This window comes from Pseudoduganella sp. RAF19, from assembly GCF_052114165.1.
Lineage (GTDB): Bacteria > Pseudomonadota > Gammaproteobacteria > Burkholderiales > Burkholderiaceae_D > Rugamonas.
The window spans coordinates 1-225,638 of record NZ_JBFREF010000011.1; the positions used below are offsets into that span (position 1 = coordinate 1).

The 225,638-nt window shown below is 62.2% G+C and carries 201 protein-coding genes, 4 tRNA genes and 1 riboswitch (1 of these 206 running past the window's edge); of the genes, 74 read left to right on the forward strand and 131 right to left on the reverse strand.

The annotated features are described in order from the left end of the window. The 7 genes from AB4Z19_RS25770 to AB4Z19_RS25800 all read right to left on the reverse strand — a co-directional run. A partial coding sequence (locus tag AB4Z19_RS25770; protein WP_442036509.1) for a GTP-binding protein occupies nt 1-236 on the reverse strand: 236 nt, incomplete at its 3' end. Nucleotides 237-305: 69 nt separating this feature from the next. Beyond that, nucleotides 306-380, reverse strand: a tRNA-Thr gene (locus AB4Z19_RS25775). A 41-nt stretch (nt 381-421) separates the two neighbouring features. Next, nucleotides 422-495: transfer RNA gene (locus tag AB4Z19_RS25780), tRNA-Gly, on the reverse strand. Between the two features lie 34 nt (nt 496-529). Beyond that, a tRNA-Tyr gene (locus AB4Z19_RS25785) sits at nt 530-615 on the reverse strand. A gap of 281 nt (nt 616-896) precedes the next feature. Next, a complete protein-coding gene (locus tag AB4Z19_RS25790; protein ID WP_442028881.1) occupies nt 897-2,417 on the reverse strand; it encodes an HDOD domain-containing protein in 1,521 nt (506 codons plus the stop codon). A gap of 59 nt (nt 2,418-2,476) precedes the next feature. Continuing rightward, nucleotides 2,477-4,129, reverse strand: coding sequence for a tetratricopeptide repeat protein (locus AB4Z19_RS25795; protein ID WP_442036511.1), 1,653 nt, complete (start codon nt 4,127-4,129; stop codon nt 2,477-2,479). 117 nt (nt 4,130-4,246) lie between these two features. Continuing rightward, nucleotides 4,247-5,821: a DUF3369 domain-containing protein gene (locus tag AB4Z19_RS25800; RefSeq protein ID WP_442029741.1), complete on the reverse strand. Its 1,575-nt coding sequence runs from the start codon at nt 5,819-5,821 to the stop codon at nt 4,247-4,249. A 143-nt stretch (nt 5,822-5,964) separates the two neighbouring features. Here AB4Z19_RS25800 and AB4Z19_RS25805 point away from each other — a divergent pair, with 143 nt between their 5' ends. Continuing rightward, nucleotides 5,965-6,459, forward strand: a complete 495-nt coding sequence (locus AB4Z19_RS25805; RefSeq protein WP_442036513.1) for a chemotaxis protein CheW — start codon at nt 5,965-5,967, stop codon at nt 6,457-6,459. A gap of 108 nt (nt 6,460-6,567) precedes the next feature. On the opposite strand, the gene AB4Z19_RS25810 is transcribed toward AB4Z19_RS25805, so the two are convergent. Together AB4Z19_RS25810 and AB4Z19_RS25815 are read right to left on the reverse strand one after the other, a co-directional pair. Further along, nucleotides 6,568-7,539: a J domain-containing protein gene (locus AB4Z19_RS25810; RefSeq protein ID WP_442036515.1), complete on the reverse strand. Its 972-nt coding sequence runs from the start codon at nt 7,537-7,539 to the stop codon at nt 6,568-6,570. Nucleotides 7,540-7,568: 29 nt separating this feature from the next. After that, a complete protein-coding gene (locus AB4Z19_RS25815; RefSeq protein WP_442023672.1) occupies nt 7,569-8,717 on the reverse strand; it encodes a class I SAM-dependent methyltransferase in 1,149 nt (382 codons plus the stop codon). Nucleotides 8,718-8,773: 56 nt separating this feature from the next. Here AB4Z19_RS25815 and AB4Z19_RS25820 point away from each other — a divergent pair, with 56 nt between their 5' ends. The 3 genes from AB4Z19_RS25820 to ttcA are packed head-to-tail and all read left to right on the forward strand — an operon-like array spanning nt 8,774 to nt 10,878. Continuing rightward, a complete protein-coding gene (locus AB4Z19_RS25820; protein WP_442023674.1) occupies nt 8,774-9,553 on the forward strand; it encodes an SDR family oxidoreductase in 780 nt (259 codons plus the stop codon). Nucleotides 9,554-9,577: 24 nt separating this feature from the next. Beyond that, nucleotides 9,578-9,976, forward strand: a complete 399-nt coding sequence (locus AB4Z19_RS25825) for a dihydroneopterin aldolase (protein ID WP_442023676.1) — start codon at nt 9,578-9,580, stop codon at nt 9,974-9,976. Beyond that, on the forward strand, nt 9,973-10,878 hold the full coding sequence (gene ttcA, locus AB4Z19_RS25830; protein ID WP_442023678.1) for a tRNA 2-thiocytidine(32) synthetase TtcA: 906 nt from the start codon (nt 9,973-9,975) through the stop codon (nt 10,876-10,878). The genes AB4Z19_RS25825 and ttcA overlap by 4 nt, the downstream gene beginning before the upstream one ends. A 105-nt stretch (nt 10,879-10,983) precedes the next feature. Here ttcA and AB4Z19_RS25835 read toward each other — a convergent pair whose 3' ends face one another. From AB4Z19_RS25835 to AB4Z19_RS25860, 6 genes are read right to left on the reverse strand one after another with little or no spacing between them, the layout of a single operon-like run. Further along, complete coding sequence (locus AB4Z19_RS25835) at nt 10,984-12,249, reverse strand: sugar MFS transporter (RefSeq protein ID WP_442036517.1); 1,266 nt, start codon at nt 12,247-12,249, stop codon at nt 10,984-10,986. Next, the gene (locus tag AB4Z19_RS25840) at nt 12,236-13,144 is read right to left on the reverse strand and encodes a carbohydrate kinase family protein (protein WP_442023682.1); all 909 of its coding nucleotides are present in this window, start codon (nt 13,142-13,144) and stop codon (nt 12,236-12,238) included. The genes AB4Z19_RS25835 and AB4Z19_RS25840 overlap by 14 nt, the downstream gene beginning before the upstream one ends. After that, nucleotides 13,137-14,360 carry an AGE family epimerase/isomerase gene (locus tag AB4Z19_RS25845; protein WP_442036519.1) on the reverse strand — a complete coding sequence of 408 codons (1,224 nt, stop codon included), beginning with the start codon at nt 14,358-14,360 and terminating at the stop codon, nt 13,137-13,139. The genes AB4Z19_RS25840 and AB4Z19_RS25845 overlap by 8 nt, the downstream gene beginning before the upstream one ends. A gap of 15 nt (nt 14,361-14,375) precedes the next feature. Further along, on the reverse strand, nt 14,376-15,374 hold the full coding sequence (locus AB4Z19_RS25850) for a LacI family DNA-binding transcriptional regulator (RefSeq protein ID WP_442036521.1): 999 nt from the start codon (nt 15,372-15,374) through the stop codon (nt 14,376-14,378). Next, nucleotides 15,358-17,655, reverse strand: a complete 2,298-nt coding sequence (locus AB4Z19_RS25855; RefSeq protein ID WP_442023688.1) for a GH92 family glycosyl hydrolase — start codon at nt 17,653-17,655, stop codon at nt 15,358-15,360. The genes AB4Z19_RS25850 and AB4Z19_RS25855 overlap by 17 nt, the downstream gene beginning before the upstream one ends. Next, complete coding sequence (locus AB4Z19_RS25860) at nt 17,652-19,976, reverse strand: GH92 family glycosyl hydrolase (protein ID WP_442036523.1); 2,325 nt, start codon at nt 19,974-19,976, stop codon at nt 17,652-17,654. Before AB4Z19_RS25860 ends, AB4Z19_RS25855 begins: the two co-directional genes overlap by 4 nt. A 167-nt stretch (nt 19,977-20,143) precedes the next feature. Here AB4Z19_RS25860 and AB4Z19_RS25865 point away from each other — a divergent pair, with 167 nt between their 5' ends. Further along, a complete protein-coding gene (locus AB4Z19_RS25865) occupies nt 20,144-20,902 on the forward strand; it encodes a substrate-binding periplasmic protein (protein WP_442036525.1) in 759 nt (252 codons plus the stop codon). Here AB4Z19_RS25865 and AB4Z19_RS25870 read toward each other — a convergent pair. The 7 genes from AB4Z19_RS25870 to hppD all read right to left on the reverse strand — a co-directional run bounded on the left by AB4Z19_RS25870 (nt 20,899) and on the right by hppD (nt 37,240). Then, entirely contained in the window at nt 20,899-22,092 is a 1,194-nt protein-coding gene (locus tag AB4Z19_RS25870; protein WP_442022483.1) for a right-handed parallel beta-helix repeat-containing protein, read from the reverse strand. The two genes, AB4Z19_RS25865 and AB4Z19_RS25870, sit on opposite strands and share 4 nt — an antisense overlap. A 69-nt stretch (nt 22,093-22,161) precedes the next feature. Continuing rightward, nucleotides 22,162-23,916 (reverse strand): M14 family metallopeptidase, encoded by a 1,755-nt coding sequence (locus AB4Z19_RS25875; protein ID WP_442022485.1) that lies wholly within the window; start codon nt 23,914-23,916, stop codon nt 22,162-22,164. Nucleotides 23,917-23,996: 80 nt separating this feature from the next. Next, entirely contained in the window at nt 23,997-27,785 is a 3,789-nt protein-coding gene (locus tag AB4Z19_RS25880; protein WP_442036527.1) for a M48 family metalloprotease, read from the reverse strand. Between the two features lie 81 nt (nt 27,786-27,866). Next, nucleotides 27,867-29,297 carry a S41 family peptidase gene (locus tag AB4Z19_RS25885; RefSeq protein WP_442036529.1) on the reverse strand — a complete coding sequence of 477 codons (1,431 nt, stop codon included), beginning with the start codon at nt 29,295-29,297 and terminating at the stop codon, nt 27,867-27,869. A 178-nt stretch (nt 29,298-29,475) separates the two neighbouring features. Continuing rightward, entirely contained in the window at nt 29,476-32,163 is a 2,688-nt protein-coding gene (locus tag AB4Z19_RS25890; RefSeq protein ID WP_442022491.1) for a TonB-dependent receptor plug domain-containing protein, read from the reverse strand. A gap of 221 nt (nt 32,164-32,384) precedes the next feature. Continuing rightward, on the reverse strand, nt 32,385-35,936 hold the full coding sequence (locus tag AB4Z19_RS25895; protein WP_442022493.1) for an indolepyruvate ferredoxin oxidoreductase family protein: 3,552 nt from the start codon (nt 35,934-35,936) through the stop codon (nt 32,385-32,387). Between the two features lie 176 nt (nt 35,937-36,112). After that, complete coding sequence (gene hppD / locus AB4Z19_RS25900; RefSeq protein ID WP_442022495.1) at nt 36,113-37,240, reverse strand: 4-hydroxyphenylpyruvate dioxygenase; 1,128 nt, start codon at nt 37,238-37,240, stop codon at nt 36,113-36,115. Between the two features lie 126 nt (nt 37,241-37,366). Between hppD and AB4Z19_RS25905 the strand changes: the two genes are divergently transcribed. The 4 genes from AB4Z19_RS25905 (at nt 37,367) to AB4Z19_RS25920 (ending at nt 43,746) form a co-directional block, all read left to right on the forward strand. Further along, on the forward strand, nt 37,367-37,885 hold the full coding sequence (locus AB4Z19_RS25905) for an Lrp/AsnC family transcriptional regulator (RefSeq protein WP_442022497.1): 519 nt from the start codon (nt 37,367-37,369) through the stop codon (nt 37,883-37,885). Between the two features lie 98 nt (nt 37,886-37,983). Next, the gene (locus tag AB4Z19_RS25910; protein WP_442022499.1) at nt 37,984-39,591 is read left to right on the forward strand and encodes an outer membrane protein assembly factor BamB family protein; all 1,608 of its coding nucleotides are present in this window, start codon (nt 37,984-37,986) and stop codon (nt 39,589-39,591) included. Between the two features lie 188 nt (nt 39,592-39,779). Continuing rightward, nucleotides 39,780-42,290 carry a TonB-dependent receptor gene (locus AB4Z19_RS25915; protein ID WP_442036531.1) on the forward strand — a complete coding sequence of 837 codons (2,511 nt, stop codon included), beginning with the start codon at nt 39,780-39,782 and terminating at the stop codon, nt 42,288-42,290. Next, nucleotides 42,280-43,746 carry a CehA/McbA family metallohydrolase gene (locus AB4Z19_RS25920; protein WP_442027648.1) on the forward strand — a complete coding sequence of 489 codons (1,467 nt, stop codon included), beginning with the start codon at nt 42,280-42,282 and terminating at the stop codon, nt 43,744-43,746. Before AB4Z19_RS25915 ends, AB4Z19_RS25920 begins: the two co-directional genes overlap by 11 nt. A 3-nt stretch (nt 43,747-43,749) precedes the next feature. Here AB4Z19_RS25920 and AB4Z19_RS25925 read toward each other — a convergent pair whose 3' ends face one another. Then, nucleotides 43,750-44,529: a hypothetical protein gene (locus tag AB4Z19_RS25925; protein WP_442036533.1), complete on the reverse strand. Its 780-nt coding sequence runs from the start codon at nt 44,527-44,529 to the stop codon at nt 43,750-43,752. Nucleotides 44,530-44,556: 27 nt separating this feature from the next. Continuing rightward, the gene (locus tag AB4Z19_RS25930) at nt 44,557-45,624 is read right to left on the reverse strand and encodes an alpha/beta fold hydrolase (protein WP_442036535.1); all 1,068 of its coding nucleotides are present in this window, start codon (nt 45,622-45,624) and stop codon (nt 44,557-44,559) included. A 90-nt stretch (nt 45,625-45,714) separates the two neighbouring features. Between AB4Z19_RS25930 and AB4Z19_RS25935 the strand changes: the two genes are divergently transcribed. Genes AB4Z19_RS25935 through AB4Z19_RS25950 form a run of 4 tightly spaced genes read left to right on the forward strand, consistent with a single transcriptional unit; the run spans nt 45,715 to nt 48,432 of the window. Further along, nucleotides 45,715-46,254: a PAAR domain-containing protein gene (locus AB4Z19_RS25935; protein WP_442027644.1), complete on the forward strand. Its 540-nt coding sequence runs from the start codon at nt 45,715-45,717 to the stop codon at nt 46,252-46,254. Further along, nucleotides 46,251-47,210: a hypothetical protein gene (locus tag AB4Z19_RS25940; RefSeq protein WP_442036537.1), complete on the forward strand. Its 960-nt coding sequence runs from the start codon at nt 46,251-46,253 to the stop codon at nt 47,208-47,210. Before AB4Z19_RS25935 ends, AB4Z19_RS25940 begins: the two co-directional genes overlap by 4 nt. Continuing rightward, on the forward strand, nt 47,207-47,587 hold the full coding sequence (locus AB4Z19_RS25945; protein WP_442026893.1) for a hypothetical protein: 381 nt from the start codon (nt 47,207-47,209) through the stop codon (nt 47,585-47,587). The genes AB4Z19_RS25940 and AB4Z19_RS25945 overlap by 4 nt, the downstream gene beginning before the upstream one ends. Further along, on the forward strand, nt 47,584-48,432 hold the full coding sequence (locus tag AB4Z19_RS25950) for a hypothetical protein (protein WP_442036539.1): 849 nt from the start codon (nt 47,584-47,586) through the stop codon (nt 48,430-48,432). Before AB4Z19_RS25945 ends, AB4Z19_RS25950 begins: the two co-directional genes overlap by 4 nt. A gap of 19 nt (nt 48,433-48,451) precedes the next feature. Here the strand turns inward: AB4Z19_RS25950 and AB4Z19_RS25955 are convergent, their stop codons facing one another. The 6 genes from AB4Z19_RS25955 to AB4Z19_RS25980 all read right to left on the reverse strand — a co-directional run bounded on the left by AB4Z19_RS25955 (nt 48,452) and on the right by AB4Z19_RS25980 (nt 55,328). Continuing rightward, nucleotides 48,452-50,116, reverse strand: coding sequence for a diguanylate cyclase domain-containing protein (locus AB4Z19_RS25955; protein ID WP_442026895.1), 1,665 nt, complete (start codon nt 50,114-50,116; stop codon nt 48,452-48,454). Next, complete coding sequence (locus tag AB4Z19_RS25960; RefSeq protein ID WP_442026896.1) at nt 50,107-50,529, reverse strand: hypothetical protein; 423 nt, start codon at nt 50,527-50,529, stop codon at nt 50,107-50,109. Before AB4Z19_RS25960 ends, AB4Z19_RS25955 begins: the two co-directional genes overlap by 10 nt. 192 nt (nt 50,530-50,721) lie before the next feature. Beyond that, a complete protein-coding gene (locus AB4Z19_RS25965; RefSeq protein ID WP_442026897.1) occupies nt 50,722-51,396 on the reverse strand; it encodes a GNAT family N-acetyltransferase in 675 nt (224 codons plus the stop codon). Continuing rightward, complete coding sequence (locus AB4Z19_RS25970) at nt 51,393-52,652, reverse strand: multifunctional CCA addition/repair protein (protein ID WP_442026899.1); 1,260 nt, start codon at nt 52,650-52,652, stop codon at nt 51,393-51,395. Before AB4Z19_RS25970 ends, AB4Z19_RS25965 begins: the two co-directional genes overlap by 4 nt. 5 nt (nt 52,653-52,657) lie before the next feature. Further along, the gene (locus AB4Z19_RS25975) at nt 52,658-53,374 is read right to left on the reverse strand and encodes a glutathione S-transferase family protein (protein ID WP_442036541.1); all 717 of its coding nucleotides are present in this window, start codon (nt 53,372-53,374) and stop codon (nt 52,658-52,660) included. Between the two features lie 16 nt (nt 53,375-53,390). After that, nucleotides 53,391-55,328, reverse strand: a complete 1,938-nt coding sequence (locus tag AB4Z19_RS25980; protein WP_442036543.1) for a transglycosylase SLT domain-containing protein — start codon at nt 55,326-55,328, stop codon at nt 53,391-53,393. A 63-nt stretch (nt 55,329-55,391) separates the two neighbouring features. Here AB4Z19_RS25980 and AB4Z19_RS25985 point away from each other — a divergent pair, with 63 nt between their 5' ends. Beyond that, a complete protein-coding gene (locus AB4Z19_RS25985; protein WP_442036545.1) occupies nt 55,392-55,985 on the forward strand; it encodes a 5-formyltetrahydrofolate cyclo-ligase in 594 nt (197 codons plus the stop codon). On the opposite strand, the gene metF is transcribed toward AB4Z19_RS25985, so the two are convergent. The 3 genes from metF to ahcY form a co-directional block, all read right to left on the reverse strand. Further along, nucleotides 55,982-56,809 (reverse strand): methylenetetrahydrofolate reductase [NAD(P)H], encoded by an 828-nt coding sequence (gene metF, locus AB4Z19_RS25990; protein WP_442029056.1) that lies wholly within the window; start codon nt 56,807-56,809, stop codon nt 55,982-55,984. The genes AB4Z19_RS25985 and metF overlap by 4 nt on opposite strands. After that, nucleotides 56,802-57,152, reverse strand: a complete 351-nt coding sequence (locus AB4Z19_RS25995) for a phage holin family protein (protein ID WP_442036547.1) — start codon at nt 57,150-57,152, stop codon at nt 56,802-56,804. Before AB4Z19_RS25995 ends, metF begins: the two co-directional genes overlap by 8 nt. A gap of 88 nt (nt 57,153-57,240) precedes the next feature. Beyond that, nucleotides 57,241-58,656 carry an adenosylhomocysteinase gene (gene ahcY / locus AB4Z19_RS26000; protein WP_442036549.1) on the reverse strand — a complete coding sequence of 472 codons (1,416 nt, stop codon included), beginning with the start codon at nt 58,654-58,656 and terminating at the stop codon, nt 57,241-57,243. A 30-nt stretch (nt 58,657-58,686) separates the two neighbouring features. Continuing rightward, nucleotides 58,687-58,754: riboswitch (S-adenosyl-L-homocysteine riboswitch) on the reverse strand. An 82-nt stretch (nt 58,755-58,836) separates the two neighbouring features. Here ahcY and AB4Z19_RS26005 point away from each other — a divergent pair. Beyond that, a complete protein-coding gene (locus AB4Z19_RS26005) occupies nt 58,837-59,982 on the forward strand; it encodes a class I SAM-dependent methyltransferase (protein WP_442025481.1) in 1,146 nt (381 codons plus the stop codon). Between the two features lie 55 nt (nt 59,983-60,037). Here AB4Z19_RS26005 and metK read toward each other — a convergent pair whose 3' ends face one another. Beyond that, nucleotides 60,038-61,204, reverse strand: a complete 1,167-nt coding sequence (metK, locus tag AB4Z19_RS26010; RefSeq protein WP_442025480.1) for a methionine adenosyltransferase — start codon at nt 61,202-61,204, stop codon at nt 60,038-60,040. 192 nt (nt 61,205-61,396) lie between these two features. On the opposite strand from metK, the gene AB4Z19_RS26015 reads away from it, so the two are divergent. The 3 genes from AB4Z19_RS26015 to dapF are packed head-to-tail and all read left to right on the forward strand — an operon-like array spanning nt 61,397 to nt 64,001. Continuing rightward, nucleotides 61,397-62,248: a lysophospholipid acyltransferase family protein gene (locus AB4Z19_RS26015; RefSeq protein ID WP_442025479.1), complete on the forward strand. Its 852-nt coding sequence runs from the start codon at nt 61,397-61,399 to the stop codon at nt 62,246-62,248. Beyond that, nucleotides 62,245-63,141 (forward strand): LpxL/LpxP family acyltransferase, encoded by an 897-nt coding sequence (locus tag AB4Z19_RS26020; protein WP_442025478.1) that lies wholly within the window; start codon nt 62,245-62,247, stop codon nt 63,139-63,141. Before AB4Z19_RS26015 ends, AB4Z19_RS26020 begins: the two co-directional genes overlap by 4 nt. Next, nucleotides 63,138-64,001: a diaminopimelate epimerase gene (gene dapF, locus AB4Z19_RS26025; RefSeq protein ID WP_442025477.1), complete on the forward strand. Its 864-nt coding sequence runs from the start codon at nt 63,138-63,140 to the stop codon at nt 63,999-64,001. The genes AB4Z19_RS26020 and dapF overlap by 4 nt, the downstream gene beginning before the upstream one ends. Before the next feature lie 63 nt (nt 64,002-64,064). Here the strand turns inward: dapF and AB4Z19_RS26030 are convergent, their stop codons facing one another. After that, on the reverse strand, nt 64,065-65,381 hold the full coding sequence (locus AB4Z19_RS26030) for a tetratricopeptide repeat protein (protein WP_442036551.1): 1,317 nt from the start codon (nt 65,379-65,381) through the stop codon (nt 64,065-64,067). Nucleotides 65,382-65,730: 349 nt separating this feature from the next. Between AB4Z19_RS26030 and AB4Z19_RS26035 the strand changes: the two genes are divergently transcribed. The 10 genes from AB4Z19_RS26035 (at nt 65,731) to AB4Z19_RS26080 (ending at nt 74,797) form a co-directional block, all read left to right on the forward strand. After that, complete coding sequence (locus tag AB4Z19_RS26035; RefSeq protein ID WP_442036553.1) at nt 65,731-66,828, forward strand: porin; 1,098 nt, start codon at nt 65,731-65,733, stop codon at nt 66,826-66,828. Nucleotides 66,829-66,965: 137 nt separating this feature from the next. Continuing rightward, nucleotides 66,966-67,637 carry a DUF484 family protein gene (locus AB4Z19_RS26040; protein WP_442028202.1) on the forward strand — a complete coding sequence of 224 codons (672 nt, stop codon included), beginning with the start codon at nt 66,966-66,968 and terminating at the stop codon, nt 67,635-67,637. A 2-nt stretch (nt 67,638-67,639) separates the two neighbouring features. Then, the gene (locus AB4Z19_RS26045; RefSeq protein WP_442028200.1) at nt 67,640-68,578 is read left to right on the forward strand and encodes a tyrosine recombinase XerC; all 939 of its coding nucleotides are present in this window, start codon (nt 67,640-67,642) and stop codon (nt 68,576-68,578) included. Nucleotides 68,579-68,683: 105 nt separating this feature from the next. Continuing rightward, entirely contained in the window at nt 68,684-69,736 is a 1,053-nt protein-coding gene (locus AB4Z19_RS26050; RefSeq protein ID WP_442028199.1) for a CobW family GTP-binding protein, read from the forward strand. A gap of 70 nt (nt 69,737-69,806) precedes the next feature. After that, entirely contained in the window at nt 69,807-70,256 is a 450-nt protein-coding gene (gene dksA / locus AB4Z19_RS26055) for an RNA polymerase-binding protein DksA (protein WP_442028197.1), read from the forward strand. A 69-nt stretch (nt 70,257-70,325) separates the two neighbouring features. Beyond that, nucleotides 70,326-71,648, forward strand: coding sequence for an STAS domain-containing protein (locus AB4Z19_RS26060; RefSeq protein WP_442036555.1), 1,323 nt, complete (start codon nt 70,326-70,328; stop codon nt 71,646-71,648). A gap of 88 nt (nt 71,649-71,736) precedes the next feature. After that, entirely contained in the window at nt 71,737-72,273 is a 537-nt protein-coding gene (gene hslV / locus AB4Z19_RS26065; protein WP_442022965.1) for an ATP-dependent protease subunit HslV, read from the forward strand. Between the two features lie 4 nt (nt 72,274-72,277). After that, nucleotides 72,278-73,615 carry an ATP-dependent protease ATPase subunit HslU gene (gene hslU / locus AB4Z19_RS26070; protein WP_442036557.1) on the forward strand — a complete coding sequence of 446 codons (1,338 nt, stop codon included), beginning with the start codon at nt 72,278-72,280 and terminating at the stop codon, nt 73,613-73,615. 11 nt (nt 73,616-73,626) lie between these two features. Next, on the forward strand, nt 73,627-73,830 hold the full coding sequence (locus tag AB4Z19_RS26075) for a hypothetical protein (protein ID WP_442022963.1): 204 nt from the start codon (nt 73,627-73,629) through the stop codon (nt 73,828-73,830). Next, on the forward strand, nt 73,820-74,797 hold the full coding sequence (locus AB4Z19_RS26080) for a winged helix-turn-helix domain-containing protein (RefSeq protein WP_442022962.1): 978 nt from the start codon (nt 73,820-73,822) through the stop codon (nt 74,795-74,797). The genes AB4Z19_RS26075 and AB4Z19_RS26080 overlap by 11 nt, the downstream gene beginning before the upstream one ends. Here AB4Z19_RS26080 and AB4Z19_RS26085 read toward each other — a convergent pair. Then, on the reverse strand, nt 74,725-75,342 hold the full coding sequence (locus tag AB4Z19_RS26085) for a YceI family protein (protein WP_442022961.1): 618 nt from the start codon (nt 75,340-75,342) through the stop codon (nt 74,725-74,727). The two genes, AB4Z19_RS26080 and AB4Z19_RS26085, sit on opposite strands and share 73 nt — an antisense overlap. Before the next feature lie 141 nt (nt 75,343-75,483). Here AB4Z19_RS26085 and AB4Z19_RS26090 point away from each other — a divergent pair, with 141 nt between their 5' ends. Beyond that, nucleotides 75,484-75,837, forward strand: a complete 354-nt coding sequence (locus AB4Z19_RS26090; RefSeq protein WP_442036559.1) for a hypothetical protein — start codon at nt 75,484-75,486, stop codon at nt 75,835-75,837. Here AB4Z19_RS26090 and AB4Z19_RS26095 read toward each other — a convergent pair whose 3' ends face one another. The 18 genes from AB4Z19_RS26095 to gpmA form a co-directional block, all read right to left on the reverse strand. After that, nucleotides 75,838-78,048 (reverse strand): patatin-like phospholipase family protein, encoded by a 2,211-nt coding sequence (locus tag AB4Z19_RS26095; protein WP_442036561.1) that lies wholly within the window; start codon nt 78,046-78,048, stop codon nt 75,838-75,840. Between the two features lie 4 nt (nt 78,049-78,052). Then, entirely contained in the window at nt 78,053-78,751 is a 699-nt protein-coding gene (locus AB4Z19_RS26100) for a type II secretion system protein N (RefSeq protein ID WP_442022958.1), read from the reverse strand. 16 nt (nt 78,752-78,767) lie between these two features. After that, the gene (gene gspF / locus AB4Z19_RS26105; protein WP_442022957.1) at nt 78,768-79,988 is read right to left on the reverse strand and encodes a type II secretion system inner membrane protein GspF; all 1,221 of its coding nucleotides are present in this window, start codon (nt 79,986-79,988) and stop codon (nt 78,768-78,770) included. Nucleotides 79,989-79,991: 3 nt separating this feature from the next. Then, nucleotides 79,992-81,413 carry a type II secretion system ATPase GspE gene (gene gspE / locus AB4Z19_RS26110; protein WP_442022956.1) on the reverse strand — a complete coding sequence of 474 codons (1,422 nt, stop codon included), beginning with the start codon at nt 81,411-81,413 and terminating at the stop codon, nt 79,992-79,994. Then, nucleotides 81,410-83,593: a type II secretion system secretin GspD gene (gene gspD, locus AB4Z19_RS26115; RefSeq protein ID WP_442022955.1), complete on the reverse strand. Its 2,184-nt coding sequence runs from the start codon at nt 83,591-83,593 to the stop codon at nt 81,410-81,412. Before gspD ends, gspE begins: the two co-directional genes overlap by 4 nt. Then, nucleotides 83,593-84,366 (reverse strand): type II secretion system protein N, encoded by a 774-nt coding sequence (gene gspN, locus AB4Z19_RS26120; RefSeq protein WP_442022954.1) that lies wholly within the window; start codon nt 84,364-84,366, stop codon nt 83,593-83,595. The genes gspD and gspN overlap by 1 nt, the downstream gene beginning before the upstream one ends. Beyond that, on the reverse strand, nt 84,363-84,881 hold the full coding sequence (gspM, locus tag AB4Z19_RS26125; protein ID WP_442022953.1) for a type II secretion system protein GspM: 519 nt from the start codon (nt 84,879-84,881) through the stop codon (nt 84,363-84,365). The genes gspN and gspM overlap by 4 nt, the downstream gene beginning before the upstream one ends. After that, entirely contained in the window at nt 84,878-86,116 is a 1,239-nt protein-coding gene (gspL, locus tag AB4Z19_RS26130) for a type II secretion system protein GspL (RefSeq protein WP_442022952.1), read from the reverse strand. Before gspL ends, gspM begins: the two co-directional genes overlap by 4 nt. Nucleotides 86,117-86,135: 19 nt before the next feature. Further along, nucleotides 86,136-87,110, reverse strand: a complete 975-nt coding sequence (gene gspK / locus AB4Z19_RS26135) for a type II secretion system minor pseudopilin GspK (RefSeq protein ID WP_442022951.1) — start codon at nt 87,108-87,110, stop codon at nt 86,136-86,138. Further along, nucleotides 87,107-87,853, reverse strand: coding sequence for a PulJ/GspJ family protein (locus AB4Z19_RS26140; protein ID WP_442022950.1), 747 nt, complete (start codon nt 87,851-87,853; stop codon nt 87,107-87,109). The genes gspK and AB4Z19_RS26140 overlap by 4 nt, the downstream gene beginning before the upstream one ends. Then, nucleotides 87,850-88,212, reverse strand: a complete 363-nt coding sequence (gspI, locus tag AB4Z19_RS26145; protein WP_442022949.1) for a type II secretion system minor pseudopilin GspI — start codon at nt 88,210-88,212, stop codon at nt 87,850-87,852. Before gspI ends, AB4Z19_RS26140 begins: the two co-directional genes overlap by 4 nt. 2 nt (nt 88,213-88,214) lie before the next feature. Then, nucleotides 88,215-88,676, reverse strand: coding sequence for a type II secretion system minor pseudopilin GspH (gene gspH / locus AB4Z19_RS26150; protein WP_442036563.1), 462 nt, complete (start codon nt 88,674-88,676; stop codon nt 88,215-88,217). 13 nt (nt 88,677-88,689) lie between these two features. Further along, nucleotides 88,690-89,130: a type II secretion system major pseudopilin GspG gene (gspG, locus tag AB4Z19_RS26155; protein ID WP_442036565.1), complete on the reverse strand. Its 441-nt coding sequence runs from the start codon at nt 89,128-89,130 to the stop codon at nt 88,690-88,692. Nucleotides 89,131-89,225: 95 nt separating this feature from the next. Continuing rightward, nucleotides 89,226-91,349 carry an amidohydrolase family protein gene (locus AB4Z19_RS26160; RefSeq protein WP_442036567.1) on the reverse strand — a complete coding sequence of 708 codons (2,124 nt, stop codon included), beginning with the start codon at nt 91,347-91,349 and terminating at the stop codon, nt 89,226-89,228. A gap of 22 nt (nt 91,350-91,371) precedes the next feature. After that, complete coding sequence (locus AB4Z19_RS26165) at nt 91,372-92,124, reverse strand: HesA/MoeB/ThiF family protein (protein ID WP_442023696.1); 753 nt, start codon at nt 92,122-92,124, stop codon at nt 91,372-91,374. 3 nt (nt 92,125-92,127) lie between these two features. Continuing rightward, nucleotides 92,128-93,615 (reverse strand): S41 family peptidase, encoded by a 1,488-nt coding sequence (locus AB4Z19_RS26170; protein ID WP_442023698.1) that lies wholly within the window; start codon nt 93,613-93,615, stop codon nt 92,128-92,130. Between the two features lie 17 nt (nt 93,616-93,632). Beyond that, nucleotides 93,633-95,063, reverse strand: coding sequence for a murein hydrolase activator EnvC family protein (locus AB4Z19_RS26175; protein WP_442023700.1), 1,431 nt, complete (start codon nt 95,061-95,063; stop codon nt 93,633-93,635). Between the two features lie 6 nt (nt 95,064-95,069). Beyond that, nucleotides 95,070-95,816: a 2,3-diphosphoglycerate-dependent phosphoglycerate mutase gene (gene gpmA / locus AB4Z19_RS26180; RefSeq protein ID WP_442023702.1), complete on the reverse strand. Its 747-nt coding sequence runs from the start codon at nt 95,814-95,816 to the stop codon at nt 95,070-95,072. A 104-nt stretch (nt 95,817-95,920) separates the two neighbouring features. On the opposite strand from gpmA, the gene AB4Z19_RS26185 reads away from it, so the two are divergent. The 6 genes from AB4Z19_RS26185 to AB4Z19_RS26210 all read left to right on the forward strand — a co-directional run bounded on the left by AB4Z19_RS26185 (nt 95,921) and on the right by AB4Z19_RS26210 (nt 100,115). Further along, nucleotides 95,921-96,322: a rhodanese-like domain-containing protein gene (locus tag AB4Z19_RS26185; RefSeq protein WP_442023704.1), complete on the forward strand. Its 402-nt coding sequence runs from the start codon at nt 95,921-95,923 to the stop codon at nt 96,320-96,322. Between the two features lie 16 nt (nt 96,323-96,338). Continuing rightward, complete coding sequence (gene grxC, locus AB4Z19_RS26190) at nt 96,339-96,599, forward strand: glutaredoxin 3 (protein WP_442023706.1); 261 nt, start codon at nt 96,339-96,341, stop codon at nt 96,597-96,599. Between the two features lie 141 nt (nt 96,600-96,740). After that, nucleotides 96,741-97,217, forward strand: a complete 477-nt coding sequence (gene secB / locus AB4Z19_RS26195) for a protein-export chaperone SecB (protein WP_442023708.1) — start codon at nt 96,741-96,743, stop codon at nt 97,215-97,217. An 89-nt stretch (nt 97,218-97,306) separates the two neighbouring features. Beyond that, nucleotides 97,307-97,753 carry an SH3 domain-containing protein gene (locus AB4Z19_RS26200; protein WP_442023710.1) on the forward strand — a complete coding sequence of 149 codons (447 nt, stop codon included), beginning with the start codon at nt 97,307-97,309 and terminating at the stop codon, nt 97,751-97,753. Nucleotides 97,754-97,757: 4 nt separating this feature from the next. Further along, complete coding sequence (locus tag AB4Z19_RS26205; protein ID WP_442023712.1) at nt 97,758-98,801, forward strand: NAD(P)H-dependent glycerol-3-phosphate dehydrogenase; 1,044 nt, start codon at nt 97,758-97,760, stop codon at nt 98,799-98,801. Nucleotides 98,802-98,843: 42 nt separating this feature from the next. Next, nucleotides 98,844-100,115 carry an ATP-binding protein gene (locus tag AB4Z19_RS26210; RefSeq protein WP_442023714.1) on the forward strand — a complete coding sequence of 424 codons (1,272 nt, stop codon included), beginning with the start codon at nt 98,844-98,846 and terminating at the stop codon, nt 100,113-100,115. Here the strand turns inward: AB4Z19_RS26210 and AB4Z19_RS26215 are convergent. Continuing rightward, nucleotides 100,096-100,428 (reverse strand): cupin domain-containing protein, encoded by a 333-nt coding sequence (locus AB4Z19_RS26215; RefSeq protein WP_442023716.1) that lies wholly within the window; start codon nt 100,426-100,428, stop codon nt 100,096-100,098. The two genes, AB4Z19_RS26210 and AB4Z19_RS26215, sit on opposite strands and share 20 nt — an antisense overlap. A gap of 127 nt (nt 100,429-100,555) precedes the next feature. On the opposite strand from AB4Z19_RS26215, the gene AB4Z19_RS26220 reads away from it, so the two are divergent. Both AB4Z19_RS26220 and AB4Z19_RS26225 read left to right on the forward strand, forming a co-directional pair. Beyond that, complete coding sequence (locus AB4Z19_RS26220; RefSeq protein WP_442023718.1) at nt 100,556-100,702, forward strand: hypothetical protein; 147 nt, start codon at nt 100,556-100,558, stop codon at nt 100,700-100,702. Between the two features lie 85 nt (nt 100,703-100,787). Then, entirely contained in the window at nt 100,788-101,531 is a 744-nt protein-coding gene (locus AB4Z19_RS26225; RefSeq protein ID WP_442023720.1) for an alpha/beta hydrolase family protein, read from the forward strand. Here the strand turns inward: AB4Z19_RS26225 and AB4Z19_RS26230 are convergent. Further along, complete coding sequence (locus tag AB4Z19_RS26230) at nt 101,528-102,475, reverse strand: cupin domain-containing protein (RefSeq protein ID WP_442023723.1); 948 nt, start codon at nt 102,473-102,475, stop codon at nt 101,528-101,530. The two genes, AB4Z19_RS26225 and AB4Z19_RS26230, sit on opposite strands and share 4 nt — an antisense overlap. Nucleotides 102,476-102,583: 108 nt before the next feature. Here AB4Z19_RS26230 and AB4Z19_RS26235 point away from each other — a divergent pair, with 108 nt between their 5' ends. Genes AB4Z19_RS26235 through AB4Z19_RS26245 form a run of 3 tightly spaced genes read left to right on the forward strand, consistent with a single transcriptional unit; the run spans nt 102,584 to nt 104,924 of the window. Further along, nucleotides 102,584-103,114: a carboxymuconolactone decarboxylase family protein gene (locus AB4Z19_RS26235; protein ID WP_442036569.1), complete on the forward strand. Its 531-nt coding sequence runs from the start codon at nt 102,584-102,586 to the stop codon at nt 103,112-103,114. Between the two features lie 11 nt (nt 103,115-103,125). After that, on the forward strand, nt 103,126-103,611 hold the full coding sequence (locus AB4Z19_RS26240) for a YkgB family protein (RefSeq protein WP_442027248.1): 486 nt from the start codon (nt 103,126-103,128) through the stop codon (nt 103,609-103,611). A gap of 11 nt (nt 103,612-103,622) precedes the next feature. After that, nucleotides 103,623-104,924 (forward strand): amidohydrolase family protein, encoded by a 1,302-nt coding sequence (locus tag AB4Z19_RS26245; protein WP_442027250.1) that lies wholly within the window; start codon nt 103,623-103,625, stop codon nt 104,922-104,924. Here AB4Z19_RS26245 and AB4Z19_RS26250 read toward each other — a convergent pair whose 3' ends face one another. Continuing rightward, nucleotides 104,925-105,338 carry a cupin domain-containing protein gene (locus tag AB4Z19_RS26250; RefSeq protein ID WP_442027251.1) on the reverse strand — a complete coding sequence of 138 codons (414 nt, stop codon included), beginning with the start codon at nt 105,336-105,338 and terminating at the stop codon, nt 104,925-104,927. It abuts the gene before it with no gap. A 163-nt stretch (nt 105,339-105,501) separates the two neighbouring features. Here AB4Z19_RS26250 and AB4Z19_RS26255 point away from each other — a divergent pair, with 163 nt between their 5' ends. Further along, nucleotides 105,502-105,999: a pyridoxamine 5'-phosphate oxidase family protein gene (locus AB4Z19_RS26255; protein WP_442027253.1), complete on the forward strand. Its 498-nt coding sequence runs from the start codon at nt 105,502-105,504 to the stop codon at nt 105,997-105,999. Here the strand turns inward: AB4Z19_RS26255 and AB4Z19_RS26260 are convergent. The 6 genes from AB4Z19_RS26260 to AB4Z19_RS26285 form a co-directional block, all read right to left on the reverse strand. Next, nucleotides 105,994-106,344, reverse strand: coding sequence for a hypothetical protein (locus tag AB4Z19_RS26260; protein ID WP_442027255.1), 351 nt, complete (start codon nt 106,342-106,344; stop codon nt 105,994-105,996). The genes AB4Z19_RS26255 and AB4Z19_RS26260 overlap by 6 nt on opposite strands. 4 nt (nt 106,345-106,348) lie before the next feature. Continuing rightward, nucleotides 106,349-107,707: a CoA transferase gene (locus AB4Z19_RS26265; RefSeq protein WP_442027256.1), complete on the reverse strand. Its 1,359-nt coding sequence runs from the start codon at nt 107,705-107,707 to the stop codon at nt 106,349-106,351. Between the two features lie 51 nt (nt 107,708-107,758). Further along, on the reverse strand, nt 107,759-108,328 hold the full coding sequence (locus AB4Z19_RS26270) for an NF038129 family PEP-CTERM protein (protein WP_442027258.1): 570 nt from the start codon (nt 108,326-108,328) through the stop codon (nt 107,759-107,761). A 21-nt stretch (nt 108,329-108,349) separates the two neighbouring features. Then, entirely contained in the window at nt 108,350-109,948 is a 1,599-nt protein-coding gene (locus AB4Z19_RS26275; RefSeq protein WP_442036571.1) for a right-handed parallel beta-helix repeat-containing protein, read from the reverse strand. 148 nt (nt 109,949-110,096) lie between these two features. Beyond that, on the reverse strand, nt 110,097-110,999 hold the full coding sequence (locus AB4Z19_RS26280; RefSeq protein WP_442036573.1) for a polysaccharide deacetylase family protein: 903 nt from the start codon (nt 110,997-110,999) through the stop codon (nt 110,097-110,099). A 204-nt stretch (nt 111,000-111,203) separates the two neighbouring features. After that, complete coding sequence (locus tag AB4Z19_RS26285) at nt 111,204-112,187, reverse strand: SDR family oxidoreductase (RefSeq protein ID WP_442028518.1); 984 nt, start codon at nt 112,185-112,187, stop codon at nt 111,204-111,206. An 83-nt stretch (nt 112,188-112,270) separates the two neighbouring features. On the opposite strand from AB4Z19_RS26285, the gene AB4Z19_RS26290 reads away from it, so the two are divergent. Beyond that, nucleotides 112,271-112,537 (forward strand): hypothetical protein, encoded by a 267-nt coding sequence (locus AB4Z19_RS26290; RefSeq protein WP_442028515.1) that lies wholly within the window; start codon nt 112,271-112,273, stop codon nt 112,535-112,537. 65 nt (nt 112,538-112,602) lie between these two features. Here AB4Z19_RS26290 and AB4Z19_RS26295 read toward each other — a convergent pair whose 3' ends face one another. From AB4Z19_RS26295 to petA, 7 genes are all read right to left on the reverse strand, one after another. Then, complete coding sequence (locus AB4Z19_RS26295) at nt 112,603-112,797, reverse strand: hypothetical protein (RefSeq protein ID WP_442028514.1); 195 nt, start codon at nt 112,795-112,797, stop codon at nt 112,603-112,605. Nucleotides 112,798-113,033: 236 nt separating this feature from the next. Beyond that, nucleotides 113,034-113,109, reverse strand: a tRNA-Thr gene (locus AB4Z19_RS26300). Nucleotides 113,110-113,136: 27 nt separating this feature from the next. Then, nucleotides 113,137-113,625, reverse strand: a complete 489-nt coding sequence (locus AB4Z19_RS26305; RefSeq protein WP_442030025.1) for a ClpXP protease specificity-enhancing factor — start codon at nt 113,623-113,625, stop codon at nt 113,137-113,139. Between the two features lie 61 nt (nt 113,626-113,686). Further along, nucleotides 113,687-114,298, reverse strand: a complete 612-nt coding sequence (locus AB4Z19_RS26310) for a glutathione S-transferase N-terminal domain-containing protein (RefSeq protein WP_442030023.1) — start codon at nt 114,296-114,298, stop codon at nt 113,687-113,689. Nucleotides 114,299-114,413: 115 nt separating this feature from the next. Continuing rightward, the gene (locus AB4Z19_RS26315) at nt 114,414-115,178 is read right to left on the reverse strand and encodes a cytochrome c1 (RefSeq protein ID WP_442036575.1); all 765 of its coding nucleotides are present in this window, start codon (nt 115,176-115,178) and stop codon (nt 114,414-114,416) included. Between the two features lie 37 nt (nt 115,179-115,215). Further along, nucleotides 115,216-116,628 (reverse strand): cytochrome b, encoded by a 1,413-nt coding sequence (locus AB4Z19_RS26320; protein ID WP_442036577.1) that lies wholly within the window; start codon nt 116,626-116,628, stop codon nt 115,216-115,218. Nucleotides 116,629-116,631: 3 nt separating this feature from the next. Further along, the gene (gene petA / locus AB4Z19_RS26325) at nt 116,632-117,240 is read right to left on the reverse strand and encodes a ubiquinol-cytochrome c reductase iron-sulfur subunit (RefSeq protein WP_442027112.1); all 609 of its coding nucleotides are present in this window, start codon (nt 117,238-117,240) and stop codon (nt 116,632-116,634) included. 216 nt (nt 117,241-117,456) lie between these two features. On the opposite strand from petA, the gene mscL reads away from it, so the two are divergent. The 5 genes from mscL to AB4Z19_RS26350 all read left to right on the forward strand — a co-directional run bounded on the left by mscL (nt 117,457) and on the right by AB4Z19_RS26350 (nt 121,005). Next, a complete protein-coding gene (mscL, locus tag AB4Z19_RS26330; protein WP_442027113.1) occupies nt 117,457-117,891 on the forward strand; it encodes a large conductance mechanosensitive channel protein MscL in 435 nt (144 codons plus the stop codon). 52 nt (nt 117,892-117,943) lie between these two features. Further along, nucleotides 117,944-119,095: a Do family serine endopeptidase gene (locus AB4Z19_RS26335; protein ID WP_442027114.1), complete on the forward strand. Its 1,152-nt coding sequence runs from the start codon at nt 117,944-117,946 to the stop codon at nt 119,093-119,095. A 6-nt stretch (nt 119,096-119,101) separates the two neighbouring features. Next, nucleotides 119,102-119,797 carry a DUF2461 domain-containing protein gene (locus AB4Z19_RS26340; RefSeq protein WP_442027115.1) on the forward strand — a complete coding sequence of 232 codons (696 nt, stop codon included), beginning with the start codon at nt 119,102-119,104 and terminating at the stop codon, nt 119,795-119,797. Nucleotides 119,798-120,020: 223 nt separating this feature from the next. Beyond that, entirely contained in the window at nt 120,021-120,218 is a 198-nt protein-coding gene (locus AB4Z19_RS26345) for a hypothetical protein (protein WP_442027117.1), read from the forward strand. A 31-nt stretch (nt 120,219-120,249) separates the two neighbouring features. Continuing rightward, on the forward strand, nt 120,250-121,005 hold the full coding sequence (locus tag AB4Z19_RS26350) for a GIN domain-containing protein (protein ID WP_442027118.1): 756 nt from the start codon (nt 120,250-120,252) through the stop codon (nt 121,003-121,005). Nucleotides 121,006-121,029: 24 nt separating this feature from the next. Here the strand turns inward: AB4Z19_RS26350 and AB4Z19_RS26355 are convergent, their stop codons facing one another. The 14 genes from AB4Z19_RS26355 to AB4Z19_RS26420 form a co-directional block, all read right to left on the reverse strand. Then, nucleotides 121,030-121,710: a LytR C-terminal domain-containing protein gene (locus AB4Z19_RS26355; RefSeq protein ID WP_442027120.1), complete on the reverse strand. Its 681-nt coding sequence runs from the start codon at nt 121,708-121,710 to the stop codon at nt 121,030-121,032. Between the two features lie 11 nt (nt 121,711-121,721). Next, nucleotides 121,722-122,660 carry a type II secretion system F family protein gene (locus AB4Z19_RS26360; RefSeq protein WP_442036579.1) on the reverse strand — a complete coding sequence of 313 codons (939 nt, stop codon included), beginning with the start codon at nt 122,658-122,660 and terminating at the stop codon, nt 121,722-121,724. After that, complete coding sequence (locus AB4Z19_RS26365; protein WP_442023844.1) at nt 122,657-123,634, reverse strand: type II secretion system F family protein; 978 nt, start codon at nt 123,632-123,634, stop codon at nt 122,657-122,659. The genes AB4Z19_RS26360 and AB4Z19_RS26365 overlap by 4 nt, the downstream gene beginning before the upstream one ends. A 9-nt stretch (nt 123,635-123,643) precedes the next feature. Beyond that, the gene (locus tag AB4Z19_RS26370; RefSeq protein ID WP_442023846.1) at nt 123,644-124,987 is read right to left on the reverse strand and encodes a CpaF family protein; all 1,344 of its coding nucleotides are present in this window, start codon (nt 124,985-124,987) and stop codon (nt 123,644-123,646) included. After that, a complete protein-coding gene (locus AB4Z19_RS26375; protein ID WP_442023848.1) occupies nt 124,974-126,146 on the reverse strand; it encodes an AAA family ATPase in 1,173 nt (390 codons plus the stop codon). Before AB4Z19_RS26375 ends, AB4Z19_RS26370 begins: the two co-directional genes overlap by 14 nt. Nucleotides 126,147-126,173: 27 nt before the next feature. Then, entirely contained in the window at nt 126,174-126,725 is a 552-nt protein-coding gene (locus AB4Z19_RS26380; protein ID WP_442023849.1) for a TadE/TadG family type IV pilus assembly protein, read from the reverse strand. Then, nucleotides 126,712-127,179 (reverse strand): TadE/TadG family type IV pilus assembly protein, encoded by a 468-nt coding sequence (locus AB4Z19_RS26385; RefSeq protein WP_442023851.1) that lies wholly within the window; start codon nt 127,177-127,179, stop codon nt 126,712-126,714. The genes AB4Z19_RS26380 and AB4Z19_RS26385 overlap by 14 nt, the downstream gene beginning before the upstream one ends. Next, nucleotides 127,176-128,591: a pilus assembly protein TadG-related protein gene (locus tag AB4Z19_RS26390; protein ID WP_442023853.1), complete on the reverse strand. Its 1,416-nt coding sequence runs from the start codon at nt 128,589-128,591 to the stop codon at nt 127,176-127,178. Before AB4Z19_RS26390 ends, AB4Z19_RS26385 begins: the two co-directional genes overlap by 4 nt. A gap of 2 nt (nt 128,592-128,593) precedes the next feature. Then, a complete protein-coding gene (locus AB4Z19_RS26395) occupies nt 128,594-128,848 on the reverse strand; it encodes a hypothetical protein (protein ID WP_442023855.1) in 255 nt (84 codons plus the stop codon). Continuing rightward, the gene (locus AB4Z19_RS26400) at nt 128,845-130,194 is read right to left on the reverse strand and encodes a type II and III secretion system protein family protein (RefSeq protein WP_442023857.1); all 1,350 of its coding nucleotides are present in this window, start codon (nt 130,192-130,194) and stop codon (nt 128,845-128,847) included. The genes AB4Z19_RS26395 and AB4Z19_RS26400 overlap by 4 nt, the downstream gene beginning before the upstream one ends. A gap of 9 nt (nt 130,195-130,203) precedes the next feature. Continuing rightward, nucleotides 130,204-131,037 carry a Flp pilus assembly protein CpaB gene (cpaB, locus tag AB4Z19_RS26405; protein WP_442023859.1) on the reverse strand — a complete coding sequence of 278 codons (834 nt, stop codon included), beginning with the start codon at nt 131,035-131,037 and terminating at the stop codon, nt 130,204-130,206. Then, a complete protein-coding gene (locus AB4Z19_RS26410) occupies nt 131,034-132,380 on the reverse strand; it encodes an ATP-binding protein (RefSeq protein ID WP_442036581.1) in 1,347 nt (448 codons plus the stop codon). The genes cpaB and AB4Z19_RS26410 overlap by 4 nt, the downstream gene beginning before the upstream one ends. 72 nt (nt 132,381-132,452) lie before the next feature. Beyond that, nucleotides 132,453-132,890, reverse strand: a complete 438-nt coding sequence (locus AB4Z19_RS26415; protein ID WP_442023863.1) for a prepilin peptidase — start codon at nt 132,888-132,890, stop codon at nt 132,453-132,455. Nucleotides 132,891-132,911: 21 nt separating this feature from the next. Then, nucleotides 132,912-133,088 (reverse strand): Flp family type IVb pilin, encoded by a 177-nt coding sequence (locus AB4Z19_RS26420; protein ID WP_442023865.1) that lies wholly within the window; start codon nt 133,086-133,088, stop codon nt 132,912-132,914. A 321-nt stretch (nt 133,089-133,409) separates the two neighbouring features. Between AB4Z19_RS26420 and AB4Z19_RS26425 the strand changes: the two genes are divergently transcribed. Further along, on the forward strand, nt 133,410-134,459 hold the full coding sequence (locus tag AB4Z19_RS26425; protein WP_442023867.1) for a GGDEF domain-containing protein: 1,050 nt from the start codon (nt 133,410-133,412) through the stop codon (nt 134,457-134,459). On the opposite strand, the gene AB4Z19_RS26430 is transcribed toward AB4Z19_RS26425, so the two are convergent. Beyond that, a complete protein-coding gene (locus AB4Z19_RS26430; protein WP_442036583.1) occupies nt 134,456-135,676 on the reverse strand; it encodes an HD-GYP domain-containing protein in 1,221 nt (406 codons plus the stop codon). The two genes, AB4Z19_RS26425 and AB4Z19_RS26430, sit on opposite strands and share 4 nt — an antisense overlap. Nucleotides 135,677-135,761: 85 nt before the next feature. Here AB4Z19_RS26430 and AB4Z19_RS26435 point away from each other — a divergent pair, with 85 nt between their 5' ends. The 4 genes from AB4Z19_RS26435 to AB4Z19_RS26450 all read left to right on the forward strand — a co-directional run bounded on the left by AB4Z19_RS26435 (nt 135,762) and on the right by AB4Z19_RS26450 (nt 144,955). Further along, nucleotides 135,762-136,697 (forward strand): LysR substrate-binding domain-containing protein, encoded by a 936-nt coding sequence (locus AB4Z19_RS26435; RefSeq protein ID WP_442028930.1) that lies wholly within the window; start codon nt 135,762-135,764, stop codon nt 136,695-136,697. Nucleotides 136,698-136,958: 261 nt separating this feature from the next. Next, on the forward strand, nt 136,959-140,504 hold the full coding sequence (locus AB4Z19_RS26440; RefSeq protein WP_442036585.1) for an indolepyruvate ferredoxin oxidoreductase family protein: 3,546 nt from the start codon (nt 136,959-136,961) through the stop codon (nt 140,502-140,504). 135 nt (nt 140,505-140,639) lie between these two features. Further along, on the forward strand, nt 140,640-143,933 hold the full coding sequence (gene icmF, locus AB4Z19_RS26445) for a fused isobutyryl-CoA mutase/GTPase IcmF (protein WP_442036587.1): 3,294 nt from the start codon (nt 140,640-140,642) through the stop codon (nt 143,931-143,933). Between the two features lie 116 nt (nt 143,934-144,049). Then, nucleotides 144,050-144,955 carry a hypothetical protein gene (locus AB4Z19_RS26450; protein WP_442026070.1) on the forward strand — a complete coding sequence of 302 codons (906 nt, stop codon included), beginning with the start codon at nt 144,050-144,052 and terminating at the stop codon, nt 144,953-144,955. Here the strand turns inward: AB4Z19_RS26450 and AB4Z19_RS26455 are convergent. The 5 genes from AB4Z19_RS26455 to AB4Z19_RS26475 form a co-directional block, all read right to left on the reverse strand. Beyond that, the gene (locus tag AB4Z19_RS26455) at nt 144,924-145,940 is read right to left on the reverse strand and encodes a substrate-binding domain-containing protein (RefSeq protein WP_442026069.1); all 1,017 of its coding nucleotides are present in this window, start codon (nt 145,938-145,940) and stop codon (nt 144,924-144,926) included. The genes AB4Z19_RS26450 and AB4Z19_RS26455 overlap by 32 nt on opposite strands. Further along, the gene (locus tag AB4Z19_RS26460; RefSeq protein WP_442026068.1) at nt 145,940-147,199 is read right to left on the reverse strand and encodes an MFS transporter; all 1,260 of its coding nucleotides are present in this window, start codon (nt 147,197-147,199) and stop codon (nt 145,940-145,942) included. The genes AB4Z19_RS26455 and AB4Z19_RS26460 overlap by 1 nt, the downstream gene beginning before the upstream one ends. 31 nt (nt 147,200-147,230) lie before the next feature. Continuing rightward, on the reverse strand, nt 147,231-147,854 hold the full coding sequence (pgmB, locus tag AB4Z19_RS26465) for a beta-phosphoglucomutase (protein WP_442026067.1): 624 nt from the start codon (nt 147,852-147,854) through the stop codon (nt 147,231-147,233). Beyond that, on the reverse strand, nt 147,851-150,163 hold the full coding sequence (locus AB4Z19_RS26470; protein WP_442026066.1) for a glycoside hydrolase family 65 protein: 2,313 nt from the start codon (nt 150,161-150,163) through the stop codon (nt 147,851-147,853). Before AB4Z19_RS26470 ends, pgmB begins: the two co-directional genes overlap by 4 nt. 74 nt (nt 150,164-150,237) lie before the next feature. After that, nucleotides 150,238-151,197 (reverse strand): LacI family DNA-binding transcriptional regulator, encoded by a 960-nt coding sequence (locus AB4Z19_RS26475; protein ID WP_442036589.1) that lies wholly within the window; start codon nt 151,195-151,197, stop codon nt 150,238-150,240. 194 nt (nt 151,198-151,391) lie between these two features. Between AB4Z19_RS26475 and AB4Z19_RS26480 the strand changes: the two genes are divergently transcribed. Both AB4Z19_RS26480 and AB4Z19_RS26485 read left to right on the forward strand, forming a co-directional pair. After that, complete coding sequence (locus tag AB4Z19_RS26480; RefSeq protein ID WP_442036591.1) at nt 151,392-153,842, forward strand: TonB-dependent siderophore receptor; 2,451 nt, start codon at nt 151,392-151,394, stop codon at nt 153,840-153,842. 141 nt (nt 153,843-153,983) lie between these two features. After that, nucleotides 153,984-154,307, forward strand: coding sequence for a hypothetical protein (locus tag AB4Z19_RS26485; protein WP_442022033.1), 324 nt, complete (start codon nt 153,984-153,986; stop codon nt 154,305-154,307). Here the strand turns inward: AB4Z19_RS26485 and AB4Z19_RS26490 are convergent. Together AB4Z19_RS26490 and AB4Z19_RS26495 are read right to left on the reverse strand one after the other, a co-directional pair. Then, nucleotides 154,304-155,284 carry a TonB family protein gene (locus AB4Z19_RS26490; protein ID WP_442022035.1) on the reverse strand — a complete coding sequence of 327 codons (981 nt, stop codon included), beginning with the start codon at nt 155,282-155,284 and terminating at the stop codon, nt 154,304-154,306. The genes AB4Z19_RS26485 and AB4Z19_RS26490 overlap by 4 nt on opposite strands. A gap of 40 nt (nt 155,285-155,324) precedes the next feature. Further along, a complete protein-coding gene (locus AB4Z19_RS26495) occupies nt 155,325-156,344 on the reverse strand; it encodes an MBL fold metallo-hydrolase (RefSeq protein ID WP_442022037.1) in 1,020 nt (339 codons plus the stop codon). An 83-nt stretch (nt 156,345-156,427) separates the two neighbouring features. On the opposite strand from AB4Z19_RS26495, the gene AB4Z19_RS26500 reads away from it, so the two are divergent. Continuing rightward, nucleotides 156,428-157,030, forward strand: coding sequence for a TetR/AcrR family transcriptional regulator (locus tag AB4Z19_RS26500; RefSeq protein WP_442036593.1), 603 nt, complete (start codon nt 156,428-156,430; stop codon nt 157,028-157,030). Here AB4Z19_RS26500 and AB4Z19_RS26505 read toward each other — a convergent pair. Both AB4Z19_RS26505 and AB4Z19_RS26510 read right to left on the reverse strand, forming a co-directional pair. Further along, nucleotides 157,027-158,112: a WD40/YVTN/BNR-like repeat-containing protein gene (locus AB4Z19_RS26505; protein ID WP_442022041.1), complete on the reverse strand. Its 1,086-nt coding sequence runs from the start codon at nt 158,110-158,112 to the stop codon at nt 157,027-157,029. The genes AB4Z19_RS26500 and AB4Z19_RS26505 overlap by 4 nt on opposite strands. Before the next feature lies 1 nt (nt 158,113). Continuing rightward, nucleotides 158,114-158,383, reverse strand: a complete 270-nt coding sequence (locus tag AB4Z19_RS26510) for a MoaD/ThiS family protein (RefSeq protein WP_442022043.1) — start codon at nt 158,381-158,383, stop codon at nt 158,114-158,116. 51 nt (nt 158,384-158,434) lie between these two features. On the opposite strand from AB4Z19_RS26510, the gene AB4Z19_RS26515 reads away from it, so the two are divergent. After that, nucleotides 158,435-158,746: a hypothetical protein gene (locus AB4Z19_RS26515; RefSeq protein ID WP_442022073.1), complete on the forward strand. Its 312-nt coding sequence runs from the start codon at nt 158,435-158,437 to the stop codon at nt 158,744-158,746. Here the strand turns inward: AB4Z19_RS26515 and AB4Z19_RS26520 are convergent, their stop codons facing one another. The 17 genes from AB4Z19_RS26520 to AB4Z19_RS26600 are packed head-to-tail and all read right to left on the reverse strand — an operon-like array spanning nt 158,747 to nt 180,344. Further along, nucleotides 158,747-160,183: a lipopolysaccharide biosynthesis protein gene (locus AB4Z19_RS26520; RefSeq protein WP_442022045.1), complete on the reverse strand. Its 1,437-nt coding sequence runs from the start codon at nt 160,181-160,183 to the stop codon at nt 158,747-158,749. 15 nt (nt 160,184-160,198) lie between these two features. Beyond that, a complete protein-coding gene (locus tag AB4Z19_RS26525; RefSeq protein ID WP_442036595.1) occupies nt 160,199-161,182 on the reverse strand; it encodes a polysaccharide deacetylase family protein in 984 nt (327 codons plus the stop codon). Then, entirely contained in the window at nt 161,169-162,491 is a 1,323-nt protein-coding gene (locus AB4Z19_RS26530) for a putative O-glycosylation ligase, exosortase A system-associated (RefSeq protein WP_442022049.1), read from the reverse strand. Before AB4Z19_RS26530 ends, AB4Z19_RS26525 begins: the two co-directional genes overlap by 14 nt. Beyond that, nucleotides 162,488-163,852: a phenylacetate--CoA ligase family protein gene (locus tag AB4Z19_RS26535; RefSeq protein WP_442022051.1), complete on the reverse strand. Its 1,365-nt coding sequence runs from the start codon at nt 163,850-163,852 to the stop codon at nt 162,488-162,490. The genes AB4Z19_RS26530 and AB4Z19_RS26535 overlap by 4 nt, the downstream gene beginning before the upstream one ends. Next, entirely contained in the window at nt 163,849-164,967 is a 1,119-nt protein-coding gene (locus AB4Z19_RS26540) for a glycosyltransferase family 4 protein (protein WP_442022053.1), read from the reverse strand. The genes AB4Z19_RS26535 and AB4Z19_RS26540 overlap by 4 nt, the downstream gene beginning before the upstream one ends. Then, on the reverse strand, nt 164,964-166,187 hold the full coding sequence (locus AB4Z19_RS26545) for a TIGR04063 family PEP-CTERM/XrtA system glycosyltransferase (protein ID WP_442022075.1): 1,224 nt from the start codon (nt 166,185-166,187) through the stop codon (nt 164,964-164,966). Before AB4Z19_RS26545 ends, AB4Z19_RS26540 begins: the two co-directional genes overlap by 4 nt. A 2-nt stretch (nt 166,188-166,189) precedes the next feature. Next, the gene (locus AB4Z19_RS26550; RefSeq protein ID WP_442036597.1) at nt 166,190-168,085 is read right to left on the reverse strand and encodes an XrtA/PEP-CTERM system amidotransferase; all 1,896 of its coding nucleotides are present in this window, start codon (nt 168,083-168,085) and stop codon (nt 166,190-166,192) included. Beyond that, nucleotides 168,073-169,242 (reverse strand): TIGR03088 family PEP-CTERM/XrtA system glycosyltransferase, encoded by a 1,170-nt coding sequence (locus AB4Z19_RS26555; protein WP_442022057.1) that lies wholly within the window; start codon nt 169,240-169,242, stop codon nt 168,073-168,075. Before AB4Z19_RS26555 ends, AB4Z19_RS26550 begins: the two co-directional genes overlap by 13 nt. Nucleotides 169,243-169,257: 15 nt before the next feature. Further along, nucleotides 169,258-170,847, reverse strand: coding sequence for an exosortase A (gene xrtA, locus AB4Z19_RS26560; RefSeq protein ID WP_442022059.1), 1,590 nt, complete (start codon nt 170,845-170,847; stop codon nt 169,258-169,260). After that, complete coding sequence (locus AB4Z19_RS26565) at nt 170,844-172,097, reverse strand: TIGR03087 family PEP-CTERM/XrtA system glycosyltransferase (protein ID WP_442022061.1); 1,254 nt, start codon at nt 172,095-172,097, stop codon at nt 170,844-170,846. The genes xrtA and AB4Z19_RS26565 overlap by 4 nt, the downstream gene beginning before the upstream one ends. A gap of 3 nt (nt 172,098-172,100) precedes the next feature. Beyond that, nucleotides 172,101-173,276, reverse strand: coding sequence for a FemAB family XrtA/PEP-CTERM system-associated protein (locus AB4Z19_RS26570; RefSeq protein ID WP_442022063.1), 1,176 nt, complete (start codon nt 173,274-173,276; stop codon nt 172,101-172,103). Next, a complete protein-coding gene (locus AB4Z19_RS26575) occupies nt 173,273-174,118 on the reverse strand; it encodes an XrtA system polysaccharide deacetylase (RefSeq protein WP_442022065.1) in 846 nt (281 codons plus the stop codon). The genes AB4Z19_RS26570 and AB4Z19_RS26575 overlap by 4 nt, the downstream gene beginning before the upstream one ends. A gap of 6 nt (nt 174,119-174,124) precedes the next feature. After that, a complete protein-coding gene (wecB, locus tag AB4Z19_RS26580; RefSeq protein WP_442036599.1) occupies nt 174,125-175,258 on the reverse strand; it encodes a non-hydrolyzing UDP-N-acetylglucosamine 2-epimerase in 1,134 nt (377 codons plus the stop codon). Further along, complete coding sequence (locus AB4Z19_RS26585; RefSeq protein ID WP_442022069.1) at nt 175,255-176,283, reverse strand: XrtA/PEP-CTERM system-associated ATPase; 1,029 nt, start codon at nt 176,281-176,283, stop codon at nt 175,255-175,257. The genes wecB and AB4Z19_RS26585 overlap by 4 nt, the downstream gene beginning before the upstream one ends. Nucleotides 176,284-176,299: 16 nt before the next feature. Next, complete coding sequence (locus AB4Z19_RS26590; protein WP_442036601.1) at nt 176,300-177,844, reverse strand: TIGR03016 family PEP-CTERM system-associated outer membrane protein; 1,545 nt, start codon at nt 177,842-177,844, stop codon at nt 176,300-176,302. Further along, nucleotides 177,837-178,793 carry an XrtA-associated tyrosine autokinase gene (locus AB4Z19_RS26595; protein ID WP_442036603.1) on the reverse strand — a complete coding sequence of 319 codons (957 nt, stop codon included), beginning with the start codon at nt 178,791-178,793 and terminating at the stop codon, nt 177,837-177,839. The genes AB4Z19_RS26590 and AB4Z19_RS26595 overlap by 8 nt, the downstream gene beginning before the upstream one ends. An 18-nt stretch (nt 178,794-178,811) precedes the next feature. Further along, entirely contained in the window at nt 178,812-180,344 is a 1,533-nt protein-coding gene (locus AB4Z19_RS26600; RefSeq protein WP_442024643.1) for an XrtA system polysaccharide chain length determinant, read from the reverse strand. 211 nt (nt 180,345-180,555) lie between these two features. Between AB4Z19_RS26600 and AB4Z19_RS26605 the strand changes: the two genes are divergently transcribed. From AB4Z19_RS26605 to AB4Z19_RS26635, 7 genes are all read left to right on the forward strand, one after another. Further along, entirely contained in the window at nt 180,556-181,326 is a 771-nt protein-coding gene (locus AB4Z19_RS26605; protein WP_442024641.1) for a S1 family peptidase, read from the forward strand. A 127-nt stretch (nt 181,327-181,453) separates the two neighbouring features. Next, on the forward strand, nt 181,454-182,077 hold the full coding sequence (locus AB4Z19_RS26610; protein ID WP_442024645.1) for an XrtA/PEP-CTERM system exopolysaccharide export protein: 624 nt from the start codon (nt 181,454-181,456) through the stop codon (nt 182,075-182,077). 207 nt (nt 182,078-182,284) lie between these two features. Next, on the forward strand, nt 182,285-182,851 hold the full coding sequence (locus AB4Z19_RS26615; protein ID WP_442036605.1) for a hypothetical protein: 567 nt from the start codon (nt 182,285-182,287) through the stop codon (nt 182,849-182,851). Further along, the gene (locus AB4Z19_RS26620; protein WP_442024637.1) at nt 182,848-183,081 is read left to right on the forward strand and encodes an HPr-rel-A system PqqD family peptide chaperone; all 234 of its coding nucleotides are present in this window, start codon (nt 182,848-182,850) and stop codon (nt 183,079-183,081) included. Before AB4Z19_RS26615 ends, AB4Z19_RS26620 begins: the two co-directional genes overlap by 4 nt. Further along, nucleotides 183,075-183,992 (forward strand): HprK-related kinase A, encoded by a 918-nt coding sequence (locus tag AB4Z19_RS26625; RefSeq protein ID WP_442036607.1) that lies wholly within the window; start codon nt 183,075-183,077, stop codon nt 183,990-183,992. The genes AB4Z19_RS26620 and AB4Z19_RS26625 overlap by 7 nt, the downstream gene beginning before the upstream one ends. Next, nucleotides 183,992-185,089 (forward strand): nucleotidyltransferase domain-containing protein, encoded by a 1,098-nt coding sequence (locus AB4Z19_RS26630; RefSeq protein ID WP_442024633.1) that lies wholly within the window; start codon nt 183,992-183,994, stop codon nt 185,087-185,089. The genes AB4Z19_RS26625 and AB4Z19_RS26630 overlap by 1 nt, the downstream gene beginning before the upstream one ends. A gap of 45 nt (nt 185,090-185,134) precedes the next feature. Next, on the forward strand, nt 185,135-185,866 hold the full coding sequence (locus AB4Z19_RS26635) for a GAF domain-containing protein (protein ID WP_442024631.1): 732 nt from the start codon (nt 185,135-185,137) through the stop codon (nt 185,864-185,866). A gap of 67 nt (nt 185,867-185,933) precedes the next feature. Here the strand turns inward: AB4Z19_RS26635 and pepA are convergent, their stop codons facing one another. After that, nucleotides 185,934-186,773, reverse strand: a complete 840-nt coding sequence (pepA, locus tag AB4Z19_RS26640; RefSeq protein WP_442024629.1) for a flocculation-associated PEP-CTERM protein PepA — start codon at nt 186,771-186,773, stop codon at nt 185,934-185,936. A gap of 303 nt (nt 186,774-187,076) precedes the next feature. Between pepA and AB4Z19_RS26645 the strand changes: the two genes are divergently transcribed. Further along, nucleotides 187,077-187,943 (forward strand): methyltransferase domain-containing protein, encoded by an 867-nt coding sequence (locus AB4Z19_RS26645; protein ID WP_442024627.1) that lies wholly within the window; start codon nt 187,077-187,079, stop codon nt 187,941-187,943. On the opposite strand, the gene AB4Z19_RS26650 is transcribed toward AB4Z19_RS26645, so the two are convergent. The 5 genes from AB4Z19_RS26650 to prsT (AB4Z19_RS26670) form a co-directional block, all read right to left on the reverse strand. Further along, a complete protein-coding gene (locus AB4Z19_RS26650) occupies nt 187,940-189,007 on the reverse strand; it encodes a molybdopterin biosynthesis protein MoeY (RefSeq protein WP_442036609.1) in 1,068 nt (355 codons plus the stop codon). The two genes, AB4Z19_RS26645 and AB4Z19_RS26650, sit on opposite strands and share 4 nt — an antisense overlap. Further along, on the reverse strand, nt 189,004-189,888 hold the full coding sequence (locus AB4Z19_RS26655) for a ThiF family adenylyltransferase (RefSeq protein WP_442024623.1): 885 nt from the start codon (nt 189,886-189,888) through the stop codon (nt 189,004-189,006). The genes AB4Z19_RS26650 and AB4Z19_RS26655 overlap by 4 nt, the downstream gene beginning before the upstream one ends. A gap of 10 nt (nt 189,889-189,898) precedes the next feature. Next, nucleotides 189,899-190,657, reverse strand: a complete 759-nt coding sequence (locus tag AB4Z19_RS26660) for an N-acyl amino acid synthase FeeM domain-containing protein (RefSeq protein WP_442036611.1) — start codon at nt 190,655-190,657, stop codon at nt 189,899-189,901. 101 nt (nt 190,658-190,758) lie between these two features. Further along, nucleotides 190,759-193,518, reverse strand: coding sequence for an XrtA/PEP-CTERM system TPR-repeat protein PrsT (prsT, locus tag AB4Z19_RS26665; protein WP_442023345.1), 2,760 nt, complete (start codon nt 193,516-193,518; stop codon nt 190,759-190,761). Between the two features lie 212 nt (nt 193,519-193,730). Further along, complete coding sequence (prsT, locus tag AB4Z19_RS26670) at nt 193,731-196,490, reverse strand: XrtA/PEP-CTERM system TPR-repeat protein PrsT (protein WP_442036613.1); 2,760 nt, start codon at nt 196,488-196,490, stop codon at nt 193,731-193,733. A gap of 127 nt (nt 196,491-196,617) precedes the next feature. Here prsT (AB4Z19_RS26670) and AB4Z19_RS26675 point away from each other — a divergent pair, with 127 nt between their 5' ends. Beyond that, nucleotides 196,618-197,274 carry a class I SAM-dependent methyltransferase gene (locus tag AB4Z19_RS26675; RefSeq protein WP_442023341.1) on the forward strand — a complete coding sequence of 219 codons (657 nt, stop codon included), beginning with the start codon at nt 196,618-196,620 and terminating at the stop codon, nt 197,272-197,274. A 2-nt stretch (nt 197,275-197,276) separates the two neighbouring features. Here the strand turns inward: AB4Z19_RS26675 and AB4Z19_RS26680 are convergent, their stop codons facing one another. Genes AB4Z19_RS26680 through AB4Z19_RS26700 form a run of 5 tightly spaced genes read right to left on the reverse strand, consistent with a single transcriptional unit; the run spans nt 197,277 to nt 203,918 of the window. Then, nucleotides 197,277-198,281, reverse strand: a complete 1,005-nt coding sequence (locus tag AB4Z19_RS26680; protein ID WP_442023340.1) for a glycosyltransferase — start codon at nt 198,279-198,281, stop codon at nt 197,277-197,279. Beyond that, entirely contained in the window at nt 198,278-199,240 is a 963-nt protein-coding gene (locus tag AB4Z19_RS26685) for a glycosyltransferase family 2 protein (RefSeq protein WP_442023338.1), read from the reverse strand. Before AB4Z19_RS26685 ends, AB4Z19_RS26680 begins: the two co-directional genes overlap by 4 nt. Continuing rightward, complete coding sequence (locus AB4Z19_RS26690; protein ID WP_442036615.1) at nt 199,237-201,081, reverse strand: asparagine synthetase B family protein; 1,845 nt, start codon at nt 201,079-201,081, stop codon at nt 199,237-199,239. Before AB4Z19_RS26690 ends, AB4Z19_RS26685 begins: the two co-directional genes overlap by 4 nt. Nucleotides 201,082-201,102: 21 nt before the next feature. After that, on the reverse strand, nt 201,103-202,338 hold the full coding sequence (locus tag AB4Z19_RS26695) for a pyridoxal-dependent decarboxylase, exosortase A system-associated (RefSeq protein WP_442023334.1): 1,236 nt from the start codon (nt 202,336-202,338) through the stop codon (nt 201,103-201,105). After that, nucleotides 202,335-203,918, reverse strand: coding sequence for an acyl-CoA ligase (AMP-forming), exosortase A system-associated (locus AB4Z19_RS26700; RefSeq protein WP_442036637.1), 1,584 nt, complete (start codon nt 203,916-203,918; stop codon nt 202,335-202,337). Before AB4Z19_RS26700 ends, AB4Z19_RS26695 begins: the two co-directional genes overlap by 4 nt. Nucleotides 203,919-204,157: 239 nt before the next feature. Here AB4Z19_RS26700 and AB4Z19_RS26705 point away from each other — a divergent pair, with 239 nt between their 5' ends. The 8 genes from AB4Z19_RS26705 to AB4Z19_RS26740 are packed head-to-tail and all read left to right on the forward strand — an operon-like array spanning nt 204,158 to nt 213,000. Then, nucleotides 204,158-205,435, forward strand: coding sequence for an aminotransferase class I/II-fold pyridoxal phosphate-dependent enzyme (locus AB4Z19_RS26705; protein WP_442023332.1), 1,278 nt, complete (start codon nt 204,158-204,160; stop codon nt 205,433-205,435). Beyond that, entirely contained in the window at nt 205,432-206,523 is a 1,092-nt protein-coding gene (locus tag AB4Z19_RS26710) for a GNAT family N-acetyltransferase (RefSeq protein ID WP_442036617.1), read from the forward strand. Before AB4Z19_RS26705 ends, AB4Z19_RS26710 begins: the two co-directional genes overlap by 4 nt. Before the next feature lie 12 nt (nt 206,524-206,535). After that, a complete protein-coding gene (locus AB4Z19_RS26715; protein ID WP_442024923.1) occupies nt 206,536-206,787 on the forward strand; it encodes an acyl carrier protein in 252 nt (83 codons plus the stop codon). Beyond that, complete coding sequence (locus AB4Z19_RS26720; protein ID WP_442024925.1) at nt 206,784-207,641, forward strand: hydrolase 2, exosortase A system-associated; 858 nt, start codon at nt 206,784-206,786, stop codon at nt 207,639-207,641. The genes AB4Z19_RS26715 and AB4Z19_RS26720 overlap by 4 nt, the downstream gene beginning before the upstream one ends. Continuing rightward, nucleotides 207,631-208,527 (forward strand): hydrolase 1, exosortase A system-associated, encoded by an 897-nt coding sequence (locus tag AB4Z19_RS26725; RefSeq protein WP_442024927.1) that lies wholly within the window; start codon nt 207,631-207,633, stop codon nt 208,525-208,527. Before AB4Z19_RS26720 ends, AB4Z19_RS26725 begins: the two co-directional genes overlap by 11 nt. Next, nucleotides 208,521-209,813, forward strand: coding sequence for a glycosyltransferase (locus AB4Z19_RS26730; protein ID WP_442024929.1), 1,293 nt, complete (start codon nt 208,521-208,523; stop codon nt 209,811-209,813). The genes AB4Z19_RS26725 and AB4Z19_RS26730 overlap by 7 nt, the downstream gene beginning before the upstream one ends. Further along, nucleotides 209,810-210,562 carry a tetratricopeptide repeat protein gene (locus tag AB4Z19_RS26735; protein ID WP_442024931.1) on the forward strand — a complete coding sequence of 251 codons (753 nt, stop codon included), beginning with the start codon at nt 209,810-209,812 and terminating at the stop codon, nt 210,560-210,562. Before AB4Z19_RS26730 ends, AB4Z19_RS26735 begins: the two co-directional genes overlap by 4 nt. Continuing rightward, the gene (locus AB4Z19_RS26740; RefSeq protein ID WP_442024933.1) at nt 210,559-213,000 is read left to right on the forward strand and encodes a hypothetical protein; all 2,442 of its coding nucleotides are present in this window, start codon (nt 210,559-210,561) and stop codon (nt 212,998-213,000) included. Before AB4Z19_RS26735 ends, AB4Z19_RS26740 begins: the two co-directional genes overlap by 4 nt. On the opposite strand, the gene prsR is transcribed toward AB4Z19_RS26740, so the two are convergent. The 6 genes from prsR to AB4Z19_RS26770 all read right to left on the reverse strand — a co-directional run bounded on the left by prsR (nt 212,973) and on the right by AB4Z19_RS26770 (nt 223,259). Further along, a complete protein-coding gene (gene prsR, locus AB4Z19_RS26745; RefSeq protein WP_442036619.1) occupies nt 212,973-214,337 on the reverse strand; it encodes a PEP-CTERM-box response regulator transcription factor in 1,365 nt (454 codons plus the stop codon). The genes AB4Z19_RS26740 and prsR overlap by 28 nt on opposite strands. Nucleotides 214,338-214,347: 10 nt before the next feature. Then, a complete protein-coding gene (gene prsK, locus AB4Z19_RS26750) occupies nt 214,348-216,399 on the reverse strand; it encodes an XrtA/PEP-CTERM system histidine kinase PrsK (protein ID WP_442036621.1) in 2,052 nt (683 codons plus the stop codon). A 24-nt stretch (nt 216,400-216,423) separates the two neighbouring features. Next, a complete protein-coding gene (locus AB4Z19_RS26755; RefSeq protein ID WP_442036623.1) occupies nt 216,424-217,827 on the reverse strand; it encodes a TIGR03013 family XrtA/PEP-CTERM system glycosyltransferase in 1,404 nt (467 codons plus the stop codon). Nucleotides 217,828-217,914: 87 nt separating this feature from the next. Beyond that, a complete protein-coding gene (locus AB4Z19_RS26760) occupies nt 217,915-218,964 on the reverse strand; it encodes an SDR family oxidoreductase (protein WP_442036625.1) in 1,050 nt (349 codons plus the stop codon). A gap of 2 nt (nt 218,965-218,966) precedes the next feature. After that, complete coding sequence (locus AB4Z19_RS26765; protein ID WP_442036627.1) at nt 218,967-220,256, reverse strand: nucleotide sugar dehydrogenase; 1,290 nt, start codon at nt 220,254-220,256, stop codon at nt 218,967-218,969. Between the two features lie 702 nt (nt 220,257-220,958). Beyond that, nucleotides 220,959-223,259, reverse strand: a complete 2,301-nt coding sequence (locus tag AB4Z19_RS26770) for an alpha-amylase family glycosyl hydrolase (protein WP_442023775.1) — start codon at nt 223,257-223,259, stop codon at nt 220,959-220,961. A 264-nt stretch (nt 223,260-223,523) separates the two neighbouring features. On the opposite strand from AB4Z19_RS26770, the gene AB4Z19_RS26775 reads away from it, so the two are divergent. After that, nucleotides 223,524-224,078 carry a PEP-CTERM sorting domain-containing protein gene (locus AB4Z19_RS26775; protein WP_442023777.1) on the forward strand — a complete coding sequence of 185 codons (555 nt, stop codon included), beginning with the start codon at nt 223,524-223,526 and terminating at the stop codon, nt 224,076-224,078. Nucleotides 224,079-224,089: 11 nt separating this feature from the next. Here the strand turns inward: AB4Z19_RS26775 and AB4Z19_RS26780 are convergent, their stop codons facing one another. The 3 genes in view from AB4Z19_RS26780 to AB4Z19_RS26790 are tightly spaced (at most 45 nt apart) and all read right to left on the reverse strand, a layout consistent with a single transcriptional unit that may run on beyond the window. Next, nucleotides 224,090-224,446, reverse strand: coding sequence for an MmcQ/YjbR family DNA-binding protein (locus tag AB4Z19_RS26780; protein ID WP_442023779.1), 357 nt, complete (start codon nt 224,444-224,446; stop codon nt 224,090-224,092). Further along, nucleotides 224,446-225,105, reverse strand: a complete 660-nt coding sequence (locus AB4Z19_RS26785) for a DUF6445 family protein (protein WP_442023781.1) — start codon at nt 225,103-225,105, stop codon at nt 224,446-224,448. Before AB4Z19_RS26785 ends, AB4Z19_RS26780 begins: the two co-directional genes overlap by 1 nt. Nucleotides 225,106-225,150: 45 nt before the next feature. After that, on the reverse strand, nt 225,151-225,638 hold the 3' portion of the coding sequence (locus AB4Z19_RS26790; RefSeq protein ID WP_442023783.1) for a DUF1697 domain-containing protein. The gene runs 28 nt beyond the window's last position; 488 of the gene's 516 nt are visible here — the last part of the coding sequence; its start codon lies off the right edge, out of view; its stop codon occupies nt 225,151-225,153.

The following is a 225,638-nucleotide window of genomic DNA, read 5'->3' on the forward strand; positions in this document are numbered from 1 at the left end:
CGGGTTGCGGTCCGGGTTGCGGTCTCGTACTCAACGTGCGCGGTGTTGATGGTAATGCCGCGTGCTTTTTCTTCAGGAGCAGCGTCGATCTGGTCGTAAGCTTTCGCTTCGCCGCCGAACTTCTTCGACAGAACGGTTGCGATTGCAGCGGTCAGGGTGGTCTTACCATGGTCAACGTGACCGATGGTGCCAACGTTCACGTGCGGCTTAGTCCGCTCGAACTTTTCTTTTGCCATTTTAGACTCCTAACAATGTTGAGTTGCTGGGCACGCGCCCGACTATCAGATAGATTTACTGCAGAATTCTGGTGCCCTTGACGTGGATTGAACACGTGGCCTCTCCCTTACCAAGGGAGTGCTCTACCACTGAGCTACAAGGGCTTATTTGATGCTTGTTAAAGCTTATGCAATGCAGGCCATACTGGAGCGGGTGAAGGGAATCGAACCCTCGTCTTAAGCTTGGAAGGCTTCAGCTCTACCATTGAGCTACACCCGCGAGGTCCGTCTTACATTCACTCTGTTCCTTGTTTTGGTGGAGGGGACTGGATTCGAACCAGTGTACTCATAAGAGGGCAGATTTACAGTCTGCTGCCTTTAACCACTCGGCCACCCCTCCGCGAAGGAACCGCAGAGTATGAAGCAATTACAAAAGACTGTCAACACACACAATGCAGTTTTCTGCACTGCGGCACTGACGTCCGCTTCGGGGCGAGATTGTAAGGGCTGCACCTGCAACTTTGCAAGTGTTGTTTTTAAGTTGCATTTTCGACAGCCTCCGCCGCCCTGTCGCGCGCTGCCGTTTTGATCCCGGAATCCGCAAGCGACTTGACGGCGCGGAGACGGCGCCCTCCCCTCCACGCTTGCGCTTGCAAACCGCGGCTCATTGCGCCGCCGCTCTCAGGGCGTCAGGGCTACCAGCACCTGGCCTTTCAGGGCGCGGATCAGGGAAGTCTCATCCGGCGGCACGCCTTCCGGGGCGGGATGCGCGCGGTCGGCGTAGAACAGGCCAAGCTGCACGCCCTGCACCACCAGCGGCAGCACGATGAAGCTGCGCGCATCGGGCAGCAGTTTGAGATGCCAGTCCGGCAGCAGATCGCGGATCTTCGGCACCGTCGCATCGGCGATCATCAGATCCGCATCGTTGTCCATCGCCAGATGGAACAAATCCTTACCCTGCAAGGGGAAAGCGAAAGCCGCCGCGCGTTCCACATGCCGTTCGCCGAGCGCGATACGGGCGCGGAACTGGCCGCTCTTCACGTCCTTCAGCGCCACCGTCGCAAAGCGGAAGCCCATGCTGCGATACAGCGTCTCAAGCACCGCCTGGATCAGTTCATTGACCTTGCTGCGTCCTGCCGCGCGCATCTGCGTCACTTCCTGCACGCCGGCCAGCAGCAGTTCGCGCGCATGGAATGGCTTGCCGCTGGGGTAAATGCCCTCCTGCTCGCTCTGGCCCGCGTCCATGGTGGCCAGCGCCAGCACATTCGGCAAACCTTCGTGGACTTCCTCTTCCGGTTCTTCCTGCGCGCCAAGCTGCATGGAATCCAGCAGCGCATCCATATTGCGGCGGACGGTGAAGAACAGCTGCTCGACGTCTTCCTTCTCCATAGCCAGCGCCACGCCGAAGCGCTGCGTCAGCAAGCGCGCATCGTCCGCGGCGGGACCGGACCTGCGCGTCACCGCGCGTGCCGCATCCATGCTGAAGCTCACCACTATGCGCATCCACTCGGCCCGGTCGATCGGCAGCTTTTGCGCGCCCGGCGGCAGCGGCCCTGTCGAGCGCACGATCACATCAGGGATCTTCCACTCCTTCAGAATCGCGGCCGACAGCGTGTCGTAGGTCGAGCCCAGAATCATCTGCGAGGCCTGCGCCTGCGTATGCTGGCCGGTCGCCATCAGCTGCGCGATTTCGCGGAAGCGCTCATGCTCGCGCGAGGCGATCACCAGCGGACCGATGTTTTTGAACAGCGCCCCAATCGCCGCCTCTTCCGCCTTCTGGTAAGGGCTGCGCCGCGCCAGCTCGCGTCCCACCAGGCTGGCGCACAGCGCCGCCTCCAGCTCCACGCGCACGCTTTGCGCATGCTTGCTGTTGGCCAGCGTATCGACCAGCAGCATGGCCAGCGCCGTAGTCTTCACGGTATCGAAACCAAGCAGCGAAATCGCGCGGGAAATCGTGGTTACCGGCGTACCGGCTGCGGTGCGGTACTGCGGCGTGTTCGCCAGACGCAGGATCTTCTGGGTCAGCGCGACGTCGGACAGAACATAGTAGGCCAGGCTTTGCGTGCCCTGGTCATCCGAGTCAGCCAGCTGCACCACACGTGCTACCGAGACGCCAAGCGCGAAGAGGCCTTCATCGTCGCTGCATAGCTTCTTCAGCAGCAGGGCGCGTACGGGCCGCTGCTCGTCATGGGAATGTGGCATTACTGTTATGGTTGTAGGCTAATGCAAGCCATTGTAGCGCCGAGCAAGCGGCATTGCTCTTATATCGCTATGCGCACGCCAGGTTCGCGCCGGCGGCCGGGACGGATGTTGTATTTCTTCAATATGTCCTGGTGCAGATTGACCAGGGCATTCAGTTTGGGATTGACCGGATCGAGGCGGCGTACGCCGGCAATGTAGTCCAGCGCATACTGGCCCAGATGTTCGTCCCAGCCGGTGTTCTCCAGGCATTTGAGCACCGCCACCGCGGCATTGAACACCACTTGCGGATTGTCGGGCAGCTTGGCCACCGCTTCCGCCATCAGGTCCACCGCACCGCGGAAGTCTCCTTCCTTTGCCAGGCGCGCACCTTCCGCCACCATATCGCCGACCTCGGTGCGGCTTTCGTTGGCGAGGCGCGTGGCCAGCTCGCCGTGCCCGGCCTGCTCCATCATGCGCACCGCCTTGGCCATGGCGGCATTGCTGGCTGCGTTGCGCATCACATCGCGCATCACATCGGCCGCCTGTTCTTCCTTGCCCACTTCCAGACAGGTACGCGCCAGCTCCATCTTGATTTCGTTCGACAGGCCGGTGGCGCGCTTGCAGCCCGCCAGCGCGCTGTCGAGCGATGCATTCATGCGCGCTTCATTGCCGGTGTACTCGTGCAGCATGGCGGACGAAATGGCGCTGCATACTTCCGTGTTCTTCTGCCCCGCCAGCGATTTATCCAGATCGCGGATCACGGCCGCCGCCTGCACCGGATCGCCCTTCTTCACCAGCGTCTGCGCCAGCCGCGCGTGGTCTTCCGGATTTCGAAACTCCGAGTAGCGCGCCTTGCTGACCACTTGTTTCATGGCGCGTTCAGCGGCATCGACATCGCCCGCCTCCAGCGCCACCTCGCCCAGACGGCGCAAGCGGCGCACGGCATGCGGCGACAGTTCCACCGCATCGTTCAGCACGGCTTGCGCGGCAGGCAGGTCGCCATTGGCTTCGTGGGTTTTTGCCAGCCAGTCATAGGCATCGAGGAAGCGCGCGTTCTGGCCCAGCAGCTCTTCCAGCATCTGGCGCGCTTCGTCGTAGCGCTCGCGCAGGAACAGGGTCTTGGCCTGACCCAGGCGTGCCCAGTGGATATGGCGGGTGTCCCACAACTCCGCATAAATCGGCTCGGCCAGTTCCGGCTCGCCCAGCTGCAAATGCATTTCGGCACGCAGGCGCATGAAGTCGGCGGCAAAGCGCGGCTGCGCCATCTCGCCCGCCTCGCAAGCTTCCAGCGCGGCGGCAAAGTCGCCCAGCTCAATCAATTGATAAACGGGCAGCAGCGCATTGCGGCGATCCAGCGCGCGCCAGATGCGGTCCATCATATTGTCGGCCGCGAAAGGCTTCAGGATGTAATCGCTGGGCATCAGTTCGGCGGCGCTGACCACCTTGCTGAACTGGCCTTCGCCGGTGACCATGAAGAACATGGTGGAGGCATTGATCAAGCGGTGGTGGCGCAAGTCTTCCAGCATCTGCTGGCCGTCCTGGCCGGTTTCAAGATCGTATTCGCAAAGGATCAGGTCGTAGACCTTGTTCTCCAGGGCGCGGATAGCCTGGCCCGAGCTCGACGCATCGTCGATACGGCTCAGGCCGCACAGGTTCAGCATATTGTGAAGGCTGGCGCGCATGCCAGGGTGCGGCTCGATGATCAGCGCGCTGAGGCCCTTCAGTTCATTCATGATATTTCAACGTAAACGGGGACAGTCCCCCTCTCAAGGGCTGTCCCCAGTATATTACGTCGCAGTGAGAATTGGTGAGTTTGGCGCTGCTGTACGCGGCAGCGCCGCCACAACCTTTTAATCCATGCCTAACTTGGGATCTTTGCCGATCACGTCCAGCAAGGCATCCACCACGTCCGGATCGAACTGCTTGCCGCGGCGGGCCGTGATATAGCTCATCACGTCCGAATACGGCCATGGCTCCTTGTAAGGACGCTCATGCAGCAGCGAGTCGAACACGTCCACCACCGCCACGATGCGCGCCGACAGCGGGATGGCCTTGCCTTTCAGGCCATTCGGATAACCCTGGCCATCGAAATGCTCGTGGTGCGCACCCGCGATTTCGGCGCCGTAAGTCAGGTAGCTGACGCCGTCCACCATATTGGCGGCGCGTTCCAGCACGCTGCGGCCGACGGCGGCATGGGTTTGCATCAGGGCCTTTTCTTCTTCCGTGTGCGGCCCCGGTTTCAGCAGGATGTGATCCGGCGTTGCCACCTTGCCCACGTCGTGCAGGATGGAAGCGAGGCCGATCATGTCCACCAGTTGCGGCGTCAGTTCCTCGTCCTGCACACCGCACTCCTTCATACGCGCGGCAATGGCGGAGGACAGGCGCTGCACGCGCCGCACGTGGCCGCCGGTGCAGCCGTCGCGGAACTCGGCGAGATCCGCCAGCGCCACCACGGTCGCTTCCTGCGCCTTGCGCAACTGGCCGAACATATACAGGTTGTCGAAAGCGGCGGCGATGCGCTCGCAGAATACTTCCAGCAGGTCGCGCTGGATCTGGGCCAGCGGCCATGGCGGCGTGACGGAAATCGCGACGTCGCGGTTTTCCTGGGTGTGGATGTAGAGCACGTTGGCCGGATGGTCGAACTGGCTCTTCTTCTCGGCAAAGGCCTTGGCGATGGTCGGCCACAGTTCATGCGAGTGCGGCAATTGTTCCGCATCGGCCAGCGGCGCATAGCCGCCGGTGGCCGCCACCACGGTGGTGTCACCGGTTTCCACCTGCATCAGGCACAGCACGCCGTCGGCGCCCACGTCGAGGATGGCGGACACCTGGTTCAGCACGCCGGAGGCGAATTCGCGCAGGGAATGGATCTGGTAGAGATTGGTCGCGCCGGCCAGGATCTTGCCGAGGCCGATACGGCTGCGCTCCAGCATGTTCAGGCTTTCGTAGGCGCGCAGCGCGGAAATGACGGTGGTGAACAGCTTCTGGGTGGTGAGCTCGGTCTTGGCCTTGTAGTCGTTGATATCGTATTCGATGATCACGCGCTGCTCCGGCGCCTGGCCCGGCTGGCCGGTGCGCAGCACCACGCGCACGATGGAATTATGCAGCTCTTCACGGATGCGGCGTGCCAGCAGCAGGCCGGCATCGTCGGTTTCCATCACGACGTCGAGTAATACAAGAGCGATGTCAGGCGTGTCGCGCAGGATGTCGAAAGCTTCGCGGCCACTGTAGGCGGAGAACAGCTCCAGCTCACGGCCCTTGAAACTCACATTGCGTAGCGCCAGGCGGGTGACGGCATGAACGTCCTGGTCGTCGTCGACGATCAACACACGCCACTGGCGCTGATCGGGTGCCGCCAGGGACGGCTGCTTGTCGTCTTCGTCTTCTTCCAGCAGCCAATCATCCTCAACGGCGTTCGGGTCCGCCATACCATCTCCTTGTTTTAAAATGCCGAATCGTTACATCCAGCATAATCAGAATTCAAACTGGTGACAATCGAAACTTTCCGTCTCGCAAATCGCTTGCAACTCTGATACGCTCTGACAACACCTATTTGAGGAGGGGAAACTCCATGCAAGACAGTGCAGCGCTGCATACCACCGGAGCCGATGGGCTGGGCCGCGAATTCCTGGCCTTCAAGCTGGGCTCCGAGGAATATGGCATCGACATCCTTAAAGTACAGGAAATCCGCGGCTACGAAGCGGTGACCCGCATTGCCAACGCGCCGGAATTCATCAAGGGCGTGATCAACTTGCGCGGCATCATCATTCCGGTGGTGGACATGCGCATCAAGTTCAAGCTGGGCGAGCCGGTGTATGACCAGTTCACCGTGGTCATCATCCTGAATATCAATGGCCGCGTGGTGGGCATGGTGGTGGACAGCGTGTCCGATGTGACCACCCTGACGCCGGACCAGATCAAGCAGGCGCCGGACATGGGCACGGCGTTCAGTAATGAATACCTGATCGGCCTCGGCACCATCGACGAACGCATGCTGATTCTGGTGGATATCAACCGCCTGATGTCCAGCGCGGAAATGGGACTGATCGAAGGCCTGGCGCCATAACATGCGCCGCGGATGCGGCGGATCGATGATCCGCCCTACGCGGGAGATGGCGCAACACTCATCGGCCGCACGGGGGGGTAGGGCGGGTCATTGACCCGCCGTGCCAGGTTAACTGTCGGCCTGCTTGGCCCGGCGGGCAGCGCAGCCGTTCTTGTCCGGGCCGAGGTCGATGTTCTGGTAGCGGATTTCGTATTTGCCGTTGGAGAGCTGATCCACGATCAGCTTGTCGTGCGCCTGCACGAAGGCGTAGCGCACATTGGCGTGGCGCTCCAGGTCGTAGACCTTGATGAACACCGCCGCCGGGTTGGCGGCATTGTCCAGCGTCAGCTGCATATCCTCCCCCTTGTTCCCGACCGGGAAACCATCCACATAGCCGGACTGCTGCGGCCACGGCTCACCGTTCGGCGCCACCAGGGTCGGGCTTTCATGCTCGCAATCGACCGTCGCGCTCGGCAGCACGACTTGGGACAAGGTCACCACCTTGATCGGCGGCGGCTTCATCACATTCGGTTCCGGGGAATAGGGTTTGGCGACAGCCCAGCCGTCATCGCTGTTCTGGGCTTTCTCAACGCGGGGATAAGTACGGCTTGGCGTGGCCGTCGCCGTCAGCTCGGCAGTCGGCTTGTTGCCGCCCCAGCCGGACGCCAGTACGGCCGACATCTGGCGCGGCTCGGACACAGTCAGCATGCCGCCCACCCAGCCCAGCGCCACGCAGCCGCCCAGCGAACCCCACAGCTTGAGGCGGCGCTTCAGCACGCGGCGGCGCGGAATATCCACCGGATGATCGGACCAGCCCGGCTCAGCCGGCGCGTGATGGCTGTCGTGCTTGGTGCTCTCCAGCCAGGCGATTTCCCATTCTTCCTGGGCGATCCACTCGTCATGCTCCTTGCGGCGCACCGGATCAGCCAGCGTGCCATAGGCGGTATTGACGATGGCCATGATGCGCGCAGCCTTTTCGTCACCCGGATTTTTGTCCGGATGGTATTTCTGGCTCAGCGCTTTGTAGGCGGCACGTATGACTTCCTGGGGCGCCCCGCGGGAGACCTTTAAGTTGTCATAGTGAGTGTGGATCTTTCCCATCTCTTAATATTATCAGCGGCAGCCCGCCTCTACAAACGGTGGACGCGATCCGCGCGCAGCAATTCGGCGGGCAGTTCCACGTCTTTACCGATGGTCAGCACTTTAAACAGTTCGCCCATTTCCGCCGGAGATACCAGCTTTTGCAGGGCGTTCGACTGCGGCAGGTAACGCATGGTGTCGGACGGGTCGGTGCGCAGCAGCAGTTCGCCGATGCCGACACCAATCAGAAAACCGGCCTGGCTGGTATAGCCGAGCACGTCCGCTCCCGCGTCCTGGGCCGCCAGCGCCATGGCCGTGAAATCGACGTGGGCGGTGATGTCCTGCAGGCCGGGATAATAGAACGGGTCCGGATGGGCGTGGTGGCGGTAATGGCACATCAGGGTGCCGGTGGCGCGGTCGCCCAGATAGAACTCGCGCGCCGGGAAGCCGTAGTCGAACAGCAGCGCCGCGCCGCGGCCGCCTGCCAGCATGGCGCCCAGCGTCGCCATGAAGCCGCAGGCTGCGCCGTGGATTTCGGTCACGTAGCCGACCGGCAGGCTTTCCGGGTCCGGAATCTGGCGGGCGATCTGCTCGACGAGAGCGGCATCGGGCGCCACCGCATCCCAGGCAAAGGCGCCGTCGCGCACGGTCACGTGCAGCGCCTGCCAGCCCTGCCCGGTCAGCGTGACCATATCGACCGGCATGGCGTCCAGCACCTCATTGCCCAGCACCACGCCTTCAAAGCGTTCCGGCAGGCGGTCCAGCCAGCGCACCTGTGGGAAGGCGCGCAAGGTTTCCTGCTGGCGCGCGCGCAGCTCGCCGGACAGGTCGACAATGGAATAGCTCTCGACCGTCACGCCGGCGGCAGCCAGCTCGGTCAGCACATCCAAAGCCAGCTTGCCCGTGCCGGCCCCGAATTCGAGGATATGCGGCGCGCTTTGGGCGATAATAGCGGCTGCCGCGTGCGCCACGGCCTGTCCGAACAGCGGCGTCAGCTCTGGTGCAGTTGTAAAATCGCCATCTTTTCCCAGTTTGGCGGAACCGCCGCTGTAATAGCCCAGACCGGGCGCATACAGCGCCTGTTCCATGAAGCGGGAGAATGGAATGGAACCGCCCTGCTGCGCGATATCGGCGGCGATCTGCTGCTGCAAGGCTTGGGACGCGGCCAGCGCGTCGGAAGAAGGTGCGGGTAAAGACATTCCGGCATTGTAGCGAATCGGCGCGCCCCACCCTACGGAATTGATTGACACTTAATATGACGACAACACAGCCAGTGACCACGCCACGCGTCGCCCTCGTCACGGGCGCCGGCAAGCGCCTGGGCCGCGCCATTGCCCTCGGGCTGGCGCAGGCGGGCTGGGACATCGCCGTCCATTACCGCCATTCGCACGACGAAGCGCGCGATGTGGCGCAGGCGATTGCCGCGCTGGGCCGCCGCGCCGTCACGCTCGATTGCGACCTGTCCGACCAGGAAGCGGTGAAGCAGCTGCTGCCGCGCGCCGTGGCCGCGCTGGACGCCGTGCACTGCGTGGTCAACAACGCGTCGCTGTTCGATTACGACAGCCATTTCGATTTCGGTTTCGAGCGGCTGGATGCGCATATGCACGCCAATGTCGGCGCGCCCGTGCTGCTGGCGCATGCGCTGTACGACGCCACGCCGGAACGCGGCGAGGCGGTCGTCATCAATCTGCTGGACCAGAAGCTTTATAATCTCAATCCCGATTTTTTGTCCTACACCCTGTCCAAGGCTGCGCTGGAAGCGGCGCAAACCATGCTGGCGCAGGCGCTGGCGCCCAAGGTAAGGGTGGTGGGCGTGGCGCCGGGGATCACCATGGTGTCCGGCGACCAGAGCGAGGAAGGCTTCGCCAAGGCGCACCAGCAAACGCCGCTGGGCCGTTCCAGCACGCCGGAGGACATTGCCGCTGCCGTGGTCTATGCGGCCAGTGCGCGCGCCATGACCGGCACCACTTTACTTGTCGATGGCGGCCAGCACCTGCAGCCATCGGGACGCGACGTGATGTTCGTCGCCAAATAATTTCAACTTTAAGGTTTTCGCAAAATGCTGTCCGCCCTCATTCACCCGCAACTGCAAGACTGCCGCCGGCTGTTCCTGCGCAATTACGAAGTGCTGATCAATATCGGCGTGCACGATTTCGAGAAGAAGGGCGAGCAGCGCGTGCTGATCAACGTGGACCTGTATATTCCGCTGGCCGTGTCCACGCCCAAGGACGACGAACTGAATGAAGTGGTGGACTACGACTTCATGCGCGAGACCATCGCCCGCCGCATGGCCGAGGGCCACGTGCATCTGCAGGAAACGCTGGTGGACGATGTGGTAAAGGCCATGCTGGCGCACCCGAAAGTGCTGGCAGCACGCGTATCGACCATGAAGCCTGATGTCTATCCGGATTGCGAAGGCGTGGGCGTGGAAGTATTCAAGATCAAGGACGTAGCATGAACGCCGTAGTCGACACCAAAGCCGCCGACAAGGTGGCCTTCGAAAACAACAAGCTGCACAAGCGCCTGTGCCGCCTGGTCGGCCAGGCCATCGGCGATTTCAATATGATCGAGGAAGGCGACAAGGTCATGGTCTGCCTGTCCGGCGGCAAGGACTCCTATGCCCTGCTGGATATCCTGATGACGCTGCGCGAGCGCGCGCCCATCAATTTCGAGATCGTGGCCGTCAACCTGGACCAGAAGCAGCCGAACTTCCCGGCTGACGTGCTGCCTCGCTATCTGACCGAGCTGGGTGTGGCCTTCCACATCGAGAACCAGGACACCTACTCGATCGTCAAGCGCCTGATTCCGGAAGGGAAAACCACCTGTTCCCTGTGCTCGCGCCTGCGCCGCGGTATCCTGTACCGCGTGGCCGATGAACTGGGCTGCACCAAGATCGCCCTGGGCCACCACCGCGACGACATCCTGGAAACCTTCTTCCTGAATATGTTCTTCGGCGCGAAGATCAAGGGCATGCCGGCCAAGCTGGTGTCCGACGACGGCAAGCACGTGGTGATTCGTCCGCTGGCCTATGTGAAGGAAGAAGACACCGAGCGCTATGCGGCCGTGAAAGGCTTCCCGATCATTCCTTGCGACCTGTGCGGCTCGCAGGAAAACCTGCAGCGCAAGCAGATCAAGGCCATGCTGCGCGACTGGGAAAAGAAACATCCGGGCCGCGTGGAGAGCACCTTCTCCGCCCTGTCGACGGTGGTTCCTTCGCATCTGATGGACCGCGATCTGTTCGGCTTCAAAGACATCAAGGCCGACGGTCTCGCCAATCCCCTCGGCGACATCGCCTTCGACGAAGAACCCTGCTCCACGCCAACGGCCACACCGGGCATCATTCCTCTTCAAGCCGGTTAAGCCACGTGCCGATCGCGGCGGGTCAATGACCCGCCCTACGCCGGGCCAGGAATATTGTTACCCTCGCGTAGGGCGGATCATCGATCCGCCGTTGCAAGCGCACCGTTAGCGGTCATAAATCCCCGCATATTTCAGCCCGTAATAAAGGATGAAGGTATAGCACGCTGCGGGGATGAGGAAGGACCATTGGACGCCCGCGGCATCGCCGACCGCGCCTTGCAGCAGAGGCACAATGGCGCCGCCCGCGATGGCCATGCACAGCAGGCCGGAGCCTGGCCCCGTCAGGTGGCCAAGGTCTTTCAGCGCGATGCTGAAGATGGTCGGGAACATGATCGAGTTGAACAAGCCGACGGCAAGAATCGCCCACATCGCCACACCGCCGTGGCTGAAGATCGACAGCAGCACCAGCGCGATCACGGCAGCTGCATTGAAGGCCAGCGCATTACCCGGCTTCACATAGTGCATGGCCGCGCTGCCGACGAAGCGTCCGATCATGGCGCCGCCCCAGTAGTAGCTGACATAGCGCGCCGCATCGGCCGGCGCCAGGCCGGCGACTTGCGGCTCGCCGAAGTAGTTGACCAGGAAGCTGCCGATGCTCACCTCCCCGCCCACATACAGGAAGATCACCACTGCGCCCAGCACGAGGTGGCGATGCGCCAGCAGCGCACCCCAGCCTTCGCGGGCCGCTGCCGGCGGTTCGCCCGCTTCGATGTGCGGCAGGCGCGCCAGCGAGAACAGCACGGCCAGCAGCAGCAGCGCTGCCGCCAGCACCAGATAAGGTCCCTGCACGGTGGATGCTTCCGCCGCCGCACCGCCAGACGCCGCGCCGTGGCTCAGCGCACCGCCAGCAAGAATCAGCATGCCGCCCAGCGCAGGCGCAATCGTAGTGCCCAGCGAATTGAAGGCCTGGGCCAGGCTCATACGGCTGGACGCATTGCGCGGTTCGCCCAGCGCCGCCACATAAGGATTCGCAGCCACCTGCAGCACCGTGATGCCGCTCGCCAGCACGAAGAAAGCAAACAGGAACAAGGCATACCCGGAATTCGCCGCCGGGTAGAACAGCGCGCATCCGGTCGCGGCGATCAGCAGGCCGGCGACGGCGCCACGCTGATAGCCGATCTTGCGGATCAACATACCGGCCGGCAGGGACACGATGAAATAGGCGCCATAGAAGCAGCACTGCACCATCATCGCCTGTACATAACTGAGCTGGTACACGGCCTTCAGGTGCGGAATCAGCACATCATTCAGCGCCGTCAGCGAACCCCACATGAAGAACAGCAGTGTGACAATCGACAACGCACTGCGGTAGTTCGTCGGCGCAGACGCGGCGGCATTCGGTGCGGAAGCAACAGGGCTATACGTTTCCATTGATTCTCTCCACTTCGTCAAGGGTGGGTGCGTGGGCACCGGGAGCGCAGCAGGCTGCAGCGCCGCAGGCTACGGCAAAGTTAAGATGCTGCTGCCAGTCGCGCTCAGGATGATGGTCCAGGCTGAAGACCAGGCCGGCAATGCTGGCGTCGCCCGCGCCGACCGTGTCCGCAACAGTGATGCGCGGCGCCGGCGCGTGCCACATGCCGGCGCCGGCCAGCAGCGAAGCGCCTTCGCCGCCGCGTGTGTACAGCACGGCGGCGACAGGATTCATGGCGCGCAGTTGCGCCAGCGCTGCCGCTTCGTCATCGGTACGGAACAGCGCGCGCAAGTCTTCGTCCGAGACTTTGATAACGTCGGCCAGCGCCGCCATTGCGCGCAGCGTGACGTCGTAGCGCTCGTCCATCAGCTTGCGGAAGTTCGGGTCATAGCTGATGCGCACACCGGCCGCACGCGCAGCAGTGGCTAGCGTTACCAGTTTGTCGGCAAGCGGCTGGCGTGCCAGGCTGATGCCGCCGAAATGCAGCCAGCGCGCATCGTGCAGCCAGTTGGCGGGCAGCGTATGCGGGTCGAAATACAGATCGGCGCTGTTCTCGCCGACGAAGAAATAATCCGGCGGCGTGGTCGAATGCACCATCGCCAGCAGCGGCGGGCGCGCATAGCGTTGTAGATAGCGTAAATCCAGTCCGGACGCCTCGCTGGCCCGCCACAGCGCGTCGCCAAACACGTCCTGGCTGATGGCGCCCGCAAACGCCGTCGGCGCACCCAGCGCCGCCAAAGCCCGCGCCACATTCCAGGTCGAGCCGCCGACGCGGCTATGCCACACATCGCCTTCATGGCGGATCATGTCGGTCAGCGCCTCTCCGGCGCAGACAAAGCGCGCGCCGTCAGCCATGCTTGCTCCAGGCGCGCATGATGTCGTAGCAGGCGCCCATGGTGTGATAGTCCACTTTGCCTGCCGGGCTTTTCTCGTCCGAGTATTTGCGGTTATCGGCGGTCAGGATGCGGTACCAGGCGCCGTATTCGTGATCGACAAAATACGTCCAGCTGTACTTCCACAGCTTTTCGTACACGGTCTTGTAAAGGGGATCGCCGGTGCGCGCGGCCAGCTGCGCGGCAGCAGCCAGTGTTTCGGCCTGCACCCAGAAATATTTATCCGCATCGCAAATGCTGCCGTCCGGAGCGAAACCATAATGGATGCCGCCATGCTGATGGTCCCAGGCCTTGTCCAGCGCAATCGCAAACAGCTTCTGTGCGGCAGGCAGCAGCCAGGATGGATCGCGCTGAAGATGCGCGCCATGTTCTTCCAGTTGCAGCAGCAGCTTGCTCCACTCGGTTAAATGGCCCGGCTGGTAGCCCCATGGACGGAACAGGTTGGCCTTGTCGTGCAGATTGAATTCCCAGTCGACCGACCAGTCGCTCTTGTAGTGTTCCCAAATCATGCCGTTGGCGCGTTCCGCCTGGCGCTGCGTGATATTCCAGGCCAGCAGTTCGGCGCGGCGCAGCAGATGCACCTGGCCAGTGGCCTGGTACGCGGCCAGCAAGGCTTCGCAGGCATGCATATTGGCGTTCTGGCCGCGATAGGACGACACCTCCGACCAGTCCGCACTGGCCTGGTCGGCATACAGACCATGCTCCGGTTCCCAGAAGCGGCGCTCCATCAGCGCGAACGTTTCTTCGATATAGCCGCGCGCTTCTTCCACGCCCGCCATCAGCGCATGGGAATACGCCAGCAGCACAAAGGCCAGACCGTAGCAGTGGTTTTCCGCGTCCAGCACTTCAGCCTTGCGGTCCTGCCACTTCAACAGCCAGGTGTAGCCGCCCGTTTCAGGATTGCGGTGCACATTGCGCAGGAAATCGACACCGTGCCGCACTTGCTGCAGATACTCCGGCCGCTGGAAGTGGCGGTAAGCCATCCCATACACGAATACAAAGCGTGTGCTCGACACCAGATGGCGTGTCGCCGCGTCGTAGACCGTGCCGTCGTCCTTGAAGAAATGATAGAAGCCGCCGCTCGGATCGATAGAGCGCGGGTAGTAGAAGGACATCGTCTGCGCAACGTGGTTATGCAGTGTGGAACGCGCGAAGAAATCGGGGAAAGCCTGGGTCATCTGGTCATCCGTGGTTTAGTCATCATTACTGCTCTCGCGCACGACCAGGCGCACCGCGAGAATTTTCTCCAGCACCTGGCTGGTATCCGTTTGCATCAGCAACTCGACACCGGCCGCGCCCAGCGCTTCCTTGTCGGTGCTGACACTCGACAGCGGCGGCACCGCCATCGCTGCCGCGCTGATATCGTCGAAGCCGACGATGGCAAGATCGTGCGGAATCTTGAGTCCTGCGTCCAGGCAGTAGCGCATCGCTGCCAGCGCCGTGCTGTCGTTGTAGCAGAACAGTGCATCGGGACGCTGGGTCATCGCCAGTAAGCCGGCCATCGCATCGCGCACAGCCTGATCGCGGTCGCCAATGCCGGGCAAGGTCACCTCAAGATCGGGATCGGCCAGGCGACGCGCTTCGTACAGCGCCTTGCGGAAGCCGCGCACGCGCTGCTGAATGCTGTAGTGCGACAGCGGACCGGAAAGCATGGCAATGCGTTTGCGTCCACTCTCGATCAGGTGACGGGTGGCGAGATAGCCGCCCAGATGGTGATCGGCGTTGACCGAGGTGTAGCCCTGCAGGCGCATATCGACCAGCACCATCGGCTTGCCGCTGGCGCGCAGCGCTGCCAGCACCTCCGGCTCGAAATAGCCGGCGCACAGAATCGCATCCGGCTGGTGCAGGCGAATCAGCTCCGCCACCGGCTCGGCCGGATTGACCGCGAACAGCGAGAGCGCAATCCCTTCCTTGCGGCAGGCCGCTTCCGCGCCATGCAGCACGGGCGAATAGAAGGGGCTGGCCGCCAAAGTGCTGTGCTGGGAGTGCAGCAAAAATGCGATGCGTCGGATGCGCCCCGTCTTCAGGTTGTTGAAGTCGTACCCCAGTTCGCGCGCCTTGGCGACTATCAGTGCGCGCGTTTCTTCGCTCAGGCCAGTCTGATTCTTCAGCGCGCGCGACACCGTGCCGATCGAACGGCCGGTGTGCTGCGCAATGGTGCGGATCGTGACCGGGTCAGTGGGCTCGCTCATGCTGCGTCTCGCGCGAGAAGGAATAGGGAGCATCGTCCGGCGCTGTGCCGCGCTGCTTGTTCGGCACGGCCGACATATTGAAGTCGAGTGTAGCGCCCTTCAGCAGCTCATCGTGCGCCAGCCAGTTACGCGTGTACGGGCGTCCGTTCAGGCGCGCGGACTCAATGTAACGTTTGTCGGCATCGTTGGCCGGCGCGTTGATACGCACGTCCTTGCCGTTTTCAAGATGCAGCGTCGCGTGCTGGAACAGCGGAGCGCCAATCACGTACTGGCCGACGGCCGGCGTGACGGAATAGAAGCCCAGCGCGGAGAACACATACCAGGCCGAGGTCTGGCCGTTATCCTCATCGCCGCAATAGCCATCCGGCGTCGCACGGTACATGCGGTTCAGCGTTTCGCGAATCCAGTACTGCGCCTTCCATGGCGCGCCCGCGTAGTTGTATAGATAGAGCATGTGCTGGATCGGCTGATTGCCGTGGGCGTACTGCCCCATATTGGCAATCTGCATTTCGCGGATTTCGTGAATCACCTCGCCATAGTAGCTTTCGTCGAAGACCGGCGGCAGCTTCATGACGGTATCGAGCTTGTCGACGAAGGCTTCGCGTCCACCCATCAACTTGATCAGGCCATCGACGTCATGGAACACGGACCAGGTGTAGTGCCAGCTATTGCCTTCGGTGAAAGCATCGCCCCACTTGAAGGGATTGAACGGCGACTGGAAGCTGCCGTCCTTGTTCCGTCCGCGCATCAGACCTGTTTCGGGATCGAACAGCTTCTTGTAGTTCATGGCACGCTGAGCGTAGATGCCGATTTCCGATTCCGGCTTGCCCAGCGCTTTGCCCAGCTGGTAGATGGCGAAATCGTCGTAGGCATATTCCAGCGTGCGCGCGGCGTTCTCGTTGATCTTCACGTCGTACGGCACGTAACCAAGCTCGTTGTAATACTTGACGCCGAAGCGCCCCACCGCTGGCATCGGGCCTTCGTTGCCGGCGCCGTGTTTGAGCGCTTGCCATAAGGTGTCGATGTCCTGACCGCGAATGCCTTTTATCCATGCATCCGACACGACGGCGGCCGAGTTATTGCCGATCATGACGTTGGCAAGACCGGGACTGGACCACTCAGGCAGCCAGCCGCCTTCCTTGAAGTCATTGGCCAGGCCCGCCTGCATTTCGCGGTTGATCGAGGGGTAGACCAGATTCAGGAAGGGGTAGAGAGCGCGGAAGGTGTCCCAGAACCCGGTTCCGGCAAACATATAACCGGGCAGAGTCTGGCCGTTGTATGGGCTCCAGTGAATCGGCTGCCCCTTTGCGTCGAGCTCATACAGCTTGTTCGGGAACAGCACCATGCGGTACAGGCTCGAATAGAAGGTGCGCATCTGGTCGATGCTGCCGCCCTCCACTTCCACGCGGCTTAACACGCGGTTCCATGCCGCCCTGGCTTTGGCGCGAGTCGCGTCGAAATCGTCGTTCGCCAGTTCGCGCCGGAGATTGAGCTCGGCCTGCTCAGCGCTGATGAAGGACGACGCCACCTTCATGTGCACTTGCTCGCCCGGCTTGAAACCGACAATGGCGCCACTGTGGTCGCTTGTCATTTCCAGACCGCCCTCGATCAGCTGCTTGCCGCTCCAGACGTCGGCCGAAGTGAAGGGTTTATCGAACACCATCACGAAGTAGTTGCGGAAGTTGGCCGGCAGCGGACCGCGCGCATAGCGGGTACTGTAGCCAATCACCTTGCGCTGATCGGGCAGGATCTTGATGTAGGAGCCTTTGTCGAAGGCATCCACCACCACATAATTTTTCTCGGACTGCGGGAAGCTGAAGCGGAACTGGGCTGCGCGCTCCGTCGGCGCGATTTCGGCGGTGACGTTGGAATCGGCCAGATACACGCTGTAGTAATAAGGCTTCGAGACTTCCGCCTTGTGCGAGAACCAGCTGGCGCGGTCGTCTTCGTTGAAACGCTTGGCGCCGGTGATGGGCATGACGGCAAACTGGCCGTAGTCGTTCATCCAAGGCGACGGCTGGTGCGTCTGCTTCAGGCCACGGATCTTGTCCGCGCCGTAGGTGTAGGCCCAGCCATTGCCCATCTTGCCGGTCTGCGGCGTCCAGAAGTTCATGCCCCACGGGACGGCAATGGTCGGATAGGTATTCCCGTTCGACATTTCCATGCTGCTGGCCGTGCCCATGAGGGGATTGACCCACTCCACGGGATCGGCCACCTTGCCAACCATTTGTGCCCCGGCCAGCGGCGCGGCCAGGGCCAGTACCAGTCCGAATTTCATCATTGGTAAGCCGTCTGCGTGTATGGGCGGGCTTTGTGGTCGCGGCCCCAGTCGGTATTCGGCGTTGCCTGCATGCGGAACACCAGCTCGCCGCCTGCGGTAATGTCTTCATGGCGCAGGAAGCTGCGCTGCAGCGGCTTGCCGTTCAGCGTGACACTGCCGACATACACATTCGTTGCGCTCAATTGCTCGGCGCGGATGGTGAAGTGCTTACCGTTCGGCAGATTCAGCACGGCCTTGTCCACGAAAGGACGTCCGATCACGTATTCATTGCTGCCCGGCGCTACGGGATAGAAGCCCAGGGCGGTAAAGGTGAACCAGGCCGACATCTGACCCAGATCGTCATTGCCCGCCAGACCGTCCGGCTTGGCGCTGTACTGGCTGGCGACGATCTGGCCCAGGCGCGCCTGAGTCTTCCACGGTGCACCGGCATAGTTGTACAGGTAGGCTACATGGTGCGATGGCTCGTTGCCGTGGGCGTAATGGCCGATCAGGCCGGAGATGTCTTCCATATGCGCGTAGACGTTCGCATCGACCTTGGCATCAAATACCTGGTCGATCTTCGCCGCCATTGCCGCATCGCCGCCCAGCATGGAGATCAGACCGGCATTATCGTGCGGCATATACCAGGAATATTGCCATGCGCTGCCTTCGGTGTAATCGCTGCCGAAGTTGGACAACACGGGATTGAAGGGCTCGCGGAATTCGCCCGTCGATTTACGGGCGCGAATGAAGCCGGTTTTGGTGTCGAACACATTGCGGTAATTCTGGGCGCGCTTGTAGTAGCGGGCGGCGATATCCTTCTTGCCCATCTTCTCGGCCATGCGCGCGATGGTCCAGTCGTCGAAAGCATATTCGACGGTCTTGGATGCCGCTTCCGGCTCCAGGTCGATCGGCACATAGCCCAACTTCATATAGTGTTCCAGGCCGCCGTAAGGACCGTATTCGGCACTGGCGGTCATCGCGGCCAGCGCTTCATCGGCGCTGAAGCCTTTCAGGCCCTTCATGTAGGCGTCCGCAATCACCGGCACCGCGTGGTAGCCGATCATGCACCAGGTTTCCAGGCCGTTGAACTGCCACACCGGCAGGATGCCGTAGGGGCTTTCCTGCTGCGACACGATCAGGGAACGCACGAAGTCGACGTTCTGCTGTTCCGGCTGGATCAGCGTCAGCAAAGGATGCAGAGCGCGGTAGGTGTCCCACAGCGAGAAGGTGGAATGGAAGCTGAAACCCTTGGCCTTGTGCACCTGGTTATCCGGGCCGCGATACTGGCCGTCGCGGTCCATGAACAGGCTTGGCGCCAGCATGGCGTGATACAGGCTGGTGTAGACCATGGTGCGCATTGGTTCCTGCGCTTCGACTGCCACGGCGGACAGGGCATCGTTCCAGGCTTTGCTGGCGCGGTTGCGTTCCGCGTCAAAGTCCCAGCCCGGCATTTCTTCCAGGTTGGCGAGCGCGCCGTCTTCGCTGACGGCGGACAGCGCGACCTTTACCATCAGCGTGCCATCGGCCGGTACGCCGAAGTCCAGTGCACCAACCAGGGCCTTGCCTTCCACGTAAATCTTCTCGGACGGCGTTTTGCCCGGCGCAGCGAAGCCTTTGTACTCGACGCCCTCTTCGCGGTTGTACAGCGCGCGGCCGGCGATGGGGCGCGAGAACTTCATCGCGAAATACAGCTGGCGTCCCGGCGCCCAGCCGCGCGTGACGCGCATGCCGGTAATGGTGCTGTTGTCGCGGACGCGCATCGAGGACCACAGGTTCTTGCCGTTGTAATCGTAAATGCTTTGACGCAGATCCAGGATCACCTTGGCGTCCGCACCCTTGTCGTAGTGGTAGCGGTGCAGGCCTACCCGCTCGCTGGCAGTCAGTTCGACACTGACGTCGTTATCCTGCAGGCGCACGGCGTAGTAGCCCGGCTCCGCGTGTTCGTCTTCGTGGCGGAAGCGCGAACGGTAGCCGCTGAAGGGGCGCTCCGGATAGCCCGGTTCCAGCTTCGTGTCGCCGCTGTAGGGCATCAGCAGAATGTCGCCGAGATCGGAGTGACCGCTGCCGGAGAAGTGGGTATGCGAGAAGCCGAGGATGGAGTTGTCTTCGTAACGGTAGCCTGCCGCCCAGGGATAACTCTGTTTGAAGTGGCGGACCTGGGTGTCCGGGCTCAGTTGGACCATGCCGAACGGACGCGTGGCGCCGGGGAAGGTGTGGCCATCGCCGCCGGTGCCGATGAATACATTGACGGCGGCTGCCGGGCTGCCCTGCTGCGCCGCATGCGATGCCGCGGCCACCAGCGCGAGCAGCGCCAGGCCGAACTTGCTGCGAATACCCATTTTGTCTCCTGTTTAGTTATCGCTCCATCTTAGCCAATAAACGTGCGTCCCAGCGTATCGAAGGGCTTGAAATCACCGTTGTTTATCAAGTTTACTAAACAGACATTCCAGAGACATCCTGGTCTACAATGTGCACACTCTTTTGCCAAGGAAGGAAGAACGAAGATATGCTGCGAGCCTCGCTGCTGTCGCTCTGGCTTGCCGCCACCACCGCTGCCGCAGCGCCGCCGGCCGCACAGGCAGGCGCTTCGATCGAGATCATGGTGGAAGATGCGGCAGTGCCCTGGTCCGGACCGGATGGCAGCGGCTATGCCAATGATCTGGTGCGCGCGGCTTTCGAGGCGGTTCACACAAACATCAAGCTCACCGTCGTGCCTTATGCGCGCTGCAAAGCCTATGTGATGCAGGGCGCAGTGCCAGCTTGTTTCAGTATGTCGCCAGCGCCCGAGCAAAAGGGATATGTGGCGCTGTCGGATCAACCGCTGTTCGAAGTCTATCCCCGCTATTACTACAACACCGACCGCTCACTGCCCGCCACCTCGGAACAGCAGATTGCACCGGGCACGCGCATCGGTATCGTCAACGGCTATGAATATCCCGCCTCGCTGGCGGAAGTCGAAAAGCGCGGTGCGGTGCTTGACCGCGCCAACAGCGAACAGGCCAATCTGCGCAAGCTGTCAGCGGGCCGTGTTGACCTGGCGCTGATGATGGCGAATCAGATGAAGACAGATGCGGCAATCGTGCAGCAGGCGCAAGTGAATAATGTCGGCGTGGCTTTCCATGCCACGCCGATGGGTTCCTACATCGGCTTCAGCACCACGCATCCACAAGGCGAACAGGCGCGCAAGCTGTTCAACGAGGGCTACCGCATCATTTCCTCGAATGGCCGCAAGAACGAGATCGTGCGGCGCTGGCAGCTGCGCTAACGCAGTGCAGACAGCCAGGGCAGCGCCGGCAGGCTGCCATCGGCCTGGCGTGGCGCATCCCAGCCCTGCAGCGGCAGCGTTTGCGGCAGATTCCAGGAATTGTCTTGGGCGTCCACAGCTTCCATATAGCTGTTAGGCCGGTCGCCGTATGAGCGGTTATTGCGCAAAATGCCGAAGCTGGCCGCTGCGCCGTCCGGCGTGATACCGCGCATATTGAAGTTCGCCCCGTTGGCAAAAGCGATATTACCGGTAAATTCCAGCGCCAGTGGATGGTGGTTGGCGTAGAAGCCTGCCGCCTTGTTGTCGAAGGCAATGGAATTACGCACCGTGTGCTGCACGCCGTTCGGCACGTATTTTCCACCATAGCCGCCGGCCTTGATGCCGTTGCCGTTCCCCGCCGCCAGCGGCGTGCGCGTGCCGGGCAGATAGCCATGCCCCCAGGCCCAGGAATTCTCGATCACCACAGGCGAAAAAGCGTTGATCAGGTCGAAGCCGTCGTCGGTGTTGTCCCATGCGCGGCAACCGCGAAAGACATTGCCCGGCTGGCCCGCCTTGATGTGGGCGCCGAAGCCGTCCGCGCTCTGACCCGCACCGTTTGAAGTGTAAGGATCGTAGTTGTGGTGGGAGTCTGAATTCAGCACCAGGTTATAGCCGCCCTCCTTGATGAACAGGCCGGGACCCATATGATGGTGCGTGTTCAGCTGCTCAAACACATTGTGCGAGCCATTGACCCAGATACCCCAGGATTCGTGATTAAGCCGGTTCTGCGGCTGCTGCGGCGCGCCGGTCAGCTCAAGGCCTTTGATATGCAGCCAGCTGGCGGAGACGTTGAAACCTTTGACGCGGCAATCGTCCTTCATCGCGGAGAAGTCGAACACCGGTGTTTCGCCCGGATAGGCCCAGTAGCGAATCGGCTGTCCCTCGCTTCCGCTTTTATTCAGCAGCACCGCATCCACGCTGTCGGTGCGCGTGGCGCAGCCTTTGACTGCCGCCGTGTAGGCATAGCGGCCACCGCGAAACAGCACCGTATCGCCGGGAGCGGCGGCTTCCTGCGCGCGGGCGATGGACTGCCACGGCGCCGCTTGCGTGCCGGCGGCGCTATCCTTGCCGTCCGGCGCGACGTACCAGGTGGCGGCGCTGGCGACGCCGCTGGCCAGCAGCGCCGGTAGTATAAGAAGACGAGTAAGCATGAGCGCCATTCTAGGCACAGCGTAAGCCGCCAGCGCGGCGCCCACGCAAATACTCAGCGTCTTGATTCGTCAGAACTTCGCGGCAGTGCGATACACCGGATAGAGGTTGAAGCGCTCGTCCCACGAAGCGTGGCGCTTTGCGAAGAAGTTCAGGCGTTCGTGGGCGCTTTTGGCGAAGGCCGGATCGCCGTCCACCCTGGCCTTGAATTCCGCGGCCAGCGCAGGATCGGCCGCCAGCTGCTCGCGCGCCACGTCCTCGGCGACATACTCTTCCATGTACTCCTTGCGCTCGAAGTTGTTGTTGAAGAAGCCCCAGGCCAGCAAGCCGTCGGCGCCCTTCGGTTCCAGCATCGTCACCAGCAGACGCGATTTCGGCTGGGCGATCGGCACGAACAATGCACCCTTGCCTACTTCGCGCTGCTCCGGCTTCCACGCGCCGTCGACCGTCATCAGCTGGTGGCCTTCGAAGGAATTCGGCGACAACCTGGTGTGCTCGGCGCGGAAGGTTTCGACGTCAATCCTGCCCGGCGCGGTGGACAGCACTTTATAGCCGATGCCGTGGATCTTCAGCTTGGCGCTGACCAGTGCAGCCTGCGCGGCCGGTACGATATAGCCGCCGGCCGGCGCTTTCACCGTGAAGTCGGGCACCACCTCATCACGCAGCGGGACTGTCCACATCTGCGGCTTGCCCTCATCGTACTTCGTCCACAGGCCGCCGGAAACTTCGGAAGGCGTGCGTGTGTATTCGTAGCCGCCGAACTGGATCATGGTGACCTCGTCCGTGGTCTTGTAGCTGAGCGGCATATCGGCCAGCGATGCGGCACGTGCATCCGCTTCCGCCGCCATGCGCGACCAGGTCTGGCCGTGCTGTGCCACCTGCTCCAGCAGCGAGACGATGGTGTTGTGCGTGATGCGCACACGGGTCGGGTAATCCTTCCACGAATGCGTTTCGACCAGCATGGCGAAGCGGTTACGCAGCGGGAAGTAGCCGGTCGAGAAACGCGGCGTGGACATGCTGTCCACAAAACCGGAGGTCGGATCGTCGGTCTTGTCGAAGGAAATGTAGTAGTGCTTCGGATCGGAGCCTTGCTTGCGCAGATCGGCCATCACGTTCTCACGCAGCTCCAGGCCCGCTTTCATCAGCGCCGCATCGCCGCCGTGCACCGGCTCAACCTGAATCGACACATCCGGCTGGAACTTGGCGCCATCGGTCACGTGCAGATCGATATAGGCCAGCGGGTCCCATTCGTTCACCAGCGCCAGCATGGACTGCATCTCCGGCGCGTCAGCCTTCACGTAATCGCGATTCAGGTTGTAGTTCTGGGCGGTGACGCGCCAGCCCATTTCCACCGGTCCGCGCTGGTTCGGGCGGTTGTTCTTGCCGAAGCGCTCATGACCATCCACATTGAAGACGGGGACGAAAAGCAGCACCTGCTTGTCGAGCGAACCCGTAGCAACCTTGCCCTCCAGCGCTTCGCGCAAGGCGAGGAAACCTGCATCCTTGCCATCGATCTCACCGGCGTGAATACCGCCCTGCACCAGCAGCACGGGCAACTTGCGCGCCTTGGCGTCTTTCGCAGTCAGCGCGCCGGTGCGCGATACGGCCAGCGCCAGCATGGGACGGCCTTCCGGCGTGGTGCCAAAGCTGAAACAGCGAACGGCTTTCGGATAGGCTTTCTGGAAATCGCCGCACAGTTTGACTACTTCATCGTAGTGCCCCGTGGCCTGGAAGCCTGAACGCTCGGATACGGTCGTCAGGTCAGGCGCAGCGTGGGCAAGAGGGAGGGCGGCAAGGAGGGACAGCAGCAAAGCAGAACGCATCATCGGCACAGGCTCCGGCAAAGTTCATTGAAGGAGCGGGACGCGGCCAGGCCGGTCCCGCAAGCCGATGCATTATAGTCCGCTTATGCGCGGAAGTAAGGACGCTCCGGCGCAAACAGCAAGGCACGCGCCATCTTGCGCCATTGCGGCGGCGCCATCGGACCGGCCAGCACCAGGCCCGCGCTGTACGCCATGCCGCGCACGGCCAGCGGTGTGCCAACCAGCGACTGCTCCGCTTCCGCAAAGCGCCCTTTGTTCGTCAGCAGGAGGAATTCGCGCATCCTGGGCGCCAGCTCGCCATACAGCGGTTCGGCAGCCTTGAAATAGGGCTCGGGATCGTGCTGGGTGCGCAGCGCCAGCGCGGCCGTGGTCAGCACGGTCGCGTGATCGATGCCCTGCCCGAGCGGAACTTCCAGCGCGCGCCTGATCTCCACGGAGGAGGCGTTGTCGGACGCCCCCACCAGGCGCTGCATGCGCGGCTGAATGTCGGCATGGCCATCGATCTTCGTGCGAACCACGCCGAGCTGCCCCAAGTTCAGATCAGCATAGGCGTTGTCCGGCGAGCCTTGAGGATGGCTACCCTGCTCGGATTTCTGCAGCCAGCCCAGCATGGTGTCTGGCGACACCGTCGCTGCGCGCGTGGCCCAGCCTTTGGTGTAGCGCTGGATACGCGCCAGCTCCAGTTCCGCATCATCCCGGCCAAAAGGCGGCCTGCCAACCAGCTGCAGCGCCAAAGGCTCGGCCGCGGCCAGCTCGCCATTGTCGATCAGGCGGCGCAGCATCATGTTTTTCAGCCAGAGATTCTTCGGCCAGCGCGCCATGGCTTCGGCCAGCTTGACGTCGTCAGCCGGTGCGGTGCCGTTGCAGCGCAGCGCGAGGTAGGCGCGGTCGCCGTCGTCCGGCTTTTCCGCTGCCCGCGCGCGGGCGGCGGCGCACACTTCCGGCGATTCCTTGGCCACGTCCTGCTCCAGGCGGCGCAAGGTCACATTGTCCGGCGTGTCATGCAGGCGCTGGGCCAGAATTTCCGGGTGGCCGCCGGTGTAAGCCAGCTGCAGCCAGCCATAGCCGGCCGGATGGTCCGGATTGTCCCAGCGCGCGTGCGCCAGCAGCATGGCTTCACGCTGCGCCGGGTTGGATACGAACTCCATCTGGCGCGCCGGATCGTCGCCGCTCACGCTGCCCAGCACCGTGCGCGTCGAACCCGTGCGGCTGGAGACGCTCTTGGGCGGCTCGGCAAACAGCACGTCTTCCGTACTGCCGCTCCAGCGCGGAGAGCCCAGCATCTGCGGCTTGTCTTCCGTGTGGTTGGAACCGTAATACGCCGTCCAGTGCACCAGCGGCATCGCACCGGCCACGTTGTAGACGCCAACACCATTGCCGTCATCGGCGCTAAAGCTTTCGATCAGATTGCCCTTGCTGCGCGCCTCAATCTTGTGCGTAGAATCCGGCGATGCGCCCACCATCCTGTGTTCGCCCGGTCCGACCGTCACGCTCCTGCCGTCGATCGTCACGTCGACCGCCGTTCCCAGGCCGTTGAGCACCATGATATTGGTTTCGCCTTGCTGGGCACCGGCAGTCAGCACCGCAATGACGATGGCGCCAGCCACCGCCAGGCGTGCACCGCCGGCCAGCCAGCCGTCCGCACGCAGGAAGCGCGCCCACCAGCTAAGCGAGGTTTGCAGCTTGCGCTCTTCGCCTTCCGCCAGCGCGGCATATTTCGCGGGCACCTTGCACGGCGCAGGCGCCGCTTCCCCCGCCACGCCTAGTGCCTGCTGGCGCACCAGCGACGTCTCGCACATCAGCAGGCGCTCCAGCGCGCAGGCACGCATGGAATTCAGCCAGTTGTCGGTGAAGCGTACCCAGCTCGCCACGCCATTCAGCCATTCGTTGATGTTCTCGCGCGACACATGCGGCAGCGTGAAGTCGCCCAAGGTGACGGCCCAGCTTTCCTTCATCTCCATGCGCGCCATCAGTTCCGCATCCAGCTCCACGTCGGTGCGGCCCTTGTAGATTTCTTCCAGCACGTCGCGCAGGGCCATGCAGTGCAGCATCAGTTTGTCGATGCTCTTCTCGGTCTGGCGGCGAATCGCCACCACCACGGAAAAGGTGTTCTGCACCAGGCCGTAGGCGTCGTTCAGATTGGCCGAGGTATGCTCCGCGTAGTGCAGCACGGCGAGCAAGCTGTCCAGATATTCGGGCCAGCCCTGGCCCAACTGCTGGGCGATGGCAAAATGGGCGCGGCGGCTTTGCGCCGTGTGGCGGCGCAGCTGCTCTTCGAGTTCGGCAATGCGCGCCTCGAATTGCACCTTCAGCGCCGGCAGTTCGCGGCGGTGATACTGCCTGCCATCCAGCTGCACGCGGCCGCCTTCCGTCGCCAGATGGCCCGCGATCACGGCACCAATGCGGCCTTTATTGCCCTCCAGCTGGCGCAGTTCGCGCACATCTTGGGCGAGGCTTTGCGGATACAGCATCTTCAGGTCGACCAGCGCTGCCTTGTCGCGCTCCGCACGCAAGTCTGCCAGCGTTGCGGCATGGCGCGTCAGATTGCGGGCGAAGTAGATGCCGCTGTAGCGGCCATGGTATTGCTCGCGGCCGTAATAATGGTCCAGACGCGCCAGACTTTCTTCGACAGGAATCGGCTCCTTCGCTTCCTCGGCGCCGGCCAGCAAGCGGGCGGTCATGGTTTCGCGCAGTGCGGGCGCATTCTCGAACAGCGTCCATGCGCTGGCCTGGTCGATGCGCGCCGCGACGTACTGGCGCTTGGCGTTCTGTTCGCGCTCATGATTTTGCGGGTGGGATTGCCACATCTTGGGCGGCTGGCCCAGCTCCGCCTTGAACACGCGGTGGTCTTCCGGCTGCGTCTCCGGCAACGGCGGCACGTTGCCGTACAGCGGATCGTCCAGGATCGCGGCCATGCGCCAGGTGATCTGCCGCTGCAGGGCGTAAGCGTCGCGCGCGGGATTGCCCTGATTGCGTTCCGCCATGGCGAAACCGACCGTGCGGTCCCAGGCATCGTCGGCCGCGCGCAGCCGGTGCAGCGCATGGATCAACGCATCGCTGCCGGTCAGAGAAACCGCCACCAGGTCGGCCTGCATTTCCATTTCGCGCGACAGTGCACTCTGCACCATCACCAGCAGATGGAAGGCCGACTCCACCAGCGAGCGAATTGACCACACCACAATCTGCAAGGCCCAGGCCACTGCCAGCAGGCGGAAGTCGATGCGGCCGAGGCCCGCGATAAACGCATCGAACTTGTCGCGCCGCGCCACCACCTGCTGCACGATCTGCTGCGCCAGATAGACCCAGCGGCCTACCGCCATCGAGCGCTGCGCGAAATGGCCGAATTCGTGCGCCAGCACGGCGCGCAGCTCGCCCAGCGGCAGCGCGTTCACCAGCGGCAGCCCGATTTCGAGATTCTTTTTGGTTGGGAAAATCAGGTTCGCCAGCGACAGATCGTAGAACACTGCCGCATTGACGCGGTTCGACAGGAATACGCGATGCGGACGCGGCGCACCAGCGGCATCCGCCAGCTTATGCAGGTAGGCGAACAGGCGCGGCTGCTGCTCCGGCGTGACTTCCTCCAGCCCTTCCGGCTTGGCGTTCCGCACAAAGAAGATCGCCTTCAGCATGAAGCCCGCCAGCAGCAGGGCGACCGCGGCGCCGACATAGTTCCAGAATCCGCCCGAGGCGTGCGAAGCGGACCGGATCAGGCGCCAGGCCGTGGCCAGGAACCATCCCGCCAGACCGAAATACACCAGCACAAAGGCCAGCAGGCCAGCCACCGCAAGGTAGGCGCTGCGCTTGTACGAGGCCGTCGGACGGGTCAGCTGGGACAGCATCTCCGCCGAAGGCTTGGAAACAGCTTCGGACATAAATTTCCCATTAGTTAGCGAATACCTAAAGCAAGTATCCTTTGGGCAACTTTATCGGGAAACTGTCGTTTTAGCTACTTTTTATTGCAATATTTTGAGTTCCGCGACTTCCGGCCGCGCAGGAACCAACACTTGCTGCGGCGCCGCCGCCCTCGCCCGCGCCGATGCCGCCGGCGCCGGACAGCTGCCGTTGGCGCGCAGCGACAGCGCAGCAGACAATTGCGACTCGGCCTTGTCGCCAAGCGCATGGCCGAAATCGTCCTCCACATTGCAGGTCGGCGCGAAGCCCTCACCGTAATCGCCGAAGCCTTTGGCGTTTATGCCCTGATACTGGATCGCGAAATAGGTCGTACCGCAATTGGGGATAGGCGTGAACGCATAAGGCTTGCCGCAAGTCTGGCCACCGACCAGGTTCACTTCCACATCCACGCCACGCAGGCTGTTGATGACGGACTCGCTGGCCGAGCAAGTACCGGCACTGGTGAGTATGGTCACGCGCTTCAGGCCCAGGTAGGGCAAGTCCGTATTGCGCGGCGCCGGGTTCGATGAGAGATAGCCCAGGGTCTTGCTCAGGAACGTGACCGGCGCAGGCTTATCGTCTTTGCCGTTGTCCAGCGTCTGCTCGAAGATTTTGCCTGTAGTGGGGCCCGGACCTGCAATCATGTATGCCAGTTCGCTGGCGATGGTCAGCAAGCCGCCACCGTTGTAGCGCAAGTCCAGTACCAGGTCCTTCACTTGCGCATCGCGCAAAGTATTGAAGGCGTCGAACAAGCCTCGTTCCGCTGCCGTGTTGTGCGAGTTGAATACTAGGTAGCCTACTTTGCCGGTCGGCGTGTCGATGGTCGTCACGTTCTGCACGGGTGAGACATCGATGCGGGCCGATTTCATGGTGACCGCGATCTTCTGCGCGCCGCGCTGCACCGTGAAACTGTGCTGCTCGCCAACGGTCAGGGGCGTCAACCCGGCATTGAGTTTTGCGACCGAGTCGGCATCAGAGGCATTCACGAAATCGATACCGTCCAGGTCCACCAGCAAGTCGCCGCGCTTCAGGCCTGCCAGCTGGGCTGCCGTGCCATCAATAATGTAGGTGACCCGCCACGTGCGTGGCGCCTTGCCGTCCGCATTGCGCGCCCAATAGACGCCGTAGCCATTGTCCACGCCTTTCTGCATCGCGTCCCACTGCGCGCTCGGATAGGTGAAGTGGAAGCGGTCCTTGGCTGCGCCGGATGCGGTCAGCAGCGGCGTTTTCAAGGCGTTGAAATAGCTAATCGCACTGGTATAGCTGGCTTCGTCCAGCTTTGGCAATTCCTTGTACCAGAGATAAGTCTCATTCAGGAACAGGCGCAAAAACTTCTTCTCGTCGGCCAGCGTGCCCTGCACATCGGGATAAGGCAAGAAGCCATCCGGCGAGCCGGTACGCGGATGCTCGCAGCGATTCCAGTAAGGCAGCGATGGTTCGTCGGCCACCGGCGGCGGGTCCACCGGTGGCGGGTCGACCGGTGGGGGTTGCACGGGAGGTGGATTGTCCGGCGTTTGCGGAGGAGCGTAATCACTACCGCCACATGCGGCCAAGGTGGCGCACAGGGCCAACAGTAAGACGGTATTTTGCATGCCGTGATTATAGTGCGCCATCTGCCGCCAATTTCAGCAAACTTGTAATAAGACGGCGCCTTGTGGGCGCCGTCGCAGCTTAGGAGCCGAAGTGGTAGTTCAGCTCAAGCCAGGCCTGGCGGCCTGCCGGGCTGTAGTTGCCGACCGGGTAATACGGCCATCCGGCGCTGTCGTCCCGTTTGATGTGGTTGAACAGATTGTTGACCGCGGCCGAAACGGTGGTGCGCTTGTTCACTTTGTACACGACGCTGGCGTTGACCAAAGTGGTCGGCGTGAGCCAGGCGTCGCCCGCGCCATTCGGCACTTTGCCATAGCGCTGCACGAACAGGGTGTTGGACCAGTCGCCCGCATTCCAGGTCAGGCTGGCATTCAGCTTGTCGCGCCAGTCGTAGTTGGACAGGTCGTTCTTGTCGTCGTTGAGCGGATCGCCCGCGAACTGGCGCGATTCCTGTTTCAGCGTCTTCGAATAATTCACACGGGTGATGAAATTGCCGTAGGCCGCAGTGCGCAGGATGTATTTGGCCGCGAGGTCGATACCACTGACCTTGGTCGATGCTGCATTGATCGGATTGACCAGGATGGTCTTGATCTCACCGGGCTTGTTCAGCGCATTGTCCGGATAGCGCACGATGCGGGCGATGGCGTCGGCGCAGGTTGGCGAGGTCAGGTCGCCAGCCAGGCGGCAGTCGGCCTCGTCGCGCAGCAGCTTGTCGGCGCTCAGATTGGTCACTAGGTCGTCGATGCGGATCTTCCAGTAGTCCAGCGAGACGTCGAAGTCTGCGCTGGGCGACCAGACAACGCCAAGGCCGGTGGAGCGGCCCTTCTCGGAGCGCAGGTCCTTGCTGCCGGTCTGCACATAGTCCGCACCCGGCGAGTAGTTCGCAAAATCGCAATCAGCCACCGCCAGGCCCGCCTTGGCGCAGCGGTAGTAATCCGTGGTGGACGAGTAGTAGCCGGTGCCGCGCGCCTTGTAGATGTAATTCATATCCGGCGCACGGAAGCTGGTCGCGTAGTTGCCGCGTACTAGCAGCTGAGTAAGCGGACGCCATTCCAGGCCGCCGTTGTAGGTGAATTTGCCATCGCTGCGGCCCGCGAAGTTGTAGCGGTCGTAGCGTCCTGCCAGCGTGCCATCCAGCGTTTTCACAATTGGGATGCTGGCTTCGGCGCCAATCGCATAGCGCTTGCGCGTTCCGGAAGTCACATCGGACGGCACCAGCGTGTTGAAGTAACCCTCGTTGATGCGCGAATCAGGCACATTGGAAAAGCCCTGCTTGCCCAGCTCCGCCACCGTCGCGACCTTGACCGGACCTGCCGGCAAGTTGAAGGCTTCGCCGTTGGCGGTCAGGCTCAGGGTATTGGTCCACGACTTGTCATGGCTGACCGATTCGCCGGTGATGCTATTGAATTCATCCGCCGTCAACCGTTTCGTCAGGCGTGCGGGATCGGGCGCGAAGATCGCGATGCCATCCGCGTTCACGCCTTGCTGCTGACCCAGGAAGAAGCTGTCGATATTGGCCAGCGCGCGCGGCGTGTGGTTCTGGCTCTTGTAAAGCGAAGCGGTGTAGCCCGCTTCATAGTTCCACGAAGAGTTCGGAATCTGGCCGCGCAGGCCGAAGGACAGAGAACTGGCCTGATCGTCCCAGGTCCTGTTGTAGCGGTCGACGCCGCCCATTTCTTCCGGCGAGATGTAGCGGCTCCAGGCCTCGTAAACGCCGGTGTTCCTGTTCCAGAAATAGCTGTCGGTCGCCGAACGCGAAGTCCACGATGGGCCGCGCGTGTTGTTGGTGCTGCGGTTCTGGCCATACAGCGCTTCCGCATACAGCGTGGTTGCCGGCGACAGCTCGTAATTGGCGCTGCCGAAAATATTCTGGCTGCTGTTCTTGGTCTGCGTGGTCCAGTAGGTCGGCCCCACTTTCGGGCTGGCGCAATAGCTGCCCGCCTTGGCCGTGTACTTCACGGTGCTGCCGCCAAACAGATCGCCGATGGACGAGCAGGTGTCGCCCAGGTCCACGTACTTGCCGGTGCTGACGTTCTTGCGCGCCAGGACCGAAGTCGGTGCGACACCGGTCTTGCTGGCCATGAAGTCGCGGTCTGCGCTCCACAGCGGATCGCGCTCCAGCAGCTCAACGCTGAACAGCGTATTGAGTTTGTCGAAGCTTTGTCCGCCGGTGAATTGCAGGCGCCTGTCGCCACCGCCGCCACGCGTGGTGGTGCCGCCCTTGAGGTTGATATCGTAGCCTTGCGCCTGTTTTTTCAGGATGATGTTGACCACGCCCGCGATCGCGTCCGAGCCATAGACGGCCGATGCGCCGCCGCTCAGGATCTCGATGCGCTCCACCACGCTCGATGGAATATTGGCCAGGTTGGTGAAGTTGACCGTGCCTTCATACGCAATCGGGAAGTCCGCCAGGCGGCGTCCGTTCAACAACACCAGCGTGTGGTTGGGCCCCAGGCCGCGCAGGCTGATGGCGTTGGCCGATGGCGTGAAGGTATTGCCGTAGTCGGCGCCCTGCACGAAGCCGCTGTTCTGCGACTGATTGGTCAGCGCGTCAAAGACATTCTTGAAGCCTTGTTTGGTGATGTCCTCGCCGGTAATCACGGTAACGGCCGAAGGGCCTTCGGTGCTGGCGCGCGGGATGCGGGAGCCGGTGATGACAACAGCAGCGGGCGCGGCGTCCTGTGTCTGCGCCCAAGTCGGGCCGGCTGCGCCGCACAGCAGCGCGATCGCGCTTGCCGCCAGCGGTTTCAATTGAAATTGTGTTCGCATTGAAGTGGTCCTTTTTACAAAGGCGCAACCTTAGCAACTCCATTTCAATTAATGAACGAATCTTTTGGCAGATGCTTATGTAAAAAAAATTTCTTCACGAATCGGGGGGCAACCCACGGCGTCACCCGAGTGGCAGGCACGATGTGCCTGCCACTTGCTTTGAGGTGCGGGGTGTAAAAAAGCCGGGGACATGCCCCGGCTTTTTGTCGAAGTGCGAGCAATCAGGCTGCGTGCGTTGCTGCTGCAGGCTTGCTGAATTCCGCCAACAGCGATGCTTCCTTCTGCTTGGCGGCCTTCAGGTGACGCTCCTTCACGTGGCCGTAGCCGCGGATGTCTTCAGGAATACGCGCGATCGCCACGGCGGTCGCCAGGTTCTCCGCGGTCAGCTTCGGCAGCAGGCCGGCGACGGTGTTGCGGTATTCGCCGATCAGCGCGCGCTCCATCTTGCGCTCGGCGGTGTAGCCGAACACGTCGAGGGCGGTGCCGCGCAGGCCTTTGAACTTGGCCAGCACGCCGAATGCCTTCATCATCCACGGACCGAATTCCTGCTTGATCAGGTGGCCGTCCTTGTCCTTCTTCGCCAGGATTGGCGGCGCCAGGTGGAACTTCAGCTTGATGTCGCCTTCGAACATATTGGCGATCTTTTCGCGGAAGGCCGGATCGCGGTGCAGGCGGGCCACTTCGTACTCGTCCTTGTAGGCCATCAGCTTGTAGAAGTAGCGCGCCACGGATTCGGTCAGCTTCAGGGACTTGGCGCCGGTTGCGCTTTCCGCTGCCTTCACCTGCTCCACAAACTCCACATACTTCCTGGCGTAAGCCAGGTCCTGGTAAGCGGTCAGCAGTTCGACGCGCTTGTTCACGATTTCTTCCAGGGTCTGCGCGCGCTTGAACTCGATGACCTTGGCCGGCGTCGTGATCTTGGTCACGGCAGCGATATCGTGCGCCGCATAACGGCCCCAGGTAAAGGCGGACTTGTTGAAGCCAACCGACACGCCATTCAGCTCGATCGCCTTCATCAGCGACGCTTCCGACAGCGGCACATGGCCCTTCTGGAAGGAGTAGCCCAGCATGAACATATTGGTGGCAATCGAGTCGCCCATCAGCGAGGTGGCGATATGGCCGGCATCCACGAAGTCCACATTCTGCTCACCGATGGCGCGCTTGATTTCGGACTGCGAGCTGGTGCCGGGGAATTGCCAGTCCGGGTTCTTCACGAAAGCAGCCGTGGTGGCGCCGGTGGAGTTGATGGCAGCATAAGTACGGCCTTCGCCCATGCGGCTCAGTGCATCGCGGCTGGCGGTCACGATCTGGTCGCAGCCGATCACGAGGTCGGCGCTGCCGGTGCCCACGCGGGTCGAGTGCAGGTCAGCCTGATTGTCGGCCAGACGCACGTGCGACATCACCGGGCCGCCCTTCTGGGCCAGGCCTGACATATCCAGCACGATCGCGCCCTTGCCTTCCACGTGGGCCGCCATCGCCAGGATCTGGCCGACGGTCACCACACCCGTACCACCGATACCAGTAATCAGGATGCCGTATGGGTTCAGGGTCGAAGGCAGCTTAGGCATAGGCAGCGATGGAATCTCGCCACCGGCGCCACCGGCTTTCTTCGGCTTCTTCAGGCCACCGCCTTCCACCGTCACGAAGGACGGGCAGAAACCGGTCACGCAGGAGAAGTCCTTGTTGCAGCTGGACTGGTTGATCTGGCGCTTGCGGCCCAGTTCAGTTTCCAGCGGCTCCACGGACAGGCAGTTCGACTGTACGGAACAGTCGCCGCAGCCTTCGCACACGGCTTCGTTGATCACGGCGCGCTTGGCCGGGTCAGGGTATTCACCTTTTTTGCGGCGGCGGCGCTTCTCGGAAGCGCAGGTCTGGTCGTAGATCATGGCCGACACGCCCGGCATGTCGCGCAGTTCCTTCTGCACTTCCATCAGCTCGGAGCGGTGGCGCACGGTCACGCCCTTGGCCCAGTTGTAGTCGTCCGGGTATTTGTCCGGATCGTCGGTCACCACGATGATCGGGGTCACGCCTTCGGCCGCGATCTGGCGCGAGATCATGCCCGGATCGAGCGGACCGTCCACGTTCTGGCCGCCGGTCATTGCCACCGCGTCGTTGTACAGAATCTTGTAGGTGATGTTCACCTTCGCCGCCACGGCAGCGCGGATCGCCAGAATGCCCGAGTGGAAGTAAGTACCGTCACCCAGGTTGGTGAACACGTGCTTCTCGTTGGTGAACGGCGCCTGGCCAACCCAGGTCACGCCTTCCGCGCCCATGTGGGTGAAGGTGGACGTTTCGCGGTCCATCCACAGCACCATGTAGTGGCAGCCGATACCCGCCATGGCGCGCGAGCCTTCCGGCACCTTGGTGGACGAGTTGTGCGGGCAGCCGGAGCAGAAGTAAGGGATACGGTCCGTTTCCGGATTCGCCTTCACCGGCAGGGTTTTCAGCGCGGCTTCCTTGGCTTCCAGGAAGGCGATACGCTCTTTCACGCGTGCTGCAACCGGATGGTCCTTGCAATAGTGCTCGATGCGCGATGCGATGGCGCGTGCGATCTGGGCCGGATTCAGCTCATAGGTCGCGGGCAGCAGCCAGTCGCCGTGGCCGGTCTTGCCATGGTTGCTCCATTCGCCGGTGTCGTCGAACTTGCCGACCACGCGCGGACGCTGGCCGTCCGGCAGGTTGTACAGTTCTTCCTTCAGCGCGTATTCCAGGATCTGGCGCTTTTCTTCAACCACCAGGATTTCGTCCAGGCCCTTGGCGAATTCGTGCACGCCATCCGCTTCCAGCGGCCAGGTCATGCCGATCTTGTACAGGCGGATACCGATGTCGGCAGCGGCTTGTTCGTCGATGCCCAGGTCGGCCAGCGCCTGGCGGGTGTCCAGGTAGGACTTGCCGGCGGTGATGATGCCGATCTTCGGCTTCGGCGCATCCCAGATGATCTTGTTCAGCTTATTGGCGCGGCAGTAGGCCAGCGCGGCATACCACTTGTAGCTGTTCATGCGGACTTCCATGTCCAGCACGGTGTCCGGCCAGCGGATATTCAGGCCGCCAGCAGGCAGCTCGAAGTCTTCCGGCATCTTGATCTGCACGCGGTCCGGATCGAAGTCCACCACGGCGCCCGATTCGATGATGTCGGTCACGCACTTCATCGACACCCACAGGCCGGTGTAGCGGCTCATTGCCCATGCGTGCAGGCCGTAGTCGATGTATTCCTGCACCGACGCCGGATACAGCACCGGAATGCCGCAGGCGTTCAGGATGTGGTCGGACTGGTGGGCGGTCGACGACGATTTCGCAGCGTGGTCGTCGCCGGCCAGCACCAGCACGCCGCCGTGCTTGGCGGAACCCGCGTTGTTGGCGTGCTTGAATACGTCGCCGCAGCGGTCAACGCCAGGGCCTTTGCCGTACCACATCGAGAACACGCCGTCGTACTTGGCGTCTTCGAACAGATTGGTTTGCTGGGTGCCCCAGACGGCAGTCGCCGCCAGGTCTTCGTTCATGCCGGGATGGAATTTGACGTGATGCGCATCCAGGTACTTCTTGGTCTTCATCGCGGTCATGTCGATCGACGTGACCGGAGAACCGCGGTAGCCCGTGATATAGCCTGCAGTGTTCAGGCCAGCTTTCAGGTCACGCTCGCGCTGCATCATCGGCAGGCGAATCAGCGCCTGGGTGCCGGTCATGAAGGCGCGGCCGCGCTCCAGGGTCCACTTATCGTCGAGGGTGATGTCCTGTGCTGGCGATAGCTCGCCACTCTTGACGGGTGCGTTCATCAGGTGTGTCTCCAATACTTTCTAAAAACTGCAAAACCGGCGCCCCGTCTTAATGCGAGGTTCGCCGGTGCGGCGGGTCGATGACCCGCCCTACGTTTGTCTTGTGCCGCAACCACCGTCACCGTACGTTTCGGTAACTCTGCGTAGGGCGGATCATCGATCCGCCGTGCATGCGATCACGCGGCGCTTTTGTTCGGGTCTTCCAGAACGCCGCGGCGGATCTGGTCAAGTTCGATCGATTCAAACAGTGCGCGGAAGTTGCCTTCGCCGAAGCCCTGGTCGCCCTTGCGCTGGATGATCTCGAAGAAGATCGGGCCAATCACGTTCTGGGTGAAGATCTGCAGCAACAGTTCGCGCTCGTTGGTGTCGGCGCTGCTGTGGCCATCGATCAGGATGCGCAGGCGGCGCAGTTCTTCCAGCTGCTCGCCGTGGTTCGGCAGGCGGCGGTTCACCAGTTCGTAGTAAGTTTCGATGGTGTCCTGGAACACGATGCCCTGGTCGCGCATGCCCTGGATCGAGTTGTAGATATTGTCCGAACCCAGAGCGATGTGCTGGATGCCTTCGCCGTGGTACTCGTTCAGGTACTCCGCGATCTGGGACTTGTCGTCCGAAGATTCATTGATCGGGATGCGGATCTTGCCGCATGGGGAAGTCATGGCTTTCGACTTCAGGCCGGTCAGCTTGCCTTCGATGTCGAAGTAGCGCACTTCGCGGAAGTTGAACAGGCGCTCGTAGTAGTCCGCCCATTCCTTCATGCGGCCACGGTGCACATTGTGGGTCAGGTGGTCGATATAGGTCAGGCCATTGCCGACCGGGTTGGCTTCAGCGCCAGGAATCGCGACGAAGTCCGCGTCGTAGATGCTGATGTCGCCGATGCTGCCCGGCGCCACATCCTTGTTCTTGCCGCGCCAGCGGTCGACGAGGTACAGCAGGGAGTCGCCCACGCCCTTGATGGCGGGGATGTTCAGTTCCATCGGACCGGTCTTGTTGTCGAAGCCCCAGGCGCCCATTTCCAGCGCGCGCTTGTAGGCGTAGGCGGCGTCATTCACGCGGATGGCGATGGCGCACACGGAAGGACCGTGGATACGGGCGAAACGCTGCGCGAACGAATCTTGTTCGGCGTTGATGATGAAATTGATATCGCCCTGGCGATAGAGGGTCACGTCCTTGTGGCGGTGGCGTGCGATCGCGGTAAAGCCCATGCGCTCGAACAGTGCGCCCAGCGCTTTCGGATCAGGGGCGGCGTACTCGACGAATTCGAAACCGTCGGTGCCCATTGGGTTTTCCCAGGGGGTAAATTTCATGCTTGTCTCCCGTTCTGAATTGCGCACAGTATAGTCCCGGGAATGCGACATTAAATTGCAAAGATTTCCCTGCTTTCAGGGTTATGAGCAATAATATTGCCGTAACCACGAATAACAGGGGAAATAATGACCAAGATTGCGCTGGATAAAACCGACCGCAAGATTTTGTCCATTTTGCAGTCCGACGGCCGCCTGTCGAACCAGGACGTGGCCGAGCAGGTGAATTTGTCACCCTCGCCCTGCCTGCGCCGCATCAAGCGCCTGGAAGAGGAAGGCGTGATCCGCCAATATGTGGCGCTGCTCGACCCGGACAAGATCGGCCTCGGCCTGCTGGCCTATGTCAATGTACGTCTTGAAAAGCATAGCGAAGTTACCGCCGGCACGGCGCGCGCCCTCGGCGTGAACCCGAGCGGCACATCGCCGCGCGCCGACTTTGCGGTGGCGGTGGAGCAGTGGCCGGAAGTGGTGGCCTGCTATGCCATGACCGGCGAGATGGACTATCTGCTGCGCGTGCACGTGGAAGACATGGACCACTTCTCGCGCTTCATGATGTCCACCCTGCTGCGCCACCCGGCGGTGCTGGATGTGAAATCGTCCTTCGCCCTCCAGCGCGTGAAAGACACGACCGCCCTACCGCTGGTCTGATTCGGAATGGCGCGCCAGCGCATTTCCAAATATTGTCTTGGTTAATATATAATTACTGTTTTTGTAATTATTTTTAACAACAATTTTGGGAAATACGCATGTTCCATGAGACCGCTAAAATAGGCGCCGCCATTGCACTGGCCCTGACTCTTAACGCCTGCGGAGGTGGTGGAGGCAGCGATGCCGGCAACAGCGGCGCCCCCGTCCAACAACCAACCGGGCCAGTCGCACCAACGCCAAGTCCAGAACAAAGCTGGCTGACAATTACACCACCCACTACCAGTCTGTCGATTTATGAAGGAGAAGTGCAGTCTTTCAATATCACTGCCACTTCCAATAAGACCATCAGCACACCGATTAATATCGCTATCGTTGATAAAAAGGGGGTCATTTCTACCGACGTTCACGTGGAAGCACTGTCCCAGTTGCAGTACCGTGCCACTTTGCAGACTTCTTCCATACTGGCTGTTGGAACGTATTCCACCAGTCTTGAATTGCGACTGTGCGAAGACAATCCAACGGTGTGCAGTAAACCGATCACCGGCTCGCCATGGCAGATCCCGATTCAAGTCACTGTCAAGCCAGGTACCGCGCTTACACCGCTAAAGGCTCTTCCTGGCCTAGCCGGCTGGACGACCTTCCAGGGCAACGCTGCGCACACCGGCTATGTTCCAGCTAATTTCAATGCCGCCAATTTTGCACGTCGCTGGTCCGGCCTCCTGGGTCGTCCGGGCGATACGGTCGAATTCGCTCACGATGGCGGCATGCTGTACGGCGTCGCGCATAACGCAAACACTGGGCACTATGAAGTTTTTGCAATCAACGAAGAAACCCGTCAGGACCTGTGGCGCAAAGATATGGGAACGTTGTACCAGGTCAACCCAGTCGCAATTGGCAATGGCAAGGTCTATGTGACGTCCGCCGGCCACCAGGACACCTACTTCTGGGAATTCGATCAGGCCACTGGTTCACTCGTAAGCAAGACTGCGCTGTCGTCGCAGTGGGAGAAGTACAAGGCTCCAACGGTGGTCGGCCAGAACGTATACACTAACAGTGGCTACTACGGCGGCATGGTGAAATTCGACTCTGTCAACCATTCCGTCGCCTGGTCCAATTACACTCTGCCCCAATACGACAATTGGACTCCCGCAGTTGACGACAACTATGCCTACGCTTACATGAACGGTGCCCTGTATGCCGTCAACGTGAAGGATGGCGCGACCGCATTCAAGATCGTGGACGTCGGCAATCAATGGAGCGGCTACGACGGCAATGTCATGGCACTGGCTGGAACACGTGGATTTGTGGTTAACAGCAATCGACTGATCGCCTTCGACCTGACCTTGCGTACAATGGCCTGGGCTGTGAACGGCCCCTCCTCCGGCATGGCCGCATACGCTAAGGACGTAGTGTACATTTTGAATGCCAACGGAAGCGTACTGGAAGCGCGTTCGCCTGCGGATGGTCATCTTCTGTGGTCCTCCGATACTCTGGTTGGCACTGAGAACGACACCAGCTTCAACAATATAGTCCTGACCAACAACCTGGCTTTTGTCAGTTCCAATACGTCGACGCTGGCGATCGACCTCGCCACGCATAAGACCGTGTGGAACTATGCATTAGGCGGCGCCCTATCGATTTCGAATCGTGGCGTGCTTTACATTTCCAACAGCAGCGGCAAGGTCGCTGCAATCAATCTGCAGTAATCGTCGAGCTGGTCGATAAGTTGTAAGACCAATTTAGGACCTGCCCAAGACAAGCTGCGTGTTCTGCACGTGGCTTGTCATCAAGTATTCACATTCCCTTGGTACTGTACCGCCCGTTGTTATCGTTCACAATTATGAACGGTATTGCACTGGTCTTACCATTTTCTAACTCATCCAGGGGAATACACGTGGCAAATCCTATGCTTGCCCGCGCCATTCGCGCGGCTTTTACCGGCGGTAGCGCCGCTCTGTTGACGATGGCGGCCCTGCCGCTGCACGCGCAAGAGTCGGCCGATGCCGCTGCGCCAGCCGCCGAAGCGTCCGTCACGCCCGACGCGCCTTCCGGTGACGTGGTGGTGGTGACCGGTACGCCAAACAAGCGCACCAAGGTAAAAGCCAGCTACTCCATCACCACCATTAACGAAGAAGCGCTGCGCCTGCAAGCGCCGACCTCCGTGACCGAAGCCATGAAATCGGTGCCGGGCTTCTGGGTGGAGTCGTCGGGCGGCGAAGCATCGGGCAATATCCGCGCACGCGGCATCCCTGTGGACGGTTTCGGTTCCGTCACCCTGCTGGAAGACGGCATGCCGGTGCAGCACGACCCGTCGCTGGGCTACCTGAATGCCGACCAGGCCTTCCGCCTGGACGAAACCATCGACCGTATCGAGGTGGTGCGCGGAGGCCCGTCCTCCGTGTTCTACACCAACGCACCGGCCGGCGCGATCAACTTCCGCTCCCGTGAAATCGGCGACCACCCGAATGGCCTGATCAAGTTCAGCATCGGCGACTACAACATGAAGCGCGTGGACTTCTGGTACGCCACACCGCTGAAGGACGACTACGGCATCGGCATCGGCGGCTTCTACCGCCAGGACGACGGCGTGCGCGATCCGGGCTTCAAGGCCAACGACGGTGGCCAGATCCGCCTCAAGCTGACCAAGGAAATCGACCATGGCCGCATCACCTTCGATGCCAAGCACCTGGACGACAAGGTCGCGCTGTTCCTGGCGATCCCGATGCGCACCTACCCGGATGGCGAGATCCGCACCATCCCCGGCTTTGACGGCAACTACGGCACCGTGGCCGGACCGCAGACCCAGATCGTCGACCAGAAAATGGGCAACGGCGGCACCTATCACTTCGACAACAGCGACGGGACCCACGTGCGCCGCAATCAGCTGAGCCTCAACATCGAAAAGGAACTGGGCGACTGGAAACTGACCGATGGCCTGCGCTATTCGAAGACCGAAACCCAGCGTAACGGCGTGTTTGCCAACCAGCTGCTGAGCGTTGCGGCCTTCCTGAAGCAATCGCAATCCCTGCTGTCCTATGTTCCGGGCGCCACCCAGCTTGGCCTGCAGTACACCAAGCAACCGGGCACCAACTACGTCGATCCGAATGGGCTGATCATCGTCGGCGGCCTGCGCGGCGTGACCCTGCCGCTGGAAGAAGTGACCAACGATCTGCGCATCTCGCGCGCCTTCGATATCGCCGGCCAGCGCCACGAAGTGACCGCGGGTTATTACTACGCGCGCTTCAACCAGCACTTCAGCCGCTATTCCTCCTCCGTGCTGCTGGGCGCGCAGAGCCAGGCCCCCCTGATCGACCTGGTAGGCCTGGACGCATCCGGTAAACCGCTGGGCTCCATCACCGACCACGGCATCTACAACTACGGCTACGAGTCGGAAAACGCGAACGGCATCTCGAAGACCAACGCCTTCTACCTGGCTGACGAATGGCAGATCAACCCGCAGCTGCGCGTTGACGGCGGCCTGCGCTGGGAACAGGTGAACACCTCCGGCCAGACCGAGCGCCAGGCCAATGTGAACCTGGGCACCTTCGCTACGTCCAAGATCCGCACCGGCACCGGCGTGTTCGACTACTACGACCACACCTTCAATAAAACCGGCTGGACCCTGGGCGCGAACTACCAGCTGGCGCCGAACTTCGGCGTCTTCGGCCGCTGGACCAAGGCCTTCCACCTGCCGAATCTGAGCTCCTACATCACCAGCCCGACCGCCACCCCGATCATCCAGACCATGGATTTGGGCGAAGTAGGCTACAAGTACAGCGGCCAGACTTACGAGATCTTCCCGACCCTGTTCTACTCGAAGTACAACAACGTGAGCTTCACGAACTATGTCTTCGATGTGAACAACTCCACCTCCACCCCGCAGACCGGCTACGCTTCGACCCGTACCTACGGCGTGGAACTGGAAGGCAAGCTGCGTCCAGTGAGCTGGGGCGATCTGGGCTTCACCTTCACCTGGCAGCAGCCAGAGTACCGCAACCTGACGTACACCGACAAGGTCAACAACCTGCCGCTGATCCGCGACTTCAGCGGCAACCAGCTGGTGCGCGTGCCGAAAGTCAGCGCGCGCCTGGTGCCGGGTGTGAACCTGTTCGAAGACCGCCTGCGCCTGCAAGCCTCGTGGGAATATGAAGGCGCCCGCTTCGTCGATTCCGCCAACTCGGTTCGCCTGCCTGCGTATCATGTGGTGAACCTGTCGGCACGCTACCAGGTTACCCCTGCCATCACCGCCTACGCTTACGTGGACAACGTGAACAACTCGCAGGGTCTGACCGAAGGCAATCCACGCGCAGGCGAACTGCAAAGCGCGGACGCCGGCGCCAACACCTTCCTGGCGCGTCCAGTGCTGGGCCGCACCGTACGTCTGGCGGTCAAGTATGACTTCTAAAGCAGCCAAACTGCTGCCCGCCCTCGCCCTGCTGCTCGCAGCGGCCGGGGGCGCCGCGTCCGCGCAGGACCTCGTCTTGCGCGGTTCGCTGGACGGCGGCGATCATCAGCGCTACCGCCGCCTGCCCTTCACCGTACCTGCCGGCGTGGAGCGCGTGACGATCCGTTTCAGCTACACCGGCAAGGCCGAACGCAGCGTAATCGACCTGGGCCTGATCGGTCCGGACGGCGCCCTGCGCGGCTGGAGCGGCGGTAACAAGGACACCATCACGGTCAGCAGCGTTGACGCTACGCCATCCTACCTGCCGATCCCGCATCTGCAAGGCGAATGGGCCGTGTTGATGGGCATGCCCAACATCCGCAAGACCTCGCACTCCGACTACAAAGCCGAAGTCTGGTTCTCGCGCGGTCTGAACGTCGCCGATGAACCGGCGCTTTTGCGCGCGCCGCTGAAGCCAGGTCCTGCCTGGTTCCGCGGCGACCTGCACAGCCACACCGCACAATCGGACGGCAGCTGCAAGAGCCAGAGCGGCAAGAGCGTGCCCTGCCCGATGTTCCTGACCGCGCAGGCAGCCGCCGACCACAAGCTGGACTTCCTCGCCATCACCGAGCATAACGGCGTCGCGCACACGCACGGCATCCGCGAACTGCAGCCCTATTTCGACAAAGTGCTGCTGATGCCCGGCCGCGAGATCACTACCTTCTACGGCCATGCCAACCTGTTCGGCACCATCGCACCGCTGGACTTCCGGGTCGCACCGGATGCCTCGCCCGACTGGAACACGCTGTTGACGCAGGCGGCCAAGCTGAAAGGCCTGGTGTCCATCAACCATCCCGTGCGCCCTTCCGGTGAAGACTGCATGGGCTGCGGATGGGAACAGCCGACCGATATGCATCTGGTACAAGCCATCGAAGCCGTGAACGGTCCGGATGCGGACACGCCATGGTCCGGCGTGCCGTTCTGGGAAAAGCAGCTGAATCAAGGCTACCGCATCACCGCCATCGGCGGCAGCGACAGCCACCGTCCCGACGAACCAGGCCTGGGCCGTCCGCAAACTGTGGTGCATGCGGCGGAGCTGACGCAGATCGCCATCATCGACGGCATTCGCGCCGGCCACGTCTTCGTTGACGTGAAAGGCGAAGGCAAAGGCCTGCTGGAAGTGCATGCACGCCACGCAGGCAGCGAAGCCATGATGGGCGATACGCTCAACGTTCCTGCCGGCAGCACCGTGAAGTTCCACGTGCATGCCGCCGCGGTGCAGGGCGCAAAGCTGCGCGTGACCGACAATGGCAAGCCAATTCAGCCACTGCCTGACGCCGCCATCAACAGCGACGATGCGCAGATGGATTTCAGCTACGCCAGCGACGGCAAGCCGCACTGGGTGCGCACTGATGTGGTCACCGCCGAAGGCAAGCTGATTTTGCTGGGGAATCCCGTCTACCTGAACGCCCGCTAAGCGTCAGTCCTCGCGCCTTGCCTCGTGTTCCAGCTTGCGGAATTCAGGCGAGGCGCGCACCACGGGAATGGCGTTCCAGATCGCTTCGATGCGCTTCGGATCGCGATCGTAAGTCTTGCGGCTGATATGCAGGAATAGCGGCAGATCGACATAGGGTTGGCGCGCCAGCTCGATCTTGCCGCGGAAGCGGGGATCGTCATGTACCAGTTCCTCCGCCGCTCGCCCCTGAAGCACCGCCACATCGGCCATCCCCGCCACCACCATGCGCAGGCCATCCTCCACCGACTTCACTGTATCGAGCACGCGCTGGCCGCGCTGTTGCAGGATTTCCGCCACGTAGTAGCCGCGCTGCGCCACCACGATGCCGCGCGGATTAAACAGCTCCTTGCCATCCCAGCTCACGCCACTGCCAACGCGGATATAGACGCTGGCGTGGTCGTGATAAATGGCTTTTTCGGTATTGACGCTGCCATCGGCCAGTGAAGGCAGCACGGTGTAGCTGCGGCGATCCGGCGCATCGGCGCCGCCGATCATGCCATCCATGCGGCCACCGCGCGTCTCCTCCTGGCAGCGTTTCCAGGGACGGGCAAAGAACTGGAACTCGTCGCCCGTCATCCTGGCAACGCGTCTCAGCAGCTCGATATTCAGGCCTGAACCATCGGGCATGGTCCAGGGAGCCTGCGGCGCATCCTCATAGCAAAACTGAAGGGGCGCAGCGAGGGCTGCGACCTGAGTCAGACCGCAAAGCAGTGCTGCAGCGACTGTTGGTGTCCGTACGCGCATAACCCGCCTCCCGGACACAGTATGGCATTACTTTGCCGTCTGCTCCAACAACTGCTGCAGGTACTGTTTCCAAAGCGCCGCAACGGTGTGGCTACCGTGGCCGCGCGTCTCAGGCGTGTACGGCAGCACGATGGCGCGGCCTTTCGCCACTCGCTTGATGCCTTTTTCCAGGATGCCCAGCTCCGGTGGATTGATCAGATCATCGGCGCTGTTCACGGCCAGCAGGGGCACGCGGATCTTTTCCAGTTCCGGCGCCGGGTCGTAATCGTGCGACGCCTCCAGCTGGTACAGCAGGTCGTTGGCGTCGCCGTGGCGCATACCTTCTTCCACGTACTTATCCAGCGCGGCGTCGGTGGCGGCCAGCGTTGGCGTAGCCTGCTGGCGCAGCATCGGATTGCTGCCCATGAAGTACAACATCTCCTCCGCCGTGCGCAGGCTTTGCGGCTGCTGCGAGTAGTCGCCGCCTTGCCAGGACGGGTCGTGGCGGATGGCGTCAATCACCGTTTTGCGCCACACGCGGTTGCGGCCGGAGATCTGGTCCGGCAGGCTGGCCAGCGGCATCAGCGCATCCATGAAGTCAGGATGGCGCTCGCCCCATACCCAGCTTTGCATGCCACCCATCGACGTGCCCATCACCAGACGCAGGTGATTGACCTTCAGGCCTTCCAGCAGCAGGCGGTGCTGGGCGTCCACCATATCGCGGTACCCGTAGTGCGGGAAGCGCGCATGCAGCCCGTCGCTCGGCTTGCTCGAATTCCCGTGGCCGATGCCGTCGGTAAGAATGATGTAGTAGCGCTGCGCGTCCAGCACACCGCCCGGCACGAACAGATCGCCCGCAAACTCGGGACGCAGGAATTGCGTGCCGCTGCCGCCGGTGCCGTGCGTGATCAGCACAGCGTTCGTCACCATGCCCTGCTTGTCGCGCTGCGGCTTGCCCAGCGTACGGTAATGGATGCGCAGCTCCGGCATCGTCTGCCCGCTGGCGAAGCGGAAGTCCTTCAGCACGAAGTCGCCCTGCACGGGCTCAGGATAATCAGCGGCGCGGACGCCGGCCATGGCGGCGCACAGCGCCAGAGTGAGGGCGAGTTTTTTCATGTCCGCCATCTTAGCCCGAATGCTTGCGGTAGCTCAATTCACTATTGGTATCAGCGCACTACAGTGAAGCCTTTCGGGCAGGAGGCCATCATGCGCGCAGTGATCTGCAAGGGCGACCGGACTTCGCACGGAGGCCGCGTCCTCGAGGGGAATCCCAACGTCACCACCGGCGGCCGCCAGATCGCCCAGCTTGGCCACAACACTATCTGCCCGCTGTGCAAAGGCAAATATCCGATCGTCGAAGGCGTCTCGACGCACACCTACGGCGGCAAACCCACCGCCGTCGAAGGCATGCACACCGCCTGCGGCGCGACCCTGATCGCCAGCCAGCGCGAGATGGTCATTGATGCGGGCGGCGGTGGCGGTGGCGGTGGCGGCGGCGGTCACGCCGACAGCCCCACCGCCGCCGCTCCGGCTCCGGCTCCGGCTCCCGCGCCCGACACCAACTTCAGCGGCGCCTTCCGCGCCATCGACGAATCCACCGGCCACCCCATTGCCGGCCTCCCCTACCGCATCGAACTCTCCGACGGCCGCACCCTGCGCGGCACCACCGACGCCGATGGCCACACGCAACGTGTCGACCACCACGAGGCGCTTACGATGTCTCTGCACTGGGAGGACGAAGCATGAGCGCCGCCAGCTGCACGCTTACCCCAGAAGGTACGGTGACGAACGTTCCGGTTCGTTCCAAAATAAGCGTGTGTTACCAGTTCCGGACCGGCACCAAAGAGAGCTTAGCCTTGCCATATGCAGTGGCTGTTAATGGGAACGTGCTATCTGATTTCATCAAGAGGCCAATGGCGCTCTCGAAGAGTAATCGTTGCATCAACCTTCGAGTTGACACCGGCAGCAAGGTAGTTCTTTTCCTAAATAGCGATGCCTATCCGCGCTTCCGTCAACACCCTGTATATGAACTGACAGTCGGAACAGACGACGTGCACGTCGACATCAAGGAGCAGTTGGGCTGCAGACCTGACATCAAGCCCGTAGTGGGTCAAGCAGCATGCGAAACCGACTCGAACGGAACTCGAGTACTCAAATACAAGGCGCTACTTACCGGTGATATATGGATGTCTATATCGCACCGATATACGAGGCAGGAAGCGGAGTCTCTGCTACCTCAAGATCTTTCTACCGTTATCCGGCAGGCTGTACTCCGTATATTTAACGATGATGGTCTTAGCGAGCGATTCCTCGAAATTGATTTCGCAGCCAATGGTGAAGCTGCTGCATCAAAGCTAAAAATAAAGTTCGACCAATCGATTGATTCGAACGCGCACCAGAATATCGGCGTTTGCCCTCTTCTGAAAGAGGTTCTTCCACGTACGCATCCGAGAGCCTTTGCAGTCCTGTTCACAGAGGCTCGTGCATCGGACGTCGTTGAACTCTCCATCAACTCCTCGTGGCGCCCGATGCTTGGAGCAATTGTTCACCGAGTCGGCTTAGGGATCGACGTGAATTATGTCTGCTCAGCTACCAGCAGATTAGACCTGGATCGATCATCGCTGACAACAACAAGCACCGTCTCTGGAAAGAATGTCAGCCAGAACGAAAAAAAAAGTATGCCCCATATAGAAGCACTATGAATAAAGTCGCGGATCACGAAAAAGAACTCTCCATGGCTCGGAGTCGGTATAACACCAACAAGAACAAAGAGAAGACGGCATCACTCAAAGAAGACATCGACAGGATTTCAGCGGAAGTCCAGGCGGATCGCCAAAAAGGTGACCTGCTGCGGCCACCATGGGAAGAAGAAGTTCAACGTCATGAGCCTAAACTAATCCACGATCTCAGAGAAAGACTAGTCAAGAATCCCAGCATTACCGAGACATTCGATCCTTGGTACATGGTTTCAAGTACTCGTGACAACGGCCCAACAACCGCGAACGCACAGTTGGATGGAAACGAGGTAACCCATCGCAACCATCTCCACATAACGCTCTCGGATTCCCACCTGATATGAAACCACCCAAACTCAGCTGGCTGCTCGTCGCGCTTATTTTTCATGCACAAGCACTGGCTCAAGTCGATAATTCAACTCGATGGTTAGATCGTCCCTGGGAAATTCGATACCTGCTTTTCATATCGGGACAGCATATGTTTGAAAGCTCACGAAGGATAGCGCGTGCCATGAACAACACAATGACACTCGACGGCGTCGAAAAATACGCGTTGACGGGACAAGGGCTATTTGGTCGAGGCTCGCACATCGCTGTCCCGCATGCCGAGTCCGTAATAACCGTACTTATTCAGTTTGATGGTAGCGGCCACGCTCGCTCTAAAGACCTGGCGGCAGGCATTTGGCTTGGGAAGCGCGACAAAGTGGGCTCGATTCTATTGCTCGATGCAGGCGACCCACGAAAAAAACCATACTATCTTGCAGAATGGTCGCAAGGGATAGCCGGCCAGACCGAGTTCTCACCAGCAGTTTGCGCTGAAGCGGACAGTAGCCGATACCTGGACGACTGGGATCGCAACAGCATCTTCGGCAGCTTCGGTTGCCGCGAATGGACCGCACAGCTCTACAGATGGTCTCAGCCATATATCGACGTTACTTCCTATTCGGAGGATGGCCCATTCATAGGCGAAATGATTGGTTGGTCTCGGCTGTCCGATGAACCCAAACCAGTCATTGGCCTCCAAGGAAAAACCTGGTTATGCCTTCACGAGTGCCCGGATGGTGAGAAGCCGGGGCCAATCAAAAACATCCGCGCGTGGACATACAAACATGGCTTCCCCGTGCCGGAGCGTCCGCCAGACCAGCCGCTCTATCCGAACTCCAACTACCGAGATAGCGTGGATGAATAGCCAGAGGTGGGACGCAGATTCAGCGAGTAGTTTGCGCCATGGCGGAAGAGGCTTTATCCGCGTTGCCGCGGCAGGAAAGGCGGCGGACTTTGCCGGCTTCGCCCTCGCTGCAGACGACCCAGCCGTCGCGGCCGGCGGCTTTGGCGGCGTAGAGGGCTTCGTCGGCCATGGAGAGCAGCGCGTCGGCGGAGGTGCCGGCGCCGCTGGCGACGCCGAAGCCGACGCTGGTGGTAACGCGGATGCTGCGGCCACCGCATTCGAATGGCGTGCGCATGGCCGTCATGATGTGCTCACCCAGCTGGGCGACCTGGCCTTCATCGGCCAGCTGCTCAAAGACCACCACGAACTCGTCGCCGCCGAGGCGTGCGACGAGGTCGGTGCTGCGCACGGCGCGATGCAGGCGGTGGGCGAACTCGCACAGGACCTCGTCGCCGCTGGCGTGGCCGAGCGTATCGTTGATCGATTTGAAGTAGTCGACGTCCAGATAGGCCAGCGCAATGTGCTGGCCCGCGCGTCCGGCACGGGCGATGGCTTGCGGCAGCGATTCTTCGAACTTGCGGCGGTTGGCTGTGCCGGTCAGCGGATCGCTCAGTGCCAGCTCGGCGAGCTTGCTTTGTGCCGCCGCGCGCTGGCTGGTGAGCGCGTAGAAAGTGCGGCTCAAATCACCGAATTCGTCGCGGCGATCGGTGTCGAAGACGTGGATATCGTCCAGCCCTGCCGTCACGCGTGCAGCGCGATGGCGTAAGCGCAGCAGTGGGCGAATCAGCAGGCGCGCGGCCATCAGGCCGAAGGCGCCGCAGACCAGTGCCACCACCGCCGATGCGGCCACCGCATGGCGGCGCATCGCCAGCACTGGCGCCAGCGCTTCTTCTTCCGGGTACACAGCGCCGATGATCCAGTTCGATTTCAGCAGACGTTTGTAGGACACCAGCACACGCTGGCCATCCGGCATGACGCCATCGGTCCAGCCCTCGAAGCCCGCCACCGCAGCGGCAGCGGAAGGCAGAATGGTCGACTTATCGCTGCCCACTTTACGCAGCAGCAGGGAATGGTCCGGGTGATGCGCGATCGTGCCATTCTGATCGAGCATGAACAGATAACTGCCCTCGCCTGGCTGCAGCGCTTCGATCTGGCCGAAGAAGCCAGGACCTTCCAGTTCAATCGCGCCGCCGAGGATATAGCGTAGCTCACCGTGCGCGTCGAACACCGGCTCGGTCACCAGCACCACCGGCTTTTCCGACAGCGCACTGCGGAACGGCGCCGATATCACCCCCTCATGCATCGCCACCGTTTGCTGGAAATAAGGCCGGTTCGACACATTCAGATGGCCCACGTCGCGCCGGTCGCGCAAGCTCGCAAACAGCTCGCCTTGCGCGTCGATGGCGACAACATTGAAAAAAGCACCACGCAGGCTGGCGCTATGTTCCATCAGGGTTTGCAGCTGACGCGGCGAGACATCGGGACCGATGCGTTCCGCCTGCGCCTGCAGCAGTTCGCGCTTGGCAGACAAATCATGGTCAATATAGGCCGCGGCGCTGGCCAGCAGGGTTTCCTGCTGGGCGCCGATGTCGGCACGCATATGGCGTTCGGCCTGCCAGGACAGGGCCAGCGCCACCAGTCCCGATGCCAGCAGCACAAGGCCCGCCACCAGCAGCGCCATGCGCAAACGGAAGGTCAGTGGCATAGTATGCGCTCGCCATGCAAGGGTATGACTTCGGCCATCGGACCCGAATGGGCCAGGATGGCGCCCGTGATGGCCTGCATCACGGTGGCGGGACCAACGGGCTGGCAAGCCACGGCGTGACCCAGGCAACTGGCTTCCTCCGCGTGGATCGGATCGGCCAGCATCAGAACCAGCACTTCTTCAAAGCCAGGCAGCCAGCGCATGGCGCGCAGGGTTTGCTGCACCTCGATGTCGCAAGGATGATAAGCACACAGCACGATGTCCGGACCGAAGTGGTCGGCCAGGCGCACGCTCGCTTCGCCTGGGCAAATTGCTACGGTCTCGTGACCGCATGCATGCAGGCCGGACGCCAAAGCATCGGCAGCATCGGAATTGGAATCAAGGATAAGTACACGCAGCGCCAGCGCAGCCATAGGAGTCTCCGGAAAATGCGGCCAAAATAAGGCCAGCGGTTTCCGGCAGAGATGGGGCCGGGTAATTGGTGGCAGGGCGCCGGGGGCGAAGGCGCGACCGAGAAGTTTGGTAATTTTAGCAGAGAAGCCGGCCGCAAAGTCAATTTGCGGCGCGACACTCGGTTGTTGTCAGGCCACAAAGGGCCTGCAAACTCAGTCTTCGCTCTTTGCGCCGGGCAGTTTGTCGAGCAGCTTGGCGGCGGCACGCACGTTCGCCTTCAGCGCGTAATCGAGCGTGGCGAGCTGCTCTTCCATCGCTTCCTGCAGCACCGTGCCGGGGCTGGCGGGGCCAAGTTTGAGGTAGGCATCCGCTTCGCCATAGTCGCGATGGATTTCCATGCCGGCCTTTTTCGCGATATGCATCATCACCTGGTTGGACGACAGGCAGTGCATGTACAAGGTGTCAATATCGTTATTTCGACAAGTAATGCTGGCACGCTCGAACAGCTTGGAGCCGACACCCAGGCCGCGCGCGGACTTCAGCACGGACACGCCAAATTCGGCTACCCGATCCTTCTCGGTCGCCTGCTTGCGTTGTTCGCTGGTCTCGGCGAAAGCAAGATGGCCAACGCCCACGAGCTTGAACACCCGGTTGTACACGCCGAACACCAGGTCGCGATCGAAGTCGATGCTCTGCACATATTTGCTTACCTGTTCGTCCGTGACCGGCGAGCCAAAGCGCAGCAGGCGGTCGCGCCCTTCCAGGCAGAGGAAATGTTTGAGCATGCGGCGCCGGTCGCGCTCGCGCAGCTCTTTCACAGGCACAGTGGGACGCTCATCGCCGAACCAGTGGCGCAGCGGATTGCGGAAGAAGTTCAGAGAAGTCATGCGCCCTCCTCGCCATCATCGTCACCATCGAATCCGATCGCTTCCTTCACGGCGCGCACGCGGGCTGCACGCACGAACTCAGGAATCTTTTCCGGACGATCCACGCAGCGCTGGGCGATCTCGCCCGCATTGACGCCGCGTGCAGCAGCCAGCGCTTTCTCAAGATACTCCTTTTGCGGGAAGGGCTTGTCGCGGAAACTGATGCCGCCGCCTTCGCGTCCGCGCGCATCGCACTCCGACGCCAGCAGCAGCTGGGTAAAACGTTCAGGCTTGCGGAAACCGTCGCAGCGCTCGAACAGGGTGACGATGGTGCGCGGACGCAGCTCCTGTGCGCGCGCCACATTGCCATGCTCGCGCGTCGTCATCACCGCGAGGTCGCGGCAATCGGTCGGCACGCGCAGGCGCTTGCACACCTGCTGCACCAGATCGACGCCCTCGCCTTCGTGGCCGTGATGTGCCGGCCATTTTTCCGGGCGCGTTACCGCTTTGCCCAGATCGTGCATCAGCGCTGCAAAAAGCACAGGCAGATCGTAATGTTGAGATGCGGCGTAATCGACCACCTGCTCCATGTGGATGCCGGTATCGATTTCGGGATGCCATTGTTCCGGCTGGGGTACACCCCACAGGCGATCCAGTTCCGGAATGATGTGGGCCAGCGCGCCACAGCCGCGCAGCACTTCCAGCATGCGCGAGGGCTTCTGCTCCATCAGCCCGCGCGAGATCTCCTGCCATACACGTTCAGGCACCAGCGCATCGACTTCGCCCTGGTCGACCATGCGCCGCATCAGTTCATTGGTTTCCGGCGCCACTGTGAAATCCGGGAAGCGCGCTGCGAAGCGGGCCAGGCGCAGAATGCGCACCGGGTCTTCCGCAAAGGCGTCGGAGACGTGGCGGAAGATACGGTCCCTGATGTCCTGCTGGCCGTTATAGGGGTCGGTCAGCGTGCCGTCTTCGGCGCGGGCGATGGCGTTGATGGTGAGGTCGCGCCGCACCAGGTCATCTTCCAGCTTCACATCGGCCGATGTGTGGAACACGAAGCCTTTGTAGCCGGGCGCCGTTTTGCGCTCGGTGCGGGCCAGCGCATATTCCTCCTGCGTTTGCGGATGCAGGAAAACCGGGAAGTCCTTGCCGACGGGGCGGAAACCCGCTTTAACCATCTCTTCCGGCGTGGCGCCGACGACCACGTGGTCGTGATCCTTGACCGGCAGGCCAAGCAATTCATCGCGTACGGCGCCGCCGACCACATATGTCTTCATCGGCGTCAGTCCGGCATCTCAGCGTCGTGCAGCGGCGCGCTTTCCGTTTCGGCTAGCGCCTGGTCGAGCCATTCCGCCACAGCGGGATGGGAGCGCATGCGCTCGCAGTAGGCGGACAGCGCGGGCGGCAGTACCACGCCGTAGGTCTTGAAGCGGCTTACGACCGGCGCGAAGAAAGCGTCCGCAATCGAGAAATCGCCGAACAGGAATTCATTGTGGCCGAAGCGGCTCAGGCACTCTTCCCAGATTTCGCTGATGCGGCCAATGTCCGCCTGCGTGGCCGGCGTGCGGCCCTTGCCTGGATAATTGCCCTTGACGTTCATCGGCATGGTGGAGCGCAGGCTGGTGAAGGAACTGTGCATCTCGGCGCAGACCGAACGCGCCATGGCGCGCGCGGCCACGTCCTGTGGCCACAGATGCTTGTCCGGGAATTGCTCGGCGATGTATTCGCAAATGGCCAGGCTGTCCCAGATCGTCATATCTCCAGCCAGCAGCACCGGCACACGGCCGCTGTCGCACCACTTGGCGATATTGGTCGCGGTATCGGGGCGGTCCAGCAGGATGCGCACTTCGGTGAAGGGAATCGCAAACGCCTTCATCGCCACCCACGGCCGCATCGACCACGAAGAGTAGTTCTTGTTGCCGATGACGAGTGTCAGGCCCGGTGCGCGTGCGGCGGCCAGGGTTTGTTCCAGGGTAGGGTCGAGTGCAGTGGTGTGCATAATCGCTTCCGGTGATTTATCGGCTGCCGAAGGTGGATTCCTGCTGTTCCGCTTCCGTATAGCCTTTCGGCGTGACGGTGCCCAGACGCTGCTTCAGCGATTGCGGACGGCCTTCGAACAGGGCAGCGTAGAAGGTGGCGTTGGTCATCACATTCTTCACGTAGCCGCGCGTTTCGTAATAGGGAATCGTTTCGATGAAGATGGTGCTGTCCATCGGCTTCACCAGCGTGGAACGCCAGGACCGCAGGCGGCCAGGACCTGCGTTGTAAGCGGCGGTGGCCAGCACTTGCGAGCCGTCCATGCTGCCCAGGACCATATTCATATAGTTCGCGCCGAGCAGGATATTGGTCTTCACGTCATGCAGCATGTCCTGCACGAAGTCCGTCAGGCCGATCTTCTTGGCGACCCAGCGGCCGGTGGATGGCATCACCTGCATCAGGCCCGAGGCACCCACGCCCGATTGCGCATCCATGATGAAGCGCGATTCCTGGCGGATCAGGCCATACACCCAGGCGCGATCCAGTCCCAGTGTGCTGGTGGTGGGCTGCATGATGTCGTCATGCGGCACGGGATAGCGGTGCGTGTAGTCGGCCTGCACGCGCGTCTTTTCGGACGTGTACACCATGCGGTCGAGGATGTGATTCTGGCGCGCGAATTCGGCAGCAGCGATCAGCTCACGCTCGCTCAACTTGCGCGTTTCCCAGTTCCACTCGCGCGTTCCTTCGAAACGCAGGCGCATGCTGAAGAACTTGAGCGCGCGCTGCAGGCCCTGGTTGGTGGAAATGGCTGCCAATTCAAATGGCGTCGGCGGCGCGCCCGGCGGCGGAATCGTCACCAGCTGGCCCAGTTCTTCCGCGGACAGCAGGCTGTAATAGTCGTTCCCGGTCGAGATGCTGCGGTACAGCGCCAGCGCTTCCGGCGCAGTGCGGCCATCCTGCGCGGCGATGGCGCGAGCGTTCCAGTAAATCCAGGTCGGGTCGCTGCGCAGCGATTGCGGCATGGCGGCGATCGTGGCGCGCACCGTCTTCCAGTCCTGGCTGCGCAGTGCGATGCGCGCCTTCCATTGAACCTGGTCAATCGACAGCGGAGCGCCGGACGACTTCTGCCAGTATTCCGCAGTCTCCGGCGCCAGCGAATACGAGGCCTGCAGCGCGACGTTGGCCCAGCCGATCGCGCGCTCCTGCGGCGTCAGTTTCGGCGCGTTTTTGTTCAGCGCCATCACGGCCAGTTTCAGGCTGGTCTTGGCGCCGCGGCCTACCGCGACCAGGAAAGTCTCGTGATCGGCGCGGCTGCTGCCGGCGCCCTTCGCCATTGCGATAGTGGGCAGGTCGATGGCTTGCGCGATCTTCTTGTCGGAGCCGTTCAGCAGCATGATGGCGCGGCGTGCCGGACCGGTGGCGTTGGTTTCGCCGGCCAGGCGCACCTGCGTCCACACATCTTCGTCCTTGAACTGGCCGGTCTGGTAGAGCGATGCGATCAGCGAACCGCAGGCCTCGCCGTAAAAAGGCGGATAGACCAGCAGCGCGCGCGCATCGGCCGCCACGTTCTGCCCTTTGGTCAGGCGCGACAACAGGTTGTAGCACTTGACCTGGGTATCGTCCTGCAGCAAGAACTGCGGATACTGCTCATCGAAGGTGGCCCACTCGCGCTTGCGGCCCAGGTCCAGCAGCCAGTCGTTGCGCAGGCGGTCGGCAATCGCGCTGCCTTCGTAGCGTTTCAGGAAGTCGCGTATCTCGGCGTTCGTGGCGTCCTTGAAATGGGATTTCAGCCGATAATAGTCGACATAAGAAGGGATGCTGTAATTGGTCAGCTGGGCGCCATAGAATTCGGCCTTGGCTGCATCATCGCGGCGCACGGAATCGCGCAGCAGAAGGAATGCGTCGTCTTCCTTGCGTGTATCGCTTGCGGTATCCTGCGCGCAGGCCAGATTCACGGTGACGCTTGCGGTCACCATCAGTGCGCCGGCTATCCATTTCGACAGGGAAATCAATCTACGACTCTCAATGTAATTCACGATATGACCAGCGCACCTAGAATACCACGCAACCCCGCCGAGCTACCAGCCTCCAGCGCACAGACTAAGACGGAATTAAGGCGTTCCTTATTGGCCGAACGCCGCGCCATTCCGGCCGAAACGCGGCAGCAGTGGGACCATGGGCTGTGTGCCAACATCGTGACATGGTGGCAAGGCAGCGGTGTCGATGCGCTCGGCGTTTACTGGCCTTTGCGCGATGAGCCCGACCTGCATGCGGCTTACGCTGAACTGGCGCGGCTTGGCGTGCGCCTGCTGCTGCCGGTCGTGGTGCAGCGCGACGCGCCGCTGGAATTCGCATCGTGGGAAATCGGCGAGACGATGGTGAAGGATGGCATGGGCGTGGCGGTGCCGGCCCATCTGCGCATTGAGCCTTATCCGCCGGCCCTGCTGGTGCCTTGCCTCGGCTTTAATGCGGGTGGTTTCAGGCTGGGATATGGCGGCGGTTTCTACGACCGCACGCTGGCAAAGGAACCACGCCCCGCAACAGTGGGCGTGGCGTACAGCTGCCTTGAGRTGGAGTTTGGCGTCGATAACCACGATATCGCGCTGGATATCGTGATCACCGAACAGGCTTAAACCAGCTGCTGCCAGATCGCGGTTGTGGCCGCGGCCTGGTTCATCGAGTAGAAGTGCAGGCCCGGTGCGCCGCCTTCCAGCAGGCGTTCGCACAGTTCCGTGACCACGTCCTGGCCGAAGGCCTTGATCGATGCGCTGTCATCGCCAAACGACGCCAGCTTCAAACGCACCCAGCGCGGGATCTCCGCGCCGCACATATCCGAGAAGCGCATCAGCTGGGTGTAATTCGTGATCGGCATGATGCCCGCCACGATCGGCACGTCCACACCCTGCTTCTGCGCCTGCTCCACGAAATGGAAGTAAGCGTCGGCATTGTAGAAGTATTGCGTGATGGCCGCGTTGGCTCCGGCCTTCACCTTGCGCACGAAGGCTTGCATATCGTCTTGCGGCGAGCGCGCTTGCGGGTGCACTTCGGGATAGGCCGCCACTTCGATGTGGAACCAGTCGCCCGTTTCGGCGCGCACGAATTCCACCAGCTCGTTCGCATAGCGGAATTCACCCATGCCGCCGTAGCCGCTCGGCAGGTCGCCGCGCAGCGCCACCAGGCGCTTGATGCCATGCGATTTGTACTGCTGCAGCACGGCGCGGATCGAGTCGCGCGAGCCGCCCACGCAGGACAGGTGCGGCGCCGCTTCTTCACCGGCGGCCATGATTTCGAGGACGGTGTCCAGCGTGCCTTGCTGGGTCGAGCCGCCGGCGCCGAAGGTCACGGAAAAATATTTGGGATGCAGCTCGGACAGTTTGGCGCGCGTGGCGCGCAGCTTTTCTGCCCCTTCCGCCGTCTTGGGCGGGAAGAATTCGATACTGAAATTATGGTTAGCCATTGTCGTCTTTGAGCAGGAGTGTGGACAAGGCCCAGGAGATCACGCTGTACAGCAGCGCGCCGAGAATCGCCGACCCGAAGCTGTCCACGTGGAAGCCGCTCACCAGTTGCGCCACCAGCCAGAACATCAGGCCATTGATGACGAAGATGAACAGGCCAAGCGTCAGCACGGTAACGGGCAGCGTCAGCAACAGCAGCAGCGGGCGGATCAGGGTATTCACCAGGCCGAGCAAGAGGGCTGCAACCAGGGCGGCGCCGATGCTTGTGACATCGACGGAATGCATCAGGTAAGGCACGGCAAACAGGGCCGCGGCATTGATTATCCAGGTAAGGACCAAACGCATTTTTGGAAACCTTGGAAGGCTGGTGTCCGGCACGATGTGCCGGACACCGGGTTGGGCCTATGGCTGCGGATGACCGCAGCGGCGCCGATTAGTAACGATAATGTTCAGGCTTGTAAGGGCCTTCGACCTTCACGTTGATGTACGCGGCCTGCTCTTCGGTCAGAGTGGTCAGCTGCGCGTTCAGCTTCTTCAGCTGCAGGCGGGCGACCTTCTCGTCCAGGTGCTTCGGCAGGGTGTACACGCCGACCGGATACTGCTTGGTGTTGGCGAACAGTTCGATCTGCGCGATGGTCTGGTTAGCGAAGGAGGACGACATCACGTAAGACGGGTGGCCGGTGCCGCAGCCCAGGTTCACCAGACGGCCTTCCGCCAGCAGGATGATGCGCTTACCGTTCGGGAAGATCACGTGATCCACCTGCGGCTTGATGTTCTCCCACTGGTACTTCTTCAGTGCCGCAACGTCGATCTCGTTGTCGAAGTGGCCGATGTTGCAGACGATGGCCTGGTCCTTCATCTTGAGCATGTGCGCTTCGGTCAGGATGTGGTAGTTGCCGGTGCAGGTCACGAAGATATCGCCGTGTTCAGCAGCGTAATCCATGGTCACCACGCGGTAGCCTTCCATTGCAGCCTGCAGAGCGCAGATCGGGTCGATCTCGGTAACCCAGACCTGTGCGGACAGGGCGCGCATTGCTTGCGCGGAACCCTTGCCCACGTCGCCGTAGCCGGCGATCACGGCGATCTTACCAGCCACCATCACGTCGGTTGCGCGCTTGATGCCGTCCACCAGGGACTCGCGGCAGCCGTACAGGTTGTCGAACTTGGACTTGGTGACGGAGTCGTTCACGTTAATTGCCGGGAAGGCCAGCTTGCCTTCCTTGTGCATCTGGTACAGGCGGTGCACGCCGGTGGTGGTTTCTTCGGTCACGCCCAGGATTTGCGGCAGACGCTTGGAGTACCAGGTCGCGTCCTTGGCCAAGTGGGCCTTGATGGAGTTGAACAGGCAGATTTCTTCTTCCGAGCCTGGATTGGCCAGCACGGAGATATCCTTCTCGGCGCGGGCGCCCAGGTGCAGCAGCAGGGTTGCGTCGCCGCCGTCGTCCAGGATCATGTTGGAGTACACGCCTTCACCTGGCCATTCGAAGATGCGGTGGGTGTATTCCCAGTATTCGTCCAGGGTTTCGCCTTTCACGGCGAACACCGGAGTGCCTACCGCGGCGATAGCGGCAGCAGCGTGGTCCTGGGTGGAGTAGATGTTGCAAGACGCCCAGCGCACTTGCGCGCCCAGTGCTTCCAGGGTGCGGATCAGCACCGCGGTCTGGATGGTCATGTGCAGCGAGCCGGTGATGCGCGCGCCTTTCAGCGGCTGAGCAGCAGCGAATTCTTCGCGGATGGCCATCAGGCCAGGCATTTCGGTTTCCGCGATCTTGATCTCTTTTTCGCCCCAGGCAGCCAGGCCGATGTCGGCGATGATGTAATCGTGGGAATCTTTGAGTACGGCGTTCATCACGCCCTCCTTTCATTGGTTGAAAAAAGTAACGTGAGCGCGGTGTTGAAGTTCCGAGCCTGGCAAACCTGAACGGTCCGTCGCAGCGCTCCTCGGGGGTATGGATTGTAGCACGATCCCAGTGCCGAAAAACTATGGCATACTGCCCAAGTTATTTTTTTTGCATCGCGCACAACGACTATGACCGGACTGACTGCCGCACCACAGCTGTTCCTGAAATTTGCGCGCTGGCGCATGCGCAACTCGCCGCATAACGGAACCGGGCAATTTTCGGCAGCGGATGTTGCCTCCGCCCTCTACACCGGCATTCTAGGCAGAGCTCCCGATGCGCATGGCCTGACCAATTTGACGCAGGCATTTGAATTGGGCAAACCGATCGATGAGGCGATGCAATCGATGATTGGCTCCAGCGAATTCAGCATGCGCATGATTCGCCAGCTTATTCCTGGGCGCGAGCTGCCCGATCTCACGCAGCTGTATCCGGATCGGTTCGTGCGCGAAGATTCGCTCGCGGGTGTTCCCATGGTGCTCTATAACGCTTTCGAAGACGCCGATTTCAACTTCATGGAATCGCTGATCGTGCGCCACCGCTACTACGATATGCCCGGTGTTTGGGGTGCGGGGATTGGCCTGGACCAGCACGTCACCGCCGCTATCGCGCAGGGACTGGGCGCACGCAGGTGCATGGAAATCGGTTGCTTTACGGGCGGTGTGCTCAGCTTGCTGGAGCAAAGCGGCATTGATGTGACCGGGCTTGATGTCAGCCATCTAGCATTCATGCTGGCATTCCCGAACGTGCGCGACCACATGATTTTTGGCGACCTGCTATCGGCACCCGTGTCCGGCAAGTTCGACGTGGTACTGGCGATGGACATCATCGAGCACCTCAATCCCGTCAAGTTCGACCTGTACCTGGCGCGGCTGGCTGAGCTGATTGACGAGGACGGCTACTTCTACCTCAATTCGCCGATGTTCGGCTCAGACGAAGTGTTTGGACAGGACTTCGAAATCTATGTCCGCTCGTGGCTGGAAAGCGACAACGGCTTCTTCCGCCAGCTCGACTGCGATGAAAAAGGCTGGCCCAAGCACGGCCACCTGGTGTGGGCCACACCGCAATGGTGGGAAGAGCGCATGGCCGCACACGGCCTGGTGCGCGATCGTGAGATCGAGCGCGCCGTGCATGCCGAGCTGAAGGAATATTTCGAGTTAAGTCCTGCCCGCCGCAGCCTGTTTGTGCTGAAGCACGCCCACAACCGCCGCAACAGCGCCGATGTCGCGAAAAACATGCGCGCCAGACTGGCAGCCATCCCCGGCCTGGCACGCTAAGCGCTATGGATCAGGCCCCGGGTCAGACCCTTGGGTCTGACCCGGTCTTAGGGTTTTACTTCAAGCCGGCAGCCGCGCGCAGGACGCCTGCCTTGTCGGTACGCTCCCAGGTGAATTCCGGCTCTTCGCGGCCGAAGTGGCCGTAGGCGGCGGACTTCTGGTAGATCGGGCGCAGCAGGTCCAGCATCTGCACGATGCCTTTCGGACGTAGGTCGAAGTGCTCGTGCACCAGTTCTGCGATTTTCTCGTCAGAGATCACGCCGGTGCCTTCGGTGTACACGGTGATGTTGATCGGACGTGCCACGCCGATCGCGTACGACACCTGCACCTGGCACTGGCGCGCCAGACCGGCGGCCACGATGTTCTTCGCAACGTAACGGGCGGCGTAGGCAGCGGAACGGTCCACTTTGGACGGGTCCTTGCCGGAGAAGGCGCCTCCGCCGTGCGGCGCTGCACCGCCGTAGGTGTCGACGATGATCTTACGGCCGGTCAGGCCGCAGTCGCCCTGTGGGCCACCGATCACGAAACGGCCGGTCGGGTTGACCAGGAACTTGGTGTCCTGCAGCCACTCGCGCGGCAGCACCGGCTTGATGATGTCTTCGATCACCGCTTCTTCGATGTGCTTGTGGGTCATTTCCGGCGCGTGCTGGGTCGACAGCACCACGGTGTCCACCGACACCGGACGGCCGTTCACGTAGCGCAGGGTGACCTGGGACTTCGCATCAGGACGCAGCCATGGCAGGCGGCCATCCTTGCGCAGCTGGGACTGGCGCTCCACCAGACGGTGTGCGTAGTAGATCGCAGCCGGCATCAGTTCCGGGGTTTCGTCGCAAGCGTAGCCGAACATCAGGCCCTGGTCGCCGGCGCCCTGGTCCAGGTCGATACCGGCGCCTTCGTCCACGCCCTGAGCGATGTCAGGAGATTGCTTGTCGTAAGCCACCAGCACGGCGCAACCTTTGTAGTCGATGCCGTATTCGGTGTTGTCATAGCCGATGCGCTTGATGGTTTCGCGGGCGATTTGAATATAATCCACGTTCGCGTGGGTCGTGATTTCGCCGGCCAGCACCACCAGACCGGTGTTGCACAGGGTTTCAGCAGCTACGCGAGCTTTTGGGTCTTGCGCCAGGATGGCGTCGAGGATGGCGTCCGAAATCTGGTCCGCGACTTTGTCGGGATGGCCTTCGGAAACGGATTCAGAGGTGAACAGGTAGTCATTAGACATCGCAAGCTCCTTAGTTTTGTTCAAATAACATTGTCGCAAAACTAACACAGCTTGCGACGCTTTAGCGAAATTTATATTCCGCCTCGCAAGTTGTCTGATTAACTCGGCGGTTCATACCTAACGTGGTATTTTACGCTTCTTAAAAAATTTTTGGCTAGAGCAACGCTAGCTTTTGCTCTTATAAACATATTCATGCTGTTACGCATTTTCCGTTTCTTTTCAATATTTCCCTTGCCTGTTCTGCACGCACTCGGCGTAGGGCTGGGCTGGATAGTTTATGCGCTTTCCCCCTCTCATCGCCGCCGCATGCAGGCTAACATGGCCCAAGCCGGCTTTTCCACACATTTGCACCAGGCTGTATCCGAAGCGGGTAAAGCCATCGCCGAATTGCCATTTATCTGGTGCGCAAATCCCGACCGCGTGTCGCGCAGCGCCAACATCGAAAATTGGGAACTGGTCCAAAAGAATCTGGATGCCGGCCGCGGCATTGTATTTTTGACTCCCCACCTGGGCTGCTTTGAAATCACGGCGCAGGAAATCGCCCACCGCACCGAGCTGATGGTGATGTACCGTCCGCCGCGCCAGGCTGCCCTGAAGCCGCTGGTCGAAGGCGCCCGCGCGCGCAAGAATCTGCTGCTGGCGCCGGCCACGATGAGCGGCGTGCGCCAGCTGGCCAAGTTTTTGAAGAAGGGCCAGCCGATCGGCCTGCTGCCCGACCAGGTGCCGCAGGAAGGTGAAGGCGTGTGGGCCGACTTCTTCGGCCGCAGCGCTTACACCATGACCCTGCCGGCCAAGATGGCGCAGCTGGGCGATGCGGTGGTCATCATCGTCTACGCCGAGCGCCTGCCGTCCGGCAAAGGCTTCACCGTCCGTTTCGTGCCTTTCGAAGGTTCGCTGGAAGGCGACACTGCCGCCCAGGCCCGCTCCATCAACTCCGAAATGGAAAAGCTGATCGCGCGCTGCCCTGCCCAGTATTACTGGAGCTATAACCGCTACAAGGTGCCGGCCGGCGTGGCCGCACCTTCGCAGCAGGAGGCGGCATGAAGCTTCTGCTGGGTTTCATGTGGCTGATGCACTGGCTGCCTCTGCCGGTCCTCGGCCGCCTCGGTAACGGGATCGGCTTCCTGCTGTTCTACATCATGACGCCGCGCCGCAAGATCGCCCTGATCAATCTGCGCCTGGCCATGCCGGAAATGTCCGAAGCCGAACGCCGCAAGTTGGCGCTCGCTCACTTCCAGGCGTATTCGCGCAGCGTGCTGGACCGCGGCATCCTGTGGTGGGCCTCCGAAAAGCGCCTGCGCCGCCTGATCAGGATCGAAACCAGCGCCGGCATGCCGCCGGGTGAAGTTCCCGTTGCGCTGTTGACCGGAAAACCGACCATCATGCTGTGCCCGCACTTCGTCTGTCTGGACGTGGGCGGCGCTTCGATTGCAATGGAAGCGAGCGCTTCCTCCATGTACGCGCCGCAGAAGAACGCGGTGTTCGACGAGCAGCTGCGCGCTGGCCGCGCCCGCTTCAAACCGGTCAAGCTGTTCACCCGCAACGACGGCATCAAGCCCATCCTGCGCGCGATGAAAGAACATCTGCCCTACTTCATGCTGCCCGACATGGACTTCGGCGAAAAGGACGCGGAATTCGTACCCTTCTTCGGCATTCCCGCCGCCACGTTGACCGCCACGGCCCGCATTGCAGCGGCGGCCGGCGCGCAAGTGGTGCCGGTAATTGCTACTTTCCTGCCAAATTATCAAGGCTGGCGCGTCAAATTCTATCCGGTGTGGGAGAATTATCCTGGTACCGATATGGTGGCCGCCACCCGCCGCATGAACGAATTCATCGAAGAGCGTGTGCGCGAGGCGCCAGCGGAATATTTTTGGACGCACAAACGATTCAAGACGCGTCCCAATGGCGAACCGTCCTTCTACTCAGATATCAAATGAAGCTCAAATTCACCAAGATGCATGGCGCTGGCAACGACTTCGTGGTCATCGACGCCATCAATCAGCAGATCGACTTCTCGCCTGAACAGTGGAAATCCCTGGCCGACCGCCGTTTTGGCGTGGGCGCGGACCAGATGCTGGTGGTCGAAAAATCCGCCGTGCCCGGCTGCGATTTCCGCTACCGCATTTTCAATAACGACGGCGGCGAAGTGGAACAGTGCGGCAATGGCGCGCGCGCGTTCGTCAAGTTCGTATCCGAAAAAGGCCTGACTTCGGCGCGCAAGATTTCAGTGGAAACCTTGTCCGGCGTGATTGCGCCGCGCCTGGAAGATGATGGCAGCGTGACCGTGGACATGGGTGCGCCCGTGCTGGAACCGGCGCTGGTGCCGTTTGATCCGGAAGGCCTGCAGGGCCGTGCGCAGGGCCGCGATACGCTGTGGCCGCTGGTGCTGGAACTGGGCGGCAACCGCGAGACGGTGGAAGTGTCGACTGTCTCGATGGGCAATCCGCATGCCGTGCAGGTGGTGGCGGATGTGGAAACCGCGCCGGTGGAGCTGACCGGTCCGCTGATCGAACATCACACCCGCTTCCCCAAGCGCGTGAACGCGGGCTTCATGCAGGTCATGAACCGCCAGCACATCAAGCTGCGCGTGTTCGAGCGCGGCGCGGGCGAGACGCTGGCTTGCGGCACGGGCGCTTGCGCGGCCGTGGTGGCGGGCATCCGGCGCGGACTGCTCGATTCCCCTGTGCGCGTGGATGCCCGCGGCGGCCAGTTGTCGATTGCGTGGGCGGGCGAAGGCGAGCCGGTGTATCTGACCGGGCCGGCCGTCACCGTCTTCGAAGGCGAAATCACGGTCTGAGCGATGGCGGATCAATGATCCGTCCTACGCTGCTACCGTAGGGCGGGTCATCGACCCGCCGATTCATGCGGCGGCGAGTTCGTCGCTGACGGCGGACATGACCCAGGTCTTGAAGCGGTACAGCCGCTGGCGGTAATTGCCTTCCGGCCCGGCGGGACTGCAGTCCACCTGCTCGAACAGGCGCACGATGCGATCGAGCGCCTGTCTTTGCTGGGCGCTGCGCACCAGCACCAGGCGGCGCTTGCTGCGCCCGTAGTAGGCGCGAATATCGACCACCAGGCAATGGCCGTGGTCGGCCGTCTTCACATCCAATAACAACGCTTCAGCCCTGGTCAGCCGGAACATCGCGGCCAGCTCGATGCGCGCCGCCAGCAAAGGCTGGCTGGACAACAGCTCGCGCGTGAGCTGCGGCAGCAAAGATTCCGCCCAGCCCGACGGCTCCGGCGACGGCGCAATGCGTTGCAGCGCCGCTTGCGCCTCCGCACTGCCTTGCGCGGCCGCCTTCTGCAGCCAGTACGCTGCCTTCACATCGTTCTGTTCATCGCCGCGCCGTGCACGCCAGGCGTGGATGCCGCACTCCAGCTGCGCGCCGCTGTGGCCCATGTCGGCCGCGCGCTCCAGACAAGCCTGGGCATCGCGCAAGCTGCGCTGGGAAAATTCGGGGCGGGTATAAATACGCGACATCGCGAACCACGCATCCGCTAGGCCCTGCTCGCCCGCACGCGCCAGCCAGCGCAAGGCGCGCTTGAAGTTGACCGTGCTCTCGCCGGGATCGACGCGGTCGCCATCCGTGTTCATGCGCGCCAGCGCCAGCCCGAGCGCCAGCTGCGCCGTGCGGTCGCCGGCCTGTGCCGCTTGCTCGCGCTGGCGTGCCAGTTCGGCGTCCGAGACGTCCTGCGGCAAAGCGTGTGCGTCGATGCCCGTATCCGCCAGCCGCTGCGGCGCTGGCGGCGCTGGCGCGGCGACAGGCTCCAGCCGCGCCAGCAAGTGCTGGGCGCGCGGCCCCGGCTGCTTCGCCAGCAAGCCGTGTGCGATGCCGCGCCATTCCGCCTCGCCTTCCAACGCCGGGCCGGGCTCCAGCAGCAGTTCGGCCAGCACAAGCAGCGCCTGCAATTCGCCCGCCGCGGCCGCGCGCGCATACAGCGGCAGCGCGAGATCGCGGCAGTTCCTTGCATGTTCAAAGGAAATGTGGCGGCCGACCAGTTGCCAGGCTTCGGTCATGCCCTGCCCGGCGGCGCGGCACAACCAGTGCAATGCCGTCGGCGGGTTGCGGGGCAGGCTGGCGCCGCCGAACAAATACAGCTTGCCCAGCGCCAGTTGGCATGAAGCGTCTCCCGACCGTGCCCCCCTGATAATAACTAGCTCTTCACGATTCGCCATCGTTCCACTAACTATTCCGGTTCCAAGAAAAGGCTGCAGTCCAGTGTAGCGATGCGCCTGTTTGTATGACGCATACAACTCACTGTTTCTTTGATTTATGACAAATGTGACAGCCCCAGCTTTCGGCTACCTTACATATCGGAAATTAGAGGTTGAAGTGGCCACATGAGCAGCCTGTTAAGCGTTTCAAAAATACAACAAGTTCGGACAATTCCGTCGCTTTAGACCAATAAGCGTGACCATAATCGACCAATACCGCGCGGTTGACGAAGCCTCGCATTAAGGTTTCTTCATCCGAGTGTATGAGACGCACGTGGATCTGACCGACATACTTATAAAGGAAAGAACGATGAAGAAATCCTTAGTGGCCCTGGCCTTGATGGGCGCCTTCAGTAGCGCAGCTTTCGCACAATCGTCCGTCACTATCTATGGCACGCTGGATGCCGGTATCAATAAGACCACCAATTCCGCCAACACTGCCGTCCTCGAAGGCAAACGCGACAACAACAAACTGGGCTTCCGCGGCGTGGAAGATCTGGGCAGCGGTCTGAAGGCGCTGTTCCAGCTCGAAATCCGCTTCGAGCCTGATACCGGCACGATCGAAGGCGTGTCGCGTCCGCTGTTCCAGGGCCAGAGCCGGGTCGGCCTGCAGGGCGGCTTCGGTACCGTCCGCCTGGGCCGCGCTCTGACCGCGCTGCAGGAAACCACCATCGCCTACGAACCCTGGTCCGGTATGCCGAACCAGGCCGGTTTCCAGACCGACCTGATGGTTGCAGGCTACCGCACGGCATTGGCCGGCTCCGGTTCCGACCCGCTGGGTGTGGCCGGCAACTCCGGCAACCGCTTCGCCAACGCAGTCTGGTACAACACGCCCGTCTGGAACGGCTTCCAGCTGAACCTGAACTGGGCCGCCAAGGAAAACAACGGCCTGGCGACTGCCCTCATCGGCCGCGGCACAGCTGCCGCGCCGCAGTATCCGGTCGGCTCCCTGGCGTCCGCCAACCCTTACTCCGTCAGCGCGACCTATACCGACACCGGCAGCACCCTGCCGCGCTACTCGGTCTATGTGGGCGCCGAGCGCAACGCGGTGGAAGTGAAATGGTGGTCGGTCGGCGCCTTCTATCGCCCGATGCCGGACCTGAAACTGATGGCCAGCTACGGCAAACAGGACCTGGGCCATATCGTCGCCGTCAACGACACCATCGATGCCTGGGTGCTGGGCGCCAACTATAACCTGGGCCCGGGCAAGATCCTGTTTGGCTACGGCCAGAAGAAGCCGGATGGCCAGCTGAAGACCAAGCAAGTGTCGGTCGGCTACGAATACAACCTGTCGGCCCGTACCTATCTGTACATCGACCTGTCGCAGAAGAAGATTCCGCTGACGGTGACCTCGACCGACACCTCCAACCAGAACCACTACGCTCTGGGTATCCACCATAATTTCTAAGCGGCTAGCCAGCCACTCAGGCGGACCTCGGGAAACCGGGTCCGCTTTTTTTAAACCCGCCCCCCGGGATCAGACCCGAGGGTCTGACCCTGGGTTCGGGTTAGAATGTGGCTTGCCATAACTAGATGTACTAAACAATGACCGCTATCCTGGATTCCGCCGCCGTCGCGCAATACCTGGCCGACCACCCGCACTTCTTCGAAGAACACGCCAATTTGCTGGGCGACGTGAAGCTCTCCAGTCCTCTGACCGGCCGCGCCGTGTCGCTGCAGGAGCGTCAGATGGAAGTCATGCGCGACAAATATAAAGCGCTGGAACTGCGCCTGTCGGAACTGACCCGCCACGCCCAGGAAAACGCGACCATCGCCAACCGCTTCCACAGCTGGAACCAGGCGCTGCTGCAAGTGCGCGACATCGCCGACCTGCCGAGCGCCGTGACCGAAGGCCTGATGAACAGCTTCCACGTGCCGCAAGCCACGCTGCGCCTGTTCAACGTCGCCGAAGACTACGCCGGCGAATGGTTCGCAGGCGACGCCAGCGAAGATGCGCGCCTGTTCGCCAACAGCCTGATGGCGCCTTACTGCGGCGGCAATAACGATTTCGAAGCTGCGCGCTGGCTGGCAGATGCCGAGCACATCAAGTCCGTGGTGATCCTGCCGCTGCGCAAGCCGGGCGTGAAAGGCGCGGCCTTCGGTCTGCTGGTGATGGGCTCGCCCGATCCGGAACGCTTCACTTCGCTGATGGCGACCGACTTCCTGGTCCACATCGGCGAAACGGCCAGCGTCGCACTGGCCCAGCTGCAGGACTGACTATGAGCAGCAAGCTGGACGCGGCCGATGCGTACCTGACGCACCTGGCCACCCAGCGCAAACTGTCCGCGCACACGGTCGCCGCTTACGGCCGCGACCTGCGCGAACTGGCCCAGCTGTCCGGCGACAAGGACTGGGCCGGCCTCACCCAATTCGATGTGCGCCGCTACACGGCCCAACTGCATTCGCGCGGGCTGGATGGGCGCTCGATTGCGCGCAAGCTGTCCGGCTGGCGCGGTTTCTTCGAATGGCTGGGACGCAATGGCGGTGTCAGCGCCAATCCCGTCGAAGGCGTGAAACCGCCCAAGCGCGCCAAGACCCTGCCCAAGGCGCTGTCAGTCGACGACGCCGTCAATCTGGTCAATCCCGCTATTCCGCGCGCCGACTCCAACGCGCCCGCCCGCCTGTGCGACAAGGCCATGTTCGAGCTGCTGTATTCCAGTGGCCTGCGCGTGTCCGAACTGGCGGGTCTCGATGTGCACTACCGCAAGGCGGAGGCCGGCCATCCCGCATCGGTGGGCTGGTTTGAGCGCGACAACGCAGAAGTGGTGGTGACCGGTAAAGGCGGCAAGATGCGCCGCGTGCCGGTCGGCAGCGCCGCGCTGGAGGCCATCACCGCCTGGCTGGCCGTGCGCCAGCCGCCAACCGATGGCAGCCACGCCCTCTTCCTCAGCGAGCGTGGCACGCGCGTATCGCCGCGCGTGATCCAGATGCGCCTGAAGACGCACAGCCTGGCCGCAGGCACGCCGGTGCATGTGCACCCGCACATGCTACGCCACAGCTTTGCCTCGCATGTTCTGCAATCGTCCGGCGATTTGCGCGCGGTGCAGGAAATGCTGGGGCATGCCAGCATCACCTCGACCCAGGTCTACACGGCCCTGGATTTCCAGCATCTGGCGCTGGTCTATGACAAGGCGCACCCGAGAGCTAAAATCAAATAAGGCGGATTGATGATCCGCCCTACTTGATGTATATCAATTGCCGCGTTTGCCAGTGTTAAAGAAATTCATGCATAATCGTCCGATTCTTAAAGCGGCGAGCTGAACATGGCACTGATTCCTACTACCATCCTGACCGGCTTTCTCGGCGCAGGCAAAACCACGCTGCTGAACCGCATTCTGCAAGAGCAGCACGGCATGCGCATTGCCGTCATCGAAAACGAATTTGGCCAGGAAAACATCGACAACGAAATTCTCGTGCAGGAAAGCCGCGAGCAAATCGTTGAAATGAATAACGGCTGCATTTGCTGCACCGTGCGCGGCGACCTGATTATCGGCCTGACCGATCTGGCGAAAAAACGCGCTGCCGGTGAAATCCAATTTGACCGCGTGGTGATTGAAACCACCGGCCTGGCGAATCCTGGCCCAGTGGCCCAGACCTTTTTCATGGATGAAGAAGTGGGCAGCCACTACCTGCTGGACGCCATCGTTACCGTAGTCGACGCGCGCCACGCCATGCAGCAGCTGGACGACAACGAAGAAGCCCAGCGCCAGGTGGGCTTCGCCGACAAGATCCTGCTGTCGAAAACCGACCTGGTCGATGAAGCGGCGATCGCGGAACTGATCGCGCGTCTGAAGCGCATCAATCCGCGCGCCCCGATCGGCAAGAGCGACTTCGGCCGCGCCCCGATCACCGAGGTGCTGGATCTGCGCGGCTTCAACCTGAACGAAAAGCTGGAAATCGATCCCGACTTCCTGCAAGCCGAGGAACACGACCACGATCACCACGATCACGACCACGAGCACGGCGAACACTGCAATCACCCCAGCCATGCGCATGACCACCACCATGCCCATCACACGGATGAAATTGCCGCCTTTGTGTTTAAAAGTGAACGTCCGTTCGATCCCGCCAAGCTGGATGAATTCCTGGGCGGACTCGTCAATGTGTACGGCCCTCGCATGTTGCGCTACAAAGGCGTATTGTTGATGCAGGGCGCAGAAAGGAAAGTTGTATTCCAGGGCGTACACCAGTTGATGGGGAGCGACCTGGGTGCAAAATGGGGCGAAAACGAGACACGTGGAAGCAAAATGGTGTTTATTGGCAAAAATCTTCCAAAAGACATCTTTATTGGCGGTCTTGAACAATGTTTGGTATAAACTAAGACGTTTTTTTTGAGCCGTAACGCTGCAATTTGAAAACTCTGTCGTATCGAAGGTAAGCGAAGTCATGACAAAAGCAAACAAATCGACCCCCGCCGCAGCAGAAGCTCCAATCCTCACCGAAGAAGAAATTCTGAAGATGAGCGATAAGGACTATATGAATCCGGCCCAGCAGGCGTTTTTCAAAGCCAAACTCCAAGCGCTGGAAAAGGAATTGCTCAAAAATGCCGGCGAAACCACTGAACACCTGCGCGAAACCGTGCTGGTGCCAGACCCTGCCGACCGCGCCACCATCGAGGAAGAGCACGCACTGGAACTGCGTACCCGCGACCGCGAGCGCAAGCTGCTGAAGAAAGTGCAGCAATCGCTGATCGCCATCGACAATGGTGACTACGGCTGGTGCGAGGAAACGGGCGAGCCGATCGGCATTCCCCGCCTGATCGCGCGTCCGACCGCAACCCTGTCCCTGGAAGCGCAGCAACGCCGCGAGCTGAAACAGAAGCTGTACGGCGACTAAGCGCACTGTTGACGAAAAAAGCACGCCGTGGCGTGCTTTTTTTTGCCTCTGAGATACACTAACAGTCCCATGGGACTTTTTTCGATTTTCAAAAAGAACAAGGCTGGCGAAATCGTCGAGGATGACGAGGCCGCCGCACGTCTGGCCGCGGACAGCGAACTGGAACGCCAGCGCGCCTCCGCGCAAACGGAGTTGCAGCGCGATATCGCCCGTGCCACCGCCATGAAGATCGACGCCATTGAGGCGGCGATGGCGGCTGACATCTTCAACGAGCCGGAGCCGGCCTGGAAACGGCCTCGCCCCAACCTTCCGGCTACGGCAACCGCCAACGGCAATACCCTGCCCATGCTCGACCAGCACACCACCGAGTTGCTGGGCGACGACGAAACCCCGCTGGAGGCCGCTGCGGCCGAAAGCGCGCCCATCGTCGAGGAAATCGCCATCCTGTACGCCAACGGCCAGACCGATGCCGCGCGCCAGATCCTGGCCGCCAGTCTGCGCGAGTCCGGCGCCACGCAGGACCGCACGCCGTGGTGGATGCTGTTCGATCTGTACCAGGTGCTGAACGACCAGATGGCGTTCGACGACCTGTCCATCGATTACGCCAGCAAATTTGAAACCTCGCCGCCGTCCTGGGCGCCGCTGCCGGCCGAAGCGCCTGCCGCTGCCGGCGCCGGCTACACGGGCCTGACGCCGACCGTGGCCGTAGCCGGCGTGCTGGATAGCAGCATCGCCGTCCAGCTGGCCAAGGTGGATACGGCCCCAAGCCGCCTGCCGCTGCGCTTCGACTTCAGCCGCGTCAACGGTGTCGCACCGGAAGGCTGCGGACTGCTGCTGGACGCCCTGCGCAAAGCCCAGGCTGGCCAGCGCGAGCTGATCGTGGCCGCTGCGGCCGAACTGGCGACGCAGGTACGCGCCATCCTCGACGTGGGCCGCCGCGACGAAGGCGAAGCGCCCTGGCTGCTCTATCTCGAACTGCTGCGCCTGCAAAACCGCGAGAAGGATTTCGAAGAGGCCAGCATGGACTATTGCGTCACCTTTGAAGTGTCGCCGCCGCCCTTCGTGGCGCCGACCAAGGTGGCCAATGCGCCCAAACAGGCCGCCTCCGGCGCGTCCGACCGCTTCATGCTGCCGGCCGTGATCGAAGGCGATCTCACCGGTTTAATCACCGCCATCAGCGGCTATGCTGATCAATACCCGGCCCTGGTGTTCGATTGCTCGCGCCTGGCCCGCATCGAATTCGGCGCGGCCGGCCAGTTGCTCGCCAAGCTGCAGGAGCTGGCGGTGGACGAGCGCCGCATCGAATTCCGCGATGTGAACCACTTGGTTGCAGCACTCCAGCGACTCCTGGGGTATGCTGATATCGCGCGGTTGTTCCCTCACCGATATTAGCGGCTAGCTCAGCCGCGTCTTGCATTCCCCTCATCCGGCCGCATATTTGCGGCTGGACGCCTGAACGCGTCATAACATTGAGGCAACTATGGAACAATTTCACGGTACGACCATTCTGTGCGTGCGCCGCGGTAAGCAAGTGGCGCTGGGCGGCGATGGCCAGGTAACCCTCGGCAATGTCGTCATGAAGGGCACCGCGCGCAAAGTGCGCAAGCTGTACCAGGGCAAAGTCCTGTGCGGTTTCGCTGGCGGCACCGCCGACGCATTCACCCTGCTCGATCGCTTCGAAGCAAAACTGGAAAAACACCAGGGCAATCTGCTGCGCGCCTCGGTTGAACTGGCCAAGGACTGGCGCACCGACCGCGTGCTGCGCCGCCTGGAGGCCATGCTGCTGGTGGCAGACAGCGAATCGACCCTGGTCATTACCGGCAACGGCGATGTGCTGGAACCGGAAAATGGCGTCGGCGCCATCGGCTCAGGCGGCTCCTATGCCCAGTCCGCCGCTGTGGCGCTGGCACAGAACACCGATATGGCGCCTGCCGAGATCGTCAAGAAATCGCTGACCATCGCGGGCGAGCTGTGCATCTACACCAATCTGAACCACATCATCGAAACCCTGGACTAAGACTATGAACATGACTCCTCAGGAAATCGTCGGGGAACTCGACAAGCATGTGGTTGGCCAGGGCAAGGCCAAAAAGGCCGTGGCGATCGCGCTGCGCAACCGCTGGCGCCGCCAGCAGGTGGAAGAACCGCTGCGCCATGAAATCACGCCCAAGAACATTCTGATGATCGGCCCGACCGGCGTCGGCAAGACCGAGATCGCGCGCCGACTGGCCAAGCTGGCCGATGCGCCTTTCATCAAGGTGGAAGCGACCAAGTTCACCGAAGTCGGCTACGTGGGCCGCGATGTGGACACCATTATCCGCGACCTGATCGACATCGGCGTGAAGCAGACCCGCCAGTCTGAAATGGCCAAGGTACGCGCACGCGCCGAAGATGCCGCGGAAGACCGCGTGCTGGATATCCTGCTGCCGCCGCCGCGCGACTTCGGTTTCCCCACCACGCAGACCACCGAGGCGCCCGCCAACGACACCACGCGCCAGACCTTCCGCAAGCGCCTGCGCCAGGGCGAGATGGACGACAAGGAAATCGAAATCGAGCTGGCCGAGCAAAGCCCGCAGATGGAAATCATGGCGCCGCCCGGCATGGAAGAAATGACGGAGCAGATCAAGTCCATGTTCTCCGGCATGGGCGGTGGCCGCAAGAAGGCGCGCAAGGTCAAGATCAAGGAAGCCATGAAGCTGCTGCTGGAAGAGGAAGCGGCCAAGCTGGTGAACGAAGACGAGATGAAGCAGAAAGCCATCCAGAACGTGGAGCAGAACGGCATCGTGTTCCTGGACGAAGTGGACAAGATCGCGTCGCGTTCGGAAGTGGGCGGCGCCGACGTGTCGCGCGCCGGTGTGCAGCGCGATCTGCTGCCGCTGGTGGAAGGCACGACCGTCAACACCAAGTACGGCATGATCCGCACCGACCACATTCTGTTTATCGCATCGGGCGCCTTCCATCTGGCCAAGCCTTCGGATCTGATCCCTGAACTGCAGGGACGTTTCCCGATCCGCGTGGAGCTGGAATCGCTGTCGATCGCCGACTTTGAACGCATCCTGACCAGTACCGACGCTTGCCTGACCAAGCAGTATGAAGCCCTGCTGGCCACGGAAGGTGTTAAGCTGGTGTTCGCACCGGAAGGCATTACCCGCCTGGCGGAAATCGCCTTCCAGGTCAACGAGCGCACCGAGAACATCGGCGCGCGCCGCCTGTACACGGTAATGGAAAAGCTGCTGGAAGAAATCTCCTACTCGGCGACCGAAACCAGCGACAAGGAAATCACCATCGATACGGCTTATGTGAACCAGCGCCTGGATGCGCTGTCCGTCAACGAAGATTTGTCGCGCTACGTGTTGTAAAAGAGGCGGTAATGGCAAACAAGCAGCTGGCAACCCGGCAGAAGATGCGGATTCGCGTCGAGCCCTCGCAAAACTTTGGCAAGCCGCGCAATCCGATTGCGCAGTTGGCCAAGGCACGCGCGGCGGGGCCGCACGACAAGAACCGCACCACGGCCGACCGCCAGGCTGGCCAGGCCCTGATCCGGAAAAAGCTCAGCGGCTCGGATGACGAGTAAGGCCACCTTCCGCGTCGGAGACTGGACCGTCAACCGCTTGACGGGCGAGCTTTCGCGCGAAGGCGCCAGCGTGCGGCTGGAAGAGCGCACGCTGCGTCTGCTGGTTTGCCTCGCCGATCACGCCGGCGAAGTTTTGTCTTCCGATGAACTGCTGACGCACGCCTGGCCGGGCGTGGTCGTTTCGCCCGACTCGCTGTACCAGGCCATCACCGCCCTACGCCGCCAGCTCGGCGATGACGCCCGCAAGCCAAGCTACATCGTCACCGTCCCCCGCCGCGGCTACCGCCTTATCGCGCCCGTGAGCGCATCGGACGCCGCCTCCATCGACCTGCCCGATGCCGCGCAACCGGCCAAGGCCGCGGCACCATCGCCGCACGTTGCAGCCGCGGTGCTTCTGCCGGGCCCCCGGCAGCGCATGCGCCGCCGCGCGGCGATTGCCCTCGGCGCCACACTGGCCTCGGCTGGCCTGGCCGCTTTCACCCTGCGCGCGCCTGCCGGCCCCGCGCCGGGCAAGGCGCATTCCATCGCCGTGCTGCCTTTCCTCGACCTGACCGACGACATGAACGAAGAACCGTTCGCCGACGGCGTCAGCGAAGAGCTGATCACGAAACTCAGCAAGCAGCCCGGCGTTGTGGTTGCCCCGCCCGGCGCGTCCTACTACTACAAGAACAAGCACGAAGCGGCCGCCGAAGTCGCCAAGGCGCTGCAAGTCGCCTATGTGCTCGATGGCAGCGTGCGCAAGTCCGGCAGCGCGCTGCGTATCGCCGCGCGGCTCACGCGTGCCGCCGACGGCTTCGTGGTCTGGTCGGACAGTTACGACCGCACGCCCGGCGACAAACTCGCCATTCAATCGGAAATCGCCACCGCCGTCAGCCAGTCCGCCGCAGCCAGGATTCAGCGAGTGCCAGCGTTGAGCATGGCCTCCTGCTGCGCCTCCGTATCCGGCCCTTGCGCAGCCTCCAGCTGAATCTGCACCATGATTTCATCGCTGATCAGATCCGGATAGGCCCCCAGGCCAAACTCGGAGCGCTTGACGATGCCGGTCGCCGTGATGCCGACCGAGGGCTTCTTGCTGACCTGGTTCATGCCCATCTTGTTGACCCGCAATTGCAGCGCCACCGGCCGCGTCACGCCAGCCAGCGTCAAATCGCCATATAGCACCCCACTCATCCCGTCGCGCTGCTCCACGCGCGTGCTGCGGAATTTGATGACAGGCTGCTTGAACAGCGACATCCACGCATCATCATCGCGGATCTGGCCATTCCACAAGCCATCGCCCATATCCAGCATGCGCGTCGGCATGCTGACCATCACCGATGATTTCGACCAGTCCTCGTGATCGAACAAAAAGCTGCCCGGCTCAATTTTCAAGCTGCCCGTCACGGGAATAAAGCCTTGATGCTCCAGGCTGAAACTCACTTTCGACAGCTTGCTGACGATGGTGTAAGTGACCGGCATGGCCTGCGCAGCGGTGGCAAACAGCATGGCAGCACAAAAAACGAGACGACGCATACGAACTCCTGGTGAAGTGAATGGAGTTCCCTTTGTAGCAAGCGCCTGCAGCAAAAGTCCTGAAAACGATCTGAATAGTTCTGAATTTCGCTGAATATGGCATGATGTGAGACAGCACCAGCTCACCAGAGAGGAGAGGGAATGAACAGAAAAGTCATCGCATTGGCCACCTTGCTGGCAGCTCCCCTGCTCGCCCACGCAGGCAGATTGGAATACCGCGTCACCGCATCGGGCGACTCCTCGTCGTTCGAATGCGTCGAGACCAGTAGCAATGTCTGCGTGCTGACCGTCGGCACACCCGGCGACCCGAAGGCGGAAAAGATCCCCGTCGAGAAAGGCGCCAGCACCAAAGTGCCGAATCCCAAATTCGACCGGAAATACTGTGTGTCCGTGAAAGAGGCCGAATGGCCCAAGTGCCTTAGCGACCGCAACTCCGGCGAGCTGACGCGCTCCACGTCATCCAGCCAGGTCTGGCTGGACGCTGAACGCAACTGATTACCAGACCGGCCCGAGGAACAGGTACATGGTCTGTTCCCCATTTTTGGTCGCACCTGCGCCGAGATAGAGCGGGCCGAATCGGGTTTCAACTGCGAGGAACAGGCTGCCTGCCTGCTTGAGTGCACTGCCCAAGGCATCGGGCCTGCGGTCGAAGCCACCGCCCATTTCCAGCGAAAAGCCCGCACGCAACGTACCGCCGAATGCGCTCGGCAAGGCGCCGATCTTGCGCGCCACGACCACCCGCGAGAACAGCACAGTGGGTTCCTGGATCGAATCCGTCTTGGTACCCGATAGCCGCAGGAAGCCACCAAGGTTGATCGGCGCAGCGCCCGCCCGTGCGCGCGCCCATTCGGCCAGGAAGTGTCCCGCCCAGTCGTCGTAATGGAATGCGAACAAAGCCGATGCGCCCCAGTTGGCTTGCGTTGCGCCCACATTCGACGCACTGCCCGGCGTACTTTCGCGCCCCAGGTTGATCAGCATGCCGCGCGTCGGAAAGCCCAGCGAATCGAGCGTATCGACGCGGAAGCGCACGAAGCGCACGGTATCGCTCACCTTCTGATCCGGGGCACTCGGATCTTCGGGCAAGATGGTGTGCGCCGTGTAGCGCTGCTTCTGCACACCCACGCTGATATCCCCCCAGTTGCCGAACTCGCGGCCGATGGCCAATGAGCCGGTGCGCACGTTGTAACCCACCCGCGCCTTGCGCAAGCCGCTGCTGTACAAGTCCGAGATGGTTTCGCCAATCTGCGCTGACGGCATCACATACCATTTGGAGCCGGCGCCCAGCGGCTGCCACCACTGCACACCAACGCCACGCACATTGCCGATACGCGCTTCCGTGCGCAGCTCGCCGCCCCAATCGTTCATGGACGAATGCACGTGCATCAGTTTGATGGCAAAGTCGTTCGAGTCGCGGAAATCGCTGGCCAGTTCGAGGCCAACGCGCATGCGGTTGCGCGCCCATTCGGCCTCCGTGGCGCGAATGGTCACTTCGCGCTCGCCGTCCTTGTCCTGCACCTCGGTTTCCACGCGCGCCAGATCGCCACGGCCGTACAGCGTGACCTCAGCCTGGCGCACATCCTCGCGCGTTACGGGCTGGCCCGGCTCGAGGCCGGACTGCTTCTTCAGAATCTCCGCGTTGATGTGCTGCGTGCCCTGTACTTCCAGCTTCGCCAGCCTTTTCGGCCGGTCGGTTTCGCCCGGACCGGCCAGACGCATCGCCTCCAGGCTGGCATATTCTTCGGCCGGCACGGCCAGCGCCGCCAAGCGCGGCGACAGCTCGCGCGCTGCCTTTTCGCCGGCCGCGATGGCGCGTGCATAGGTGCTGAAGTCGAGGAAGCTGACGCCGGTCAGGTCGGGCGCGATCAGCAAATCCTGCGGACCAAGTTCCTTGATCGAACGCTGCACATTCTGCTCGGTGAGGATTTGCAGCATCTGATTGGCGACGCCAAGCGCGCTGCCCAGTTCTTTTTCCGGCGCCAACGGCGTGCCGACGTTGACGGCGATGACTACATCCGCGCCCATGGCGTGGGCCAGGTCCACCGGCAGATTGCGCACCAGTCCTCCGTCGACCACCAGATGGCCTTTGATACGCACCGGCGCGAACACGCCTGGCACGGCCAGCGAGGCGCGCATGGTCTGGAACAGCGGAGTGTCGTCCAGCGTCACCAGCTCGCCTGTCAGCAGGTCGGAGGCGACGGAGCGGAAAGGCAGCGGCAACTGGCCCACCGGTGTGTTGCGCGTGCCGGGCGGCAGCAGGCGCTCCAGTGCCATTTCCAGCGCAGCATTGCTGGCAGCGGCGGGCGGCAGTGTGACGCCGTTGCGGTTCAGGCCAAACTCGATGCGGGAGGGGATGTTGGCGTCTTCGTCGCGGCGGCGGAAGGCCAGCGCGTCGCGCGCGGGACGGTCGGCGACCACGCTGTCCCAGTCGGTGGTGGCAGCCATGCGTTCGAGATCGCCGATCGACGCGCCCGCGGCGTAGGCGCCGCCGACTACGCTGCCCATGCTGGTGCCGACCACGATATCGACCGGCACGTGCATATCGCGCAAGGCGCGCAGTACGCCAACGTGGGCAAAGCCGCGCGCACCGCCGCCGGACAGCACCAGCGCCACGCGCGGCCGCTTGGCGGATGCCACGGCGTCTTGCGCCAGCGCCGCCCCGTGCACGGCCAGGATGCTGCAGGCCAGGAGCAGGCGCAGGGTCTTCATGCGTTTAGCGGCTTGGATTGCCCGGCGAAGTGGTTACCGGCTGGGCGGGCGCCATTTGCGGCGGCGGTGGCGTAACCAGGCCGTTCTGGCCGGACGCCGAGCCAGTGCCCGGCTGGCCCTGTTGTCCTGGTTGCGGCATGGGCTGCGCAGGCGGCAGCGTCGCGCCCTGCCCTGCCACTGGACCAGGGCCAGGACCCACTACAGGCGCCGGTTGCGGCGGCTGCACAGGAGCAGGCACCATCGGCGCCGCTGGTGGCGCCATCTGCACTGGCGGCTGCATTGGCGTTACGCCGCCGGCGGCATTGCCTTCATCCACGGCCAGGTCGAGGCGCTTCTGGATGCCGCCTTCCATCAAAATCACAAAGCGCGGCTGCACGTCCTTGACGGTCACGCCAGGGCCGACTTCAGCGCCCACACCATAAGCCTGCGCCGGCTGGCCTTCGGTGGCGATGATGGCCGCGCTGCCGCGTCCATTGACCGCAGCGACGACGCCGCGCAGCTGGTAGTTGCTGACTTGCGCCACAGCGGTCTGGCCGCCGAACAGTCCGCGCGCTGCGTCCACATTCAACTCGGCCGCCTGCGCCACGGGTGGCGGAGCGATGGCACGCTGCTTGGGTTTGAACAATTGCAGCCCCCAGTACGCCAGCGAGGCGGACAGCGCCGCCACGGCGGCCACACTGCAAATCAAAGGCAAACGCTTCAAGTTCTTTTCTCCAGTTTCAGCGTACCAGCTGATTGATTTCGATGATCGGCATCAGCACGGCCAGCACGATCAGCAGCACCACCACGCCCATGGCCAGGATCAGGAAAGGCTCCAGCAGGCCCGCAATGGTCAGCGTGCGGCGCTCCAGGTCAGCTTCCTGCGCGCTGGCGGCGCGGTCCAGCATGGCGGGCAGTTCGCCCGTGATTTCACCCGCGCGAATCATGTGGATCAGCATGGGCGGGAAATGCTTTTGCGCCGACAGCGCACGCGCCAGGCTCACCCCCTCGCGCACGGCGTCGCTGGCCTGCTCCACCAGCGTGCGCATGGCCATATTCGATAGCGTGTCGCGGCTGGTTTCCAGCGCGCGCAAGATCGGCACACCGGAGCCGGTGGTAATCGCCAACGTACTGGCAAAGCGCGAAGTATTCAGGCTGCGTTCGAATTTGCCGTACAGGGGCGCCGTCAGCAGCCAGGTATGCCAGCGCAGCTTGAGCGCGGGATTCTGCAAGGCGCGCCGCCAGCTGACCCAGGCCGCGATCAACGCCGCCAGCACAACGAAGCCGTAATGCCGCACGAAATCGGAAATAGCCAGCATGACGATGGTCAGGAACGGCAGCTTCTGCTTGGTGTTCGCGAACACGGACACAATCTGCGGCACCACATAGGTCAGCAGGAAGATCACGATCAGGAAGGCCACCACGGTCACGATGGCCGGATAGGTAAACGCCAGGCGCACCTTCTGCACCAGCGCATTGCGGCGTTCGATGTAGTCGGCAAGGCGCGACAGCACGCGCGACAACTGGCCGATCTGTTCACCGGAGGCGACCAGCGCGCGGTAGATCTCGGCGAAGTCGCGCGGGTGGCGCGACAGAACGTCCGACAGCGAGGCACCGCCAATCACTTCGGAGCGGATGGATGCGATCAGGTCGCGCACATACTGGCGCTCGGCCTGTTCCAGCAAGGCGGTGAACGCCTGTTCCAGCGGCAGGCCAGCTTCCAGCAAGCTGGCCATCTGGCGCGTGAACAGCGCCAGTTCGGTGGTGCTCAGCTTTTCGCCGAAGCCGCGGCGCGTGGCGACGCCGCTGGCGTCCACTTGTGCCGCGATAGCATCGACCTTGATCGGCACCAGGCCTTGTGCGCGCAGGTCCGCACGTGCGGAACGCGCGCTGTCGGCATTCACGACGCCTTTTTTGCTTGCGCCATTTTCGTCGACAGCTTCGTAACGGAATGCCGGCATCGCTTAGTCCTTCGTCACGCGCAGCAGTTCGGCTGGCGTCGTGGTGCCGTTGGCCAGCCAGCGTTCGCCGTCTTCGCGCATGGTCTTCATGCCGTGCTGCTGGGCGGTGTGACGCACTTCCGCTTCCGAGGTACGGTCGTGGATCTGGCCACGGATGTTTTCGTCCGTCTGCAGCAGCTCGTAAATACCGACGCGGCCCTGATATCCCGTCATGCCGCACTTGTCGCAGCCGACGGCATGCCATTGCTGGCCGTCGAAGCGTTTGCACTCGGGGCACAGCTTGCGAACCAGGCGCTGGGCCAGTACGCCCAGCAGGGACGACGACAGCAGGAAGGGCTCGATGCCCATGTCCAGCAAACGGGTCACGGCGGACGCGGCGTCGTTGGTGTGCAGGGTCGCCAGCACCAGGTGGCCGGTCAGCGAAGCCTGCACCGCGATCTGCGCCGTTTCCAGGTCGCGGATCTCACCGATCATGATCACGTCCGGGTCCTGGCGCAGAATCGCGCGCAGGGCTTTGGCGAAGGTCATGTCGATACGCGAGTTGACCTGGGTCTGGCCTACGCCTTGCAGATCGTATTCGATCGGGTCTTCCACCGTCATGATGTTGGTGGTGGTGGAATTCAGCAGCGACAGCGCGGCGTACAGGGTGGTCGTCTTACCGGAGCCGGTTGGACCGGTCACCAGCACAATGCCGTGCGGCTGGTTGATCAGCTGATTGAACTGAGCCAGCATCTCGTCGCTCATGCCGAGATGCTGCAGATCGAGGCGGCCTGCTTCCTTGTCCAGCAAACGCAGTACGGCGCGTTCGCCGTGGCCGGTCGGCAGCGTGGAAACACGCACGTCCACCGGCTTGCCGCCCACGCGCAGCGTGATGCGGCCGTCCTGTGGCAGACGCTTTTCCGCGATATCCAATTGCGCCATGATCTTGATACGCGAGATCAGCGAACCGTGAATCGCCTTGCGCGGGCGCACGATGTCGCGCAGCGCGCCGTCGACACGGAAACGCACCACCGAAGTCTGCTCGAAAGGCTCGATGTGGATATCGGACGCGCTGTCGCGCAGGGCTTGCGTCAGCAGTGCATTGATCATGCGGATCACCGGCGCATCGTCGGACGATTCCAGCAAGTCCTCAATCGCAGGAACATCCTGCAGCAGCTTGGTCAGGTCCAGGTCCGCATCGAATTCTTCCGCCACTTGCGATGCGTCGCCGCCTGCACCCGCGTAGGCGCCGGCAATGGCCGCGTCCAGATCGGCGCGCGGCAGGTGTTTCAGGTTGACGCGGCCGAAGCGGCGCGACACTTCCGCAATGGCTGCGGGTGGTGTCGCGTTCGAAATCAGCACATCAACCGAATGCGCGTCGCCTTCGCTGGGCTGTGCCAGCACCAGGAAGTCGCGCGCAAAGGCGTAAGGCAGAAGGTTCGTCATTGCTGCTTCACTTCCGCGGCGCCGCCTGGATTGGTGACCGGCGCCGGTACCGGCGGCACAGGGCGCGCCAGCTGGCCGCCGGTCGGCTGGCCATTCACCACTTCAGGCAGCACCGGCTGGCCCAGATTCGGCAGTAGGACGGTGTTGTCCGGCTGGATCTGCTGCTGCGTGCCACGGATATAGTCGTAGCGGTCGCCGGTCAGGCTGATGCTCTGGTCCTGGGTGCGGATCACTTGCGGACGCAGGAACACCATCAGGTTGGTCTTCTTGCGGTCGCGCTTCTGGTACTTGAACAGGTTGCCGATGACCGGGATATCGCCCAGGCCGCGCACCTTTTCCACGTTGTCGCTGGCGTCGTCCTGGATCAGGCCACCCAGCACGATGATCTGGCCATCGTCGGCAATCACATTGCTCTCGATCTGGCGCGTCTTCAGTATGATACCGCTGTCCGACGTCACACTGGTGTCGATGCTGGAGTTCTCGTTGTAGATCGCCAGCTTGATGGTGCCGCCTTCCGAAATCTGCGGACGCACTTTCAGGATCAGACCCACATCCTTACGGTCGATGGTCTGGAACGGGTTGTTGTTGGTGCCGGAAGTCGTGGTGTAGGAGCCGGTCAGGATCGGCACGTTCTGGCCGACGCGAATGGTGGCCACCTCGTTATCCAGGGTGATCATGTTCGGCGTGGACAGGATGTTGGTGCCGCCCACCGTTTCCAGCGAGTGCGCCACAGCGCCCAGACCCAGTTTGCCATTGGCCAGCTGCTTGAACACGCCGATGGTCAGACCTGCGCCCGGCGCCGGCGTGGTGGCCGTGGCCAGGTTCACCAGGTTGTTGCCGGTGCCGTTCTGGAAGGACGTGCCGCCGCCTACGCGATAGGATGTGCCGCTGTTGCCGCTCAGGCCCGCCCACTGCACGCCGAACTCGGAAGCCTTGTCGGCACTGACCTCCACTACCAGCGCTTCGATGTAGACCTGGGCACGGCGCACGTCCAGCTGGTCGATTACTGCGCGCAGATTGCGGTAGACTGCTTCCGGTGCGGTGATGATCAGGGTGTTGGTCGATGCGTCGGCCTGGATGAAGCCACCGGCGCCGCCCGTGCTCAGCGACTGGCCGCTGCGGCTGCCCGTCAGTGCAGGATTGGTCGGGCCGGTCTGGCCGCCGGAAGTGCTGCTGCCCTGGTTGTTCTGGCCCAGGCCACCTTGCTGATTGTTGTTGGCGCCGGTGCCCAGCTGCGCCAGCCCGCCAGCGGCGTTGCCCTGGCCGCCGCCGGAGGTATCGCTGGACACCACGGCGCGCAGCGTTTCTGCCAGCTTGGTCGCTTCCGCGTTCTTCAGATAGACCACGTGCACATTGCCCAGCTGCGTAGTCGGCTGGTCCAGTTTCGTGATCAGGGACTTGGCCAGATTGGCGCGCGCCACTGAGGGGGCACGCAGCACCAGCGAATTGGTGCGCGGATCGGCCATCACGGTCACGCGGCCGGAATCGCCGCCGGCGCCCGGTTCCATCAGCTTGTTCACCATGGCGGCGAGGTCGCTGGCAATCGCATAGCGCACCGGGACCACGTCCAGGTCCGTCGCGGACGGCGAGTCCAGTGAGGCGATGATCTTGCCCAGGCGGGTCAGGTTGTCCGCATAGTCGGTGATGACGAGGGTGTTGTTGCCCGGGTTGGCGTTGATCGTGTTGTTCGGCGTGATCAGGGGACGCAGCACGGTCACCAGATTGGCAGCCGCTTCATGATTCAGGTGGAAGACCTGGGTCACCACCTGGTCGCCCTTCGGCGCATGCTGGCCGCCGACGATGGTCGGGCTGGATTGCAGCTTGGCTTCCGCTTCCGGCACGACTTTGGCGTAACCGTCGCCGCTGACGATGGCATAGCCTTGCAGCCGCAGTGCCGAAGTCAGAAGGCTGAAGGCCTGCGATTTGCTGACCGGTTTTTCCGACACCACCGTGATCGTGCCCTTGACGCGCGGGTCGATCAGGAAGGTGATGTTGGTGTAGTGGCCAACCGCCTTGATGACGGACTCGATATCGGCGCCGACAAAGTTCAGTGCCGCTTCATCGTTCGGGGCGGCCATCACCGGCGCGGCGGCCGGAGCCAGCGCACAGCACAGCAGCGCGGCGGCGCTCAGTCGGCGCAGCGCCGGGAGGGAGATTTTGCTTGCAGTGTGTGTCTTCATTATCGGAACTCTAGTGCAATGACGTTTTTAACGCTATTCGGACGGCGCTGGCCCAGCAAATTGAGCAAGCCCGCCAAGGTGTCTTCATATCCTGTTGCCGCTTCGGCCTGGCCGGAAAACTGCAGGCGGCCATGATCGATTTTGCCGCTCCCGCTTAGCAGCAGCGGGCCTTTCACAGAGCCGAGCAGCAGATTGGCCTGCTGGCCGTGCCAGTCCAGCGCCAGCGTGTAGCTGCCCAGCGGACGGATGGAGGTCAGGCGCGAAGCCATGTCCTGCATCTCCAGCGTGGTGCGGCCTTCCAGCGCCACAGCGTTGCCTTCGCGCGACAGTTGCAGCGAAGACCAGGACAGTTTCATGCGCCCGGTCGGCGCAAGGGTGTTCAGCGGCGCGCCCAGTCCGGCCAGGCCATCGGCCGGCAGCATCACGGCCGCCGGGCTGACCTGCCACTGGCTCAGGCCACCGCGCAGATTCACGGGCTGCGACAGCGATTCAGGATTGGACAGCTCCACATCCACGCTACCCACCAGGATCAAGGGCGACAGCTTCCAGGCAAAACGGCCCGGCAGCAGGGGCGTGACCGCATCCTTGCCGCTGGCGGCGCCGCCGATGAAGGCCGAGCCCCGCCACAGCGTACCCTGCGCGTCACCCAAGGTCAAACGGCCGCCGGTCCGGCTTTCCACCATTTCGGCCACCCACGATGCCGGGAAAAAGGCCAGCAGCGTCAATCCTGCACTGACAGCAATCGCCAACAACCACAGAAAAGCGCGCTTCATCGTGCTCCCAGGTCCTGGCGCATGGTCAGTGTGGCGTCAACCTGGCCCGGCGTGTTCTGCGCCGTGATGTTCGCTTCCTGCACCGTCAGGCGCTGCTCGCGGCGCATCGCATCCAGCCAGGCCACCAGGCCGGCAAAGGCGACACCCTTGAATTCAATCTTCGCGTATTCGCCGGTCACCGTCAGCGACTGCGTCGACAGGCCGCGGCTTTGCAGGCTGCTGTTGACGCTGTCGCGCGACATCGGCGGCGGCGCCACATTTGGCTGCGCCGCCAGCTGCGAGGCTTCGCCCGCCAGCGACTGCACTTCGGCTACTTGCTGGCGCAGCTCCGGCAGATCCTTCGCCAGCTGGGCGCGGCCGCTGAAGGCCGGATCGATCAGCAGGCCATACACCAGGCCGAAGACGACCACGCCGCCGCCAATGGCCAGCATGCGGCGCTCCTGGTCCGTGCGTTCATTCCAGAAGGCGCCGGCAGCTGCGCGGTAGCTGCCGAATTTATCGGTGATCTTGCTCATTTCTGGCCTCCCGCCTTGATCTGCCACACGCCGGGGCCGGTCTCCGTCAACGCCAGCTTGCGCGCTGCGAGCGCCGACTGCACCTGGGTCAAACCGTTCGCATCGACACTGTTCGGCTTCAGTTTCACGGTCATGCCGCGTTCCTTGTATTCCAGGCTGGCCACCACTTCGCGGTTAGGCAGCATCGCCAGCGCTTCGGCGAAAGCCGCGCTCATGGCGGTAAATTCATCACCCGACGAGCCGCCGCTGCTGGCGCGCGCGATGGAGATATTGCGGCGCATTTGCGCAGCCGGATCGCCCGTCACAGGCTGGTTCGGATAAGCGGAACGGAAAACTTGCACCATCGCCTGACGCTCGGACGCCGCTTCGCTACGCAGGCGGAACCATTCGACGTTGGCGCCCACGATGTTGACCAGCAGGGCCGCAACGGCGATGTAGACCGGCCACTTCCAGCGCTGCCAGGCGCGCGCGGAAGCCCCGCTGACGGCGCCCAGGCCGGCCGCCAGGTCCATCTGCACAGCCTTGGCGGCGGAAATGCGGTGCGCCCAGTGGTCTTCTTCGACCATGATGCCTTGCACCGACTGCGCCAGCTTTTCGTATTCCGCCCGCAGCGCAGGCGCCACATATAGCGTGACGGGTGCATCGCCAGCCAGCGCGCGCACCGTGTGCAGCGCGGCTTCCGGCTGCGGCGGCAGGGTCAGACCCATGCCTTCGTATTGGGCGCTGCGCAGGGTCAGCTCCAGGCCCGCATCGTCCACACCCAGCGCGGCGGAGGCGCCGCCCGGCTGCAGCGGCAGGCAAAGTTGGGTTGGCAGCGCGCTGATGCCATGCGCGCCCTGGGCCACCAGAGCCTTGACCAGCACTTCCAGCCAGGCGCGGTTGACCACGGCGATGACGCGCTCGCCGGCATCGCTGCTGGCAGGGGCCAGCGCCAGCACGCAGTCAGTTGGGTCGCCCAGAATCTGTTCTTCGACAAGGCTTGGCAGCGCGGCTTTCAGCTTGGCAGCGGACAGCGGCGGCACTTTCACGCGCAGCAGTGTCACGTCGGCGGCGGCCAGCAGCAGCACCACGCGGCGTGCCCCGGCAACCAGGTCGCCCAGATTGCCTAGCGCACCGGCGCCCTGCTGCATCACATTGCCGCCATCGCCCACCAGCGCGAACTGGCAGCTGGTCGGCACGCCCGTATCAGGGGCGGCAGCGGCGCGGGCCGGATACCGAATGTAGAGAGTCGTCAAAGCGTTCTTTCCTTGTTCCTTAGATTTCCCGTATCCATATGATGCTGGTCTTGCCACCGACTTGCTCGCGACGCACCAGTGACCAGCTGACCAACTCGGCACGATCCAGCTTGACCCGGCTCAGCACCAGAAAGTAGCCGCTGCCCGCATCTACTTCCACACCGTTGATACGCTTCTTGCCAATGCTGGTCAGGTACTGGTCGAAGTCCGACGCGCGCGGGAAGAAGGCGCGCTTGCGAGCCACCACTGCCGTCTGCGCCTCGCTCAGCGCCATATCGGTAATGGACGACAGCACTTCCGCCGACGCCGTGTTCACATTCACCTTCGTCTGCTCCGGCAGCACGATCACGAAATCGCGCAGCTTCTCGATCGCTTCCTGGTTGAAGCCAGCGACCGACAGCAAATCCTCCACCCGCAGCAGCTCCATTGGCTGCCCGTTCCCCGAGGGGACCGGCAACTGGCCCTGCGCCGTGCCTGCCGGCGGCGTAGCGCTGGACACCTGGCTGCGCGCTACCTGCTCCGCCACCGCCGCCGCCAGCGAGGGATTCAGCTGAAGGTTCTGCAGCAGGCGCTGGAAAACAGTGACCTGCGCCGGAATGACAAAGCGGTTGCTGGCCAAATTTGCCAGATTGTAGCGCGCCTGAGCATCGTAAGTCTGTCCGGCGATTGTCGCATCGAAAGATTCGTTCTGAACCCGCTCACGCTCCACAAACTGGTCGAGACGCGTTTCGGCCAGCGGCGTGGCCCAGATGCCGTCGGCGCGCGTGACGCCGCGGCTGTCGGTCAAGTCCTGGCGCAGCACCAGGCGCACCAGGTCAAGGCCGCCGCGCAGAATCCAGCGGGTCTGGAAGTGCAGACGCTGGTTTTCCATCGAGCGCACCTGCACCTGCTGCTGCCAGAACAGGCTGGCCACGATGGACACCGCCAGGGTGGTGAGCAGCAAGGCCGTCACCACAGCCACGCCTTGTTGCCGGATCGAGGGGCGCTTGTTCATACAGCCCCCAGCAGGAAGACTTTGGACAGCACTTGCGGCAGGCCCTGGATTTGCAGGGTGATTTCGAGGCCGGTCGGGCCAGTGCCCGGCAGCGTCGGCGTGAACTGCGCGCCGGTGCCGGTGCCGGTCCCTGTACCAGATCCGGCTCCGCTGCCCGTGCCCTGCCCCTGGCAGCCGCCCGGCTCGGTGCTGGTGCAAGGTGCCTCGCCCTCGGGCTGCTGCACGGTGGCCAGGGAGGTCGAAGAATTCTCCACCTGCTTCCAGCCGCCGTTCTCCCACACGCGTACGGCCATGCTGCTCACGCCCGGCTGCAGGTCCACATCGTTCTGCCAGCCCGGATCGCCCAGCGCCGCCTGCCACAAGGAATCCAGCTGCACCAGATCGCGTGTGGCAGCCGATTCGCGGCGCGACAGCACGCCGTCGCGAATGCGGTAGCTCACGACCTGCAGCTGCGAAGCGGCGTTCTCGCCCATCACGGTGCGGATGAAAATCAGGCGGGTGTTATCGGCCAGCAGATTCTGGTGGTTGTTCAGCACCGTGGCCTTGTCCGCAATCTGCTCCAGATCGCTTTGCAGCTGGGCGAAGGCAAGCTGGATGCCGCGCGTCTGCTCCATCTGCGCGGTCAGCTGCTCGCGCGAGCGTACGATGCCATCCAGGCCGCGCCAGCCCAGCACGGCCACGATGGCCAGCACGGTGATGGCCACCAGCAGTTCAACCAGCGTAAAACCGGATGCGCGCTTCATTCCTGCAGCACCAGTTGAACCAGCTTGATGATGCGGCGCTCAGGGCGGCTGGCTTCGTACACGCTCACTTCCACGCGGCGCATGCGCGGGTTCGGGCTCTGGATCACCTCTTCATCGCACAGCAGATTCAGGTCGCCCTGCGGGCATTCGAAAGTCGTCTTGCCGATGGCAGGATAAGTCTTCGCCAGGCGCACCTGCACCAGACGGTTTTCGGCCGACCAGGTAGCCATCATGGTGGCGCGCAGGCCGTCGCTGTTCTGGGTCAGGCTGCCCATGGCGCGCAAAGCGGCGCCCAGCGCCGTGCCGACAATCAGCAGCGCCACCAGCACCTCCAGCAGGGTAAAGCCTTTCTGGCGCATGCTTAGTCCACCGTGAAATGGCCCACACCGTCGGCGCGGATGGTGGCCTGGACGTCGCCCAGCGCCAGCGTCAGTGCGAAGGGTTTGTCCACCGGCTCGCGGCCGAACACGATGCGCATATTACCCGGCGCATTGGTGGCCGGGTCCAGCAGCAGGCGGACGGGGGATTGTTTGAAGGGACGCTCGCGCAGCATATCGTCTTGCGGCAGCGGTTCCCAGGTGCGGTCGTTGCGGACCAGGAAGCGGTAATTCTCCGCATCGGCCTCGAAAGCCACTGGGCGGTTGCGTACGATGGCCTCATCCCGCGCCAGCTGCAACAACAAGGCGATACGCTTGGCTTCCTGCTGCAGGGACTGGCGCTGGCTGGGCGCTGCGTTCATCGTGACGAGGCCCAGCGTGAGGCCGATGATGACCAGCACCACCAGCAGCTCGATCAGGGTAAAACCGCGCTGGCGGCCCGCCATGTTTCAGACTTCCTTATTGTTCCCAGGAGCCGATATCGGCATCGTCGCCGGTGCCGCCGGGCTGGCCGTCGGCGCCGTAGGAGAACACATCGACTTCACCTTTCAGGCCTGGGGACAGGTATTGATAAGGATTGCCCCATGGGTCTTTCGGCATCTTCTCGATGTAGCCGCCGGCCTTCCAGCCATTGGCGGCAGGGCCGCTGGTTGGCTTGGTCAGCAGGGCTTGCAGGCCTTGCTCGGTGGTCGGGTAGCGCTGGTTATCCAGCTTGTACAGCTTCAGCGACTGCATGATCGTGGCGATGTCCACCTTGGCGGCAGCCACCTTGGATTCGGCGGCGCGGCCCAGCAGCTTCGGCACCACGAGTGCAGCCAGCACGCCCATGATGACCACGACCACCATGATCTCGATCAGGGTAAAACCGCGCGCGCGGCGGCGTTGAGAAATCTTTTGCATAAAGGTTCAGTTACAAATTAAACAAGAATGCCTAAACTAGCAGTATAACGGGGCCGGAGCCCCGTGTCTGTTTTAGTCACGTTTGGTCACGAACGTTAATCCCGCTCGCGGGCCGACACGCCAATGCGGCGCAGCGCGCCATCATTGCTGCCGGCGATGCTCGACGACACCGATTCCAGCGTCTTCACGACCGGCTGCTCACTGACGAATGGACGCACGCCCACCGCCGTATCGATCTCCTTCGGAAAAATGATGGAGCCGCGCGTGATGACTGCCGCCACCTTGCGGATGTCGCCAATGTCCCTGGTCGGATCGCCATCGACCAGCACCAGGTCTGCCAGCTTGCCCTTTTCGATGCTGCCGCGGTCATTGCTGGTGCGGGTATACAGCGCGCCATTGCGGGTCGCGATCTGGATCGCCTGCGACGGGGTCAGACCCGCCTTGACCAGGAATTCCAGCTCGGACTGCAGGGTGAAGCCGGCGATATCGTCGGTGCCCGCCACCAGCGGCACGCCGGCCTTGTACATGATGCCGACGAACTGCACCATCTTGGCGTAGGATTTTTCGTAGCGCTTCTGGGTTGCCGCATCCGGAATCTTCATGGTGCCGACGTGGAAGTTGCGCGCCACGTCAGGCGGCATATTGCCTTCCACTGGCGCCCAAGGCTCATTCACATCGCCATCCTTCTGCTTCAGGAAGGCGAAGGTGGACAGGGTCGGATCGATCACGATCTTCTTCTTCGCCAGGAAGGACACAAAATTCTTCACCGGCTTGGAGTTGAAGTCCAGATCGGCCGTCTTTTCAGCCGGCAGGTAGAAGCGTTCCAGGCTGCGCGTTTCCACACCTTCCTTGAACAGGAAGTTCAGCATCACCTGGTTGATGTGCTGGATCTCGTCGTAGCCTGCATCCAGCGCCTGCTGGGCGCGCAGGCCGGCCGGGATGTGGCCGGACACGCGCAGGCCGCGCTCATGCGCGTAGGAGACGGTGTCCTTCAGGATCTCTTTCGGGAAGGAGTTGTAGATCTTCAGCTGCGGGTAGCCATGTTCGGCATACCAGTCGATCGCGTTCTTCGCCTGCGGCAGGGTCTTCACCACGAAACCGCCGTTGGAGGAATAAGGGCTCTCGCCTTCCAGGAAACCGGCCGGCACGATCTGCGGACCAAGCAGTTTGCCGTTGCTGGTCTCGTCGATCATCATCTGGATCTGGGCGTTGTCGTTGCCCATATCGCGCAGGCTGGTCACGCCGGCCGAGATGTGCAGCGGACCATCCCAGCGCGAGATGTGACCATGCATATCGAACAGGCCAGGCAGCACGATGCGGTTGGCGGCATCGATCTCGTTGACCGCGCCGCGCACCGGCGCACCCGCCGGCAGCACGGCAGTGATGCGGCCGCGCAGCATGTAAATATCGGACGGCTTGCCGACGGTGGCCTTTTCGCTGTCGAAGATGCGCGCATTGCGCACCACGGTCAGGCCTTCCAGCGGATGCTGCAGCTTGGCCGCCAGGTCGTTCAGCATCTTTGCTTCCGCAGCCTTCTGGTGCTCGGCCAGCAGCTTGCCGTTGTTCTGCCAGCCGTCCAGCGAGAACACGAAGGTGCCGGGGATGACCACCGCGAACAGGGCAGGCTTGTCGCCGGTGGTGGCCCAGGAGAACTGCGGACTCAGACCCAGGCCGGTTTGCGCCAGCAGCTGCACGGTCTGGGTGGATTTGCCGTCAGCGCTGGTGACCTGCACTTCATCGAGTTTGACTTGCTTCAGCGTGCCGGAAGGCAGCAGCGGCATGCTGGCATCCGGCGTGTTTGCGAGCGCGGTAATGGCGGCAGACGACACCTCAAACGAACCGTTCAGCGCAACGTAGATGGCGGGGCCGGTTACGTCCTTGCTGCCTTTTTCCGTGGTCGAATGCCACTGCGCCTTGCTGCCGCTGCGCTCGAAATATTCGTCCACCACGGCGCCATACGTCGAATTGCCTTTGACGTGATAGCTGCTCATGGTGCCGTCCGGCGCCAGGCGGAATTCTTCCGTCAGTTCGGGGCCACGGCCGTTGTCCTTGTAGATGAAGCGCACTTTGGTCAGGCCGTCGTCCATGCGTTCGACAACCTGTTCGCCGGTCTGCTTGCCGTTGTTCTCGGAAATGATCACATAACGCGTGGTCGACGCGGCCTGCGCGCTGAAAGCGGCGGCGATGGACAGTGCAAGTACGGAGGCAATACGCTTCATTACGGTGGATCTCCCTGGGCTTTTAGTTATGAGCCGCGCAAACGGGGCAGCCGTCGTTGCGGGTGATGGTAATGCTGGTCCATTCCATGCGCAGACCGTCCAGCAGCAGCAGGCGGCCGGCAAGCGATTCGCCGATTCCCATCACGAGCTTCAGCGCTTCCGCTGCCTGCATGGCGCCCACTACGCCGACCAGCGGCGCGAACACGCCCATGGTGGAACAGGCCACATCCTCGAAAGGCTGGTCTTGCGGGAACAGGCAGGAATAGCAGGGCTGTTCGCCACTGCGCGGATCGAACACACTGAGCTGGCCGTCGAAGCGGATCACGGCGCCGGAGACGAGCGGCACCTTGTGCGCCACGCAGGCGCGGTTGACGGCATGGCGGGTCTTGAAATTGTCGGTGCAGTCGAGCACCACGTCGTGCTGCGCCACCAGTTCGGCCAGGCGCGCATCGTCGGCGCGCTCGACCAGCGCGGTGATGCTGATCTCCGGATTGATGGCGTGCAGGGTTTCGCGCGCCGATTCCGCCTTGGGACGGCCAACACGCGCCGTCGTATGAGCGATCTGGCGCTGCAGGTTGGTGAGGTCCACTTCATCGTTGTCGATGATGGTGAGCTGGCCGATGCCGGCCGAGGCGAGGTACATCGCTGCCGGCGAACCGAGGCCGCCCGCGCCGATCACCAGTGCCCGCGCTTGCAGGATTTTCTGCTGGCCTTCGATGCCGATTTCATCGAGCAGGATGTGGCGCGAGTAGCGCAGCAGTTGTCCGTCGTCCATCGCTTACTTTTTGGCCGCCGCCTTGTTGTCGAGCGGCTTGGGCGTTTCGACCGGCTTGGCTTCCGGCTTCGCTTCAGCGACCGGCGGCTTGTCGGCTTCCACTTTGTCGGCCTTGGCCAGCTTCACAGGAAGACCCTTGAAGTGGTTGATGGCCTGGGCCAGCTGGAAATCGTCCTTGCCGCCGAATTCGACCGGCTTCTGGGTCTTGGCCAGTGCGATCAGGCGCTGCTCTTCTTCCAGTTCGTCGCGGCGCGCGGCTTTCGGCGCATCGGCGTCGTCGTTGCTGAGGTGCTTGTCCAGATCCGATTCGCGGATGCGCAGGCTGTTCAATGCGTCGCCTTCCGCCGTTTCATCGACCGCGAAGTCCGGTACGATGCCCTTGGCCTGGATGGCGCGGCCATTTGGCGTGAAGTAGCGCGCGGTGGTCAGCTTGACGGCGGTATCGGGTGTCAGCTGGCGCAGGGTTTGCACCGAGCCTTTGCCGAAGGTCTGGCTGCCCATCACGATGGCGCGCTTGTAGTCCTGCAGGGCACCGGCCACGATTTCCGATGCGGATGCGGAGCCGCCATTCACCAGCACCACCATCGGCACCGTCTTCAGCGCGGCTGGCAGCTTGGACAGCGGATCGCCGCCGTGGCGGCCGGAATAGTATTCGGGACGTGCGTAGAAGGTCTGCTGGGAGTCGATCAACTGGCCGTTGGTGGACACCACCACGGAATCCTTCGGCAGGAAGGCCGCCGATACGCCAATTGCGCCAGGCACCACGCCACCCGGATCATTGCGCAGGTCGAGGATCAGGCCCTTGATGTTCGGATTGTCGGCGTACAGCTTGTTCAGCTTTTTCGCCATATCGTCGACCGTCGGTTCCTGGAATTGCGAGATGCGCAACCAGGCGTAGCCCGGTTCGATCATCTTCGCCTTCACACTCTGCACGTGGATTTCTTCGCGCACGATGGGCACCATCAGCGGCTTGTCTTCGTTCTTGCGCGAGATGGTCAGCATGATCTTGGTGTGCGGATCGCCGCGCATCTTCTTGATCGCTTCATCCAGCGACAGGCCCTTGAGCGGGGTGTTGTCGATGCGGGTAATCAGGTCACCAGCCTTGATGCCGGCCTTGAAGGCGGGCGAATCCTCGATCGGCGACACGACTTTGACATAGCCGTCTTCCATGCCCACTTCGATGCCGATGCCGACAAACTTGCCGGCCACCGACTCGCGCATTTCCTTGAAGGCTTTTTTGTCCAGGTAGACGGAGTGGGGATCGAGCGAGGCGACCATGCCGGCGATGGCGTCTTCCACCAGCTTCTTGTCGTCGACCTGCTCCACGTAGTCGGTCTTGATCAGGCCAAAGACTTCGGACAGCTGGCGCAGCTCCTCCAGCGGCAGCGGCGTGCCCGCTTTCTGCGCCACGGCGGAAAATTGCATCGAAGCGGCGACACCGGCCACCATGCCCAGGCCAATCAGGCCGAAACTCTTGAACTTATTGCCCATGACGCCTTCACTTATTGCTAGAACTTCACCCACCCGGCAGGATCGAATGCCTTGCCCTGGTGCCGCAATTCAAAGTATAAACCCGATTCTTCGTTACCACCGGTATTTCCGGCCGCTGCGATCGGGTCGCCTGCCTTCACCGCGTCGCCTTCCCGTTTGAGCAGGGACTCGTTGAAGCCGTAGATACTCCAATACTGGCCACCGTGATCGACGATGATCAGGTTGCCGAAGCCGCGCAGCCAGCGCGCAAACACCACCCGTCCGGCGGCCACGGAGCGCACTTCCGCCCCTTCCGGCGCCTGGATGAACATGCCCTTCCAGCTCACGCCTTCGCCGCGCTTGGTGCCGAATTTGGCGGCCACCTTGCCCTGCACGGGGGCGCGCAGCTGGCCCTTGAGGGCGGCAAAGGCGCCATCCGGGGCGGCCGGTGCCAGCGCCACTTCGGACGGACGCGGCGCCTTGTCGTCGCGTTCCGGCTCTTTTTCGGCCACGCGCGGCGGTTCTTCCGGTTCCGGCTTGGGTGGCGGCGTCTTGATGCCCTTGGCCCTGTTTTCCTGCGCCAGGCGCTCGCGCTCCGCTGCGGCTTTGGCGCGGGCCAGGGCGCGCGCTTCCGCTTCCGCCTTGGCTTTGGCGGCACGTTCGGCGGCCAGTCTTTCCTGGCGCGCTTTTTCCGCAGCCGCGGCGCGCGCCTGTTCTTCGATCAGCTTGTTCAGGCGCTCGACCAGGCTGCCGAGGCGCTGGTCATCCTGCTCCAGCTTGCCGGCTTCCTTGCGCTGGGCCAGCAGTTTTTTGGACAGATTGGCCAGCAGGGCGGCACGGCGGCCCTTTTCCTGCTCCAGCACTTTCTTCTGCTGGCGCTCCTCCTCGGCGATTTCATCCAGTTCCTGCTTGGCGTTCTGGGCTTCGGCCTGGTTGTCCTCGACCGCCTTCAGGTTAGCGCGCAGGGATTCCAGCAGCCTGGCCTGGGCCTGGGACACATAGGCCATCAACTGCAGTTCGCGGTTGATGCGGTTGGGATTGTCGCCGGAGAGCAGGAGTTTGATGCGGTCTTCATTGCCTGCCTGGTACTGCTCGCGCAACAGCTTGGCCAGCTGCTGCTTTTGCGCCGCCACCACGGCGGCCAGGCGCAATTGTTCAGCGGCCAGCTGGGCCAGCCTGGTATTGGTCTGGGATTGTTCCTCGGCCAGGTCGCGCAGGCTGCGGTTGGCGTTGGAGATGGCTTCTTCGGACTCCGCCAGCGTATCGGCCGCATCCTCGCGCGCGCTTTCGGTCTTGCCGATGTCGCGCTTGAGGTTGCTGAGCTTCTGCTGCAAAGCGGCCCGCTCCGCTTCGGCGGAGGCTTTTTGCTTGCTGCGTTCGGTCTGTTTGGGCGCCGCGTAGGCGGCACCCGCGGCCAGCACCAGTGCGAGCAGGGCCGCACCGGCACGCCGGATCGGAGTCACTGCCATCCGGAATTACTTGGCCTTGCCCTGGTTGGCCACAGCAGCCTGGGCGGCGGCGATCGCTGCCGGGTCGCCCAGATAGTAGTGCTTGATCGGCTTCAGGTCGGCGTCCAGTTCGTACACCAGCGGCTGGCCGTTGGGGATGTTCAGGCCAACGATGTCTTCATCGCTGATACCGTCCAGCATCTTGATCACGGCGCGCAGGCTGTTGCCGTGGGCCGAGATCAGGATCTGCTTGCCGGCCTTGATGGCAGGAGCGATCTCATCATTCCAGGCCGGCATGACGCGCGCCACGGTGTCTTTCAGGCATTCGGTCAGCGGGATCGAATCCTTCGGCAGGCCGGCGTAGCGCGGGTCGTTGTAGGAGGAGCGGTCATCGTCCGCTTCCAGGGCCGGCGGCGGCGTATCATAGCTGCGGCGCCATACCAGCACCTGCTGGTCGCCAAACTTGGCGGCGGTTTCGCCCTTGTCCAGGCCCTGCAGTGCACCATAGTGACGCTCGTTCAGGCGCCAGTCGTGCTTGATCGGCAGGTACATCAGGTCCATCTCATCCAGGGTCAGCCACAGGGTGCGGATGGCGCGCTTCAGCACGGAGGTGTAGCACAGGTCGAATTTGAAACCGGCTTCCTTCAGCACCTGGCCGGCGATCTTCGCCTCGCCCACGCCTTTTTCCGTCAGATCGACATCGGTCCAGCCGGTGAAGCGATTTTCAAGATTCCACGTGGACTCGCCATGACGCATGAATACGATTTTGTACATAGAGCAATATCTTAAGAGTAGGAAATTGGTGAAAAACCGCGGCCGGAGCTACGCGCAAGCTTCTATTTTATAATGCGCGGATTAAGTTCAACCATTGAAAACCCGTGAAATTCGACCTCTACCATATCATTCTTATCGGCATCGTAGTCATTTCCGGCGGCGCGCTGCTCTGGCCAGTCCTGACTCAGCGCAGTAAAAGAGCCTCCCCTGCCGAAGCAACCCTGTTGATAAACCGCGGTAAAACCACCATTGTCGATGTACGCACTGCCGAAGAATTTGGCACAGGCCGTCTGCCGGAATCCGTGAATATTCCTGCGGCCAACCTGGCAAACCGCCTCGGCGAGCTGGAAAAGTCCAAAAGCAAGACTGTTATTGTTGTTTGCCAAAAGGGGACGCGCGCCTTCAGCGCCGCGAAAATTCTGGAAAAGGCTGGATTCACTGACGTCGTCGTGCTGGAAGGCGGCGTCGCGGCTTGGCAGGCTGCCAGCCTGCCAATGAAGAAATAACTGTGAAGGATTAGCCATGACCACCAACGTAACCATGTACAGCACCCTGGTGTGCCCCTACTGCGTCCGTGCCGAGCGCTTGCTCGAAAGCAAAGGCGTATCGAACATCAATAAGATCCGCGTTGACCTGGACCCAGCCCAGCGCCAGCTGATGATGGAGAAAACCGGCCGCCGCACCGTGCCGCAAATCTATATCGGCGACACCCACGTGGGCGGCTTCGACGATCTGTACGCTCTCGACCAGGCCGGTGGCCTGGACCCCTTGTTAAAAGGTTAAACGATCCCCAAATACAACGGAGGGCAGTAAAACGGTTTGCAAATAAAGCAGTTTTGCTACAATTTGCCCTCGCGTTTGATTTGGGCTGTCCGCAGCCTAGCAAGCAAAACCAGAGACCTATTACGATAACGAAAGCGATCCATGTCTGACGAAACCCTGCAACCCGTATTCCAAATCCAACGCGTCTACCTGAAGGACATGTCGCTGGAACAGCCGAACTCCCCGGCTATCTTCCTGGAACAAAACCAGCCAACCATCGAAGTGGCCCTGGACGTGGGCGCTGAGCCGCTGTCCGAAGGCATCTTCGAGTCGACCGTGACCATCACCGTGACCGCCAAGGTCGGTGAAAAGGTCGCTTTCCTGGTGGAAGGCAAGCAAGCCGGTATCTTCGAAGCCCGCAACATTCCTGCTGAACAGCTGGACCCACTGCTGGGCATCGGCTGCCCGAACATCGTGTACCCATACCTGCGTTCGAACATCGCCGACCTGATCACCCGCGCCGGCTTCCCGCCAGTGCACCTCGCTGAGATCAACTTCGAAGTGTTCTACCAGCAGCGTCTGGCCGCCCTGGCCCAGCAGCAAGCTGGCGGCGCCGAAGCTGCACCAACCGTGCAGTAATCTTTCTGTTGTACCATGGAAGCCCGAGCGGCTTCCTGTCCACAAAGGCCCTTAGCGGCCTTTGTGCGTTTATAGACATGCGATTTGCAATGAAAATTTCCCGTTCGATAGTTTTAGCCTTTACGCTGCTGGCGTCCGCTGCGGCTTCGGCTGTCGACTTTCGGACGGTAGGCGCTGCTCCGGCCATCCTCTACGACGCTCCCTCCCTCAAGGCAGGCAAGCAATTCATCGTTCCGCGCGGCGCGCCGCTGGAAGTCGTGATCACTTATGGCGACTGGGTCAAGGTGCGCGACGCGGACGGCAGCCTGGCCTGGACCGAAGCCAAGGGCCTGAGCAAGCAGCAGCGCAATGTCATCATACGCAATGCCAATACCAAGGTGCGCGCCGCGGCGGATGAGGCCTCCGCCATCGTGTTCACCGCCGACAAAGGCGTGCTGCTGGAACTGACTGAACTGGCCGGCAATGGCTGGACCAAGGTGCGCCACCGCGATGGCAGCAGCGGTTATGTGCGCAGCGCCGATATCTGGGGCCTCTGAAGTAATGCAGAACAATCAAAAAACAGCGGCCACGCCGCGCAAGATCAGCGTGCTGGGCGCCGGCGCCTGGGGCACCGCGGTGGCGATTGCCGTCGCCGCCCGCCACGATGTGCTGCTGTGGGGCCGCAATGCGGACGCCATGGCCGAAATCGCGGCCGCGCGCGAGAACACCCATTATCTGAAGGGCTATCCCTTCCCCGACAGCCTGGCTGTCACGGCCGATTTCGATGCGGCCGTCGCCCACGTGGGCACCGACGGCTTGCTGATTGCGGCCAGCCCGGTGGCCGGACTGCGCCCGCTGCTGAAGGCGCTGAAAGGCAAGAACATTCCCAACATCGTCTGGCTGTGCAAAGGCTTCGAATACGAAACCGGCCTGCTGCCGCACCAGATCGTGCGTGAAGTCCTGGGCGATGCGGTGCCGGCCGGCGCCCTGTCCGGCCCCTCCTTTGCGCAGGAAGTGGCCAAGGGCCTGCCGTGCGCGCTGACCATCGCTTCCTCCTCGGCCGCGCTGCGCGAATGCGTGGTGCAAACGGTCCACGGCGGCATGGTGCGCGTGTATTCCAGCGAAGACCTGGTGGGCGTGGAAGTGGGCGGCGCCGTGAAGAACGTGCTGGCCATCGCGACCGGCGTGGCGGACGGCATGGGCCTGGGCCTGAACGCCCGTGCTGCCCTGATCACGCGCGGCCTGGCGGAAATCACCCGCCTCGGCACGGCGCTGGGCGGGCAGGTGGAAACCTTCATGGGCCTGACCGGCATGGGCGACCTGATCCTCACCTGCACCGGCGACCTCTCGCGCAACCGCCGCGTCGGCCTCGGTCTGGCGCAGGGCAAGTCGCTGGAGACGGTGGTCAATGAACTGGGCCACGTGGCGGAAGGCGTGCCCTGCGCGAAAGCCGTACGTGAACTGGCGCAGAAGCTGGGCGTAGAAATGCCGATCACGAATGCCGTGGCGGGCGTGCTGTTCGATGGCGGCAAACCGCAGGAACTGGTGCAGCGTCTGCTGGCCCGCGACCCGCGCGGGGAAACAACCACCGGCCCTGCAAGCTGAGCCTATAATGGTCCATCAGCGCTTTTTTCTTGAAAGCGGACGATGGATACCTCAGCGATCGACCTGAGCGAGCTGGCCGTCGACCCGGCCGTCATGGCCAAGTGGCAGGGCATTCTCGACCTCGTCGCAAAAATCATCCAGGTGCCGGCGGCCCTCATCATGAAGGCCGAGGCGGAGGCGATGCGCGTGCTCATCGCCAGCAACTCGCCCGGTAATCCCTATAGCGCCGACGCGCTGGCGCCCAATAACAGCGGCTACTACTGCGAAACGGTGATGGCCACGCGGCGCCCGCTGGTGGTGCCGAATGCGCTGGCCGATCCGCGCTGGCAGGACAACCCCAACGTCCCGCTGGGCATGATTTCCTATATGGGCTATCCCCTGCGCTGGCCGGATGGCCGCATGTTCGGCACCATGTGCCTGCTCGATCGCCACGAGAATTCTTATGACCCTGTCCACGCCGAGCTGTTGGAGCAATTCCGCGATGTGGTCGAGCAGGACTTGCTGCAGATCTGGCACTGCCGCCAGCGCAAGGCGGAAGATGCGGCCCTGATGCAGCAGATTATCGTGACCGAGAAAATGGCCACGGTCGGGCGGCTGGTGACGGGCATTGCCCACGAACTCAATACGCCGCTGGGGAATATCGTGCTGAGCGCATCGACGCTGGCCGACCGCATCGCTTCGGTGACAGCGCAGCTGCAGTCGCGCCAGCTGACGCAGGGCGGCTTGCAGCGCCTGCTGGAAGAAGCCCGCGCCGCCTGCCAGATGATAGAACGGAACAGCGGACGCGCCGGCGATCTGATCGCCAGCTTCAAGCAGATCGCCGTCGATCAGGATGCGCAGGAACGCCGCCTGTTCAAGCTGGAGGAAACGGTGCGCAATATCGCGACGGCGATGGGTCCCATGCTGAACCGCGGCCACGTGGAGCTGTGTACCGATATCCAGCGCGGGCTGACCATGGACAGTTATCCCGGCCACGTCGAGCAAGTGCTCGCCAAGCTGATCGACAACTCACTGGCCCATGCTTTCGATGGACGCGGCGAGCGGCGCATTACGATTTCCGGCCTGCTGGCGGATCACGATACGGTGGAGCTGGTGTACCAGGACAACGGCTGCGGCATCCCGCCCGAGGAACTGCCGCGCGTGTTCGATCCCTTCTACACGACGCGTGTCGGCGAGGGTGCGCAAGGACTGGGGCTGGCGATCGTGCTGAACGTGGTGCAAGCCATCCTGCACGGCACCGTCCGCCTCGACAGCGCCGCCGATGCCGGCGTGCGATTTACCTTCCGCCTGCCGGTCAATCCCGCAGCAAAATAGTCAGCAGCAGCAGCGAATTCTGGTTGGCGCGCAGGGCATGCGGCGCGCCGCCTTGCAGATAAAGCATCTCGCCCGCACGCATGATGGCGGTACGCCCATGCGCATCGAACGCCACCTCGCCTTGCAGGCATTGCAAGGTGATCTGGCCCTTGACGCTATGCTCCGGGAGCGCCTTGCCGGATGGGAGCACGATGCGTATCAACTCCAGCTGTTCCGTCTTCGCCAATGCGATGGACGAGAACTGCGACAGGTCTTCCCCCGCCGGTCCCTGGATGCCGATCATCTGCCCGGATGATGCGTGTGGTAGCGCCATGATGCCCTCCTCTGCTTTTCTCTACATGTTACCAGTCTCTGTACATATCGCATCCCATGTTGTGCGAAGCTGCGCATATAATGACGCAGCGAAACGGCACGCATTTGCCGCATCCACTGGAGTTCACATGAAACACATCGTTGTCGCAGCCATCGCGCTCGCCCTGTCCGTCCCGGCATTCGCCAAGACCCACTCGACCAAAAACCACGCGGCTGGCAAGCACAGCGTCCACAAGACCCACAAAGCCAAGCACCACAAGGCACCGAAGGCCTGAACAGTCGCTCAAGCTGGGGCGGCGCAGTCCGCCCTGCTTACAATCTCGTGACATTTTCGCGGCAACTGTCCACTAAGATAGGCCGATGGAAATCCGAACCCACCACTACGGCCCCCTTCCCTCCCAGGCCGGAGAACTCTACCTCCCCTCAGGCAACCATCTGCCCGTGATTTGCTTGCTGCATGGCGGCTTCTGGCGTCTGCCGCATGGACGCGACCAGTTCGACGTGGTGGCGCAAGATCTGGCAGCTAGCGGATTGGCAGTCTGGAATATGGGCTACCGCCGCCTCACCGAACACGGCGCGGATTACCGCCACGTGTTTGCCGACGCCGCCTCAGGACTCGACCATCTGGCTGTGCTGGCAGCCGGCAGCACGCACATCGACCTGACGCGCGTGATCGTAGTGGGACATTCCGCTGGCGGACAACTGGCGCTCTGGCTGGGTTGCCGCAAACAGGGCCGCGTGAAGCCGCTCGCCGTGGCCGGACTGGCGCCGGTGGCCGACTTCCACGCCACGCACAAGCTCGATCCCGCCGACAGCGCCGTCGCCTCTCTGCTGGGCGGCGCGCCGGATTCGGTGCCCGAACGCTACCAGACCTATTCCCCGCGCGGCCTGCTGCCGCTGGGTGTGCCGCAACTGATCATCCACGGCAGCGAAGACGAATCCCTGCCCGCCTATCTGTCACGCGGCTATGCGGAAGATGCCCGCGTACGCGGTGATCGCATTCATCACGTGGAAATCGAAGGCATGGACCATATGGCCTTCCTCGACATTAACAGCGCCGCGCATAGCTCACTCAAGCAGTGGCTGGAGCAGCTTCTTCATTAAGCGGGACTGGGCGCCCCCATCAGATCCGCCCTACCCAGTTGACGCCAGGCGGCGGGCGTGTAGCCGGTGTGCTGCTTGAAGACGCGCTTGAAGGCCGCCACCGAGTTGTAGCCGACCTTCTCCGCCACGCGCTCGGTCGAACCACCCGGCTTGCGCAACTCGTCCGCGGCTAGCGTCATGCGGATATCGAGTAGCAGGCTGCTGGCTGAACGTCCCAGCTTCTCCTGAAAGTGACGCGCCATGGTGGCGCGCGACATATTGCACAACTCGGCGAGGCGCGGCAGCGTCCATTCCTGCGCCGGTTCACGCATCATCGCTTCCAGTGCCGGTGCGAGCCGAGGCGAACCGGCCAGCGCCATCAGGCCAACCGGCGCATCCTGGGCTTCGCTGGCCAGCCGCAGCACCAGGGCGAACAGGGCCGCCGACAGCGCCTTCAGCATCGCATCCCCACCCAGATTGCCATTGGTGGATTCCTGCCGCATCAGCGCCACCAGCCCGGCCAGCTGGCCCGCACTTTCGCCCCCGCGCACGATCAGGCGCGCGGGCAGATAGGCGCGCATCAGCCGGTCGCTGTGCGGCGGCAGGACGAAGCGCCCGCACAGCATGTCCAGCCGCACGCCGCTGCCGACGTTCTCGCTGACCGTCAGGTTGGGCGCATCGCGGTAGCGCGCCGTGGCGGGCTTCTTGCCGCTGCCATCGTGCAGGCGGTGTGCCGAGCCGTGCGGCATCAGCACGACGTCGCCCGCATGCAGCATCTCCGGCGGGCCGCCCGCCGGATCTTCCACCACCGCCGTTCCGGCATTGACGATGTGATAGGGGATCTCGCCCGGCGCGGAATCTTCATACACGACACGCCACGGCGCGCCATACAGGCAGCGTACTTCCAGCCTGCCGCTGGCGGGCGTCAGTTCCAGCAGACGGCTGAGCCAATCGATAGTGGACATAAGTGAATGAGACGAATTAGCACGATATTGAGTATTTTATCCGTTATCCGGCTCAGCGCGGCGGCATAAAGTACATCCATCCCAACCACTGTCGTAAAGGAGAACATCATGAGCCGAATCACTACCCCAGCGATTGCCAGCGCCACCGGCGCCACCGCCGAGATTTATGCCCAGATCAAGAAAGCCGCCGGCGGCGTGCCAAACACCTTCGCCACCATCGGCGCCCATGGCCCCGCAGCACTGAAAACCGTGCTGGCAGCCGACGCCACCGTCACTTCGCTGAGCAAGCAGGAGCAGGAAACCATCAAGCTGTTGGTCAGCGAAATCGCCGGCTGCGATTACTGCGTCGCCGCGCACACCATGCTGGGCAAAATGACGGGCCTGAGCCGCGACGCCATGAAGCAGATCCGCAAATTCGAACCGACCGGCGATGCCAAGCGTGATGCACTGGTGCGTTTCGTGCGCCTGCTGCAGCAGACCAGCGGCACCATCCTGCAATCCGAATTCGACGCCATCAAGGCGGCCGGCTACACGGACCAGCAAATCGTGGAAATCAGCCTGGCGATCGCAGTGACCACCTTCACCAATGTGTTCAACCGTATCAACGACACCACCGTCGATTTCCCGGCGGCCGACTAAGGGGAACGAACATGCATGCACTGATCAAGGCACTGTCACGCTCCAAACTGATGTCGCCGGACCTGGACTTGCACGTCCTGCGCGCGGCGATGGTCATCACGTTTTTCTTTTTCGGCTACCAGAAATGGTGGGAATACGAAGCCCAGGTGCTGATCCCCTACATCAGCAACGGCCCGCTCATTTCATGGATGTATCCCGTGTTCGGCGTGCGCGGCGCGAGCTGGTTTCTCGGTGCCGCTGAGTGGACCTTCGGCCTGCTCATTTTCGCGGGCTTCTGGAACCGCAAGATTGGCATGCTGGGTGCGCTGGGCTCCGTGATCACCTTCGTGATGACCGTGACCATCATCCCCTTCATTCCGGGCGGATGGGAAGCATCGGCGGGCGGCTTCCCTGCCATGGTCGGCCCGGTGGCCTTCCTGATGAAGGATGTGGTGCTGCTGGCCGCTTCGGTTTATCTGCTCAAGCAGGACGTGTTACATTCGTCGCTTCACAGATAAAAGGAGTTCCGATGACCAAGCACGCCCTGTCCTTTGCCGTCTTGATGGCCTTTGCCGGCGCCGCCTCTGCCGAGGTAACGCTGATCCAGGCCGGAACCCTGCTCGATAAACCCGGACAAGCGCCGCGCGGCGCCTCCACGGTGGTGGTCGACAATGGCAAAGTGCAGGCCGTGCTGGATGGCTTCGTCGGCGCAGACAAATATCCCGGCGCAAAAATCGTCGACCTGCGCCAGCGCTTCGTGCTGCCAGGCCTGATCGACAGCCACGTGCACCTGATCTCGGACCGCGCCGGGGCCGAAGGCGCGCTGGCCAATGTGACGACCAGCGCCGCCTCCTGGGCTTACGAGGCGCAGCTGAATGCCGGTAAAACCCTGAGCGCGGGCTTCACCACCGTGCGCAATCTGGGCGACAGCGACCAGGGCATCACCCTTGCCCTGCGCGATGCGATCGCCAAGGGCTGGGTCAAAGGTCCGCGCATCATCGATGCAGGCACCCCAATCTCCACCACGTCCGGCCACATGGACGGCCGCCTGGGCTACGCGGACTGGGTGCAGGAAGCCATCCACACCGACAATGTATGCGACAGCGCCGAAAGCTGCCGCCACGCGGTGCGCCTGCAAATCGGCCGCGGTGTGGACGTGATCAAGATCGCCACCACCGGCGGCGTGAACAGCCAGGTTGGCGCAGGCGTCGGCAAGCAGATGTTCGACGACGAAGCCAAAGCCCTGATCGAAACCGCCCACTTGTATGGCAAGAAGGTCGCCGTGCACGCCCACGGCAAGGATGGCGTGGATCTCGCACTGACCTACGGGGCGGACTCCATCGAACACGGCACCCTGCTCGATGAAGGCAGCGTCAAGCTGTTCCTGAAATCCGGCGCCTACTATGTGCCGACCATGTCCACCATCAATGGCTATAAGGAGCGCCTGGCCGCCAATCCCAATGCCTACTCGCCGGAAGTGCTGGAAAAGATCAAATGGCGCATCGGCATCACCGGCAAGGCTTTCCGTCTCGCGCATGAGCGTGGCGTAAAGATTGCGTTCGGCACGGATGCCGGCGTATCCAAGCATGGCCGCAATGCCGACGAGTTCGAACTGATGGTGGAATTCGGCATGACGCCGATGGAAGCCATCAAAGCGGCTACGGTGAACGCAGCCGATCTGCTGGGCGTAAGCAAGGACGCCGGCTCGCTGGAGCCGGGCAAGAATGCGGACATCATCGCTGTCAGCGGCGATCCGCTGAAGGATGTGCGCGTGCTCAAACAAGTGCCGTTCGTGATGGCGAACGGCAAAGTGTTCAAGCAGGATCTGTAATTATTTATCCGTCGGGATCAATGCGGGCTTGCCCGCATCCTTCAGCAGGACCACCACAAATTTAGCTGGCTTGGTCTTGCTGGCGTTGCGGCCGACGGTGTGCACATCGTTCGGGCCTTCGTAGAAAGTCTCGCCGGCCTTCAGCGTAACTTCCTTGCCGCCTTTGACGCCCATCACGATCGAACCTTCAATCACGTACACGAATGCGTGTGCATCGTGGCGGTGAATCGGGTCGGCGCCGCCAGGCGGGTACTCCACCTGCAGCATCAGGGCTTCCTTGCCGGGATAGTCGGGCAGCGCCTTGGTGAACAGGGCTTTCACCGCCGGTCCCGGCGCTTCCGCCAGCGCTACCGGACTGGCGATTGCACCAGCCAGCAGGCAGGCCGCGGCCAGCATGAGTTTTGGATTGCGCATTGTCGTTCTCCTTATTGAATATTCCCAATATTAGGAATGAAAGCGCGAGCTTGGCGGACAAATATCCCGGAAATCATGCCAGTCTGGTGTTCGCTGGCGTACGGAGCCGCCACGCCAAGTCCCGTATGGTATGGCCTTGTTTACGACAAATGAGGACAGTACCATGACTCCCTTCACCAACGAAGAACTGCAAGACCTGCGCGACAAGGTCAAGGACGTGAAGTTCGGCATGCTGACCACGGCCGACGATATGCGCGCGCTGACCAGCCGCCCACTGACTCTGCAGCAGCTCGACGACGAAGGCCGCATGTGGTTTTTCGTCTCCAATCAGGAGCAATTCACGCGTGAGCTGCTCAACAATCCGCTGGCCAACCTCAGCTTCGCCGATGTGGACGATATGCTGTTCGTGTCGATTGCCGGCTATGTAGAAATCGTGGACGACCGCGCCAAGGCTGAAGAGCTATGGAACGTCGAGGCCAAGACCTGGTTCCCGAACGGCGTCGACGATCCGCACCTGGCCATGCTGAAGTTCAGCATCGACACGGCCGAATATTGGGATACCGGCAGCAGCAAGATGGTCACGCTGTTTGCCATGGCGCGCGCCGCACTGACGGGCCATCCGCCGAAGAACGTCGGCGAGCATCGCCGTATCGGCTCATGACAGCAGCTGCGCGATAAGGTCCTCCAGTAGCCGCAGTTGTTCCTGCAGTTCGCTCAGCAGCGGCGACGCGCCGCCATGGAATTCGGTGTTGTGCAGCAGGTGGTTGCGGAACTTCGACATGCCGCGCGCTTGTCTGAGCAAGGCCAGCGCCGGCTCGCACTGCGCAGGCGGCTGCTGCTTCAGACGCGCCTTGATGCGGTCGAGGCGCTTGCCGAAGGTAAGCTTGCGCGTGTCGTCAGCGCCGACGATGGCGGCGCAGAGCCTGAACACATGCGCTTCCAGCTTGGCGAACTCGTAGATGAAGCTGCCGAGGGCGAACTTCCATTGGTCCTCCGGCGTGAACATGGTGCTAATCCCAGTTCGGGTCTGACGATCCGAGCGCGCTGGCGGGCCGCGACCAGCGCATGCGCGCCTCGCCCACCGTAAGCGGCGTATACGGTCTGCGTGCGGGTCCCCAACCGGTTTGTTCGATCTCCGGCGCAATGTCGGACTCGCCCAGCGGCTGCCACGCAGCGCGCTCGGGCGGACGCGGCGCTTCCGTCAGCAAGCGCGCCGTGCGCGCCAGCGACAATCGCCAACGGGTGGCACACTGCTGCGTGAGCCGCGCATAAATGCCGCGAATCACGGCCGCCGCAATCAGATAGCCCGTCGCGTGATCCAGCGCCTGGACTGGTAGCGGAACCGGCTTGGCCGCGTTCTGCGCCTGCATGCCCGCATCCGCGATACCGGCGCTCATTTGCACCAGGCTGTCGAAGCCACGGCGCCCGCGCCACGGGCCACTCCATCCATAAGCATTCAGTGAAACGTCGATCAGATTCGGATTCAGTGCTACGCGTGCTTCCGCACCGTAGCCCAAGCCATCGAGCGCGCCATCGCGGTAGCCGTGCACAAGAACGTCGGCTTGCGCCAGCAACCGTTCAAACACGGTGCGATCGCCGGCTTCACGCAGGTCAAGACGTGCGCAGCGTTTGCCAAGCGTGACTTCAGGGATGAGGATGCCTTCGTCCCAACCCGGCGGATCGATGCGCAGCACTTCAGCACCGAAACCGGCGAGAAAGCGCGTCGCGACGGGACCTGCCAGCACGCGCGTGAGATCGAGCACGCGGATGCCTTTCAGCGGACGCGCGGCGTCCGGTCGCCATGTCCACGCATCGCACGGCCGGCTTTCGCGCAGCATCAGCGGCGCATCAGTCAGTGCGATGCTTTGCGGATGCGCGCGCCACTCGTCCAGCGAGCGCATGGCCGCAGCGCAGCCGCCATGCGCCACAATGGCAGCCTCCAGTTCGTCGGCTTGCCAGCGTGCGACACCTTGCGCGACGGCCTCCCGCTCGGCCGCGCACCGCAGTACCGCCAATGCTGCCGCGCGGTGATGCGGTGCATTCGTATGCAGGCGAATCCAGCGATCCGCCGCGCGGTAATCGCCCGCAACCGCATCCCATGCCGGCGGCAGTTCCCATCCCTGCGGCTGGATCGTGAAGCCAAACCATAGCGATGCCAGACGACGCGATACGGTGACGTTGCCACTAACGCCCGGCAGCGATGCAAGCGCCAGCCCGGCCGCACCGATCGATGCGACGGCGAGGTCCGAGGTAGCGAAGACGGAGGGAAGGATGTCATCGCCGCTGAACGTGCAGCGTTCCAGCAAAGCAGCGTCGCCATCCAGCGCTTGCCAGATGGCGGCCAACAGGTGATGCGAAATCTCGTGCATGGAATGGTCCTTGTGACGACTTCAAGCCGGACCATTCTCGCACAGACTGCGTCAGAACACAGGCTTGCGCAGCCGGATGAAGCTCAGCAGGATCAGTCCCATCACCACCATCAACAGCGCCGATGGTTCAGGCACAGCATTCACCTGGGCGAACGCCGCATCCACGGCCAGGCCATCCGCCGCGCCAGGCTGCAGCGCGATGGTGACGATGTTCGCCGCCGTTCCAAGGTAATTGAAGCCGCTGTCCAGCAGGGCCACGCCGAGCGTGGTGCCATCACCGAAAGGCGCATCGACGCTGAACTGCACATCGAAGGTGAACAGCCCGCCGAAGTTGGCGCCAGCGGCAAACTCGTTCCAGCCGGTGCTGTTGCCAATCACGATGCCGCTGGCGGGCGTACCGGTGACATCGCCGAATACCGCATCCGCACCAGTGAGATCACCGGACAAGTTCGACAGCCTTGCTTCAGCAGGTGTCGCGCTGCCCAGACCGAGGAAGAGAAAATCCAGGTAGCCACTCATACCCGACAGGGCCGAAGTATTCACCGTCACCTGATAAAGCGGTCCCGCCATTGCAGGCACCGCGCCGCCGACTATCGCCAGCAGCAGAAGTACACGTAGCATCAAACTTTTCATGAGTTGTCCTTAGAAAGAGCCAGCGAGCAGCTTGGGCGCGTAGCCGACACTGACGCGGCCCGGATTCGCAAACACAGTCGTGACGGTCACCGTTTCACCCGGCGCCAACGAGGCCTTCGGCACCGACAGCATCGGCGCGCCACCCTGCATACCGGTGCGGTTATCGAGCGTGACGCCGCTGGTCAGGTAATCGGCGCGGAACTGCAGGTTGCCGCTGATGACCGCGTTCGACATATTGGTGAAGGTGACCGTGCCGCTCATCTTCTGCGTGGCGCGGTCCAGCGTCAGCCCGGACTGCACGATCTTCACGCTGGACGTAACGTCGGCGAAGCTGGCCACCGGCGTGGTGCCTTCGTACGCACCCAGGTCCGGCGCGGCGCCGGTGAATGGCAGGCCAACATCGACGCCTGCATCAACCAGATCACTGCCGCTCACGAGACGGAAGTTTGGCATGGGCGGCAGGCTGCCATCCGGCAGGCGCGGTGCATCCCAGCCTTGCGTAGACACGCCCTGGAAGTCGGCAGCGGTAACCGACACCGGCAGGTTCCAGCTGTTGTAGGCATTGTCCGTACCGGCCATATTGGTGACCGCTGTGCCGAGATAGGACAGGTTGTTGCGCAGAATGCCGAGATTGATCGCAGCGCCGCTCGGGTCCACGCCCAGCATATTGAAGTTGTAGTGATTGGCCACGCCCGTGTTGTTGTAGAAGAAGCTCGCCACAGGGTGGTGATTGGCGTAGAAGCCCGCCGCCTTGTTGTTGAAGGCGACATTGAAACGCGCGATGTGCTGCGGCGCATTCGCCGCATAGCCACCGCCAAAGCCACCGAGCTTGATGCCATTGCCATTGCCTGCCGCGATCGGCGTCGTTGTGCCCGGATAGTAGCCCTGCAGCCATGCCCAGGAATTCTCGATGATGATTTGCGAGCCGGCGTTGATCGTGTCATAGCCGTCGTCCGTGTTCGACCATGCACGGCAGCCGCGGAACACATTGCCCGGGCGGTTGGCCTTCACGTGTGCGCCGAAACCATCGGCGTTTTGCCCCGGACCGCTCTTGCTGTACGGGTCGTAGTTGTGGTGCGAATCGACGTTCAGGATCAGGTTATTACTGCCATCCGACAGGAACAGGCCCGGCCCCATATGATGGTGCGTGTTCAGGTATTCGAAGATGTTGCTGCTGCCATTGATCCAGATGCCCCAGCTTTCGTTATTCAGGTAGTTACCCGGATGCTGCGGCGCGCCCGTCACTTCAAGGCCCTTCAGGTGCAGATAGCTGGCGACCACGTTGAAGCCTTTCACGCGGCAGTTGTCCTGCATCTGCGAGAAATCAAACACCGGTGTCTCGCCGGGATACGCCCAGTAGCGGATTGGCTTTCCGGCCTGGCCACTCTTGTTCAAGGTGATGACGTTGACGGTGTCCGTCATGCTGGCGCAGCTGTTCAGGCCTGCGGTGAAGACGTAAGCGCCGCCGCGGAAGTAAATCGTGTCATCGGCCACGGCCATCGCCTGGGCCTTGGCAAAGGTTTTCCATGGAGCGGACTGCGTACCTGCATTGTTATCGTCGCCGGCGGGCGATACGTAATACGTTGCTGCGGAAGCGAGGGATGACATGGCGAACGCGCATGACGATACGAACAGACTACTCTGCCTTAGTTTCATGGTGTCTCCGGATTGTTTTGTTATGAGGGGACTGCTGATGAAGCCAAGACAATAGTAGTGCCAATCCCTGTGCGGGATTGGTCAGCTTGCTGAGTGTTTATCAGCGGCAGAGGGATGCGAGGTCGAGCTTGTCGCCTTTCGGTGCGGGGAGTTGGATGCCACGTTCTTTCGCGGTGCGTCCGATGACCGTGCCGCTGCCTGGCTGCGCGTAGGCGGGATCGGCTTGCGCCTGCGCCAGCGTGACGTAGTGCGCACCGGCTGCATCGAGGCGGCGCAGTACGTCGTCCAGTGTGATTGCACTGAATGCGCCAATGTGCGTGAGCAGCACCTGTGGAATCATGCGGCCATAGACTTGTTGCGACTCCGACTTCATGCGCGCGATTTCATCATCGACGCCCTTCATGAATTGCGCGCGCATGGCTTCGATGCTGGTGTTGTCGCCCTTGGTGACGCAACGGGTGTAGGCATCGGTGTATTCCCAGTCGTCGAAGGATACGCTCACGTCGGCGATGCGATAGCCGCGTCCACGCAGGAAGGCGCGCGCGCTTTCACGCTTCACGAGGTCATTGCCTGCCGCGAGATTGGGGAAGCGGAAGTAGTGCCAGTTGGCGCCGGCCATACGCTGGGCAATCACCGGCTCGCCCGCGATCACATCGCCCTCCCACGCATCCTGGGTTTCGGCCGCATCGAGATTGAGGTGGCTATAGGTGTGGTTACCCAGTGGGAAGCCCGCCTGGCGCCACATGTCCAGCACCTGCACGCTTGCAGGTTCGACCGCCAGCGCACGCGCATTCACAAAGCCATAGGCCTCGGGCACGCCATGCGCTTTCAGGGTTCGGATAAAAGTTTCCGCAATGCTGTTGCGGGTGGCGCCGGGAGGAAGTCTGCCGCCATGCGCTGGCAGGTCGTCCACCGTGATCGCAATATTGAACGGCTCGGCCGCGGCAGCGGATAGTGCAACTGTGATCAGGCCAAGAAAGAGTGAGCAGCGTGACGTATTCATGGCATCGTTCTCCGCAATGTGAACTGCCCTATCGATAGAAAATCCGTGCACCTCACCTGTAGTGTAACTCTAATTTGACACTATGAAACGAGACTTGGCTAGTTCAGTTGCATAACCGCACCTGCCAATCGACGGAACTGCAGCATAGATCAGAAAGTCATATGTCCAACTCCTACGATACTGCGCAATCGTGACTGTTCAAGATCAAGGATTGCCTTTGCCGCCCGCCACGCCGTACACCTGCCCCGTCGTATAACTGGATTCTTCCGAAGCCAGGGTGACATACGTCGCGGCCAATTCAGCCGGCTGCCCCGGCCGTCCAAGCGGCGACTCTTCGCCGAATTTTTCGAGATTGTGCTGGGTCTGCCCACCTGAGACTTGCAGCGGGGTCCAGACCGGCCCGGGGGCAACGGCGTTCACGCGGATGCCCTTCTCGCCCAATTGCTTGGCAAGCGCCTTGGTGAACGCCACTTGCGCTGCCTTGCTCTGGGCATAGTCAAGCAAGTTAGCCGAAGGATCGTAAGCTTGCACCGACGCCGTCACGATGATCGCGCTGCCCGGCCTCATGTGCGGTAAGGCAGCTTTGGTGATCCAGAACATCGCATACAAATTGGTCTTGAAGGTGTCGTCCAACTGCTTCGTCGTCAGATCGAGAATGGACATGCTCGAATGCTGGCTTGCCGCGTTGTTGACGAGAATATCGAGACCACCCAGTTCGCGCACTGCATCGTCCACCAGCTTTTTGCAGAAAGCCTCATCGCGAATATCACCCGGCAGCAGCACCGCCTTGCTGCCCGCGGCACGAATCAGTTCTTCGACATCGCGTGCATCGGACTCCTCGGCGGCAAGATAACTGATCGCCACATCGGCGCCTTCGCGCGCATATGCAATTGCTGCAGCGCGGCCGATGCCGGAATCGCCGCCGGTGATCAGCGCCTTGCGGCCAGCCAGCCGCCCGCTGCCTTTGTAGGTCTTCTCGCCATGGTCCGGCGGTGGAATCATTTGACTGGCCAGTCCAGGCCATTCCTGATGCTGCATCTGGAACGGTGGCTTGGCATAAAGTTCGCGTGGGTCTGTCGGGTTCATGATGCCTCCTGCGTGCGTCGAAGATATCGGCGCAGTATGGAAGCGGCGGGCTTGCGGCCAAAGCAGCGCACGTGCCGCGCCCCTGTCAGCGCAGGCCCACAGTTACATCTCGAAATGTAAGTAAAATTGCAAATGACTAGCCGTAGCCTAAAATGCAAGCAGGTAAAACACATGGGGAGGCTGCCATGGATACCTCGCTGAAACGTCTTCTTCTCGCACTGGCTGCAGGAATGGCCTTGTCAGGCTGCGCCGTCTACGCACCACCTTATGCTTACGATGCCGCGCCAGCGGCGCCGGCATACTACTACCCCAACGGCTACAGCTATTACGACTACGGCTACCCGGCTTACTATTGGCCGCCGGTCTCGCTCAACTTCGGCTACTACGGACACAGCGGTTACCGCGGCGGCGGCGGCTGGCGCGGCCGCGGTGGCTGGCGCGGCCACCGCTGAGAATGCGACCGCCTTAAAAAGCACAAGGGCCGGAACTCCGGCCCTTATTTTCTTTGGTCGACAAATTACAGCTTCATCGACACGTGCGCAGGTGCTGGCTCAGGTTCGTTCAGTAAGCCATCAATCTCGTGAATGACGCGATGTGCTTCGACCAGTGCCTTTGTTTTGGCCCTGTCGTAGCCGCCAACAACACGGGACATTTTGGAAGCGGACAGTTCTTCCTCTTGATGCAGATCGGCGACGTTCAGTAGTTTGCTCATGATGATTCTCCTTGGGTGGTTATGGGTTATTGAGCATTTGCTTGCGCTCGCTAGACCTATTGCACGGACCGTGCCACCTACCAGGAAAGTCCTAAGCCTTTGAAAAATAAAGAATAGCTCAGCCAACAGGGAAGTGAAGTGTTTGGCGCAACCAAACTCCTTTTTGAAAATTGTTTGCGCAGTCCCGCCACCCGAAATGCAAAAAGCCCAGCGCGAAGGCTGGGCTTTTTTAATTCTGGTGCCGGCTGCAGGACTCGAACCCGCCACCTGATGATTACAAATCAACTGCTCTACCTGATGAGCTAAGCCGGCTGTAAAACTAAGTCGGGCGATTATACGTTATTTGATGCGAGTGAGGGTGGGTCGTCCGCCCTTTTTTGGAGGCTCGTCATCCGGACCGTTGTCATTGCCGTCTTCAACGCGCGGGGCGCTGATGGGGACGGAGGACAACACCGGTGCCGCAGGCTCTTCAACAACCGGCGCTGGTACCGGAGCAGGTGCCGCCGGTACGGTGCCCAGCAGTGGCTCGAATGCCATGCCCTGGCCGTTCTCGTTGGCATAAATCGCCATTACGTTATTGACCGGCACATAGATCTCCCGCGACACGCCATTGAAGCGCGCGTGGAAGTGGATCGCGTCGTTATCCATCTTCAGGCCGGAAGTGGCGCCGAAGCTGATGTTGAGGACGATCTCGCCCTTTTTCACGTATTCCATCGGTACCTGGGTCGCGGAATCGACCTTGACGGCCAGGTAGGGGGTATAGCCGCTGTCGGTGCACCATTCATAGATGGCGCGCAGCATGTAGGGCTTGGTGGAGATTTCTGCCATGGTCTTGCTTCATCAAACTGGGGGCGCCGCTGAGCGGCATGCCCCCGAGGGCCACTTCAGATCAGCGGCGCATTACTTTCTCGGACGGGGTCAGCGCCTCGATGTAGGCCGGACGCGAGAAGATACGTTCAGCATACTTCATCAGAGGGGCAGCCGTCTTGGAGAGCTCGATACCGTAATGGTCCAGGCGCCACAGCAGCGGCGCCACGGCCACGTCCAGCATCGAGAACTCGTCGCCCAGCATGTACTTGTTCTTCAGGAACAGTGGAGCCAGCGTGGTCAGGCGATCGCGGATTTCGGCGCGGGCCTTGTCGTGGTTCTTGTCGTTCGCCTTGTTGCGCTCGCTTTCCAGCGTGTGCACGTGAACGAACAGTTCCTTTTCGAAGTTGAACAGCATCAGGCGGGCACGGGCACGCATCAGCGGATCAGCCGGCATCAGCTGCGGGTGCGGGAAGCGCTCGTCGATGTATTCGTTGATGATATTGGATTCGTACAGGATCAATTCACGCTCGACCAGGATCGGAACCTGGCCGTACGGATTCATGGTCGAGATATCTTCCGGCTTGTTGAACAGGTCAACGTCGCGCACTTCAAAGTCCATGCCCTTTTCGAACAGGACCAGACGGCAGCGTTGGGAAAATGGGCAAGTGGTACCCGAATAGAGAACCATCATTTTGGTAGTTCCTTAGAAACAAAGGGGGCGAAACCGCGAACGGTTCACCCCAGTTGAGCCAAACGCACAATGCGAACGGCACAAACACGCACCGGACAAGCCGGCGCACGCATTATTATTTGACTTCTTTCCAGTACGACGCGTTGAGGCGCCATGCCAGGATTGCGAAGCCGGTCAGGAACAGCAGAACCCACACGCCCAGACGCTTGCGGGTCTGTTGTGCAGGTTCAGCCATCCATTCCATGTAGCCAACCAGGTCGGCTACGGCGGTGTCGAACTCCAGTTTATTCATGGAGCCCGGCTTGACTTGCTCGAAACCGGCGAACTTGTGCACGGTCTTGGACTCGTCATGCGGATCTTTCTCTTCTACGAACTTGGCAGCCTGGACGCCTTGCAGTTCCCACAGCACGTGTGGCATTGCGGCGTTCGGCAGCACCATGTTGTTGAAACCGGTCGGACGGTTGTCGTCTTTGTAGAAGCTACGCAGGTAAGTGTAGATGTAATCGCCACCGGTGCCCGCACCCGAGGCTTTGGCACGGGCGATCACGGACAGGTCAGGCGGCACCGTACCGAACCAGGCCTTGGCATCCTTGGCCGGCATGGCGGTGGTCATCATTTCACCGACTTTTTCACCCGTGAACAACAGGTTGGACTTGATCTGCTCTTCGGTCAGGCCCAGGTCGCGCAGGCGGTTGTAGCGCATGGCCGAAGCATTGTGGCAGTTCAGGCAGTAGTTCACGAACAGCTTGGCGCCATTTTGCAGGGCGGCCATATTATGCGAACGGTCAGGTGCTTTGTCCAGCGGGAAGCCGCCTTCGTTGGCGAATGCCAGGCCCGGCAGCAGAGCCAGGATAGCCAGCAGTTTCTTAGAGAAATTCATGTATTCAATCCTTTGCTAAGCGTATCGGGGTCGTCAATTAGTGCGCGTGGAATACAACACGGTCCGGCACTTTTTTGAACGTACCCATCTCGCTCCACCATGGCATCAGCAGGAAGAAGGAGAAGTAGTACAGCGTCGCTACCTGGGCGATGATCGTGCCGACAGGGCTAGGCGGCTGAGTACCAAGATAGCCCAGCAGCAGGAAGGCGATGAACAGGCCGGCATACACATACTTGTGCCAGTCTGGACGATAACGGATCGATTTCACCGGCGAGTGGTCCAGCCACGGCAGGAAGGCCAGGATCACCACCGAGCTGCCGAAGAACACCACGCCCCAGAATTTCGCATCCAGCACGGAAGGCAGCATGCCGATGATGGCCAACAGAGCGATCACGGCGATGATGGCCTTGGTGCGGAAAGCCAGCTTGGACTTCAGCCACAGGAAGGAGACGTATGCCGCCACGCCCACCATCAGCACCCACATGAAGTCAGCGGTGGTGGCACGCAGCACCGAGTAGAACGGGGTGAAGTACCAGGTCGGAGCGATGTGCAGCGGAGTCTTCAGGGAATCGCCCGGCAGGAAGTTGTTGTACTCCAGGAAGTAGCCGCCCATCTCAGGTGCGAAGAACACCACCGCCGAGAACAGCACCAGGAATACGGACACGCCGAAGATATCGTGCACGGTGTAGTAAGGGTGCGAAGGGATGGAGTCCACCGGATGGCCATCGGCGCCCAGGTTCTCTTTCACTTCGATGCCGTCCGGGTTGGACGAACCCACTTCGTGCAGCGCGATCAGGTGCGCAGCCACCAGGCCCAGCAGGACCAGCGGGATGGCGATCACGTGGAAGGCGAAGAAGCGGTTCAGGGTCGCGTCGGACACCACATAGTCACCGCGAATCCACAGCGACAGGTCAGGGCCGATCAGCGGGATGGCGCCGAACAGATTCACGATCACCTGCGCGCCCCAGTAGGACATCTGGCCCCAAGGCAGCAGGTAGCCGAAGAAGGCTTCCGCCATCAGGCACAGGAACACGGCGAAACCGAACAGCCAGACCAGCTCGCGTGGCTTACGGTAGGAACCGTACAGCAGGCCGCGGGTCATGTGCAGGTACACGATGATGAAGAAGGACGAAGCGCCGGTCGAGTGCATGTAGCGCACCAGCCAGCCCCACGGCACTTCGCGCATGATGTATTCCACGGAACCGAAGGCCAGGTTGGCGTCCGGCTTGTAGTGCATGGTCAGGAAGATACCGGTAACGATCTGCAGCACCAGCACCAGCGCCGCCAGGGAGCCGAAGATGTACCAGAAGTTGAAGTTCTTGGGCGCGTAATACTTGCCCCATTGATCGTTCCACAGTTTGGTCAGCGGGAAGCGGTCATCGACCCAGCCCAGTGCTTTCTGTGCGGCCGGAGCATCGGCCGGGAACTTGGTTTCCTTGAATGCGCCCATGGATTATGCCTCGCCTTTCTGGTCTTTACCGATGACGATCTTGGAATCGCTCAGGTACATGTGACGAGGAACAGGCAGGTTGTCCGGAGCAGGTTTGTTCTTGAAGACGCGGCCGGCCAGGTCGAAGGTGGAACCGTGGCATGGGCACAGGAAGCCGCCGGCCCAGTCATCCGGCAGGGACGCCTGCGGGCCAGGAACGAATTTGGTCGATGGCGAGCAGCCCAGGTGGGTGCAAATGCCGATCGCGACCAGGATTTCCGGCTTGATGGAGCGATGTTCGTTGCTGCAGTATTCTGGCGTGAATTCGGAAGGGTTGCGTTTGGAGTCCGGGTCGGCCACCTTGTCGTCGGTCTTCTTCAGCGACGCGAGCATTTCCGGCGTACGCTTCAGAATCCAGACTGGCTTGCCGCGCCATTCGACGGTTTTCAGCTCACCAGGCTGCATGGCGGAGATGTCCACTTCGACCGGCGCGCCGGCGGCTTTCGCGCGCTCAGACGGCTGGAAGGTGCTTACCAAGGCGCCCGTAGCGCCCAATCCGACTACACCACCAGCCGCACATGTGGCGACGAGTAAGCCGCGTCGGCTCGGATCGACCTGCTTTTCGATGCTCATACAAACCCCAATCAGTCAAAAATCGAAATCTTTATTAAGCGCTAACAAACCTTCTAGCAACCTTAAATTATAAGGTAAGCGGAATGCGATTTAAAGCAAAACCTTGCATTTTTCCAACCAATCCCCATAGAGCGGTATCACTTGCTGACCATATGTTTGTCGCAAAGTTGAAAAATCAGTATGATTTAAAGTAACAAAACTCGGGGAGGACTCGGCATGGGAATGATGCAAGAATTTAAAGAATTTGCCATGAAGGGCAATGTGATCGACCTGGCGGTCGGTGTCATCATCGGCGCCGCCTTCAGCAAGATCGTCGATTCCCTGGTGGCGGACGTGATCATGCCGCCAGTCGGCAAACTGATTGGCGGGCTGGATTTCGCCAACTATTACATTCCACTCAACGGCCAGGCCGCCAACCTGACCCTGGCGGAAGCCAAGAAGCTGGGCGCCGTGATCGCCTACGGCAGCTTCTTCACCATCCTGATCAACTTCATCATCCTGGCCTTCGTCATCTTCCAGATGGTGCGCCTGGTAGCGATCGCACGCCGCAAGGCGGAAGGTGAAAAGCCAGCCGGGGCAGCCGCCGAACCGGCCCCGCCATCCGAAGATATTCTGCTGTTGCGCGAAATCCGCGATTCTTTGCGAAAATAGGAGTATTGGCGGACCGTGACTGCGGTCCGCCCTCTTACTCATCGGATTGACTATGCGACGACTCTGGTTATTGTTTGCGCAAACGGTGACCATTGTTCTGGCACTGTATTTCGTCTATTCGGCCATGCGGCCGGATTGGCAAGGCGCGCCCGCCGCGCGCTCGCAAGTCAGCAGCACGACCCGGGCCGCCACCCTGACCGAGGCGCCCGCCACGCCGTCGCCGGGCTCTTACCGCTCCGCCGCCGGGCGAGCGATGCCGGCCGTGGTCAATATTCTCACCTCCAAGGCCGTGCGGCGCCGCCATCCGCTGTCGCGCGACCCGTTCTTCCGTAAATTCTTCGGCGACCGCGACGAAGGCGACGATGAGCAGAACAGCCTGGGCTCGGGCGTGATCGTCAGCCCGGAAGGCTATATCCTGACCAATAACCACGTGGTGGAAGCGGCCGACGAGATCGAAGTCGTGCTGGCCGACGGCCGCAAAGGCAAAGCCAAGGTGGTCGGCACCGATCCGGAAACCGACCTCGCCGTGATCAAGATTGAGCTGGACAAGCTGCCCGTCATCATCCTGGGCCAGGTGGAGCAGGCCAAAGTGGGTGACGTGGTGTTGGCCATCGGCAACCCGTTCGGCGTGGGCCAGACGGTCACCATGGGCATTATTTCCGCCCTGGGCCGCAATAATCTGCACATCAACCATTTCGAGAATTTCATCCAGACAGATGCCGCCATCAACTTCGGCAACTCGGGCGGCGCCCTGATCGACGCCAATGGCAATCTGCTGGGCATTAACTCCGCCATTTACTCCCAGACCGGGGGCTCGGTGGGCATCGGCTTTGCGATCCCCGTCAGCACGGCCAAGACGGTGATGGAGTCCATCATCAAGGAAGGCCACGTCATACGCGGCTGGATCGGCGTGGAATCCCAGGAAATCACGCCGGAAATGGCTGAGAGCTTCGGCCTCAAGCGCGACAGCGGCGCCATCATCGCCGGCGTAGTGCGCAACGGCCCGGCCGACAAGGCCGGCATGCGCCCCGGCGATATCCTACTGTCGGTGAACGGCCAGCCGGTCAAGGACACCAATGAAATGCTGAACCTGATCGCCCAGCTGGAGCCGGGCGGCAAATCGACCATGCGCATCCTGCGCAAAACCCGCGAATCCGATCTCGATGTGATGGTCGGCCAGCGCCCCCTTCCGAAAAAACACTAACACACCATGCATCTGCGCGACCTCACCCGCTTTCTGCAAGAACTGACCGACAACAACGCCCGCCCCTGGTTCATCATGAACAAGCCGCGCTACGACATCCTGCGCGAAGAGTTTCTGGAATTGGTGACCCAGGTGATCATTGAACTGGGCAAGATGGACCCGGCCGTGAAATTCTGCAACCCGAAGAAAGCCATGTTCCGCATCAACCGCGACGTGCGCTTCGCGCACGACAAGAGCCCGTACAAGACGCACTTCTCGGCCGCCATCGCGCCCAACGATATGCGCCGCCCCAGCATGGCCGGTGGTCCGACCTATTACTTCCAGCTGGATAAGGAAGGCCGTCTTGGCATCGGCGCTGGCGAATACATTCCGCCGCCGCACCGCCTGAAGGCGCTGCGCAACCACATGGTCGAAGACGCGGCCGGCTTCCGCAAGGCGCTGGCCAACAAGGCGTTGAAGGCGCGCTATGGCTCGATCACCGAAGAGCACAAGCTGCAGCGCCCACCCAAGGGTTACGACCCTGAGCATGAGCACATCGAGTTCATCAAGCTGAAAAGCTTCTTCGTCTATACCGAGATCGATCTGAAGCTGAACAAGCCGGAAGAACTGCTGCCGCTGATTACCGCCTGCTTCAAGGACGCCTGGCCGATCGTGAAGTGGATGCGCGAAGCCAAGGTGGAAGAAGACGCCGAAGCCGCATAAGCTTCCTCTCTGCGGGCCGTCCGGCCGGACGTCCGCCCGTACACAACACTGGGCGCTTCGGCGCCCAGTTTGCTTTTACGCGCTCATTTTGCAGTTCATGTCGCCAAAAATGCATTTCGTCGCAAGCCCGTAGTGTTGGACGGTGGCCTTATCTATAGTTCACTCAACGAAACACAAAACGCATCACCAAGCAGCACTAACCTGACACTGAACGGAGCTTAAAATGAACATCGCTAAAAACATGGAAATCATCTTCCTGAGTGCAGTTGCCCTGATCGCCGCTACCGGCTTCGCAACCGCCGCAGTCCCTGCCAAACACATTGCTGAACCTGCAGCGATCGTGGCAAAAGCAGACGCCAAGATGCCAGTCGTCGTCGTCAGCGCCAAGCGCCTGACCGCGGCTGAAAAAGCAGCCCTGTAATCACCAGCACAAACAACACGGAGCCACAGAGATGAAAAAGTTCTTCAGCATGACGATGTTCGCCGCAGCCGCCCTGTTCACCAGCGCCGCCCACGCAGATGACTACGTCAGCGAAACCCGCAGCATCGATGGGCGTGCCGTGAAAGTTGTGCTGGATGGTGTGATCAGCCTGAAGCTGAAGCAAGGACCGGCTTCCCTGGTCGTCTCCGGCGACAAGCGCTACCTGCCGAAAGTGACGGTGACGCAAAGCGGCGACACGCTGCGCATCGGCACCGACCTGAATGGCGTGCACATGGACAATCCGCGACTCAGCGCAGAACTGAGCCTGCCGCAAGTGCGTGAGCTGGTCTCCGCAGGCGTAGGCTCCGCAGAGATGAATGGCTTCACCGGCGATTCGATGCGCCTCTCTCTGGAAGGTGCAGGCGCTGTGAAAATGAATTCGCAATACCGCAAAGTCGAAGCGCGACTGACCGGCGTTGGCAGCATGAATGTCAATGCGGGCAATGCGGAAGATGTCGACCTGAACTTGCGCGGCGCCGGACAGATTACGATTGCCGGCCAGAGCAAAAACCTACATGCGCTGCTGGGCGGTATTGGCAGCCTGGATGCGAAGCAGCTGCAATCCGAAAGTCTCGATGCCGAGATGACGGGCCTGGGCAGCGCGACCTTCTACGCCAAGAATTCCGCCAACCTGCGCCTGAGCGGCATGGGTTCGGCAACCGTCTACGGCAAACCAGCCACCCGCAACTCGACCGCGCGCGGTCTGGGTAGCGTCGCCTGGAATTGACTGTTCTTCTCCACCACTCTTGACTCAGTCAAAGAGTTTGCCGCCTACACCCGTAGGCGGCTTTTTTCTTATATCGCGTCCCAAAATCAATCGCATATCCGGCGCGCCGGGACGCGTTCCATCCAACTCCGCCACTACCGCCAGCACGCCAATGCGGCGCGCCAGGATTTGCGCCTGTTCGCCGCTGCCGCGATATTGAATGCGCGTAGCCGGCACATTGAACGGCTTCGTGTTCGACAAGCGGATCACTTGCAGCTGCTGGCTCCGTAACGAGCGCCCCCATGCGGCGGCCAGTCCACGTACACCATTGCCGTTGCTGATCTCCAGCCGCACCGCCGTTGGATGCGGCACGCTCGTGCGGCGCAGTTCGAACAGCGCAGGACCGATCTCGCGCAGCTCCGTGCGTGGCATGCCGGGCGCCGCCTCGGCCAGTGCACCGCGCAGCACAGCGTAATCGTCCCGCACGCTGTGACTGCGCAGGGTGCGCGCCTGCAGCAGCATGCGCTGCGCACGTTCATCGTCGCCAAGTACCATCAGCATTTCGCCGAGCCGCTGCCAGGCCTGGGCATCGCCAGGATCGGCCAGCACTGCGTGCTCCAGCGGTGACACGGCATCTGGCTGCGGCGCGGGTGCCGGCAGCGGCGCTTGCGTGGCAGTGCACGCAACCAGCATGCCGGCGCCGGAAAGGAATGAAAGCGCGCGCATGAGTCCCTCCTTCAGTGGCCCACAGCGCCCAGCATCCTGCTAATCTGAATGCTGGCAGGCCCCAGCAGCACCAGCAGCAGCGCAGGGAAGATGCAGAAGATCAGCGGGAACATCAGCTTGACGGCCACCTTGGCCGCTGCCTCCTGCGCCATCATGCTGCGCTTCTGCCGCAGGTTTTCCGAATGTACCCGCAGCGAGTCGCCGATGCTGGTGCCGAAGCGCTCCGATTGCACCAGCATCGCCACCAGGGCATCCATGTCTTCCACGCCCGTGCGCAGAGCCAGATTGCGCAGGGCGCGCTCCTTGCTGAAGCCCGCGCGCATCTCCATCAGCACCAGTTGCAGCTCCTGCCCCAGCACCACGCTCTTGATGATGATTTCAGCGGATACCTTGGAGAGCGCGCGCTCCATGCTCAGGCCAGCCTCCACGCAGACCGTCAGCAAATCCAGCGCGTCCGGGATATTCTCGAAGATCTCGCGCCGGCGCCGGTCCACCGCGCGCGACAGCATGCCGTTGGGCAGGTAATAGCCCAGCGCCGCAGCACCCAGCAAGGGCGCCAGAAAATACTGGCGCAAGATCAGCGAACCGGAACCGGCCAGCAGAATCGCCATCAAGGCAGGCAGCAGGAGTGCCAGCACGGTCTTGGCAGCGAAGTACAGCGTCGGCGCCGAGGCATTGCGCCAGCCGGCATTGATGAAGCGCATGCGCAGCGCGGAACGCTCCCACCCTTCCTCCGGCAGCGAGAGACGGGTGAACGGCTCCGCTACGCGTGCAACGCGCTCGATCCACAGACCGCCCCCCTCGTCCGGCCGCGCCGCGTTCGGCGCGTGTGCGTGCCCGCGCAAGCGCTCGCGCAAGGATTGTGACGCAAAAAGCAGCGTGGCAGCCAGCACCAGGCCTGCCACCACCAGAAAGACGATCAACAGAAACAGGAATTCGCCGCCGCTCATAGCTTGATCCTCACCAGGCTGCGCATCCACAGAACGCCCACAGCGACGGCCCCCACCGCATACCACAGCAGCTTGACGCCAGCCGGGTCATTCCACAGCACGGCGACATAAGCTGGATTCGTGATCGACATGATGCCCAGCACACCGACCGGCAGTGCCGACAGCACCCAGGCTGACAAGCGTCCTTCCGCCGACTGCACACGCACCTGGCCCAGCAGCTTGAGGCGAGCGCGCGTCATGCGGCTGACGTTGTCCAGCAGCTCCGCCAGATTGCCGCCCGACTCGCGCTGAATCAGCACTGCGATCACCAGATAGCGCAAATCCGTCAGCGGCACGCGCGCCGCCAGATTGTGCAGCGCCTCGTTCATCGACACGCCGAAATTGATTTCCTCATACGTGGCGCGGAACTCGCCACCCAGCGGCTCCGGCATTTCCTCGCCAGCCATCTGCAGCACATTGGCGAAGGAATGACCCGCCCGCAGCGCACGCGCCAGAAAGTCCGCCAGATCAGGCAACTGCTGCTCGACCTTGCGCATGCGCCGCCGGCGCGCCTGCATCAGCACCGCGACCGGCGCCCATGCGCCGGACAGCATCACGATGCCGGCCGGGATGGCGTGCAGGTCGAGCACGCGCGGCAGCAGCATCGACATCATCACCGCCAGCGCAGAGCAGCCCAGAAAGCGGCCCACTTGCCAGCGCAACCCGGACTGCAGCAGCAGACGGTCCAGCACAGCCACGCGCGGCACACGATGCAGCAAGGATTCCAGCCAGGGCGCATCAGCGTAGCGCCGCTGCTTCAGGATGGTGATGTTGTCGCCGCCGCTCTCGCTGCGGCCGGCCATCAACCGCAACCGCTTCGCGATACGGCGCGCGCCACTGCCGTGGTTACTGCTCCACCACAGCCAGGCGCCTTCCACCATGAAGATCACAGCGGCAAACAGCAGGACGGAAAACGCGGGCAGCAGATAGTCCATGCCGCCTCCTCATTCGAATACGCGGCCCGGATCGAACACGCTATCCGGCACCGGTACGCCGAAGGCGCGCAAGCGGTCGGCAAAGCGTGGCCGCACGCCGGTTGCGTAAAACTGCCCCAGCACCTTGCCGTTACCATCCACGCCCGTCTGCTCGAAATGGAAGATTTCATGCATGGCAGCCGTCTCGCCTTCCATGCCCGTAATTTCCTGCATGCTCACCAGTTTGCGCGTACCATCCGCAAGCCGCGAGAGCTGCATCACCACCGTGATGGCCGATACAATCTGCTGGCGCGCGGCGCGGGCGCTGAGATTGGCGCCCGCCATGCCCACCATATTTTCCAGCCGCGACAAGGCATCGCGCGGCGAGTTCGCGTGAATCGTGGCCAGCGAACCTTCGTGTCCCGTGTTCATCGCCTGCAGCATATCGATCGCCTCCGCACCGCGTACCTCGCCGAGGATGATGCGGTCGGGCCGCATGCGCAGGGCGTTGCGCACCAGTGCGCGCTGCGTCACTTCACCCTTGCCTTCGATATTCGGCGGACGCGTTTCCAGCCGCACCACGTGGGGCTGCCGCAGCTGCAGTTCCGCCGCATCCTCAATGGTCACAATGCGTTCTGTAGCGGGAATGAAGCCGGACAGCACATTCAGCAGCGTGGTCTTGCCGCTGCCGGTGCCGCCGGAAATCAGAATATTCAATCGTGCCTGGCCCAGTGCCCGAAGCACCTCCACCATGGGCGGCGTCAGGCTCTTGAAGTCGATCAGCTTGTCGATGGTCAGTGGCAGCGTGGCAAAGCGCCGCACCGATAGAATAGGACCATCCACTGCCAGCGGTGGAATGATGGCGTTCACGCGCGAGCCGTCCGGCAGGCGCGCGTCGACCATCGGGCTCGATTCATCCACACGGCGGCCCACGCGCGAGACGATTTTCTCGATGATCTTCATCAGGTGGGCATTGTCGTGGAAGGTGATGCCGGTCAGCTCCAGGCGGCCATTGCGCTCCACGTAGACTTGCGCATGGGTGTTGACCAGAATGTCCGATACGCCGGGATCGGCCAGCAGCGGCTCCAGCGGACCAAAGCCCAGCATCTCATGCTGTATGTCCAGCACTAGCTGGTGGCGTTCCGACTGGTTCAGCACAATGCGCTCGTCTTCGATGATGCGCTGGACCAGCAAGGCCAGCTCGTGCCGGAACTGCTCCGGCGTCAGACGCTTCAGGCGTTCCAGATCGATGCGATCCAGGATCATCTGGTGCATGGACTTCTTCAGATCCTGGTAAGCCGTGGCGACCAGCCCAGGCAAACTGGCGACGCCGCTGTCCTGCTCCACGGCGGCCAGACGATCACGCAGGCTCATTGCTGCCTCCCTTGAACAGACGATCGAACAAACCCTTGCTTTCCGGCGTGCGGCGCTGCGTCACCACTTCCACCAGCTCGGCCAGGCTGCGTGCCAAGGCACTGTTGCGCGCCAGCTGCAGGAGCGGCACGCCCTGGTTTACCGAATCGGTGGCGTTCAGATAGTCGTTCGGCACCGTGTGCATCACGTCGACGCCCAGCGCATGCTCCAGATCAGACAGGCGCAACTTGCCGCCCTTCTCGTAGCGGTTGACGATCAGGCGCGTGCGCTCGTACGGATAACCGAGGGAGCGGAAGATATCCAGCAGACGGCGGCCATCGCGGATATCGGGCAAGGCCAGTTGCAGCACCGGGAAGATCACGTCGGACTTGTCCAGCGCACGCAGGGACAGCGCATCGATCTGGCGGCCCACGTCCAGCAGGATGTAATCGAAATGCTGGCGTGCCACGCGCAGGATGGTATCGATGTGATCGGGCTTCGGCTCCACATTGTGATCGTCCGCCGCCGCCAGCACGCCAAAGTTGTGCGACACATGGACCAGCGAAGACTCAAGGAACGCGCCGTCCAGCCGGGCAATCTGGCTGCACACGCCGGACAGCGTCATGCCGGGCTTCTGGTCCGACACATACAGCACCGCATCGCCAAACTGGCCGTGCAAGTCGATCAGCAGCACCTTCTTCTCGGCCAGCGCCGCCAGTGCGTAAGCAAAGTTCGAGGCAAGAAAGGTCGCGCCACAACCGCCTTTGCAGGAGATGAAGGACAGCGCCTTCCCATCGCGCATCTGTGTCAGCCCGCGCTCGATCTCGATGCGATCCATGGCTTCGTGAAAGGCGCGGTGCACCAGTGGCAGCTGCAGCACTTCACGCATGCCGGCACGCATGGCACGGATCAGCAAATCATGCTGGGGCGCGCGCGTCAGCAGAATGAAGGACGCTTGCGGATAATGCAGTGCCAGCCGTTCCACCAGCTCGGCTTCGCAGGGCTCCACTTCGCTGGCATCAAACACCACCAGCTCCGGCGCCTCGGGCAGCACGCGCTCCACCGCGTCGCGCAAGCCATTACGCGCAACGACGAACTGCACCGAAGGCAGACGAGCCGCCCCCTGGGCCGCCAGCTCCGCATGCAATTGACCGTCTTTGCCGATCATCAGGGCTTTCATAGGCTTTCCTCCGGGGGCTAACGCAGTTCAGGGACACATGGCCTGGCCTGGCCGGAATCCCAGTGACTCGGCACGCAGCACCGTGGTGGCCGGCGGCAGCGACGCGGGCACGGGAACCAGCGGCATCATGGCTTGGTAGGGAATGGGAGAACAGCTGCTGTCGCCGCAAACGCTGACACGTATCAGGCGGATACAGTCCGCGCTGTGCGGATCGATGGCGCAGTTGAGCACATTGCGGGCCGGGCAGCCGGGCAGCACGGCAATCGGCGCCATCGCGCCACTGGCGCTGAGCGACAGATATTCGACGCGCACGCTGTCCTGCGTCAGCGCGGGCGCCAGTGGCAGCGCGCCGTCGCTGTCGCGGAAGATGGCGCGACGGCGCAATGCCTGCATGGCTGCGACGTCGGAAAAGTTGGTGACCGCAGCGGCCCGCGCCGCACGCCGCGTGACTTCCTGCTGCGAATTCCACAGATACATCATGCGTGCATACTCGATCACCGCGAACATCGTGGCCATAAAGAAGAGAAAGGCCAGCATGAATTCCACGCCTACCGATCCGCGCTGTTCATCGGTATGCATAGGGCAGCCTCGCCTGGTATTGCAGTGTGCTTTGGCCGGACAGGTCGGCAAAGCCGCCAACGCCCATGAAAATGGGGTCCGAGAAGAACAGGGTGATGTGGGTGTCGACGAGGGCCGGCAGCGTCGAATAGGTGTGCTGCGAGCAAGGATTGTTCTGGCAAACGAAAATAACTGTCTGCGGCTGGTTGTCGAGATGCGCGCCCGTGACCGCATCGCTGACGATCCTGCCGGCAACATCCAGCACCACCGCCTGACGTGCCGCGTCGGTCATGTCTTCCGGCGGCACCGAAGCGAGGTAGCGGCCGGAGTTCTGGGCAGCTTGTTGCAGCACGATGCTGTGCAGCGTCATACGCGCGAAATACAGCATGGTCGGCAGCAGGAAAAAACAGGGCAGTATCAGCAGCGCCACTTCAATGGCCACGACGCCGCGCTGTACGAGGACAGGCCGCTTCATCGAATCAGCTCCACTTCCGCCGACAGTTGCGGCTCACCGGCAGCGGCAGTGGTGAGCACACCCGCATATTCCGCGCTGAGTACAGTGGACGTAGCGGGCGCGGTCATCAGAAAACGCGCTACCGCCAGTACGGACGCCGTGACGTACTGGCCCGCCGCCACGGGGCAGGACAGCAAGGGAACGTACAGCACGCGGCGTCCGCTGCGGCCGGGGCGCGAAGGAGCAGTGGTATAGGCGGCGTTCTTGTAAGGCGCAGGGCTGGACGGCCAAGCGCCCGGCGCCATGGCGGGCGCCGAAGGGTAAAGGATCTGCCAGTTGACGGTGCCGAAATTGCTGCCGGTGCTGCGGCGCGCGGGTCCGTATGCCCACAGCACACCGTACAGGCCCGACGCCACTGGCGGCAGCACCGGTGCGGGATCGGCAATCGTGCGCAGTGGCTGGCCCGCTGCCGGCGCTGTCGCCTGCGCCGTCTGCAGGGCCGCGGCGTTATTCATCCAGGTTGCCGCTGCGGCGCTGAAGGAGCGGATATTGCTGTCCGGCGGCGCCGCTTCGGGATTGCAGGCAGGCGCGCCGCCATAGCTGTCGAAGCGGGAATTCAGCTGCTGCCACAAATTGAATCCGGCCGGCCGGCGCAAATTGAGCGGAGCGCCGGCCAGGGTGGCGTAGGCCAGCGTGCCATTGCAGATGAACGGCGCCAGCTGGCTGTCGCTCAGATTAGCCTGCAGCGATGGCGTACCAGGTGGCGCGATGGGATCGATATAGAAATACTCGCCCGATGTGGCGCCCGCAGCGGGATTCAGGTTCAGTAGGTTGTAGCCGACGCCGTAGCGGAAGCCATATTCGACCAGCTCCTGCGCAGCGCCACCGTTGGCGCGCGTGGCGCTGGCTGTGCTGCTCATGGCGCAAATTGCAAAGGGCAGGACATTCATGGCGTGCGGCCCCGCCACTGCTGTCCCCGCGAGGTTGACCGGATCGTTGCCGGAGCCCAGAACACCCATCAGCAGTGGCCGCACGCTGTTCAGATCGCCGAATGCATTGGTGTTCACGCGGGCGTAGCGCAAATTGGCTGGTGTTGCTTTGGCCGCATCTATACTGAGCCAGGCGTTGTCAGGGGCATCGGGATCGGCGCTGAACGTCAGGGCAGTGTCGCTCCACTCGAGCGAGTTGCCTTGCCCTATGAACTGGTTAGAGCCGACGTTCACTGACTCAATGCGCGCCGAGTTCACGCCAGCCGTGGTGCCGTTTAGTTGGAAGGCTGCCGCCAGCGCAACGGAATCGGCCGCGTTCTGCAGCTGCGATTTGCGGAAGTACATCATGCCGAGATCGATCGCCAGGCCGCAGAAGCCGACCATCACCGCCAGCATCAACGCGAAAGTGACAGCGGCCGAGCCGCGCTGACGGAAGCACATCATCTTCATTTCCCTGGCACGATGGGCGCCGCTTCGTGCGGTGCGTCGCTGAAGGATTTCTCATAACGCTGCTGGGCCGCGGCAGCGCTGCGGCCATCCATGCCGCTGACGGGTTGACGCGAGCGGCTGCTATCCGGATCGAGAATCTGCATGGCCAGCGCGCGGCGCGTGGCTTCGCCGTGCACAAACGGTGTTGGCGGCGGCAGCGCGGCAGCGCAGCCGCACAGCAGCGCCAGCATCAGGACGTGATGTGCTCTCATGGTTGGCCTCCATCGGTGGGCAACGGGTAGTCTCCGGTCAGCGGCTTGACCAGATAGGCCGTCACCACGAACAGCAGCTCGCTGCGATCGTTCTGAAAATCTCTGCTGCGAAACAGGGCGCCGAGGACAGGCACTTCGCCCAGCAAAGGCAAGGTGCTCGCGTTGTTGACCTGGCTGTTGCGAATTAATCCACCGATCGCGAAGCTTTGGCCATCGCGCAGCTGCACGGTGGTGCTGGCGCGGCGCGTCGTAATCAGGGGCAGCAGCACCCGGCCTGAAAAGCCCGTCGTGCTGATGCCCACGCCGTCGCGCGACAGTTCAGATACTTCGGGCGCCACCCGCAGATTGATCAGGCCTCCCGTCAACACGGTGGGCGTGAAGCGCAGGCCGATACCGAATTCCTTTTCTTCCAGCGTGATTTTGTTGTTGTCCTGCCCCACCGGCACCAGGATCTTGCCGCCCGCAAGGAAACTGCCCTCCTGGCCACTGATCGCAATGACCGTCGGCTCGGCCAGCACGCGTACCAGGCCGTCCTGCTTTTCCGCGTCCAGGCGCAGCGAATTGCCATTGCTCTTAGCGAGATTCAGCATGCTGCGCATATTCCCGCTGACGAAGTTGGACAGCAGCCGCGCGGTCCAGCTGCCGGTACTGAAGTGCAGATCGACGCCGCCCTCCAGGCGGTCCAGCAGGGTCTTGGATACTTCGGCGATCTTCACTTCCAGCATGACTTGCTGCGGCGCGCGCACAGACAGCATGTTGATCACACGCGCGGCAGGTGCCGGGGCGACAGCCGCAGCAGGCGCCGTCCCAGGTGCAGCTTCACGCGCCGCCTGCATGGGGCGCAGCGGCTGCCGCACGTAAGCCGTGGCCAGGTCCAGCGCCTGTTGCAGCGTTGGACCATCCGACACGGAACCGCTCAGCACCAGCGCATCGGCAGCCGCACTGACGCGGATGTCCTTCTCTTCCGGGAGGAGGCTGGCGTAAGTGCCCTGTAGCGCGGCCGGGTCCATGGCGACGGCAATATCCACCACATTGCATATGCCGCTCCGGCCCTGCACGATCAGGTTGGTGCTGCCCACATCCACCCCCAGCAGGTACAGCGTGTCGGGCGCCACCAGCAAGGACTGCAGCACGGCCGGGTTGCCGATGGCGCGTGCGGCAACAGGCTCCTGCATGCGCATCATGGTGGACTTGCCTAAATGGAGTGCGAGATGCGCCGGTGCCGCCGCCTCGCCGTTGCAGCGCAGGCCTTCGCCGCTATGCGCTGCCGGGGCTGTGCCTGCCGCGGTAAATGCGTGTGCGCAGGCGAGCGCCGTCGCAAGGGCAAGGGCCGGGATGGCGTTCATGGTGGCTCCTCACAGGCATTCCTGGCTGCTGTGGGTGCCATTGATCACGGCGACGCAATGCGCCGCATGCGTAGCGGTGCCATGCTTCGGCGGCGCGGTGACATCGGCGGCCAGCGCCACAGGCGCGGCAGCGGCGGCTTCGGCGCGCGCCAGCAGCATATGCTTGGTGGCGCCAGCCGTGACGCCCGGCTGAGGATCGACCTGGTTGCGCAGCACCAGCGACAAGGTCCCCACGCTGCGCGCCAGATCCAGACGCTCGGCCTGTTCCGGCGTCACCTCCAGCGTGACCGCATTCACCACGCGCGGCTTGGTGTCGTCACGTGAGACTTCCTGCGCGACGGCAAGCACCAGAATCCGCTCCAGCACGATCTTGGAGATGGCCGACTCCTTGCCTTGTGCTTCGCCATCGGCCTGGGTATTGACCAGGATATCGACGAAATTGCCAGGCAGCGCAAACCCCGCGACACCCACCACATCGTTGACGCGCACCGTGATCGCGCGGCGGCCTTCCGTAATCAGGGCAGACAGGCCGCCCAGCGTACCGGCCGGCGCCAGCTTGGCCTCGGTCAGCGGTTCGCCACGCTGCACACTGGCTTTCAGCACGCGGCCATTGAGCTGCTGCGGATCGCGCAGCACGCCCGCCGGCAGGCTGGCGGATGGCCAGTCTGCCAGTTTCACCATGTCCGGCGCGATGCGCTGGCCCAGGTTCACGTCCGCCGCCGCGACCACGATGCGCGCCGCACCGGGCGTTTGCCGCAGCAGCCAGCGCGAAGCCAGCACCACGGCGGCCAGGCCAAGCACAATGGCCAGGCCCATCATCGCGAAGGCGCGCCGGTTTTTCATGCGATGCTCTCGTATAAAGCGGGGACTTCGGAACGTGCCGGCGCGCAGCCGGCGAAGATGCTGGACCAGGCCTGATCCAGCGTGGCTGCGGACAAACGCGGCGCCTGTCCCGCAAAGCCCGCGAAATCCGCCACGCGGCTGACAATTTCACGCGGCAGGCTGGCCAGCAGCGGCTGGGCGCTGCCTGCATGCAGCTCATTCATCAGATAATTCAGCGCCGCTTCGTCCAGCTCCACATTCAGCGCGCGGCACTGCTGGCGGCACAGGGCGCGGTAATTCGCCTCGCTCAAGGCCGGCACGCGCACCTTGTAGCCGATGCGGCGCAGCGAGGCGGCATCCAGCAATGTGGCCGGCTCGAAGTTGGTGGCGCACACCAGCATGGCCCGGAACGGCACGGTGAATTTGAAGCCGCCTTGCAGCGCCAGCTGGTCCATGCCCACGTCCAATGGCTGAATGAAGCGATTCAGCAGGGCCGATGCGGGCACACGCTGACGCCCCAGATCGTCCAAGATGAACAGACCGTTGTTGGCCTTGAAGTGAGGCGGCGCCTGGTAGCAGCCGCTGTGGGCGTCGTAGCGCAGCTCCAGCATGTCTGCGCTGAGCTCCGCGCCAAGATGCACGATGGGACGCTGGCAAAGAATCCAGCGCAGATCGGCGCTCCGTTGCGGCGGTGTGCGGCCCGGCATGATGGGTGGCGGCTGGTGAATGGTGGCGTCGAATACCTGGATGATTTCCTGCCCCACCGCGATGGCATAAGGCAGCGCCACCGTGCCTTGCAGCAGGCGTCCCAGCTTGCGCGCCAGGGTGCTCTTACCGCTGCCCGGAACGCCGTACAGCAGCAGCGAACGCGCCGAGTACATGGCAGCGCCAGCCAGTTCATGTACTCGGGTGTCGAGGTAGTCGTCGGCGAACACGGCCGCCACTTCTTCCGCGCTCACGTCCGGCAGCGCTGCGGCCTGGCGCATCACCAGGCTGCGGTAGGCATCCAGCGGTACTGGCGCCGGACCCGCATACGGGCGGCGCTCCAGCCAGTCGGCGGCGCATTCGCGGCCGCGGCCCGTCAGCTGGTACTTCACATCGATATCGGATTCGCCGCGCCAGGCCACTTCCGCCAGCTGCTCGGCAACCAGGAAATCCATCACCTCGCGCAGCACATTGATCGACAGCCGCAACCGGGTGGTGAGCACGGGAAGATGGGTCTTGCCTATCTGATAGAGCGATTTGGTTGCCAGCTCCGCCAGCATTTGCAGCTCCAGGCCGGTATCGCGCACGGTGCGCGGCGGCGGCGCCAGCAGCGGCGGCTGTTCCAGGGATGCCTGCAGGATGTCTTCGGTGTCGATCATGCCGTTTCTCCTTGTGAGGAACCGATGATAGCGAGGGGTTTCCATGCGGATATTGATCTGCAACAAGGCCGACTACAGCGTTGCGGCGACGGCACAGGCGGTGCCCAGCGCGATCGCCAGGGCGTAGGGCAGGCCCGCCACGGGACGTTTTTGCCAGCGCGCAGCGAGCAGCATCAGCAGCGCCATGCCGCCGCCGGCCAGGGCGGTGAGCACGGCAATGACGCAGGCGCCCACCGGGCCGGCGAAGGCGCCCACCATGGCCATCAGCTTGATGTCGCCGGCGGCCATGCCACGCAACAGATAAAAGGGAAGAAAGATGGCCCCGCCAGCGAGCGCGCCTGCCAGTCCCAGGCGCAGCAGCGCCAGCGGGCCACCAGCTACGAAGTGCAATAACAGCGCAGCGGCGAGGCCAGCGCCCACCAGCAAGTTCGGCACGCGGCGACTGGCGATGTCGCAGGCGGCGGCCAGGCCAACCAGGAAAAGCAGCAGAACTTGCGAAACAGTCGGCATGGCTACCGCCATCGGCCACGGTCAGCTGGTCAGCGCTGTCTTGACGGCGGTGAATACCGTGTTCAGGCCGTCGCTGACTTTTGTTGCTCCTGCGGTAACTGCCAAGGCAATGGTCGCCGCCATCAGGCCATACTCGATAGCGGTCAGCCCGCGCTGGTCCTGGCCGAAACGCCGGATTGCTGCGATTAGTGCTTTCATGATCGACTCCTTAGAAAAGAACGCCTCTGGCGCCTGCGTTGCGCACCATTGCCTCAACTATAGGAGTTGTGCCTTTTGGCAAGTTGACACAAAACAAGGTTTCCGCACAGAATTTTCCCTGCACGTCCGGATGTTCTATGTCAAACTGGGGCTGTCGCATCCGCGCTAGATTTGGCGACATCAAACGTGGCGTTTTGCATGAAAACACGCAAAGACAATTGCCCTTAATGCAAAAAGACATTATGCTGGTCAGCTGTCTTTTGGAAAGGCCTCGTGCTTGGTGTCACTGTGAGCCTTGAAAATCGGAAACATTAAGCGCAAATGGATTCCCTTCTGAAACATATGGTGGACATGACCGGCCACCGGGATCACACGATGCTCGACATCTCTGTGATTTCGGCGGTTCAGGAACTGGCCTCCGCTACACGTACCCGGGTGCTAAGCCTGGTGAACGTGCGCGGCCAAATGTTTGTGCGTCCACGCGCCATCATCGTGCGCGGCCAGCCGGCCCGCATGGAAGAAATCATCGATCCCGCCAACCCTGGCGAACCGATCGCGAGCTACCCTGCCCTTGCCCGCTGCATCGCCAGCCATGAGTCCAGCGCGGACTATATGAATGCGGGCGGCGAGCACACCCTGTGGCTGCCGATCTGGATGGGCGACAAGGCCGATACTTGTCTGGAAATTATCAATCCGACGCCCTACACCAGCGATACCATTCACATCATTGGCGGCATCGTCAGCGTCTACCGTAATTTCCAGAACCTGCTGGACTACAGCGAGCGCGACTCCCTGACCGGCCTGCTGAACCGCAAGACCTTCGACGACCAGCTTTCCAAGATGCTGCAGGCCAGCTCCGCCGAGCAGGACGCTTTGTCCGTGCCGCCGGATGGCCTGGAGCGCCGCCAGCACAACGAAGAAGAGAAACAGTGGCTGGCCGTGGTCGACGTCGACCATTTCAAGGCCGTCAACGACAAATTCGGCCACCTGTACGGCGATGAGGTGCTGATCCTGATCGCCAACCTGCTGCAATCCTCCTTCCGCGCCCAGGACCGCGTGTTCCGTTTCGGCGGCGAGGAATTCGTGGTGCTGCTGCGTTCTTCCAACCTGGAAAATGCGAAAAAGATCATCGAGCGCTTCCGCAAGAACGTGGAAGAGCATGATTTCCCTCAGGTGGGAAGGGTGACGGTGAGTGTGGGCTTTGTCAGCATCAGCGCGTACGAAGCGCCGGTGATCATTCTGGGCCGTGCCGACCAGGCGCTGTACTACGCCAAAAGCCACGGCCGCAACATGGCCTGCCACTACGATGAGCTGGTCAGCAGCGGCAGCCTGCAGACAGTCGAATCAAACGATACGGCTGAATTCTTCTAAGCCAGCGTCATAAAACGCATCGGATCGACGTTCCACTTGGACGCCGACTCATGGCCCACAATCTTGTCCCCACCGCCGAAACCCAGTCCGCGCGACAGATCGATCGTTTCCGGCTTGATGTAGACATTGGTCTTGGTGCTGAAGAACACGTTTACTTTCGGCGCCAGCAGATTGGTTTCGTGCGGCTCGACCACCACGCCCAGGCGTCCCGATTCCAGCAGCACCAGGGTGCCGACCGGGTAGATGCCCACGCAGCGCATGAATTCCTGCACCAGCGTCTGATTGAAATGATGCTTGCTCCACTCGTAGATCTTGCGCAGCGCGGCCGCGGCAGGAATGCCCTTGTGGTAGACGCGGTCGGCCGTCAGGGCGTCGTAGACGTCCACGATGGCGGCCATCTGGGCCAGCTCGCTGATTTCGTCGCCGGCCTGCTTGTCCGGATAGCCCGTACCGTCGCGGCGCTCGTGGTGGTGGCGCGTGATGTCGAGGGCGATGGCCGGCACGTCCGGCGACTGGCGCAGGATGTTCCAGCCGTCTTCCGGGTGTTTCTTGATGATGGCGAATTCTTCGTCGGTCAGCGGGCCGGGCTTGTTCAGGATCGCATCCGGCACCATGGCCTTACCGGTGTCGTGCAGCAGGCCGCCGATGCCGGCTTCGCGGATGATGTCCTCATCCATATTGCGGGCGTTGCAGAATGCCACCAGCAGCGCGCACACACTGACGGAGTGCAGGAAGGTATAGTCATCCTTGCCCTTGATGCGCAGCAGGCCCAGCAAAGCACCCGGATTACGCAGGATGGACTCGGTAATATTCTGCACCACCGGCTGCACCGCGCCGATTTCAATGGCTTTGCCGAGACGGGCATCTGCCATCACATTGCGCACCACGCCTGCGGCCTGGTGACGGATCTGGGCCGCGCGCTTGAGCTCTTCGCCCAGCGAAGTCTTGATAATCTTCGATGGCTGCTTGGCCAGTTCTTCCAGTTCGCGTTCGGTCTGGGCCTGGGCTTCGTCCAGGGTCAGCGCTTCTTCCACATCCAGGCCTTTGCCGGCGTCGATCACCACATCGTGGATGCCGGCCTTGATGATCTTGTTGATCTCATCCTGGCTGGCGATGACGAAGCGATTGCGGACGAAGGGATGCGTCATCCAGTCACAACTCAGGTCGTGGATGTACATGCCGACCTTCAGCTGAGACGAATCGACTTTTTTGAGCATGCTTTTATCTGAATAGGACAGCGTGGAACACGCTAGAATGATAAATGTTTCCTAATGAAATGACTACTTAACGCTGCACATTCACATGGAACTGCGCCAACTTCGTTACTTTGTCGCCATAGTCGACCACGGATCGCTGTCCCGCGCGGCCGTGGTATTGCATGTGGCGCAACCTGCGCTGACGCAGCAATTGCGCCAGCTGGAGGAGGAACTGGGCGCGCAGTTGCTGCATCGAAGCGCGCAGGGCGTGGTCAGCACGGACGCAGGGAAAGTGTTCTACGAACATGCCCAGGCCATCCTGAAACAGGTGGCCGATGCACGCACCGCCGTGACCCAGTCGGCCAGGCCTTCCGGCAGCGTGACTTTGGGGCTGCCGCACAGCATTTCGGCAGCCCTTGCCCTGCCCCTGCTGACAGCGGCGCGCGAGCAGTTTCCGGATATCACTTTGCAACTGACCGAAGAGCTGACGGGCAATCTGGCCGAGCAATTGAAGAGCGGACGCGTCAACCTTGCCGTCCTGTTCGATGATGGCCAGCTGACGCCATTCACCACCGCCGTGCTGGCGGAAGAAGCGCTCAGCTATATCTGCCGCGCCGATCTGCCGGTGTTCGAAGGCCGCGAAGCCATCACTCTCAAGCAGGCGCTGCACACCACGCTGATCCTGCCGGGCTTGCAGCATGGCGTGCGTCCCCGCATAGAAGCCGTGGCGCGGGCGGCCGGGCTCGCGGTAGGCGACGTGATTGAAATTAACTCTATAGCAATCCTGAAATCGGCCATCATGGCCGGCATGGGCGCCACCATCCTGCCGGTGGCGCCTGTGCTGCAAGACATCGAACGTGGCGCCATGCGCGCCCACCGCATCAAAGATCCGGCCATCAGCCGTACCGTCGTTCTGTGCGCATCACGCAACATTCCGCTGACAAATGCCGCTAACGCGATCTGTTCTCTGGCGAAACAGGTAGCGGCCGACCTGTGCGCCAGTGGTGTCTGGCCAGGGGCGGAGACCAAACCTGGGGCGTAGACCTGGTGGCAGGCACCCCATTCGCTGCTGTCCGATTGGTCGAGCACTGACGATTGGGGTGCCTGCCACCCGTTTTGGGCCATCGGTTTTTCTTATACCCCCATCCCCAAACCGTATTTCCGTATACGTAAAGTAAACCGTAAACTGGCGGACTGAAAAAGGCTGCAAACCCGCAGCCGCTGTGTCTAGGCAAGGATGCGCTTACCCGGCGCTCACCTGTGCCAGCCACGCACCGAATCATGAATTTTGGAGACAGCCCCCATGCCAGATACCACGGCAACCGGCAGCAACTCGCCTGCACTGAACGACGTCAAGCTCGACGATAAGTACACTTCCACCTCCGGCAAAATTTTCCTCTCCGGTATTCAAGCCCTGGTGCGCCTGCCGCTGGTGCAGCAAATCCGCGACCAGAAAACGGGGCTGAACACGGGCGGCTTCATTTCCGGCTACCGCGGTTCGCCGCTGGGCGGCCTGGACGAAACGCTGTGGAAGGCCAAGAAGCACCTGGAAGCGCACAATGTGCAGTTCGTGCCGGGCGTGAACGAAGACCTGGCAGCGACCGCCGTCTGGGGTTCGCAGCAGGTTGACCTGATCGGCCCGTCCAAGTACGACGGCGTGTTCGCCATGTGGTACGGCAAGGGTCCCGGCGTGGACCGCTGCGGCGACGTCTTCAAACACATGAACCATGCCGGCACGTCGAAGCACGGCGGCATCCTGCTGGTGGCCGGCGACGACCACGGCGCCTACTCCTCCACCCTGCCGCACCAGTCCGACCACATCTTTTCCGCCTGCATGATCCCTGTGCTGTATCCATGCAATGTGCAGGAATACCTGGACCTGGGCGTGCACGGCTGGGCCATGTCGCGCTTCTCCGGTTGCGCCGTGGCTTTCAAGGCGCTGGCCGACACCGTCGAGTCGAGCGCTTCGGTGGATGCCGATCCGTTCCGCGTCGATGTGAAGGTCCCGAAAGACTTCGTGATGCCGGAAGGCGGCCTGAATGCACGCCTGTCCAGCATTCCGCTGGGCCAGCAAGCCCGCAATCAGGAAGCCCTGATGCAGGACTACAAAATCTACGCAGCGCTGGCCTATGCGCGCGAGAACAAGCTGAATCACACCACCATCGATTCCAAGGACGCCAAGCTGGGCATCATCGCCTCCGGCAAGTCCTACCTCGACGTGCTGGAAGCGCTGGAAGAACTGGGCATCGATGAGGACATGGCCGCCAAGCTCGGCCTGCGCCTGTTCAAAGTCTCCATGCCATGGCCGCTGGAGCCGGAATCGGTGCGCGAATTCGCACAGGGCCTGGACGAGATCCTGGTGGTGGAAGAGAAGCGCCAGTTCGTTGAGTACCAGCTGAAGGAACAGCTGTACAACTGGCGCGACGACGTGCGTCCGCACATCATCGGCAAGTTCGACGACAAGGGCGAATGGGTTGCGCCGCGCGGCGAGTGGCTGTTGCCGCCGAAGGCTGACTTCTCCGTGTCGCAAGTAGCGCGCGTGATCGCCGGCCGCATCGCCCGCTACATCGCCGACACCAATATCCAGGACCAGATCAAGGCCCGCCTGACCTTCCTGGAAGCAAAGGACGCGGTGCTGAAGAAGGCGATCGAAACACCATTCCGTCCCGCCTTCTATTGCTCCGGCTGCCCGCACAACACCTCGACCAAGGTGCCGGAAGGCTCGTTCGCACTGGCCGGTATCGGCTGCCATGTGATGGCAACCTCGATCTACCCGGAGATGAACAAGCTGACCACCCACATGGGCGGCGAAGGCACGCCGTGGATCGGCCAGGCTGCATTCTCCAAAGTGCCGCACGTGTTCCAGAACCTGGGCGATGGCACCTATTTCCACTCCGGCTATCTGGCGATCCGCGCGGCCGTGGCGGCGAAGGTCAACATCACCTACAAGATCCTGTACAACGACGCAGTAGCAATGACCGGCGGCCAGCCGGTGGACGGCACCGTGTCCGTACCGATGATCGCGCAGCAGATGGCCGCTGAAGGCATCAAGCGCATCGCGCTGGTGACGGAAGACTTGTCGCGCTACACCGACCGCTCTGCCCTGCCTTCCATCGTGTCCCTGCACGACCGCAAGGAGATGGATGCGGTGCAGCGCGAACTGCGTGAAATCGAAGGCTGCTCGGTCATCATTTACGACCAGACCTGCGCCGCCGAGAAGCGCCGCCGCCGCAAGAAGAACGAATTCCCGGACCCGAACAAGCGCATGGTCATCAACGAAGCAGTGTGCGAAGGCTGCGGCGACTGCGGTATCCAGTCCAACTGCGTATCGATCCTGCCAAAGGAAACCGAGTTTGGCCGCAAGCGCACCATCGACCAGTCCAGCTGCAACAAGGATTACTCGTGCACGAAGGGCTTCTGCCCATCCTTCGTAACCGTTGAAGGCGGCACGCTGAAGAAGTCCAAGACTGGCGTGGCGAAGACCGACGACTGGGGCGATCTGCCAGTGCCTGCACTGCCGGCATGCGAGCAGCCGTACAACATCCTGATCAACGGTATCGGCGGCACCGGTGTGATTACCGTCGGCGCGCTGATGGGCATGGCCGCCCACCTTGAAGGCAAAGGCGCTTCCGTGCTGGATATGACCGGCATGTCGCAGAAAAACGGCTCGGTGACTTCGCACGTCAAGATCGCCCGCACCCCGGCTCACCTGCGCGCACAGCGTATCGCGACCGGCGAAGCAGACCTGATCCTGGGCTGCGACATGCTGACCTCCGGTGCTTCCGACGCGATCTCGAAGATGCGTCCGGGCCGCACGCTGGCTGTGGTCAACCTGCACGAGCAGCCGCCTGGCACCTTCGCGCAAAATCCTGACTGGGAATACCCGGTTGAAAACGTGGAAGCGCTGATCACCGAATCCGTTGGCGGTCCGCAGGCTGTGGACTTCATCAATGCGACCAAGCTGGCGACGGCGCTGATGGGCGACTCGATTGCCTCCAACCTGTTCATGCTGGGTTACGCATGGCAGCGCGGCCGCATTCCGCTGAGCGAAGCAGCCCTGCTGCGCGCCATCGAGATGAACGGCGTGGCCATCGAATCGAACAAGAAGAGCTTCCTGTGGGGCCGCCGTGCCGCCGTGGACCTGAAGCGGGTGGAGAAGACCGCTACCCCGACCCAGGCCATCGTGGTGCAGCTGCCGCAGTCGCTGGAAAACGTGATCAAGAAGCGCGTCGAGTTCCTGACCGGCTACCAGGACGCCGCATGGGCCGCTTCCTACGAGGAGCTGGTGACCCAGGTGCGCACCAAGGAAACCTCGCTGGGCCTGGGTAACAAGCTGTCCACCGCCGTAGCCAAGTCGCTGTTCAAGCTGATGTCTTACAAGGACGAATACGAAGTGGCGCGCCTGTACACCGATGGCCGTTTCGTCGAGCAGCTGAAGCAGCAGTTCGAAGGCGACTTCTCTCTGAAATTCAACCTGGCGCCGCCGCTGTTCGCGAAGAAGGATGCCAAGGGCCACCTGGTGAAGGCGGAGTACGGTTCGTGGATGTGGAAGGCGTTCTCGCTGCTGGCCAAGTTCAAGGGCCTGCGCGGCGGCGCACTGGATATCTTTGGCCACACCGCGGAGCGTAAGATGGAGCGTGCGCTGATTACCGAGTACCGCGCGCTGGTGGGCGAACTGCTGAGCAGCTTGTCGGCTGGTAACCACGAGCAGGCGATTGCCATCGCGAACCTGCCGGAGAAAATCCGCGGCTTTGGCCATGTGAAGGAGAAGGCTGTGGAGACTTATCAGGGTGATAAGTCGCGCTTGCTGGCTGCTTTCAAGAGCGGCGACCGCGCGCACGCTGCCTGATAAAACCAACGGCGTAACCCAGGTGGCTGCCACGATGTGGCAGCCACCAGTTTCACGCCATTGGTTCTAAATCGCTTGACTTGACGTTAACGTAAACGTCATATAATGAAAAATCTACCGTTCCAAGGATTCCCAATGAACGACATCGCCTCCGCCAAGAAACTCTCCTCCGAGCCGGAACAGTACAAGCCCGCGAACAAAGTCCGCTTTGTCACCGCCGCCTCCCTGTTCGACGGCCACGACGCCTCGATCAACATCATGCGCCGTATCCTGCAATCGAACGGCGTGGAAGTCGTCCACCTCGGCCACAACCGCTCGGTGGACGAAGTCGTGACCGCCGCTTTGGCGGAAGACGTGCAAGGCATCGCCATTTCGTCCTACCAGGGCGGCCACGTCGAGTACTTCAAATACATGATCGACCTGCTGCGCCAACGCGGCGGCGCCCACATCAAGGTGTTCGGCGGCGGCGGCGGCGTGATCGTGCCGAGCGAGATCAAGGACCTGCACGACTACGGCGTCACGCGCATCTTCTCGCCGGAAGACGGCCAGCGCATGGGCCTCGCCGGCATGATCCAGTGGATGGTGCAGCAGTGCGACATCGACCTGTCCACCTACTCCCCGACTTCGCTGAAATCGCTGAAGGATGGCGACATCGAACAGCGCCATCGTCCGCTGGCCCAGCTGATTACCGCGCTGGAAAACGGCAAGGCCGACGGCAAGCTGGTCAAAGAAATCCACAAGGCGGCGGAAGGCCTGTCCACGCCAACGCTGGGCATTACCGGCACCGGCGGCGCAGGTAAGTCTTCGCTGACCGATGAACTGATCCGCCGCATTCGCCTGGACCAGGGCGATGCCATCAATATCGCCGTGATCTCGATCGACCCGTCCCGCCGCAAATCCGGCGGCGCGCTGCTGGGCGACCGTATCCGCATGAACGCAATCAATCCGTGGGCCGGCCACGCACGCGTGTTCATGCGCTCGCTGGCGACCCGCGAAGCCGGTTCCGAAATTTCCCAGGCCCTGCCTGACGTGATTGCTGCCGCCAAAGTCGCGGGCTTCGATCTGGTGATCGTAGAGACCTCCGGTATCGGCCAGGGCGACGCCGCCATCGTGCCGCACGTGGATGTATCCATGTACGTGATGACGCCTGAGTTCGGCGCCGCATCCCAGCTCGAAAAAATCGACATGCTGGACTTCGCCGACTTCATCGCCATCAACAAATTCGACCGCAAGGGCGCGCAGGATGCATTGCGCGACGTGGCCAAGCAATACCAGCGCAATCGCGAACTGTTCTCCAAGCGTCCGGAAGAAATGCCGGTATTCGGCACCCAGGCTTCGCGCTTCAACGATGACGGCGTGACCGCGCTGTATCAGGGCCTGCTGCCGAAGCTGGCCGAGAAGGGTCTGAAAGTCAAAGCCGGCGTGCTGCCGAAGTCCGATGTGCGGTTCAGCACTGGCAAGAACGTGATCGTGCCGCCGGCACGCGCGCGCTACCTGGCCGAGATCGCGGACACCGTGCGCGGCTACCACAGGAACACCCAGAAGCAGGTCATACTGGCGCGCGAACGCCAGCAGCTGCAGGAATCGAAGCGCATGCTGGCCGTGGCCGGCAAATCGGTGGCAGACTTCGATGACCTGATCATCGAGCGCGATCACTCGATGGAAGCCGGCGCCAAGAAGCTGCTGGTGCAGTGGCCTGATATGCAGGCTGCCTACTCGGGCGACGAGTACATCGTGAAGATCCGCGACAAGGAAATTCGCACGGGCCTGGTGCAGCACACCCTGTCCGGCACCAAGATCCGCAAGGTGTCGCTGCCGAAGTACGAAGACCACGGCGAGCTGCTGCGCTGGCTGATGCTGGAAAACGTCCCTGGTTCCTTCCCGTTCACCGCCGGCGTGTTTGCCTTCAAGCGCGAAGGCGAAGATCCGACCCGCATGTTCGCGGGCGAAGGCGATGCATTCCGTACCAACCGCCGCTTCAAGCTGGTGTCCACCGGCATGGACGCAAAGCGCCTGTCCACGGCGTTCGATTCGGTGACGCTGTATGGCGCCGATCCTGCAATTCGTCCTGACATCTACGGCAAGGTCGGCAACTCCGGCGTGTCGATCGCAACGCTGGACGATATGAAGGTGCTGTACGACGGCTTCAATCTGTGCAGCCCAAGCACTTCGGTGTCGATGACAATCAACGGCCCGGCGCCGACCATTCTGGCGATGTTCATGAACACCGCCATCGACCAGCAGATCGAGAAATTCGTTGAAGAGAACAAGCGCCAGCCGAGCGACGACGAATTCCAGAAGATCAAGGACTGGGTGCTGCAGAACGTGCGCGGCACCGTGCAGGCGGACATCCTGAAGGAAGACCAGGGCCAGAACACCTGCATCTTCTCGACAGAGTTCTCGCTGAAGGTGATGGGCGATATCCAGGAATACTTCGTGCACCACCAGGTGCGCAATTTCTACTCGGTGTCGATCTCCGGTTATCACATCGCCGAAGCGGGCGCGAACCCGATTTCGCAGCTGGCATTCACGCTGTCCAACGGCTTCACCTTCGTCGAAGCCTATCTGGCGCGCGGCATGCACATCGACGACTTCGCGCCGAACCTGTCGTTCTTCTTCTCGAACGGCATGGATCCTGAATACACGGTGCTGGGCCGCGTGGCACGCCGTCTTTGGGCTGTGGCGATGAAGGACAAGTACGGCGCCAATGACCGTTCGCAAAAGCTGAAGTACCACATCCAGACTTCCGGCCGCTCGCTGCACGCGCAGGAGATCGACTTCAACGATATCCGCACCACGCTGCAGGCGCTGATCGCGATCTACGACAACTGCAACTCGCTGCACACCAACGCTTACGATGAAGCGATCACCACGCCGACCGACGAATCCGTCCGCCGCGCACTGGCGATCCAGCTGATCATCAATCGCGAGTGGGGCCTGGCGAAGAACGAGAATCCGAATCAGGGCGCCTTCATCATCGAAGAACTGACCGACCTGGTGGAAGAAGCCGTGCTGCAGGAGTTCGAACGCATCGCCGAACGTGGCGGCGTGCTGGGCGCGATGGAAACCGGCTACCAGCGCGGCAAGATCCAGGAAGAGTCACTGCTGTACGAGCACAAGAAGCACGACGGCTCGCTGCCTATCATCGGCGTGAACACCTTCCGCAATCCGAAAGGTTCGGAAGCCCCGGCCACCATCGAACTGGCCCGTTCCACCGACGACGAAAAGCAGTCGCAGCTCACGCGCCTGGAAGAATTCCACGCTCGTAACGCCGACAAGTCGCCAGCCGCCCTGGCCGCGCTGCAGAAGGCAGCCATCGACAACGAGAACGTGTTCTCCAAGCTGATGGACGCTGCCCGCGTCTGCTCGCTGGGCCAGATCACGACCGCGCTGTTCGAAGTTGGCGGCCAGTATCGCCGCAATATGTAAGTCCATAACGCGCGGGAGGCTCGCTCCTCCCGCGCCGTTCAAGCTCTGATCTAACGCAATATGAGGTAGTGGGCAACTCGCTATTCTCGGAGAAGATACCTCTCCGAGGAGCTGCCATGCGATACGCTCGCCTCACCCCAGGGCAAGGCTTCCGGCCCATCAACAGCTTTCTCTACTATCTGCAGCGCATTGTTGTGGCGCCGCACTTGCGCCGCGCTTGCGTGTCGGTGTTCCGGCAATGGATACGCATTCGGCAGGGCAGCGGTCCCAAGCCTGCAGCGCTTGCGCAGCACCAGCTTGTCGACTCTCTGCGCAGCGAAGGCTATGCAGAACTCGGCCCCTTGTTATCCGACCGCCAGTGCGCGGAGATCCATGGCTACTTCTCGGACAAGAAACTGACAGGCCGTGGCGATGGCGCTTCCGGCTACACGATCGGCAACGTCCCGCCTCACGCGCGGCTGTCGGAATACAGCCTGGGCGATATCATCGGCAGTCCGCACATCCTGGAACTGGCCAATGATCGCCGCCTGCTGGAAATGGCATCCAGTTATATCGGTTGTAAGCCAACGATTTCTCAACTGGGTCTGCGCTGGTCCTTCCCTGCCGTAACCGTACAACGCGACCTGCAGCAATTTCATCGCGATTCTGAAGACTGGCGCTATCTGAAAGTGCTGGTATATCTGACCGATGTCAGCGCCGGCGATGGTCCGCACGTCTACGTGCGATCCACCCACAAATCCGGTGCGACAATGCGGTTGCATACGCAAAGCGACAGCGAAGTCGAACAGCAATATGGCCGGGAGAATCTGATCGTGGCCATGGGCCAGCGTGGTTTCGGTTTCGCGGTCGATACGGCGGGCATCCATAAGGGTCAGCGGCCGACGGAGAAGCCGCGCCTCATGCTGCAAATCCAGTATTCGCTGTTCCGCAGCTTTGCCTACGTCTACGAACCGCAACCCTACAAGGGCTGGCCGCCATTCGACCGCTACATCAACCGTTTGATACTGGCCTACCCACGGTAGCTCCTGCCAGCAGCGCGGGTTGCCAAAGCTCTTGCAGGGAAGCCGCTGGCGCACCTTCCACCAGCGCCTGCAGCATGACCGCCATCCTGGCCCCCGCTTCGCGCGCGCGCGGCTGGTCGATGGTGGTGACGTCGATGTCGCTCAAGGCATCGGCCAGGCTGCCCCAGACGATCAGCGAAATATCTTCGCCGATGCGTAGACCTGCGTCGAGCAGCGCCCGCACGGCCCCAACGCCGGCAAGGTGGTTGTCCACGATGACCGCCGTCGGGCGCGGGCTGCACGCCAGCAGCTGCTGCATGGCTGTGTAGCCGCTGCGGCGGTCGATGCTGTCTTCCGCCAGCCAGCGCGGATCGCATTGCAAGCCCGCCGCGGCCATCGTCGCCAGGAAGCTCGCGCGGCGCTGGGCAGCAAAGTTCATCTGCAATGGCGCGCTGACCATACCGATGCGTTGATGTCCCAGCGACAGCAAGCGTTCCGCGGCCATGCGGATGCCTGCCTCGTTGTCGTAATCGAACCACGCATAAGGCGCATCGAGCGATGTGCGGCCATGAGCGATGAAGGGGAAGCCGGCGCGGCTCAGGTAGGCAATGCGCTCATCGTGCACCAGCGTGCGGCTGACCACCAACCCATCCACGCGCTTGCCGCGCACCATCTGCTCATACGAGGGCATTTCATTGGCCGGCGACACCGGCGCAATGATGAGATTCATGGCCCGCGCTTCCAGCGCTTCGGACATGCCGCCCACCACACTCAGGAACATCGCATCGCCCAGATCCGCAGGTAGCAGCGGATAGATAATCCCCAGCACATTGCTGCGCCCAACCGCCAGGCTGCGCGCCATGGGATTCGCCTGATAGCCCGCCTCGCGTGCAGCCTTGAGCACACGCTCGCGCGTGACTTCGCTCACCTCCGGATAGCCGTTTAGAGCACGGCTCACGGTGGTCTTGGACATGCCGAGTTGGTCGGCGAGGCGCTTCAGGTTCATTACAAAATTATAGCGGACGCGTTCAGCCCATCATCTGCGCCATCCACCGCGCGCTTGAAGAAGTACAAGGTAATGAGAACCACGGTGATCGGCACCAGCGTCAGGTAAAACGCGGTGTGACCGCTGAAGGCGCCGAACACATAGCCGGTAATCAGCGAGCCCGTGGTGCCGCCCAGCGCGGAGAAGATCACCAGCAGGCCGGTCATCGCGGAATGCTGGTGCTTGGGCAGAGAACTGAGCATCACCGAATTGATGCCGGGGTATACCGGCGCCATGAACAGGCCAATCATCGGGAACAGGAAAGCGGCCAGCGGCGCATTCGACCAGGTGACGTTTGGCCCCAGCACCACGTCGTGCGTCATCGGCAGCGCGATCAGCACGATGGCGCCCATGCCGATCAGGCAGGCGTTCATCACCGGATACCAGTTCAGCCGGCGCATCAGCACACCGGCCGACAGGCGCCCCACCGCCAGGCAGGCTGCGAAGATGCTGGTGACCTGCACGCTCATTGCCGCGGGCAGTTTCAGGATTTCGTTATTAAACGTCGGCAGCCAGGTACCCACGCTTTGCTCGATCAGCACGTACAGGAAGGCCGTGATCACGAACACGCATACCAGCGGCTTGAAGAACAGCTTGAGCATGGCGGCGAAATCCTGCGACAGGCTGCGCTGCTCGGGCGCCACGGCAAGGTGTTCGTCGAAGGTCGTGGTCAGCAGCAGCACGAAGGTCAGCACGCACAGGCCAGCCAGCACCCAGTATACGTGCAGCCAGCTTTGCGATTTCGGATTGGCGGAATCGATAAAGAAGCTGAAGACCCAATAGGCGCACAGCACACCGATCATGAAGAATCCTTCCAGCGAATTCATGATGCCGGCATGCTGACGGCGGTCTTCCGCAATCAGTCCAACCGTCGAGTACACCGACACCTTCACCAGCGCAAACGACACGCCCACCGACAGGAACAGCAGCTTGGTGGTCAGGAAGCTCGGCGCCATGGGCATCGCGAGGCAGCCCACGGTGACAATCGCAAGCCCGATCAGCATGGCTTTCTTGTAGCCCAGCCGCGGCAGGAAAGAGGCCACCAGAAAGGACACGACCGCAATCGGCAAATCCTTGAAGCCTTCCAGCACGCTGGCGGCGGACTTGCTCACACTGTAGTTGTTGATGACCTGCAGGATCACCGTGCCCACGCTGTTCAGCAGGATGGCGAAGTTAAAGTAGATCAGGAACAGGATATAGCGGATGCGCTGGTTTTTCATTCATTGTCTCCATCGTTATTATTGTTATGGCTTACAGCGAAAATTGCGCGAGGCTTGGTATGACTTTGTCGGCCTGCCGCAACACTTGCGGGTCGCCGATACCTAAGGCATACATCCCGGCGGACTTGATCGAGGCTATCCCCGCCACGGCATCCTCCACGCCCATGCAGTCGGCTGGATCTACGCCCAGCTCGCGCGCGGCCTTCAGGAAAATCTCCGGGTCCGGCTTGCCGCGCGCAATGGTCGCGGCATCGACCACGTAGTCGAATTTGCCGGTGATGCCGAGCATATCCAGCACGCTGAAGGCATTCTTGCTGACCGAGGCGAGGCCGATCTTCAGGCCAGCAGCACGGCAGGCATCCAGCGCAGCCACGGCGCCGGGCAGCAGATCGTCGGGGGACATGGCGGCGATCAGCTCTTTATAGTGCTCATTCTTTTCGTGGGCCAGCGCCAGCTTCTCGTCCTGCGTGTATGAACGCGAAGACGAAGCAAGAATCAGGTCCAGCGAACCCATGCGGTCGATGCCCTTCAGGTGCTCATTGAAGGCTTCATCGAAATGCACGCCCTGTGATTCGGCGAGGCGTTTCCAGGCGAGGTAGTGATAACGGGCGGTGTCGGTAATCACGCCGTCCAGGTCGAAGATGACAGCTTTCATGGCAGTTCCTTGAGAGGCGACGCGGCACTGATTTCAACGCGGCCGCCGCGGTGGGTGAAGGCCAGCACGTCGCCGTGCAGCAGCTTGTATTCGGTCTTGCCGGCGCTGACGCGCACTTGCAGCAGGCAGCCATGCAGATGAATCTTGAACTGGTAGTGCTGCCATTGTTTCGGCAGCGTCGGTGCGAAGCTCACATCGCCCTCTACCACGCGCATGCCGGCGAAGCCGTAAGCCACGCCCATCCAGGTGCCAGCCATCGCCGCAGTATGCACGCCGTAGTGCGTGTTGCCGTGGGTGTCGTCGAGGTCGAGACGCGCCGTCTCCATAAAGTAGTCGTAGGCCTTGTCGTGGTAGCCCACTTCGGAGGCAATGATGCTGAAGATGCAGGAGCTCAGCGAAGAATCGTGCGTGGTCACCGCTTCGTAGTAGTCGAAGTCGCGCTTCTTGTCTTCCAGCGTGAACTGGTCGCTCAGGAGCAGCAGCGCCAGCACCACGTCCGCCTGTTTGCAGACTTGATGGCGGTAGATCACCATCGGGTGATAGTTCAGCAGCAGGGGATAGTTTTCCTTCGGCGTGTTGGCGAAGTCCCACACTTTCTTGGACAGGAAGCTGTCGTCCTGTTCGTGGATCTTCAGCGTTTCGTCGTAAGGCAGCAGCATCAGGTCCGCTGCACGGCGCCACGATGCAGGCTCGTTTGCATCCAGCTGCACGGCCGCCGCGATGCGCGAAAATTCGGACGGATTCTGCGACGACAGACGCTCGGCGATGGATGCGGCGAAGTTCAGGTGCATCTGCGCCATCGCATTGGTGTAGTAGTTGTTGTTGACCAGCGCTGTGTATTCATCCGGTCCGGTGACTTCGTTGATGACGAAACGCCCGTCGCGGTTGTAGCTGCCGATGCCGGTCCAGATGCGCGCGGTTTCCATCACAATCTCGGCGCCGTATTGCAGCAGGTAGGATTCGTCGCCCGTCGCTTCCATGTACAGCTTGATGGAGTAAGCGATGTCCGCGTTGATGTGGTACTGCGCGGTGCCGGCCGGGAAGTAGGCCGAGCACTCTTCACCTGCAATCGTGCGCCAGGGGTAGAGTGCGCCCCTGGTGTGCGACATCTGGCGCGCACGCTCGCGCGCGAACGGCAGGCCGGCGTAGCGGTACTCCAGCAGCTTGCGCGCGATTTCAGGCTTGTTGTATAGGAAGAAGGGAAAGATGTAGATCTCGGTGTCCCAGAAGTAGTGGCCTTCGTAGCCCTCGCCGGTCACGCCCTTGGCGGAGATATTGGTCTTGCCATCGCGGCCCACCGATTGCAGCAGGTGGTACTGGTTGAAGCGGATACCTTGCTGAAGTGCGTCGTCGCCAGCGATTTCCACGTCGGCCTGCGCCCAGAAGTCGGCGAGGTAGCCGGCCTGTTCCGCGACCAGCGCCTCGAAGCCAGTGGCGCGTGCGGCGTTCAGCGTGTCGCGCGTGCGCTGCGGCAGTTCGCCTTCCGCATAGTCGCGCGAGCTGTAATAGCTGCCGTACTTGTGCAGGCGGATTTCGCTACCCTGCGTCGCAGGCACCACATAGATCTGTTCGAGGCGCAGTTCGTCCTGCGCGGCGCCCTGCTCGTGCGGTGCACTGATGTCGTTCAGCGCGGCGGACACCAGCATGAAGCCGCTGTTGTGCGTGCGCTGAATCAGCGCGCAAAAATTCGGCTCCAGCTCGGCGCCCAGCAGATGCAGCACAGGGCCGCTCACGGCGCTACCCACGCGTGGATCATCGCCCGCTTCCTGATTTTTCACCGCGCCATCGATCGACGACACCAGCTTCACCTCGCCCGAGAAATTCAGCGGCGTGACGGCAAACTCGATCGCGAACAGATGCTTGTTGGCGAAACTGACGAGGCGGCGCGTGCGGATCGCCGCGCGCCGGCCCTGCGGCGAAGTCCAGACCAGCGAACGCTCCAGCACGCCGGTGCGGAAGTCCAGCTTGCGCTCGTAGTCTTCCACCTGGCCGGTCAGCATGTCGAAGCGCTCATCTTCCAGCCACAACGCCACGCCCTTCGCGTTCGGCACGTTCAGCATGAATTGGTTGGTCTTGGCCAGCGCGTAGGCGGCCTCGGGATAAGTGATCGGCTCGGACTCGTAAAAGCCATTCAGGTAGCTGCCATCCAGCGAAGTGCCGGCCGGGCCGGAATAGCCCTCCTCCAGCGTGCCGCGCAAGCCGATGTAGCCATTGCCGAGAGCGAACAGGGTCTCGTCCAGGAAGTTGGACGCCGTATCGAAGGCAGTTTCGCGGATACACCAGGCATCGAGTGGGTAGGTATGTTGCATCTTCGTCCTTTTGCGCGATTCAAACCGGTTTGGATTCGCGGCGTGTCGTTATCGTTTAAGCTTTCAACGGGAAATCAGGTCTGGCGGACGGTCAGCGTGGTCGGCAGCGTCTCGGACGTCACCGGCTGGCCGTTCATCAAGTCCAGCATCTTGCGCGCCAACAGCACACCGCCGTCGCGCAGATACTGGTGCACGCTGGTCAGCGGCGGCACAAAACTGGCCGCGCCCGGCGTGTCGTCGTAGCCGATGACGGAAACAATCTCCGGCACCCGCAGGTTACGTTCGGCCAGCGCACGGATCGCGCCCATCGCCAGCAAGTCGCTGGCGGCAAACACGCCGTCGAAGGCCTGGCCCTTCTTTTTCAGCAGGGCCGATATGCAGTCGAAGCCCGCCTCGAAGGTGAAGGCCTTCGGACGGATGATGTGCACGGTACCCTGCCCGCCCATCTCATCGATGAAGCCGGCGCAGCGTTCCTGCACCTCCGCATGGTCCACGTCGCCGAGAAAGACCAGCTTCTTGCGGCCCAGCTCGATGAAGCGGTGCGCCACGCTGGCGCCGCCCTTGCGGTTGTCACTCCCCACCACGATGCTGCTGGAGCCCGGTTCGGGCGCGCCCCACACCACCAGCGGCAGGCCGGTTTTCTGCAGCGTCTTCACCGCCTCGCCGTGCGAACCCTGCCCCAGCAGGATCAAGCCATCCGCGCCTTGCACCGGGGCTGTATCCAGCAGCTGTTTCGAGGTCAGCACCACGCTGTAGCCGGCCGTGGTCAGCTCCTGCGTAATGCCGCCCAATAATTCCATCGGATAAGGATCGGACATCGGCCGGCCCTTGGCGGGTGTCATTTCTACAACAACCGCCACCGAATAAGAACGGCCCATGCGCAAATTGCGAGCGCTCACATTGAAGCGATAACCTTGAGCTTCGGCAATGGCACGAACCTTCTGCCGTGTTTCTTCCGTCACGAGCGGGCTGTCGCGCAGCGCACGGGATACAGTGATTTTCGAGACCCCGGCCAGCTTGGCGAGATCTTCCATTGTTTTGTTCACAGCCATCAATCACTCAGTTGGGAAACGGTTCGGCGGATGCATTATGACAGGTTTTATTCGCCATTTTCCAATGTGTCGCAAAAAATGACATCGATATCATTTTGATTGACATCGATATCATTTCTTGTTTCAATGATTAGACCTTGGAGCCGAACCACATAACACGAAAGAAGAGACACCACATGAAGACCCCGCAAAAGAAGCTGTTGCTGTCCTCGATTTCCCTTGCCGTTTTGACCCTGGTCAATCAAGTGCAAGCGGCCGATCAAGCACCCGAAGCCCAGGTTTCGGCTGAATCCCAGCCGCAAGCCAAGGAAGTGCAGCAAGAAGTGCAACAAGTGGTTGTGACCGGCGTGGCCGCCTCGCGCGGCGTGCGCAAACTCGATTCCGCCTTCTCCATTACCACCGCGACCGAAGAACAACTCAAATCCGCGTCGCCAAGCAGCACCGCTGACGTGATGAAGCTGGTGCCTGGTGTGTATGCGGAAGCGACCGGCGGCCAGTCCGGCGCCAATATCGAGGTGCGCGGCTTCCCATCGGGTTCCGACTCGCCTTTCGTGTCCGTGCAAATGCAGGGCAATCCGATTTATCCGGTGCCAACCCTGTCCTTTTTCGAGGGTTCTTCCGCTTTCCGCCTGGATGACACCATCGACCACGTCGAAGTGCTGCGCGGCGGTCCGAGCACCATTTTCTCCAGCGGCCAGCCGGGCGCGACCATGAACTTCATCCTGAAGAAAGGTTCCGACACCCCGGAAGGTTCGATCCGCTTCACCACCGGCACCGGTGAACTGCGCCGGGTCGACATGTTCTACGGCGGCAAGATCTCCGACGGCTGGTACGGCACCATCGGCGGCTTCTACCGCAACACCAATGGCGTGCGCGACGCCGGCTTCCCGGCCGACAAAGGCGGCCAGATCACCGCCACCCTTACCCGCAAGCTGGACCAGGGCGAACTGACCCTGTATGCGCGCCGTACCGACGACAAGAACGCCTTCTACACGGGCGTGCCGCTGATCTCCAGCAACGAAGGCCACACCATCAGCGAATTCCCCGGCTTCGATCCGCTCAAGGGCACCCTGATGAGCAACGAGATGCGCCGCTTCACCGTGGAAGCTGCGCCGGGCAAGACCCTGAACTTCGACCTGGGCGATGGCCGCGGCCTGAAGTCCACCGTGTTCGGCGCCGAGTTCGACCAGAACCTGCAGGGCTGGAATGTATCCAACAAGTTCAACTACTTCGACGGCGATCTGAATACCGTGGCCATGTTCACGGGTAATAATCCGCTGAAGATGTCCGATTACAACGCCGCCGCGCTGAAGGCCAATGGCGGCACCGTCGCTACCGCAACCTACCTGGACGGCACGCCAGTGTCGGGCGACCAGCAAGTGGTGCAGGCTGGCCTGTGGGCGGTGCAGAAGAAACTGCAATCGTTCACCGACGAAATCCGCGTCAGCAAGGAATGGATCAAGGACAACACCGTCACCATCGGTGGCTACTTCGCGAACTACTCGTCGGACGATGTGTGGTATCTGGGTAACAGCCACCTGATGACCGCCGTGCCGAACGCGCGCCTGATCAACGTCACTTTAAACAACGGCGTGATCGTGTCGAAGAACGGTACCGACGGCAATGTCTTCTACGCGCCGGTGGCGAGCTATGACGGCAGCAATACCGCCTTCTACATCGCCAACGAATGGAAGGTGAACGACCGCATCAAGATCGATGGCGGCGTGCGCCGCGAGCGCCAGAAACTGGATGCCACCATTTCCAACCTGACCAGCGCCGACACGGACAACAACCCGCTGACCGTGTACAACAACAATACCTCGATGCCGAACGGCTCGAACACGGCGCTGACCCGCACCGACACCGCCAACTCCTTCACCATCGGCGGCAATTACAAGCTGGCGCAGGACATGAGCGTGTTTGTGCGCGCCAACCAGGGCCACACCTTCGTCGCGTTTGACGATCTGCGCAACACCGGCACCCAGGCTAAAGTCGACGACCGCGGCATCCTGCCGACGCCGAAGATCAAGCAGTATGAAGTGGGCTTCAAGACCGCCAATCCGCTGTACAGCGCCTACATCAACTACTTCCACACCGATTTCGAAGGTATCGCCTTCCAGCAGATTCTGGCGAATGGCCAGATCCTGAATTCGATCTCCGGTTCCAAGGGTGATGGTGTGGAATTCGAACTGGCCGTGCGTCCGATCCGCGACCTGACCCTGACCCTGACCGGCGACTGGCAGGATTCGAAGTACAAGGACAATCCTGACACCGACGGCAAACGCGTGCAGCGCCAGCCGAAGTACCAGTTCCGCTTCACGCCGACCTATCGCATCCCGTTTGGCGACGGCAATGCTGTGAAGCTGTACGGTACCTACACCTACATCGGCTCGCGCTGGGCTGACCAGGCCAACCTGCAGTATCTGCCGTCCTACAAGACGGTGGACGCGGGCGCCCTGTTCACCATTGGCGAAAAGATCGAACTGCGCCTGTCCGGCACCAACCTGTCGAACGAACTGGGCCTGACTGAAGGTAACTCGCGCCTGACCACCGGCGGCACCGGCCCGATCAATGCACGTCCGCTGTTTGGCCGTACCTGGGAAGCGTCTCTGATGTACCGCTTCTAAAAGTTTCTGTTCCCTTGTAGTTCCCCTCGGGGCAGCACGGAATCCAAGGCCGGGCTGCCCCTTTTTTTGGGCGATTGCCTTTTCGATAAAGATGGCCTAACCTGAGATTGGTGCCCGAAAGGGTCCTTTTGAGGTGAAATCGTGGCCGTTTCCCTGACTTCCCTGAACTCATTGCAGTCCGCCGTGGCCGTTGCCGAGCGCAAGGTCCAGGAAAGCCGCGCCCAGGTGGCACGCGATGAGGACCGGCTGGACGCCAGCCGCGCCGAACTCGACACGGAAAACCAAACCCTGTCCCGCACCCAGCGCGACAGCGCCCAGGCTCAGGCGGCGGCGACGCCAACCCTGCCCACTCCGCGCCTCGACAGCGCAATCGAAATTCAGGTCCCGCCCAGCCTGCAAGCCAAGACGCCCACCGTCAACACGCTGGGCCAGACCATCGGCAAGTTTATTGACGAAGTAGCCTAAGGCGCGCTTTTCAGGGCGAGCAAGGCACGCGTGGCTGGCGGGAAGCCAGCAGCTGCGGCTCGCTCAAACAGGCGCTGGGCCTTTTCCTTGTCTCGCTCGACGCCGCGGCCGTCGGCGTAACATTGGCCCAGCTGGTACTGGGCATAGCGGTTCTGCTTTTCCGCCGCCTGCTCCAGCAGGGGGATCGCTTCCGCCACGCCAGCATCGTCGCGCATCAGGATCGCCGCATACATTGCCTGCCCGGCAGGCGAGCCTTGCGCGGCGGACTTGCGCAGCCACTCGCGGGCTTCGGCGGGGTCCCGGCCTTGCATTTGCAGGAACTGGCCCAGCGCAAGCTGCGCCTCGGCTGAATTCTTTTCCGCTGCGCGGCGCAGCCAAGCCTCGGCACCAGCGAGATCCGGCCCATCCTTGCTCATGGTCAGCTGATAGGCCAGCGCCAATTGGGCACGCACATGGCCTTGCTCTGCCGCCAGGCGCAGTAATTCGACGGCTTTGACAGGGTCTTTCGGTTCCGACGCCAGTAACACACCGGCAGCCTTGAACTGCGCTTCGGCATCGCCCTGCTCCGCCTCGGCCAGCACTCGTGCGCGCCTTGCCGCTTGTTGTTCGGGTGATAGTGCGCCTTCCAGCGTCCAGACATACTGCATCTTCATCCATTCCGGCTGGGTGCGGCCGACCTGGGATGGCGGGGTGAACTTGCACTTTTCAAGGCCGTCGCGTGCCGCATAATCGAGCAGCGGATGGCCGCTGGAGGTCACGACTTTCGACTCCAGCACCGTGCCGTCCAAACCAATCAGGAAAGCCAGCGTGACCCGGCCCGTCTCTTCGCGGCGCAGCGATTCCTGCGGCCACACCGGCTTGGGGCAGCTGTTGAGATCAACCGTGATCGCCTTGGTCCGGACCGGATCGGCGACGCGGCCTTCGTCCGCCCAGGCAGAGGTGCAGAGAAGGGCTACCAGCAGAAGTTTGGTGTGCATGAATTATCAAAAAGGTAATTATGCACGCCATTGTAGCGGCCTACTCGTGCGTGCGCCACCATTGCGTGGTGCCAGTTGGCGCGGCGATATCGAGCGCTTCACCGATGGCGGGCGTCGCCAGTTCCTGCTTGCGCTCGGCGGCCAGCTCGCTGATGCGCTCGAAAGGGTCGTGCCAGCTGTGCATCGCGAGGTCGAAAGTGCCGTTGTGGATGGGCATCAGGACTTTGCCGCGCAGGTCGATGTGGGCCTGCATGGTTTCTTCGGGCTGCATGTGCACGTCCGGCCACATCGGGTCGTAGGCGCCGGTTTCCATCAGTGTCAGGTCGAAGGGACCGTACTGGTCGCCGATTTCCTTGAAGCCCTTAAAGTAGCCTGAGTCGCCGCTGAAGAAGATGCGCTGTTCGCCGCTCTGGATCACCCAGGAGCACCAAAGCGTCTCGTTCCCGTCGAACGGCGTGCGGCCGGAGAAGTGCTGGGCCGGAGTGGACGTCAGGGTGACGCTGCCGGCCTTGGTGGTTTGCCACCAGTCCAGCTGGCGCACTTTTTCGGCGGGGATGCCCCACTTAACAAGCGTATCGCCCACGCCCAGCGGAGTGATGAAGAACTCGGTCTTGGCCGCCAGCTTGCGCACGGCCGCGTAATCGAGGTGGTCGTAGTGGTTGTGCGACAGGATCACGCCCTTGATCGGCGGCAATTCGTCGATGCCGATGGGCGGCTGATGGAAGCGTGCCGGACCAGCCCACTGCACGGGCGAGGCGCGCTCCGAAAACACCGGATCGGTCAGCCACAGTTCGCCGTTCAGCTTGAGCAACACTGTGGAATGGCCAAGGCGGTACAGCGTATTGTCAGGCGCAGCAGCCAATTCAACGCTAGTGAGCGCTCGCACTCCGATCTCGTAGCGAGGCACCGTATCGTCCGGTTTGTCGAATAACACCTTCCACATGATTTTCAAGGTCTGGCTAACGCCCATCTTGCGCATGGCTGCGGCATTGCGGAATTTGCCACCCCGGCGCAGGGATGGCGTAGTAATTGCGGGACGCTTCAGGGTCAGGCTGGACATGGAACACTCCGTGTGTGGAAAGTACACTACACAGTGTAGTTTCTATTTTTTGAAAAGTAAACTCCCCGGTGTAAAATTCACTCATGAACGAAAAACTGACCGACCGCAAACGCGCTGCCATCATCGAGGCCGCGCTGGGGGAATTTCGCGCCAACGGCTTCGAAGCCACCAGCATGGACCGCATCGCGGCGGCGGCCTGCGTATCCAAGCGCACCGTCTACAACCACTTCCCTTCCAAGGACGAGCTGTTCGAGCAGATCCTGCTGGAGCTGTGGAACTGCAGTGCGGCGCTGAATGCGATCGGTTATCAGTCCAGCCAGCCGCTGCGCGCGCAGCTTCTGGAGCTGATGCGCCAGAAAATGATGCTGCTGCGTGATCCCTACTTCCTGGATCTGGCCAGGGTGGCGATTGCCGAAGCGGTCCACAGCCCGCAACGGGCGCTGGACATGGTGGCCAAGCTGGGCTCAAAAGAAGAAGGCGTGGCGGTCTTCGTGCGTGCAGCCCAGGCGGACGGCAAGCTGAAAGCGGGCGATCCCGCCTTTATCGCCATGACCCTGCAGGGTCTGCTGAAAAGTTTTGCCTTCTGGCCGCAGGTGGCCATGGGCCAGCCGCCGCTGGCGGAAGACCAGCAGGAGGCGATCATCACGACCGCCGTCGATATGTTCCTCGGCTACTTCGCCGTTTAAGCGAAGCGCACGGCGTAAGCCGGCGGCAGCGTGGTGGAGATGGTCTGCCAGTGTTCGCCGCCATCATCCGACAGCCAGCAGCCACCCGTGGTGGACGCCATCAGCAGCGTCTTGCCATCCTCGGCCACCGCCAGACCGTGGCGATACACCAGGTCGTAGCAATGCTCCTGCGGCAGTCCGCTGCGCTGCGTATCGAAGGACGCCCCGCCATCGCTGGTGCGGTTGACCGCCAGCGCGGCATCAATCGGCACGCGCTGCTGGTCCGCCACGCCCGGCGCGAACCACGCCTTGCTGCCGTCCTGCGGATGCACGGCCACTGCAAAGCCGAAACTCGATAGCGGCGCCTGCGCTTCCACCCAGGTCTGCGCATTGTCGGTCGAGTACCAGATGCCGCAGTGATGCTGGCACCAGAGCTTATCGGGATCGCCGGCGCTGCGCACGATGCGGTGCGGGTCCTGCGCGGGACCATCATCCTGCATCTCGGGCGGCATATAGCGCGCAGCCATGCCCTTGGTACGCAGCTGCCAAGTTGCGCCGCCATCCTGCGTCAGCCACGCGCCGCCGCAGGACACGCCCACCAGCACCGATTGGCTGTCGCGCGGATCGACGCAGATGCTGTGAATGCCCGGTACGTCATAACCGCCGCCAAACCAGTTCGGGCGCGACTCCTGGTTCCACAACGACTCCACCAGCTGCCAGCTTTCGCCGCGGTCATTGGAGCGGAACAGGCCACCGGGCAAGGTACCGGCCCACAGCACGCCCGGCTGGTCGACGCCGCCCGCCTCCAGGGACCAGATCTGTTTCAGCGACCACGCCGTCTTGTCCTCGCTGTCCGCCGGCTTTTCGGGATACACCGGCACCGCGATTTCCTTCCATTCGGTGACGCCCTTATCGCGGCGATGCAGCTTGGCGCCGAAGTGGCCGAGATTCAGCGCCGCGTACAGCGCGCCGTCGCGCGCATCGTGCAGCACCATGCTGACCGGTTCACCGAGGAAGTGGATGCCGCCGATGGCCCATTCGCCATTGCGCTTTTCCAGTTCGAACAAGCCCTTGCGGGTCGCCACGTATGCACGGTCTGCCATGTCAGCCTCCTGAAAGTGCCTGCAATATGTAGATCTTGGAATCGGGTTGCAGCGGGTCGTCCAGTTTCTCGCGGTCGCGCGTGCGTTTGCCGTCAATGAAGATGACGACGTTCTCGCGCAAATGGCCCTGGTCGTCCAGCACATAGGCGCCCAGGCGTGCATTGTCCGCAAAGGCGCCATCCAGGGCCGCACGCAAATCCACTGCCTGCGTGCTCAAGGTGGGCACGGGCAGGAAGCGAGCCAGCTGCTGGGTGAAGATGATCTGCGCCATGCGCCAGATTCTAGCGCTAAAATGAAGCCAGGCGAACTATGGGAGCCGCGCATGCCGATTACCCAGCAAGATCTCGAAGTGTTGATGCACGAAGTGGAGCAGGAAGACCCGATCGATTTCGCCGACCTCCCCTTCAAGGAGGATGAATTACGCAGCCTGGTGGCGAGCCACCTGTGCGAAATGGCCGACGCGATGGACAGCTTCAGCGAAGAAGACCGCCGCATGACCTTGTTGGCGGTAGCGGCCAAGCTGGTGCTGGAGAATATGGTGCTGCACATCCAGCTGCTGCGCCGCCACGGCCTGCCGCTGAACGAGCAGACCGAGGCGCTGCTGATGCGCCTGCGCAAAGGCAAAGAAGAATGATCAGCGCTTCCCGAAGACTTTCAATGCATCGCTCATGGTGCCGCGGTTGAAGGTCCAGGTGGCGACCATGTAGACCACCGCACCGGCCGCGATCTCCGTCACCAGCATTGTCAGGTGGACGGCCTTGCCGTCCATGGCGCGGCGCAGCGCCTCCACGGCCACATACATCGTGGCGCCGCAAGCGACCGCAGGCGCTATACGCATGGCCACGGTGCCCATTGTCAGTTCGACCGCCGACAGCATGCGGTGGGCGTTGATCAACAGCGTAATCGGATAAGCGATCAGCCATGCCATCGCCACACCCATAATGCCCCACTGACAGCCGATGTAGAAGGCCGGTGGCATGATGATGCAGTTGACGATGCCGTTGTAAAAGCCGATTTCCGGACGGCCGATGGCGTTCGTCACCGTCGGCAGGAAGCCGACCATGGTACGGAACGGCATCATCAGCGTCAGTGCGCGCAGCGGGAAGACGGCGTCCTGCCAATTCTCGCCCAGCAGCACTAGTACGATTTCATTGGCGGTGGCGGACATGCCCCAGGAAACGGGGAAGGCGATCAAACTCAGAAGGCTGAACAGCTTGAGCAGCTGCTGGCGGATCAGTTCACGCTGGTCCTGGAAGCGCGCCAGTGCCGGGAAGGCGACCTGGTTCAGGATGGCCGTCACGCGCTGCACCGGCAGCGACGCCAGGTGCATGGCCACCGAGTACGCACCCAGCACCTTGCCGCCGAGGACGCGGCCGATAATCATCACGTCCACCTGCACATAGAACATCCACAGGCAGCGCGACAGCATCATCATGCCGCCGAAAGCCAGCAGCGGCCGCATGCCGTCGAATTTGAAGATCGGCAGATGCGGAAAAGGTTCGGCAATATTCAGTGCCACCGTGCGCCACACAACGCCGGCCAGATTACCCAGCACCAGCGACCATACGCCAGAACCTGTCAGCGCCAGCACCAGAGTGGTCACGCTGGCCAGGATGGCGGCACTCAGCTCAACCAGCGAGCGCTTCTTGTATTCCAGCTTGCGCTCCATCTGCACTTCCGAAATCATGCCCAGCGGGACCAGCAGGAATTGCAGCGACATCACGTACAGCACAGGACCCAGCTTCGGTTCCGAGTAGAACGAGGTCAGGAAAGGCGTGGCTGCGCACTGCATCAGGCACAGGCTGACGTTGATGAGGGTGAAGAAACCCATTGCCTGGCGCAGCTGCCGCGTGCTGATTTCCTGCGCCTGCACCAGCGCCTGCCCCAGTCCCAGTTCGGCCAGCATGCCGAGAAGAGAGGCTGCAGCCGTCGCCATCGCCATCAGGCCGTAATCCGCCGGCGACAGCAAGCGCATGACGATAATGGTGATGGCCCAGGTCAGGATCTGGCCACCGAATTTAGCACCTGCCGTCCATTTCAGGCCCGTCAGGACTTGCGCATTCAAACTCATTCAATCAATCCTTGTTTATACTCGCGCCGCATCCTGCGTCAGATTGCGTGCCAGACGCAGCACGAAGCGCACCGGGTTGCGGTCCCATGGCGTGAAGCGCGGCAGCTGGAACAGGTCCGGCCCCTTGCGCGCTGCGCCCCAGGCGGTGGACACGGCGGCCTCGAAGCCGAGGCTGCGCACCATGTCCACATGTTCGGCAAGATAGTCTTCGCCCGGCTTGCCGTTCGGGTAGGCGAACAGCGATACCGGTGCACCCAGCATGGCTTCCAGCGCCTGCTTGCCTTCTGCGATTTCGCGCTGCGCCTGTTCCGGCGGCAGCTTGGCCAGGATGGGGTGATTCACCGTGTGGGCGCCAATGCCCATGCCTGCCGCCTGCAGCTTGTGCAGCTGGGCGGTGGTCATCATCAGATCGTCGGGCAGCGGTGTGCCTGCCAGTTCGGCCAGGCGATTCACCTGCTGCAGGCGTTCTTCCATCGGCAGATATTTCAACTGGCCGATCAGGGCCGGAATAGCACGGCGGCGGTCGGCAATCGTGTACAGCGGATGACTTCCTAGTCCCAGCGACGTCGCATCGAGCACGCCGTCCGGCGCAAGGCGCACGGTCTCGATCACGCTGTCGTTCCACATGCGGCCGCCGTTCAGAAAACCGGTGGCGACAAAGAAGGTGGCGTGCAGGCCATGCTGCTGCAGCACAGGCAAGGCCACTTCCGCGTTGTCGGCATAGCCGTCGTCAAAGGTGATGCAGGCGGCACGGCGCGGCAGCTTGCCGGCGCGGGTCAGCTTGATCGCCTCTTGCAGTGGCAACACGTTGAAGCGCGATTTCAGCAGCGCCAGTTGCGCGCTGAATTCTGCACGATCCACTTCATCGGGGAACAGCGGGTCCTTCTGCGGCAGCACGCGGTGATAGATCAGGATGGACAGGCCACGCGATCCACCAGGCGACAGCACGCCAAGCAAGCCCTTTTCCAGCAAAGGCACGCCGCCCTCAGATCGCTTCACGGGCGTCTCCCTGCAGTTCTTTTTCCCGGTCGCGTTCAATGCGCGCCGCTTCGGCTGCTTCGGTCCTGCGTTCGTTCAGCTGCTTCGCCACCAGTTCGCGGATGGCGACCATGGCCATCATCAGGTAATACGGAACATCGAAGTAGGCCAGGCTTAAGAATGCTCCGCCCACCATGAAGCCGATAATACTTACTTGAATCATCCGTGCCAGCCTTGTCGCCCAGTCCAGCGAAGGAACGTGCGCCGCATGCCGGATCACCCAAGTGCCACATCGCCAAGTGTAGAAATACAGCAGCAGATAAATGAGCAAGCCCACGTAGCCATGCTCGCCCAGAACCTGGAAGTAGATACTGTGCGCCGCATGGACATCTTCCGGAATCGGCGCGTATTTCTGGAACACCTGCGGATCGTAGATCTCGAATCCGCCGCCCGTCAGCGGACGTTCCGCCGCCAGATTCATGGCCATCTGCCAGGCATTGATACGGCCCATCGCCGAGCTGTCCTGCTCATAAGTGTTGATGGTATCGATACGGCTGTGCCACTGCTCCGGCATGAAAACCAGCACAAGCGGAGCGGCCACCACGATAATCGCACCCAGTACCGCCTTGTTGCTGCTCTTCATCCAGAGGAACAGCACCATCGCCGCCATGGCGATCGCCGCCCCGCGCGAATAGGAGGCCAGCGAAGCCAGTGCGCACAGGCCGATCGAAGCCCACATGCCGCGGCGGCCCCATTTGTTCGGGATGGATGGAATGAAGTACATCATCAGCGGCACAATCATGATCAGCGCCAGGGCGATCTCGTTGTTACCGTCGATGAAGGTGCCGGATGGCCCCCACACGCGGTACTGGCCACCGTTACGAATAGTGAACAGGCCGCCCTTCACGCCGTAATAGCCGATTGAGAACACAATCGTCCCGATCATCCACTCGATGTGCTGGCGCGTGCGCACCAGCATCATGACGACCAGGGTCATGCCCATGATCTTCAGCACCTTGATCAGCTGCGGCCCAATCTGTTCCACATTGATTGCAAAGGCTGAACTGACACACATCCACAATATGAAGGCCATCAGCGCCGCAACCACGGGCGACATCGGCATCCTGATCTCTTTGGGCTTGGCCACCATGGCCAGCACGGTCACGCCGGCGATAATCGCGGCAAACGGAAATTCGCGTGCAAAGCCCCAACCCTGCGAGTGCGGATTCATCACACTGATCCAGACCCACATCACCATGCCGAACCATGGCTTCTTGAAGATGTAGGGTATCGATGCGAACACCAGCACGGTGACGAGTATGTCCCTCATGTTCCTGTTTTCCCCGTTTCTACCTTGCTGACGACATAGCGGAATTTGCCCGACTTTTCGGGCGCAATGGCTTCCACCTGCTCCACTTCCACATTCACTGCCGCGCCCAGGCGCGCGCGGAAACCGGCGACGATTTTACCGCGCAGCGCTTCATCCAGCGGCGATTCCAGCACCACCTGCACGCGCGTCAGGTCCAGGCTTTCCTGCACAATCTTGAAGGCCTTCACCTGCGGCAGGTCGCGCAGGATATAGACCAGCGCCAGGCCGTGCATCACCGTGCCATCCCGTGCGACCAGGAAGTCGGTGCTGCGGCCTTGAATCTCTTTCAGCAGCGGCAGGCCGCGCCCGCATTTGCATGGTTCGGTCCCCAGCACGCCCACATCGCCGGTGCGATAGCGGATGAAGGGGAAATCGCCCGTGGCCAAGTGAGTGACGACGATCTCTCCCGCCTGGCCCGGCGCAACCGGCTGGCCCTGCGCATCGAGCGTTTCGACAATGATATCTTCCGCCGTGATATGCATGCTGCCGTCCGGGCACTGGTGGGCGATGAAGCCGGCATCGCGTCCGCCATAGCCGTTGGCCACCGGGCAGCCGAATACGGACTCGATCTGCTGCCGCTGTTCCTCATACAGGCGCTCGGAGGTGACGAAGGCGACTTTGATGCCCAGATCGTCCATACGCTGACCGCGCGCCTTGGCGTGTCGCGCGATGTGCGACAGCGCTGAGGGATAGCCGAACAGCATGCGCGGCTTCTGCTCGCGAATGCGGGCAATAAAGCCATCCAGCTTCGCTTCCGACATTTCGAAGGCCGGCAGCAGGCGGGTGCGCAGCAGCTTGTCGCGGACTATGCGCACGCGGTCCTGGGCGCCCAGTTCGATGGGCGAGCCCCAGACCACGATTTCCGGATCGCCGATGTCCACGCCCCACCAGCGGGTGGCGCGCCATTTTGCCGCCACGTCGTGACTCACGCGCTCTTTGCCAATGTAGAAGATCAGCGGCTCGCCGCTGGAACCACCCGTGTTGAAGCGGGACAGGCCAACAGCGTCTTCCGCTTTCAGACAGTCGCTGTGCTGGCGAATAGTCGCCTTATCAGTCAATGGCAAGCGGCGCAGGCCGTCCAGCGAATGCAGATCGCGCGAGGGATCGAAACCCAGTTGCGCGAACAGATCGCGGTAATACGGCACCTTGCTTTGCACGCGCAGCAGCAGGCGGCGCAAGCGCTGCAGCTGCAGATCGTGCAGCCGGGTGGCTGGCCACCACTGGGACTCTTCCATCTGCTTGCGCGCGGCGACCGTGCTGTGCTGCTTCAGGCGCTCGTGCAGCGGGAAGATCAGATTCGAAACAAGGGCGGTGTACATCATGGCTGGCTCACTGCGTTGGCAGCGCGCGGGGCAAGCACGCTTTGGTAGACGCCCAGCAGGCGCGGGCGCACATTCGCCCAGATAAATTGCTGCACATGGCGCTGACCCGCTTCGCGCAGGCTTGCCGCCAGTGTAGGTTCGGCGGCAAGGCGCAGGATGGCATCCGCCATCGCTTGCGGCGACGCCGGCGGCACCAGCAACGCGGTATGGCCGTCCTCCACCAGATAAGGTACTCCACCAACATTGGTGCTGATCACGGGTACGCCGCAGGCCAGTGCCTCCAGCACGGAGTTCGGCATATTGTCGACCAGGCTGCAGTTCAGCATGGCGTCGGCATTACGATACAGGGTGGCCATGCCGTGGTTATCGACACGGCCCGTAAACGTGACGGCATCCTCCAGTTCCAGCTCCGCGGTCAGCGCTTCCAGCTCCGCGCGCAGCGGCCCGGAACCGGCAATCACCAGCGTAGCATGCGGATGCGTCTTGCGCACGATGGCCAGTGCGCGCAGTGCGCAGGCATTGTCGTAGATCGCTTCCAGATTACGCGCGACCAGCAGGCGCAGTGCCTGTGGCGGGGCTGGTTCCTGCGCCGCGCTGAAGCGCTCCAGGTTGATGATGTTGGGGACGATCTGCGCAGCGAAGCCGTACTTGCCGAACACGTGCTCCAGGAAGCCGGACGGCACGATCAGTGCATTGGCGCGCGACAGCGTGGCGCGCACGGCGCCTTGAGAGCGCGAGAGGAAGGTATCGGCCTCGCCGCCCCGGTAATTGACCACCACTGGCGTCCCGCGCAGCCGCGCAATGACGATTGCCGGTGCCGAAAACAGATGCCACGACCAGCCGGAGTTGGCCATGACATGAAAGACCTGCACGCGCCCGGCGGCACGCCACAGCGATGCCAGGTAAGGCACGAGACGGAATACGGCACGCACGCCCTTGAGTTTCTCGGCCCAGGCCGGACGATAAGGTGCATTGACCTGGATGGTTTCCACCTCCAGGCCTTCGCTGCGCAGCAGGGATGCAAGCTGCAAGGTCTGATTGGCCATGCCGCCCGAGGGCGGCGGCAGCGGACCTACCAGGCCAATGCGCAAGGCGACTTGTGCCGCCTGCGTCATGACACGCCCGCGATGGCTGGCGAAACGATGCCGCCGTACACGCGCCGATAGCGCGCCACGCTGGCGGCCCAGCTGCGCTCCGCTTCGACAAAGTGGCGGCCGCGCTGGCGGAATTCCGCCCATTGCTGCGGCGCGTCCAGCAGCGCCAGCACTTTTTCCGCCAGGGCTTGTGGATCGCCCGCCTTGAACAGCACGCCGGTGCGGCCGTCTTCGATCAATTCCTTATGGCCACCGACGTCGGACGCCACCATCAGGCGGCCCTGCGCCATGGCTTCCAGCGGCTTGAGCGGCGTCACCAGATCGGTCAGCCGCATCTTGTGGCGCGGGTAGCACAGCACATCGACCAGGTTGTAATAGCGCTGCACTTCGCTATGCGGCACGCGGCCGGTGAAAATCACCTGGTCCGTAACACCAAGGTCTTTCGCCTGCTGGCGCAAGGCCGCGTCTTGCGGACCGCCACCGACCAGCAGCACGCGGATCTCCGGGCGCTTGGCCAGCATGGAAGGCAGTGCATTGAGCAGAATATCCAGCCCTTCGTATGCGTAGAAGGAGCCGATAAAGCCCAGCACTGTCTTGCCTTCCAGGCCAAGCTGCTGCGCCAGCGCTTCGTCGCGCACGCCGTCGGTGCTGAAATCGCCGATATCGACGGCATTCGGAATCACTTCGATCTTTTGCGATGGGATGCCGCGGCTGATGATTTCGGCGCGCAGCCCTTCGCAGATCGTTGTGGCGGCATTGACGCGTTTCAGCGCCCAGGTTTCCATGCCGCGCGTGAGGCGGTAACGCAGCCCCCACTCTTTGCTGGTGCCGTGGTCCACGGCCGCGTCTTCCCAGAAGGCGCGGATCTCGTACACAACGGGAATGCCCAGCTTGCGGCCGACGCGCAGGGCCGCCACAGCGTTCAGTGCGGGCGAGTGAGCGTGGATCACATCCGGCTTCACTTCCTTCGCCACTTCCATCAGGCGCGTGGCCAGTGCGTCAATGACTGCCAGCTGGTTCAGCACCGGCAATTTGGACAGCGCACCGCGGGCAGGTGGCGTGCGGTAGAAAGCCAGACCATCCACCTCTTCGCGTGCCGCCTTGACATCGCCCTGCTTCGGGCTGGTGATGTGATAGGTTTCCCAGCCCAGCGCGCGCTGCGCCTGCAGGATGGAACGCGTGCGGAAGGTATAGCCGCTGTGCAGCGGAATCGAATGGTCCAGCACATGCAGGATACGGATACTCATGCCTGCATCTCTTTTCTCAGGAATGCTTCAAACATCAGCAGTGTCCAGATCGGCGCGCTGTAATCGCGGCGGCCGGACTGGTGCTGTTCCACCATCTCCTGCAGGAAGGCCTGGTTGAAGATGCCGGTCGACGCTAGGTTAGGACCCAGCAGCGATTCCTTCACGCGTCCACGCAGCGGACCGCGGAACCACGCCGCCAGCGGCACGGCAAAACCCTGCTTCTTGCGGTACAGGATATCGTTCGGCAGATACTGCTCCATGCTCTTCTTGAAGATGTACTTGCCTTCACCGCCCTTCAGCTTCATCTCGGGCGGCAGGCCCGAAATCCACTCGACCAGCTTGTGGTCCAGCAGCGGCACGCGCACTTCCAGCGCATGCGCCATGCTGGCGCGGTCCACCTTGGTCAGGATGTCGCCCGGCAGATAGGTCTTCATGTCCAGATACTGGATCATCGACAGCGGATCGTCGGTCGGCGATTTGTCCGCATGGCCACGCATCACGTCGATGGCGCGGTAGCCTTGCAGCTTGCTGCGGAAGCTGTCCGAGAACAGCTGCTTGCGCATGGCGTCGGTCATGATGGATACACCATGGAAGTAGCCTTCCACCAGATCGCGCGACAGCGCTTCAAACGTGGTCTTGGCGCGGAACACGCGCGGCGCCCAGTCGGCCTTCGGATACAGGCGGCCCAGAGTGCCGAACACCGGCTTGCGCAGGCCGGTCGGAATGCGGCCACGAACACTCTCTTCCGCCATTGCATAGCGGTAGCGGCGGTAGCCCGCCAGATTCTCGTCGCCGCCGTCTCCGGACAAAGCAACGGTAACGCGCTTGCGCGCCAGCTGGCACACGCGGTAGGTCGGAATCGCCGAGCTGTCGGCATATGGTTCGTCGTACAGGCCGGCCAGCGTATCGAGCAGGGCGTAATCGTCGGTGTCGACCGTTTCCACGAAGTGATCGGTCTTGTACTGCTCCGCCACTTGCTGCGCATAGGCCGATTCGTCGTAAGCCTTGTCGTTGAAGGCGATCGAGCAAGTGTGCACGGGACCGTCGGAAAGGCCGGCCATCATCGCCACCACAGCCGACGAGTCGACCCCGCCGGACAGGAAGGCGCCCAGCGGCACTTCAGCGACCAGGCGAATCTTCACCGCTTCGCGCAGGCGCTCCACCAGTTCGCCGCGCGCATCGCTTTCGGTCATCGCGTGATGCGGCTTGAACGGCACATCCCAGAACTGCGTCGGTTCCGCCAGCGGCGCGCCCACTTTCTGGGTCAGGCGGAAGCCCGGCGACAGCTTCAGTGCGCCCTTGTAAATCGTCTTCGGCTCCGGCACATAGCCGTAAGCGAAATAGTCTTCCACAGCGCGCGGATCGATTTCGTGCGACAGCGAAGGATGCATGCGTAGCGCTTTCAGCTCGGAGCTGAAGCCGAACCAGCCGTCCGGCGTCATTGCGTAATACAGTGGCTTCACGCCGAGACGGTCGCGCGCCAGGAACATCACCTGCTGGTTGCGGTCCCACAGGCCGATGGCGAACATGCCTCTGAAATGGTCGACGCAATCTTCGCCCCATTGCTCCCAGGCGTGTACGATTACTTCGGTGTCGCTCTTGGTCTTGAAGGTGTGGCCGAGCTCCTTCAGCTCCGCGGTCAGTTCGCGGTAGTTGTAGATCTCACCGTTGTAGCAGACCATCACGCTGCCGTCTTCATTGCCCAGCGGCTGCTGGCCCATGGCGATGTCGATCACCGACAGGCGGCGGTGGCCGAAGCCCACGCCCGGCTCGATGTAGATGTCGCCTTCGTCCGGACCGCGATGGTGCTGCGTGTCGTTCATGCGGCGCAGCAGCGCCTCGTCAATCGCACGCCCGCCGCGCGCGTCCAGGATGCCTACTATTCCGCACATGATGGAATTGCCCTTCTAGTCTTGATCTTGCGTTCGCACAGGGTGTCGTACATGCCCTGATAGGCAGCCACCATGGCCGCCATGCTGTACTTGCGATGCACCCGTTCGCGTCCTGCCTGTCCATGCGCCTGCGCCAATGCCGGCGCGGTCACGTATTGTTCCAGCGCTGCGGCCATCGCAGCGGGATTCGATGGCGGCACCAGGATACCGGTCACGCCATCGTCGATTACTTCGGGAATGCCGCCTACGCGCGTGCCTACCACCGGCAGGCTGCTTGCCATGGCTTCCAGCGCAGACCCGGGCGTGCCCTCGGCGATCGAGGACATCGCGAAAACATCAAAGCTGCGCAGGATGTCCGGCACGTCCGTGCGCGCTCCCGGCAGCCACACCACATCGGCGACGCCTGCATCGGCGGCCCTTGCGCGCATCTTCTCCAGCAGCGGCCCGTCGCCGACGATCGCCAGGCGCAGACGTGGGCGCAGCGCCGGTTGGCGCTCGCGCAGCTGGATGAAAGCGTCGAGCAAGGTGGCGTGGTCTTTCACATCCTGGATGCGGCCCACGGCGCCAATCACGATATCGTCCGTACCGAAGAAGGGACGCGCTTCGCCCTGCGTGCGCGGACGGAAGCGCTCCGCATCGATGCCGTTGCCCAGCATGCGGCTCTTGTGTTCAGGGACGCCGATCACTTCGCGGTTCCACACTTCCATCGCCGCCGAATTGGCGTAGCAGACGTCGTAGAACGGCAGCATCAAACGGCGCAGCATATTGTGCTTGCGGTTGGTGCCGTGCGGGTCATTGTGATCGCGGCCATGGGCGCCGTTGACGCGCACCGGCACGCCCGCCAATAACGCGGCCGGCGCGTATTCGATGGCGGACAGGTTATAGCTGTGCAGCACGGCCGGCTGCAGCTGGCGCAGCAGGCGCCACAGCTTTGCATGCGTATGCAAGGACAGGCCTGCCTGCTTATCGAGCGCGTGTACCTCCACCCCCGGCTTGGCAATCTTCTTGGCGAACTCCGGATTGAAGCCCGTCAGGCACACCACCGCATGCCGATAGTGCTCGGCAGGCATGCGGTTGATGCGCTCCACCATGAGCGTTTCCAGCCCGCCGAAATCGAGGCGGTAGATCAGGTGGACGATGAGCGGGATGTCATTCATGGCGGCGTGGCTGCTTCAATGCCTCTTGTTGCTGGCAAGCGCGGCATCCAGCGGAGTGAGGTTGCTATTCAGAAACTCCCGCATCGCGGCACGCGCATTGTCGGGTTTTTCGTCGTATTGTGAGAATACCATCACTACTGCGCCATCGCCGCTACCCGCGAGTAACTTTTGTTTCATTTGTAGCAATTTGCCAACGTAGTTGCTGCTGGTCATTTTTCCGCCGATCCAGTACCAGTGCCACACCAGCATGCGGCGGCCGCCCACCCCGCCGGACAGCACGGTTTCGCTCACTTCAACGGTCTGGCCGGCGATGGTTTCCGTGCGTCGGGCGCTGGAGGATTCGTGCAGGCCGTCGTGATCCCAGCCGAGGCGGTTGCTCGAGCTGATCAGTTTGGCGCCATCCACCTGGTCGCGGTAATAACGTACTTCAATGCCCACCGGGCTGCTGCTCGTTGCGTGGAAGCTGCGCAGCTGGCCACTGGCCTGCGGGTAATCCGGCTCCCAGCTGGTGAACGCTTCCGCCGCCGGCGCGGCAGGATGGAATTGCACCAGTTGAACCGCCGGCGCGGCGCCGTTGTCTTCCACATAGTGCGCATAGGCCGGCCAGACGCCGGCTGCCGCCAGCAATGCCAGGGCGGCGGCGGCAATCCTCGGCACCGGCACAGCTGCCATAGCGACAGGCGCAGGCGCCGCGCTGGCGCGCGCAGGTTCTTCGCGGTCCTCGCGCCAGAAGCTGCCGATCCAGAACAGCAGCAGCATCACCAGACCGAAGAACACCCAGCCATAAATCAGATGGTCGACGCCCACCGCCAGCTTCATCCCGCTCAGGTGGCCAATCATCACGATCATGTAAGCGCGCATGCCGTTGGCCAGTACCGGCACCACGCAGGCTGCCAGCACAAACAGGCCCTGGCGCCAGCGGCTGCGGTACGTCAGGTGGGCGTACAGAAAGCCCAGCGTAATCGAAGAAATCAGGTAGCGCAGGCCGCTGCACGCTTCCACCACGGACCAGTTCCCGGACGGGATGCTGAAGCTGTTCCCTTCGCGCAGCACGGGAATGCCGGTCATGCGCAGCGCATCGATGGTGAAGTTGGCAGTGACTTCGATCAGCGGCGGAATCAGGCTTTCGCCGACCGGAACGCCGAACAGAATGAAGAGCAGCGGGAAGGCGGCCGCGCGCGCGATGCGGGTGCCTAGCAAGGTCAGTACCGTCAGCGGCATCATGGCGGCGAAAGCGTACTGCTTCACGATCTGCACTTCGACCAAATCTGCCAGCAGCCAGGCCACGCCGCAGCCGGCCACCAGGATCAGGCCGGGCCAGAAAGGTTTGACGGGCAGCGTCTCCAGCACATCTCGCTGACGCCAGATCAGCCACAAACTGATTGGCAGGATCACATAGCCGTGCGCGAAGGTGCCGGAGCGCTCCCAGATCGCCACGATGGAGGCGGCGGTGCTCCAGTAAATCAGGATGGGCAGCAGCATGACTGCCGCCACCAGCAAGGCATTGCGCATGCCGTTCGGTGCGGCGGCTTTTCCCTGTGTGCCCGGCGAGGCGGCAGCGTCTTGCGCAACAGCGGCTGGGCGTTCGGTCTGGAGGATGTTCATGCCTGGGTCCATGCAGTGGAGGCGGCGTGCGGCGCCGCACCGGTGGCCACGCCGGCAGTACCGGGCGGCGTATCAATGAGAGTGTCCAGCGGCGCCAGGCGGGCATCCCAGCTATAGGACGCTTCCACCCGCGCGCGCGCGGCATTGCCAATGGCGACAAGCGATGCGGCGGAGCCGGACAGCGCGGTAGTGATGGCGGCGATCGTTTGTGGCGCATCCGCCGCCAGCAGCAGCTCGCGGCCGGGATGCGCGTCAATGCCTTCCAGGGCCTGCGGCGTGACCACCACGGTCTTCGCCATGGACATCGCTTCCAGCACCTTGTTCTGAATGCCGCGTGCAATGCGCAGCGGCGCGACCGAGAGCGCCGCATGCTGCACATAAGGCCGCACATCAGGCACCGTGCCGGTGACGTGTACGCCCGGCAGACCCGCCAGCGCCAGCACTTCCGGCGCAGGACGCGCCCCAACGATATAGAAACTCACGCCGCTCAATGCGGGCAGCACTTCCTTGGCGAACCACTGCACCGCATCCACATTGGGCCAGTAATCCATGGCGCCGCAGAACACCAGCGCGCGTTCATCGGGCGCGTAGGGATTCGCATGCGCAGCCGGCGCGAAATAGCTGGTGTCGACGCCATTGCTGAACCAGCCGATGCGCGCACTGCTTTCCGGCGCCAGGCGGCGGAACAGGTCCGCTTCCGGCGCCGAGACCAGCAGCGACGCATCCGTGGTGGCGGCAATGTGGCGCTCGTAACGCAGCAGGCGGTCCGCTTCGTAGCGGTACAGCATGCTGGCCGGCCAGGCTTTCTTGGCGGCGTACTGCGCCCATTTGTCCGAATCGACATCGCAGAAATCCACGATGCGGCGCGCCTGTGCGTACGGCTCGGCATACTGCGCCATCGGCGAGGAGAACACCACGATACGGCGGATATTCTTTTCGCGCATCGTCGCGTCGACCCATTGCCGCAAACCGGCATCGCGGTAGTAATCCAGCGACAGCGAGCGGTTGCCGAGTAAGGCGCCCAGGCTGCGCACGCGCGCGGCGCGCGGATTCAGCGCGGCGAAGTGGCTGGAGGCGCACACCGCCTGCACGGTCGGCACATGCTGCCAGTCGTCAGCATCATCCACGAAGGTCGCCAGATGCACGCGATAGCGCCTGGCAAGATGCTTGAGCAAATGCCAGGAACGTATCTTGTCCCCCTTGTTCGGCGGATAGGGGATACGGTGCACCAGCAACAGCAGGTCGTCCACGATTTACCCCAGGTCTTTGACGATGTGCGGCCCGAGCATATTTGCCAGCGGCAGCGGCATCTTTTGCCACAGCTTGATGAAGAGCTGATACTTCGGGTTCAGCGGGTTCACATCCGGCAGCTCGCTCGATGCGAACAGCTGGTAGCCATAGGGCAGCGGCTGCGCCGTGAAGCCCCAGTTCTTCTTGAAATCGAAAGCCCCTGTGCCTTTCTTGCTGCGGCCGAAGTCGAACAGGCGATAGCCCTTCGCAGCCGACGCCTGCATCAGGTTCCAGTACATGAAGTCATTGCCCGCCACGTCGCGCGCGATCGGCATGCCGCCGCCGTAGTAAGGCAGCACCTCATCGCGGAAGAAGAAGCTCAGCACACCGGCCACCAGCTTCTCGTCCTGCATGATCACGCGCACTTCGCAGTCGTCGCCGAATTCTTTCTTCAGCAGGGCGAAATATTTTTTCGAGAATACCGGCGTGCCCAGGCGATGCACGCTGTTCGAATAGGCCGTGAAGAAGCGCTCGACGTTATCGTCCACTTCGCCGCGCAGTTCGAACTTGATGCCCTTGCGGACCATCGCGCGCTGCTTGCGCGGGATGGCGTTCATGTTTTCTTCGTCGTCCGCGCTGATGGCCTTGCGGAAGGTGTAGTACAGATCCTTGCCCAGCCACTTCGGATCACCTTCGTTGGCTGCCGCGTAGTTGTGGTATTCCAGATGGCCCACGCCCAGCGACGCGGCCAGTTCTTCGGCGGCCGCATCCAGCAGCTTGCGCGCGGCTTCCGTCTCGGCTGCCACGCCGCCATACACGCAGAATGGCAGCGAGATTAGGGAGTGGCCGAACATGCGGCTCTTGATTTGCGCCAGCGGCAGCACGCCTGTGATTTCGCCGTTTTCTTCAACATAGAAGAACCAGGTCTTGTGGCCAAAGGCTTGTTCGATCACGCGCTGCCAGCCGGCGCGGTGGAAGAAGGTGGCGCACGGCGCTTTCTGCACGAAAGCGTCCCAGCGTGCGCACTCCTCGGCGCCACTGCCCAGCAGCTGCACCAGCGGCGCGGGCGTATGCAGCAACGGCGCCGGCGACGGCGCAGCCGACGTGGCGGCAGCATTGGCCAGCACGGTCGCGGCCTCGGCTTCCGCCCGGGCCCGCGCTGCGCGGCGTTCGGCCGCGGCTTCGATGATCGAGGTCATGATTGCCCCAGGAAGATCCGGTCCATGCGGTCCCACGCGAAGTCGCGCGTCAGGGACCTGATTCGTGCGTCCATCTTGTCCAGATTGACGTAATGGCGGAAACGCGTCTTGAGGCCGATGCCCTCAGGACGTGGCTGGCCCGGGTCCAACTCCCACGGATGGAAGTAGAAGATCGCAGGCTGGCCGTCTTCGCGGTTCACGCGGCGCATCATGCGGCGCGACAGGGAGTACGGCAGCAGGCGGAAGTAACCGCCGCCACCGGCAGGCAGATTGCGCTGGCCGATGCGCACGGTGGTGATCGGCACTTCCAGCAAGCCCTGCTCTCCGTTCGGGTGGAAAGCAAAGCGCGGCGCGTCCGGCATGCCGTAGTGGTCATGCTGGATCGGATAAATCGAGGAGCTGTAACGGTAGCCCGCTTCCTGCAGCACATCCAGCGCCCACAGATTGCCGGGACCGATGGAGAAGCTCGGCGCACGGTAACCCAGCACGCGCTCGCCGCCCAGGTCTTCCAGGATGCCTTTGCTGCGCGCCACATCGTCCATGAATTCTTCGCGCGACTGGTCCGACGCGCGCAGGTGGCCGTAGCCATGGCTGGCCAGTTCGTGGCCGCCGGCGACAATGCGCTTGATCATTTGCGGATAGCGCTCGGCGATCCAGCCCAGGGTAAAGAAGGTGCCTTTGGCGCCGCCCGTTTCCAGAATGCCGAGGATGCGCTCGATGTTCGCTTCGACGCGGCATTCGCGTGCAGGCCAGCTGTCGCGCGGAATGTGGGGTGCAAAGGCGGAGACCTGGAAGTAGTCTTCCACGTCGATCGTCATCGCATTGCGGACGGGCGCGTTCATGTCGGCTTACTCCCGGGCCTTCAGCCAGTCCAGCACAATGGCGGCAATGCGCTCCGCAGCGCGGCCATCCCAGTAATGCGGCACGCGGCCGGCTTTGCCGCCGCCGGACATCAGCTCATCATACGCTGCCATGATGTGGGCCGGGTCGTTGCCGGCGATGGTATTGGTGCCTTCGTCCACCGTGATGGGGCGCTCGGTGTTGTTGCGCAGCGTGATGCACGGCGTGCCCAGCGCAGTCGTCTCTTCCTGGATGCCGCCGGAGTCAGTCAGCACCACGCGTGCATCCTTCATCAGGCCCAGCATCTCCAGATAGCCCATCGGCGGCAGCAGCAGCACGTCCGGACGGTCCAGCAGCTGCGACAGGCCGAACTTCTCGATGGTGGCCTTGGTGCGCGGGTGCACCGGGAAGATCACCGGCGTGCGCTCGCTGATGGCGGCAGCCGTTTCCAGCAGGCCGCGCAGAATTGCAGGGTCGTCCACATTGGATGGACGGTGCAGGGTCAGCACCGCGTAGCCGTTCTTGTGGCTGTCCAGGAAACCAGGACGGCCCGCATCGGCGGCGATCTTGTCGACCGGGATGGCGCGCGCCAGATTGGCACGCAAGGTATCGATCATCACGTTGCCGACGAAGTGGATGCGCTCTTTCGCAATGCCCTCCTTCAGCAGATTCTCTTCGCCGCTTTCCTCGGTGGTGAACAGCAGGTCGGACAGCTGGTCGGTCAGCAGGCGATTGATTTCTTCCGGCATGGCGCGGTCGAAGCTGCGCAGGCCCGCTTCCACGTGGATCACCGGCACGGTCTTCTTCGCTGCCACCAGGGCGCAGGCGATGGTGGAGTTGACGTCGCCCACCACCAGCACGGCGGCCGGCTGCACCTCATCGACGGCCGGTTCGAAGCGCTTCATCACTTCGGCGGTCTGCTGGGCGTGGCTGGCCGAGCCGACTTCGAGGTTGATGTCCGGGCTCGGTATGCCCAGCGCGTCGAAATACTGCTGGTTCATGGCCACGTCGTAATGCTGGCCAGTGTGCACCAGCTTGGCCTCGACCTGCGGGCCGAGTTTGGCGAAGGCCGCCATGATGGGGGCCATTTTCATGAAATTCGGGCGGGCGCCAACCACGCACAGGATACGGTACGGTTTCATTCGTTGTTATCGAGATTCAGGTTGGTGGCCGGCGAGCGCACGATCTTCTTCAGGATCGACAGTACCGAAACCAGGGATTTTTCAAGGCGCATCATGCGCTCGTCCAGCACCGCAGGATACTGGTTGCTGAACATTTGGTCCGGCTCGAAAGCCATCTGGTCGTTGCTCTGGGCCTGCGGTGCCGCCGGCGCAGGTTCCGCCGGCGGAGGCTGGAATTCCTGCTGGATGTCGCGGATCACGGTGTCCACATCGGTGTCCGTGAATTCGTGCATCTCTTCCAGGAAGCCCATCAGCAGCAGGCGGTCCATCAGGTGATTGGTCTTGCGCGGAATGCCGCCGGTGTACTCGTAGACCGCCGCATGCGCGGCCGGGCTGATCATCGGATCGTTCTGCCAGCCCACGGTTTTCAGACGGTGCTCGATATAGGCCTGGCTTTCCGTGCCGTCCATCGGACCGAGATGGTAGGTCGCGATGACACGCTGGCGCAGCTGCTGCATGCCGGGGCTGTGCAGGGTCGCGCGGAACTCCGGCTGGCCGAGCAGGAAGGTCTGCAACAGGGATTTGTCGTCGGTCTGGAAATTGGACAGCATGCGCAATTCTTCCACCACCTTCGGCGTCAGGTTCTGCGCTTCGTCAACCACCAGCAGCGCGCGCTTGCCCTCCTGGCCGCAGCTGCGCAGGAAGGTTTCCAGGCGTCCCAGCAGGGTGGTCTTGCTGGCCGTGTCTTCACAAGGCAGGCCAAAGCCGCCCACCACGCCGCGCAGGATGTCGTCGGAATCGAGGTGGGTGTTGACCAGGTGGCAGGTAACGATGCGGTCGGACGCAATCTGGTTGAACAGATTGCGCACCAGGGTGGTCTTGCCCGCGCCTACATCGCCGGTAATGACGATGAAGCCCTCGCCTTGCGACAGGCCATACTCCAGGTAAGCCATGGCCCGCTTGTGGCCTTTGCTGCCGAAGAAGAAATGAGGATCGGGACGAAGACGGAAGGGCTTGTCGCTCAGCCCATAGTAGCTTTCATACATGGCACTGCTGCTCCGCTTAGAATTTCATCGCGAGTCCGACCGCTACCGCGTTTTCGGTATAGGGACGGGCGTCGGTACCAAAGGACGTGCCGCGAATACGGCGCACTTCGGCGATTCCTGACAGCTTTTGCGCAAACTGGCGGGTCAGGAAAAAGCTCAGTTGGCGATTATTGTCCACCCGCCCCGTGGTCACAGACTTGATCCGGTAGGCTGTCGCCGACAGGGTAGACTGAGTACGCGGGCCGAGCTTGTAGTTCAGAGAGGCATTGATGCCCGTCTGGTCGGTGTTGTCGTTCAGGGCAGAATTCTGGCTGCCCAGCAGATTGCTATCCACGTTCACGTTCGACAGCGCCTCGCGCTGAGTGCGGAAGACATTGATCACGGCCGAGCTGTGCGCCAGTTCGATGGCGGTGGAGGCCATGAACTGCTTCTGCAGCTGGTAGCGGTTGCTGAAGTAATTGATCGCGTTGGGCAGCGAGGCCGGCAGTCCGGTCGCGGCAATATAAGCCTGGATGGCGGCCGCGCGTGCCACCGGGTCCGGCATGCTGGTGGCGAACAGGTGGTCCAGCAGCGCGGCCGTGTTCACCGCCGACGGCAGAATGAACTGCGAACGGGTATTGGTGACCGAATCGTCGTAGCTGATATTCCATACCGTGCCGCGGCTGCGATGCTGGATCGACAGCATATAGCTCGGACCATAGAAACGGTGGCCCGCGTTGGCCTGTACCGAGGTGCGCGACGAAGGTGTCCACTGAAAACCACCCGACCAGGATGCGCCCTGCGTGGCGCCGCCCAGCGCGTTGTAGTCATACTTGTCGTAGCCGCCATTGACGCTCATATTGAACTGGTCCGACATCAGATAGCGCAGTGTCGCGTTATAGGTCGAAATGGTCGACTTGGCGGCCAGGGTGTCGCTGATCACCTGGCGCGAACCGGCCAGGTTCCAGCCGATTTTGCGAAAACTGGGGCCGCTGGCCAGGAACGCCGACAGCGTGTCGGCGTCGCTCTGGCCCAGACCAGTCGAATCGGTCGACAGGCGGTCATGCGAATAACGCAGTTCGCCCTGCGCCAGCGTGCCGAAAGCTTCGCGCAGATAAGGGCTGACACGGTAGGTACGAATCTCGTTCTGATTGGCGTTCGAATATGTGCTGTTGGAGACCTGAGGGCCGAACGCCGAGGCTGCGCGCTGCGTGATGGCAGCGGTGGCGTCCAGGAACAGCACATCGCTCACCAGGCGCGCCTTCAGATTTGCGTTCAGTTCGCGGTTGGCGCGGTCGTTGCCGTCGCGGCGCTCGCCGCTGTACAGGTAAAGGTGCTGCGCAAAGGTCATGCGAAATTGCACGCGCGGCGTGTCGTCGGTCAGCGTGAAGCCAGGCGTCAGAGTGCTGACGAAGCTGCCGTGCGCCTGTCCGGCCGGCGCCTGATTGACGTTGTCCGTATAGGTTTCACGCAGATCGACACCGGGAACGAAACGCCATTCGGCGCGGGCGGCCGGAGCCGCCAGCAACGCCGCCAGCGCGGAACATCCGAGAATGGGAAGGGCAGTCTTCGCCTTAGCCATAGTGATAGTCGTAAGTCTCCGTGCCTGGGAAGGAACGCGACTTGTTGTAAATCAGATTGACGTTGCTGCAGCCTTCCAGCTGGCGCAGCGACTCCTTGACCGCGTGCTGGGTGGTACGCTCGGCTTCCACCACCATGACGATCTGGCCCATATTGCTGGCCAACACGTGCGACTCGGAAGTCAGCAGCAGCGGTGGCGAATCGAAGATCACGATACGGTCCGGATAGCGGTTGGCGATTTCCATCACCAGCGCCTTCATGGTGTGCGAAGCCAGCAGCTCGGTCGCGCGCGGGTTGGCGGTACCGGCCGGCAGCAGGCTCAGGGTGTTGACGTTAGTGCGCAGCATGACGTCGGCCATGTCCAGCTTGTCGTCCAGCAGGATGTCCATCAGGCCGCGCTGGGCCGGCAGACCGAGGGTGCGCAGCACGGAAGGACGCGCCACGTCGGCATCGACCAGCAGCACCGTGTGGTCCAGTTCCATCGCAATACTCATCGCCAGATTGATGGCGGTGAAGGTCTTGCCTTCGCCCGGCAGCGAGCTGGTGATCATGATCAGGTTGCCCGGATTGTCGGTCGGCTTGCGCGGTGCAAAGGCGCGCTTGATCAGCGGGCGCTTGATGATACGGAAGTCTTCCACGATATTGGTGCGGCCGCCGGCGGCCGTCACCAGGCCAGCTGCATGCATGCGCGCCAGATCCAGTTCCACCGAACGCGTGGTGCGGCGGTTGGCATCGGCAACAGCGTCCTCCGCCGCAGCCGCTGCTGCCTGCACTGGTGCAGGCGCCGGTGCGGGTGCTGCTGCCGGTGCTGGTGCCGCGGCGGGCGCCGCAGCCGGTGCTTCGGCCACGGCAGTCGCAGGCGCCACAGCGACGGCGACGTCGGCGGCAGCCGGCGCGTCTTCCGGGCGAGGATGTGGGATACGGCCAGCGGCTTTTTCGATAATGCTCACGATAACTCCTTCGGCCGCTCAGGCCTGGCGCAACAAGGTAAAGGTCAGGACACCGCCATATGCGGTAAACACGGCGGCCACGGCCACGCCAAAGGCATACAGGCGGCGCTTGCGCATGACCTTCTGCTGATCGGTCCAGTTCATGCCGACACTACCCAGGATCGCTACACCGGTCACTTCACGCAGCGCATTCTGGCTCAGGAAGGTCGGACGAATCTGGCTCAGCAGCAGCGCAGTACCCAGGCCGGCCAGCAGCGAACCGACAAACACGATGGAGTACAGGCGCACGCGGTTCGGGCCGATCGGCGTCACCGGCGCAGTTGGCGGGTCCACCACGCGGAAGCTCATCATGTCGGTGGCCGAGCTCAGGTCGCCGGATAGCTTGGCCGATTCACGGCGCTGCACCAGCTTCTCGTAGTTTTCCTTGTTGATCGCGTAGTCGCGGTTCAGCTGGGCCAGCTGCGCTTCCACTTCCGGCGCGGCGGTGCTCTGCGAGCGCAGGCGGGCCAGGCGCATCGAGTATTCGCCCACGCGGGCTTTCAGGCTGGCGACGCGCGCTTCTTCCACCGACAGCGCCACATTCATTTGCTGCAGCATCGGGCTGTAGCTGGCGCCAGGATCGGCCGACTTGACCAGCTTTTTCGCTTCTTCCTTCTTGCGCTGCTGCAGCGACTGGATCAGGCGCTTGGCGGCGACGATATCCGGATGTTCTTCGGTGTACTGCATGCGCAGCTGGTCCAGGTTCTTTTCCAGCGCAGCGATGCGGCCGTCGATTTCCGGATTGGCCGCTTCGGCCGGCGCGGCGCCGGTCACCGGCGCCATTTCGTCACCGGAGATCTGGCGCTTGATGGCGTTGCGCGCCTGCTCGGCTTCAGCCAGCTCCAGCTGGGCCGCGCTCAGCTTGTCGCTCAGGTCGGTAAAGCTGGAGCTGTAATCGCCACCCTGGCGCGGCAGTACGCCGAGATTACGGATCTTGAATTCTTTCAGCGAGTTCTCGCCAGCCGCCAGACGTTCTTCATACATCTTGATCTGGTCGTCGATGAACTGCACGGCTTTCTCGGAGTCCTGCTTCTTGCCGCCGAAGGAGCCTTCCACGAAGATGGTCAGCAGGGACTGCACCACATCCTTGCCCAGCTTCGGATTGGCGTTGTTGTAAGAGATGGTGTAAATGTCGTCGCGCTCGGTGCCCGTCATTTTGATCTGGGACATCAGCTCGTCAACCTGCTTCTCGTGTTCCTTGACCGTGCGCGCCTTGATGTCCAGGTCGACCATGCGCAGCACGCGCTCGACGTTCGGACGGCTGATCAGGGTGCGGCGCATGAACATCACTTGCTGGTCGACGTTAGGCATGGTGGTCATGCCCGACATCAGCGGTTTCAGGATGCTTTGCGTGTCGACGTACACACGGGCCGAAGCCTGGTAGTCATTGGGTAACTGATAGACCACGATCCAGCCGATGATCGCGACAACCCATGTAATGATCACTGCATACCAGCGATATTTTCCGATTGCTTTTAGGAACGTTAAAAGCAGGGCCAACAGTTCAGTCATCTTTCACCACCCCTTCACGCAAGCGCCGGCGAAACTCTCGCCGAACCCGCTTCTAATATTGCTTAAATTACATCTTCTCACTATCATACAGCAGAAATACCTAGGTGTAGCAGTTAATTTATTGCCGTTGCGCCTCGCTGACACGAAGTAATCTAAATTGATTTCCAGCAAGCACTATAAATGTCAGGAAAAACCCACAAGGACCCATTTCATGAACCTTTTTCGCCGCTTACTGTTGGTTGCTTGCGTCACCTTGCCTTTTGCAAGTAACGGCGCAGAACTGTCGCGCACGATCACGGCCGTCAAGCCCTCGGTCGTTGGCATCGGCACCATGCTGCGCACCCGCAGCCCGGCCATTGCTTTTACCGCCACCGGCTTCATCGTCGGCGACGGCCTGAGTGTGATCACCAATGCCCACGCCCTGCCTGAAGAGATGGACACGGACGGCATGGAAACCCTGGGCATCGTGACCGGCACCGGCGACAACCTGCAATTCCGCCCCGCCACCATTGCCGCCATCGACAAGGAACACGACCTGCTGCACCTGCGCCTTAGCGGTACGCCGCTGCCCGCGCTGCAGCTGAGCAGCGAGCGCCTCGAAGAAGGACGCGATCTCGCCTTTACCGGCTACCCGCTGGGCATGATGCTTGGCCTGACCCCCGTCACGCACCGCGCCATGCTGTCGGCCGTCACGCCCATCGTGCTGCCGACGGTCAGCGGACGCAGCCTGCAGGCGCGCGCCATTGCCGAGATCCGGCGCGGCAAGCCCTTCTCGATCTACCAGCTGGACGGCACGGCCTACCCTGGCAACAGTGGCAGCCCGGTGTTCGATCCCGAGAACGGCCACGTGGTCGGCGTCATCAACATGACCCTGCTGAAAGGCCTGAAGGAAAGCGCCATCAGCGCGCCCAGCGGCATCAGCTACGCGATTCCCGTCTCTTACGTGAAGGAACTGTTGCAGCAAGCTGCCCCCAAAAAATAATCGGGTTGCCGTAAAGCCCCGTGGTATAAAATAAGCATGCTAAAAAGAAAATTAATTAAAATTTCCGTGCAGTAACGCAAAAAGGCCCAGGCCGGGAACAAAACAACTGGAGAATGTCGTGAATACTCTGCAAAACAAACTGATCCGAATCCTGGCGGGCTCCGCCCTGCTGCTGGCGGCCCTGGCCATCGGCGGCTGTGCCAGCAACCGCGCCGGTGCGCCGGCCAACGCAGGCCCAACGCCAACCGATGACTACCTGATCGGTCCTGGCGATAGCGTGAATGTGAACGTGTGGCGCAATCCGGAAGTGTCGAACACCGTGCCGGTACGTCCGGATGGCAAGATCACCACCCCGCTGGTCGAAGACCTGCAGGCGGCGGGCAAGACGTCCACCCAGTTGGCACGCGATATCGAGAAAGCGCTGTCGAAGTACATCCAGCAGCCGGTGGTCACCGTGATCGTGACCGGCTTCGTTGGCACGTATGGCGAACAGATCCGCGTGATCGGCCAGGCAGCCAAGCCACAGTCGCTGCCTTATCGCAGCGATATGTCTCTGATGGATGTACTGATTGCCGTCGGCGGTGTTACTGAGTTCGCAGCAGGTAACAAGGCTTCGATCATCCGCAATGTGGACGGCAAACAGCAGCAGTTTACCGTACGCCTGAACGATCTGATCAAGGATGGCGACATTTCTGCCAACGTTCCGATGCGTCCAGGCGACATCCTGGTAATTCCGGAAAGCTTCTTCTAAGTAACTCGCGGTATGATGGGTGTCGGGAATTCTTACATTCCCGACTCAGCTAGCGGTGGAGGAGCTGGACAGTGTGGTCCATTGCCTCCCAAGTCCTTGATTTTCAATAGAAAGCATAAGCGTCGGGGCGTTTGGAACGGAAATTGCTTAACTTGTAAGCAAAAATGAGGGAAGTCCGGCTTCCCGCCTACGACTAAGGATAACGACGTGGCCAACCAACAACAGCCTGGGGACGACACCCAACTGTCGCCGAAGGGTGCAGCCCGCCGCCGCTTTACGCGCGCCGGAGCGGCAACCGGCGTCATGCTCACCCTGCACAGCCATTCCGCCATGGCGACTGGCACGGCAGCAGTTTGCACCACCGCGTCCGGGTTCATGTCCGGCGCTCTGCGCAGCACCCACAGCACGCAAGCTGTCACTTGCAGCGGCGTCAGCCCTGGCTATTGGAAGAATGCCCAGACGTGGCCACGCCCTTGCGACAAGCAGAATAGTTACTTCACCACTTATTTCCCATCTACGCTGCCGAACTACAGCACTATCAGAGCGGCGGTGATTCTGGACCCGCAGCAATTCGACAACGATAACAGTGGCCTTGGCCGTCACTTGATGGCTGCCTATCTGAATACGCTCAAAGGCTGGACCAGCTTCCAATCCACGGCCGCACTGCAGAAGATCTGGTCCGAATGGCGCGACCACGGCTACTACACGCCGATCGCCGGCGTGAAATGGTATGCCGCTGACATCGTTAACTATTTGAAGCAGACGATGACATGACATTAGGCTGGCGCCTCGTGCCCGGACAGAACTTGCTGCACCGGGCCTGGGGCGAAGAGACGGTGATTTACAACGATATCTCGGGCGCCACCCACTTGCTGGATGCTGGCGCCCTTGCGCTTTTGCAGGCCTTGCGCGACGGCGACGTCGAGGCAGACGAACTGGCTGATGCCGAAGTCCAGGATATGCTGGACCAGCTGGAACGGCTGAAGCTGGTGGAAGCATGCTGACCATTTCCTCCCTGAGCAGAGACGAGCTGGGCGCCCGCCTGGCCGGCGATGGCTTGCGCCTGCGTACCGGCCGCTTCACCACGCGCGTGCAAACCAGGATCGACACGCTGGCCGACGGCATCGCCCTGTTGTACGCCGACTACCCCCTATTGCCCGACGATGCCTTCGCCAATTTCCATCTCGAACTGGCGCGGCCCAAGTCCATGCGGCGCTGGTACCGTCCGCAAGTTGAACTGGCCTATGATGGCCGCAAGGCGTTTGAACCTCTGCCGTTACAGCAAGCGCTGGCCATGTTCGAATGGGGGCTCAACTGGTGCGTGTCGACCCGCGCCCACAGCTATCTGATCGTGCATGCCGCCGTGCTGGAACGTAACGGCCGCGCCCTCATCATGCCCGCTCCGCCCGGTTCCGGAAAAAGCACGCTGACGGCTGCCCTGTGCGGCCGCGGCGGCTGGCGCCTGTTGTCCGATGAACTGACGCTGGTGGGCCTGGACGACGGCCTGGTATTGCCCTATGTGCGGCCGGTGAGCCTGAAGAACCAGTCGATCAATATCATCCGCCGCTACCTGCCGGATGCCGTGCTGAGTCCACCGGTCGCCGACACCACCAAGGGCACAGTGGCCCATATGCGCGCACCCGCCGACAGTGTGGCGCGCGGTCAGGAAACCGCCCTGCCCGCCTGGGTGATTTTCCCGCAGTACGCAGCCGACGCGCCGATCACGCTGGAAGAAGTGAGTCCGGGCACGACCTTCATGGAACTGGCGGGCAATTCCTTCAACTACAGCGTGCTGGGCGCACGCGGTTTCCAAGCCCTCGGCCGCTTGATCGACCAGGTGCAGGGCTACCGCTTCCGCTACAGCAAGCTGGACGAGGCACTTGAGCTGATGTCCCAGCTCCCACTGCGCAGCTGATGGCAGGCCGTCCACCGTTTCCCCTGCTGGTGCAAGCGCTGCGCACGCCGTCTGCGGCGGGCAACTTCAGCGCGGCCCAATGGGACCTGCTGCTGCGCCAGGCCGACAGCGCCAATGTGCTGGCCACCCTGCACTATCTGTTCGAGCAGGCCGGTGTGCTGGCCAATGCTCCCGCCGAGGCACGCGAGCAGCTTCAGTGGGCACATGCGGTAGCCGTGCGTCACGGCCAGGCGGTGCACTGGGAAGTGCGCCTGATCCAGAAAGCCTTGCAGCAGCTGGGCCTGCCCGTCGTGCTGCTGAAAGGCGGCGCCTACGCCACGGCCGGTCTGCCGCCGGCGCACGGGCGGCTGTTCTCCGACATCGACATCCTGGTTCCCGAAGCGCGCCTGGCCGAAGTGGAAGCCGCGCTGCTGATGTATGGCTGGGTCACCACCCACCATAACGAATACGATCAGCGCTACTACCGCGAATGGATGCACGAACTGCCACCGCTGCGCAATGTGCAGCGTGGCACGGTGATCGACGTCCACCACGCCCTGCTGCCGCGTACTGCCGCGCGCCATCCCGATTCGGGCAAGCTGCTGGCGGCAACGCAGCCCGTGGCGGAACATCCTGAATTCCATTTGCTGTCGCCAGCCGACATGGTGCTGCACAGCGCAACCCACTTGTTCGCCGACGGCGAGTTCGACAAGGGCCTGCGCGATCTCTACGACCTGCACTGCCTGCTGACGCATTTCGGCAGCCAGCCCGGCTTCTGGGAAAGCTTGCCTGCGCGCGCGCAGGAAATGCAACTGGGGCGCTATCTGTACTACGGCTTGCGCTATACGCAGGAGCTGCTGGGAACGCAGGTGCCGCCATCCGTGCTGCAGGCGCTGCGCGATAGTCCGCCTTTGCCGCTGCGCCCGCTCATGGATGCCCTGTTCCGCCGCGCCCTGCTGCCGGATCACGCGAGCTGCGACGACAGCTTGTCGCGTCTGGCGCGCTTCCTGTTGTATGTACGCGGCAACTGGCTGCGCATGCCGCCGCTACGGCTGGCACGCCACCTCTTCCACAAAGCGTTTTTATCGCCACCCAAGGAAAGCGAACAAACTGCGTAGGGCTGGTGGAAGTAGAATGGGATGAGCCATTTCCGGGAGCGCCGCATGAGCCAAGACACTCTGATCCGATTGCAGGACTTGTCGCAGTTCCTTGCCGAAGGCAAGCTGCAGGATGACCTTGACCAGCAAGCCGCAATGACGGCCCATCTGGTGGGCGCCGAGACCTGCTCCATCATGCTGCTCAACGATGGCGACGGCGACGCACCGCGCATGACGGTGTGTGCCCATTACGGTCCTTTGCCGCCGGCGGCCTGGCAGGCTTCGGTCGGCCGCGGCGAAGGCATCGCCGGCCACGTGCTGGCGACCGGCCGCTCCCTGCTGGTGGAAGACATCACGCATTCCCAGTTCGCCGCCATGGCGCGCCACGCGGACAGCGGCCGCCACAGCCTGATGCTGGCGCCGATTCGCATCGGCGCCAAGATCGTCGGCATGCTGAACACCAGCTGCGACAGCGCCAAGGGCTGCTTCGACCGTGCCGACATGCATCTGCTCGATATGATCTCGCTCTATGTGGGTAAGTCGGTGCAGGTGCAGCAGCTGCAAAGCATTCTCGATTCGCGCTTCGCGCAACAGGCGGTGCAGGAGGAATTGCGCGGCAAATCGCGTATAGCCTACCAGAACCCGGATCAGGTGGCGCGCATGCTGGCCAAGTCCTTCTACAAGGAGATGGCAAGGGCTGGCTTCAGCTCAGGCCAGATCGTGCAGGCCGCGTCCGAAATCATCACACAGCTCAACGGCAACCTGGAGCGGCATAACGCGCGGCGCCAGCAGGCCTGACTCAGCAAAATCCGGACGAAAAAAAACCGCCGTGATTGCCACGGCGGTTTTCAAGGGTAGTACCCTATTATTGTTTGCGGCGGCGTGCGAACGGCAGAGCCAGCATGCCCAGGCCCAGCAGCGCCAGGCTGCCTGGTTCAGGGATACGGTTGAAGTCGGTACCACCAACTTCGGAGTTCACAGCCACAACAGTTGCGCCCACGCAGCCAGCGGTGTTGCAAGCCACGCCTTGCGAGGTGTTGTTAAAGGCGCTGAAGGCCAGAGCGTAGAACGGGTCCGGATCGAAGAAGTATTGTTTGCCCTGTGCAGTCAGGACAAAGTTGCTGTTCAGGTTTTCGAAAGCGCCGCCCAGTGCATCGATACCAGCCAGGCCATTAACGATGACGTTCACGTTAGCCAGGTTGATGTCGTTGCCGGAGGTGTCGGCCACGTTGGTACCAGCACCCAGGGTTGCTGAGGTGAAGACGTTGTCCTGCGCACCGAATGCCAGCCATGGGTCAGCGTACAGGCTCAGGGTGATGGCAGTTGCGCCGCAGGTGACGCCTGGGCCCAGCAGGCCAGGGCACAGGAATTCCTGGTGGAAGGTAGCGTACAGACCGTAGTCCAGGCCCACACCGGTGGTCACACCGGAGATGGCGCCGCCACCGCCAGTGTTGGTGAAGGCGGTGAACTGGATGTAGCCGTCAGCGCTGTATTTGAGCGGGTTCACGCCGTCCTGGGTGATACGGGTGGACGAAGTACCGTTCATGAAGTCGGCGGTGAAGGTCGCGCCAACGCCCGCGGTTGGGGTCAGGCCCAGGGCATTTGGATTAACCTGGAACGACGGCGCGGCCATGGCGCTAGCTGCGCCCAGCGACAGCAGTGCGCCGGCGGCCAGTTTGCAGAGGCGGTTTGCGATTGTTTGCATTATGTTCTCCAGAAATTTATATCAACACTTTGTTAGCCAGACGCTGCTTTCTTTCTGTTGCTCCTGCAAACCAGCCCAGTTAAACTGCGTCTGCTTGAGCCGCCGGTCTCGCCGACTACGGTGCATACTAAGCAAGGCCTGTGCCAGACTATCCTCATCCTTTATAAAACAAGGACTTAGCAGGAATTCAACGCGGCAGCACTGATCCAATAAGCAAGTACTGTAAGAATTATCGACATTGCACTATTCCAAGTGCAATTGGCTATCAAAAACTAAGGGGGCCATATGCCGACTGCTGCATTAATGCAAACCGTTCTGAGGGAAATGCTGACCCGCGAGCGCAGCCCGCGCGTGCCGGAGCCGGACCTGGTGATGGACAACCCGGAAAACGTGGCAGCCTATGTTGAAGCAGGCCGCGAGCACGCCGTGATGGCGCCGGTTTATCTCTTCCACGGCGCGAATATCTGCGAAGTGATCAAACCTGGCGACACCGTGGTGGACCTGGCTTGCGGTCCCGCCAACCAGCTGGGCCTGGTAGCCCGCCTGAATCCCGACATCAATTTCATCGGCGTCGACATGTCGCCGCCGATGCTGGAACGCGCACGTGAACTGGTCGAGCGCCAGGGTTTGAAAAACGTGACGTTCCGCGAAGGCGACATTACCAATCTGAGCATGTTCGGCGATGCCTCCATCGATGCCGTGATGTCCACCATGGCCTTGCACCACTTGCCGACCACCCAGATGCTGGGCCAGACCTACGCTGAAGTGGCGCGTATCCTGAAGCCGGGCGGCGGTGTCTACATGGCGGACTTCGGCCACCTGAAAGCGCGCCGCAGCATCGAGTATTTCGGCTATCAGTATGCGGACCGCCAGCCGGAACTGTTCACCATCGATTACGTGAACTCGCTGCACGCAGCTTTCTATCCCGGCGATTTCGAAGCAGCGGTGCGTCCACTGGCGGGGCGCGCCAACCTGCACAAGACCTTCGGCTTGCCCTTCATGCTGGCACTGAAGAGCCCCGTGCGCCGTGGCGACGATCCGGCCTTGGTGGCCAAACTGGCGGAAATGAAACGCAACCTGCCCGAGTGGCACAAGCAGGATCTGGCGGACCTGATCCGCCACTTCCGCATGGGCGGCATGGTGTGTGAAGCTTTGGGCGCGGCGCCTTAAGGCTTGTACATCAGCGCTGCCAGCGGTTTGCGCAGCGAGCGTGCGGCAGGCGCCGGTCCGGCGCCCACCCGCGCGATGAAGACGGGGAAGCCCGGTCCTTTGAAGAACAGCTCCCGGGTGCGCGCCTGCAGAGCGCGCGCATCCGCGCGCAGCTTGTCCACGGCCGTGAACGGCGTGTTGTTGGAGGCATAGCGCGTGAAAATCAGGGGCGTCAGCTCGGGCTGCATGAACCAGCCCTGTGCGGTCAGCGTCAGCCAGAAGCGCTGCACGGCGCGGCCCGCAGCGACATAATCGTCAATCGTTTTCGGTTCGTGCGCAGCTTCGATTGAGACGTGGGCGGCACACGACAGGCCCGGCATCAAATCCATCTGCATGCGCGGCGCCCAGGTGCCCATCAGCGCGTTCATTTTCGACAGGCGCTGCCAGCTCACCATGGCCCACTTCATCAGCTTGAGCGTGGCGTTGTCCACGCCCAGGGCCTGATCGGGCACCTTGTCTTCGCTATGGGTCTTACCCCAGTCGATGATACGGCGGTGCACCTCATACGCTTCCGGCATGGTCAGGCGCAGGCGCGCATTCGCGTACATCAGCTTGGCGGCAGCCATGCGTTCGTTAAAGGATTCCAGCCAGCGCAGGGTAAAGTCCGAGCCAACGGCATCGGCCAAAGCCTGTTTCTGTTCAGCCGTCAACGGAGTGGTGCTCATGGGGCGGCGCTGCACGCTGCGTTTTTCGATGGCGCCCAGCAGGGGCGACGGACGCACGGCGGCATCCGGCACAAAGCGCACGTCGAAAATGGGCCGCGCATCTTCCGTGGGCGGCAACGCGCGGCGAGTGATATCGGCGCGCAGACCGTGAGCGGAAGCGGCAATGGACATGGTTTCCAGCAGCGCGCCAAAGGCGATCTGGCTGGGGTGGCCGTCGAGGTCGTAGACGGTGTCGTGGCGCGTGTCATGGCCGTGCACGATCACATGATCCGGGCCTGCCACTTCGAACTGCCAGGACTGGACATTGTCGCCGCTGGGCGCCCAGCGCGCGAGGTCGAGGATGGAATCGATGGTGGTCATTTTTTCTCGAGCAGGGCCTTGGCGAAGATGCGCTTGCCGACGGCCAGCGCCAGCTGCGTCAGCGGATTGCGGTGGCCGCCGGGACGCCAGGTATGGACCAGCTTGTCGCGGTAGGCGTCATACTGGAAGCCGCGCGGTGCGGCAATCACTTCGCCGCGGCCCAGCAGGATCTTCAGCGCCTGCACGCCCGCCACGCCGGCGCACAATTGCACCGACATGATGGTGGACGGCCCGCGCCGCTCCTTCAGATTGACCGCTTCCGGCCACACCAGATAGGGGCGATGCAAGCCGGCCGGCGCCAGGCCGACCATGAAGCGAAGCGCTTTTTCCAGCTCGGGCCGATCGCCCCAGCCGAAGTATTCTTCGAAGGTCATCCCACCCGGCAGGAAGTTCAGGCAGGCCGCGCTCATGCCCAGCGGCGCTACTGTCGTGGCGGGAATGCCGCGCGCGGCGCACATGGCAAAGATTTGCTGGCGCGCCTCGAAGGCAAAGAAATCCAGGCCGTCGATGTACAGGTCCACGCCATCCAGGAACTCGGCCATGTTCGACGCGTCGACGCCCTTGCCGAACACCTTCACATCCATTTCCGGATTAATGTCCTTGGCCATGCGCGAAGCCACGTCGGCCTTGGGCATGCCCATGGTCGACATGAAGGCCGCCGCCTGGCGGTTCAGGTTGGCGATATCGAACGAATCGAAATCGGCGATATGGAATTGCGTAACGCCCAGGCGCGCCAGGGTCAGCAGATAAACGCCCCCGACCCCGCCGACGCCGGCGATGGCAACGCGCTTGCCTTTCAGCTGCGCCTGTTCCGACGGAGTTACCCAGCCGATGTTACGTGAGAAAGCCTGGTCATACGAGAATGAGAAGGCCGCCGCCATGAATCCCCTTTTATTGGATGTTTTTCAGACGGTTGATGATACCGCGCTCTTCACGCGGCGAGTAGAACAGTGGATAGAAGGAGCGCTCGGTATTCGACATCGCCAAGCCCTTGCCCCCCATTTTCTCGATCTGCTCCGTCACAAAAGCCAGGTCCACCACCAGCAGGTAGGCGGGCGCGTTGACACGCGGATTGGACTTCAGTTCACCGAGGCGCTTGAAGCCGAGCATGTGCTCATAGAAGCGGCGGTGACGCGGATTGACTTCGATAAAGATATGGGTGCAGTTGTGCAAGTCGCGTGCATAAATCACGGACAAGTGGAAGAGCGATGCCATCTGTTCCTTGCTGCCGCCATTATCAAAGGCCAGCTTGGTGATTTCAGAGACGCGAGCCCCCTGGGCCCGATAAGCATCGACTTCTTCCTTGAAAATTTCATCGGCCATGATGCCGATCGGAGAATCCAGCCCGAGGGTCAGCGTACCGACGACCTCGCCCTGGTTGCTGGCTGTCAACGTAATGCGATTCGGATCGTCAGTCAGCTTGTGCGTCCCGGCGTAACCACGCCAGGCGTACATTTTGTTGATGAGCAGGCTGGCCTTACTGCGGCCTTCGACTGTATCGATCATGCGTATACCAAAAGATTTCTCATCGGTAACCAGATCTTCCATATTTTCCGGAAGCTGGTCATCCAGTGTGGCGCGCGCATGGGAGTCGCTGGAGGCGTGCCGAACCGGCTCGCCTTCCAGCACAGGGGCGGCATTTCCATTCATGGTTTTATCCTCCTCTTGGCATCTGCAGGCTGTGCGGCAAGCAGATACCAATGGGTACGGCTTGCGGCGCAGACGCCGTACTCATCAACAAAAATCATAGATCATTCGATTTGCTTCAGCAATGCGCGCGCGTCTTCAGCGAGAACAAAATTGTTTCCATTTGCAAGCGCCAGACGTAATTCCTTGCGTGCTTGTGTCTTATCTCCGGCACGATTCAGGCCAAAAGCCAGGTGATAACGGACGTCGCCTGCCTGCGGCACTATATCGCTGGCCTTGCGCAGGACCTGCACGCCACGATCCAGTTTCCCCTGCTCAATCAGCAGCCAGCCCAGAGTGTCCAGGACAGCAGGATCGCTGCCGGCCAGTGTGGCGGCACGCTCGGCGGTATCGAGCGCCCGCGGGTCTTTTACCTGCTGATAAGAATAGGCGAGATTATTCCAGGCAGCAGCATTCATTGGCTGTACTTTAACAGTACTTTCCAATTCTACAATTGCTTCTTTGAATTCTTTTTTGCTGATATGAATTTCCGCAGCATGGAAGGACAATTCCGGATCGTTCGGATGATCCTTGCGCCACTGTGCCAGACGCGCATCGGCTTCCTTGGTCTGGCCGGCGACGCCCATCGCATCGGTCAGCTTGACCAGGATGGCACTGACCGGCGCCAGCTTGAACGCCTGCTCAAACAGCGGCACGGCTTGCACCGCGTGCCGGGAATTCATCTGCAGATCACCCTCGGCGACGAATGCAGCCGGGTTCTTCGGATACTGCTTCTGCAGATTGCGGTAGATCGGCGCAACTTTTGCGATTTCGCCACGCGCCATCGCCAGCTCCGCCTGCATCATCAGGGCCGGATAATAGGTTGGCTCGACGGCGATGGCCTTATCCACCGCACGCTGGGCGGCTGGCAGATTGCGCATCTGCAGATTAATCACCGCCATACGGTATTGCGGCATGCCGAATTTCGGCGCCACGGCAGCCAGCTTGCTCATGGTCTCCAGGGCTTGCGGCAACTGGCCGGTGGCCTGCTCCGCGCCGCTCAGTAAATCCAGCAGCACCGGGTTTTCCGCATTGGTGGTCTGCAGCTTGCGCAGCGTGAGGACCGCTTCGGCCGGTTTGCCATGAATCAGGTCGAAGCGCGCCAGACGCAGGGCCGGCTGCAAAGCCTCCGGCTTGGCCGCCGAGGCCTTGGCGAGCCAGCTGCGGGCCTGGTCCCATTGGCTGCGGTCTTCGGCGAACTGGGCCAGGACCGTCATCACCTCGACATTGTCCTTGTCGGTCGCCAGATAGCCTTCCAGCCGCTTGCTGGCACCATCCAGATTCTTGTCGCGCACATCCAGGCGAGCCAGGTTCAGCAAGGCCGGGAACGAATGCGGATCAGCTTTCAAGGCCTTGTCGAAGCTGGCTTTGGCAGCCGGGTAATCGTGCTTGGCCAGTTCGATGACGCCGCGGGTGTTCAGGATCAGCACATTATCTTTGTGCGATGCATCCAGCGCTTGCACCGCAGCCAGAGCCTTGTCCGGCTGACGCAGGGACAGGCGGGCGCGCGCCAGCGATAACCCGGCCTGCAGGGATTTCGGATCGAGAGCCACGCCGCGTTCCAGTTCGCTGATCGCGCTCGCGCGGTCGCCCATGGCCAGACGCGCCATACCCAGTTCGGTATGCAAACTGGGATTATTGGGATCACGCGTTACGGCCTGCTGCAGGTAGCCCGCCGCCTTGGCAAAGTCCTTCTGCTGAGTCATCGCTTCGCCGGCCAGTTGCAGCACCGCGACGTCGGCCTCCTTGGCGCCCAGGAAGGGACCCAGCGCCATGATGGCTTGCGCCGGATCACCGGCGCGCAGACGAATCGCGGCCAGCAGTTTGCGCGCATACAGGTTGTGGCCGTCACGCTCGACGTAGGAACGGGTATAGGTTTCCGCCTGCTCCAGCGAGCCCAGCTGGAAGTTGGTTGCGCCTGCCAGCAGCATGCCCGGCGGGTGTTCCGGCGCAATCTTCATCAGTATATTCAGGCGGTCACGAGCGGACTTGAAATTGCCCTTGGCAAAATCGACCAGGGCCTGAGCGTAAATCCAGGGCGGGGTTTTGTCCGAGCCCTTGCGTGCGGCATCCAGTTCGGCCTGCGCTGCATCGAGCTTGCCTTCGGACATCTCGACAAAGGCCTTTTGAATGTGGGCGTTCTGATTATCCGGCTGCAGTTTGAGGATGGCCTCGTAGGCTTGGCGCGCTTCGCCCGGCCTGTTCTGGGTCTGCAGCAGCTCGGCGCGCAGATTCAGCGCCAGAACGTTGTTGGCATCCTTGGTCAGCGCTTCCTCGTTCAGGCGGGTCGCTTCCGCGATGTCCTTGTTGAGGGCTGCCTCGCGGGCCAGCCCGGTCAGGGCATCCGCATTGTCGGGGTCGGCTTTCAGGGCCGCCTGGAACTCGGCCTTGGCATCGTCCAGCTTGCGCAGGCCGATCAGGGCATCGCCGCGCATCGCCTGGATGGCGGGCTTGTCCTTGACCTTGGCAGTCTCATCCAGCACCTTCTGGTACTGGCCCTGGTTCATCAGGACCTTCACCAGCAGCGCCAGACTCTCGTCGGGCTTGTATTTCAGCGCCATCGCGCGGCGCACTTCCTTTTCGGCCGCTTGCACATCCCCAAGGGACAGCGAGATATCGGCCAGGAGATAGCGCGCTTCGGCATTATCAGGCTCTTTGTCCAGCAAGTTCTTCAGCTGGATCTGGGCTGCTTTCTTGTCGCCTTTTTGCTGATAGGAACGGGCATCGGCCATGAGGTCCGCAGCCGGTTTCTGGCATCCCGATAGCATGACAGCACTTCCGGCCAGCAATGCAGCCAGCGCCAGTTGATGTACTCGTTGCGCCATGATGAAGCCCGTTTATGTAAAAATTATCAACGTCTCCATGGTGGCACGGCTGCGCCCGGCAAGCAATAGCCAAAGCTTGGCTAGTTGCAAATTTTTCTTTATTATTTCACCAGAACAACAGAATTACGGGCGGCGCCGCGAATGAGGCGGGGACTGCGCCGCCCCAGTTGGGACGGCGCAACGCTAGCAGGCAGAGAGCCTTACAGAAGAGCTTATTCCAGGGTCTTGAGCAGAGCGCGCGCGTCGTCCGCCTGGGCGAACTTGTTGCCTGCCAGCGCCGCTTGCAGTTCCTTGCGCGCCTGGGCCTTGTCGCCTGCCTTGTTCAGGCCCACGGCCAGGTGGTAGCGGATATCGCCTGCGGCCGGCGCCAGTCCGCTGGCCTTGCGGAGCAGTTCCACACCGCGCTCGACTTTGCCCTGCTCCACCAGCATATAACCCAGGGTGTCCATCACCATTGCATTGTCGCCAGCCAGCTTGAGCGCCTGCTCGGCGGTCGGTACGGCACGCGCATCCTTGTTCTGCTGGTAGACCCAGGCCAGGTTGTTCAGGGCCGCCACATTGTTCGGCAGCTTTTTCAGCACGGCTTCCAGCTGGGTGGCGGCTTCCTTGTACTGCTTGGCGGTGATATTGCGCTCGGCGACATACAGGCCGGTGAACGGATCGTCCGGATGGGTCTTACGCCAGTCGGCGATCAGATCGTCCGCTTCCTTGCCCTTGCCGGCCAGGTTCATCGCCGTGGTCAGCTTCAGCAGCACTTGCGGCGTCTTCGCAAATTCCACTGCTTTCTGATACGGCGCGACCGCCTGGGCGGGCTTCTTCTGCAGCATCATCAAATCACCTTCCGCCAGATAACCGGCCGCGGCCTTGGGAAGGCTCTTCTGCACGCTACGCACGATGGTCAGGGCCTTGTCGAAGTCGCCCTTGTTGACGGCCATATCGGCTTGCGCCAGCAGCGCCGGGACGTAGTTCGGATCGATGGACAGGGCCTTTTTCAAATCTTCCGCCGCAGCGGCTTCGTTCTTCAGCTGCAGGTGGACACTGGCCAGACGCAGCTGGGCCAGCGGCGATTTCGGCGCCAAACCGGCAACCTTGCTGGCCGACTCCAGCGCGCCCGATTTGTCACCCGACACCAGCTGTGCGCGGCCCAGCAGATCGAGCAGTGCCGTGTCGGACGCGTTCTCCACCTGCATCTTGCGCAGCAGGGCAATGGCCTTCGGCGCCTCATTAGTCTGCACGTAGTAAGCACTCAGGCGCAACGCAGGCGCCAGCTGGTCCGGCTGGGTGGCCACGGCTTTTTCCAGCCAGCGCGTGGCATCCTCACGCTTGCCGGCCTGATCGGCCAGACGCGCCAGCGCGGTCATCGCTTCCACGCTCTTCGGATCTTTCTTCAGCATGTTTTCCAGATGCTGACGGGCCGCGTCCGGCTTGCCCTCGATGAACTCGAAGCTGGCCAGGGTGGACACGGCCGCAAAGCTGGTCGGGGCCAGCGTCACCGCCTTGGTGAAGGCCGTCCGGGCGCCGGCGAAATCCTTTTTCGCCAGCAGTGCACGGCCGCGCAGCAGCTGTACCTGGGCTTCATTCGGGAATTGCTGCTCCAGCTTGGCCAGGGTGGCGAGCGCCTTGTCCGGATCGCCCAGCTCGATCTGGACCCGTGCCAGCGCGGCCGCCGGACCGACCGATTTCGGGTCCAGCTCCACGGCCTTTTCCAGTTCAGCGACGGCACCCGCGCGGTCGCCTTTCGCCAGCAGGGCTTCGCCCAGGGCCATGCGCAGCGGCGCGCGGTTCGGCATCAGCGGCACTGCCTGGCGGTAGTAAATGATGGCCTGCTCAGGCTGGCGCTGCTGCATGGCGGCTTCACCCGCCAGTTCCAGCACCGAGGCATCCGGCGTTTTCTCTTTCACGGCCGGGCTCAGCACCGCTGCCGCTTCGGCCGGCTCGCCGGTGCGCAGCAGGGTTGCCGCCAGCAGCTTGCGCGCGTAGACGTTGGCCGGCACCGCATCCAGGTATTTGCGCAAGGACAGCTGGGCTTGCTTGTAGCTGCCCAGATGGTAATCCGTGGCGCCCGACAGCAGCACGCTCTGCAAATGGTCAGGCGCGACTTTCAGCACGCCCAGCAGATTGTCGTGAGCCGCTTTGTAGTTGCCGCGGCTGAAGTCCAGCACCGCCTGAATATACAGCACCGAGATATTCTTGCCGCCGCTCTTGCGCGCCGCATCGATCGCGCTCTGGGCCGAATCGTATTTGCCGGCCACGATATCGAGGTAGGCCGATTCCAGATTGGCATTGCGGTTATTGGGGTCCAGCTTCAGCACTTCCTGGAAGGCAGCGCGCGCTTCTTCCGGCTTCTGTTCCGCGCGCAGCAGTTCGCCCTTGAAGGTCCAGGCCGCGACGTTGTGCGCATCCTTGGCGATGGCCTGGTCGGTGAACTGGCGCGCCGCATCGAAGTCCTGGCTCATGGCGGACAAGCGCGCCAGGCCGGTCAGCGCCTCCGTGCTGTCCGGCGCGGCGGCCAGCGCATCATTGAGTTCCTTGCGCGCTTCGCCCAGCTTGCGCAGGCCCATCAGGGCTTCACCGCGGGCCGCCATCACGGCCGGGGTGCGCTTGGCAAATTCGGTTTCATCCAGCACCTTCTGGAACTCGCCCTCGGCGATCAGAATCTGCGCCAGCAGCTGCGTCGATTCGTCCTGCTGGTATTTGAGGTCGAGCGCGCGGCGCACTTCCTTTTCCGCCGCCTGCAACTCGCCCAGGTCGAAGGACAATTTGGCCAGCAGATAGCGCGCTTCGCCGTTATCGGCATCTTTGGCCAGCGCATTCTTCAGCTGAATCTGGGCGGCTTTCTTGTCGCCTTTGGCCTGGAATTGCTTGGCCTCTGCAACCAGGCTTTCCGGAGTCTCCGACTTGCAGCCGGCGATGAGGGTCGCGGAGGCTGCCAGGGATGCAGCCAGGACCAGTGAAGTAATACGTTGCGCCATGGTCAAATTTCTAGAAGAATTGTCATCATTCGCATAGTCGCACGGCTAAGCCTGCGGGGCAATAGCTTGTTGTATGGCTTGCATTTCAGGCAAAATGTCTGCTTCCCCAATCAAGGAGATTTTCCGTATGGTTGCAATTTCCGATTCGCCCTACGGCGATTTCCCCCGCAGTGAAATGCGGCGCTACATCCCGCAGGGCGCCAGCCGCGTGCTGGACGTGGGCTGCAACCGCGGTGCGTTCGGCGCCGGCCTGAAGCAGAACGGCATAGGGGAAGTGTGGGGCTGCGAACTGGACCCGGATGCGGCAGCCGTCGCGGCCACGCGGCTGGACAAGGTCATCGCCGGCCCCTTCGCCGCCGACACGGTGCCCGACCATTATTTCGACGTGGTGGTCTTCAACGATGTGCTGGAACACCTGCCCGACCCGAGCCAGATCCTGCGTGTGGCGCGCGACAAGCTGAAACCCGGCGGCGTGGTGCTGGCTTCCATCCCCAATCTGCGCCACATCGAGAACCTGCTGCACATCATGCGCGACAAGGATTTCCGCTACGAGCCGGCCGGCATTCGCGACAACACCCACCTGCGCTTTTTCACGCTGAAAAGCATTCCGCGCCTGTTCGAACAGGCGGGCTACCAGATCCAGGTGCTGGAAGGGATCAATGAGGAATGGTGGACGCCGTCACTGCTGCGCCGTCTGGCCTTCAAGTTTTTCCCGAGCTATCTGTCGGATACGCGCTTCATCCAATACGCTGTGCGCGCCGTGCCTCTGCCGGCGGCAGCCTAATCTCAAACGCTGCTGGCCCGGCGCCATGCGCGCCGGTGCTGCGGCCGCAACATCCAACCCGCCAGCCGTAATGCCAGACCGGCGCGCCGCTCCAGCTGCGGCCTGCCGGTGCGGCCCGCGAGAAAGTCCTGCACGCCCAGCAAGGCGGCTTCCGCACGTTCCGCATGGCCGCCCGCGCGCAGGCTGTACACGTGGTACAGCGCATAGTCGAGCAGCTTTAGCCACAGCAGGCGCCGCCAGGGTTGCGGCGTGGCGCCGTGCCAGAACAGCAGATAATTGCGGGCCATCAGGTAGAAGTAGTAAGGCGGGCGGTCGGTCTCGCGCTTCGGCATGGCGTGCTGCACGCGCGCGCCGTAAGCGACGGCGCTGCGCCAGCCCGCTCTGGACAGGCGCGCGCCCATTTCATCATCCTCGTAATAGGCGAACATGCGCTCGTCCAGCAATCCCGTGGCCTGCAAGGCTTTGGCGCGCAGCAGGATGGCGGTGCCGGGCACCCACTGCTGCATCGGCATGCGCTCGGCCCATTGGCGTGCCTGTTCCACATTGGCCGGGCGTTTGCTCTGGCGCGCGCCCCAATCGTGGAAAGCGCCACAGTAGTAGATCTTGTCGGGATTATTGAGGTCCGCCAGCAGCGGCGCAGCAGCGCCCACCGTGGGATCGGCATCCATCTCGGCCAGCAGCAAGGCCAGCACATCGTCCTGCGGCACTTTGGCGTCGCTGTTCACCAGCCATGCGAATTCGGCGCCCGCTGCCAGCGCGGCCTGCAGCGCGATATTGTGGCCGCCCGCAAAGCCGTGATTGCGCGCTTCACGGCGCAGGTGCACGGGACGTGTCGCCAGGCCTTGCTCCAGCAGCCTGCCATCCTCGTCGGCCGAACCATTGTCGATCACCCAGATCTCAAGTTCAACCCCGCCGGGTAAGCGCTGGCGCAGCAGGCTGTCCACGCATTCCAGCGTGGCTTCCGCGCTGTTCCAGTTCAGGATGCTGGCCAGGACGCGCCGCATCATCGTCCCAGCAGGACCGAGAAGGCCAGCGGCAGGAAATACAGGCCGCTGCGGGCATCGACCTGCACCTGTTTCACCGCCACGTCTCGCCAGGGTTTGCGGTGGCGCAGCCGATGCAGCACATCGGCCACAAAGCTCCTGCGCAGTCCGCGCACCACCTTGCGGTTGGCTTCCGCCTGCTGCGGCGTCAACTTGAACAAGCGCGGTACGGCCTTGCGGTACTTCATTTCATGGTGCAGGCGGATCAGGGAATGTTCCGTGCCCCAGCCGGAACCGGCAAAGATGTTCACGCCGCGGCCGCAGATACATTCGATGGCGGCGGAAAAACAGATGCGCTGCGTGAGCGCGGAGAGATCAAGCCAGAACAGGTAGTCCTCGCCCGCGAAAAAATATTCGGAACGGAAGCGCAGCCTGGGCACCGCGGCATAGCGGTACACCACGGTGGGTGTGCCGATCACATTGCCCAGCAAGACCTGGTCCTGCATGTCGCCCTGGTAGCGGTGCAGCGGCGCATCGGCAAACAGGCGTTCATGCCTGGCCGGATCGAGACGGCCCGCGCGGCCGAAGGCGCCCACCGTCTGGTCGGGCTGGCGGAAATCGGAAAAGTAGAAGTCATAGCCGGCATCCAGTGCGCGCAGGGCGTTGGCCAGATGGTTCGGCGTCCATTCGTCGTCCGAGTCAAGGAAGGCCACGTATTCCGTGCCGGCAGCGACCAGATCGAGGGCCGTATTGCGCGCACCGGCGGGACCGGCATTGGCCTGGCGTACGCTGCGCACGCGCGCTGCTTCATGCGGCGGCAGCTTGGCCAGTTCGTCGGCAGCCGCGACAGGCGAGCTGTCATCCACCACAATGATGTCGAGATCCGGGTCGCCTTCCTGGTTGAACACGGAGCGCAGTGCCTTCAGCAGCAGCCCCGGTTCACGCTGGAAGTAAGGGATGACAACCGCGACCCGGCTGCTCATGCGGTTCTCCCGTGCTGGCGGAACCACTGTTCCAGCATCATCAGCACCCAGACCATGGTGCCGTGATAGCCGGCGTGTTCCTGCAGGTGCTGGCCGACCAGCTGTTCAATGAATTCGCCGCGCACCACTTTGCGCGCCTTCAGATCGGTCAGGCTGTCGGTGGCCAGTTCCTGCAGCGCTTTGTGCTGCTGCAGCCAGACGCCGAACGGCAGGCCGAAGCCATGCTTTTGCTTGGTGATGATGGCGTCCGGCAGGAAACCGCGCAGGGCTTCCTTGAAGAACCAGCGCAGCTGGGTGCCATTCAGTTTCTGCTGCGGCGTCAGCTCGGCGGAGAAAGCCACCATGGCGTCGTTCAGGAAGGGGAACGCCACTTCCACGCCAGCCAGTTCGCAAGCCTTCATCACTTTCGGCAGATCGTTGTCGGCCAGGGTGATTTGCAGATCCAGCGCCAGCATGCGGTTGATCAGGGATTTCGCTTCGCTGCGGCCATAGGTCTTATCCAGGCTGGCGAGCGGCTGGCCGATATCGGCCGCGGCGAGGAATTCGTCGGTGAACACTTGCTGCGGACCGTAGCGGCCCAGCAGGTTGTAAGTCTCCAGGCGTGCCGGCATGGCGATCGAGGCCTGTTCGATATAGCTGCGCGCCTTGCGCAGCAGACGCACGCGTTCACCGCCGGGGAAGTTGAACACGGCCGGTTCCAGCAAGGCCTTGCGGAACAGGCGCGGCACGCGCTCGTACAGTGCGAACACATGCTGCTTGGCGTAGCGCTCGTTGCCGCCGAACAGTTCATCGCCGCCGTCGCCACCGAACATGCGCGTCACGCCGTCGGCGCGCGCCATGCGGGCGCAGTAGAAGGCCGGCACGGCGGAGGCGTTGCCGAATGGCTGGTCAAATACGCCCGCGATTTGCGGAATGGCGGCCACTACGTCATCCGGGGTCACGTAATACTCGTGGTGCGCAGTGCCGAAGTGGCGCGATGCGATGCGCGCGTATTCCATTTCATCGTAGCCCTGGGCTTCGAAGCCGATGGAATAGGTATCGGCAGGCTTGCCGCCCACCTGGGTCAGCATGCCCGCGATAGTGGAGCTGTCGGTCCCGCCGGACAGGAAGGCGCCTACCTTGGCATCGCCCATCGCTTCCTTCACGCTGCTGCGCAGGTGGCCCAGGAAGTCTTCCTTTAGCTCCGCAAAGGAACGCTTGCCGTTTTCCTGGAACTGCATGCGCCAGTAGGGCTTGTTCTCGACGCGGCCCTGGCGGTAATGCAGATACTCGCCCGGCATCAGGCGCTGCTGGTGCTGATACACCGTGCCCGGCGAGGGCACCATGTGGAAGTAGACGTAGTTGTACAGGCCCTGATGATCCAGCGCCGGCGGCGTGCTTGGATGGCGGATCAGTGCATCGGCGGAACTCGCAAATACCAGCGTCTCGCCGGCCAGCTGCCAGGTCAATGGCTGGATGCCCATGCGGTCGGCGGCCAGCATGGCTTCGCCGCTGCGTTCATCGAGGATGGCGACGCTGAAGCCGCCGGTCAGAATCTGCGCCACGGCTTCCGCTTTACCCTGCAGCCAGATCGCAGCCAGGGTGGAGGCCAGCCCCTGCGCGGCGGCGCGTTCCGCCAGCACAGGATCGCTGACACCCGGATGTCCCCACACCGCGACCAGCAAGCCGTCACGCTGATGCACATGGGCGCTACCCGGAGCGGCCGCCACGGCGACTGCACTGCGCGGCGCATGCAGGGCTTGCACAGTGCTGCCGTCAAAGCGCGCCAGCGGTTGCGCCATCGATTCAATCAGGGCCGGTGCATCGCCGCCAAAGCCCATCCATCCACAGATACCGCTCATATCGATTCCTTAACTTGAAGGTCAGACCAGCACTTCAACAACGGAGGGGTGGCTGAGGAAGGCGCCCGGGCTGGCCGTCACGCCATAGGCACCGGACTGCAGCACGACCACCAGATCGCCAACCTCCGCCTGGCCCAGTTCCATCTGGTCACCCAGCAGATCGAGCGGCGTGCACAGAGGGCCGACCACGGAAGCCTGTTCGCGCGGGCCTTCTGCCACTTTGGCGCCAATCACCACCGGATAATTCTTGCGGATCACCTGGCCGAAATTACCCGATGCGGACAAATGATGATGCAGCCCGCCGTCGGTCACCAGGAACACCTGGCCGCGCGAGATCTTGCGGTCCACCACGCGGCACACATAAGCACCTGCTTCGCCCACCAGATAGCGTCCCAGTTCGATCACGATCTGCGCTTCCGCCAGTTGCGGACGTGCTTCATCCAGCAGCCGCTTCAGATTGCTGCCCACGGCTTCCAGATCCAGACGTTCTTCGCCGGGGAAGTAAGGAATGCCGAAGCCGCCGCCGATGTTCAGGATGCGCAGCGGGCGTGATGCGTGCTGCGCCAGGCGGATGGCCAGCGCCAATGTTTTTTCATGCGCTTCCTGCAGGGCCGCTACCTTCAGGTTCTGCGAGCCGCTGAAGATGTGGAAGCCGTAGAAGTCCAGCTCCAGCTCACCGATGCGCTTCAGCATGTCCGGCACACGTTCGGCATCCACGCCAAACTGCTTCGGGCCGCCGCCCATCTTCATGCCGGAGGATTTCAGTTCGAAGTCAGGATTCACGCGCACATTCACCTTGGGCTGAATGCCCAGGCGCTGGCCGATCGCGGCGGCGCGTTCCATCTCGCCTTCCGATTCCAGATTCAGCACGATGCCCGCAGCGATGGCGCAAGACAGTTCCGCCTCGCTCTTGCCCGGACCGGCAAAGCTGATATTGGCCGGGTCCATGGTGGTGTCCAGCGCCACACGCAGTTCGCCGCCGGAAGCGACGTCGATGCCGTCGACCAGCGAAGCCATATGCTGAACCACGGCCGGCATCGGGTTGGCCTTCATGGCGTAGTGCAGGTGGACTTCAGGCGGCAGGCAGCGGCGCAGATAAGCCACGCGCTCCGTCATCGCCTTGCGTTCGTAGACGTAGAACGGGGTCTGGCCGACGCGCTGCGCCAGACGCTCCAGTGGCATGCCGCCGATGTGCAGGCAGTCGCCGCGCACTTCGAACTGAGTCAACGCTGCGTGCTGCGGACGAACAGCGCTCATGCGCCCTCCGCAAACACGTTCTCGTACTGCATCGACAGCAGCTTGCGGTCGATCTTGCCGTTCGGGTTGCGCGGCAGCGCGCCTTCGGCGATCACGATTTTCTGCGGCAGCATATAGGCCGGCAGCTGCGGCTTGAGCGCGGCCAGCAGGTCAGCCGCCGACATGGCGGAGCCTTCGCGCGGCAGCGCAATCACCACAATCGCCTGGCCGAGGGCCGGATGCTTGACGCCGATGGCGGCCGCTTCGGCCACGTGTTCGCGTGCGTACACCACTTCTTCCACTTCGGTCGGCGACACGCGGTAGCCGGAGGTCTTGATCATTTCGTCGTTGCGGCTGATGAAGTAGAGGAAGCCGTCTTCATCCTTGCGCACCGTATCGCCCGACCACACGGCCAGTTCCGGAATCGGCAAGCCGTAATGCAGGGCGCCGATCGGCTTGAAGCGCTCGGCCGTCTTGGCCGGATCGTTCCAGTAGCCCAGCGACACCAGGGCGCCGCGGTGTACCAGCTCGCCCGGCTCGCCCGGCGCACACTCGCTGCCGTCGGGACGCAGCACCATCACTTCCGCATTCGGGATTGCCTTGCCCATGGAATCCGGGCGGCGCTCCAGTTCATCCGGCGGCAGGAAGGTGGAACGGAACGCTTCGGTCAGGCCGTACATCAGGAACGGTTTCGCTTTCGGCAGCGCCTTGCGCAGCGCGTCCAGGGTCGGACGCTGCATGGCGCCGCCGGAGTTGGTCAGATAGCGCAGGGTGCAGTCTTCCGGCCATGGCAGGGGCGCCAGCTGAATCCACAGCGGCGGCACGGCAGCCAGGCCGGTGATTTTTTCGGCCACCACAGCGTTCAGTACGTCGCGCGCCAGCAGATGGTTGATCAGCACCGCCGTCGCGCCCACGCGGAAGGCCGTGGTCAGCTGCGACAGGCCATAGTCGAAGCTCAGGGGCAGCACGGCCAGCAGCCGGTCCTGCGGCGTGTTTTCCAGATAGGTGGATACGCTGACCGCGCCCGCCACCATATTCCGGTGCGACAGCACGACGCCCTTCGGCTTGCCCGTGCTGCCCGAGGTGTACAGGATGGCGGCCATATCGCCGTCGATGGCGCGATGCGGACGCAAGGCGGCGTTGGCTGTTGCCTGGAACTCGTCCCAGCTCAGGATTTCCACGCCATGCAGCGCTGGCAGCTCGCCGCTGCCGGTGGCCACGATCAGGCGCAGGTCGCGGCATTGGGGCAGCGCTTCCTTCAGCAGGCGCAGGCGGTCGGTGGACGTCACCAGCACGCGCACATTGCAGTCGCCCAGGATGTAGGCCACCTGCTCCGGCTTCAGCAGCGGATTGACCGGCACGAAGGCGCCGCCCGCCGCCGCGCCGCCGAACATGGCCGCCACGTTTTCGATATTCTTTTCGAGGTAGACCGCCACGCGCTCACCCCGCTCCAGGCCGGATGCCAGCAGGGCCGAGGCGGTGCTGCGCACCAGTCCGGCCAATTCGCCGTAGTTCAGGCGGCGCTGGCCATAGACCAGCGCTTCGGCGCCGGGGGTTCGCTGTGCCGAATGGAACAGCAAGTCGTGGATCAGGTCACTCATCATGTAAAAGTCCTGCTGAAATTGTGCGGAGCGGCAAAGCCCCGCGCGAATATTAACATTTTACAATCAAAGCAAGCATGAAAGTCTGCTTGAAATTCCACAATTTTCGTATAAAAAACAACAACAATAGTGACTCGGCAGCAACCGATTGCGGTTTTATTAATTCCAGCGTTCCAGCAGGCGGTGCGCGGGTTATACTTTCGATATGCCAATCATGAAACGGCCTTCAGTGAGAGCCCATGGGGAACTTCAGTATTTCAGATGTTAAATCCGGCGAAACCGCCGATCAGGTTCGTTCCGATGGCGGTTTGACGCCCGCAGCGCACGATTATCCGCGCTCGCACCTGCCGATCAGCCCTCCGCTCTCCATGGCTTCCTTCCTGCGCGGCCTGCATGGTCCCGTGCGTTCCATCCTCGACGCCGGACCGCGCCGCTACGTGACCAGCGGCCGCGTGGCGATCGCCCTGGCGCTGCGCGAGGCCGGTGTCGGTCCGGGCGACGCCGTGCTGGTGCCGTCCTACCACTGCGCCTCGATGATCGAGCCGGTGATCTGGGCCGGCGCCACCCCCGTGTTCTACCGCATCCAGCCGAATACCCAGGTCGATCTGGACGACGTGGCCACCAAGCTGGATGGCCGCTGCAAGGTGCTGATGGCCACCAATTATTTCGGCTTCCCGCAGGACCTGAGCGCGCTGCGCGCTTTTTGCGACAGCAAGGGCATTATGCTGCTGGAAGACTGCGCCCACTCCTTCCTCGGTGAACACAAGGGACGCCCGCTCGGCTCCTGGGGCGACTTCGCCATTGCCAGCAGCATGAAATTCTTCCCAATTTACGAGGGCGGCTTGCTGGTGTCGTCGCGCCGCTCGCTGGACAAGGTCAACCCGCAATCGGCTGGCCTGGGTTTTGAAGCCAAGGTCATGGTCAATACCCTGGAAGACGGCTTCTCGCATGGCCGCCTGCGTGTACTGCGCGCGCTGACCTGGGTGCCGATGAAACTGAAGTCCCTGCTGTGGACCCAGATCAAGGCGCACCGCCAGCCGGGCGCGCAGTCGCTGGCGCCGGGATCGTCCGATGGCGGTTTCGGTTTCGACCCGCGCTGGCTGGACAAACGCTCCTCCATGTTTTCGCGCGTCATGCTGCGTGTGGTGTCGCGCAACCGCATGGGCGCCCTGCGCCGCCGCAATTACCTGCGCCTGCAGCAGGCCCTGGCCGACCTGCCAGGCGTGCGTCCGCTGTTCCCGGCGCTGCCGGACAATGTCTACCCCTGGGTCTATCCCATGCTGGTGGATAACCCGCAGGCCGTTTTCCGCGCCCTGAAGATGGACCGGGTGCCGGTGATCCGCTTCGGCGAATTCCTGTGGCCGGGCGTGGATGCCGCGGTATGCCCGAATAGCGTGAACCTGTCGCGCAGTGTGCTCCAGCTGCCATGCCACCAGGAGATGCGCGAAGGCGAAATGGCCTGGATGATCGAAAAAGTGCGCAGCGTGGTTCTGGCGCAGAAAGTGAAGGCTTCATGAGCTGGCGCCTGCTGCCCGCGGCCGATTTTGCCGCCCACGCGGAACAATGGAAGGCCCTGAACGCGGCTACCACCCGCACTCCCTTGCTGGAACCTGATTTCGTCCAGCCGCTGCTGGAATGCTTCGGCACGGGCGAGGAACAGCTGGCCATCTGCGAGCGCCATGGCCGTGTCGTTGCCATGGGCATCGTCGTGCGCAAACGCCGCGGCGCCTGGGAAACCTTCCAGCCTTCGCAGTCGCCCCTCAGCCTGTGGCTGCACGACCCAGCCGCCGATCTGCAGGAACTGCTGGCATCCCTGCTGCGCGCCCTGCCCGGCCTGCCCCTGATGCTGGGCCTGACCCAGCGCGATCCGCAGCTGGAACAGCGTCCCAGCGAAAGCGGCCAGCTGAATACGGCCGACTACATCCGCACCGCCCGCGTCACCCTGGCCGGAACGTTTGAAGATTACTGGAATGCGCGCGGCAAGAACCTGCGCAGCAACCTGAAAAAACAGCGCTCCAAGCTGCAAAAGGAAGGCACGGTGCCGCGCCTGGAAGCCTTCCGCGCCCCGGAACAGATGGCGCAGGCCATTGCCGATTACGGCCGGCTGGAAAGCGCCGGCTGGAAAGCGGAACGCGGCACGGCGGTCCATCCGGACAATGCCCAGGGCCGCTTCTACACCAGCATGCTGGAGAACTTTGCCCGCCGCGGCGCCGCCTGCGTCTACCGCTACTGGTTCGGCGAGCAGCTGGTGGCCACCGATCTTTGCATTGAAGGCAATGGCTGCATCATCGTGCTGAAAACCACCTATGACGAGTCGGTGCCTTCCAGCCTGTCGCCGACCTTGCTGATGCGCGAGGAATGCGTGCAGCAGCTGTTCAACGATCAGCGCTTCGCGCGCCTGGAGTTCTACGGCAAGGTCATGGATTGGCATACCCGCTGGACCGAGGAAATCCGGACCATGTACCATGTCAACCTTTACCGCTGGCCAGGCTTGCTGCAATTGCATCGCCTGATCCAGAATCGCCATGCCCAGCCCGTCCAGCCAGCCGCGCAAACCGCGCCGGCCGCAGCCGCCGAGCTGGCGCAACCCCAGACCACGGAGTAACGGAGTTAATCAATGCAGTATCTCGACGAAGTAAAAACCATCCTGATCGACACGCTGGCCCTCGGCCCATCCGGCCGGCAGCTGGACGAACACTCTGCCCTGCTGGGCAGCATCCCCGAGCTCGACTCGATGGCCGTGGTGCAGCTGATCGGCGCGCTGGAAGAGCAGTTCGGCTTCACCGTGGACGATGACGAAATCAGCGCCTCCACCTTCGCCACCCTGGGCAGCCTGGCTGCCTTCGTCAAACACAAGCTGACGGCATGACCACCCATCCTGCGCCGCCTGCCCACCCGTTCTTCCTGGACGGCGGTGCAGCAGCGCGCTTCTGCCTGTACCACGCGCCGCATGGCCCATGCCGCGGCGCCTTCATCTACCTGCATCCCTTTGCGGAAGAGATGAACAAGGCGCGCCGCATGGCCGCTCAGCAGGCACGCGCACTGGCGGCGCAGGGCTATGCCATTTTGCAGATTGACTTGCACGGCTGCGGCGACAGCGCGGGCGACTTCAGCGAAGCACGCTGGGAAACCTGGCTGGCCGACGTGGCGCGTGCCGAACGCTGGCTGGAGCAAAAGCTGGGCGACAGCCTGCTGCAGCCGGTCGGTCTGTGGGGACTGCGCCTGGGCGCATTGCTGGCGCTCGACTATGCGCGCCAGTCGCCGCATATGCCGGCCGCCATGCTGCTGTGGCAGCCGGTCGCCAGCGGCCAGGCTTTCCTGACCCAGTTCCTGCGCCTGAAAGTGGCGGCCCAGATGCTGACCGACGGCCAGCAGAACGGCGGCACGGCCGCCCTGCGCGCCCTGCTGGACCAGGGCGAGTCGCTGGAGATTGCCGGCTACACCCTGTCGGCCGAACTGGCCAAAGCCATCGACAGCATGGACGCCACGCGCATCATGCCGCCGCTGTGCCCCATCCACTGGTTTGAAATGGTGGCCGAACCGGGCCGCCCACTGCCGCCGGCCGCCGCGCGCGTGCTGCAGACCTGGCAGGTCAACGGTGCCGACGCCACCGGCCATGCGGTGCCGGGCCCGGCCTTCTGGGCCAGCCAGGAAATCGCCGAAGCGCCCGCACTGCTGCAGGCCACCACTACTGCGCTGCACGAGGCCATGTATGCAAGCTGACGAACAAGCACTGGCCTTCAGCTGCGGCAGCGAGCAGCTGGTGGGTATTCTGAGTCCTTCCACTGCGCCTGCGCGGCGCGGTGTGCTGATCGTGGTCGGCGGCCCGCAGTACCGCGCCGGCAGCCACCGCCAGTTCGCCCTGCTGGCGCGCGACCTGGCCGCGCAGGGCATTCCGGCGCTGCGTTTCGACTACCGCGGCATGGGCGACGGCAGCGGCGATATGCGCAATTTCGAGATGGTGGAAGAAGATCTGCGCGCCGCCATCGACGCCTTCCAGCAAGCCGTGCCCGGCCTGGAAGAAGTGGTGATCTGGGGCCTGTGCGACGCCGCATCGGCCGCCATGTTCTACGCCCACAGCGATGCACGCGTCACCGGCCTGGTGCTGCTCAATCCCTGGGCGCGTACCGAAGACGGCCTGGCGCGCGCCACGCTGAAACACTATTACCGCGACCGCCTGCTGTCGCCGGCGCTGTGGAAGAAGATCTTCTCCGGCCAGTTCAATGCCGGCGCCGCGCTGCGTTCCTTCTTTGGCGTGCTGGGCCAGGCGCGCGGCAAAGCGGAGGCGGCGCCCGCCGCCGAACCGGCAGCGGCCACGCCGGCACCCGTGTATTCGATCGGCGCGCCGGCGGGCGGCCCCGGCCTGCATGGCCGCATGCTGGATGGCATGCAGCGCTTCGGCGGGCAGGTTCTTTTCATTTTCAGTGGCGCCGATCTGACGGCACAGGAGTTTCTCGACATGACGAAGGCAAACCGCCGCTGGCAGGGTCTGATGGCTGCGCCGCGCGCGCGCCAGCACACCCTGGAGGCGGCCGACCACACATTCTCGCGCCGTGAATGGCGCGACCAGGTGGCCGCATGGACCGGTGAATGGGTGCGCGCATGGTAAAGCGTGTCCTGATGATCGCGTTCCACTTCCCGCCGCTGCGTGGCAGCAGCGGTATCCAGCGCACGCTGAAGTTTGCGCAATACCTGCCGGCCCTGGGCTGGCAGCCGCTGGTGCTGTCCGCGCATCCGCGCGCCTACACCAATAGCGGCGACGACCAGATGGGCGAGATTGCGAAGGAAGCGGTGGTGGAGCGCGCCTTCGCCCTGGATTCCTCGCGCCAGCTGGCTTTCCGTGGCCGCTACCTGGGCTGGACCGCGCTGCCGGACCGCTGGGTATCCTGGGTCCTGGGCGGCGTGCCGGCCGGCCTGCGCATGATCCGCCGCTACAAGCCGCAGGTGATCTGGTCGACCTACCCGATCGCCACCGCCAATCTGATCGGCTATGCCCTGCACAAGCTGACCGGCCTGCCCTGGATTGCCGACTTGCGCGATCCGATGACGGATGTGGACTATCCCACCAATCCCACCACGCGCAAAGTCTTCCGCTGGATCGAAGACCGCACGATTTACAACTGCACGGTGGCCGTGTGCACCACGCCGGGCGCCATCGTCACTTACACCAAGCGCTACCCGAAGATACCGGCCAGCCGCTTTGTCGTGATCGAGAACGGCTACGACGAAGAGAACTTCACCAATGCCGCCGCGGCCGCAGAGGCCTACCAGCGCCCTGCCGGACGGCCTTTCACGCTGATCCATAGCGGCATCATTTATCCGTCCGAGCGCGACCCGGTGCCGATGTTCGAAGCGCTGGCCGAACTGCTGCAAGAAGGCGCCATCACGCCGCAGCGCCTGCAGGTGGTGCTGCGCGCCACGGCACATGACGATTACCTGAACGGCCTGATCGCGAAATACGACATCGCCAGCGTAGTCAGTCTGGCGCCGCACATCGCCTACCGCGACGCGCTGACCGAAATGCTGACGGCCGACGGCCTGCTGGTACTTCAGGCTACCAACTGCAATCACCAGATTCCGGCCAAGCTGTACGAATATCTGCGCGCCCGCCGCCCTATCCTGGCGCTGACCGATGCCATTGGCGACACCGCTGCCGCCTTGCGCGCGGCCGGCGTGGACACTATCGCGCCGCTGGACAGCAAGGAAGGCATCAGGACCGGCCTGCTGCGCTTCCTGAAGCTGGCGGAAGCAGGCCAGGCGCCGCTGGCCACAGCGGCCGCCGTGGCAGGCGCATCGCGCCGCGCACGCACGGCCGAACTGGGCCGCCTGCTGGAACACATCACCCTGGCCGAGCAAACCAGCCCGGCCACCGAAGGCAGTATGGAGGACGCATGAACAAATTCCTGACAAAAGCCGCGGCGCCACTGCTGCTGGTACTCGTAGCCGGCGCCGCCAGCGCAGCCAAAGGGCCGTATTGCGGCAATCTGGAAAATGCCTACGGCCCCTTCGACTATCGCCTGCCTAATCCCGAAGCGAAGCATCTGGTGGAAAGCGCCCACTTCACCGAAAGCGTGGAGAACGGCGTGGCGGGTAATACCGGCCGTCTGACGGACGACCTGGATTACACCTTGCGTGCTTTCCCCAACCACCCGCGTGCGCTGACCACCGTGCTGCGCCTGGCAACGCGGCCCAACAAGCCGGACGTCGACCCAAGTTCGGGCTGGAAGCGTCCTCCAGAGTGCTATTTCGAGCGCGCCGTGCGTTTCCAGCCGGACGACGGCACTGCCTGGGCGCTGTACGCCCAATATATGTACTTCAAAGGCCAGACCGACAAAGCCGTCACCATGATGGAAAAGGCCGCGGAGCTGGAACCCGACGATCCTGCCGTGAACTACAACCTTGGTCTGATTTACGCCAAGCAGAAGAAGTTCGTGGCCGCACTGCCGCATGCGCAGAAAGCTTACGCCGCCGGCTTCCCGCTGCCTGCTCTGAAACAGATGCTGGTCAGCGCTGGAAAATGGGTGGAACCGCCACCGCCTGAAGCGAAACCGGCGGAAGCCGAAGCTGAGCCAGCGGCGCCGGCCACCGCCAGCGCGCCGGAAGCTGCCAAAGAAGAGCCGCCCAAGCCTGAAGCCGTCAAATGATAAGAATGATCGCCGCGCGCCTTGGCGCGCTTGCGGCGCTGGTGCTGCTCGTCCTGCTGGCATTGCACTATCCCGCCCCGAAAGCACTGCTGGGCATTGGCCTGGCGGCCTATATCGGCGTGCTGCTGTACCGCCCCGAATGGTGGCTGCTGCTGGTGCCGGCCCTGCTTCCGGTGCTGGACTTCGCGCCCTGGACCGGCTGGTTCTACCTCGAAGAGCTGGACATGCTGCTGCTGGCGACCTGCGTTGCCGGCTACGCGCGCATGGGCCGCGACAAGCCTCCCACCAGGCTGCCCGGCATGGCGGCCGGCGCGCTGGCCCTGCTGATGGTGGCAGTGCTGATCGGCGCCGTGCGCGGCGTACTGCCGCTGGCGCCGATGGATGGCAATGCCTTCGCCAACTATATGAGTCCTTATAACGGCCTGCGCGTGCTGAAGGGCTTCCTGTGGCCATTGGCCCTGCTGCCCCTGCTGCGCCACAGCGCGGGTACGGACGGCGCCAATATCCGCCGCCTGTTCGTGCCGGGCATGCTGCTCGGCCTGTGCGCGGCCTGCCTGGCCGTGATCTGGGAGCGCAATGTGTTCCCAGGCCTGTTCAACTTCGCCAGCGATTACCGTCCTACCGCGCCGTTCTCCGCCATGCACACCGGTGGCGCGGCGCTGGACGCCTATCTGGCGATGGCCTTCCCCTTCGTCGCCCTGTGGCTGATTGGCGCCCACCATCACCACGCGCGGCTGGCGGCTGGCCTGATTTGCCTGCTGCTGGGGATCTTCGCCGGCTTCACCACCTTCTCGCGCGACATCTATCTCGCCTATGCCGCAGCCGGCGGCGTTATCGCCGTGCTCAGCTCCGCCCACCATGTGCGCAGCGGGTCGCTGCGCGCCGGCACCATGGCGGCGCCCCTGCTGCTGCTTGCCCTGCTGGCCTTCGTGCTGGTGCGCGTATTCGAGAGCAGCGGCTATCGCGGCCTGCTGGCCTGCCTTGGTCTGCTGGGTGCGGCCATTGTCGTCGCGGGAGCCGAGCCGCGCCTGCGCCACTGGCTGGTGGCGATCGGCGTCGCGATTGCCCTGCTGGCCGCCGACGGTCTGCTGCAAATGCTGGCCAGCGGCGCCGCCACCGACAAGAATGCGTATATGGCTTATCTGCTGGCGGGCGCCGTGTGCGCCGCGGGTACCGGCCTGCTGGTGTTCGGCCGCGAAGAACAGCGGCCACTCGGCCTGGCGCTGGCGCTCGGCGCGCTGCCTGCCATTGGCGTCGCCAGCGGGATGGTCGGATATCACTGGTCCGGCAATGCCGCCCTGCCCGATATTGCCCTGGTGCTGGCCGTGGCCGCAGCGCTGGCGGCCAGCCGCCTGCTGCCACAGCGCCTGTGGCGTCTGGACCGCGGCACGCTGACCATGGGTTTCTTTGCCGCCATCGTGTTCGGCACCCTGATTCCGATTGCGGGCAGCTATTACACCGGCAGCCGCTTCGCGACCGTGGGCGATGATATGGGCGTACGTCTCACGCACTGGAGCGAAGCGCTGGACATGATGGACAGCGATGGCCTGACCCAGGCCTTCGGCCAGGGCCTGGGCCGTTATCCCGAAACTTATCTGTGGAAGAACACCCACGGCGAAATGCCCGGCACCTTCCGCTACGAAGAAGAAAACGGCAACAACCGCTTCCTGCGCTTCGGCGCCACGCAGTTCTCGCTCGGCTACGGCGAAGTGCTGCGCATGCTGCAGCACGTGGACGTCCAGGCCGGCAAGCACTACGAGCTGTCGGTCGATACACGCCGCCCCAACAAGACCATCCAGTTGCGTGCCCTGGTGTGCGAACGCTGGCTGATCTATCCGCAGAACTGCACGCCGATCCGCTTCCCCGAGCAGCAGAAGCAGTGGAAGGAAGGCTGGGAACACAATAGCAGCGTAGTGACGATTGAAGCGGGCAGCCGCGGACCGTTTGGTCCGCCGATCCAGCTGGAACTGTCCAGCGATGCCGGTGGCCTGCTGGACATCGACAACGTCAGCCTGCGCGAACTGGATACGGGCCGTGAACTGATCAGGAACGGCAACTTCAGCGACGCCAACGATTACTGGTTCTTCAGCAGCGACCGTAACCACATGCCTTTCCACGTGAAGAACTTCGCGGTGAATCAGGTATTCGAGCTGGGATGGATTGGCGCCGTGGTCACGGCCTTCTTCCTGATCGCGGTCGGTGCACCGCTGGTGGCGCGCGGACTGGGTGGGGACTTGCAGGCGGCCGTGTTCCTGGCCGCCATGACGGGCTGCATGATGGTGGGCCTGTTCGACTCCATCACGGACGTGCCGCGCCTGACCATCCTGTTCATGCTGCTGGCCCTGGCGGGCAATCTGAAAGCGGTGGCGCCGAAACGCAAGCGCCGCCGCCGTTCCGGCAGCAGCGAGAGTCAGGAAGCGGAAGCCTTGATTGCGTGACGTTCCATCAGGTCGTACAAGGTTGGGCGGCTCACGCCCAGCAGTTCGGAAGCCTTGACGATATTGCCCTCGACCTGGGCCAGCGCTTTGACGATGGCCTTGTACTCGGCTTCGTCGCGCACCTGGCGCAGGTTGAACGGCTGTTCTTCTTCCGGCGCGCCTGACAGTCCCAGATCATCCGACGTGATGGCCGGGCCGTCCGCCATGATGACGGCGCGCTTGATGATGTTTTCCATTTCCCGCACGTTGCCCGGCCACTCATGGTGACTGATCTGGGCCAGCGCATCCGGCGTGAAGTGCAGATTGCCGCGCCCCTCCTGGGTGCTGAAGCGGTTCTTGAAGTGCTGGGCCAGCAGCACCGCATCGCCTTCGCGTTCGCGCAGCGGCGGTATGGTCAACACGATTTCCGACAGTCGGTAATACAGGTCTTCGCGGAAGCGGCCGGTCTTGGCCAGTTCCTTCAGGTTCTGGTGGGTGGCGCACACGATGCGCACGTCGACCGGAATTTCCTCATGGCCGCCGACACGCTCGATCACGCGCTCCTGCAGGAAGCGCAGCAGCTTGGCCTGTAGCGGCATCGGCATATCGCCCACTTCATCGAGGAAGAAGGTACCGCCGTTGGCCATTTCCACCTTGCCCTTGGTCTGTTTTACCGCGCCGGTAAAGGCGCCTTTCTCGTAACCGAACAGTTCCGATTCCAGCAGGGTTTCCGGGATCGCCGCACAGTTGATGGCCGTGAAGCGCTCCTTGGCGCGCGGGCTGCCCGCATGCAGGGCGCGGGCGATCACTTCCTTGCCGGTGCCGGATTCGCCCAGCACCATCACGGTAGCCGAACTGGGGGCGACCTTCTCCACCTGGCGGCAGACCTTCAGCATGCCGGGGTCGCGGCTGATGATGCCCGCCAGCGGGCTGTCGGCCTGGTTCTGCTGCATGCGGCGGTTTTCCTGCTGCAGTCCGTGCAGGAAGAAGGCGCGCTTGATCACCAGCGACAGCAGTTCCGGCTCGCAGGGCTTCTGGTGGAAATCGTAGGCGCCCATGGCGATGGCTTGTACCGCATGGGCGCGGTCCTGGTTGCCGGTGAGGACGATGACCTTGGTGTCCGGCGCCAGCGCCAGAATCGATTGCAGGGTCGCCAGGCCTTCGGTGGCGCCGTCCGGATCGGGCGGCAAGCCAAGGTCCATGGTGCACACGGCGGGCTCATGGCGGCGCAGCTGGGCCAGCGCGGCCTCGCGGTCGCCCGCTACCACGACATCGTATTCATCGAAGCTCCACTTCAGCTGCTTTTGCAGTCCCGGGTCGTCTTCAATAATCAGCAGCTTCGGTTTGGTCTGGCTCACACTTGTCCTCTTATGCGGCTTGTTCTATGGATTGCTGACGGTACAGCGGCAAACTGACCGTGAAAGTGGTGCCTTGATCAACCTTGCTGCGCACCTGCAGCTGTCCGCCCAGCTCGCGGATGTATTCGCGGCTTTCGAAGGCGCCAATGCCCATGCCCGCCGACTTGGTGGAGTCGAACGGCTTGAACAGACGCTCACGGATGAAATCTTCGCTCATCCCGCAGCCCGTGTCACTGACTTCCACCTGCACCGCTTCGCCCACGCGGCTCAGGCGCACGGTGACGCGGCCTTCGCGCGACGTCGCTTCGATGGCGTTCTGGATCAGGTGGCCCAGCACGCGCTCCAGGCGCTCGGCTTCGGCCAGCACCTTCAGGCCGGGCTGGCCGATTTCCAGCAGCGGACGCGGTTCAAACGCCGCCTTCAGCGCCACAGCCTGGGCCAGCAGCGGGCCGATTTCCAGCGGCGAGGCGCGCTCCGGCGAGGCCGTGCGGCTCAGTTTTTGCAGCATCAGCTTCATCTTCTGCACCGACAGATCCACGGTTTCCATCATATCGCGCTGGAACTCGGGATTGTCGCGGTGCTTTTCCGCGTTGGCAGTCAGCAGAGAGAGCTGGGCCACCAGGTTTTTCAGGTCGTGCACCACGAAAGTGGACAGACGATTGAAGGAATCGAACTGGCGCGCCAGCATCAGGGCGCTGTCGGCTTCCTGCTGGGCGAGATAGGAGGCAGCCTGGGTGCCGGCGATCTTCAGCAGATCGCGCACTTCCCAATTCAGGGTGACCGGGCTGCGCGCTTCCTGCAACACCACGAAGCCGAACAGGCGGCCTTGCAGCAGCAGGGGCAGCACCAGCCAGGCGCGCGGGAACGCGTGCAACCAGGCCGGCAGTTCCATCTCGCCGTACAGGGTACGTTCGCGTTCGTATTCCTCCAGGTCCACCACCCACTGCTTTTGCTCCAGGAACTGGCACAGGGCGGAGTCGGCCGGCTCGCAAGCAGTCTGCGGCATGGTGTGGGCATGGGCGATCGATTCGAATTTTCCCGAATCGCGGCGAATCCACAGCGCGCCGCCGGGGCTTTCCACCAGCGCACCCAGCGCCGTGATGGTACGCTCACCCAGACCCGGCCCCTGCTGCGACAGCGTGCGCGTGAAGGCCAGCCACTCTTCGCGGTAATCGTAGTTGTAGCGGTAGAAGTGCTTGCTGATGAAGACTTTCAGCCAGGCGCGGAAGGTGCCGGAGAACAGAATGCCGACCAGCAGAATGGTGGCGCCGAACAGGAACACCAGCTGCATCAGCGAGCCCCAGGAACCGCCCACATAACGCAGGTAGTAAGCGGCTGAGCTCATGGCCAGCAGATAGATGGCCGAACCGACCAGCGCCGCCGAGTGGAACAGCACGCGGCGCGACACGGCAATCTGCGCCGGCCAGGATTCGCTGCGCGCCAGCGACAGCGCAATCAGCGGCGCGGTCAGCGCATTCACCACGCCGCGCGCGGCCCACAACTCTTCGCTCAGATCGCGGAACAGCAGCGTGTCGCTGTACATATAAAAATCGTAGGCGAACATGGCGCCAATGCCGAGGCAGGCAAACTTGATGGCCCAGCGCTCCTGCACGCCGCGGTTGCGGTACAGCTGTTCCACCAGCAGCATGCCCAGCACGGCCAGCCCAAGGCGGCCGACGACGGTAAAGTGGAAGCCCACCAGATGCGGCATCCAGGGCGAGGCCAGGGTGCCGACAAACAGCAGCAGGAAGAAGGCGGCAATGGCAGTGACGGTGCGCGAGCGGTGCTTGCCGATGCCCGTGCGCAGATGGCCCAGCAGCGCCAGCAAGGTAGCGCACCAGGCGCCGTCGCGCAGCAGTTCGGCGCCGTGGACCAGCAGGGCCGGTTGCGGCTCCAGGCCGACCCAGGCCATCACCGCGCCCCACACCACCGTCGTCAGGCTGGCCATTGCCAGCACCGGGCTATGCGGCCGCTGGCGCCAGGCGGTCAGCAACAACAGACAGAAGAAAAGAAACGCCAGCGCAGCGCTGGCGTAACTGAATGCGGCGGTGCTGGTCGGCATCAGCCCTCCATAAGCCCCATCTGCTTAACGGCCTCCCCTGAACATCACCACCTTGAAGGTGTCGATCAGGACCAGCACGTCCAGCAGCAGGCTGTTGTTCTTCACGTAGTAGAGATCGTACTGCAGCTTTTGCAGTGCGTCGTCCACCGAATCACCGTAGCCATAGCGCACCTGAGCCCAACCGGTGATGCCCGGCTTGATGCTGTGGCGCACATCGTAAAACGGTACGCGCTCGTTCAGCTGCTCCACGAAGTATGGACGCTCCGGACGCGGACCGACGAAGGACATTTCGCCCTTCAGCACGTTCAGGATCTGCGGCAGTTCATCGATCCGCAGCTTGCGGATGATATTGCCCACGCGCGTGATACGCGGGTCGTTCTTGGATGCCCACTGCGGGGTGCCGTTCTTTTCCGCGTTCTTGAACATGGAACGGAACTTCAGCACCTTGAACACGTGGCCATCCTTGCCGACGCGCTCCTGCGAGTAGAACACAGGGGCGCCATCCTCCAGCACGATCGCGAGTGCCGTCAGCAACATCACCGGCAGCGTTGCCACCAGCAGGGCTAGACTGGCCACCACGTCCACGGAACGCTTCATGAAGATGCGGGCGAAGCTCTGGTCAAAACCGCCGCCGAAGACCAGCCAGGAAGGCTGCAGCGAATCGACACGGATCTGGCAGGTTTCGCGCTCGAAGAAAGTAGCAGCGTCGGTCACCTGGATGCCGAAGGTTTTGCACTCCAGCAGTTCCTTGATCGGGAAGGCGCCGCCGCGGCGGTTCTGCACCGACACCACGATCTCGGAAACACGCTGGGCATTGGCCAGCGCTACCAGAGAGCCGCCGTCAGCCAGGTGCAGCAGCTTATTCTGCGGCACTTGCACATCTTCCGACGGCACCGGCACGAAGCCGGCGATATCGTATTTGCGATAGTTACCCGGCCGCACGGCCAGGTCGCCGCACTCCTTTGCCAGAGCACCTCCGCCGAGGAAGATGATGCGCGTCTCCAGGAAGCGGGTACGCGAAGTCTTCAGGAAAATGCCGCGCGCCATCAGGATGCCGATGGCAGCAAAGGAATACACCATCACCAGGATGCCGCGGCCGAAGTACAGCTCAGGCGCCAGATAGAATACCAGGGTCAGGATACAGAAACCCATGGCGAAAGAAGGCATCAATTGCAGGAAGAAGGGATTGCGCAGCCCTTCCTGGAAATTGATCTGGTACATGCCCAGCGCACTCATGCTGAACACGATGGCGGCCGCGAAAATACAGGCCGACATGAAGAAGTGATCGAGCTTAGGTAACAGGAACTGATCGCCGTCAAAGAAACGCAGACCCGCTCCAGCATAGAACGAGCCAATCAGGATCATCACTTCCAGAAACAATAGGCTGAACACCACCTTTGAAATATAGTGGTTGGAGATTCTTAGCATTTTTTCCCTCCCGCAGTACTGCTTCTTATTGCCGGATGAAGAGCTGCGTCCCCACGCAGTTTCCCCGGTAATTCGTTGTGCGGCGGATCATTGATCCGCCAGATTGCGGACATACCAATCCATAGCTTCTTTCAGTCCCTCGCCGATGCGGTGCGAAGGATTGAACCCCAGTAGCTCACGCGCCTTGCCAATATCGGCTTGCGAATGACGCACGTCGCCGGCGCGGAAGCCCTGGTACTGCGCCTTGTGCTCGTGCAGGTGCGGGAATTGCACCTGCAGCAGCTCACGCATCATCAGGTAAAGCTGGTTAAGCGTAGTGCGCTCATTGAGCGCCACGTTGTACACCTGGTTGACCGCTTCCGGCTTTTCAGCCGTCGCCGCCAGCAGGTTGGCCTGAACCACGTTATCGATGAAGCAGAAATCGCGGCTCGTTTCGCCGTCGCCATTGATAAACAGCGGACGGTTGCGAATCAGGTCCGATACCCACTGCGGAATCACCGCAGCATAGGCACCTTCCGGGTCCTGACGCGGCCCGAATACATTGAAGTAGCGCAGGCCGATAGATTGCGCGCCGTAGCAGCGGGCGAAAACGTCCGCGTACAGCTCATTGGCGTACTTGGTCACCGCATAGGGCGACAAGGGATTGCCGATCTGGTGTTCGACTTTCGGCAGGCCGGGATGGTCGCCGTAAGTCGAGCTGGAAGCGGCGTACACGAAACGCTTTACTTTCGCGTCGCGCGCCGCAATCAGCATGTTCAAATGTCCGGTGACGTTGGTCTCGTGCGTGGTGAGCGGATCTTCGATCGAACGCGTCACGGAGCCCAATGCCGCCTGGTGCAGCACGAAGTCAATGCCCTGGCAGGCGCGCGCGCAGGCGTCCTTGTCGCGGATATCGGCTTCGATAAAATCAAAATTGGCCCAGTTGGCCGAACCTACCAGCTCGCGCACCTGGTCCAGGTTGTGCTGATGGCCGGTGGCAAAGTTGTCCAGGCCCGTCACGCGCTGGCCCAGCTTGAGCAGGGCCTCCACGAGATTGGAACCGATGAAGCCGGCCGCACCCGTTACCAGCCAGTGATAGCGCTGGCCTTTCAGGTGTTCCTGCACTTGCTCGAACTTGCCCACGGCTGCTGTCTCCAAGATTACAGGCGCCAGACGCTGAAGCCCGCTTCACGCAGGCCGGCCATATTGAAGGCCGACTTCACGTCGATGAAGCAGCCGCCCGGATTCAGCTTGGACGACAGGTCGCCCAGCGACAGTGCCAGCAGCTCTTTGTGCGACACGGCTGCCACCAGGGCATCCGCTTGCGGCAGTGCGTCCCAGCTCTCCAGCTTGATGCCGTATTCGTGCACCGACTCTTCGCTGTCGGCCACCGGATCGTGCACATGCACGTCCAGACCATAGGACTGCAGCTCGAAGACCACGTCGGCCACTTTCGAGTTGCGCAGGTCCGGGCAGTTTTCCTTAAAGGTCAGGCCCAGCACGTTCACCTTGGCGCCCTTGACGTGGCAGCCGGCGGCGATCATCTGCTTAACGGTTTTCTCGGCCACGAACTTGGCCATACCGTCGTTGATGCGGCGGCCCGCCAGGATCACCTGCGGGTGGTAGCCGATCATGTCCGCTTTATGGGTCAGGTAGTACGGGTCCACGCCGATGCAGTGGCCGCCAACCAGGCCCGGACGGAACGGCAGGAAGTTCCACTTGGTGCCGGCAGCTTGCAGCACTTCAAGGGTATCGATGCCGATCTTGTCGAAGATGATCGAGAGTTCGTTCATCAGCGCGATGTTCAGGTCGCGCTGGGTGTTTTCGATGACTTTTGCCGCTTCGGCCACCTTCACGCTGGAAGCGCGGTACACGCCGGCAGTGATGATGGACTCATACAGTTTGGCGATCGCATCCAGGGTCGGCGCGTCGTCGCCCGACACCACCTTCAGGATCGTGGTCAGGGTGTGCTGCTTGTCGCCCGGATTGATACGCTCCGGCGAGAAGCCCACGTGGAAATCGGTCTTCCACTTCTGGCCCGAATGCTTTTCCAGCACCGGGATGCAGACTTCTTCGGTGGCGCCTGGGTACACGGTCGATTCATAGACGACGATGGCGCCCTTCTTCATATACTTGCCAACGCTGGTCGATGCGCCGATCAGGGGGCCGAAGTCGGGATTGTGAGCGATATCAACAGGAGTCGGCACGGCGACCACGATGTAGTCCGCCTCAGCCAGCACGGCTGGGTCGGTACTGACGGTCAGCTGAGTTGCCGCGCGCAGATCTTGTTCGGACACTTCGCCGGTCGGATCGCAGAAACGGCGGTAATTCTCGATTTTCGATTCAGACAGGTCAAAGCCGATCGTTTTGCGCTTCTTGCCAAATTCGACTGCCAGCGGCAAGCCTACGTAGCCCAATCCTACAACCGCAACCACCTTCGTGTTATCCATATCGGGTTCCATGTGAGAATTACCTATTACCATTATGCTAACTATATAACATGAAGCACGGTAATTCAATGCTGAGTTTCACATTTCATTGTGCGCCTTGTTAATGACTGCATAATGAAAACTACACTTTCCTTCTGAACAGACTTGTACGACAACCTTTCAAGTCTGTTGGGACTGCGCCACATTGCCGTGGTTTTTCTGCCAACAAACTTGCATATTTGACATAGATTGTCGATTTTACACCGACTGGCTCAGCCTGTCACAGGCTTTATGGAAGCATCCCGGCGGAATGGCAACACATTTAAAACTCAGGTTGACAGGTCACGGAAGAGTTACTTGCGTCTGCTACCTCGGCTGGCAGGAGGGTACTCCCGCTCGGGGCAAGCGCTGCCGCCGCAAGCCAGGGGAACGCCGTCAACGGCAAGCTCCAGGCTGGGTTCAGGACGGGCGCGCATGGCAGCGCAGGACGCGCGCAGGCGCGACCGCGAAGGCCGGTGGCGGAGTCGCCGATGTTCAGTGGGGGTCAGCAGGCGCAAGAACCTTCTCCTTTTCGGTACGAACCGGGGAGCGGGGGTTCGTTGGGCTGAAGGGGCGCGGGGTGTGGGGCCATACAGCCAGAACGGCAGAGTATACTTCATGCCGCGCGGAAAATTCTCGCCAATACTTCCTGCTGGAAAAATTTTCCCGCGCGGCGCAACACTACTATTTTGCAATCAGCAGCAGGACGCCGCGGCCGCAAATGCCGTACACATAGTTCTCACCGCCGATGAAGTCTTCGGCACCCGGCGTACGCACCTGGCCCGCGCCTTCCGCCCAGCCGCAGCTGTCCGTCACGCGATACCAGCTCTTGCCGTTGCCCGGCCATGGCAAGGTAAAGTTCACGCTGGCGCTCCAGGCGTTGTAGGCGACATAGATGGCGGAAGCCGTATCGCCCAATTCGCTGCCGTCGATGCGCCAGGCGATGGCGTGGTTGTTGGCGTCGTTGAAGTAGGTGGCGTCGGCGACGCTGCCATCCGGCTTGAACCAGCGCAGCTGCTCCATCACGTTCCCGTTGTTATCGACCGAGGAATAGAAGTTCGCCGGCCGCAGCGCCGCATGGGCTTTGCGGAAGGCCACCAGGCCTTTGGCGAAAGCCTGGAAATTGCTCTGGTCCGTGGTCCAGCTCCAGTTCTGCCAGGTGGCGGTGGAATCCAGGTTGTAGGGATTGTTGTTGCAGTTGATGGAGCGCAGTGCTTCGTCGCCGCCAACGATCATGGGCGTACCGCCGGACAGCAGCATCAGCGCCAGGCCGTTACGCGCTGCCTTGCGCTGGTCCGCCGCGATACCGCCCTGGTCCCAGCTATTGTTATTGTCCTCGCCGCCGTCGCTCGGGCCGTACGGCCAGGCCTGGCTGTTGTTCTTGGTATTACAGCTGTAGAGATCCTTGAGCGTGAAGCCATCATGAGCAGTAAGGAAGTTCACCGAGTTCCACGGCTTGCGGCCATCATCGCCATACAGATCGGAAGAACCGGAGAAGCGCGTCGCCATGGTGCCCGTCGTGACAGCCGCCACACCCAGCTTGTTCTGGCTCTGGCGCACCATGTCGCGGTACATGCCGTTCCATTCGGCCCAGCCGACCGGGAAGCCGCCCACCTGATAGGAATTGCCGCCGATGGCCCAAGGCTCGGCAATCAGGTCGACACCGCTGCCGCCGCCGGCAGGACGCGGCGGCAGTTCGGCCACGATGCGGTTCAGGGCATTGCCGCTGTCGGTCTTGTCGAAGTTGTAGCAGCCATGCTGGCAGGTGTTGCCCAGCACGGAAGCGAGGTCGAAGCGGTAGCCATCCACGCCCAGCGTATCGCGCCAGTAGGCCAGAGAATCGACGATCAGGTTTTGCGCCACGGTGTTGCGGGTGTTGTAGTTGCCGCCGACGCCGGTGTTGTCCCACGGACCCTGGAAGTCGCTGGTGAGTGAGTAATAAGTCGGGTTATCCAGGCCGCGCATGCCGCAGATGTTGTAGGTGGTCTTGTCGCTGCTGTTCCAGGGGCCGCCCTCGCCCGTGTGGTTGTAGACCACGTCGATGTAGACCTTGATGCCGTTGTCGTGGAAGGTCTTCACCATTTCCTTGAACTCGCGGGTCGGGCCGCCGGCTGTCTGGTCGGCGCTGTAGCGGCGGTCCGGCGCGAAGTAGCCCAGGGTCATATAGCCCCAGTAGTTATCGCCCGTATCGGAATTCGGATCGGCATCGTTGGTGTCGTTCTGGGTTTCCTGCACCGGCAGGAATTCGACCGCCGTCACGCCCAGGCTGGCGAGGTAAGGCGCCTTCAGTCCAGCGCCTTTGTATGTGCCGCGATAGGCAGCGGCGATGCTGCTGTCATTCTTCGTCAGGCCGCGCACATGGGCTTCATACACGATGTCGTCCTTGAAGGCGCGCGTGGGCTTGGTGCCGATGGATTGCGTATCGCCCTGCAGCACGATGCCTTTTGGTGCGCTGCTGCCGCTGTCGATATTGCGATACAGGGAACCGCTGGCGTAGATGGTGCTGTTGCTCATCGTCGCCGTGGTCGGATCGTGGCTGATTTCCAGCGCATACGGATCGGTCAGCAGCTTGTTCGGATTGAAGCGGTTGCCGCTGGCATCCACGTCGCTGATGAAGCCGACGGCGGTGCCCTTGGTCCAGCCGGCGTTGTAGGGCCAGTTCGGTCCCCAGGCACGATAGCCGTAGTAGACGGTGCCGGTGATGCCGTAGCCGGCAAGCTGGCTGGCGGTCACGTTCAGGCTCCAGATATTGCCGGCGCCCAGCGTCATCGGCAGGTGCACCTTTTCCTGCTGGCCGGTGGCGGCGCTGTACAGGTAAAGCTCGATGCGCGTGGCGCGGCTGGAGTAGATCTTGAAGTTGATGCTGGACTTGGTGGCGTCGTAGGCGGCGCCGAGGCTACTCGGATTGATGGCGGAATAAGCGGCGGGGCTGGCCAGCAAGGCACAGCCGAGCAGCATCGCGCCCAGGGCAGGACGGAAGTGCATGCGTTGTCTCCTAATTTATGTATTTTTGCTACGGAGTAGCCAGCCGATCCTGCGCCCGGACTAGCGCGAAGTCAATCGCGCGCACGCAACACTTTAGTAGTTTGACTACAAATGACGCCGTGGTCGAGTGTCGGAAATATTTACAGTTTTGCAGCAATGTTTCATGCTTGCGAGAATTTTTTATTACCAATCAAGCATTTATGTTAATTGGCATGTAACTTGCTTTTCCTCGTCGCATTATTTTTGCAAACGAGGAGATCGAGAATGAAACAATTGAAGAACCTGGCTGCTGCCCTGTGCCTTGCCGCTGCACCACTCGCGGCTTTCGCCAGCCCACTGGGACTGGACTGGACCGTCACGCACACCGGCGATATGTACAACGGCGCTGCGAACAGCACGACCGACACCTCCGGCGACCTGCTGGTGTACGGCTACACCTCGCCAGGCAGCCACGGCGTGTTCAATCAGCACTATGAGTTCACGACTGTTGCGGCTGACGATGGCGTGCTGAACCTGGAACTGGACTGGAGTTCTTTCGCTGCCTGGTACCACTCGTACACCAGCCTGTACCTGAAGACCGACGATGGCCTGAAACTGCTGTCCACTAACAACTGGGCGAACCACGACAAAATCTTCACCTCGCTGAACGTCACCGCCGGCCAAACCTGGGGCTTCGTAGTCGACGCCGGCAACAACGACCTGAATGGTTCCGTGAATGGCTTCCTGGGCGTGAACGCCGTACCTGAGCCGATTTCGCTGGCCCTGTTCGGTCTGGGCGCTGCCGCCCTGGGCGCCGCACGCCGCCGCCGCGCAGTGTAAGACGGCTCTCTTCAGCCGTTAATGGCGCGCTGCTGCGCCTTGCTTAGGCTGGAGAGCGCTTTGTTGTAGGACCAGGTCACCAGCTCCGCGAGGTAGTCCGCCGGAAAGCGGTGTACTTCAACGACAGTGACCCAGTGATAGCGCGCCATGTAGCGCGCGGGCTTCACGCCCGGCATGCCGGTCAATTCCAGGAAGCGGTCCGGCGTGACGCGGAAGCTGAAGCGCCAGCGTTCCGGTTCGCTGGTCTTGAAGTAAGCGAAGGTCTTGCCGCCGACTTTCATGCTCAGCACATTCACGGGCGGCGCATGCAGCAATTCCGTGGCGCCCTGCAAACCCAGGCAATACGCCTTGACGGCATCGACATCCATCAGGCCATCCAGAAGAAAACGACTGTCAGGCGCTTGTCTGTGTGGTCGAAACCGAAATAGCCGCTGGCGGAATGAACCAGGTTGGCGCGGTACAGCAGGATGCGGTTGAAGCGGTTTTCAACGCGTACGTCTTCCTGCCAGGCGTCGAGCGGCAAGCCTTTCACGCCAAGCGCTTCACGCAGATTGGTATGTGGCGGCATGCACAGATTGCCACCCAGCGCGCCGTTTGCATGGCGCTGGCGGTAGAAGGACGTGCCGCAATCCGGGTCGGGATCGGGCGTCAGATAAATCACGCAGGCATAGCGGCACAATTTGCGCGAGTCGGTGTGCGGACGCGCACCGGAATCGGCCATGCCCACCAGTTGCGCGTAGTTGTGATTCAGCGAGGTGCCTTCCGGCGTGGACTCCAGCCACAGCTTCTTCGCGCCCGTCACCTTCTTCACCCATGCTTCCACGTAATCCAGCTCGGACGGCAGCAGCGCCTTTGGCGAGCGCTTGCCTGGCCACGGTTCGTTGGCATAAGGCGCGCCCAGTTCCCAGTATTGCTGCGTGTAGCAACGCTCGGAGATCTCCTCCGCATTCGGCAGGAAATTGTCTTCGACCCAGTAGTCGCGCCCCAGCTGGGGCTTGCGATAAGTCAGATTGGGCAGCTTCTGCATGGCGTCGGCGGTGCTGGATAGTGGGAGCTGAAGGATAGCACTGCTTTAAGCCGCCGCACACTTGCGCACCGTATCCCAGGTGCGGGTTGTGATCTCGGAGCCAAAAGTTTTTTCAATCAGGCGCATGAAGACCGGACCATCGGCACTGGGAACGTAGGCCGAGAACACCTCCTTGCCCTGCACGCACACAATCTGGGCACCGCTCATATTCACCGGCAGCGCCGTCTTTGGCTGTGGCGTATCGCGCAGGAAGCTCACCACCCGCTTGGCCTCCGGCGGTACGCCGTGATCCGCGTAAGGGTCGCCCGCCAGTATCGCATTCAAATGCTGCGATGAGCGCACGATGGTGTAGAAGCTGCGGCCCAGCACCTCCTGCATCGCCTTCTCGGCCTTGCGTTCCAGCGCGCTCTCCGTGCTGGAGCGTGCATCAAAGGCCACATTGCCGCTGGAGAGCAGCGTCTTCACGTTGGTAAAACCCGCGTGCTCAAACGCGGCCTTCACTTCCGGCATTTTGGCATTCATGGGACTGACAC

What these genes read in the sequence shown, in the direction of transcription:
- AB4Z19_RS25790 (WP_442028881.1), bottom strand. Translation starts at nt 2,417, where the DNA reads ATGCCACATTCCCATGACGAGCAGCGGCCCGTACGCGCCCTGCTGCTG.
- AB4Z19_RS25795 (WP_442036511.1), bottom strand. Translation starts at nt 4,129, where the DNA reads ATGAATGAACTGAAGGGCCTCAGCGCGCTGATCATCGAGCCGCACCCT.
- AB4Z19_RS25800 (WP_442029741.1), bottom strand. Translation starts at nt 5,821, where the DNA reads ATGGCGGACCCGAACGCCGTTGAGGATGATTGGCTGCTGGAAGAAGAC.
- AB4Z19_RS25805 (WP_442036513.1), top strand. Translation starts at nt 5,965, where the DNA reads ATGCAAGACAGTGCAGCGCTGCATACCACCGGAGCCGATGGGCTGGGC.
- AB4Z19_RS25810 (WP_442036515.1), bottom strand. Translation starts at nt 7,539, where the DNA reads ATGGGAAAGATCCACACTCACTATGACAACTTAAAGGTCTCCCGCGGG.
- AB4Z19_RS25815 (WP_442023672.1), bottom strand. Translation starts at nt 8,717, where the DNA reads ATGTCTTTACCCGCACCTTCTTCCGACGCGCTGGCCGCGTCCCAAGCC.
- AB4Z19_RS25820 (WP_442023674.1), top strand. Translation starts at nt 8,774, where the DNA reads ATGACGACAACACAGCCAGTGACCACGCCACGCGTCGCCCTCGTCACG.
- AB4Z19_RS25825 (WP_442023676.1), top strand. Translation starts at nt 9,578, where the DNA reads ATGCTGTCCGCCCTCATTCACCCGCAACTGCAAGACTGCCGCCGGCTG.
- ttcA (WP_442023678.1), top strand. Translation starts at nt 9,973, where the DNA reads ATGAACGCCGTAGTCGACACCAAAGCCGCCGACAAGGTGGCCTTCGAA.
- AB4Z19_RS25835 (WP_442036517.1), bottom strand. Translation starts at nt 12,249, where the DNA reads ATGGAAACGTATAGCCCTGTTGCTTCCGCACCGAATGCCGCCGCGTCT.
- AB4Z19_RS25840 (WP_442023682.1), bottom strand. Translation starts at nt 13,144, where the DNA reads ATGGCTGACGGCGCGCGCTTTGTCTGCGCCGGAGAGGCGCTGACCGAC.
- AB4Z19_RS25845 (WP_442036519.1), bottom strand. Translation starts at nt 14,360, where the DNA reads ATGACCCAGGCTTTCCCCGATTTCTTCGCGCGTTCCACACTGCATAAC.
- AB4Z19_RS25850 (WP_442036521.1), bottom strand. Translation starts at nt 15,374, where the DNA reads ATGAGCGAGCCCACTGACCCGGTCACGATCCGCACCATTGCGCAGCAC.
- AB4Z19_RS25855 (WP_442023688.1), bottom strand. Translation starts at nt 17,655, where the DNA reads ATGATGAAATTCGGACTGGTACTGGCCCTGGCCGCGCCGCTGGCCGGG.
- AB4Z19_RS25860 (WP_442036523.1), bottom strand. Translation starts at nt 19,976, where the DNA reads ATGGGTATTCGCAGCAAGTTCGGCCTGGCGCTGCTCGCGCTGGTGGCC.
- AB4Z19_RS25865 (WP_442036525.1), top strand. Translation starts at nt 20,144, where the DNA reads ATGCTGCGAGCCTCGCTGCTGTCGCTCTGGCTTGCCGCCACCACCGCT.
- AB4Z19_RS25870 (WP_442022483.1), bottom strand. Translation starts at nt 22,092, where the DNA reads ATGCTTACTCGTCTTCTTATACTACCGGCGCTGCTGGCCAGCGGCGTC.
- AB4Z19_RS25875 (WP_442022485.1), bottom strand. Translation starts at nt 23,916, where the DNA reads ATGATGCGTTCTGCTTTGCTGCTGTCCCTCCTTGCCGCCCTCCCTCTT.
- AB4Z19_RS25880 (WP_442036527.1), bottom strand. Translation starts at nt 27,785, where the DNA reads ATGTCCGAAGCTGTTTCCAAGCCTTCGGCGGAGATGCTGTCCCAGCTG.
- AB4Z19_RS25890 (WP_442022491.1), bottom strand. Translation starts at nt 32,163, where the DNA reads ATGCGAACACAATTTCAATTGAAACCGCTGGCGGCAAGCGCGATCGCG.
- AB4Z19_RS25895 (WP_442022493.1), bottom strand. Translation starts at nt 35,936, where the DNA reads ATGAACGCACCCGTCAAGAGTGGCGAGCTATCGCCAGCACAGGACATC.
- hppD (WP_442022495.1), bottom strand. Translation starts at nt 37,240, where the DNA reads ATGAAATTTACCCCCTGGGAAAACCCAATGGGCACCGACGGTTTCGAA.
- AB4Z19_RS25905 (WP_442022497.1), top strand. Translation starts at nt 37,367, where the DNA reads ATGACCAAGATTGCGCTGGATAAAACCGACCGCAAGATTTTGTCCATT.
- AB4Z19_RS25910 (WP_442022499.1), top strand. Translation starts at nt 37,984, where the DNA reads ATGTTCCATGAGACCGCTAAAATAGGCGCCGCCATTGCACTGGCCCTG.
- AB4Z19_RS25920 (WP_442027648.1), top strand. Translation starts at nt 42,280, where the DNA reads ATGACTTCTAAAGCAGCCAAACTGCTGCCCGCCCTCGCCCTGCTGCTC.
- AB4Z19_RS25925 (WP_442036533.1), bottom strand. Translation starts at nt 44,529, where the DNA reads ATGCGCGTACGGACACCAACAGTCGCTGCAGCACTGCTTTGCGGTCTG.
- AB4Z19_RS25930 (WP_442036535.1), bottom strand. Translation starts at nt 45,624, where the DNA reads ATGAAAAAACTCGCCCTCACTCTGGCGCTGTGCGCCGCCATGGCCGGC.
- AB4Z19_RS25935 (WP_442027644.1), top strand. Translation starts at nt 45,715, where the DNA reads ATGCGCGCAGTGATCTGCAAGGGCGACCGGACTTCGCACGGAGGCCGC.
- AB4Z19_RS25940 (WP_442036537.1), top strand. Translation starts at nt 46,251, where the DNA reads ATGAGCGCCGCCAGCTGCACGCTTACCCCAGAAGGTACGGTGACGAAC.
- AB4Z19_RS25945 (WP_442026893.1), top strand. Translation starts at nt 47,207, where the DNA reads ATGAATAAAGTCGCGGATCACGAAAAAGAACTCTCCATGGCTCGGAGT.
- AB4Z19_RS25950 (WP_442036539.1), top strand. Translation starts at nt 47,584, where the DNA reads ATGAAACCACCCAAACTCAGCTGGCTGCTCGTCGCGCTTATTTTTCAT.
- AB4Z19_RS25955 (WP_442026895.1), bottom strand. Translation starts at nt 50,116, where the DNA reads ATGCCACTGACCTTCCGTTTGCGCATGGCGCTGCTGGTGGCGGGCCTT.
- AB4Z19_RS25960 (WP_442026896.1), bottom strand. Translation starts at nt 50,529, where the DNA reads ATGGCTGCGCTGGCGCTGCGTGTACTTATCCTTGATTCCAATTCCGAT.
- AB4Z19_RS25965 (WP_442026897.1), bottom strand. Translation starts at nt 51,396, where the DNA reads ATGACTTCTCTGAACTTCTTCCGCAATCCGCTGCGCCACTGGTTCGGC.
- AB4Z19_RS25970 (WP_442026899.1), bottom strand. Translation starts at nt 52,652, where the DNA reads ATGAAGACATATGTGGTCGGCGGCGCCGTACGCGATGAATTGCTTGGC.
- AB4Z19_RS25975 (WP_442036541.1), bottom strand. Translation starts at nt 53,374, where the DNA reads ATGCACACCACTGCACTCGACCCTACCCTGGAACAAACCCTGGCCGCC.
- AB4Z19_RS25980 (WP_442036543.1), bottom strand. Translation starts at nt 55,328, where the DNA reads ATGGTGACCGCAAGCGTCACCGTGAATCTGGCCTGCGCGCAGGATACC.
- metF (WP_442029056.1), bottom strand. Translation starts at nt 56,809, where the DNA reads ATGGCTAACCATAATTTCAGTATCGAATTCTTCCCGCCCAAGACGGCG.
- AB4Z19_RS25995 (WP_442036547.1), bottom strand. Translation starts at nt 57,152, where the DNA reads ATGCGTTTGGTCCTTACCTGGATAATCAATGCCGCGGCCCTGTTTGCC.
- ahcY (WP_442036549.1), bottom strand. Translation starts at nt 58,656, where the DNA reads ATGAACGCCGTACTCAAAGATTCCCACGATTACATCATCGCCGACATC.
- AB4Z19_RS26005 (WP_442025481.1), top strand. Translation starts at nt 58,837, where the DNA reads ATGACCGGACTGACTGCCGCACCACAGCTGTTCCTGAAATTTGCGCGC.
- metK (WP_442025480.1), bottom strand. Translation starts at nt 61,204, where the DNA reads ATGTCTAATGACTACCTGTTCACCTCTGAATCCGTTTCCGAAGGCCAT.
- AB4Z19_RS26015 (WP_442025479.1), top strand. Translation starts at nt 61,397, where the DNA reads ATGCTGTTACGCATTTTCCGTTTCTTTTCAATATTTCCCTTGCCTGTT.
- AB4Z19_RS26020 (WP_442025478.1), top strand. Translation starts at nt 62,245, where the DNA reads ATGAAGCTTCTGCTGGGTTTCATGTGGCTGATGCACTGGCTGCCTCTG.
- dapF (WP_442025477.1), top strand. Translation starts at nt 63,138, where the DNA reads ATGAAGCTCAAATTCACCAAGATGCATGGCGCTGGCAACGACTTCGTG.
- AB4Z19_RS26030 (WP_442036551.1), bottom strand. Translation starts at nt 65,381, where the DNA reads ATGGCGAATCGTGAAGAGCTAGTTATTATCAGGGGGGCACGGTCGGGA.
- AB4Z19_RS26035 (WP_442036553.1), top strand. Translation starts at nt 65,731, where the DNA reads ATGAAGAAATCCTTAGTGGCCCTGGCCTTGATGGGCGCCTTCAGTAGC.
- AB4Z19_RS26040 (WP_442028202.1), top strand. Translation starts at nt 66,966, where the DNA reads ATGACCGCTATCCTGGATTCCGCCGCCGTCGCGCAATACCTGGCCGAC.
- AB4Z19_RS26045 (WP_442028200.1), top strand. Translation starts at nt 67,640, where the DNA reads ATGAGCAGCAAGCTGGACGCGGCCGATGCGTACCTGACGCACCTGGCC.
- AB4Z19_RS26050 (WP_442028199.1), top strand. Translation starts at nt 68,684, where the DNA reads ATGGCACTGATTCCTACTACCATCCTGACCGGCTTTCTCGGCGCAGGC.
- dksA (WP_442028197.1), top strand. Translation starts at nt 69,807, where the DNA reads ATGACAAAAGCAAACAAATCGACCCCCGCCGCAGCAGAAGCTCCAATC.
- AB4Z19_RS26060 (WP_442036555.1), top strand. Translation starts at nt 70,326, where the DNA reads ATGGGACTTTTTTCGATTTTCAAAAAGAACAAGGCTGGCGAAATCGTC.
- hslV (WP_442022965.1), top strand. Translation starts at nt 71,737, where the DNA reads ATGGAACAATTTCACGGTACGACCATTCTGTGCGTGCGCCGCGGTAAG.
- hslU (WP_442036557.1), top strand. Translation starts at nt 72,278, where the DNA reads ATGAACATGACTCCTCAGGAAATCGTCGGGGAACTCGACAAGCATGTG.
- AB4Z19_RS26075 (WP_442022963.1), top strand. Translation starts at nt 73,627, where the DNA reads ATGGCAAACAAGCAGCTGGCAACCCGGCAGAAGATGCGGATTCGCGTC.
- AB4Z19_RS26080 (WP_442022962.1), top strand. Translation starts at nt 73,820, where the DNA reads ATGACGAGTAAGGCCACCTTCCGCGTCGGAGACTGGACCGTCAACCGC.
- AB4Z19_RS26085 (WP_442022961.1), bottom strand. Translation starts at nt 75,342, where the DNA reads ATGCGTCGTCTCGTTTTTTGTGCTGCCATGCTGTTTGCCACCGCTGCG.
- AB4Z19_RS26090 (WP_442036559.1), top strand. Translation starts at nt 75,484, where the DNA reads ATGAACAGAAAAGTCATCGCATTGGCCACCTTGCTGGCAGCTCCCCTG.
- AB4Z19_RS26095 (WP_442036561.1), bottom strand. Translation starts at nt 78,048, where the DNA reads ATGAAGACCCTGCGCCTGCTCCTGGCCTGCAGCATCCTGGCCGTGCAC.
- gspF (WP_442022957.1), bottom strand. Translation starts at nt 79,988, where the DNA reads ATGCCGGCATTCCGTTACGAAGCTGTCGACGAAAATGGCGCAAGCAAA.
- gspE (WP_442022956.1), bottom strand. Translation starts at nt 81,413, where the DNA reads ATGACGAACCTTCTGCCTTACGCCTTTGCGCGCGACTTCCTGGTGCTG.
- gspD (WP_442022955.1), bottom strand. Translation starts at nt 83,593, where the DNA reads ATGAAGACACACACTGCAAGCAAAATCTCCCTCCCGGCGCTGCGCCGA.
- gspN (WP_442022954.1), bottom strand. Translation starts at nt 84,366, where the DNA reads ATGAAGCGCGCTTTTCTGTGGTTGTTGGCGATTGCTGTCAGTGCAGGA.
- gspM (WP_442022953.1), bottom strand. Translation starts at nt 84,881, where the DNA reads ATGAGCAAGATCACCGATAAATTCGGCAGCTACCGCGCAGCTGCCGGC.
- gspK (WP_442022951.1), bottom strand. Translation starts at nt 87,110, where the DNA reads ATGAACAAGCGCCCCTCGATCCGGCAACAAGGCGTGGCTGTGGTGACG.
- AB4Z19_RS26140 (WP_442022950.1), bottom strand. Translation starts at nt 87,853, where the DNA reads ATGAAGCGCGCATCCGGTTTTACGCTGGTTGAACTGCTGGTGGCCATC.
- gspI (WP_442022949.1), bottom strand. Translation starts at nt 88,212, where the DNA reads ATGCGCCAGAAAGGCTTTACCCTGCTGGAGGTGCTGGTGGCGCTGCTG.
- gspH (WP_442036563.1), bottom strand. Translation starts at nt 88,676, where the DNA reads ATGGCGGGCCGCCAGCGCGGTTTTACCCTGATCGAGCTGCTGGTGGTG.
- gspG (WP_442036565.1), bottom strand. Translation starts at nt 89,130, where the DNA reads ATGCAAAAGATTTCTCAACGCCGCCGCGCGCGCGGTTTTACCCTGATC.
- AB4Z19_RS26160 (WP_442036567.1), bottom strand. Translation starts at nt 91,349, where the DNA reads ATGAAGCGTATTGCCTCCGTACTTGCACTGTCCATCGCCGCCGCTTTC.
- AB4Z19_RS26165 (WP_442023696.1), bottom strand. Translation starts at nt 92,124, where the DNA reads ATGGACGACGGACAACTGCTGCGCTACTCGCGCCACATCCTGCTCGAT.
- AB4Z19_RS26170 (WP_442023698.1), bottom strand. Translation starts at nt 93,615, where the DNA reads ATGGGCAATAAGTTCAAGAGTTTCGGCCTGATTGGCCTGGGCATGGTG.
- AB4Z19_RS26175 (WP_442023700.1), bottom strand. Translation starts at nt 95,063, where the DNA reads ATGGCAGTGACTCCGATCCGGCGTGCCGGTGCGGCCCTGCTCGCACTG.
- gpmA (WP_442023702.1), bottom strand. Translation starts at nt 95,816, where the DNA reads ATGTACAAAATCGTATTCATGCGTCATGGCGAGTCCACGTGGAATCTT.
- grxC (WP_442023706.1), top strand. Translation starts at nt 96,339, where the DNA reads ATGACCACCAACGTAACCATGTACAGCACCCTGGTGTGCCCCTACTGC.
- secB (WP_442023708.1), top strand. Translation starts at nt 96,741, where the DNA reads ATGTCTGACGAAACCCTGCAACCCGTATTCCAAATCCAACGCGTCTAC.
- AB4Z19_RS26200 (WP_442023710.1), top strand. Translation starts at nt 97,307, where the DNA reads ATGAAAATTTCCCGTTCGATAGTTTTAGCCTTTACGCTGCTGGCGTCC.
- AB4Z19_RS26205 (WP_442023712.1), top strand. Translation starts at nt 97,758, where the DNA reads ATGCAGAACAATCAAAAAACAGCGGCCACGCCGCGCAAGATCAGCGTG.
- AB4Z19_RS26210 (WP_442023714.1), top strand. Translation starts at nt 98,844, where the DNA reads ATGGATACCTCAGCGATCGACCTGAGCGAGCTGGCCGTCGACCCGGCC.
- AB4Z19_RS26215 (WP_442023716.1), bottom strand. Translation starts at nt 100,428, where the DNA reads ATGGCGCTACCACACGCATCATCCGGGCAGATGATCGGCATCCAGGGA.
- AB4Z19_RS26220 (WP_442023718.1), top strand. Translation starts at nt 100,556, where the DNA reads ATGAAACACATCGTTGTCGCAGCCATCGCGCTCGCCCTGTCCGTCCCG.
- AB4Z19_RS26225 (WP_442023720.1), top strand. Translation starts at nt 100,788, where the DNA reads ATGGAAATCCGAACCCACCACTACGGCCCCCTTCCCTCCCAGGCCGGA.
- AB4Z19_RS26230 (WP_442023723.1), bottom strand. Translation starts at nt 102,475, where the DNA reads ATGTCCACTATCGATTGGCTCAGCCGTCTGCTGGAACTGACGCCCGCC.
- AB4Z19_RS26235 (WP_442036569.1), top strand. Translation starts at nt 102,584, where the DNA reads ATGAGCCGAATCACTACCCCAGCGATTGCCAGCGCCACCGGCGCCACC.
- AB4Z19_RS26240 (WP_442027248.1), top strand. Translation starts at nt 103,126, where the DNA reads ATGCATGCACTGATCAAGGCACTGTCACGCTCCAAACTGATGTCGCCG.
- AB4Z19_RS26245 (WP_442027250.1), top strand. Translation starts at nt 103,623, where the DNA reads ATGACCAAGCACGCCCTGTCCTTTGCCGTCTTGATGGCCTTTGCCGGC.
- AB4Z19_RS26250 (WP_442027251.1), bottom strand. Translation starts at nt 105,338, where the DNA reads ATGCGCAATCCAAAACTCATGCTGGCCGCGGCCTGCCTGCTGGCTGGT.
- AB4Z19_RS26255 (WP_442027253.1), top strand. Translation starts at nt 105,502, where the DNA reads ATGACTCCCTTCACCAACGAAGAACTGCAAGACCTGCGCGACAAGGTC.
- AB4Z19_RS26260 (WP_442027255.1), bottom strand. Translation starts at nt 106,344, where the DNA reads ATGTTCACGCCGGAGGACCAATGGAAGTTCGCCCTCGGCAGCTTCATC.
- AB4Z19_RS26265 (WP_442027256.1), bottom strand. Translation starts at nt 107,707, where the DNA reads ATGCACGAGATTTCGCATCACCTGTTGGCCGCCATCTGGCAAGCGCTG.
- AB4Z19_RS26270 (WP_442027258.1), bottom strand. Translation starts at nt 108,328, where the DNA reads ATGCTACGTGTACTTCTGCTGCTGGCGATAGTCGGCGGCGCGGTGCCT.
- AB4Z19_RS26275 (WP_442036571.1), bottom strand. Translation starts at nt 109,948, where the DNA reads ATGTCATCCCTCGCTTCCGCAGCAACGTATTACGTATCGCCCGCCGGC.
- AB4Z19_RS26280 (WP_442036573.1), bottom strand. Translation starts at nt 110,999, where the DNA reads ATGAATACGTCACGCTGCTCACTCTTTCTTGGCCTGATCACAGTTGCA.
- AB4Z19_RS26290 (WP_442028515.1), top strand. Translation starts at nt 112,271, where the DNA reads ATGGATACCTCGCTGAAACGTCTTCTTCTCGCACTGGCTGCAGGAATG.
- AB4Z19_RS26295 (WP_442028514.1), bottom strand. Translation starts at nt 112,797, where the DNA reads ATGAGCAAACTACTGAACGTCGCCGATCTGCATCAAGAGGAAGAACTG.
- AB4Z19_RS26305 (WP_442030025.1), bottom strand. Translation starts at nt 113,625, where the DNA reads ATGGCAGAAATCTCCACCAAGCCCTACATGCTGCGCGCCATCTATGAA.
- AB4Z19_RS26310 (WP_442030023.1), bottom strand. Translation starts at nt 114,298, where the DNA reads ATGATGGTTCTCTATTCGGGTACCACTTGCCCATTTTCCCAACGCTGC.
- AB4Z19_RS26315 (WP_442036575.1), bottom strand. Translation starts at nt 115,178, where the DNA reads ATGAATTTCTCTAAGAAACTGCTGGCTATCCTGGCTCTGCTGCCGGGC.
- AB4Z19_RS26320 (WP_442036577.1), bottom strand. Translation starts at nt 116,628, where the DNA reads ATGGGCGCATTCAAGGAAACCAAGTTCCCGGCCGATGCTCCGGCCGCA.
- petA (WP_442027112.1), bottom strand. Translation starts at nt 117,240, where the DNA reads ATGAGCATCGAAAAGCAGGTCGATCCGAGCCGACGCGGCTTACTCGTC.
- mscL (WP_442027113.1), top strand. Translation starts at nt 117,457, where the DNA reads ATGGGAATGATGCAAGAATTTAAAGAATTTGCCATGAAGGGCAATGTG.
- AB4Z19_RS26335 (WP_442027114.1), top strand. Translation starts at nt 117,944, where the DNA reads ATGCGACGACTCTGGTTATTGTTTGCGCAAACGGTGACCATTGTTCTG.
- AB4Z19_RS26340 (WP_442027115.1), top strand. Translation starts at nt 119,102, where the DNA reads ATGCATCTGCGCGACCTCACCCGCTTTCTGCAAGAACTGACCGACAAC.
- AB4Z19_RS26345 (WP_442027117.1), top strand. Translation starts at nt 120,021, where the DNA reads ATGAACATCGCTAAAAACATGGAAATCATCTTCCTGAGTGCAGTTGCC.
- AB4Z19_RS26350 (WP_442027118.1), top strand. Translation starts at nt 120,250, where the DNA reads ATGAAAAAGTTCTTCAGCATGACGATGTTCGCCGCAGCCGCCCTGTTC.
- AB4Z19_RS26355 (WP_442027120.1), bottom strand. Translation starts at nt 121,710, where the DNA reads ATGCGCGCGCTTTCATTCCTTTCCGGCGCCGGCATGCTGGTTGCGTGC.
- AB4Z19_RS26360 (WP_442036579.1), bottom strand. Translation starts at nt 122,660, where the DNA reads ATGAGCGGCGGCGAATTCCTGTTTCTGTTGATCGTCTTTCTGGTGGTG.
- AB4Z19_RS26365 (WP_442023844.1), bottom strand. Translation starts at nt 123,634, where the DNA reads ATGGACTATCTGCTGCCCGCGTTTTCCGTCCTGCTGTTTGCCGCTGTG.
- AB4Z19_RS26370 (WP_442023846.1), bottom strand. Translation starts at nt 124,987, where the DNA reads ATGAGCCTGCGTGATCGTCTGGCCGCCGTGGAGCAGGACAGCGGCGTC.
- AB4Z19_RS26375 (WP_442023848.1), bottom strand. Translation starts at nt 126,146, where the DNA reads ATGAAAGCCCTGATGATCGGCAAAGACGGTCAATTGCATGCGGAGCTG.
- AB4Z19_RS26380 (WP_442023849.1), bottom strand. Translation starts at nt 126,725, where the DNA reads ATGCATACCGATGAACAGCGCGGATCGGTAGGCGTGGAATTCATGCTG.
- AB4Z19_RS26385 (WP_442023851.1), bottom strand. Translation starts at nt 127,179, where the DNA reads ATGAAGCGGCCTGTCCTCGTACAGCGCGGCGTCGTGGCCATTGAAGTG.
- AB4Z19_RS26390 (WP_442023853.1), bottom strand. Translation starts at nt 128,591, where the DNA reads ATGATGTGCTTCCGTCAGCGCGGCTCGGCCGCTGTCACTTTCGCGTTG.
- AB4Z19_RS26395 (WP_442023855.1), bottom strand. Translation starts at nt 128,848, where the DNA reads ATGAGAGCACATCACGTCCTGATGCTGGCGCTGCTGTGCGGCTGCGCT.
- AB4Z19_RS26400 (WP_442023857.1), bottom strand. Translation starts at nt 130,194, where the DNA reads ATGAACGCCATCCCGGCCCTTGCCCTTGCGACGGCGCTCGCCTGCGCA.
- cpaB (WP_442023859.1), bottom strand. Translation starts at nt 131,037, where the DNA reads ATGAAAAACCGGCGCGCCTTCGCGATGATGGGCCTGGCCATTGTGCTT.
- AB4Z19_RS26410 (WP_442036581.1), bottom strand. Translation starts at nt 132,380, where the DNA reads ATGATCGACACCGAAGACATCCTGCAGGCATCCCTGGAACAGCCGCCG.
- AB4Z19_RS26415 (WP_442023863.1), bottom strand. Translation starts at nt 132,890, where the DNA reads ATGCCGACTGTTTCGCAAGTTCTGCTGCTTTTCCTGGTTGGCCTGGCC.
- AB4Z19_RS26420 (WP_442023865.1), bottom strand. Translation starts at nt 133,088, where the DNA reads ATGAAAGCACTAATCGCAGCAATCCGGCGTTTCGGCCAGGACCAGCGC.
- AB4Z19_RS26425 (WP_442023867.1), top strand. Translation starts at nt 133,410, where the DNA reads ATGGATTCCCTTCTGAAACATATGGTGGACATGACCGGCCACCGGGAT.
- AB4Z19_RS26430 (WP_442036583.1), bottom strand. Translation starts at nt 135,676, where the DNA reads ATGCTCAAAAAAGTCGATTCGTCTCAGCTGAAGGTCGGCATGTACATC.
- AB4Z19_RS26435 (WP_442028930.1), top strand. Translation starts at nt 135,762, where the DNA reads ATGGAACTGCGCCAACTTCGTTACTTTGTCGCCATAGTCGACCACGGA.
- AB4Z19_RS26440 (WP_442036585.1), top strand. Translation starts at nt 136,959, where the DNA reads ATGCCAGATACCACGGCAACCGGCAGCAACTCGCCTGCACTGAACGAC.
- icmF (WP_442036587.1), top strand. Translation starts at nt 140,640, where the DNA reads ATGAACGACATCGCCTCCGCCAAGAAACTCTCCTCCGAGCCGGAACAG.
- AB4Z19_RS26450 (WP_442026070.1), top strand. Translation starts at nt 144,050, where the DNA reads ATGCGATACGCTCGCCTCACCCCAGGGCAAGGCTTCCGGCCCATCAAC.
- AB4Z19_RS26455 (WP_442026069.1), bottom strand. Translation starts at nt 145,940, where the DNA reads ATGAACCTGAAGCGCCTCGCCGACCAACTCGGCATGTCCAAGACCACC.
- AB4Z19_RS26460 (WP_442026068.1), bottom strand. Translation starts at nt 147,199, where the DNA reads ATGAAAAACCAGCGCATCCGCTATATCCTGTTCCTGATCTACTTTAAC.
- pgmB (WP_442026067.1), bottom strand. Translation starts at nt 147,854, where the DNA reads ATGAAAGCTGTCATCTTCGACCTGGACGGCGTGATTACCGACACCGCC.
- AB4Z19_RS26470 (WP_442026066.1), bottom strand. Translation starts at nt 150,163, where the DNA reads ATGCAACATACCTACCCACTCGATGCCTGGTGTATCCGCGAAACTGCC.
- AB4Z19_RS26475 (WP_442036589.1), bottom strand. Translation starts at nt 151,197, where the DNA reads ATGGAAGATCTCGCCAAGCTGGCCGGGGTCTCGAAAATCACTGTATCC.
- AB4Z19_RS26480 (WP_442036591.1), top strand. Translation starts at nt 151,392, where the DNA reads ATGAAGACCCCGCAAAAGAAGCTGTTGCTGTCCTCGATTTCCCTTGCC.
- AB4Z19_RS26490 (WP_442022035.1), bottom strand. Translation starts at nt 155,284, where the DNA reads ATGCACACCAAACTTCTGCTGGTAGCCCTTCTCTGCACCTCTGCCTGG.
- AB4Z19_RS26495 (WP_442022037.1), bottom strand. Translation starts at nt 156,344, where the DNA reads ATGTCCAGCCTGACCCTGAAGCGTCCCGCAATTACTACGCCATCCCTG.
- AB4Z19_RS26500 (WP_442036593.1), top strand. Translation starts at nt 156,428, where the DNA reads ATGAACGAAAAACTGACCGACCGCAAACGCGCTGCCATCATCGAGGCC.
- AB4Z19_RS26505 (WP_442022041.1), bottom strand. Translation starts at nt 158,112, where the DNA reads ATGGCAGACCGTGCATACGTGGCGACCCGCAAGGGCTTGTTCGAACTG.
- AB4Z19_RS26510 (WP_442022043.1), bottom strand. Translation starts at nt 158,383, where the DNA reads ATGGCGCAGATCATCTTCACCCAGCAGCTGGCTCGCTTCCTGCCCGTG.
- AB4Z19_RS26515 (WP_442022073.1), top strand. Translation starts at nt 158,435, where the DNA reads ATGCCGATTACCCAGCAAGATCTCGAAGTGTTGATGCACGAAGTGGAG.
- AB4Z19_RS26520 (WP_442022045.1), bottom strand. Translation starts at nt 160,183, where the DNA reads ATGAGTTTGAATGCGCAAGTCCTGACGGGCCTGAAATGGACGGCAGGT.
- AB4Z19_RS26530 (WP_442022049.1), bottom strand. Translation starts at nt 162,491, where the DNA reads ATGAGGGACATACTCGTCACCGTGCTGGTGTTCGCATCGATACCCTAC.
- AB4Z19_RS26535 (WP_442022051.1), bottom strand. Translation starts at nt 163,852, where the DNA reads ATGATGTACACCGCCCTTGTTTCGAATCTGATCTTCCCGCTGCACGAG.
- AB4Z19_RS26540 (WP_442022053.1), bottom strand. Translation starts at nt 164,967, where the DNA reads ATGACGCAGGCGGCACAAGTCGCCTTGCGCATTGGCCTGGTAGGTCCG.
- AB4Z19_RS26550 (WP_442036597.1), bottom strand. Translation starts at nt 168,085, where the DNA reads ATGTGCGGAATAGTAGGCATCCTGGACGCGCGCGGCGGGCGTGCGATT.
- AB4Z19_RS26555 (WP_442022057.1), bottom strand. Translation starts at nt 169,242, where the DNA reads ATGAATGACATCCCGCTCATCGTCCACCTGATCTACCGCCTCGATTTC.
- xrtA (WP_442022059.1), bottom strand. Translation starts at nt 170,847, where the DNA reads ATGAACATCCTCCAGACCGAACGCCCAGCCGCTGTTGCGCAAGACGCT.
- AB4Z19_RS26570 (WP_442022063.1), bottom strand. Translation starts at nt 173,276, where the DNA reads ATGACCTCGATCATCGAAGCCGCGGCCGAACGCCGCGCAGCGCGGGCC.
- AB4Z19_RS26575 (WP_442022065.1), bottom strand. Translation starts at nt 174,118, where the DNA reads ATGAACGCGCCCGTCCGCAATGCGATGACGATCGACGTGGAAGACTAC.
- wecB (WP_442036599.1), bottom strand. Translation starts at nt 175,258, where the DNA reads ATGAAACCGTACCGTATCCTGTGCGTGGTTGGCGCCCGCCCGAATTTC.
- AB4Z19_RS26585 (WP_442022069.1), bottom strand. Translation starts at nt 176,283, where the DNA reads ATGTATGAAAGCTACTATGGGCTGAGCGACAAGCCCTTCCGTCTTCGT.
- AB4Z19_RS26590 (WP_442036601.1), bottom strand. Translation starts at nt 177,844, where the DNA reads ATGGCTAAGGCGAAGACTGCCCTTCCCATTCTCGGATGTTCCGCGCTG.
- AB4Z19_RS26600 (WP_442024643.1), bottom strand. Translation starts at nt 180,344, where the DNA reads ATGACTGAACTGTTGGCCCTGCTTTTAACGTTCCTAAAAGCAATCGGA.
- AB4Z19_RS26605 (WP_442024641.1), top strand. Translation starts at nt 180,556, where the DNA reads ATGAACCTTTTTCGCCGCTTACTGTTGGTTGCTTGCGTCACCTTGCCT.
- AB4Z19_RS26620 (WP_442024637.1), top strand. Translation starts at nt 182,848, where the DNA reads ATGACATTAGGCTGGCGCCTCGTGCCCGGACAGAACTTGCTGCACCGG.
- AB4Z19_RS26625 (WP_442036607.1), top strand. Translation starts at nt 183,075, where the DNA reads ATGCTGACCATTTCCTCCCTGAGCAGAGACGAGCTGGGCGCCCGCCTG.
- AB4Z19_RS26630 (WP_442024633.1), top strand. Translation starts at nt 183,992, where the DNA reads ATGGCAGGCCGTCCACCGTTTCCCCTGCTGGTGCAAGCGCTGCGCACG.
- AB4Z19_RS26635 (WP_442024631.1), top strand. Translation starts at nt 185,135, where the DNA reads ATGAGCCAAGACACTCTGATCCGATTGCAGGACTTGTCGCAGTTCCTT.
- pepA (WP_442024629.1), bottom strand. Translation starts at nt 186,773, where the DNA reads ATGCAAACAATCGCAAACCGCCTCTGCAAACTGGCCGCCGGCGCACTG.
- AB4Z19_RS26645 (WP_442024627.1), top strand. Translation starts at nt 187,077, where the DNA reads ATGCAAACCGTTCTGAGGGAAATGCTGACCCGCGAGCGCAGCCCGCGC.
- AB4Z19_RS26650 (WP_442036609.1), bottom strand. Translation starts at nt 189,007, where the DNA reads ATGACCACCATCGATTCCATCCTCGACCTCGCGCGCTGGGCGCCCAGC.
- AB4Z19_RS26655 (WP_442024623.1), bottom strand. Translation starts at nt 189,888, where the DNA reads ATGGCGGCGGCCTTCTCATTCTCGTATGACCAGGCTTTCTCACGTAAC.
- AB4Z19_RS26660 (WP_442036611.1), bottom strand. Translation starts at nt 190,657, where the DNA reads ATGAATGGAAATGCCGCCCCTGTGCTGGAAGGCGAGCCGGTTCGGCAC.
- prsT (WP_442023345.1), bottom strand. Translation starts at nt 193,518, where the DNA reads ATGGCGCAACGAGTACATCAACTGGCGCTGGCTGCATTGCTGGCCGGA.
- prsT (WP_442036613.1), bottom strand. Translation starts at nt 196,490, where the DNA reads ATGGCGCAACGTATTACTTCACTGGTCCTGGCTGCATCCCTGGCAGCC.
- AB4Z19_RS26675 (WP_442023341.1), top strand. Translation starts at nt 196,618, where the DNA reads ATGGTTGCAATTTCCGATTCGCCCTACGGCGATTTCCCCCGCAGTGAA.
- AB4Z19_RS26680 (WP_442023340.1), bottom strand. Translation starts at nt 198,281, where the DNA reads ATGATGCGGCGCGTCCTGGCCAGCATCCTGAACTGGAACAGCGCGGAA.
- AB4Z19_RS26685 (WP_442023338.1), bottom strand. Translation starts at nt 199,240, where the DNA reads ATGAGCAGCCGGGTCGCGGTTGTCATCCCTTACTTCCAGCGTGAACCG.
- AB4Z19_RS26690 (WP_442036615.1), bottom strand. Translation starts at nt 201,081, where the DNA reads ATGAGCGGTATCTGTGGATGGATGGGCTTTGGCGGCGATGCACCGGCC.
- AB4Z19_RS26695 (WP_442023334.1), bottom strand. Translation starts at nt 202,338, where the DNA reads ATGAGCGCTGTTCGTCCGCAGCACGCAGCGTTGACTCAGTTCGAAGTG.
- AB4Z19_RS26700 (WP_442036637.1), bottom strand. Translation starts at nt 203,918, where the DNA reads ATGAGTGACCTGATCCACGACTTGCTGTTCCATTCGGCACAGCGAACC.
- AB4Z19_RS26705 (WP_442023332.1), top strand. Translation starts at nt 204,158, where the DNA reads ATGGGGAACTTCAGTATTTCAGATGTTAAATCCGGCGAAACCGCCGAT.
- AB4Z19_RS26710 (WP_442036617.1), top strand. Translation starts at nt 205,432, where the DNA reads ATGAGCTGGCGCCTGCTGCCCGCGGCCGATTTTGCCGCCCACGCGGAA.
- AB4Z19_RS26715 (WP_442024923.1), top strand. Translation starts at nt 206,536, where the DNA reads ATGCAGTATCTCGACGAAGTAAAAACCATCCTGATCGACACGCTGGCC.
- AB4Z19_RS26720 (WP_442024925.1), top strand. Translation starts at nt 206,784, where the DNA reads ATGACCACCCATCCTGCGCCGCCTGCCCACCCGTTCTTCCTGGACGGC.
- AB4Z19_RS26725 (WP_442024927.1), top strand. Translation starts at nt 207,631, where the DNA reads ATGCAAGCTGACGAACAAGCACTGGCCTTCAGCTGCGGCAGCGAGCAG.
- AB4Z19_RS26730 (WP_442024929.1), top strand. Translation starts at nt 208,521, where the DNA reads ATGGTAAAGCGTGTCCTGATGATCGCGTTCCACTTCCCGCCGCTGCGT.
- AB4Z19_RS26735 (WP_442024931.1), top strand. Translation starts at nt 209,810, where the DNA reads ATGAACAAATTCCTGACAAAAGCCGCGGCGCCACTGCTGCTGGTACTC.
- AB4Z19_RS26740 (WP_442024933.1), top strand. Translation starts at nt 210,559, where the DNA reads ATGATAAGAATGATCGCCGCGCGCCTTGGCGCGCTTGCGGCGCTGGTG.
- prsK (WP_442036621.1), bottom strand. Translation starts at nt 216,399, where the DNA reads ATGCCGACCAGCACCGCCGCATTCAGTTACGCCAGCGCTGCGCTGGCG.
- AB4Z19_RS26755 (WP_442036623.1), bottom strand. Translation starts at nt 217,827, where the DNA reads ATGCTAAGAATCTCCAACCACTATATTTCAAAGGTGGTGTTCAGCCTA.
- AB4Z19_RS26765 (WP_442036627.1), bottom strand. Translation starts at nt 220,256, where the DNA reads ATGGATAACACGAAGGTGGTTGCGGTTGTAGGATTGGGCTACGTAGGC.
- AB4Z19_RS26770 (WP_442023775.1), bottom strand. Translation starts at nt 223,259, where the DNA reads ATGCACTTCCGTCCTGCCCTGGGCGCGATGCTGCTCGGCTGTGCCTTG.
- AB4Z19_RS26775 (WP_442023777.1), top strand. Translation starts at nt 223,524, where the DNA reads ATGAAACAATTGAAGAACCTGGCTGCTGCCCTGTGCCTTGCCGCTGCA.
- AB4Z19_RS26780 (WP_442023779.1), bottom strand. Translation starts at nt 224,446, where the DNA reads ATGGATGTCGATGCCGTCAAGGCGTATTGCCTGGGTTTGCAGGGCGCC.
- AB4Z19_RS26785 (WP_442023781.1), bottom strand. Translation starts at nt 225,105, where the DNA reads ATGCAGAAGCTGCCCAATCTGACTTATCGCAAGCCCCAGCTGGGGCGC.